At 71.2% G+C, this 230,686-nt stretch carries 199 protein-coding genes, 1 tRNA gene and 7 pseudogenes (2 of these 207 running past the window's edge); 98 read left to right on the top strand and 109 right to left on the bottom strand.

What is annotated here, in order from left to right:
• Positions 1-1,274 carry the 3' portion of a discoidin domain-containing protein gene (locus tag AB0367_RS05775; RefSeq protein ID WP_366225002.1) on the top strand. The gene continues 940 nt to the left of window position 1, outside the view, so the window shows 1,274 of its 2,214 coding nt (coding positions 941-2,214); the start codon falls outside the window, past its left edge; it ends in the stop codon at positions 1,272-1,274.
• Between the two features lie 97 nt (positions 1,275-1,371).
• Positions 1,372-2,409, top strand: coding sequence for a LacI family DNA-binding transcriptional regulator (locus AB0367_RS05770; RefSeq protein ID WP_366225000.1), 1,038 nt, complete (start codon positions 1,372-1,374; stop codon positions 2,407-2,409).
• Between the two features lie 188 nt (positions 2,410-2,597).
• Here AB0367_RS05770 and AB0367_RS05765 read toward each other — a convergent pair whose 3' ends face one another.
• Positions 2,598-2,876, bottom strand: coding sequence for a phospholipase domain-containing protein (locus tag AB0367_RS05765; protein WP_366225126.1), 279 nt, complete (start codon positions 2,874-2,876; stop codon positions 2,598-2,600).
• A 113-nt stretch (positions 2,877-2,989) separates the two neighbouring features.
• Positions 2,990-3,358: an MTH938/NDUFAF3 family protein gene (locus AB0367_RS05760; RefSeq protein ID WP_366224999.1), complete on the bottom strand. Its 369-nt coding sequence runs from the start codon at positions 3,356-3,358 to the stop codon at positions 2,990-2,992.
• A 132-nt stretch (positions 3,359-3,490) separates the two neighbouring features.
• Between AB0367_RS05760 and AB0367_RS05755 the strand changes: the two are divergent.
• From AB0367_RS05755 to AB0367_RS05745, 3 genes and pseudogenes are all read left to right on the top strand, one after another.
• A pseudogene (locus AB0367_RS05755) lies at positions 3,491-3,664 on the top strand (pyridoxamine 5'-phosphate oxidase family protein); the annotation flags it as partial.
• Positions 3,665-3,998: 334 nt separating this feature from the next.
• The gene (locus tag AB0367_RS05750; RefSeq protein ID WP_366225130.1) at positions 3,999-5,765 is read left to right on the top strand and encodes a hypothetical protein; all 1,767 of its coding nucleotides are present in this window, start codon (positions 3,999-4,001) and stop codon (positions 5,763-5,765) included.
• A 15-nt stretch (positions 5,766-5,780) separates the two neighbouring features.
• Positions 5,781-6,164: a death domain-containing protein gene (locus tag AB0367_RS05745; RefSeq protein ID WP_366224998.1), complete on the top strand. Its 384-nt coding sequence runs from the start codon at positions 5,781-5,783 to the stop codon at positions 6,162-6,164.
• Here the strand turns inward: AB0367_RS05745 and AB0367_RS05740 are convergent.
• Positions 6,157-6,771, bottom strand: a complete 615-nt coding sequence (locus AB0367_RS05740; RefSeq protein ID WP_366224997.1) for a hypothetical protein — start codon at positions 6,769-6,771, stop codon at positions 6,157-6,159. The genes AB0367_RS05745 and AB0367_RS05740 overlap by 8 nt on opposite strands.
• A 168-nt stretch (positions 6,772-6,939) precedes the next feature.
• On the opposite strand from AB0367_RS05740, the gene AB0367_RS05735 reads away from it, so the two are divergent.
• From AB0367_RS05735 to AB0367_RS05695, 9 genes and pseudogenes are all read left to right on the top strand, one after another.
• Positions 6,940-8,337, top strand: coding sequence for a hypothetical protein (locus tag AB0367_RS05735; RefSeq protein WP_366224996.1), 1,398 nt, complete (start codon positions 6,940-6,942; stop codon positions 8,335-8,337).
• Between the two features lie 147 nt (positions 8,338-8,484).
• On the top strand, positions 8,485-9,363 hold the full coding sequence (locus AB0367_RS05730; RefSeq protein ID WP_366224995.1) for a TIGR03560 family F420-dependent LLM class oxidoreductase: 879 nt from the start codon (positions 8,485-8,487) through the stop codon (positions 9,361-9,363).
• Positions 9,364-9,467: 104 nt separating this feature from the next.
• Positions 9,468-10,517, top strand: a complete 1,050-nt coding sequence (locus tag AB0367_RS05725) for a LacI family DNA-binding transcriptional regulator (protein ID WP_366224994.1) — start codon at positions 9,468-9,470, stop codon at positions 10,515-10,517.
• Positions 10,518-10,726: 209 nt separating this feature from the next.
• On the top strand, positions 10,727-12,916 hold the full coding sequence (locus AB0367_RS05720; RefSeq protein ID WP_366224992.1) for a carbohydrate-binding protein: 2,190 nt from the start codon (positions 10,727-10,729) through the stop codon (positions 12,914-12,916).
• Positions 12,917-13,019: 103 nt separating this feature from the next.
• Positions 13,020-13,649, top strand: a complete 630-nt coding sequence (locus tag AB0367_RS05715; protein WP_366224991.1) for a hypothetical protein — start codon at positions 13,020-13,022, stop codon at positions 13,647-13,649.
• Positions 13,650-13,938: 289 nt separating this feature from the next.
• Positions 13,939-14,427 carry a flavin reductase family protein gene (locus AB0367_RS05710; RefSeq protein WP_366224989.1) on the top strand — a complete coding sequence of 163 codons (489 nt, stop codon included), beginning with the start codon at positions 13,939-13,941 and terminating at the stop codon, positions 14,425-14,427.
• 63 nt (positions 14,428-14,490) lie between these two features.
• A complete protein-coding gene (locus AB0367_RS05705) occupies positions 14,491-16,782 on the top strand; it encodes an excinuclease ABC subunit UvrA (RefSeq protein ID WP_366224988.1) in 2,292 nt (763 codons plus the stop codon).
• A gap of 139 nt (positions 16,783-16,921) precedes the next feature.
• Positions 16,922-17,143, top strand: a pseudogene (locus AB0367_RS05700) (aldo/keto reductase); the annotation flags it as partial.
• 109 nt (positions 17,144-17,252) lie between these two features.
• Complete coding sequence (locus AB0367_RS05695; protein WP_366225125.1) at positions 17,253-17,534, top strand: aldo/keto reductase; 282 nt, start codon at positions 17,253-17,255, stop codon at positions 17,532-17,534.
• Here AB0367_RS05695 and AB0367_RS05690 read toward each other — a convergent pair.
• From AB0367_RS05690 to AB0367_RS05615, 16 genes are all read right to left on the bottom strand, one after another.
• Positions 17,529-17,693, bottom strand: coding sequence for a hypothetical protein (locus tag AB0367_RS05690; RefSeq protein WP_366225129.1), 165 nt, complete (start codon positions 17,691-17,693; stop codon positions 17,529-17,531). The two genes, AB0367_RS05695 and AB0367_RS05690, sit on opposite strands and share 6 nt — an antisense overlap.
• A gap of 40 nt (positions 17,694-17,733) precedes the next feature.
• Complete coding sequence (locus tag AB0367_RS05685) at positions 17,734-17,877, bottom strand: hypothetical protein (RefSeq protein ID WP_366225128.1); 144 nt, start codon at positions 17,875-17,877, stop codon at positions 17,734-17,736.
• Positions 17,874-18,353, bottom strand: a complete 480-nt coding sequence (locus AB0367_RS05680) for a hypothetical protein (protein ID WP_366224987.1) — start codon at positions 18,351-18,353, stop codon at positions 17,874-17,876. The genes AB0367_RS05685 and AB0367_RS05680 overlap by 4 nt, the downstream gene beginning before the upstream one ends.
• 421 nt (positions 18,354-18,774) lie before the next feature.
• Positions 18,775-19,119, bottom strand: coding sequence for an STAS domain-containing protein (locus AB0367_RS05675; RefSeq protein WP_366224986.1), 345 nt, complete (start codon positions 19,117-19,119; stop codon positions 18,775-18,777).
• 1 nt (position 19,120) lies between these two features.
• Positions 19,121-21,223 carry a SpoIIE family protein phosphatase gene (locus tag AB0367_RS05670; RefSeq protein WP_366224985.1) on the bottom strand — a complete coding sequence of 701 codons (2,103 nt, stop codon included), beginning with the start codon at positions 21,221-21,223 and terminating at the stop codon, positions 19,121-19,123.
• Positions 21,224-21,225: 2 nt separating this feature from the next.
• Complete coding sequence (locus tag AB0367_RS05665; RefSeq protein ID WP_366224984.1) at positions 21,226-21,420, bottom strand: hypothetical protein; 195 nt, start codon at positions 21,418-21,420, stop codon at positions 21,226-21,228.
• A 109-nt stretch (positions 21,421-21,529) separates the two neighbouring features.
• Complete coding sequence (locus AB0367_RS05660) at positions 21,530-22,180, bottom strand: pentapeptide repeat-containing protein (protein WP_366224983.1); 651 nt, start codon at positions 22,178-22,180, stop codon at positions 21,530-21,532.
• Positions 22,181-22,406: 226 nt separating this feature from the next.
• The gene (locus AB0367_RS05655) at positions 22,407-24,140 is read right to left on the bottom strand and encodes a glycosyltransferase family 2 protein (protein ID WP_366224982.1); all 1,734 of its coding nucleotides are present in this window, start codon (positions 24,138-24,140) and stop codon (positions 22,407-22,409) included.
• Positions 24,137-25,696 carry a glycosyltransferase family 39 protein gene (locus AB0367_RS05650; protein WP_366224981.1) on the bottom strand — a complete coding sequence of 520 codons (1,560 nt, stop codon included), beginning with the start codon at positions 25,694-25,696 and terminating at the stop codon, positions 24,137-24,139. The genes AB0367_RS05655 and AB0367_RS05650 overlap by 4 nt, the downstream gene beginning before the upstream one ends.
• Positions 25,693-27,063, bottom strand: a complete 1,371-nt coding sequence (locus tag AB0367_RS05645; protein ID WP_366225124.1) for a glycosyltransferase family 4 protein — start codon at positions 27,061-27,063, stop codon at positions 25,693-25,695. Before AB0367_RS05645 ends, AB0367_RS05650 begins: the two co-directional genes overlap by 4 nt.
• 71 nt (positions 27,064-27,134) lie before the next feature.
• Positions 27,135-27,908, bottom strand: a complete 774-nt coding sequence (locus AB0367_RS05640) for a glycosyltransferase (protein ID WP_366224980.1) — start codon at positions 27,906-27,908, stop codon at positions 27,135-27,137.
• Between the two features lie 306 nt (positions 27,909-28,214).
• Positions 28,215-29,600 (bottom strand): carbohydrate-binding domain-containing protein, encoded by a 1,386-nt coding sequence (locus AB0367_RS05635; protein WP_366224979.1) that lies wholly within the window; start codon positions 29,598-29,600, stop codon positions 28,215-28,217.
• Complete coding sequence (locus AB0367_RS05630; protein WP_366224978.1) at positions 29,597-31,129, bottom strand: oligosaccharide flippase family protein; 1,533 nt, start codon at positions 31,127-31,129, stop codon at positions 29,597-29,599. Before AB0367_RS05630 ends, AB0367_RS05635 begins: the two co-directional genes overlap by 4 nt.
• Entirely contained in the window at positions 31,074-31,970 is an 897-nt protein-coding gene (locus tag AB0367_RS05625; protein WP_366224977.1) for a polysaccharide deacetylase family protein, read from the bottom strand. The genes AB0367_RS05630 and AB0367_RS05625 overlap by 56 nt, the downstream gene beginning before the upstream one ends.
• A gap of 41 nt (positions 31,971-32,011) precedes the next feature.
• Entirely contained in the window at positions 32,012-32,935 is a 924-nt protein-coding gene (locus AB0367_RS05620) for a glycosyltransferase (protein ID WP_366224976.1), read from the bottom strand.
• The gene (locus tag AB0367_RS05615) at positions 32,932-34,221 is read right to left on the bottom strand and encodes a hypothetical protein (RefSeq protein ID WP_366224975.1); all 1,290 of its coding nucleotides are present in this window, start codon (positions 34,219-34,221) and stop codon (positions 32,932-32,934) included. The genes AB0367_RS05620 and AB0367_RS05615 overlap by 4 nt, the downstream gene beginning before the upstream one ends.
• 241 nt (positions 34,222-34,462) lie before the next feature.
• Between AB0367_RS05615 and AB0367_RS05610 the strand changes: the two genes are divergently transcribed.
• From AB0367_RS05610 to AB0367_RS05600, 3 genes are read left to right on the top strand one after another with little or no spacing between them, the layout of a single operon-like run.
• Entirely contained in the window at positions 34,463-35,341 is an 879-nt protein-coding gene (locus AB0367_RS05610) for an ABC transporter substrate-binding protein (protein ID WP_366224974.1), read from the top strand.
• A gap of 17 nt (positions 35,342-35,358) precedes the next feature.
• Complete coding sequence (locus AB0367_RS05605) at positions 35,359-36,213, top strand: ABC transporter permease subunit (RefSeq protein ID WP_366225123.1); 855 nt, start codon at positions 35,359-35,361, stop codon at positions 36,211-36,213.
• Positions 36,210-36,956: an amino acid ABC transporter ATP-binding protein gene (locus AB0367_RS05600; RefSeq protein WP_366224973.1), complete on the top strand. Its 747-nt coding sequence runs from the start codon at positions 36,210-36,212 to the stop codon at positions 36,954-36,956. The genes AB0367_RS05605 and AB0367_RS05600 overlap by 4 nt, the downstream gene beginning before the upstream one ends.
• 120 nt (positions 36,957-37,076) lie before the next feature.
• Here AB0367_RS05600 and AB0367_RS05595 read toward each other — a convergent pair whose 3' ends face one another.
• Genes AB0367_RS05595 through AB0367_RS05580 form a run of 4 tightly spaced genes read right to left on the bottom strand, consistent with a single transcriptional unit; the run spans position 37,077 to position 41,013 of the window.
• Entirely contained in the window at positions 37,077-38,384 is a 1,308-nt protein-coding gene (locus AB0367_RS05595; protein ID WP_366224972.1) for an LLM class flavin-dependent oxidoreductase, read from the bottom strand.
• 26 nt (positions 38,385-38,410) lie between these two features.
• A complete protein-coding gene (locus tag AB0367_RS05590) occupies positions 38,411-39,373 on the bottom strand; it encodes an LLM class flavin-dependent oxidoreductase (RefSeq protein WP_366224970.1) in 963 nt (320 codons plus the stop codon).
• Positions 39,370-40,788: an MFS transporter gene (locus AB0367_RS05585; protein ID WP_366224969.1), complete on the bottom strand. Its 1,419-nt coding sequence runs from the start codon at positions 40,786-40,788 to the stop codon at positions 39,370-39,372. The genes AB0367_RS05590 and AB0367_RS05585 overlap by 4 nt, the downstream gene beginning before the upstream one ends.
• Entirely contained in the window at positions 40,789-41,013 is a 225-nt protein-coding gene (locus tag AB0367_RS05580; RefSeq protein WP_366224968.1) for a hypothetical protein, read from the bottom strand.
• Positions 41,014-41,225: 212 nt separating this feature from the next.
• Between AB0367_RS05580 and AB0367_RS05575 the strand changes: the two genes are divergently transcribed.
• Both AB0367_RS05575 and asnB read left to right on the top strand, forming a co-directional pair.
• A complete protein-coding gene (locus AB0367_RS05575; protein ID WP_366224967.1) occupies positions 41,226-41,804 on the top strand; it encodes a cadmium resistance transporter in 579 nt (192 codons plus the stop codon).
• Between the two features lie 232 nt (positions 41,805-42,036).
• Complete coding sequence (gene asnB, locus AB0367_RS05570) at positions 42,037-43,869, top strand: asparagine synthase (glutamine-hydrolyzing) (RefSeq protein ID WP_366224966.1); 1,833 nt, start codon at positions 42,037-42,039, stop codon at positions 43,867-43,869.
• Here asnB and def read toward each other — a convergent pair.
• On the bottom strand, positions 43,866-44,414 hold the full coding sequence (gene def / locus AB0367_RS05565; RefSeq protein WP_366224965.1) for a peptide deformylase: 549 nt from the start codon (positions 44,412-44,414) through the stop codon (positions 43,866-43,868). The genes asnB and def overlap by 4 nt on opposite strands.
• Before the next feature lie 51 nt (positions 44,415-44,465).
• Here def and AB0367_RS05560 point away from each other — a divergent pair, with 51 nt between their 5' ends.
• From AB0367_RS05560 to AB0367_RS05545, 4 genes are all read left to right on the top strand, one after another.
• On the top strand, positions 44,466-45,044 hold the full coding sequence (locus AB0367_RS05560; RefSeq protein ID WP_366224964.1) for a winged helix-turn-helix domain-containing protein: 579 nt from the start codon (positions 44,466-44,468) through the stop codon (positions 45,042-45,044).
• 381 nt (positions 45,045-45,425) lie between these two features.
• Positions 45,426-45,671: a hypothetical protein gene (locus AB0367_RS05555; protein WP_366224963.1), complete on the top strand. Its 246-nt coding sequence runs from the start codon at positions 45,426-45,428 to the stop codon at positions 45,669-45,671.
• Positions 45,668-46,450, top strand: a complete 783-nt coding sequence (locus tag AB0367_RS05550; RefSeq protein WP_366224962.1) for a cobalt transporter — start codon at positions 45,668-45,670, stop codon at positions 46,448-46,450. Before AB0367_RS05555 ends, AB0367_RS05550 begins: the two co-directional genes overlap by 4 nt.
• A gap of 14 nt (positions 46,451-46,464) precedes the next feature.
• Entirely contained in the window at positions 46,465-51,429 is a 4,965-nt protein-coding gene (locus tag AB0367_RS05545) for a carbohydrate-binding protein (RefSeq protein WP_366224961.1), read from the top strand.
• Positions 51,430-51,499: 70 nt separating this feature from the next.
• Here AB0367_RS05545 and AB0367_RS05540 read toward each other — a convergent pair whose 3' ends face one another.
• A complete protein-coding gene (locus AB0367_RS05540; protein WP_366224960.1) occupies positions 51,500-51,826 on the bottom strand; it encodes a putative quinol monooxygenase in 327 nt (108 codons plus the stop codon).
• A gap of 109 nt (positions 51,827-51,935) precedes the next feature.
• Here AB0367_RS05540 and AB0367_RS05535 point away from each other — a divergent pair, with 109 nt between their 5' ends.
• Together AB0367_RS05535 and AB0367_RS05530 are read left to right on the top strand one after the other, a co-directional pair.
• A complete protein-coding gene (locus AB0367_RS05535; RefSeq protein WP_366224959.1) occupies positions 51,936-54,173 on the top strand; it encodes an ATP-dependent RecD-like DNA helicase in 2,238 nt (745 codons plus the stop codon).
• 29 nt (positions 54,174-54,202) lie between these two features.
• Positions 54,203-54,278 (top strand) — tRNA-Leu (locus tag AB0367_RS05530).
• A gap of 5 nt (positions 54,279-54,283) precedes the next feature.
• Here AB0367_RS05530 and AB0367_RS05525 read toward each other — a convergent pair.
• The gene (locus AB0367_RS05525) at positions 54,284-59,689 is read right to left on the bottom strand and encodes an AAA family ATPase (RefSeq protein ID WP_366224957.1); all 5,406 of its coding nucleotides are present in this window, start codon (positions 59,687-59,689) and stop codon (positions 54,284-54,286) included.
• Positions 59,690-60,044: 355 nt separating this feature from the next.
• On the opposite strand from AB0367_RS05525, the gene AB0367_RS05520 reads away from it, so the two are divergent.
• On the top strand, positions 60,045-60,755 hold the full coding sequence (locus AB0367_RS05520) for a hypothetical protein (RefSeq protein ID WP_366224956.1): 711 nt from the start codon (positions 60,045-60,047) through the stop codon (positions 60,753-60,755).
• 118 nt (positions 60,756-60,873) lie between these two features.
• Here AB0367_RS05520 and AB0367_RS05515 read toward each other — a convergent pair whose 3' ends face one another.
• Entirely contained in the window at positions 60,874-64,488 is a 3,615-nt protein-coding gene (locus AB0367_RS05515; RefSeq protein WP_366224955.1) for a CARDB domain-containing protein, read from the bottom strand.
• Positions 64,489-64,879: 391 nt separating this feature from the next.
• Between AB0367_RS05515 and AB0367_RS05510 the strand changes: the two genes are divergently transcribed.
• Both AB0367_RS05510 and AB0367_RS05505 read left to right on the top strand, forming a co-directional pair.
• Positions 64,880-65,929, top strand: a complete 1,050-nt coding sequence (locus tag AB0367_RS05510) for a hypothetical protein (protein ID WP_366224954.1) — start codon at positions 64,880-64,882, stop codon at positions 65,927-65,929.
• Between the two features lie 95 nt (positions 65,930-66,024).
• Entirely contained in the window at positions 66,025-67,632 is a 1,608-nt protein-coding gene (locus AB0367_RS05505; RefSeq protein WP_366224953.1) for a mucoidy inhibitor MuiA family protein, read from the top strand.
• Positions 67,633-67,727: 95 nt separating this feature from the next.
• Here AB0367_RS05505 and AB0367_RS05500 read toward each other — a convergent pair whose 3' ends face one another.
• The 12 genes from AB0367_RS05500 to AB0367_RS05445 all read right to left on the bottom strand — a co-directional run bounded on the left by AB0367_RS05500 (position 67,728) and on the right by AB0367_RS05445 (position 82,033).
• On the bottom strand, positions 67,728-68,444 hold the full coding sequence (locus AB0367_RS05500; protein ID WP_366224952.1) for a hypothetical protein: 717 nt from the start codon (positions 68,442-68,444) through the stop codon (positions 67,728-67,730).
• 240 nt (positions 68,445-68,684) lie between these two features.
• The gene (locus AB0367_RS05495; protein ID WP_366224951.1) at positions 68,685-69,392 is read right to left on the bottom strand and encodes an endo alpha-1,4 polygalactosaminidase; all 708 of its coding nucleotides are present in this window, start codon (positions 69,390-69,392) and stop codon (positions 68,685-68,687) included.
• The gene (locus AB0367_RS05490) at positions 69,377-70,342 is read right to left on the bottom strand and encodes an NAD-dependent epimerase/dehydratase family protein (protein WP_366224950.1); all 966 of its coding nucleotides are present in this window, start codon (positions 70,340-70,342) and stop codon (positions 69,377-69,379) included. Before AB0367_RS05490 ends, AB0367_RS05495 begins: the two co-directional genes overlap by 16 nt.
• Positions 70,339-71,643 carry a nucleotide sugar dehydrogenase gene (locus AB0367_RS05485; RefSeq protein ID WP_366224949.1) on the bottom strand — a complete coding sequence of 435 codons (1,305 nt, stop codon included), beginning with the start codon at positions 71,641-71,643 and terminating at the stop codon, positions 70,339-70,341. Before AB0367_RS05485 ends, AB0367_RS05490 begins: the two co-directional genes overlap by 4 nt.
• Positions 71,644-71,698: 55 nt before the next feature.
• Positions 71,699-72,643 carry an endo alpha-1,4 polygalactosaminidase gene (locus AB0367_RS05480; protein WP_366224947.1) on the bottom strand — a complete coding sequence of 315 codons (945 nt, stop codon included), beginning with the start codon at positions 72,641-72,643 and terminating at the stop codon, positions 71,699-71,701.
• Positions 72,640-73,566: an NAD(P)-dependent oxidoreductase gene (locus tag AB0367_RS05475; RefSeq protein ID WP_366224946.1), complete on the bottom strand. Its 927-nt coding sequence runs from the start codon at positions 73,564-73,566 to the stop codon at positions 72,640-72,642. Before AB0367_RS05475 ends, AB0367_RS05480 begins: the two co-directional genes overlap by 4 nt.
• On the bottom strand, positions 73,563-74,291 hold the full coding sequence (locus AB0367_RS05470; RefSeq protein ID WP_366224945.1) for a sugar phosphate nucleotidyltransferase: 729 nt from the start codon (positions 74,289-74,291) through the stop codon (positions 73,563-73,565). The genes AB0367_RS05475 and AB0367_RS05470 overlap by 4 nt, the downstream gene beginning before the upstream one ends.
• A gap of 28 nt (positions 74,292-74,319) precedes the next feature.
• Positions 74,320-75,864 carry a hypothetical protein gene (locus tag AB0367_RS05465; protein WP_366224944.1) on the bottom strand — a complete coding sequence of 515 codons (1,545 nt, stop codon included), beginning with the start codon at positions 75,862-75,864 and terminating at the stop codon, positions 74,320-74,322.
• Positions 75,861-77,486: a GT4 family glycosyltransferase PelF gene (gene pelF, locus AB0367_RS05460; protein ID WP_366224943.1), complete on the bottom strand. Its 1,626-nt coding sequence runs from the start codon at positions 77,484-77,486 to the stop codon at positions 75,861-75,863. The genes AB0367_RS05465 and pelF overlap by 4 nt, the downstream gene beginning before the upstream one ends.
• Before the next feature lie 11 nt (positions 77,487-77,497).
• Complete coding sequence (locus AB0367_RS05455) at positions 77,498-79,687, bottom strand: hypothetical protein (RefSeq protein WP_366224942.1); 2,190 nt, start codon at positions 79,685-79,687, stop codon at positions 77,498-77,500.
• A gap of 292 nt (positions 79,688-79,979) precedes the next feature.
• Positions 79,980-80,921, bottom strand: coding sequence for a DUF1861 family protein (locus tag AB0367_RS05450; RefSeq protein ID WP_366224941.1), 942 nt, complete (start codon positions 80,919-80,921; stop codon positions 79,980-79,982).
• Between the two features lie 113 nt (positions 80,922-81,034).
• Positions 81,035-82,033: a cation diffusion facilitator family transporter gene (locus AB0367_RS05445; protein WP_366224940.1), complete on the bottom strand. Its 999-nt coding sequence runs from the start codon at positions 82,031-82,033 to the stop codon at positions 81,035-81,037.
• Positions 82,034-82,170: 137 nt separating this feature from the next.
• Between AB0367_RS05445 and AB0367_RS05440 the strand changes: the two genes are divergently transcribed.
• Positions 82,171-83,079 (top strand): NAD(P)-dependent oxidoreductase, encoded by a 909-nt coding sequence (locus tag AB0367_RS05440; RefSeq protein ID WP_366224939.1) that lies wholly within the window; start codon positions 82,171-82,173, stop codon positions 83,077-83,079.
• Between the two features lie 36 nt (positions 83,080-83,115).
• On the opposite strand, the gene AB0367_RS05435 is transcribed toward AB0367_RS05440, so the two are convergent.
• Entirely contained in the window at positions 83,116-84,120 is a 1,005-nt protein-coding gene (locus tag AB0367_RS05435; protein WP_366224938.1) for a patatin-like phospholipase family protein, read from the bottom strand.
• A gap of 77 nt (positions 84,121-84,197) precedes the next feature.
• A complete protein-coding gene (locus tag AB0367_RS05430; RefSeq protein WP_366225122.1) occupies positions 84,198-85,307 on the bottom strand; it encodes a hypothetical protein in 1,110 nt (369 codons plus the stop codon).
• Positions 85,308-85,490: 183 nt separating this feature from the next.
• Between AB0367_RS05430 and AB0367_RS05425 the strand changes: the two genes are divergently transcribed.
• A complete protein-coding gene (locus AB0367_RS05425; protein WP_366224937.1) occupies positions 85,491-85,898 on the top strand; it encodes an SPW repeat protein in 408 nt (135 codons plus the stop codon).
• 144 nt (positions 85,899-86,042) lie between these two features.
• Here the strand turns inward: AB0367_RS05425 and AB0367_RS05420 are convergent, their stop codons facing one another.
• Positions 86,043-87,116, bottom strand: coding sequence for a sigma-70 family RNA polymerase sigma factor (locus AB0367_RS05420; protein WP_366224936.1), 1,074 nt, complete (start codon positions 87,114-87,116; stop codon positions 86,043-86,045).
• A 107-nt stretch (positions 87,117-87,223) separates the two neighbouring features.
• The gene (locus AB0367_RS05415) at positions 87,224-88,375 is read right to left on the bottom strand and encodes a glycosyltransferase (protein WP_366224935.1); all 1,152 of its coding nucleotides are present in this window, start codon (positions 88,373-88,375) and stop codon (positions 87,224-87,226) included.
• 49 nt (positions 88,376-88,424) lie between these two features.
• On the opposite strand from AB0367_RS05415, the gene AB0367_RS05410 reads away from it, so the two are divergent.
• Complete coding sequence (locus AB0367_RS05410) at positions 88,425-89,207, top strand: SDR family NAD(P)-dependent oxidoreductase (protein ID WP_366224934.1); 783 nt, start codon at positions 88,425-88,427, stop codon at positions 89,205-89,207.
• Between the two features lie 12 nt (positions 89,208-89,219).
• Here the strand turns inward: AB0367_RS05410 and hpnH are convergent, their stop codons facing one another.
• The 9 genes and pseudogenes from hpnH to AB0367_RS05365 form a co-directional block, all read right to left on the bottom strand.
• Complete coding sequence (gene hpnH, locus AB0367_RS05405) at positions 89,220-90,224, bottom strand: adenosyl-hopene transferase HpnH (protein ID WP_366224933.1); 1,005 nt, start codon at positions 90,222-90,224, stop codon at positions 89,220-89,222.
• Positions 90,221-91,174 (bottom strand): 4-hydroxy-3-methylbut-2-enyl diphosphate reductase, encoded by a 954-nt coding sequence (gene ispH, locus AB0367_RS05400; RefSeq protein ID WP_366225121.1) that lies wholly within the window; start codon positions 91,172-91,174, stop codon positions 90,221-90,223. Before ispH ends, hpnH begins: the two co-directional genes overlap by 4 nt.
• Before the next feature lie 81 nt (positions 91,175-91,255).
• A pseudogene (locus AB0367_RS05395) lies at positions 91,256-91,726 on the bottom strand (hypothetical protein); the annotation flags it as partial.
• A gap of 56 nt (positions 91,727-91,782) precedes the next feature.
• The gene (shc, locus tag AB0367_RS05390) at positions 91,783-93,693 is read right to left on the bottom strand and encodes a squalene--hopene cyclase (protein ID WP_366224932.1); all 1,911 of its coding nucleotides are present in this window, start codon (positions 93,691-93,693) and stop codon (positions 91,783-91,785) included.
• Positions 93,693-94,706, bottom strand: coding sequence for a polyprenyl synthetase family protein (locus tag AB0367_RS05385; protein ID WP_366224931.1), 1,014 nt, complete (start codon positions 94,704-94,706; stop codon positions 93,693-93,695). Before AB0367_RS05385 ends, shc begins: the two co-directional genes overlap by 1 nt.
• Positions 94,703-96,112: a hydroxysqualene dehydroxylase HpnE gene (hpnE, locus tag AB0367_RS05380; protein ID WP_366224930.1), complete on the bottom strand. Its 1,410-nt coding sequence runs from the start codon at positions 96,110-96,112 to the stop codon at positions 94,703-94,705. The genes AB0367_RS05385 and hpnE overlap by 4 nt, the downstream gene beginning before the upstream one ends.
• Positions 96,109-96,978: a presqualene diphosphate synthase HpnD gene (hpnD, locus tag AB0367_RS05375; protein ID WP_366224929.1), complete on the bottom strand. Its 870-nt coding sequence runs from the start codon at positions 96,976-96,978 to the stop codon at positions 96,109-96,111. Before hpnD ends, hpnE begins: the two co-directional genes overlap by 4 nt.
• Positions 96,975-97,847, bottom strand: coding sequence for a squalene synthase HpnC (hpnC, locus tag AB0367_RS05370; RefSeq protein WP_366224928.1), 873 nt, complete (start codon positions 97,845-97,847; stop codon positions 96,975-96,977). The genes hpnD and hpnC overlap by 4 nt, the downstream gene beginning before the upstream one ends.
• 69 nt (positions 97,848-97,916) lie before the next feature.
• A complete protein-coding gene (locus tag AB0367_RS05365; protein WP_366224927.1) occupies positions 97,917-98,630 on the bottom strand; it encodes a polysaccharide deacetylase family protein in 714 nt (237 codons plus the stop codon).
• Positions 98,631-98,722: 92 nt separating this feature from the next.
• Here AB0367_RS05365 and pqqE point away from each other — a divergent pair, with 92 nt between their 5' ends.
• Together pqqE and AB0367_RS05355 are read left to right on the top strand one after the other, a co-directional pair.
• Positions 98,723-100,126 (top strand): pyrroloquinoline quinone biosynthesis protein PqqE, encoded by a 1,404-nt coding sequence (gene pqqE / locus AB0367_RS05360; RefSeq protein ID WP_366224926.1) that lies wholly within the window; start codon positions 98,723-98,725, stop codon positions 100,124-100,126.
• 275 nt (positions 100,127-100,401) lie between these two features.
• Complete coding sequence (locus tag AB0367_RS05355) at positions 100,402-101,406, top strand: glycoside hydrolase family 5 protein (RefSeq protein ID WP_366224925.1); 1,005 nt, start codon at positions 100,402-100,404, stop codon at positions 101,404-101,406.
• Between the two features lie 15 nt (positions 101,407-101,421).
• Here AB0367_RS05355 and AB0367_RS05350 read toward each other — a convergent pair whose 3' ends face one another.
• The 5 genes from AB0367_RS05350 to AB0367_RS05330 form a co-directional block, all read right to left on the bottom strand.
• Positions 101,422-102,903: a glycosyltransferase family 2 protein gene (locus AB0367_RS05350; protein ID WP_366224924.1), complete on the bottom strand. Its 1,482-nt coding sequence runs from the start codon at positions 102,901-102,903 to the stop codon at positions 101,422-101,424.
• 150 nt (positions 102,904-103,053) lie between these two features.
• Positions 103,054-107,139, bottom strand: coding sequence for a glycoside hydrolase family 38 C-terminal domain-containing protein (locus AB0367_RS05345; RefSeq protein ID WP_366224923.1), 4,086 nt, complete (start codon positions 107,137-107,139; stop codon positions 103,054-103,056).
• Positions 107,136-108,047 (bottom strand): carbohydrate ABC transporter permease, encoded by a 912-nt coding sequence (locus AB0367_RS05340; RefSeq protein ID WP_366224922.1) that lies wholly within the window; start codon positions 108,045-108,047, stop codon positions 107,136-107,138. Before AB0367_RS05340 ends, AB0367_RS05345 begins: the two co-directional genes overlap by 4 nt.
• A complete protein-coding gene (locus AB0367_RS05335; RefSeq protein ID WP_366224921.1) occupies positions 108,044-109,021 on the bottom strand; it encodes a sugar ABC transporter permease in 978 nt (325 codons plus the stop codon). The genes AB0367_RS05340 and AB0367_RS05335 overlap by 4 nt, the downstream gene beginning before the upstream one ends.
• 54 nt (positions 109,022-109,075) lie before the next feature.
• Positions 109,076-110,353, bottom strand: a complete 1,278-nt coding sequence (locus AB0367_RS05330; RefSeq protein WP_366224920.1) for an extracellular solute-binding protein — start codon at positions 110,351-110,353, stop codon at positions 109,076-109,078.
• Between the two features lie 900 nt (positions 110,354-111,253).
• Here AB0367_RS05330 and AB0367_RS05325 point away from each other — a divergent pair.
• On the top strand, positions 111,254-112,351 hold the full coding sequence (locus tag AB0367_RS05325; RefSeq protein ID WP_366224919.1) for a hypothetical protein: 1,098 nt from the start codon (positions 111,254-111,256) through the stop codon (positions 112,349-112,351).
• A 222-nt stretch (positions 112,352-112,573) separates the two neighbouring features.
• On the opposite strand, the gene AB0367_RS05320 is transcribed toward AB0367_RS05325, so the two are convergent.
• From AB0367_RS05320 to AB0367_RS05285, 8 genes are all read right to left on the bottom strand, one after another.
• On the bottom strand, positions 112,574-113,629 hold the full coding sequence (locus AB0367_RS05320; protein WP_366224918.1) for a hypothetical protein: 1,056 nt from the start codon (positions 113,627-113,629) through the stop codon (positions 112,574-112,576).
• A complete protein-coding gene (locus AB0367_RS05315; protein WP_366225120.1) occupies positions 113,626-114,123 on the bottom strand; it encodes a SigE family RNA polymerase sigma factor in 498 nt (165 codons plus the stop codon). Before AB0367_RS05315 ends, AB0367_RS05320 begins: the two co-directional genes overlap by 4 nt.
• A gap of 326 nt (positions 114,124-114,449) precedes the next feature.
• Complete coding sequence (locus AB0367_RS05310; protein WP_366224917.1) at positions 114,450-114,704, bottom strand: Txe/YoeB family addiction module toxin; 255 nt, start codon at positions 114,702-114,704, stop codon at positions 114,450-114,452.
• The gene (locus tag AB0367_RS05305) at positions 114,701-114,976 is read right to left on the bottom strand and encodes a type II toxin-antitoxin system prevent-host-death family antitoxin (protein WP_366224916.1); all 276 of its coding nucleotides are present in this window, start codon (positions 114,974-114,976) and stop codon (positions 114,701-114,703) included. Before AB0367_RS05305 ends, AB0367_RS05310 begins: the two co-directional genes overlap by 4 nt.
• 52 nt (positions 114,977-115,028) lie before the next feature.
• A complete protein-coding gene (locus AB0367_RS05300) occupies positions 115,029-116,153 on the bottom strand; it encodes a glycosyltransferase (protein ID WP_366224915.1) in 1,125 nt (374 codons plus the stop codon).
• Between the two features lie 21 nt (positions 116,154-116,174).
• Complete coding sequence (locus AB0367_RS05295; protein WP_366224914.1) at positions 116,175-116,612, bottom strand: GNAT family N-acetyltransferase; 438 nt, start codon at positions 116,610-116,612, stop codon at positions 116,175-116,177.
• Between the two features lie 27 nt (positions 116,613-116,639).
• Positions 116,640-117,230, bottom strand: coding sequence for a TetR family transcriptional regulator (locus AB0367_RS05290; protein ID WP_366224913.1), 591 nt, complete (start codon positions 117,228-117,230; stop codon positions 116,640-116,642).
• A gap of 15 nt (positions 117,231-117,245) precedes the next feature.
• Positions 117,246-119,261, bottom strand: coding sequence for an MFS transporter (locus AB0367_RS05285; protein ID WP_366224912.1), 2,016 nt, complete (start codon positions 119,259-119,261; stop codon positions 117,246-117,248).
• Between the two features lie 319 nt (positions 119,262-119,580).
• Here AB0367_RS05285 and AB0367_RS05280 point away from each other — a divergent pair, with 319 nt between their 5' ends.
• From AB0367_RS05280 to AB0367_RS05220, 13 genes are all read left to right on the top strand, one after another.
• Entirely contained in the window at positions 119,581-121,173 is a 1,593-nt protein-coding gene (locus tag AB0367_RS05280) for an ABC transporter substrate-binding protein (protein WP_366224911.1), read from the top strand.
• Complete coding sequence (locus AB0367_RS05275; RefSeq protein ID WP_366224910.1) at positions 121,173-122,843, top strand: AMP-binding protein; 1,671 nt, start codon at positions 121,173-121,175, stop codon at positions 122,841-122,843. Before AB0367_RS05280 ends, AB0367_RS05275 begins: the two co-directional genes overlap by 1 nt.
• 12 nt (positions 122,844-122,855) lie before the next feature.
• Complete coding sequence (locus AB0367_RS05270; protein ID WP_366224909.1) at positions 122,856-124,019, top strand: acyl-CoA dehydrogenase family protein; 1,164 nt, start codon at positions 122,856-122,858, stop codon at positions 124,017-124,019.
• 17 nt (positions 124,020-124,036) lie between these two features.
• Positions 124,037-124,999 (top strand): MaoC family dehydratase N-terminal domain-containing protein, encoded by a 963-nt coding sequence (locus AB0367_RS05265; protein ID WP_366224908.1) that lies wholly within the window; start codon positions 124,037-124,039, stop codon positions 124,997-124,999.
• The gene (locus tag AB0367_RS05260) at positions 124,999-126,129 is read left to right on the top strand and encodes an acyl-CoA dehydrogenase family protein (protein ID WP_366224907.1); all 1,131 of its coding nucleotides are present in this window, start codon (positions 124,999-125,001) and stop codon (positions 126,127-126,129) included. The genes AB0367_RS05265 and AB0367_RS05260 overlap by 1 nt, the downstream gene beginning before the upstream one ends.
• The gene (locus tag AB0367_RS05255) at positions 126,126-126,557 is read left to right on the top strand and encodes an acyl dehydratase (protein ID WP_366224906.1); all 432 of its coding nucleotides are present in this window, start codon (positions 126,126-126,128) and stop codon (positions 126,555-126,557) included. The genes AB0367_RS05260 and AB0367_RS05255 overlap by 4 nt, the downstream gene beginning before the upstream one ends.
• Positions 126,554-127,720 (top strand): lipid-transfer protein, encoded by a 1,167-nt coding sequence (locus AB0367_RS05250; protein WP_366224905.1) that lies wholly within the window; start codon positions 126,554-126,556, stop codon positions 127,718-127,720. The genes AB0367_RS05255 and AB0367_RS05250 overlap by 4 nt, the downstream gene beginning before the upstream one ends.
• 12 nt (positions 127,721-127,732) lie before the next feature.
• Complete coding sequence (locus AB0367_RS05245; protein ID WP_366224904.1) at positions 127,733-128,155, top strand: thioesterase family protein; 423 nt, start codon at positions 127,733-127,735, stop codon at positions 128,153-128,155.
• A gap of 243 nt (positions 128,156-128,398) precedes the next feature.
• Positions 128,399-129,340 carry an ABC transporter permease gene (locus AB0367_RS05240; protein ID WP_366224903.1) on the top strand — a complete coding sequence of 314 codons (942 nt, stop codon included), beginning with the start codon at positions 128,399-128,401 and terminating at the stop codon, positions 129,338-129,340.
• Entirely contained in the window at positions 129,337-130,227 is an 891-nt protein-coding gene (locus tag AB0367_RS05235; protein WP_366224902.1) for an ABC transporter permease, read from the top strand. Before AB0367_RS05240 ends, AB0367_RS05235 begins: the two co-directional genes overlap by 4 nt.
• Positions 130,228-130,237: 10 nt before the next feature.
• Positions 130,238-131,263 carry an ABC transporter ATP-binding protein gene (locus AB0367_RS05230; RefSeq protein WP_366224901.1) on the top strand — a complete coding sequence of 342 codons (1,026 nt, stop codon included), beginning with the start codon at positions 130,238-130,240 and terminating at the stop codon, positions 131,261-131,263.
• Positions 131,260-132,102, top strand: coding sequence for an ATP-binding cassette domain-containing protein (locus tag AB0367_RS05225; RefSeq protein ID WP_366224900.1), 843 nt, complete (start codon positions 131,260-131,262; stop codon positions 132,100-132,102). Before AB0367_RS05230 ends, AB0367_RS05225 begins: the two co-directional genes overlap by 4 nt.
• 45 nt (positions 132,103-132,147) lie before the next feature.
• Positions 132,148-132,828, top strand: coding sequence for a TetR/AcrR family transcriptional regulator (locus AB0367_RS05220; protein ID WP_366224899.1), 681 nt, complete (start codon positions 132,148-132,150; stop codon positions 132,826-132,828).
• Here the strand turns inward: AB0367_RS05220 and AB0367_RS05215 are convergent.
• The 4 genes and pseudogenes from AB0367_RS05215 to AB0367_RS05200 all read right to left on the bottom strand — a co-directional run bounded on the left by AB0367_RS05215 (position 132,785) and on the right by AB0367_RS05200 (position 135,412).
• Positions 132,785-133,393, bottom strand: a complete 609-nt coding sequence (locus AB0367_RS05215; protein ID WP_366224898.1) for a hotdog domain-containing protein — start codon at positions 133,391-133,393, stop codon at positions 132,785-132,787. The two genes, AB0367_RS05220 and AB0367_RS05215, sit on opposite strands and share 44 nt — an antisense overlap.
• A pseudogene (locus tag AB0367_RS05210) lies at positions 133,390-133,554 on the bottom strand (steroid 3-ketoacyl-CoA thiolase); the annotation flags it as partial. The pseudogene AB0367_RS05210 and the gene AB0367_RS05215, both read right to left, overlap by 4 nt.
• A 424-nt stretch (positions 133,555-133,978) precedes the next feature.
• Positions 133,979-134,338: a hypothetical protein gene (locus AB0367_RS05205; protein ID WP_366224897.1), complete on the bottom strand. Its 360-nt coding sequence runs from the start codon at positions 134,336-134,338 to the stop codon at positions 133,979-133,981.
• 177 nt (positions 134,339-134,515) lie between these two features.
• On the bottom strand, positions 134,516-135,412 hold the full coding sequence (locus AB0367_RS05200) for a DMT family transporter (protein ID WP_366224896.1): 897 nt from the start codon (positions 135,410-135,412) through the stop codon (positions 134,516-134,518).
• 221 nt (positions 135,413-135,633) lie between these two features.
• Between AB0367_RS05200 and AB0367_RS05195 the strand changes: the two genes are divergently transcribed.
• Entirely contained in the window at positions 135,634-136,533 is a 900-nt protein-coding gene (locus tag AB0367_RS05195; protein WP_366224895.1) for a DMT family transporter, read from the top strand.
• A gap of 14 nt (positions 136,534-136,547) precedes the next feature.
• On the opposite strand, the gene AB0367_RS05190 is transcribed toward AB0367_RS05195, so the two are convergent.
• Together AB0367_RS05190 and AB0367_RS05185 are read right to left on the bottom strand one after the other, a co-directional pair.
• The gene (locus tag AB0367_RS05190; RefSeq protein WP_366224893.1) at positions 136,548-138,443 is read right to left on the bottom strand and encodes an amylo-alpha-1,6-glucosidase; all 1,896 of its coding nucleotides are present in this window, start codon (positions 138,441-138,443) and stop codon (positions 136,548-136,550) included.
• Positions 138,440-141,085 (bottom strand): glucosidase, encoded by a 2,646-nt coding sequence (locus AB0367_RS05185; protein WP_366224892.1) that lies wholly within the window; start codon positions 141,083-141,085, stop codon positions 138,440-138,442. The genes AB0367_RS05190 and AB0367_RS05185 overlap by 4 nt, the downstream gene beginning before the upstream one ends.
• Before the next feature lie 169 nt (positions 141,086-141,254).
• Here AB0367_RS05185 and AB0367_RS05180 point away from each other — a divergent pair, with 169 nt between their 5' ends.
• Entirely contained in the window at positions 141,255-142,757 is a 1,503-nt protein-coding gene (locus tag AB0367_RS05180) for an IMP dehydrogenase (RefSeq protein ID WP_366224891.1), read from the top strand.
• A 46-nt stretch (positions 142,758-142,803) separates the two neighbouring features.
• Here the strand turns inward: AB0367_RS05180 and helR are convergent, their stop codons facing one another.
• The 4 genes and pseudogenes from helR to AB0367_RS05160 all read right to left on the bottom strand — a co-directional run.
• Entirely contained in the window at positions 142,804-144,969 is a 2,166-nt protein-coding gene (gene helR, locus AB0367_RS05175) for an RNA polymerase recycling motor ATPase HelR (RefSeq protein WP_366225119.1), read from the bottom strand.
• 273 nt (positions 144,970-145,242) lie between these two features.
• Complete coding sequence (locus AB0367_RS05170; RefSeq protein ID WP_366224890.1) at positions 145,243-145,374, bottom strand: hypothetical protein; 132 nt, start codon at positions 145,372-145,374, stop codon at positions 145,243-145,245.
• Between the two features lie 135 nt (positions 145,375-145,509).
• Positions 145,510-146,910: a serine/threonine-protein kinase gene (locus AB0367_RS05165; protein ID WP_366224889.1), complete on the bottom strand. Its 1,401-nt coding sequence runs from the start codon at positions 146,908-146,910 to the stop codon at positions 145,510-145,512.
• A gap of 561 nt (positions 146,911-147,471) precedes the next feature.
• Positions 147,472-147,777, bottom strand: a pseudogene (locus AB0367_RS05160) (GNAT family N-acetyltransferase); the annotation flags it as partial.
• 216 nt (positions 147,778-147,993) lie between these two features.
• On the opposite strand from AB0367_RS05160, the gene AB0367_RS05155 reads away from it, so the two are divergent.
• Together AB0367_RS05155 and AB0367_RS05150 are read left to right on the top strand one after the other, a co-directional pair.
• Positions 147,994-148,818, top strand: a complete 825-nt coding sequence (locus AB0367_RS05155) for a transposase family protein (protein ID WP_366224888.1) — start codon at positions 147,994-147,996, stop codon at positions 148,816-148,818.
• A gap of 1,292 nt (positions 148,819-150,110) precedes the next feature.
• Positions 150,111-150,893 (top strand): hypothetical protein, encoded by a 783-nt coding sequence (locus AB0367_RS05150; protein WP_366224887.1) that lies wholly within the window; start codon positions 150,111-150,113, stop codon positions 150,891-150,893.
• An 86-nt stretch (positions 150,894-150,979) separates the two neighbouring features.
• Here the strand turns inward: AB0367_RS05150 and AB0367_RS05145 are convergent, their stop codons facing one another.
• From AB0367_RS05145 to AB0367_RS05130, 4 genes are read right to left on the bottom strand one after another with little or no spacing between them, the layout of a single operon-like run.
• Positions 150,980-151,558 carry a transcriptional regulator gene (locus AB0367_RS05145; protein WP_366224886.1) on the bottom strand — a complete coding sequence of 193 codons (579 nt, stop codon included), beginning with the start codon at positions 151,556-151,558 and terminating at the stop codon, positions 150,980-150,982.
• 4 nt (positions 151,559-151,562) lie between these two features.
• Positions 151,563-152,735 carry a PEP/pyruvate-binding domain-containing protein gene (locus AB0367_RS05140; protein ID WP_366224885.1) on the bottom strand — a complete coding sequence of 391 codons (1,173 nt, stop codon included), beginning with the start codon at positions 152,733-152,735 and terminating at the stop codon, positions 151,563-151,565.
• Entirely contained in the window at positions 152,732-153,115 is a 384-nt protein-coding gene (locus tag AB0367_RS05135; RefSeq protein ID WP_366224884.1) for a DNA-binding protein, read from the bottom strand. The genes AB0367_RS05140 and AB0367_RS05135 overlap by 4 nt, the downstream gene beginning before the upstream one ends.
• Positions 153,116-153,158: 43 nt before the next feature.
• Positions 153,159-153,584, bottom strand: a complete 426-nt coding sequence (locus tag AB0367_RS05130; RefSeq protein ID WP_366224883.1) for a hypothetical protein — start codon at positions 153,582-153,584, stop codon at positions 153,159-153,161.
• An 85-nt stretch (positions 153,585-153,669) separates the two neighbouring features.
• On the opposite strand from AB0367_RS05130, the gene AB0367_RS05125 reads away from it, so the two are divergent.
• Both AB0367_RS05125 and AB0367_RS05120 read left to right on the top strand, forming a co-directional pair.
• Positions 153,670-154,257, top strand: a complete 588-nt coding sequence (locus AB0367_RS05125; RefSeq protein WP_366224882.1) for a hypothetical protein — start codon at positions 153,670-153,672, stop codon at positions 154,255-154,257.
• 223 nt (positions 154,258-154,480) lie between these two features.
• Positions 154,481-156,295 (top strand): MFS transporter, encoded by a 1,815-nt coding sequence (locus AB0367_RS05120; RefSeq protein ID WP_366224881.1) that lies wholly within the window; start codon positions 154,481-154,483, stop codon positions 156,293-156,295.
• 79 nt (positions 156,296-156,374) lie between these two features.
• On the opposite strand, the gene AB0367_RS05115 is transcribed toward AB0367_RS05120, so the two are convergent.
• The 3 genes from AB0367_RS05115 to AB0367_RS05105 form a co-directional block, all read right to left on the bottom strand.
• Positions 156,375-156,650: a hypothetical protein gene (locus AB0367_RS05115; protein ID WP_366224880.1), complete on the bottom strand. Its 276-nt coding sequence runs from the start codon at positions 156,648-156,650 to the stop codon at positions 156,375-156,377.
• 195 nt (positions 156,651-156,845) lie between these two features.
• Positions 156,846-157,391 (bottom strand): DUF488 domain-containing protein, encoded by a 546-nt coding sequence (locus AB0367_RS05110; protein WP_366224879.1) that lies wholly within the window; start codon positions 157,389-157,391, stop codon positions 156,846-156,848.
• A gap of 427 nt (positions 157,392-157,818) precedes the next feature.
• Positions 157,819-159,231: an FAD-dependent oxidoreductase gene (locus tag AB0367_RS05105; RefSeq protein ID WP_366224878.1), complete on the bottom strand. Its 1,413-nt coding sequence runs from the start codon at positions 159,229-159,231 to the stop codon at positions 157,819-157,821.
• Between the two features lie 244 nt (positions 159,232-159,475).
• Between AB0367_RS05105 and AB0367_RS05100 the strand changes: the two genes are divergently transcribed.
• Entirely contained in the window at positions 159,476-159,850 is a 375-nt protein-coding gene (locus tag AB0367_RS05100) for a metalloregulator ArsR/SmtB family transcription factor (RefSeq protein WP_366224877.1), read from the top strand.
• Positions 159,851-160,169: 319 nt separating this feature from the next.
• Here AB0367_RS05100 and AB0367_RS05095 read toward each other — a convergent pair.
• Positions 160,170-160,349, bottom strand: a pseudogene (locus tag AB0367_RS05095) (IS5/IS1182 family transposase); the annotation flags it as partial.
• Positions 160,350-160,437: 88 nt separating this feature from the next.
• Here AB0367_RS05095 and AB0367_RS05090 point away from each other — a divergent pair.
• The 6 genes from AB0367_RS05090 to AB0367_RS05065 all read left to right on the top strand — a co-directional run bounded on the left by AB0367_RS05090 (position 160,438) and on the right by AB0367_RS05065 (position 164,415).
• On the top strand, positions 160,438-161,043 hold the full coding sequence (locus AB0367_RS05090) for a helix-turn-helix domain-containing protein (protein ID WP_366224876.1): 606 nt from the start codon (positions 160,438-160,440) through the stop codon (positions 161,041-161,043).
• A complete protein-coding gene (locus tag AB0367_RS05085) occupies positions 161,040-161,771 on the top strand; it encodes an SRPBCC domain-containing protein (RefSeq protein ID WP_366224875.1) in 732 nt (243 codons plus the stop codon). The genes AB0367_RS05090 and AB0367_RS05085 overlap by 4 nt, the downstream gene beginning before the upstream one ends.
• 263 nt (positions 161,772-162,034) lie before the next feature.
• The gene (locus AB0367_RS05080; RefSeq protein WP_366224874.1) at positions 162,035-162,793 is read left to right on the top strand and encodes a helix-turn-helix domain-containing protein; all 759 of its coding nucleotides are present in this window, start codon (positions 162,035-162,037) and stop codon (positions 162,791-162,793) included.
• A 50-nt stretch (positions 162,794-162,843) separates the two neighbouring features.
• Positions 162,844-163,590: an MIP/aquaporin family protein gene (locus AB0367_RS05075; RefSeq protein WP_366224873.1), complete on the top strand. Its 747-nt coding sequence runs from the start codon at positions 162,844-162,846 to the stop codon at positions 163,588-163,590.
• Positions 163,587-163,997, top strand: coding sequence for an arsenate reductase ArsC (locus AB0367_RS05070; protein WP_366224872.1), 411 nt, complete (start codon positions 163,587-163,589; stop codon positions 163,995-163,997). The genes AB0367_RS05075 and AB0367_RS05070 overlap by 4 nt, the downstream gene beginning before the upstream one ends.
• A gap of 112 nt (positions 163,998-164,109) precedes the next feature.
• Positions 164,110-164,415 carry a hypothetical protein gene (locus tag AB0367_RS05065; protein ID WP_366224871.1) on the top strand — a complete coding sequence of 102 codons (306 nt, stop codon included), beginning with the start codon at positions 164,110-164,112 and terminating at the stop codon, positions 164,413-164,415.
• An 81-nt stretch (positions 164,416-164,496) separates the two neighbouring features.
• Here the strand turns inward: AB0367_RS05065 and AB0367_RS05060 are convergent, their stop codons facing one another.
• The 7 genes and pseudogenes from AB0367_RS05060 to AB0367_RS05030 form a co-directional block, all read right to left on the bottom strand.
• A complete protein-coding gene (locus AB0367_RS05060) occupies positions 164,497-164,994 on the bottom strand; it encodes an inorganic diphosphatase (RefSeq protein WP_366224870.1) in 498 nt (165 codons plus the stop codon).
• A 206-nt stretch (positions 164,995-165,200) separates the two neighbouring features.
• Positions 165,201-165,365 (bottom strand): annotated as a pseudogene (locus tag AB0367_RS05055) (alpha/beta hydrolase); the annotation flags it as partial.
• A 23-nt stretch (positions 165,366-165,388) separates the two neighbouring features.
• Positions 165,389-165,823: an OsmC family protein gene (locus AB0367_RS05050; RefSeq protein ID WP_366224868.1), complete on the bottom strand. Its 435-nt coding sequence runs from the start codon at positions 165,821-165,823 to the stop codon at positions 165,389-165,391.
• Positions 165,820-167,205 (bottom strand): NtaA/DmoA family FMN-dependent monooxygenase, encoded by a 1,386-nt coding sequence (locus AB0367_RS05045; protein WP_366224867.1) that lies wholly within the window; start codon positions 167,203-167,205, stop codon positions 165,820-165,822. Before AB0367_RS05045 ends, AB0367_RS05050 begins: the two co-directional genes overlap by 4 nt.
• Before the next feature lie 68 nt (positions 167,206-167,273).
• The gene (locus AB0367_RS05040; RefSeq protein WP_366224866.1) at positions 167,274-168,068 is read right to left on the bottom strand and encodes an ABC transporter ATP-binding protein; all 795 of its coding nucleotides are present in this window, start codon (positions 168,066-168,068) and stop codon (positions 167,274-167,276) included.
• Entirely contained in the window at positions 168,046-169,077 is a 1,032-nt protein-coding gene (locus AB0367_RS05035; protein ID WP_366224865.1) for an ABC transporter substrate-binding protein, read from the bottom strand. Before AB0367_RS05035 ends, AB0367_RS05040 begins: the two co-directional genes overlap by 23 nt.
• Positions 169,078-169,134: 57 nt before the next feature.
• A complete protein-coding gene (locus AB0367_RS05030) occupies positions 169,135-169,935 on the bottom strand; it encodes an ABC transporter permease subunit (RefSeq protein WP_366224864.1) in 801 nt (266 codons plus the stop codon).
• A 528-nt stretch (positions 169,936-170,463) separates the two neighbouring features.
• On the opposite strand from AB0367_RS05030, the gene AB0367_RS05025 reads away from it, so the two are divergent.
• The 7 genes from AB0367_RS05025 to AB0367_RS04995 all read left to right on the top strand — a co-directional run bounded on the left by AB0367_RS05025 (position 170,464) and on the right by AB0367_RS04995 (position 177,277).
• Complete coding sequence (locus AB0367_RS05025) at positions 170,464-171,003, top strand: DUF3887 domain-containing protein (RefSeq protein WP_366224863.1); 540 nt, start codon at positions 170,464-170,466, stop codon at positions 171,001-171,003.
• 2 nt (positions 171,004-171,005) lie between these two features.
• Positions 171,006-172,142 (top strand): ATP-binding cassette domain-containing protein, encoded by a 1,137-nt coding sequence (locus tag AB0367_RS05020; RefSeq protein WP_366224862.1) that lies wholly within the window; start codon positions 171,006-171,008, stop codon positions 172,140-172,142.
• The gene (locus AB0367_RS05015) at positions 172,139-172,894 is read left to right on the top strand and encodes a hypothetical protein (RefSeq protein ID WP_366224861.1); all 756 of its coding nucleotides are present in this window, start codon (positions 172,139-172,141) and stop codon (positions 172,892-172,894) included. The genes AB0367_RS05020 and AB0367_RS05015 overlap by 4 nt, the downstream gene beginning before the upstream one ends.
• 402 nt (positions 172,895-173,296) lie before the next feature.
• Positions 173,297-174,268, top strand: a complete 972-nt coding sequence (locus tag AB0367_RS05010) for a MetQ/NlpA family ABC transporter substrate-binding protein (protein ID WP_366224860.1) — start codon at positions 173,297-173,299, stop codon at positions 174,266-174,268.
• 13 nt (positions 174,269-174,281) lie between these two features.
• Positions 174,282-175,376, top strand: a complete 1,095-nt coding sequence (locus AB0367_RS05005) for a methionine ABC transporter ATP-binding protein (RefSeq protein WP_366224859.1) — start codon at positions 174,282-174,284, stop codon at positions 175,374-175,376.
• Position 175,377: 1 nt separating this feature from the next.
• A complete protein-coding gene (locus AB0367_RS05000) occupies positions 175,378-176,037 on the top strand; it encodes an ABC transporter permease subunit (protein WP_366224858.1) in 660 nt (219 codons plus the stop codon).
• A 157-nt stretch (positions 176,038-176,194) separates the two neighbouring features.
• Positions 176,195-177,277, top strand: a complete 1,083-nt coding sequence (locus AB0367_RS04995; RefSeq protein ID WP_366224857.1) for a ParB/Srx family N-terminal domain-containing protein — start codon at positions 176,195-176,197, stop codon at positions 177,275-177,277.
• A gap of 122 nt (positions 177,278-177,399) precedes the next feature.
• On the opposite strand, the gene AB0367_RS04990 is transcribed toward AB0367_RS04995, so the two are convergent.
• Complete coding sequence (locus tag AB0367_RS04990; RefSeq protein ID WP_366224856.1) at positions 177,400-178,209, bottom strand: hypothetical protein; 810 nt, start codon at positions 178,207-178,209, stop codon at positions 177,400-177,402.
• 45 nt (positions 178,210-178,254) lie between these two features.
• The gene (locus AB0367_RS04985; protein ID WP_366224855.1) at positions 178,255-179,532 is read right to left on the bottom strand and encodes a cobalamin-dependent protein; all 1,278 of its coding nucleotides are present in this window, start codon (positions 179,530-179,532) and stop codon (positions 178,255-178,257) included.
• Between the two features lie 136 nt (positions 179,533-179,668).
• Here AB0367_RS04985 and AB0367_RS04980 point away from each other — a divergent pair, with 136 nt between their 5' ends.
• The 9 genes from AB0367_RS04980 to AB0367_RS04940 all read left to right on the top strand — a co-directional run bounded on the left by AB0367_RS04980 (position 179,669) and on the right by AB0367_RS04940 (position 187,271).
• Positions 179,669-180,391, top strand: a complete 723-nt coding sequence (locus AB0367_RS04980) for a helical backbone metal receptor (protein ID WP_366225118.1) — start codon at positions 179,669-179,671, stop codon at positions 180,389-180,391.
• 174 nt (positions 180,392-180,565) lie between these two features.
• On the top strand, positions 180,566-181,423 hold the full coding sequence (locus tag AB0367_RS04975) for an enoyl-CoA hydratase/isomerase family protein (RefSeq protein WP_366224854.1): 858 nt from the start codon (positions 180,566-180,568) through the stop codon (positions 181,421-181,423).
• A 23-nt stretch (positions 181,424-181,446) separates the two neighbouring features.
• A complete protein-coding gene (locus AB0367_RS04970; RefSeq protein WP_366224853.1) occupies positions 181,447-182,232 on the top strand; it encodes an enoyl-CoA hydratase-related protein in 786 nt (261 codons plus the stop codon).
• A 31-nt stretch (positions 182,233-182,263) separates the two neighbouring features.
• Positions 182,264-183,448 carry an FAD-dependent oxidoreductase gene (locus AB0367_RS04965; RefSeq protein ID WP_366224852.1) on the top strand — a complete coding sequence of 395 codons (1,185 nt, stop codon included), beginning with the start codon at positions 182,264-182,266 and terminating at the stop codon, positions 183,446-183,448.
• A 152-nt stretch (positions 183,449-183,600) separates the two neighbouring features.
• On the top strand, positions 183,601-184,821 hold the full coding sequence (locus AB0367_RS04960; protein WP_366224851.1) for a cytochrome P450: 1,221 nt from the start codon (positions 183,601-183,603) through the stop codon (positions 184,819-184,821).
• 43 nt (positions 184,822-184,864) lie between these two features.
• A complete protein-coding gene (locus AB0367_RS04955; RefSeq protein ID WP_366224850.1) occupies positions 184,865-185,689 on the top strand; it encodes an SDR family NAD(P)-dependent oxidoreductase in 825 nt (274 codons plus the stop codon).
• Between the two features lie 55 nt (positions 185,690-185,744).
• A complete protein-coding gene (locus AB0367_RS04950) occupies positions 185,745-185,960 on the top strand; it encodes a hypothetical protein (protein WP_366224849.1) in 216 nt (71 codons plus the stop codon).
• Positions 185,960-186,115, top strand: a complete 156-nt coding sequence (locus AB0367_RS04945; RefSeq protein WP_366224848.1) for a hypothetical protein — start codon at positions 185,960-185,962, stop codon at positions 186,113-186,115. Before AB0367_RS04950 ends, AB0367_RS04945 begins: the two co-directional genes overlap by 1 nt.
• A gap of 13 nt (positions 186,116-186,128) precedes the next feature.
• Entirely contained in the window at positions 186,129-187,271 is a 1,143-nt protein-coding gene (locus AB0367_RS04940) for an alpha-hydroxy acid oxidase (RefSeq protein WP_366224847.1), read from the top strand.
• A 23-nt stretch (positions 187,272-187,294) separates the two neighbouring features.
• Here AB0367_RS04940 and AB0367_RS04935 read toward each other — a convergent pair whose 3' ends face one another.
• Complete coding sequence (locus AB0367_RS04935; protein ID WP_366224846.1) at positions 187,295-187,990, bottom strand: GntR family transcriptional regulator; 696 nt, start codon at positions 187,988-187,990, stop codon at positions 187,295-187,297.
• An 87-nt stretch (positions 187,991-188,077) separates the two neighbouring features.
• Positions 188,078-189,184 carry a CoA transferase gene (locus AB0367_RS04930; protein ID WP_366224845.1) on the bottom strand — a complete coding sequence of 369 codons (1,107 nt, stop codon included), beginning with the start codon at positions 189,182-189,184 and terminating at the stop codon, positions 188,078-188,080.
• A gap of 287 nt (positions 189,185-189,471) precedes the next feature.
• Between AB0367_RS04930 and AB0367_RS04925 the strand changes: the two genes are divergently transcribed.
• The 10 genes from AB0367_RS04925 to AB0367_RS04880 all read left to right on the top strand — a co-directional run bounded on the left by AB0367_RS04925 (position 189,472) and on the right by AB0367_RS04880 (position 198,175).
• Entirely contained in the window at positions 189,472-190,605 is a 1,134-nt protein-coding gene (locus AB0367_RS04925) for a serine hydrolase domain-containing protein (RefSeq protein WP_366224844.1), read from the top strand.
• A complete protein-coding gene (locus AB0367_RS04920; RefSeq protein WP_366224843.1) occupies positions 190,605-190,928 on the top strand; it encodes a 2Fe-2S iron-sulfur cluster-binding protein in 324 nt (107 codons plus the stop codon). Before AB0367_RS04925 ends, AB0367_RS04920 begins: the two co-directional genes overlap by 1 nt.
• A gap of 51 nt (positions 190,929-190,979) precedes the next feature.
• Positions 190,980-191,273 carry a Dabb family protein gene (locus AB0367_RS04915; protein ID WP_366224842.1) on the top strand — a complete coding sequence of 98 codons (294 nt, stop codon included), beginning with the start codon at positions 190,980-190,982 and terminating at the stop codon, positions 191,271-191,273.
• Between the two features lie 33 nt (positions 191,274-191,306).
• A complete protein-coding gene (locus AB0367_RS04910; protein ID WP_366224841.1) occupies positions 191,307-191,642 on the top strand; it encodes a 2Fe-2S iron-sulfur cluster-binding protein in 336 nt (111 codons plus the stop codon).
• A 528-nt stretch (positions 191,643-192,170) separates the two neighbouring features.
• Positions 192,171-193,772, top strand: coding sequence for a thiamine pyrophosphate-binding protein (locus tag AB0367_RS04905; RefSeq protein ID WP_366224840.1), 1,602 nt, complete (start codon positions 192,171-192,173; stop codon positions 193,770-193,772).
• A gap of 59 nt (positions 193,773-193,831) precedes the next feature.
• Complete coding sequence (locus AB0367_RS04900) at positions 193,832-194,911, top strand: ABC transporter substrate-binding protein (protein ID WP_366224839.1); 1,080 nt, start codon at positions 193,832-193,834, stop codon at positions 194,909-194,911.
• Between the two features lie 21 nt (positions 194,912-194,932).
• Entirely contained in the window at positions 194,933-195,751 is an 819-nt protein-coding gene (locus AB0367_RS04895) for an ABC transporter ATP-binding protein (protein ID WP_366224838.1), read from the top strand.
• 73 nt (positions 195,752-195,824) lie between these two features.
• Positions 195,825-196,571, top strand: a complete 747-nt coding sequence (locus AB0367_RS04890; protein ID WP_366224837.1) for an ABC transporter permease — start codon at positions 195,825-195,827, stop codon at positions 196,569-196,571.
• The gene (locus AB0367_RS04885) at positions 196,556-197,335 is read left to right on the top strand and encodes an ABC transporter permease (protein ID WP_366224836.1); all 780 of its coding nucleotides are present in this window, start codon (positions 196,556-196,558) and stop codon (positions 197,333-197,335) included. The genes AB0367_RS04890 and AB0367_RS04885 overlap by 16 nt, the downstream gene beginning before the upstream one ends.
• A 54-nt stretch (positions 197,336-197,389) precedes the next feature.
• Complete coding sequence (locus tag AB0367_RS04880; protein WP_366224835.1) at positions 197,390-198,175, top strand: aldolase/citrate lyase family protein; 786 nt, start codon at positions 197,390-197,392, stop codon at positions 198,173-198,175.
• Between the two features lie 104 nt (positions 198,176-198,279).
• Here the strand turns inward: AB0367_RS04880 and AB0367_RS04875 are convergent, their stop codons facing one another.
• On the bottom strand, positions 198,280-199,119 hold the full coding sequence (locus AB0367_RS04875) for a hypothetical protein (protein ID WP_366224834.1): 840 nt from the start codon (positions 199,117-199,119) through the stop codon (positions 198,280-198,282).
• A gap of 177 nt (positions 199,120-199,296) precedes the next feature.
• Between AB0367_RS04875 and AB0367_RS04870 the strand changes: the two genes are divergently transcribed.
• The 7 genes from AB0367_RS04870 to AB0367_RS04840 all read left to right on the top strand — a co-directional run bounded on the left by AB0367_RS04870 (position 199,297) and on the right by AB0367_RS04840 (position 207,563).
• Positions 199,297-200,478 carry a thiolase family protein gene (locus AB0367_RS04870; RefSeq protein WP_366224833.1) on the top strand — a complete coding sequence of 394 codons (1,182 nt, stop codon included), beginning with the start codon at positions 199,297-199,299 and terminating at the stop codon, positions 200,476-200,478.
• Positions 200,475-200,879: an OB-fold domain-containing protein gene (locus AB0367_RS04865; RefSeq protein WP_366224832.1), complete on the top strand. Its 405-nt coding sequence runs from the start codon at positions 200,475-200,477 to the stop codon at positions 200,877-200,879. Before AB0367_RS04870 ends, AB0367_RS04865 begins: the two co-directional genes overlap by 4 nt.
• Entirely contained in the window at positions 200,869-202,032 is a 1,164-nt protein-coding gene (locus tag AB0367_RS04860; RefSeq protein WP_366224831.1) for an acyl-CoA dehydrogenase family protein, read from the top strand. Before AB0367_RS04865 ends, AB0367_RS04860 begins: the two co-directional genes overlap by 11 nt.
• A gap of 25 nt (positions 202,033-202,057) precedes the next feature.
• On the top strand, positions 202,058-202,807 hold the full coding sequence (locus AB0367_RS04855; protein ID WP_366224830.1) for an SDR family NAD(P)-dependent oxidoreductase: 750 nt from the start codon (positions 202,058-202,060) through the stop codon (positions 202,805-202,807).
• Positions 202,804-204,555 (top strand): CoA-transferase, encoded by a 1,752-nt coding sequence (locus AB0367_RS04850; RefSeq protein WP_366224829.1) that lies wholly within the window; start codon positions 202,804-202,806, stop codon positions 204,553-204,555. Before AB0367_RS04855 ends, AB0367_RS04850 begins: the two co-directional genes overlap by 4 nt.
• Before the next feature lie 278 nt (positions 204,556-204,833).
• Positions 204,834-206,624 (top strand): ABC transporter ATP-binding protein, encoded by a 1,791-nt coding sequence (locus AB0367_RS04845; RefSeq protein ID WP_366224828.1) that lies wholly within the window; start codon positions 204,834-204,836, stop codon positions 206,622-206,624.
• 54 nt (positions 206,625-206,678) lie between these two features.
• Positions 206,679-207,563, top strand: coding sequence for a DMT family transporter (locus AB0367_RS04840; protein WP_366224827.1), 885 nt, complete (start codon positions 206,679-206,681; stop codon positions 207,561-207,563).
• Positions 207,564-207,571: 8 nt separating this feature from the next.
• On the opposite strand, the gene AB0367_RS04835 is transcribed toward AB0367_RS04840, so the two are convergent.
• The 12 genes from AB0367_RS04835 to AB0367_RS04780 all read right to left on the bottom strand — a co-directional run bounded on the left by AB0367_RS04835 (position 207,572) and on the right by AB0367_RS04780 (position 222,523).
• On the bottom strand, positions 207,572-208,024 hold the full coding sequence (locus AB0367_RS04835) for an NUDIX domain-containing protein (RefSeq protein ID WP_366224826.1): 453 nt from the start codon (positions 208,022-208,024) through the stop codon (positions 207,572-207,574).
• Positions 208,012-208,884 carry a transposase family protein gene (locus tag AB0367_RS04830; RefSeq protein WP_366224825.1) on the bottom strand — a complete coding sequence of 291 codons (873 nt, stop codon included), beginning with the start codon at positions 208,882-208,884 and terminating at the stop codon, positions 208,012-208,014. Before AB0367_RS04830 ends, AB0367_RS04835 begins: the two co-directional genes overlap by 13 nt.
• 1,482 nt (positions 208,885-210,366) lie before the next feature.
• A complete protein-coding gene (locus AB0367_RS04825; protein ID WP_366224824.1) occupies positions 210,367-211,557 on the bottom strand; it encodes a cytochrome P450 in 1,191 nt (396 codons plus the stop codon).
• Positions 211,558-211,591: 34 nt separating this feature from the next.
• On the bottom strand, positions 211,592-212,980 hold the full coding sequence (gene pcaB / locus AB0367_RS04820; protein ID WP_366224823.1) for a 3-carboxy-cis,cis-muconate cycloisomerase: 1,389 nt from the start codon (positions 212,978-212,980) through the stop codon (positions 211,592-211,594).
• A complete protein-coding gene (locus AB0367_RS04815) occupies positions 212,977-214,899 on the bottom strand; it encodes an FAD/NAD(P)-binding protein (RefSeq protein WP_366224822.1) in 1,923 nt (640 codons plus the stop codon). The genes pcaB and AB0367_RS04815 overlap by 4 nt, the downstream gene beginning before the upstream one ends.
• The gene (locus AB0367_RS04810) at positions 214,896-216,062 is read right to left on the bottom strand and encodes an FAD-dependent monooxygenase (protein WP_366224821.1); all 1,167 of its coding nucleotides are present in this window, start codon (positions 216,060-216,062) and stop codon (positions 214,896-214,898) included. The genes AB0367_RS04815 and AB0367_RS04810 overlap by 4 nt, the downstream gene beginning before the upstream one ends.
• Positions 216,059-217,600: a class I adenylate-forming enzyme family protein gene (locus AB0367_RS04805; protein ID WP_366224820.1), complete on the bottom strand. Its 1,542-nt coding sequence runs from the start codon at positions 217,598-217,600 to the stop codon at positions 216,059-216,061. Before AB0367_RS04805 ends, AB0367_RS04810 begins: the two co-directional genes overlap by 4 nt.
• 10 nt (positions 217,601-217,610) lie before the next feature.
• Positions 217,611-218,147 (bottom strand): SRPBCC family protein, encoded by a 537-nt coding sequence (locus AB0367_RS04800; RefSeq protein WP_366224819.1) that lies wholly within the window; start codon positions 218,145-218,147, stop codon positions 217,611-217,613.
• 175 nt (positions 218,148-218,322) lie between these two features.
• Positions 218,323-219,180 (bottom strand): NAD(P)H-binding protein, encoded by an 858-nt coding sequence (locus tag AB0367_RS04795; protein ID WP_366224818.1) that lies wholly within the window; start codon positions 219,178-219,180, stop codon positions 218,323-218,325.
• Positions 219,177-220,346, bottom strand: a complete 1,170-nt coding sequence (locus AB0367_RS04790; RefSeq protein ID WP_366224817.1) for an acyltransferase — start codon at positions 220,344-220,346, stop codon at positions 219,177-219,179. The genes AB0367_RS04795 and AB0367_RS04790 overlap by 4 nt, the downstream gene beginning before the upstream one ends.
• Before the next feature lie 260 nt (positions 220,347-220,606).
• Positions 220,607-221,566 carry a 2-oxoglutarate and iron-dependent oxygenase domain-containing protein gene (locus tag AB0367_RS04785; protein ID WP_366224815.1) on the bottom strand — a complete coding sequence of 320 codons (960 nt, stop codon included), beginning with the start codon at positions 221,564-221,566 and terminating at the stop codon, positions 220,607-220,609.
• A gap of 93 nt (positions 221,567-221,659) precedes the next feature.
• Positions 221,660-222,523: a helix-turn-helix transcriptional regulator gene (locus tag AB0367_RS04780; protein ID WP_366224814.1), complete on the bottom strand. Its 864-nt coding sequence runs from the start codon at positions 222,521-222,523 to the stop codon at positions 221,660-221,662.
• A 312-nt stretch (positions 222,524-222,835) separates the two neighbouring features.
• On the opposite strand from AB0367_RS04780, the gene AB0367_RS04775 reads away from it, so the two are divergent.
• Positions 222,836-224,767: a helix-turn-helix domain-containing protein gene (locus AB0367_RS04775; RefSeq protein ID WP_366224813.1), complete on the top strand. Its 1,932-nt coding sequence runs from the start codon at positions 222,836-222,838 to the stop codon at positions 224,765-224,767.
• 10 nt (positions 224,768-224,777) lie between these two features.
• On the opposite strand, the gene AB0367_RS04770 is transcribed toward AB0367_RS04775, so the two are convergent.
• Positions 224,778-225,755, bottom strand: a complete 978-nt coding sequence (locus AB0367_RS04770) for an NADPH:quinone reductase (protein WP_366224812.1) — start codon at positions 225,753-225,755, stop codon at positions 224,778-224,780.
• A 178-nt stretch (positions 225,756-225,933) separates the two neighbouring features.
• Here AB0367_RS04770 and AB0367_RS04765 point away from each other — a divergent pair, with 178 nt between their 5' ends.
• Genes AB0367_RS04765 through AB0367_RS04750 form a run of 4 tightly spaced genes read left to right on the top strand, consistent with a single transcriptional unit; the run spans position 225,934 to position 229,695 of the window.
• Positions 225,934-226,854 carry an NADP-dependent oxidoreductase gene (locus AB0367_RS04765; protein WP_366224811.1) on the top strand — a complete coding sequence of 307 codons (921 nt, stop codon included), beginning with the start codon at positions 225,934-225,936 and terminating at the stop codon, positions 226,852-226,854.
• 12 nt (positions 226,855-226,866) lie between these two features.
• A complete protein-coding gene (locus AB0367_RS04760; RefSeq protein WP_366224810.1) occupies positions 226,867-227,517 on the top strand; it encodes a hemerythrin domain-containing protein in 651 nt (216 codons plus the stop codon).
• Positions 227,518-227,519: 2 nt separating this feature from the next.
• The gene (locus tag AB0367_RS04755; RefSeq protein WP_366224809.1) at positions 227,520-228,260 is read left to right on the top strand and encodes a DUF4440 domain-containing protein; all 741 of its coding nucleotides are present in this window, start codon (positions 227,520-227,522) and stop codon (positions 228,258-228,260) included.
• Between the two features lie 10 nt (positions 228,261-228,270).
• Positions 228,271-229,695 carry an MFS transporter gene (locus AB0367_RS04750; protein WP_366224808.1) on the top strand — a complete coding sequence of 475 codons (1,425 nt, stop codon included), beginning with the start codon at positions 228,271-228,273 and terminating at the stop codon, positions 229,693-229,695.
• Between the two features lie 248 nt (positions 229,696-229,943).
• On the opposite strand, the gene AB0367_RS04745 is transcribed toward AB0367_RS04750, so the two are convergent.
• Positions 229,944-230,686, bottom strand: the 3' portion of a protein-coding gene (locus AB0367_RS04745; protein WP_366224807.1) for an aldehyde dehydrogenase family protein. The gene runs 634 nt beyond the window's last position; only the last 743 of its 1,377 coding nucleotides appear in the window; its start codon lies beyond the right edge, outside the window; its stop codon occupies positions 229,944-229,946.

Genomic DNA, 230,686 nt, shown 5'->3' with positions numbered 1-230,686 from the left:
ACAGCGTGCCGTCGACGTCCAACGACACCCCGACCACCAGCCCGAGCGCTTCGGCGAGTGCTTCGCCGAGCGTCTCACCGAGCACCTCGCCGTCCACCAACCCCGGCAACTCGGTGCTGCTGTCGTACAACAAGCCGGCCTTCGCCTCGACGTGGCAGAACGACGTGAACTGCAACCCGTGCAGCCCCGACAAGGCGTTCGACAACGACCCGGCCAGCCGCTGGGCGACCAGCTCCACCAACGGCTGGGTCGACCCGGGCTGGATCTACGTCGACCTCGGCGCCGTGGCGCAGATCAAGCAGGTCGTGCTGCAGTGGGACCCGGCGTACGCCGTCTCCTACCAGATCCAGACCTCCAACGACGCCACCAACTGGACCAGCATCTACAGCACCACGACCGGTAAGGGCTTCAAGGAGACCCTGAACGTCAACGGCACCGGCCGCTACGTGCGGATGTACGGCACCCAGCGCTCCAACGGCTACGGCTACTCGCTGTGGGAGTTCAAGGTGTACGGCACCGGCGGCAACCCGGTGCAGCCCCCGGCGCAGCCGGCCGACCCGACCTTCCCGGCCAGCACCCTGGTCTGGAGCGACGAGTTCAACTCCGGCACCAACGTCGACACCTCCAAGTGGACGATCGACCCGGGCACCGGCCAGAACGGCGAGATCCAGTACTACACCAACCTGCAGAACACCAGAATCGAGAACGGCTCGCTGGTCATCGAGGCCCGCAAGGAGACCCAGGGCGGCCGCGACTACACCTCGGGCCGCATCAACACCAGCAACAAGTTCTCCCTGGAGTACGGGCGCGTCGAGGCCCGGATCAAGGTGCCGAAGGGCAACGGCCTGTGGCCCGCGTTCTGGATGATGGGCACCGACTTCCTGCAGGGCCGCCCCTGGCCGTACAACGGCGAGATCGACATCATGGAGATCCTCGGCAGGAACACCACGGAGATCTACTCGACGCTGCACGCCCCCGCCTACAACGGCGGTGGCGGCTACGGCCAGAAGCTGACCACGGTCGACCTGTCGCTGGACTACCACGTGTACTCGGTCGAGTGGGACAGCAAGCGCATGACGTTCCGCGTCGACAACCAGGTGATCTTCGTGGCCGACAAGGACACCGTCGAGGCGACCCGCGGCCCGTGGGTCTACGACCACCAGTTCTACATCATCCTCAACCTGGCCGTGGGCGGTGACTTCCCCGGCCCGATCGACGCCTCCACGCCGTTCCCGTCGCGGATGTACGTCGACTACGTGCGGGTCTACAAGTAAAGTTCCTCCTCCAGAACCGGCCGCGGGTGGGCGTGACATGCGAGTCCGTCCACCCGCGGCTCCTCAACGTATCGGGGCACGATCTACCGTGGCAGCCATGACGGGCAGCGACTCGCGACCGCCCACCCTCGAGCAGGTCGCCAACTACGCCGGGGTGTCACGCGCCACGGTCTCCCGGGTCATCAACGGTGTGCAGACCGTCGACCCGGAGCTTCGCCGGACGGTCGAGCGGGCGATCGCCGCGACCGGGTATGTGCCGAACCTGGCCGCCCGCTCGCTGGTCACCCGGCGCACGGACTCGATCGCGCTCGTCGTGTCGGAGCCGGAGAACCGCGGGTACTCCACACCGTTCCTGACCCGGATGTTCACCGACCCGTTCCTGGGCCGGGTCACCGCCGGGGCGCAGGAGGTGCTGCGGCCGCTGGGCATCCACCTCGTCATCTTCCTGGCCGACCCGCCCGCGCGGCCGCATCTGCTGCGATACCTCCGGCAGGGCCACGTCGACGGGGCGCTGCTCATCTCCAGCCACGTCGACGACCCGCTGCCGGCCCAGCTCGTCGAGCTCGGCGTGCCGGCGGTGCTGTCCTGCCGCCCCGGGCACCCGGTCACCATCAGCTACGTCGACGTCGACCAGAGCGCCGGCGTCGGGCTGGCCGTCGACCGCCTGGCCGCACTCGGCCGCCGCCGCCTGGCCACCATCACCGGCCCGCTCGACATGCCGGCCGCGCAGGACCGCCTGGCCGCCTTCGAGGCGGCCACCAGGGCACACGGCCTCGAACCGTCCCACGCCGAGGGCGACTTCACCCGCTCCGGCGGCGAGCGCGCCGCCGCGCGCCTGCTGAGCGAGCTGCCGGACGTGGACGGCGTCTTCGTCGCGAACGACCTCATGGCCGACGGCGCGATGCGGGTGCTGCAGGAGGCCGGCCGCCGAGTGCCCGAGGACGTGGCGGTCATCGGCTTCGACGACAGCACCGCGGCCGTGGAATGCCACCCGCCCCTGTCGACGGTCCGCCAGCCGGTCGAGGAGATGGCCGGCGAGATGGCGCAGCTGCTGCTGACCCGCATCCGCGAGCCGAACCGCTCGCCGCGATCGGTCATCTTCAACCCGGAGCTGATCCTGCGCGCCTCCGCCTGAGCGATCCCCGCCATGACGCGAGCCGCGCCGGCACCGGATCCCACCGGCGCCGACGCGGTCGGGTCAGAGCAGGCCGCCCATCGCCGGATCACTGATCGACGGCTCGCCGGGGCGCAGCGCCAGCGCCGAGCGGTTACCCGAGTACCGGTCGGCGACGGCGAGCTCGACCCGCTTCACGCCGCGGTTAGTTAGCTCCAGGGCCATCTCCTGGCGGCGGGCGTCGTAGCGGGCCCGCGGCGGAAGAAGCCGTTCGGGCCGTGTACCGACAGGTCGAGGCCGGTGTCGGCCGGCCAGACGCCGGTGACCTGCTTCCCGGGCTCGACGGTGTGGGTGCGTGTGGGCAGCGCGGCGTCCGCCGATCGGACCTGGAGCACGCCCGTCGCGGCGCCGCGTTGCGGAAGTCGATCGCGAACGCGCCGGCCGAGGGCGGCCGTCGTCGTGCAGCGTGTACGGCTGGGCCCGCGCAGGCCGCACGCCGTGCTCCTGGGCGATTGTGAGTGGTTCCGCGAATCGCGGTCGTGCCGTGCCTGTCGATGCCCATAGTGGCGCGCAGCGCCCGACCTATCGGGTCCGGGGGCGATCAGCAGGTGGAGTGGAACAGACCGCCGACCAGGGCGGCGGCGGTCAGGTCGTTGTAGATCTCCACCGCCTCCGAGGTCTCCGCGACGTGCACCTCCACGCCGCGGGCGCGCAGCAGTTCCAGCGTCGCCGCGGCGACCTCCAGGCGCTCCTCCATGCCGCGCGACAGCACGACCGTCGTCGCGCCCGCGTCCAGCAGTTCCTCAACGTCGGCGGGCTGGATGCCGGAGGAGTGGCGTGTCCCGGTCTCGGTCCAGTCCCACTCCCGGGCGCCGCCCGGCCAAGCCTTGAGGTCCTTCACCTCGCCGAGATCCTCCACGACGATCGTTCCCCAGACCGCCGAGAGGATTCGAGGCGAGCGTGGGAGCATCGGGCATACCAACCTTTTAGCGAGCGCAGCGGCGGGGCTCCGGTGCCGGAGAGTGTGCTCGACCAGAGTACAGCGACCCACCGCCGAGGCGGCATCGTCTAGCGTCGCGCGGGACCGGTTCGTGACGGCCGGGTGTACTGGCTGGCGACAGTCCGGCCCGGCGGGCGGCCACACGTGACGCCCCTGCTCGCGGTCTGGCTCGACGAAGCGCTGCGGCTCTGCACCGGGCCGCACGAGCGTAAGGCGTGCAACCTCGTCGATAACCCAGCCGTCACGCTGACTACCGGCACCGATGCGCTCGACCGCAGGCTCGACGTGCTGGTGAGCGCGGGTGGAACAGCTACTTTGCAGAACGCCGCAGAGAGCCTGCCGGCCCCGTGCCAGGCGTGCGCCGACGGAGACGGGGGACGAAGCCGCGTTCGATTTCCGGACGTCCATGGCATCCGAAGTGATGGACCCATAGGACGCCGTGCATCCGATCGGCCTACCGCGACTTTGGCTGTTATCACGATCCATTCCGCATCGACAGTGAAATCGGTCGATTGTAGGATGCGCTCGGCGGATTCGACGGAAATACCAGCGTGTCCCGCCCTGAGTCCCTGCGTGCCGGGTACGGACGGATCGAGACGACGGAGCCTTTGTGGATTTCACGCTCGCCACCCGCCGCCTGAGCGCGGGCACCTATCTGGACAGCGACTTCTGCCAGCGGGTGCTACTCGATGCTTATGCCGATCGTTCACGCTATGTGGCGCCGTCGTACGGCTTCGACCTGGCGCAGGTGACGTTTCACGCCCGGCGGTCATGGTGGCTCGACACGACGCAGCATGTGCTTGTTGCGAGCGTGGTCGCCGTCGGCCTGCTGCGCTCACCGCTGGCGTTGGTCGTTGCCGGCGGCGTATTGATGACCTGGCACCTCGCGCTGACGCTGGGCAGGCTTTGCGGGGGGATCGCGAGGTACTTCCGTGAAGGCCCCTCGATCGATCGGCTCTCCGACTTCCGTCTCCGTCTCCGGCTGGTCCTCGTTGAGTTCACCGTCGCCTGGTCGGTTCTCATCGTATCGGCGGTCGTTGCGTTGGGGTACGAAAGTGTGGCAAGCATTTGGGGCAACGGTCCGGTCGCGGCATCCGTGCTCGACGCGATCCGTCAGGCATCGTTCGATCTCGCCGCGGTCGCGCTCGTGGTATTCCTCATCGCGATCGTGCGTCAGCTGCTGCTCGGCCACATGCTGCAGTCGGGAGCACTGACCGATGACCATCTCAACAACCGGATGCGTTGCATCGCGGAGCAGGAGCGCAGTCGAGTCACCTACTATGCGGACTACCGGCCCTTCATCGGCAGCGGCGAGGAACTCAGCACGTGGAACCTCAACCTGCGGCTCCTCAAGAAACCGGACTCCGCCGCCGGAGACGATCCCGGCATCCCCGTGGCGAAGCGAGAGCTGGACAAGATCGAGTTTACGACGCGGAAGCTCACTCGCAAGATGAAGGAGCAGTTGCACAAGCTGCATGCCGACGACAATCCCGAGGCCGAACTGCCCGGCCTCAACATCGCCGACCGTGTGTTCGTCGTCGGGAGTGAGGCCAGGTCGGTTCCCGCCGAAGAGCAGGACGCGATCCACGTCGCACGCACGAACCCGACCGGGCCAGCCCGGCACTACCTCTCCTGCCGCGTGGAGGCGTGGGACGGCGAGGTTGTCACGAACGTCTTCGTGCATATATCGCTGCAAGGACGGGTGCTGTACGTGGAGTTCTCGGCATGGGCGCTGCTGCCGACCCGTCCGGATTTTCACATTCCGGACTCCGGCCGAGCACTGTGGCGCCATGTCCATTCGGCCGGCATCCTGAGGCGGCTTTGTTACCTACCTCAAGAGGTGCGTCGCGTTCTGCCGGGCCTCGGAACGGTGGCCGTGTTCGTCGCACGGCGGCTTCCTGCCTTTTGGCGGCACGGCCCGTCGCGGTACGCACGTGACCCGGGTACGCGCTTCAGCGTGCGGGAGGACGGGTCCGTGTCACGCTATGTAGCGCACATAGCGGCCCTGCCCGCGACCATGCTGGTCGCGCCGTCACAGCGCGACGTTCTGTTGATCGAGGAGGCCGATCCGCAAGCCGAGCGCAACGCACTGAAGGCCCTCAAGGACGCCGAACGGCTCTCCCGGCAGGCGGCCAAGGCCGTCAACTACTTCCAGGTTCGCGATGTCATTCGCCATTGGCGCATTATCGAGCGGCGCGTGCTGGCCGCGCTCCTTGACTTCCTGGAGGAGGAGGGTTTGGACACGGGCGACTACCACTCCCAGGCCTCCCAGATCATCACCACGAACTTCAACTTCTTTGCCGGGCCGGTCGACGCGCGCGGGTCGGTCTTCGGCAGCGGCACGATGGAGACGAGTAGTGGCGGTACCCGTTCCTAACCAAGGGAGGCGATTGTGCCGGACGATGTGAACCACACATCAAACTACTTCTACGGACCCGTGAACGCGGTCGGTTCGGTCTTCGGTTCCGGAAAGATCAACAACATCTCCCGACCCGCCGACGCGGGTGCCGATGACGATCCGGTTGATGGGCTGCCGATGTACTCAGGACGAACGAAACGTGAGGTATGCGGCCGGCTGGACCGTGATTGGGAGGATCTGGCCGACGAGCTGAGTATCCCGATACCGCACCAGCGCCGCTTCGCCGCCGGACGGGAGGCGGCCGACATATGGGACTGGCTGGAACAGCGCAGGCGGCTCGGCAGTCTCCGCGATGCACTACGTGGTATCGATCGACAGGATTTAGTGAATGTGCTCGATGAGGACGCCGTCACATGAGGGAGATGAGGGCGACGACGACCGAGCCGAGTACCAGCAGCACGGTGACGGCGGCCCAGCGCAGCAGTCGACCGGCACTGCGCAGCCGTACATACCGGTAGCGGTGCTGCTTAATGCCGATCCAGAGCTCGACCTGTGCCGCCCGGTAGATGTCCGCCTCCTGCTGGCTTTCGACCGTGTTCGCGAACTCCGCAAACGAGCGCAACCGCTGCACCGTGTCGGTGCCGTTGAAGATGAGGCCTGGGGGCACTTCATCCCCGACCCCGAACAGTGCACGGCTGTCGCGGCTGGTGACCAGCACGCTCGCGGACCTGATCAGCGACAGTACGACGAGTGCGGTGCTGGCGAGCAGTGCCACACCGAAGGTTGCAAACAGCCATTGCCGGTCGTGGATCGGTCCGGTAAGCACCTGCGACAGGATCACCGCGTTGGCTGCGGACAGGATTGCGGCGGCGCTCAGTATCACGGATGCCCGGTTCGCGGTCGAGGACCGCAGCCGGTCGTATCGATCGAGGTGCCAGCGCAGAAGTTCGATGTTGTTCGCTGACGTCGTGATGACGCCGTCTTCCGTTGTCGGCCCGGCAATCTTGTCGGACTCCTGGTCCATGACGTCAGTCAATGCGCCTCCCCTGTCTGACCTCAGCTTAGCGAGGCGATTCCACCAATCGAGAGCGGTTGACGAGAGGGCGAGCCGTTGACGGGTGCAACCGAGTTCGGGTCGCTCGCAGATGAGCAGCCATGGCGAGAGGCGCTACCCGACGCTGTGTTTGCGGGGTTGTCCGATTGGATCGCCGGGCAGTCGTTCAACCTCATCCATCGGCGCTGGCTGACGGACGGCCGGAGCGGCTCATACGTGGCCCTCGTGGTTGTGCATCCGCCGCGCGGAATGCTGACCGGCGCGGTGCTTAAGCTGCTACCGCCGGACCTCGCGAGACGCGAGGGCCGCGCGTCGAGCCTCGCCTGGCAGCTCAGTCCGCCTGAGTTCGCCGAGGCGCATCTCGTGCGAACGATGCCGTCGGCGCCTGTGGAGGGGCCATCGCGGTGGTGGGTGCAGTTGCAGGAGGTGGGGCAGCCCGACCGAGCGGAGAGTCAGACGCTCGCCCAGTTGCAGGGACATATGTCGTTCGGCGCCTACTGCGCCACCGTAATCGAGGCGATCGCCAAGAACTGGAATTGGGGGACGGCCGACCCCGAGCCGATGAATGTCGATGCGGGCCAGTTCCTGCGTGAGGATCTTGGGGCTCGGTTAGCCGACGTCCGAGCTTTCGCCGAGACTGCGGGTCTTGGCGACGGCTCAGTATCGGAGTTCCGGCTAGCTCATCGACGCGAGGTGCTGCCCAACCCCGTCGCGCTTCTCAACCGGGAGGCTGACCCGTCGTTACGCGTGCTGGTCTTCCTAGGCAACGGTCACGGCGATCTGCACCCAGGCAATGTGCTCGTTCCAGTCGACGCTGGAGTCGTTCGGGCCGACCTGTTCCGACTTATCGACTATGGCCGATTCTCTTCGGGTATGCCGGTGTCGCGCGACCCGGTGAAGCTCGCGCTGGCCGGCGTCGCGAGCAGGGTCGACTTCTGTGCAGATCCGGTGCTCAACGCTGTGTTCGCAGATGCGATGGTGACGCCTGCCGCGCATCCGCCACGCACGGAGTCGGCCTGGCATCACGACGTCGCTGCACGCATCCATCACGCCGCCGAGGGGTGGGCGAGGAGGCGGCATGTGGTCGCCGACTGGACCCGGCAACATCGGCTGACGCTTCTCGCGTCGGCGCTTCGCACCGTCGGGCGTGCCGAACTGAGCCATGCCGAGCGGCTCTGGCACCTGGAGGTGGCGGCGCTCGCGCTGCGTGAGCTCAAGGCGGATCGCCCGGCCGCCATCGGTACGCGATTGGCGACCAACGCGCCGACGGAGGCGTCAGCGTCCGAACGGCCGCGGTCATATCTGCCGGCCGTGAAGCGAGCTTTCTGCCGGCGACTTGGTGACAGCTGGGCGGAGCTTGCGGACGAACTCGGCGTACCGGCGCATCAGCAAGCCCGGTTCCAGCGAGGAGGCGAGGCTAGGGCCGTCTGGGAGTGGGCCGAGGTCAGGGAAAGACTGTCGGAGCTGCCTGATCTGCTGCGGATCATCGACCGTGAGGACCTTACACAGATGTTCGGGGCGGACGCCGGCCGTTGATGCCGGCGGGCATCCGCTCCTTATCCGTGGTACGGATCATCAGACGCGGGTGAACTCGGCAGTGAGGGTTCTTGTCCCCAGACGTTCGTCTGACCCGCGCGGCGGGGTGATCGACGCCTGGCCTCGCGGTCGCGGTATAGAGGAGGCATGCGACTTTCGATCTGGCCCGGTGCCGGGCAGCGGTACGACGAGATTCTGCAGGTGGCCCGGCACGCGGAGGCGACCGGGTGGGACGGCGTCTACGTCGCCGACCACTTCATGCCCAACGCCGCACCCGGCCGCGACTCCATGGCCCCGATGCTGGAGTGCGGGACACTGCTCGCCGCGCTCGGCGCCGCGGTGCCCCGGGTCCGGCTCGGCAGCCTGGTGTACGGCAACACCTACCGCCACCCGGCCGTGCTCGCGAACATGGCCGCGACCGCCGACCACGTGACCGGCGGCCGGTTCACCCTCGGCATGGGGGCGGGCTGGCAGGTCAACGAGCACGAGCAGTACGGCATCGAACTGCCCCCGGTGAAGCAACGGCTGGACCGGTTCGTCGAGGCGCTGGAGGTGCTGCACGGCCTGTTGCGCCGGCCGCGGACGACCTTCGAGGGCGAGTACTACCGGCTCACCGACGCGGTCTGTGAGCCCAAGCCGGTCCAGGACCCGCTGCCGATCCTCATCGGCGGCAAGGGCGAGCAGCGGATGCTGGGCATCGTCGCGCGGTACGCCGATGTCTGGAACACCTGGGGCCTGCCGGGCGTCATCGCGCACAAGTCCGCGGTCCTCGACGAATTCTGCGCCGCGCAGGGGCGCGACGCGAAGGCGATCGCCCGCACGGCCCAGGCCCTCGTCGTGGTCGACGGCCCGCTGCCGGAGGCGCCGTTCCCGGTCATCGGCGGCTCGCCGCAGGCGCTGGCCGACACGATCGCCGAGTATCGCGGGATCGGCCTCGACGAGCTCATCGTCCCCGACGGCCTGCTCGGCAAGGACGCCGACCGGCTCAAGGCGATGGACACGATCCTGTCGCTCGCCCGCGGCTGAAGCGCGGCACGCGGTAGTACGGCAGGTCGTTGAACAGGCGCCCTGCTGTACTGCCAGCAACGGCGCACCGGTTCGATGCGGCACGCGGGCTACGCTGTTCGGCGATGAAACAGGGCAGTGAAACAACGCAGGAAGGTCGCGTCACGATCCGGGACGTCGCCGCACAGACCGGCCTGTCGATCGCGACCGTGTCGCGGGTCCTCAACGGGCGGGCCAACGTCGCACCGGAGACCCGCGACCGCGTCCTGCAGGCGATGGGCGGCCTGGGGCGGCGCGCGCCGCGACGGCGGGGCGCCGGCGTGCCGAAGGCCGACAACGGGGTCTACGTGCGCTGCCCGTACGTACTGAGCGACTACTTCGGCCTCATCGTCTCGGCGATCACCGAGGCGCTCGACGTGCACGGCATGCACGCGGTCGTCGACGCCGGGGAGTCCGCCTGGGGACGCACCGGGGTGCTACCCACCCTGACGGCCTGGCCGCAGGTCACCGGCGCGATCCTGATCCTGCCCCCGGAGCCGGAGGAGGAGCTGGAGCGGCTGCGCGACCAGGGGTTCCCGTTCGTCGTGGTCGACCCGCGCACCGCGCCGCCGCGCAACATCGCCGCGGTGTCGGCGGCCAACTTCGCCGGTGCCCGGCGGCTGATGACGCACCTGGTCGAGCTCGGGCACCGCCGCGTCGGCGTGCTCGGCGGCCCGATGGACTGGATGGCGATGAGCGACCGCCTGGCCGGCTACACCGCCCCGCTGGTCGGCGTCGGCGTCTACCCGGCGCCCGAGCTGGTGCGCACGGTGTCCGACCCGACCGTGGAGGCCGGCCGGGCCGCCGCCGCCGAGCTGCTGGACCGGCCGGAGCGCCCCACGGCGCTGGTCGCCTTCAACGACAAGATGGCCGTCGGCGCGCTGCAGGCCGCGGTCGAGCGCGGGATCCGGGTGCCGCACGAGCTGTCGGTGGCCGGATTCGACGACATCGACGTCAGTCGCACCACCCACCCGGCCCTGACCACGGTCCGCCAGCCGCTGGGGGAGATGGGGCGGATGGCGGTGAGCCTGCTCGGCCGGATGGTGACCGGCCATGAGCTCGACGCGCTGCACGTCGAGCTGGCCACGGACCTGGTCGTGCGCGGCTCTACGGGACCGGCGCCGATCGTTGGTTGACGCGTGTTTCATAAACACTTTGACCAAGACTCGAAGAAAGTTCCAGTGATTCATTGACATGCTCCTGTCGCGGCGTGTTTTCTAGCGGTACCCCCACCACCCCGCCAGTGGACTCGGACAGGACCGCATACCGGCAACCGGACGTGTCCGGCGCTTCACCCTGCCCGCGATGACGCATGACGGTCCACTGTGGAACGAAAGGAGACACGGTGCGGAGATCCGTCATCGTCACGTCGACGGCCATGCTCGCGCTCTTCGGCGCTGGCGCCCCCGCGACGGCGGCGCCCCCACCTCGCGGTGAAGTGGTGACCGGCACCTACTCGACCGGCGCCGCGCACGCCTGGCAGTCGCTGCCGACGGTCCGGGTCGGGGAGGGGGCGGCCACCGCGGCCGACGTCACGGTCGTGGTCGATCCGAGCCGGATCAGGCAGCGGTATTCCGGGATCGGCTTCTCGCTGGACGAGACGAGCGTGTCGAACCTGTGGAAGCTGACGCCGCGGCAGCGCGAGGACGCCGTCCGGCTCCTCGTCGACCCCCGCACCGGGGCCGGGCTGGACCGCTTCCGGCTCACCATCGGCAGCCCGGACCTCATCGAGCACCTGCCGTTCTGGTCCGAGGACGATCTGCCGCCCGGCGTCACCGAGGACTTCGGCCTGAAGTACTTCTCCATCAAGCGCGACGTCGACCTGCACATCATCGACACCATCAAGCTGATCCAGAAGTACAACCCCCGGGCCACGTTCTTCGCCTCGGCCTGGAGCGCCCCGGCGTGGATGAAGACGAACAACAAGTTCCTCGGCGAGGTCGCCCTCAAGCCGGGCAGCACCACCGACCACTACCAGGCCGGCAAGCTGCGCGACGACTGCATCGACGTCTTCGCCCGCTACTACGCGAAGTTCGTCGAGGCCTACGCGCGCCACGGCATCCGCGTCGACGCGCTGACCCTGCTCAACGAGCCAGGCATGGACGTGGTCTACCCGGCCATGGACATCAGCGTCGAGCAGCAGCAGAAGCTCGCGGTCGCGATCAAGCGCTACCTGCCGCGGGACGTGCAGCTCTATGTCCACGACTTCAACTTCTGGGACTGGCGCGACCCGAACAGCACCCAGACCAAGAACTACTACCGCATCCTGAACGACCCGGCGGCGCGGCGGGCCACGGACGCGATCGCGTTCCACCCCTACTGGGGCGACCCCACGGTGATGCGCGACGCCTTCGAGCAGACCGGCAAGCCGGTGCACATGACCGAGACCAGCGACCTGTCGCCGGCCACGATCCTGAGCTACTTCCGGCTCGACGCCTCCTCCTACGTGCTGTGGGCGCAGGCGACGGACCAGGACGGTGGCACCCTGCACTGGACGCCGCTGCGGGACAACAACGTCGACTGGGACCAGGTCGCGGCCACCACGAAGTGGCCCGACCGGCTGGTGAAGGTCGACACCACCGCCCGCACGTACACGGTGCGCGACGAGCTCTACGCCATGGGACAGTTCGCGAAGTACCTCGGGCCGCAGCACACCCGGGTCGAGTCCAGCGCCGCGTCCGGCGGGGTGAGCAACGTCGTGTACCGCGACGGTGAGGACTTCGTCGCGGTCGTCGGCAACGCCAACGCCACCGCCCGCACGGTGCGGGTCGTGCTCGCCGGGCAGCAGTTCGTCGAGACCGTCCCGGCCGGGGCGTACGCGACGTTGCGCTGGCACGCCAAGCTTCCCCGCCCGCACGGCAACCACGCGCCGGTGCTCGCCGCGGCGCCGGACGTGATCGCCGACCAGTACACGACCACCACGTTCCGCCTGCGGGCCACCGACCGCGACCGCGACGCGCTCGCGTTCTACGCCGTCGACCTGCCCGACGGGGTCACCGTCGACGCCGCGACCGGCCAGGTCAGCCTGCACCCGACGACCGCCGGCAACCTGGAGCTGAAGTTCCGGGTGACCGACGGCGCGGCGAGCGACGAGGTCGCCGTGCACGTCACGATCCGCCCGCACGGCGCGCCGATCGGCGAGAAGGTCGAGGCCGAGGCTTACGTGGCCGAGCACGGCTGGGCCGACGGCGGTGCGAACTTCATCGAGAACAACCCGGCGGCCAGCGGCGGCAAGAACGTGGGCTGGACCGCGCCGGGCAACTGGCTGCAGTACCGCCTTGACGTCGCCCAGCCGGGCACCTACGACCTGGAGCTGCGGGTCGCCAACGGTAGCGGCGCCACCGCGGCGAACGCGGTCACCTTCCGCGACGCGGGCAACCAGGTCCTCGCCACGGTGTCGGTCCCCGACACCGGCGGCTGGGGCGCCTACCGGTCGGTGCACGCCACGGTGACGCTGCCGGCCGGCGACCAGCTCGTCACGTTGTACTGCGAGGCGGGCGGCTTCAACGTGGACTACTTCCGACTGTCCGCGTGATCGCTCGGTCGCCGTGATTCGGGTCGTCGGCTGCGGGACAGCGGCCGGCGACCCGATCTTGTACCGTCTCACGTCGCAGAACGACCCAAGGGGAGGAACGGGCGTGAATCTCGACGGTACGGGCGGCAACGTGCTGCTCGTGTTCTACATCATCGGCGGGCTGGCCACGATCGGTAGTGGCCTGCTGCCGGGCAGCAAGATCGGCTGGCGGATATTGAGCGTCGTGGCCGGCCTGGCCATGGCGATCTGGGCCGGCTGGGTCCTGCTCTTCGGCGGCTGGATCATCATCAGCCTCAAGATCCTGATCATGCCGGTGCTGCTGGTGATCCGGGGCGTGCGGGCCGCGCTGAAGCGGCGCCAAGAGTCCACGCAGCCGCAGTTCCAGGCCGCTGCCGGACCTCAGCCGGGCCAGGCCCCGTACGCGCCGCCCGCGCAGGGTGGCTACCCGGCGCCGCCGATTCCGGGCGGTTACCCGCCCCCGCCCGCGCCGGATGGCTACCCGGCCCCGCCGGTTCAGGGTGGTTACCCGGCGCCGCCAGTTCCGGGCGGTTACCCGGCTCCGCCCGTACCCGGGGGCTACGCGGCCCCGCCGGTCCAGGCCGGTTACCCGGCCCAGCCTGTGCCGGAGGGCTACGCGGCCCCGCCGGTTCAGGGTGGTTATCCGGCTCCGCCCGTGCAAGGTGGCTACCCGGCGCCGCCAGCGCCGCCCGCGTTCCAGCCGCCGACGGCGTAACGGCTCAGGGCGCGCGCGGGGCACGGACGGTGGCGTCCAGCCTGGGGCGGACCCGGCGGGCGTCGCGCTCGCAGACCGTGGCACGGTCCCGCCGCCGAGGCCAAGGGACTCGGCGTGGCGATGGGTCGTTGTCGAAGCGGTGCGGTCCGCGGGTCGATCCCGCGGACCGCGCCGGATGAGGCCTGCCGGCACCCGTGACCTCTGGCACCCGCTCGTCCGCTGTGGGGTTGACCTCGACCGGATTTGTAGGGTTGACCTCGACCGGGGTTGAGGTTCTACCGTCGTAACGGTGAGTGCCGGAATTGACACCAGCGTGGTGGAACTGTTCAAGGCGGCCTTCCGCGGATATCCGACGGGCGTGGCCGTCATCTCCGTCATGGGCCCCGACGGCCCGGCCGGGCTGACCGCCTCCAGCGTCGCGTCGGTGTCGCTCGCGCCGGCGGCCCTGTCGTTCTCCGTCATGGACTCGCCGTCGGCCATGGTGATCACCGCCGCCGACCGCCTGGTCGTGAACCTGCTCGGGGCGGCACACGCCGGCCTCGCGCACGACTTCGCGCGCCCGGGCGGCCCGCGCTTCACCGAAGATCAGGGATGGGACAGCCTGCCCACCGGAGAGCCGGTGCTGCGCGGCGCGCAGGCAGCGCTGCGCTGTGTGCCGCTGCACCGGCTGCCGGTCGGTTCGTCGACCGTCGTCGTCGCCGAGGTCGTCGGCGTCGTGCTCGGGCCGGCCGCGGACCGCCTGATCTACCACGAGCGCCGGTTCATCGCCGGGGGATAGGTGGCCTTTGTGACCACGGCTGTCGGGCATCCGCGCGGGTCGCTGCCCGGTTAGGGTGGCTCGATGCATGTCGCCGACAGTCACGATCTGATCCAGGTCCATGGTGCCCGTGAGAACAACCTGAAGAACGTGAGCGTCGAGATCCCGAAGCGCCGGTTGACCGTGTTCACCGGGGTGTCGGGGTCCGGTAAGAGCTCTCTCGTGTTCGGCACGATCGCCGCCGAGTCGCAGCGGCTCATCAACGAGACCTACAGCGCGTTCGTGCAGGGCTTCATGCCGAGCCTGGCCCGTCCCGACGTCGATCTGCTCGAGGGGCTGACCACGGCGATCATCGTCGACCAGGAGCGGATGGGTGCCAACTCCCGGTCCACCGTGGGCACCGCCACCGACGCCAGCGCGATGTTGCGGATCGTGTTCAGCCGGTTGGGCGAGCCGAGCGCGGGGCCGGCGTTCCACTACAGCTTCAACGTGCCGGCCGGCGCGTGCCCCCGCTGCGAGGGCATGGGCACCGTGACCGACATCGACCTCGACGAGCTGTTCGATCGTGACCGGTCGCTCGCGGAGGGCGCCATCACGATCCCCGGCTACAACGTCGACGGGTGGCAGGTCCGGATCTTCGCCGCGTCCGGGTTCGTCGACCCGGACAAGCGGATCCGCGACTACGACGAGCGGGAGCTGCACGACTTCCTCTACAAGGAGCCGGTCAAGGTCAAGATCGAAAAGATCAACATGACCTACGAGGGGCTCGTCCCCCGCGTGCAGAAGGCGTTTCTGCAGAAGGACAAGGAGGCGCTCCAGCCGCACATCCGGGCCTTTGTCGAGCGCGCCGTCACGTTCGCCGCGTGCCCGCAGTGTGGCGGCACCCGACTCAACCAGGCCGCGCTCGCCTCGCGCATCAACGGCATCAACATCGCGGATGCCTGCGCGATGCAGATCAGCGACCTCGCCGCCTGGGTGCGCGGCATCGACGACCGCTCGGTCTCGCCGCTGCTGGCGACGCTTCAGCGGACCCTCGACTCGTTCGTCGAGATCGGACTCGGTTACCTCAGCCTCGACCGGCCGTCCGGCACGCTGTCCGGCGGCGAGGCGCAGCGCACCAAGATGATCCGGCACCTCGGATCGAGCCTGACCGACGTGTCCTACATCTTCGACGAGCCCACGGTGGGGCTGCACCCGCACGACATTCAGCGGATGAACGGCCTGCTGCTGCGGCTGCGCGACAAGGGCAACACCGTGCTGGTGGTCGAGCACAAGCCGGAGACGATCGCGATCGCCGACCACGTGGTCGACCTCGGACCGGGCGCGGGCGGCACGGGCGGAACGGTGTGCTTCGAGGGCACCGTCGACGGACTGCGCGGGAGCGGCACCCTGACCGGTCGCCACCTCGACTACCGAGCCCGGCTCAAGCCGCAGACCCGGACGCCCGCGGGCGCGCTCGCGATCCGCGGCGCGACGCGGCACAACCTTCGCGACGTGAGCGTCGACGTCCCGCTCGGGGTGCTGTGCGTCGTCACCGGCGTCGCCGGGTCGGGCAAGAGCTCGCTCATCCACGGCTCGATCCCGAAGGGCGCGGGCGTCGTCTCGGTGGACCAGGGCGCCATCCGGGGTTCCCGGCGCAGCAACCCCGCCACCTATACGGGCCTGCTCGACCCGATCCGGACGGCCTTCGCGAAGGCCAACGGCGTCAAGCCGGCACTGTTCAGCGCCAACTCGGCCGGCGCGTGCCCCAACTGCAACGGCAACGGCGTCATCTACACCGACCTGGCGATGATGGCCGGGGTCGCGACGGTGTGCGAGGAGTGCGAGGGCAAGCGGTTCCAGGCCGCAGTGCTCGAGTACAAGCTCGGCGGCCGGGACATCAGCGAGGTGCTCGCCATGCCGGTCACCGAGGCCAAGGAGTTCTTCGGCGCGGGGCAGGCGAAGAACGCGGCCGCGCACGCCATCCTGGCCCGGCTGGCCGACGTCGGTCTGGGCTACCTGAGCCTCGGCCAGCCGCTCACCACCCTGTCCGGCGGCGAGCGGCAACGGCTGAAGCTGGCCATCCACATGGCGGAGAAGGGCGGTATCTACGTGCTCGACGAGCCGACCACCGGCCTGCACCTGGCCGACGTCGAGCAACTGCTCGCGCTGCTCGACCGGCTGGTCGACGCCGGCAAGTCGGTGATCGTGATCGAGCACCACCTGGCGGTCATGGCGTCCGCCGACTGGATCATCGACATCGGCCCGGGCGCCGGCCACGACGGCGGGACGATCGTGTTTGAAGGAACGCCCGCGGACCTGGTCGCGACCCGCCGGACCCTCACCGGCCAGCACCTCGCCGAATACGTCGGAGCGGGCGCCCCGGCCGCGAAGTAGCTGCGCATCGTCGCCCTGGCCGGCGCCGTTTACCGACCGGCGCCGGTGGTAGTCGCATGCCCGTGACGACCATGACGATGCGGACGGTCGAGCTGCCGTCCGGCGAGCGGATCCCGGTGCTCGGGCAGGGCACCTGGGCATGGGGGAGGACCCGCAGCACCGCGAACTGGAGATCGCGGCGCTGCGGGAGGGCCTCGACCTGGAGATGACGCTGATCGACACGGCCGAGATGTACGCCGACGGCGGCGCCGAGCAACTGGTCGGCGACGCGATCCACGGCCGCCGCGAGGAGGTCTTCCTCGTGACGAAAGTGCTGCCGAACCACGCCGACCAGGCCGGGATGCCGCGGGCGTGCGAGGACAGCCTGCGGCGGCTGGGCACCGACCACATCGACCTGTACCTGCTGCACTGGCCGAGCCCGGTGCCGGCGGAGGCGACCGTGGAGGGGTTCCGGATGCGAGCGCTACGGCATTCCGATCATCGCGTACTCCCCGTTCGACCACGACGGCGCGGTGCTGCGCCATCCGGTCGTGGAGGTGATCGCCCGCCGCCACGCCGCCACGCCGGCGCAGGTGGCCCTGGCGTGGGTGCTGCGCCTGGACGGCGTCTGCGCCCTGCCGAAGGCCGCCGACCTGCGGCACACCAGGGAGAACCGGGCCGCGCTCGGCCTGCGGCTGACGCTGGAGGACTTCGCCGAGCTCGACCACGCGTTCCCGCCGCCGAGCGGGCTCCGCCCGCTCGAGATGTTATAGCCCGTCGGCCGTCGCCGCGGCGATGCGGCGGACCACCGTCTCGGGCAGCGGTAGCGCGGCCAGCGCCGTGCCGAGGACGGTCACACCCAGCGCGATGCCCCACGCCACGGGTCCGAGCGGGCGGCTGCCGAACAGCCCGCTCAGCCCCGAGGTCTGCACAACCCCGACCGGTCCGCGCGGTCGTCCGGAATCGCCCCGGTCATCTGGCGGCGGCGACGGTCAGGCGGCGCTCGCGGCCGGCGGTCGCGTCGCGTCCATGACCGGTGGTCGCGCTGCGCTCGCCCCCGGTGGTCGTGTCGTGTCGGCGCCCGGCGGTCGCGCGGCGCACGTTTCCGGCGCTCACGCGGCGCTCGCGGCCGGAGATCCGCTGGTGTGCCGGCGCCCGGCGATCCACAGGCCCACGGCGAGGGCGCCGGCGACCGGCCACTCGATGACGCCCAGCGCCGCGAGGGCGCCGACACCGCCGTAGTACAGCATCCGCGAGGGCGGTGGCAGCGTCGACGCGACCGCCTTGAGCACCCAGCGCGCCTCCGCGATGAGCGGGCGCGCCGACGGCATGGGCAGGTGGACGACCGGCACCCGTATGTGCGCGAGCGGCAGCTCCCCCCAGCGGACCCCGCCGTGGCCGTCGTGCCGTTCCTCTTCCGGGCTGGCCGCGCGGCCGGCCGGGGCCGCGGCTCGCCGCTCGCCGCCGCGGCCGGTCTCGGGCTTGGCGGTGCGGGTCGTGGTCGCGCGCCCGCCGGCCGTCGCGCGGGCGGTTCCGCCGCCGCGGGACCGCGAGCCAGCGCCGGCTCCCGGCTTCGTCTTGGCCTCGGCCATCGTGACACCTCCGCACCTGGCACGGGCCGGGTTTTCCGCCCGGCGCAAATCGTCGGCCTACCCCGGCTCGACCCGGTCAACCACGGGCACCCGATCGGCCGGGGGTGTTCGGAGGGGCGAACGCTTTGCGCCGGGCGCGGTTCTCCGGCCCGTCGTAGGGTGCCCTGCCGGGCGGCGGCGTCCGGCCGGGGCACGTTTCAGGCCGGACGAGGGCACCCGGCCGGCTGTGCGCACCTCGGCCCAGTGGACGCCCTCCACCCGGCGTAGCGCCGCCTACAGCCGCCAGGCGAATGGACGGCGACGGGCGTTCGTGCGCTTCTACACCGACCTCTCCAACGACTCCCCGGACGCGCCGCTGCCGGGGCCGGTCGCCGCCGCGGAGCCACCCGGCCCTGCCCCGCTGCGGCGAGGCCCGGGATGCCTACGCCATCTCCGCCAGCGCGGTCTCGACGTCCTCGGTGAGCAGGTCCGGCAGGAAGCCGATGAGCTCCAGCGTGAATCGCACCATGCCGGCGGCCGGCGCGGCGACCCGCACCGGCGCGCCGCGGTCGCTGAACGCGGTCACCATCCGGTCCAGGCACAGCAGGCCCGCGCTGTCCAGGAACGTCGTCTCGGTGAGGTCGATGACGACGCCGGTGGACGCGCGCACGCTGACGAGGACGTCGCGCTCGACCAGCGGCGCGCTGGCGTGGTCGATCTCGCCAAGGAGGCGCACCACCTCGCAGCCGTTCGCGGTGGACACCCGGACCTGACGCTTCTCGTTCATTTCAACGCCTCCCGACGCCGGTGCGCCGGCGCATCAGGACCGTGGTGCCCGTACCGCGGTCGATCACGAGCTCGTCCACGAAGCGCCCGATCAGCGCCAGGCCCCGCCCGCGCTGCAGCGCCGCGCGCGGTGGCCGCCACTTCCCGCTGTCGCTGACCCGCACCGCGACGCTCTCGCCGTCGACCTGCGCCAGCACGCCCACCACCCGGCCCTCATCGAACTCGTAGCCGTGCTCGATGGCGTTGGCCACCGCCTCGGCGGTTACCAGCACGACGCCGAACCGGTCGTATTCGCCGACGCCCCGCCCGTCCAGCCATGCGTCCAGCGCGGCGCGCAGCCCGGCCAGCGCCGACATCCGCGCCGGGACGTCGGCGCGAAACGGCGCGGCGTCGGTGTAGTCCAGCGCGAGCAGGCACATGTCGTCGTGGCCGCCGCCGCTGGGCAGCATCGCGTCGCTGAGCCGCTCGGCCAGGGCCGGCAGCGGGGTCCGCCGGTGCTCGGCCGCGAGCGCCGCCAGCCGGTCGAGGCCGTCGCGGAACCGCTCGCCGCGGCGCTCGACGAGCCCGTCGGTGTACAGCATCAGGCGGGACCCGTGCGGCACCCGCACCGACGCCTCGCTGCGCGCCCGTCCGGCCGCGGTGGCGCCGAGCGGGCCGGAGCGCGCCTCCCACAGGTAGCTCGGCACCCCGCCCGGCTCGACCAGCAGCGGCGGCGGGTGGCCGGCGCAGGCGTAGCGGAGCACACCGGTGTCCAGGGACAGCACGGCGTAGGCGAGCGTGGTCATGCGCCCGGCCGCGAACGAGGCGACGAAGTCGTCCATGTGCCGGAGCAGCTCGGCCGGTCCGTCGTGCGCGGTGGCCAGCGCCCGCACGGCGCTGCGCAGTTGGCCCATCGCGCTGGCCGCGCGCAGGCCCCGGCCCACCACGTCGCCGACGACGATGCCGACGCTCTCCGCCGAGGTCGCGAAGACGTCGTACCAGTCGCCGCCGACCTCCAGCGAGTGCACGGCCGGTCGGTAGGCGGTCACCACGTGGTACCGCGGATCCGCCGGCCACTCGCCGGCGAGGAGGCTGCGCTGGAGGGTGTGCGCGACCTCGCGGTCGCGCTCGCCGAGCCGGGCGTTGTCCAGCGACAGCCCGGCCCGGTCGGCGAGGTCGGCGAGGAACTCGGGGCCGGCGCGGTCGGCGGCGGCCGTGTCGGCGGCGACGAGCAGCAGTGTGCCGAGCACGGCGTCGCGGGCCCGCAGCGGCAGCACCGTGGCGTGGCGGCCGTCGGCGGCCAGCAGCGCTGCCGCGGCCACCGTCCCGCTGCCGCGCCCCGCCGCGTGGACGGCGGCCAGCACGTCGTGCGGGATCGTCCAGCCGCCGGGGTGCGGTCCGTCACTGGGCGCGGTGGCCCGCCAGCCGGGCTCCCCGGCGAGGTCGAGGTCGATCTGGGCGTACTCGGCGATGTCCGGGACGAGCAGCTCGACCAGCCGGCGCGCGCGGTCGGTGAAGCCGACCGTTTCGTCCAGATCGCGGCTCAGCCGGGCCAGAATCCCGGACAGCAGGGCCTGCCGGGTCGTCTCCTCCAGCAGTCGGACCCGGTCCAGGGCCTGCCCCGCCTGCCGGCCGAAGGTGCGCATCAGCTCGATCTCGTCGTCGTCGAGCGCGAACCCGGGCGACAGCGCGAAGGCCATCACCCCGAGCACCCGCCGGCCGGCCAGCAGCGGCGTGACGACCCGCGGGCCGCCGCCGGCGTCGCCGTCGACCCGGACGATGTCGAGCCGCGCTGCGGCGCGCGCCTCCGGCCCGGGGTCGTCGAGCGAGATGAGCGCGTCCTGCGTGCCCTCCGCCGGGTGCGCGTCGCGGTGGCCGAGCGGGCGCAGCGCCGCCTCCCGCGCATCGAGCAGCCACACCCGGGTCTCCGTCGCCGTGAACGCCGCGCCGCCGAGCCGCATGATCGGGTCGTGGATCTGCTCAGCGCGCTCGATCGCGGCGCAGCACACGACCATCTCCTGCAGCAGCCGGATCCGCGTCGCGTTGCGCTCGGCGAGCAGCTCCCGCTCGTAGGTGCGCAGGGCCGCCGCGTCGAACACCGTCGTGTCGGGCGGCGGCTCGGGCACGGTCAGCCCTCCCACAGGTGGGCGCTGATCGCGTCGAACGCCTCGTCCGGGGTGCTGAGGCTGGGGCAGCGGCCGGTCGCGCCGAGCGGCAGTGGCGAGCTGCCGCGGATGTGCCCGGCGAACCCGTGGGCGAAGGCCATGGCGACGGCGGCCCCCGGACCCGGCGGCCGGACGTTGTCGCGTCGCACAACCCTCACGGACCGTGACGCTACCCGTGCCGGGCGCGCATCGTAAAGCCGGCATGCCCGGCCGGGTCCGCACGGCGGTCGCCGTCCCCTTGACCATCCACAAGGGACAGCGCGGTGCTCAGTGCGGCCTGAGGTGCCCGTCGCACGAGCCGTCGGTCGACTTCACGCCGTCCGGGCACACGACGTTGACCCACGAGGTGCCGGAGAGGTCGGCGTCGTCGAGCCGCGCGCCGCGCAGGTTGGAGTCGGTGAGCGTGGCGTTGGTAAGGTCGGCGCCGCGCACGTCGGCGTCCTTGAGGTCGGCCCGCACGAACGAGACCCCGTGCAGGTTGGCGTCGCGCAGCCGGGCGTGCTCCAGGCCGACGTCGGTCAGGGTGCTCTCGCGCAGGTCGGCACCGCCGAGGTCGGCACGGACCAGCTTCACGCCGGTGAACTCCGCCGAGCGGGCCACCGCCAGGGTGAGGTCGGCGGCGGTCAGGTCGACGTCGGTCATGGCGGCGTCACGCAGCGTCGCCCGGTGCAGGTTGGACCCGCTGAGATTGGCCGCGCCCACCGGCCCGTCCACCGTGGACCGTTCGAGGTTGGTGCAGCGCATCGGCCGCCCGTCGAGGTCCAGTGCGGTGACCGTCCGCCCGTTGAGATCGGCGGCCCCGGCGGCGGCGCAGCGGCGGCCGTGGTCGGCGCCGTCGCCGCGGTGCCACGACAGCACCGCCGCCACGATGGCCAGCGTGACGAGGTAGATCGCGCCGACGGTCCGGGGTGCCGGCATGCCTCCATGATGCTCGTCCCCCCGGTGTCCGTCGGATGATGCGGCGGGGGAGGGTGACGCTGGGGCGCCGCGGGTCGCCGTCGGACCGGCGAGTGCTGTCCGGTTTGTACCCCGTTCCCGAACCTGAGAGGAACTGTGGCACAACGACCTGCGCGGCCGGAGAATCGCGATCCGGCCCCGACGGGACCGAGGGCGGCCGGCTGGCCCGGTAGCCGCCCACCGGCGCTCAGGCGCTGACGTTCGTCTCGCTCGGTGTCGTCGTGTCACCCGACGGGACCAGCCCGTCCGGCGACACACGGGGTTTGGCGATCCCCTCGACGGTCCGCTCCGCCCTCGGCGACGGCTCGGGCAACGGTTCGGGCGATGCCGGGGCCTCGGCGGGCGCCGGCTGCGGGTCAGCGACGCCGGGGGGCTCAGGCGCCGTCTCAACCGGGGTGACCTCCGGTCGCAGCAGCCGGAGCGCGGGCGCGGCGCCCCGCAGCAGGATGGCGGAATGTACCACCGCGAAGCCGACGGCGTTCAGGGTTCCCGGTGTGGGATCTCGCAGCAGTCCCCACCCGGACACGGCGAGGAGCACGCCGATCGCGACGAGCGAGGGCGCGACGGCGGCGGGTTGCCACCCGCTGCTTCCGCGCTTGGGCGTCACCACGAACCTCGCCGGTCGCCGCAGCAGCGCGCGGACCGTGCAGACGATGCCTATCCAGAAACTCGTCGCCGCCAAAGCGAAGGCGTTGTAGGTGTACGTGCCGAACCCGGCCGCCGCGACGCTGGCGATGGAGAGCAGAAAGTACGGCGCGAAGTGGACGAGGAAGTCCGCCGCGCTCGCGGACGCCAACGGCTGCCACCCGAACGCGATCCGCGCCAACGGCATCAGCATGTAGACGAGGAGGGTCCAGCCGTACAGGAAGTACGAGGCGGACAGCAGGTACTGCAGCCGCAGTCGCCACGGCAGCCGCGAGCGCAGCACGAGCGGGATCGCCGATATGCATCCGCGGGACCAGCGCAGCTGCTGGCTCACGTACGACGACATGTCCTCCGGTCCCAGTCCCTGGGCCAGCACCTCGGGCACGTACACCGATTTCCAGCCGTCCGCGTGCAGCCGCACGGACAGCTCGAAGTCCTCGGTGACCGTCTCCTCGGGAAAGCCGCCCGCCGACTCGAGCGCGACGCGACGGAAGACGATGTTGGTGCCGCAGCAGAACATCGAGTCGAGCCCGGCCTTGCCGTTGGCGATGCTGCCGAAGAACAGCGCCTGCTGAGACCAGGCGGCCTGCGCCACCGCGTTGTCGGCCGCGTTCGCGTAGTACTGCGGCGACTGCACGAACGCGACATCGCGTCTCCTGAAATGCCCGACGGTGGCTTCGAGGAACCGCGGACCGGGCACGTGGTCGCAGTCGAGGACCGCCACCAGCGGCGAGCGTGTGCGCTTCAGGGCGTCGTTGAGGTTGCCGGCCTTCGCGCCCCGGTTCGACCCGCGGCGCAGATACCTTGCCCCGTGCCGTTTCGCGAGGGCCCGCACCTCGGGGTTGTTCCCGTCGTCGAGGATCGCCACACGGGGTCGTGCCCCCTTGAGCTGGACCGCGGCCTCCACGACGGGCGCGATGATCTCCACCGGCTCGTTGTAGACGGGGATCAGCACGTCCACGTTCACGTTCGGGTAGCGGCGCATCGGGGACCGCGGCGACCCCCGATTGTGCGCGCAGGTCCACCAGAACCCCAGCGCCTGCACGAGATTGAACGTCTCGGCCAGGACCAGCACCCAGTACAGGATCGGATCGCCCACCCGGCCGGGCTGCAGCAACCATCCGAAGTACCACACGGATGCCGTCAGGCTCAGCATGACGAGCAGCCGCAACGCCGTCGCCTCACGCCGGCTGGCGCGTCTGGGCTGCCACCGTGGCGCGGCGGTTCTCGGGTCGGCTCGCTGGTCGGCTCCACCCTTGGTCATGGTCATGGTCATTGCAGAATCCAGATGGTGACGTTCTCCCGGTGCTCCAGCCGCCGCACGGTCCGCCCTTCATGGTCGAGTTGTGCCAGTGCCTGGCCCACCAGGCTCGCGTTGTCCGGGTTGTCGAGATAACTGGCCATGAGGAACGTGCGGCCACCGTGCTGCGCCGGCAGCGGGACGCCGCCCCTGATCGGCACGGCGGTGACGGCGGGGTGGTAGTAGCTCACCAGCCCCTCGAGGTAGCCGGGGGCGAACAGGATGACGTCACCGGCGCGGGCTTCCTCGTTCACGAGACGAAAGGCTCCGTTGTAGTCGTAGAGCCTCGGATTGGACGGGTTCAGTTGCTGGTCCCCGAGGCCGACGAGCATGCTCAGCGCGATCGCGGCGACCGCCGTCGCCCTCGCGGTCTTGGTTCGCAGCCAGCCGGTCGCCGCGCGGGCGGTGAGGATGAGCAGCGGCGGCAGCACCGAGATGAAGTACCGGAGCTCGAAGAAGGTCCGCTGCTTCGTGCCGAGCAGGTAGGCGAGTGCGAGGGGAACGATGACGATCGACACCAGCAACACCGTGGAGCGGGAGCGTCCCCTGCCGAGCAGGAGCAGGACGACGAGCATGCCGACCGGCCACAGCGCGACCAACCCCTGCATTGCGGCGTCGGAGTGGTAGCCCCACATCGCCCAGACGAGGTTGGCCAGGATCACGTACAGGGAGAGGAAGCGCTGACCGTCGCCGCCGGGCGCGGCGTTGCTCGCGGACGCGCCGGCGCTGGACCCCACGAAGTCCCCGACCTGATCCGCCGCGTAGGGAACCAGCGGCAGCAGCAGTGCGAGCGCCACCGCGGTCGCCGACAACCACCCGACGAGCAGTCTGCCGGCCGTCCGGTTCCGCTTGAGCCCGCGCCTGATCACGATGGCGGCGAACAGCAGGTGCTGTGTGCACAGCTGCAGCAGCGAGAAGTAGTGGGTGTAGACGAGCCCGGCTGAGGCGACCGCGAACAGGCCCCAGTCCAGCCACCCTCCACGCTTGAGCGCCCGTGTCTGTCCGAGCACGGCCAGGAGCGACCAGAAGATGTAGAACGCGTACATCCGCGCTTCCGCGGAGTACCAGACGGCGATGGGAGACACCGCGGTGAGCAGTGCCGCCGCGACGCCCGCGCGCTGGTCGTAGAGCTCACGGGCGACCAGGTACACCAACGGAATGCAGAGGGTGCCGACGATCAGGGAGGGAATGCGGACCGCGAGCGGACCCTCCCCGAACAGGCGGACATCCAGCCAGAGAACGCTTCCCCACAGCGGCGGATGGACGTCGCCCGAGCGCAGGACGTGCAGCATGCTGAGATAGGGCAGGCGTGCCTGTTCGATGCTGATCGCCTCGTCGAGCCAGACGCTGCGCAGCGGAACCACGCGCAGCAGTGCACCGACCGCGACGATGACGGCCAGCGCCGCCGGAACCCGCAGCGATCGGGGTTTCCCCCGGCGCTGCGGGTCCACCGGTGCCGCTGACGTCCCGAGCCGCTCGGCGGAGGATCCACGAGGGAGCGGCGGCGCTTCTTGTACCGTGGCGTTGCTCACGCGTACTCCAGCAGGTCGTGCGGCCGGCCGACCCTGAGGCGGACGCAGAGTTGCGCGCTCGGGCGCACCCCGGCGCGTTGCAGCACGGTGAGCGCGTCGACCTCGTCGGCGCCGTGGATGAGTCCGACGATCCGGTCGCCGCGTGCCGACCAGGTGTCGGTATGCCGGCACCGCATTCGCAGATCCTTGGCGTCGGGCAGTGCCGCTCCGCTCAGCTCGACGACCGTCACGACGTCACCCGCCGCCCGGTGGTCGGGCCCGCGCAGCCCGACCCGGTCCGCTTCGGCCTCCAGCACGAGCCGGATCCGCTGCGCGGTCCGCTCCCAGGTGAACTGCGCGGACCAGGCCCGGGCCCTCGATGCCCATGCCGTCGCTTCCGAGGTATCGCCGAGGCGCTCGATGAGGCCGACGATCGCGTCGGCGAGCTGGGACTCCTCGTCGATCAGCACGCCGGTCCGGCCGTCGAGGACCGCGTCCTGCACCCCGGCCACCCGCAGTGCCACCGCCGGCACGCCGAGCGCGGCCGCCTCCAGGATGCTCAGGCCCCATCCTTCGCCGGTGGACGCGCTGACGGTGATCCACGCCGTGCGCAGGATCGCGGTCCGCTCGGCGTCGGTGACGCGTCCGTGGACCACGACGGATGCTTCGAGCCCGAGCCGCGTGACATGCGTGCGAATGCCGTCGAGCTCGGGGCCGTCGCCGACCAGGTGCAGTTCCAGGTCGCCCACCGCGGTCCTGGCCTTGGCGACGGCCTCGAGGACGAGGTCCATCCGTTTGTGCGGCACGAGGCGACTGACGCAGACGATGCGCGGCCGGGTCGCCCGGGATACGACATCCGGCACGTCGGGGCGGTCCATCCCGCACGGGACGATGAAGACCTTTCCCTTGAGCCCGAGCTCCCGACGAATCGCGTTGCGGGAGGACGGCGAGACGGTCGCGATCGCCCGGTGGCCGTATACCCGTCCCGTGGCGGTCTTCTCCAGCCAGCGGCCGATCCACCGCATCGGCCAGCCGAAGTACTCCGCGAACTGCCGCTGGTGGACGTGGTGGATCAACAGAACGACCGGGACCCGCCGCCCCACGGCGAGCGGGGCGAAGAACGGAATCCCGTTCTGGGAATCGACGACGCCGTCGATGTGCTTGCGGTGCCGCCACAGCCACACCAGCACCGCGACGTAGACCGTGAACGTTCCCCCCATACGGACGATGCGAAAGCCTTGTCGCTCCTCGAGGGCCGGGCGACCGGATACACGGGCCGTCAGGTATGTGACCGCCACGCCCTGCCGCACAAGGTGTTGGGCGACCTGCTCGCAGTAAAGTTCGGCGCCGCCGGCGCGCGGGTGACTCCTGTCCCGCCAATTGAGCACAGCGACGTGCTGAACCGTCACCGCGTCTCCTCCCTGGATCGGATGAACGAGTTTCTGTCAGCGAACGAGAACTATGTTTCGAGCAGCATCCGTTCGCGGTCCCGGGCCTGGGCGATGATCGCGGGCCGCAGCGCCAGCGGGTCGCCGGGGCCGGTCCTCAGCATGCGGAGACTGATCAATTCCAGATAGGCCCGGGCTCCGTCCCTGACAAGACGTAAGGTCGAGCCGCCGCGCTCCGTCCAGTCGACCGGCAGTTCGGTGATCGGAATGTTCGACCGGTGCGCGAGGGCAAGCAATTCGAGGTCGAACGCGAAGCCTGACAGACGCGATTGCATGAAGAGTTGCCGGGCGAGCGTCGCTTCGAAGAACTTGAAGCCGCACTGCGTGTCGGACAGGTCGCCGACCATGCCCCGGCTCAGCGACCGGAATCCGATGCTGCCCACGCGCCGGATCAGGGGCTGGCGGACCAGCAGCCGGCCGCCGCTGCAGTACCTGGATCCGACGACGATCCGGTGACCGGCGGACAGGAGTTCGACGACGCCTGGGATCAGGTCGGCCGGTGTCGACGAGTCGGCGTCGCAGAACCCGACCCACCGCGCTCGCGAGGTCAGGATTCCGCGCCGGACGGCGGCCCCCTTTCCCTGGCGGGAGCAGCCGATCACGTGGACCCGCAGACCGCTGTTGGCGTGGTCGGCGACGTCCGCGGTCCGATCCGTGCTGCCGTTGTCGACGACCACGACGCCGACGCTCCACGGCAGCCGAGCCGTGCTGCGCGCCAGGTCCCGCAGCGTCTCGCCGATGCGGGCCTCCTCGTTGTACGCCGGGATGACCACCTCGAGGTCCACCGCGGGTCGTGCGACGTCGGAAATGAGCGATCCGCCGCCGCTGTCGTTGAAAGAACGTCCGGAATTTTCTTGGCTTCCCCGTTGCTGCAGGCGCAATTTCAGAGCCTCACCTGTGCGGAAGTTGATTGATGGATTCGGCTTTCGGCAGCCGAAGTATTGGACGAATCCGTTGCTGCCGGCTCCTGCCGTGACCCCGTATCCGAGCAGGGTCGACGCGCCGTGCAGTGGCTATGTCATCGACCCTAACACCCCCTGTACCCACCTGCGGGGGATCGGACGAGTCCGCGCCGAATTCGTTGATGTGTGCTAGCCGGGCACACCGGCCGTCGGAATGTGTGGCGACGGCGGAAGCGATGCCGAGTACGTGCTGATAAGGGCTGTCGAGGAATCGCGGACCGGGCCCGGGTCGTTGAGATAGTGATCCGGCATGAAATTCCACGCGAATAGTCCGTCGCTCGTCAACTCCGCCATCGAGGAATCGTTCAACATCGTCTTGGTGAACTTGTCGAACGCGCGCACCTGGCATTCAGGGCCGCCCCACAGCTTGAAATGCGAAATCATCACGGGTTTGCCGTATGAGCCCAGCTGTCGCACCGAAGTCTGGATCTGGGGGACCAGCGCGCTCTGCCCGTCGTGCTCGTTGTCGCAGGCCTGCATCTGCTGGACCGAGGTGAAGTCGCTCGCGGCGATCGCGTCGGACCAGAACGACAGGTCGCGGTCGCCCCGACTGTCCCACAGGTAGCCGCCGAAGCCGAGTGCGACGCGTGCGCCGGCGTATTGGGCGCGGATGGCCGCTGCCGCCTTGAGGTACGCCGCCTTCAGCCGCTCGGGGTATCCGGGCTCGGATGAGTAGGTCTCCCACTCGGTGAAGAGGACGACGTAGAGCGGTCCGTAGTGCGGACCGCTGCCCTTCAACGCAGAGGTGACGACTTCGATGTCGCGCTGAAACTGCTCACCGACCGCGTACTGCGGGTGGTCCGCGAGCCACACCACCAGCTCGATCGCCTTGCCGGACCCGTAGAGATCGGAGATCGTCGACGGCCGGGCGTATCCGCTGATCCACGCCAGATCGTCGGGGCCGTTGTACCACGTCGTGACCATCCCCATGCCGGCATCGCGGTAGACCGGGGCCGCGACGGCGTCCGCGATCCCGGGACCCAGGCCCCAGAGCACCCGAGGCTGTGGCCGCGGCGACGAGGCCGGGATCGACGCATCGAAGACGGCGCGGTCGAGGTGGAGGTTGCGATCGCACGCGTCGGTGACGAGGTCGTTCGCGAAGCTCAGGGTCAGCGTGTGCGTACCCGCTCCCCAGGCGCCGGTGATGACGTAGTCGGCCCAGGAGGACGCGCGCACCTGGACCGTCTCGACGAGCTGATCGTCCACCTGTACCCGCATGGCCGGAGCGCCGGAGCACTGGTCGCCGCGAGCGCGTACGACGAGCCGGGCCCTCGCCGGCGCGGTGAGTTCCGCGCTCGCGGTCGCGTCCGTCCACATCTGCAGAGCCCTTCCGCCGGAGGCGGCCGGATCGCGATAGGTGCCGGCCGCGCCGGACGTCACCCGCATCGACTCCGCCTCGAGATCCACGGTGGTGACACCGGTGCCCGCGGCGTGCCCGAACAGGCCGTAGCCCAGCAGCACGGTCGCGATGGACGCGTAGGCGATCCACCGCATTCTCAGCACTCGCTCGTTCACGCCTGGGCGGCCCCTCGCTTCGGTCGCAACCGCCGCAGGAACGTCAAGACGCGGGTCACATCCTCGTCCCGCACGAGTCGAGCCCGGACGGCGGTGACCGCATAGAGGGCGAGGCCGACCACGATCACCGCCAGGGCGGGCAGCTCCGGCACGACATCGGCCGCCGCGAGCATTATCACCAGCGGCACGAGGGCCAGCGGGTAGCGCATGGCGAGCCTCCGGCTCGGCCAGGACGCGCCGTAGTGGCTGACGAAGAGGTGGCCGAGCACGATCGCCCCGGTCCAACTCCCCACGGCGAACGCGACCGCGGCACCCACGGTTCCCCACCGGGGCACGGCGACGCCGAGGGCGACGGCCTGGACCGCCAGCGCGATGGGGACCCGCCGTGCCAACGACGCCGTCAGGCCACGCGCGTACAGCGTCTTGAGCAGCATCTCGGCGCTCAGCAGGCCCAGGGTGCCGACGGCAAGGATGCGCAGGAGGTCGGCGCCGCGTTCGTACGACGCGGGAAAGAACAACGCCAACGCGGTTTCCGGGGTGACCAGCAGGATCAACTGCAAGGGCACCAGCGCGAGGGGCACCCATCGGAAGGCGGCGAGAAACCAGGATCTCACCGAGGCCGCGGTCTCCGCCTTCGCGATGAACGGAAACACGGCACTGCTGAGGGCCTCGGCCGCGAAGTACGGCGCCCGCGCGAGGACCGCCGCCGCCTGGTAGACCGCGATGTCCCCCGCGCTGACGCCATGCCGCTGGCCGATGAGGCTCAGGGCCACGACATCGGTTGTCAGGATCAGGCTGACCGCGGAGGTGGCGATGGCCATCGACAGTGCTCGCGATGTGGTGGCGCGCCAGGCCATCGGGCCGGGTCGGGGCAGCTGGTCCCGCAGGGCCCAGACACCGACAGCCGTCGCCACGACCGCACCACCCAGGAATCCGATGGCGGCCCCGCCGATCCGCAACTGCACCAGGCTCACGAGCATCAGCGTCAACGCGACCTTCACGCCGATGCCCGTCGTCTGCATGAAGCCCAGGCCGTCGAAGCGCCGCTCGCCGTGCAACCCTCCCTGCAGAGTCGTGCTCACCGCGGTCATCGCGATCGTCGCCGCTATCACCGCGACCGTCGCGACGGAGGCGCCGGGCACCACGCCGCGAGCGATCTGCGCACCCACGAAGATGAGGGCGAGCAGGGCGCCGACGCCGAGATTGCCGACCAGAGCGGCCCGATACGCCGCGTCGACGCCGAGCCGGGCGTCCGCCTGCGCGATGATGCCCGTGAGTGCCCAGGGGAAACCGGCGGACAGCAGCGCGGAGCAGAGGAATTGCACGTTCTGCAGCACGCTGACGGAACCGAACTGCGACGGTGTCAGCATCCAGGCCAGGACGACGCCGAGGCCGTAGTTGAGGACGGCACCGGCCCCGAACCGCAGCACGAGAACGATCCCACTGGCCGCGGCCGAGCGTTGCCGGGTGAGACTAGGCACGGCGCGGGGTCGATCCTTCGCGGGCCAGCACCCACCGGGCGCGGCCACTGGCGGCGATGTAGGCGACAGTCCGGTCGAGCACCTCGATGCGGTTCGACGTGCCGATGATCCAGTCGTGGAAGTTGAGGTTGAAGTGCTCCCGGGCCTCGTCGAAGAGACGGCAGAGGCTCCGCACCATGTGGTCGACCTGGCTCTGTGGCGACGGCCGCGCGGGGTCGACGCGAGCGCTCAGGAAGTCGACGTCCAGGGGCGACAGCACCGGAATCTCGGTCAGCCGCCTGCGCCGGAACGGAGCCGGCCGCACCAGCCAGGCGAGGTTGGCGGCGCGGCTGCCGGGATGCCGTGTCTGATCGCGCCAGACGAGGTCCAGGTTGAGCAGGACCAGTCCGGTCCGGCGCAGCAGCCGGACCCGGTCGAGACCGAGGCGGCTGATGACCTTGCCGGCCAGGCCGATGGCGTCGCCGCGGCCGGTGACGTGGGGCGAGGTGGCCTCGTCGACGAAGCGGATCTCCCGGTTCGAGGCCCAGGCGTAGCCGCGCCGCTCGAAGATGTCGTACGTGGCGGTGTCGAAGAACCTCGGCGCGCCCAGGTGTGGCGAGCGGAAGCCGACCGGACGGGAGCCGGTGAGCTCGATGATCCTGGCCTCCACGCCCGCCAGGTCGGCCTCGAAGCGCCGGTTGTCGGCGGCGGTCATGTGCACCGGGTTGGTGTGGTCGTAACCGTGGATGGCGATCTCGTGCCCGGCCTCCGCGATGCGCGTGATCAGTTCCGGTTGTTCCTCCACGATCTTGCCGGTGGTGTTGAACACCGCTCTGGCGCCGTGCCGCCCGAGCACGCCGAGCAGTGCGGCGGTGGCGGAGGCCAGGTCGTAAGGCATCGCGGTAGGCATGCCCCACGTGCTTTCGTAATCGAAGAAGATGGTCGTGTTCACTACTCGCTGGTGCATGACGCGATATCAAGTTCCTTGGTCGACGTGGCGATGTCCCAGGTGACGTCGGGTTTTCCGGCGATGCGCGCGCGGAGGTAGACGGTCAGGACGACGTATCCGGTGAGCGCGAGGGGTCGTGTGCGCAGCTGCGCCAGGAAGGCGCGGACGAGGATGCCGCGGGGGACGCGGTAGGACGCGGGGATGCTGCGGTCCGCGAGCGCCCGAGCCAGCTCGGCGCTGGAATGCCGGAAGCGCTCCGACTGGCGCAGCTGGTCGCGAAGGGTGCCGGGCACCCGGAAACGCACGTGGACCTCGCGGTCGTACTTCGGCTCGTAGCCGAGCTGACGGGCGTGGAAGTAGACGTAGGCGTCGTTGGTGACGACGGACGCCGGCAGCTCGAGCCGGCGGGCGAACTCCTGCCCCAGGACCAGGCACGCACCCCGGAACGCCAGGTAGTTCGAGCCACCGTCCCAGCGCGCGGCGGCGCACTCGACCGCCGACGAGCCCGCGACCACGCACTTCTCCACAAGGGTGCGGCCCGCGAGTGGCACGGCGTTGACCGCCATCACCCCGTACTCGGGCCGGAAGTCTCGGGCGGCGCGCGAGACGAAGTCCGGCGCGCCGAGCGCCACGTCGGCGTCGAGGAGGATGAGGATGTCACCGTCGAAGCCCGACAGGAGCTGATTCATGCGGGTCGTCTTGCCCAGCCGCTCCCGCGAGTCGCGAAGCTTGACGCGGCGGTCGGCAAAGCCCCGCACGATGGCCGCCGTGTCGTCGGACGAGCCGTCGGAGGCGACGACGATCTCGACGAGTTCGTAGCCGGTCTCGTCCTGCGCGAGAAGGTCGCGCAGGAGGCGGCCGATGTTGGCCGCCTCGTTGTAGGCGGGAATGCCGACGCAGACTCGTAGGGTCTCCAGCGAGGTCACCGGCCACCGCCGGGGCGACTCGGTCCGGCCAGCCGCCGCACGCGGCGGTACACCCCGCGCAGCACCGCGGCGACGGCCTGCCCGCCGAAGCGGAGCACCATCGCGAGCACCGGCAGCGGATCCCTCCCGCTCGCCTCGAGCCAGGCGCCATGGCTGCGCACCTGCGGCGCCGAAGAAGGCGGAGCCGCCGGCAGCCGGGCCAGCCTGTGCAGCACTCTGGCCGGCGCGTAGAGGTTCTCGACGATCAGCCGTCGTGAGTAGTCCTGATCGCCCGCCGGGACGGTGCGGCCGGTCATCGCCAGGTGCAGGGCGCGCACCACGTCGACGCCGTCCTCGGTCTGGCCGAACCTGAACTGCGCGCCGACGCGGGGGTTGAAGTCCACCAGCTTGAAGCGGCCGTCGCGCCGGTCGTACCTCCAGTCGAGGTCATTGACCCCGCGGTAACCGACCTCCTTGCAGAATCTCTCGGTCAGATCGCTCAGCGCTTGGTTGCGCTCCGCGCGCGCGTCGGCCGTGCACCCGCGCCCCGGTGGCCACGCGTACGCCTTGCGGCCGACGAAGCTGGGCGCCGTCGCCGACCCCTCGTCACAGTAGGCGTGCACGAACCAGTCCTCGGCCTGCTCGTGCGGGATGTACTCCTGCAGCAGCACACCTGAGAGGTCGTCGAGGCCCGCGAACCGGTCCAGCAGCTCACGCCCGCTCGACACGACGGTCGTCGTCGGTACCGCAGGCGACCGCAGTCGCGTCCACGGCGCCACGTTCTTGGCGACCACCGGGAAGGTGAGCTCGTCCGCGAACCTGAGGAGGTCTTCACGGCTGGTGGGAAAGACGGTGTGCGGCGTCGGGACGTCGTTGGCCGCGCACAGCTCGAACAGCCCGCGCTTGCTCGCCAGTCGCCGCGGCAGGCTCGGCGTCACCCGCGGCAGCAGGAAGTACTCCCCGAGGGTGTCGGCGTGCTCCGCCAGCAGTACCGCGGCTTCGTCGTCGGTGGCCACCGCGACGGCGGGCCGTCCCAGCGAGCGGCCGATCGCGCACAGGTTCTCAACCAGCCGCCCGGTCTCGTGCCACGCGCTGTCCGGCCACACGAAGCGGCCGGCGACGTAGCGCGAGAGCGCGATCGGGGTGAGGCGGTCCTCGGTGATCACGTACACCGGGACGCCGAGCCGGCCCAGGGAGCGGACCACACCGAGCGTGCCGGCGTGTACCGGGTACCGGCCGATCCTGACGAGCAAGGCTGGTACCGAGGTGTCGAGCCGCACCGCCGGCATGCGGCTCCTGTCAGCCATCACTGAGCTCCTGGTGGGCACGTCTCTTGCAGTGGTCGGGTCTCGTCCGGTGGCCGGCTCGGCGATGCGAAGCGCCTCCGTGCGGCTGACGGACACCTGCCCAGCACGAGTACTGCAAACCGCCATACGTAGGGTGAGAACACGGCGAGTGGCCAACCACCCTGTTGCTTCCGATCCGGGGCGCGTGATGGGGCCCACCTTCCCGGTATATCTGATCGGGATAGTGGTTAGGATCCCGGCCATGCGTCCCGCGACCCTCCTCCTCACGGCCGGGCTGGCCTCCCTCCTGATGGCCGCGGCCGGCTGCGCGCCCGCCGACGAAGACACCGCGGCGCCCGCCGCGTCCGGTGGCAGCCCCAGCGCCGCTACCTGCACGCCCGCCCAGCTCAAGACCGTCGCCGCGGGCAGGCTCACCGTCGGCACCGACGAGCCCGTGTACCCGCCGTGGTTCAACGACAACAAGCCCGACAGCGGGCAGGGCTTCGAGTCCGCCGTCGCCTACGCCGTGGCGGCCAAGCTCGGCTACGCCAAGGACCAGGTGGTCTGGACCCGCGTCACGTTCAACAACGCCATCGCGCCCGGGCCGAAGACGTTCGACTTCGACATCAACGAGTTCTCCATCACCGACGAGCGCAAGAAGGCCGTCGACTTCTCCTCCCCGTATTACGACGTCACCCAGACCGTCATCGCGCTGAAGAGCTCGAAGATCGCCGGGGCGAAGACCCTCGCGGACCTCAAGGGCGCCAAGCTCGGCGCACAGGTCGGCACCACGAGCTACCGGTCGATCACCGAGGTCGTGAAGCCGACCGCGCAGCCCTCGGTGTACAACAACAACGACGACGCGAAGAAGGCACTGCAGAACGGGCAGATCGACGGGCTCGTGGTCGACCTGCCGACGGCCTTCTACATCACCGGGGCCGAGATCACCGACGCCGCGATCGTCGGGCAGCTGCCGGGGGTGTCCGGCACGCCGGAACAGTTTGGCCTGGTGCTCGACAAGGGCTCGGCGCTCACCGGCTGCGTGAGCGGGGCCGTCGACGCACTGCGCTCCGACGGCACGCTGAAGAAGCTGGAGCAGCAGTGGCTTTCGGCGGCGCAGGGCGCCCCGACGCTGTCCTGACCCGCCGCCCGGACCCGATGCCCACCCCCACGGTGCCCAGGAGCGCCGTCCAGCTCGAGCGCGAGGCGTACCGCCGCCGGCAGACGATCCTGTCGGTGGTGGTCGCCGCCGTCTCCACGGCCGTGGTCGGCGGGCTGCTGCTCGCCGCCGTCACCGGCGCGCCCGGCTGGCGGCGGGTCCGGGCGAGCTTCTTCGACCCGCACGCCGCGCGCGAGGCGCTGCCGGCGGTGGCTCGCGGCCTGTTGCTCAACCTCGAACTGCTGCTGTTCTGCGCCGCCGGAGCCCTGCTGCTCGGGCTCGGCCTCGCGATGCTGCGCACGCTGCGGCCAGCGGTGTTCTTCCCGCTGCGCGCGCTCGCGACCGGATACACGTACACCTTCCGGGGCCTGCCGCTCATCATCACCATCTACGTCTTCGCGTTCGGCGTGCCCGGGCTGCGCCTGTCCGGGACGCCCTCGGTGCTGGTGCTCGGCGGCACCGCGCTGGTACTGACGTACGGCGCCTACATCGCCGAGGTGTTCCGGGCCGGCATCGAGTCGGTGCACCCGTCGCAGCTGGCGGCGGCGCGCTCCCTCGGGCTGACCTACCGCCAGACCATGCGTCACGTCGTGCTGCCGCAGGCGGTGCGCCGCGTCGCCCCGCCGCTGCTCAACGACCTCGTCGCGATGCAGAAGGACGTCGGGCTCATCTCGCTGGCCGGCCCGGTCGACGCGATCCGCGCCGCGCAGATCGAGACGTCGGTCTCGTACAACTACACGCCGTACATCCTCGCCGGGGTCCTGTTCGTGCTCCTGGCGATCCCCCTCGTCGCCGTGACCGACTGGGTCACCGTCAGGGCGGCCCGCCGCCAGTCCGGAGACAACGGCCAATGACCACCGTCCTGTCCGTCGACGGCCTGCACAAGGTGTTCGGCGCCCGCCCCGTGCTGCGCGGCGTCTCCCTCGACGTGGCCGAGCACGAGGTGGTGGCGCTCATCGGCGCCAGCGGCTCGGGCAAGTCGACGCTGTTGCGCTGCGTCAACCTGCTGGAGCCGGTCGACGACGGCACGATCCGCCTCGACGGTGAGGACATCACCGACCCCCGGGTGAACCCCGACCGGGTCCGCCGCCGCATCGGGATGGTCTTCCAGGCGTTCAACCTGTTTCCGCACATGTCGGTGCTGGACAACGTGACCCTCGCACCGCGGCGGGTGCACGGCCTGCCGGCCGCCGAGGCCCGCGAGCGGGCAACCGCCCTGCTGGCCCGCATCGGCCTCGCCGAGCTCGCCGGTGCCTACCCGGACCGGCTCTCCGGCGGCCAGCAGCAGCGGGTCGCCATCGTGCGGGCGCTGGTGAACGCGCCACGGCTGCTGCTGCTCGACGAGGTCACGTCGGCACTCGACCCGGAGCTCGTCGGCGAGGTGCTCTCGCTGATCCGCGACCTCAAGTCCGACGGCGTCACCATGCTGCTGGCGACGCACGAGATGGGCTTCGCGCGGCAGGTGGCCGACCGGGTCTGCTTCCTCGACGGCGGGGTGCTGATCGAGCAGGGGCCACCGGAACAGGTCCTCGGCGAGCCGCGGGAGCCGCGGACCCGGCAGTTCCTGAGCCGCATCATCGAGGCCGGACGGCTCTGAACCGCCGCCGCGGCGTGCCTCCAGGCTGCCTTGCGCCCGGCCCCGCCGGCATGACCCGCGGGGTCATCGACACGGGGGCGGGCGCGAGGCATCACCGGGACATGCCCTCAGCCCGGGAACTCACCCACGGGCGTCGAGCGGCGGCAGGTCGAGGTGCTCGCGCAGGGTGGTGCTCTCGTACTGCGTGCGGTACACCCCGCGCTCCTGCAGCTGCGGCACCAGCCGGTCCACGACGTCCTCCACGGTGCCGGGCAGCAGCTGGGGCAGCAGGTTGAACCCGTCGACGGCGCGCGTGCGCACGTAGCGGGCCCACTCGTCGGCGACCTGCCCCGGCGTGCCGACGAAGGTGCTGTGCCCCCCGGGCGAGACCTCGATGACCAGATCCCGGATCGACAGGTTGCGCTCGGCGGCCAGCGCGCGCCACTGCTGGATCCGCTCGATCTTGCCGGTGCGCAGCTCGATCGTGATCGTGCCGCGCGAGGGGTCCAGCTCCTCGTCGGTCGGGTCGATGTCGGGCAGCGGGCCGTCCGGGTCGTAGCCGGACAGGTCCTTGCCCCAGAACTGCTCCAGGAAGGCGATCGCGCGCGGGCCCGTGGTCTGCTCGCGGCGGATCCACGCGGCCCGCTCCTCGGCCTCGGCCTGGGTGTCGCCGAGCACGACCGACGCCCCGGGCAGGATGCGCACCGCGTCGGGGGAGCGGCCGTAGGCCGCCAGCCGGCGGCGCAGGTCCTCGGCGTAGGCGACGGCCTTGTTGTACTCGGTGTTCGCGGAGAACACGACGTCGGCGTGCCGGGCGGCCAGGTCGCGCCCGCCGGGGGAGTCGCCGGCCTGGAACAGCACCGGCCGGCCCTGCGGGCTCGCCGGCACCGTCGCCGCCGTGCGCAGGTCGATCAGGTCGGTCCGCCGCTCGACGACCTCGCCGGGGGCGGCCGCCCACAGCGCCTTCGCGGCCTCGACGAACCGCTCGGCGCGCTCGTAGCGCCGCTCGTGCGGCAGCCAGCCGCCGTGCCGGAAGTTGGCGCCGGTCCACGCGTTGTCGGTGGTGACGACGTTCCACCCGGCGCGGCCGCCGGTGACGAGGTCGAGGCTCGCCAGGCGCCGGGCGAGGTCGGCCGGGAAGTTGTACGTCGTGTTCTGCGTGACCACCAGCCCGATGTGCTGCGTGACCGCGGCGAGGGCGGCGAGCTGGGTGATGGCGTCCGGCCGCCCGGCCACGTCGAGGTCGTGGATGTGGCCGCGATTCTCCCGCACGCGCAGCCCATCGCCGAGGAAGAACGCGTCGAAGAGGCCGCGCTCGAGCGTCTGCGCCACGTGGACGAACGTGTCGATGTGCGTGTGTGAGGCGAAGTCGGGCCGGGTCCACAGCAGGTTGGGGCCGACGCCGGTGAAGAAGACGCCGAGGTGCAGCTGGGGCTTGGGGTCGCTCACGATGGGCTCCTTCTCAGACGCCGTTGTCAGACGGTGGCGAAGCGGTTGGCGGGGCGGGGCAGGCCGAGCGTGTCGCGCAGGGTGGGACCGGCGGCGCGCGCGGCGACGGCGGGCAGCACCCGTTCGGCGAGGATCGGCAGCTCCTCGTCCAGCCGCGCGGGGTGCAGCCGCACCCCGTCCACGACGCCGGACAGCTCGGTGAGCAGCGCGACGAGGCCGTCGGGCGGGCCGGAGTACCGAATCCGGTCGGTGGCCGGCCGGGTGTCTGGCGCATCGGTCAGCGCGGCCTCGACCTCGGCGAAGACGAGCGGGGCACCCTCGGCGCGGGCCCGCCCGGCCCGCCGCCGCACGGCGTCCGGCTCATCGCCGCCGACCAGCGCAACGTCGAGGCGGTCCGTCACGCCGAGGGTGTCGGCGCCCAGGACGACGACCTGGCCCTGCGGCGGCCGGGGCGTGATGAGCGGCCCGACGATCGAGAACGTGGGACCCTCGAAGTCGACGTGGTGCACTCGCCGCCGGTCGAGGAAGCGGCCGGTGGCCACGTCGCGGATCACCGCGTCGTCCTCCCAGGAGTCCCACAGCCGGCGGGCGACCTCGATGACGTCGGCGGTCTCCCGGTGCAGCGCCTCGGGCTCCAGCGGCGCCCGGCCGATGGTGGCGAGGGCCTCGGCGGTGTTCGCCGCGCCGATGACCCAGGCCGCGCGGCCGAGGGAGGCATGGTCGAGGCTGGCCAGCTGGGTGGCCAGGTGGAACGGCTCGGTCGCGGTGGCGTGCAGTTCGGGCGCGAGCCCGATCCGTTCGGTACGCCGGGACAGGAACGCCGCCCGGACGCCGGCCTCGATGCGCACCCGCCCCCCGGACAGCGGCGCGTCGGCGAGCGTGACGAGCGCGAAGCCGGCCTGTTCGGCGGCCCGCGCGGTGCGGGAAAGGGCCTCGATGTCGGCGGGGTCCGGCGCCCCGTCGATCTCGAGCGCGACGTGCAGGGTCATGAGCGGGCTACCTCCAATTGGTGCGGTTCCCGGGTACCGTGCTGGCCCGGGCGGGCGCCGTCGGCGACGGCGAACAGCAGTGCCAGCACCACCAGCGCCAGGCAGAGCAGGACGCCGTGCAGCAGCGCGACGCGATACCCGGCGCCCCCGGCCAGGGCTCCGCCGAGGAAGATCCCGGTCACCGCGGCGATGCTCACGCTGGCCGAGAGCCGCTGCGACAGCTGCAGGATCGCGGCGCTGAGCCCGTTCGCGCCCGCCGGGGCGTGGGCCAGGGTCAGCGCCTGGTTCGGCGCGTTGACCAGGCCGCCGGCCACGCCGGTGATGAGCTGCCCGACGGCGAGCGCGATGATGAGCCCGCGGTCGCTGAGCAGTGCGACCGCGGCGGCGTCGGCCGCGACGCAGGCCGCGGTGACGGCGAGGGCGACGCTGATGCCCCGCCGGCCGTAGCGGGCGACCATGCTCGCGCTGGCCGTGGAGGCGGCGGCGAAGCCGACGGCGCCGGGCAGCGCCATCGCGGCCGCGGCCGGCGCGGAGAAGCCGAGGCCGTCCTGCAGGAATATCGACAGCACCAGGTTGAGCGCCAGCGTGGCGCCGAAGTAGCACATGGCCACGAGGGTGCCCAGCACGTATCCGCGGCTTCGGGTCAGCGCCGGCAGGAGCAGCGCGGTGCGGCCGGTCGCGCTGTAGTGCCGCTCCCAGGCCACGAAAGCGGCGGCGGCGAGGGCGGCGAGCGCCGCCCAGCGCCAGCCGCCGGGGGTGCCCACCAGCGGCAGGATCAGGCCCAGCGTGGCGGCGCCGAGCAGGAGCAGTCCGGGAAGGTCGAGGTCGGCGCGGCGGACCTGCGGCCGGCCGGCGGGCAGCAGGCGCAGCGCGAGCGGGACGGTGAGCAGCACGAACGGCAGGTTGGTCAGCATCACGAGCCGCCAGCCGGGGTCGGGGCCGGCCAGCTGCAGGATCAGCCCGCCCAGCGGTGGGCCGACCGAGCCGGACAGGCCGCCGATCACGGCGTACGCACCGAGCGCCCGCACCCGGTCCCGGCCCTGGAAGACGTCCTGGAACAGCCCGATGATCTGCGGGTTGACGGTCCCTGCGCCGAGGCCCTGGGCCAGCCGCGCCGCCGCCACCAGCCAGTCGCGGTCGGCGCAGGCGGCGACGATCCCGCCGACGCCGAAGAGCGCCATGCCACCGACGAAGAGCGCACGCCGGCCGTACATGTCGCCGAGGCGCCCGGCCGGGACGAGGGCCAGGCCGAACGTGAGCGAGTAGCCAGCCATGATCCACTGCAGGGCGGCATCGCTCGCGTGCAGCGAGGCGCGCATGGCCGGCACGTTGACGTTGAGGATGGACTGGTCGAGCAGGGTGGTCCAGCCTGCGGCGAGGCAGACGGCCAGGATCAGCCGGCGCGAGCGGTCCACTCAGCGTGCCGCGCGCACGGCGATGCGCCGCAGTTGCAGCTCGGTCGCGAGTTCGGCCCACATCGGGGCGTCCTGCGTTCCGGTCCGGCAGAACGGCTCCGCGGCCGCCTCCGCCGGGCCGTCCGCCGGCGCGGCGCCGAAGCCGATCAGACGGTGTGTCAGGCCGACCGCGCGGTTGACGAGTCGTGTGACGGCCTGCTGCAGCAGGAATCGCCGGTTGCTCATAGCTCGAAGACTATCAGATTCCATACTTCGCCCATAGGATTAATTCCGTGATCATCAGATGTCCCGCCCACGGATCTCCGCGACGGTCGGCGATGGTGATCCGGGACGGGGAGCGCACGGACTGACGCGACCGGGGACGGTCAGTCAGGACTGGCCTGACCTGGCCGCGAGCTGCGATAGGGTTCCCGGCATCGGCGGGAGGGCCTTCGGTGGTGCTGGATACGTTGGGGCGGGCGATCGGCCTCTTCGCGGTCACCAACGTCGACGACCTTCTCATCCTGGCGCTGTACTTCGCCCGCGGCGACGGCCGTCCCGGGGCCACCCGGCAGGTCGTCCTCGGGCAGTATCTCGGCTTCGCCGCGATCCTCGCGGTGTCGGCCGCCGGCGCGTTCGGTGTGACGTTCCTGCCCGAGCGGGCCCTGCCTTACCTGGGGCTGATCCCGCTCGTCCTCGGGCTGCGGGCGGCCTGGCGGGCGTGGCGGTCCCGCGGGGACGACGGCGACCCGCCGGCGGGCCGGGGAGGGCCCGCCGCGGCCGAGGTCGCCGCGGTCACCCTCGCGAACGGCGGGGACAACATCGGCGTGTACGTGCCCGTGCTCGCCACCGGCGGGGCCGGGCGGATCGCGTTGTACGCCGTCGTCTTCCTGGCGCTGGTGGCGGTCTGGTGCGCGGCCGGCCGGCACCTCGCCACCCGTCCAGCGGTCGCGCGCATGCTCGGCCGCTGGGGCAACGTCGCGCTGCCCGTCGTGCTGGTCGGCATCGGCGTGCTGATCCTCGCCGGCGTCGAGTAGGTCGCCTGCCGGCCCGCTGCGGGCTTCGGTCCGGCCTCGAATCGACCTTGCACGGCCACCGGGAATCGCCCACCGGGCACCTGATGGGTCGTCGTCGCACCATCGAGGAGCGACTATGTCAAGTGCGAGAGTGGTCGTCCGGGAAAACGGGTCTGGTTACCCGCGGTCATCGGGGGAACGTGATCACTCCGGCCGTTTCGCGTTGGTTCGGGTCCCGAGGAGGTATGTGATCATGTGTGGCATCGTCGGCTGGGTCGACTTCGATCGCGACCTGCGTCTCGAGCGCGCCGCCGTGCGGGCGATGGCCGGCACGATGGCCCTGCGCGGGCCGGACGCCGAGGGTCTGTGGGCGCGCGAGCACGTCGCGTTCGGCCACCGCCGGCTGGCCGTCATCGACCTCGTCACCGGCGGGCAGCCGATGACCGTCGAGCACGACGGCGCGGAGCTTGCCGCCATCACCTACAGCGGCGAGCTGTACAACTACCGCGAGCTGCGCCAGGAGCTGCGCGCGCTCGGGCACCACTTCCGCACCGAGAGCGACACGGAGGTCGTCCTGCGGGCGTACGTCGAGTGGGGCGAGGACTTCGTGGACCGGCTCAACGGGATGTACGCCTTCGGCATCTGGGACGTGCGCCGGGACCGGCTGGTGCTGGTGCGCGACCGGATGGGGGTGAAGCCGCTGTACTACCACACCGGCGGCGGGCGGGTGCTGTTCGCCTCCGAGCCCAAGGCCATCTTCGCCCACCCGGGCGCGGAGGCGGTCCTCGACGCCGACGGGCTGCGGGAGCTGCTCGCCTTCGTCAAGACGCCCGGCCACGGCGTGTACCGCGACCTCTATGAGGTCGTGCCCGGCGAGCTCGTGCGCGTGGACCGCGACGGGGTGCACCGCCGGCTGTACTGGCGGCCCGGCTACGCCGAGCACCGCGACGACCTCGACACCACCGTGCGCACCGTGCGCGAGCTGCTCGACGACGTCGTGGCCCGGCAGACCGTCGCCGACGTACCGCTGTGCGCGCTGCTGTCCGGCGGCCTGGACTCCTCGACGGTCACCGCACTGGCCCACGCGGCGCTGACCGGGCGGGGCGAGGGGCCGCTGCGCTCGTTCGCCGTCGACTTCGCCGGGCAGACCGAGCACTTCCGCCCGGACGCGATGCGCGCCACCCCGGACACGCCGTACGTCCACGACGTGGTCAAACAGGTCTGCACCGACCACGAGGACATCGTGCTGGACGCGGCGACGCTGATGGACCCGCTCAGCCGCGCCGCCGTGGTCAGCGCCGCGGACCTGCCCACCGTGGGCGGCGACATCTACACGTCGCTGTACCTGCTCTTCCGGGCCGTGCGCGAGCACTCGACGGTGGCGTTGTCCGGCGAGGCGGCCGACGAGGTCTTCGGCGGCTACGCCTGGTTCCACCAGCCGGAGATCGTGCGGGCCGAGACCTTTCCCTGGCTGATGATCGGCGACCTCAAGGGCGGCGCGCTGAACAGGGACCTCGTGGCGTCGCTCGACGTGGAGGGCTACCGGGCCGGCGCCTACCGCGACGCGATCGCGGAGGTCGACCACGGCGAGGACACCGACCCGCACAACCGGCGCATGCGCGAGATCTCCTACCTGCACCTGACCCGCTTCGTGCGGATCCTGCTGGATCGCAAGGACCGGATGAGCATGGCGCACGGGCTCGAGGTGCGGGTGCCGTTCTGCGACCACCGGCTCGTCGAGTACGTCTACAACACCCCGTGGGCGATGAAGACGTTCGACGGGCGGGAGAAGAGCCTGCTGCGGGCGGCCGCCGCCGACGCCGTGCCGGCCTCGGTGGCCGGGCGCACCAAGAGCCCGTATCCGTCCACGCAGGACCCACGCTACGAGCGGGCCCTGCGCGAGGCCCTCGCGCGGGTGGTCGAGGACGATTCGCCAGTGGTGGCGCTGCTGGACCGGCAGCGGGTCGCCGAGCTGGCCGCCGCCCCGTACGAGTACGACGGCTTCGCCACCGACCGCCGCGCGATCGAGCACGCGCTGAGCCTCGACCTGTGGCTGCGCCGCAGCCCCGTCCGCCTGCTGCTTTAGCGGTTTCGGCCGAACAGCGGGTGCGGGCTCACCCGGACCCGCGGTGCGGGGCCGCCGAACCACGGCGCCTCCCGGACGGCGCGCATCGCGGCCCGGCGGCGCTGGGCGTCCATCCGGTCGATGAACAGCACGCCGTCGAGGTGGTCGGCCTCGTGCTGCAGGCACCGGGCCAGCTCACCCGTGCCGACCACCTGGACCGGGTCGCCGCGGTCGGTATACCCCTTCGCGACGACGTGCTGGCGGCGCTTGGTGTCGAAGTACAGCCCGGGCATCGACAGGCAGCCCTCGGGGCCGTCCTGCTCTCGCTCGTCGGGGAAGCTCAGCACCGGGTTGACCAGGTGGCCCGCGACGCCGCCGACGTGGAAGACGAAGGCCCGCAGGCTGATGCCCAGCTGCGGTGCCGCCAGGCCCGAGCCCTGCTCCGAGCGCAGCGTGTCGGTCAGGTCGCGGACCAGCCGGCGCAGCTGCGCGTCGAACGTCGTCACCTCCTCGGCGGGCGTCAGCAGCACCGGATCCCCGAACATCCGGACGGGCAGCACAGCCATGGCGTCCCCAACTCCTTGCGTCGGACTTTGCAAAGAACAATACTTTGCAAAGTGATCAACCAGAAGGCCACCGGTGCGGCGCTGGGCCACCCCGTCCGGGTCGCCCTCATGGAGCTGCTGCGCGATCGGGGCACCGTGACGTCGACGGAGGCCGCGCGCGAGCTCGGCGGCTCGTCCGGCCTGCACTCCTTCCACCTGCGGCAGCTGGCGCGCTACGGCCTCGTCGAGGAGGCCCCCGGCAGCGGCCGGTCGAAGCCGTGGCGGCTGGCGGGCGCGGCGGACCCGGCAAACCCGGCGGACCCGTCCGGCCCGGCGCTGGACACCGCCACGACCCCGGACCTCGCCACCCTGGCCCGGGGGCTGGAGGACGAGAGCTACCAGCGCTGGCTCGCGATGCGGGACGAGGCACCGGCGCGGTGGCGTCGCGACGACGCGTTCAGCCAGGTCGTGTACCTCACGCCGCGCGAGATGGCCGAGCTGGCCAACGCCGTGCGCGCGCTGATCGCCGGGTACCGCCACCGCGAGGAGCGGCGCGGTAGCAGCCCGGCCGGGGCCGGGCCGGTCGCGGTCGTCGCCCGGTTCTTCCCCCTGCTGGACCCGAACGCCGCCGCCGGCCCCGACCTCACGTAGGCGCTGCGCGTCGGGCACGGCTCGCCGCGCGCCGCCGGGAAGGCCGGCGGTGGGCTATGAGCGGCTCTCACTGACCGACGTAGGCGATCCCTCCACCTCGACCCGGATGTCGCCGCGCCCGGAGACGAGGAACACCCGCCGCGCTGCGTGGGCGGCCTTCGGCGCGCGTACCGCTCGCCCAACCGCAGATCGGGGCGACCTGGGCAAAACCGGGCAACCTGGCGGTCCGTCCGCGGGCGATCCCCCTGCGCCGATTGTCTTGATCATCTAAGTGTTCATATTCGCGACGCCTGCTGCTGACCGGGCGCCGCCTGTGCGTTTTCCGAACGCCCGGCAGACTTCCGCTCGCCCAACCGTTTCCGCACAACCGGAGTGTCGTCCTTGGCTCAGCACGGACGCCGGCGGCGGCGTCTTCCGGCGGCCGTCCTGGCCCTCCTGGCCAGCGTCGCGACCGTGTTCGCCGCGCCCGCCCCGGCCTACCCGTTCGGCGTCCCACAGACCGTGGTGATCGCGTCGGACCCGGGCCGGCCCGACATGGTGCCCGTCGCCGCGGTCACCGGCGCTGTGCTGCTGATCGCCGCCGGTGCGCTGGTGCTGTCGCGGCGGCTGCGGAGGGCTGGCGTATGACGGTCGCGGACCGCCTGCAGGAGCTCCTGCACTCGCCGGGCGTGCCGGCGCTGGCGTTCGGGCTGGCGTTCGTCGCCGGCGCGGGCCACGCGCTGGCGCCCGGGCACGGCAAGAGCCTCGCCGCGGCGTACCTCGTCGGCTCCCGCGGCCGGATCCGTGACGCCGCCTGGCTGGGCGGCTCGGTCGCGGTGATGCACACGCTGTCGGTCCTGGTGATCGGCGTGGCGTGGACGTTCCTGTCGCTGTCGGACATCGTACGGATGCAGCGCCTCACCACCTGGCTCCAGCTGGCGGCCGGGCTGCTCGTTCTGGGCACCGGCCTGTGGCTGATCCGCCGCCGCCGACACGGTCACGGACACGACCACCATCACGGTCATCACCACCATGGCCACGACCACAGCCACGATCACAGTCACGACCACAGCCACGGCCCGCACCAGAACGACGCCAAGCGCCCCGGGCTGCTGCTCCTGGGCATCTCCGGCGGGCTCACCCCGTCACCGGCGGCCTTCCTCGTGCTGGCGACCGGGCTGTTCATCGGTCGTGCCGGCTTCGCCCTGCTGCTCGTGCTGACGTTCGGTGCCGGCATGGCGGTCGTGCTCTTCGGCGTCGGCGTCCTCGCGGTCGCCGGCAGCTCGATCGTCGTGCGCGGCGCCCGCTCGCGTTCCGTCCTGCGCCTCGCCACCCGCGTCGCGCCACTGCTCGCCGCCGTCGGCATCACCCTGCTCGGCGCCGGCATCGTCGCGGTTTCCGCGATCCACCTCGTCACCGTCAGCTAAGGAGACACCGCATTATGAGGCACCGACTACGGCGTGCGCTCGCCTCCGCGCTCGCCGTCGCGCTGGTCGGCGGGACCAGCGCCGCGATGGGTCCGGGCGCGGCCGGCGCGCAGGACGCTCCGCCCGGGTCCACCGGCGCGCCCGTCATCAATCTCAGCGACGGCCAGACGCTGGAGGGCACGGTCCGGGTCGACGCCGAGGCGGCCGTCGAGAACGACTCGGTCGTCTCGCTCACCGTCGACGGCACCCCGCTGAACGCCAAGCCGACCGCGGGCACCGCGCGGTTCACCTTCGACATGGGCGGCAACGGTACCGAGGCCCGCTACCACAACTACATCACGGTCAACGACCACACGGCCGAGGCCGAGCGTGTCCCCTTCCCCGACATCCCCGGCGGCCGCGCCGCCTCGCTGGAACTGCCCGGCGAGTGGCTGCATCCCGGGGTCAACACGGTCACCGTGCGCGCCGGCTGGAACTGGGTCGACACCACCAACGCCGCCGCCGCCGGCGTGGAACAGCTGCCGTTCGGCGAGGGCCTGCGCTGCCCCAACTATGACGACTTCGCGCTCAGCAGCATCAGCCTGAGCCTGCTCGGCGTCGTCATCGACGGCGAGCAGAACAACTTCAGCTACACCTTCGGCGACGGCACCTGCGGCAGCTCGCCGCGCCTGCTGAAGCAGGACCTGACCTTCGTCGTCTCCGGCACGCCCGGCAGCACCGCCGGCCTCGGCACCGACCTGGACACCACGACGCTGGCCAACGGCACGCACACGGTCGCCGCGACCACGAAGTCGGGAGCCACGACCCGGGTCACCATCGGCGTCAACAACGCCCCCGCCGGCGCGCCGAAGATCACCCCGGCCGACGGCGCCCTGATCCGCGGCAGCCAGCCGGTCATCGCCGCCCTGCCGGTCGGCGGCGCCGGCACCGTCGAGTCCCTCGCGATCGACGACCGGCCGGCCGAGAACGCCGAGACGCTCGCCCCGGGCACCGCGACGCTGGGCCTCACGGTCGAGGCCGGCAACTCGGTCGAGGCGAAGTACCACAACTACCTGCTCGTCAACGGTAACCGCGTCGACCTCGGCGGCGACTACGGCGTCGCCGGTCAGGAGACCGTGGCGATCAAGTTCCCCAACCGGTTCCTGCGCCTCGGCGACAACGTCATCGAGGTCAAGACCGGTGACTACAACGGCACGCTCAACGGCGCGACCTGCGCGAACCATGACGACTTCCGGCTGACCCGTGACGCGACGCTGCTCGCGCTCGGCACGGCCGGCACGGTGACCGCGGGCACGACGTACATCGTCACCACCAACGGCACCACCGTGACCAAGGCGGCGACCACCGCCGCCTCTCTCGCCCTGGGCGACGGCACCTGCGGCGCCAACAAGGATGCCGAGTTCCACTTCGACATCGCCGGTGCGCCGACCACGCGGACGATCGAGACCCTCGGCGCCGCCGGCGACGCGCACCTGCGGGTGTTCGTCGGCGGCAACGGCTCCGACGCCGGCTTCGACAACAAGGTGCTGATCAACGGCATCCCGCTGGACCTCGGCATCTGGGAGAAGGAGGTCGCCGATCTCGCCTTCCCGAACGAGTGGCTCGTGCCGGGCGTCAACACCGTCGAATTCGTCGCCGGCAGCGACCACGGCAGCGCCAAGCCCGGCGGCTGCGACAACTACGACGACTTCACGCTGCGCGACTTCCAGCTCGCCCCGGTGGGCGGGAAGGCGACCCAGCTGACCAAGGCGATCGCCGGGACCACGGTGACGATCGGCTCGGCGAGCTACCCCGCCGGCCAGCCGGTGACCGTCTACATCGGCGACGGCACGTGCGGCAGCAGCTTCAACGCCACGCTGGACAAGACGATCCTGTTCGACGTCACCACCGAGGGCGGCGCCCCGGCGGCGGCGCTCGGCCGCCGGGCCGACGTCGACACCAACACGCTCGGCGACGGGGCGCACACCATCAAGGCCGTCGTGGGCGACAAGGCCTCGACCCGCCGGTTCACCGTCGACAACACCGCGCCCGAGATCGCCAGCAGCGTCCCGGCGGAGGGGCAGAACCTGACCTCCACGGTCGCGCTCGTCGTCAAGATCAAGGACGCGTCGGGCGTGGCGGGCACGCCGGTGATCACCCTTGACGGCAAGGCCGTCGCCCAGGGCGACCCGATCGGCCGTGGCCTGCCGGCCGGCACGCACACCATCGCCGTGACCGCGACCGACACGCTCGGCAACACGGCCACCCGGCAGGTCCGCTTCACCAGCGCCAACATTCCGGACGTGCCGACCGACCTCGCCGCGGCCGTCACCGGCACCAACCTGCCGTCGGCCAACCTGTCGGCGAAGGTGCCCGGCGCCGCCGGGGTGCCGCTCACGGCCACGTTCACCAAGGCCGACGTCGTGCTGCCCGCCGGCGGGTACCAGGGCACGGCGAGCGCGGTGCCGACCACGCTCGACGTCGCGCACGACGGCAGCGTCGACCTCGGGTCACTGCGGCCGCTGGACGGGCGCAGCGTGGACACGCCGTCCGGGCGCGACGTGGTGTTCCAGCGCTACGACGTGAACGTGGGCACCGCCGCGTCGCCGACCCTGCGCTGGGAGGGCACCATCGACCCCGAGCGGGTCGTGGCGCTGCGCGTGTGGGACCCGGCCGCGAAGAAGTGGGTCGTGCTGACCAGCTCCCGCGGCCAGGCCGAGCACAGCACCGTGCTGGCCGCGCAGGTCGGCGACGGCTACCGCGACGGCGGCACCGTGCACGTGCTGGTCACCGGCGAGGACCCGTTCGCCGACGACCTGTCACCGCGCGACGCCACGGCGCAGCGGGACAAGGACCGCTTCGAGGACCCGAGCACGTACGACTTCGCGTTCGCGCACTTCACCGACACGCAGTACCTCACCGAGGGCGCGGCCGGCGGCACGTACGACAACTGGAACGGCAAGCAGGAGCCCTCCGACGTCGAGACCATCGAGGAGCAGGCGATCTGGGCGGCGGCCTACAAGGACACCACCCAGTGGATCGCCGACAACGCGGCGGGCCGCAAGATCGCCTACACGGCGCACACCGGCGACATCATCGAGAACGACTACTACGACCCGCTGGCGAAGAAGCCGGACGGCTCGCTGCAGCGGCCGGGCCTCAACGAGCAGGTCGACAAGGAGCTCGCGCTCGCCTCGGACTACCAGAAGATCCTCGACGACGGCGGCGTGGTCAACCAGGTCATCGCGGGCAACCACGACAACCAGCTGGGCGCCGAGACCGGGCCGAACTCCCGCTTCGCCCGGACCTTCAGCGCCGACCGGTACTACCGGGTAGCGAAGGGGTGGCCGGTCGGCACCGAGTACCACGCCTGGGACGAGCAGGTCAACGCCGACGGCACGGTGAAGCCCGGCAAGGACAACCAGAACAACTACGTGCTGTTCTCCGCCGGCGGCCTGGACTTCGTCGCGGTCGGCCTGTCCTACGGCGTCACGCCGCAGGAGGCCAAGTGGGCCGACTCGGTCTTCAAGCGGTACAAGGACCGCAACGGCATCCTGCTCTCGCACGACTACCTCAAGCCGTCGACGAACCCCGACGGCCGCGGGGCGGACTTCTCCGCGCCGGACGGCTCGCCGCTGTACAAGCAGGTCGTCGAGACCAACCCGAACGTCTTCCTGGTCCTCGCCGGCCACGAGCACGGCGTCGGCACCAACGTGAAGTCGAAGGTCGGCGTGACCGTGACCCACGACGTCGTCGAGCTGCTGGCGGACTACCAGTTCTACACGGTGTCGGCCGGTGAGCTCTGGCCCAAGCTGGTCGACGCCAGCGGCAACATCGACCTCAACGGCGACGGTACGCCCGACCACAAGGCGAGCGACCGGCTCCAGTTCGGCGCGAGCTTCCTGCGCCTGATGCAGTTCGACGTCAAGCGCGCCGTGATGCACATCGACACGTACTCGCCGTTCCTGAACAACTTCGGGGCGACCGAGTACGACATCCGCCAGGACGGCAGCCAGACCAAGCCGCGGTACAACGGCGCCGAGGACAACCTGACGCTGCCGGTCGATCTGACCAGCCGCAAGACGTCCTTCGCCACCGACTCGCTGGCCGTCTACGTGCCGTCGGGCACCATCGGTACCGACCAGGTGCAGGCGAACGGCACGGCCAAGGTGACCTGGAACGGGCTCGCCCCCGCCACGTCGTACGCCTGGATCGTCACGGCGAAGAGCGCCGACGGTGGCGTGGCGGTGGCCCAGCCGGCCGTGTTCCGCACCGCCAAGGGCGCCCCGGCGCTCACGGCGAGCGCCGAGCCCGTCGACTGGGGCACGGCGGCGACCGTCACGGTCAAGGCGAACGCGGACGGCGCGCCCGTCACCGGCACCGTGGAGCTGCGCGAGGGGGACAGGATGCGCGGCTCGGTCGCCCTGGAGGGCAACACGGCCACCTTCAAGCTGCCGCCGGGCCTGGCGGGCGGCAGCCACACGCTGACCGCCTCGTACACCGGCAGCGACACCTTCGGCCCGGCCCAGGCCACCGTCATCGTGACGGTGAACCTGCCGCCGGCGTGGAGCCCGTCGAAGCAGTACAAGGCCAACGAGAAGGTCAGCTACGACGGCCGGTCCTACGTCGCGACGTGGACGACCCAGAACCAGAAGCCCGGCGACCCGAACGGTTCGTGGCAGGAACTCGCCATGACCGAGGAGGGCGTCGCGCTGTGGACGGCGTCGCGGATCTTCAACAGCGGCGACGTCGCGGTATACAAGGACAAGAGGTTCAAGGCCCGCTGGTATACCCGCAACCAGGCTCCGGGCGACCCGAACGGACCGTGGGAGGAGATCGCGCCGCCGTCACCCGGCGGTGGCCCGGCGGCCTGGACGCCCACGACGGTGTACAACGCCGGCGACCGGGTGACGTACCAGAACCACGTGTACGAGGCCAAGTGGTATAGCCGCAACCAGGTGCCCGGTAACGCCGGTGGCCCCTGGAAGCTGATCAGCTGACGACACGCCGGGAGCCGGCTGGGACCCGTTCGGGTTCCGGCCGGCTTCCGCGTTGTCGCGGGCTGTGCGTTCAGCGCCGCACGGCCAGCTCGCCGAGCTCGGACCAGTCGTCCTGGGGGACGGTGGCGTTGATAATGCGCGGGGTCTCGGCGAGGTACTGCGGCAGCGTCCGCTGCGCCTCCTTGAAGTGCTCGGAGCCGACGTGGGCGGCACCGGCGTCGCCGTCGCGGAACGCCTCGATCAGGACATACTCGTTGGGGTCGGCGAGGCTGCGGGACCAGTCGAACCACAGGCAGCCAGGCTCCGCGCGGGTGGCGGAGGTGAACCCGGCCGCGATCGACGGCCAGGCGTCGGCGTGCTCGGGCAGGACGCGAAACTTGGCGGTGATGAAGATCATTTCGGTGCTCCTTCTGCGCGGACGGGTCTCGGTCGACCCTCTCACGCTCGCCCGGTTGCCGGAGTGCGGCTGACCGACGCCGGCCTGCGACGTATGTACGATGTCGGGCGTGTCCACGTCGCCGCCGGTCGCCGACGCCGGTCGGTCCGCCGGGGTCGTGCTGGACGCGGTGCTGGAGCGCATCACCTATGTCAGCGAGGACACCGGCTACACGATCGCCCGGGTGGCGGCCGAACGCTCCGGCCAGGACCTGCTCACCGTGGTCGGGGCGCTGCTCGGGGTGCAGCCGGGGGAGAGCCTGCGGCTGGTCGGGCGGTGGGGGTCACACCCGAAATACGGCCGGCAGTTCGAGGTGCACTCGTTCACGACGGTCCTGCCCGCCACGGTGCAGGGCATCGAACGATACCTCGGCTCCGGCCTGATCAAGGGCATCGGCCCGCGGATGGCGGCCCGCATCGTCGGGCACTTCGGCGCCGAGACGCTGCGCGTCATCGAGGAGGAGCCCGCCCGGCTGGTCGAGGTGCCCGGGCTCGGCCCGAAACGCACCGGCATGATCGGCGCGGCGTGGGAGGAGCAGAAGGCCATCAAGGAGGTGATGGTCTTCCTGCAGGGCGTGGGCGTGTCCACGTCGCTGGCCGTGCGCATCTACAAGCAGTACGGCGACTCGTCGATCTCGGTGGTGCGCAACGAGCCCTATCGGCTGGCCTCCGACGTGTGGGGCATCGGGTTCCGTACCGCCGACACGATCGCCCAGGCCGTGGGCATCCCGAGCGACAGCCCGCAGCGGGTGCGGGCCGGGATCCAGTACACGCTGTCGGAGGCCGCCGACAACGGCCACTGCTACCTGCCCGAGCCGAACCTCATCGCCGACGCCGCGCAGATCCTCGACGTCCCACCTGAGCTGGTGCGCACCTGCCTGGCCGACCTCGCCGCCGCCGAGGGCGTGGTCCGCGAGGCGGTGCCGAACCCGAGCAACGACGGCGGCACCATCCCGGCGGTCTACCTGGTGCCGTTCCACCGTGCCGAGTCCTCCCTCGCCACGAGCCTGCTGCGGCTGCTGTCCACGCGCGCCGACCGGATGCCCGCCTTCGCCACCGTCGACTGGGACAAGGCCCTCGCCTGGCTGCGCGCCCGCACCGACACCGACCTCGCCGAGGAGCAGGAGCAGGCGGTGCGCCTGGCGCTGACCGCGAAGGTGGCGGTGCTGACCGGCGGCCCCGGTTGCGGCAAGTCGTTCACCGTCAAGTCCGTCATCACCCTCGCCGCGGCCAAGCAGGCGAAGATCGTGCTGGCGGCCCCGACCGGGCGCGCCGCCAAGCGGCTCACCGAACTGTCCGGCCATCCGGCCACGACCGTGCACCGGCTGCTGCAACTGCGCCCCGGCGGCGACCCCTCCTACGACCGCGACAACCCGCTCGACGCCGATCTCGTGGTGGTCGACGAGTCGAGCATGCTCGACCTGATCCTGGCCAACAAGCTCGTCAAGGCGATCCCGGACGGCGCGCACCTGCTGCTCGTCGGCGACGTCGACCAGCTGCCGTCGGTGGGCGCCGGCGAGGTGCTGCGCGACATCCTCGGCGCCGGCAGCGTGCCCCGGGTACGGCTGACGAAGGTCTTCCGGCAGGCCGCCAAGTCCGGCGTCGTCGTCAACGCCCACCGCATCAACGACGGGCAGGCGCCCGTGTTCGGCGAGCACCCCGACTTCTTCCTGTTCCCCGTCGAGGAGGCCGAGGCCACCGCGGGGACGGTGGTCGACATCGTGGCCCGGCGGGTGCCGCGGCGCTTCGGCATCCAGCCCCGCGACATCCAGGTGCTCACGCCGATGCACCGCGGGCCGGTCGGCGCCGGCAACCTCAACACGCTGCTGCAACAGGCCCTCGCGCCGCACCGGGAGGGCGCGCCGGAGCGCCGCCAGGGCGCCCGGGTGTTCCGCCCCGGCGACAAGGTCATCCAGATCCGCAACAACTACGAGAAGGGCGCCGCCGGCGTGTTCAACGGCACCGTCGGCGTCGTCACCGCGCTGTCCCCGGCCGACCGGCAGCTGACCGTGCGCACCGACGAGGACGAGGACATCGACTACGACTTCGACGAGCTCGACGAGCTGCAGCACGCCTACGCCATCACCGTGCACCGCTCGCAGGGCAGCGAGTACCCAGCCGTCGTGATCCCGCTGGCGATGAGCGCGTACACGCTGCTGCAGCGCAACCTGCTGTACACCGCGGTCACCCGCGCCAAGCGGCTCGTCGTGCTGGCCGGCAGCCGCAAGGCCCTGGCCATCGCCGTGCGCACCGCCGGCACCGGCCGACGCCACACCGCGCTGACCCACCGCCTCAGCCGGCCGACGTGATGTGTTTATATCGTGGGTGTCACTGCCGCGTCCCCGTATCCCAACGGCAGAGGAACGGAGCTCAAACCTCCGACAGTGTGGGTTCGAATCCCACCGGGGGCACCACCGGCTTACGCGTGCAGCGACCTGGGAGAACGTGTCCGAGCGCTGGGAGATGGGTCGTCGCCGTCCGCGGCGGTGAGCGGAAGCTCGACGCGAAGGCAGGTCCCGCCCCCGTGGGGGCTGTGCAGAACGATTCGGCCGCCGAGGGCCTCGGCCCGGTCCTTGAGGCCGACCAGGCCGGTGCCGCGGGTGAAGTCGGCGCCGCCGATGCCGTCGTCGCGGACGGCGACGCGCAGGACGGCGGCGGTGGTGTCGGTTTCGACGGTGACCGTGGCGGCGGACGCGTGGGCGTGCTTGGCCGCGTTCGTCAGCGCCTCGGCGACGATGTAGTACGTACTGGTCTCGATGTGTTCGGGCTGCCCGGCGTCCGCGCGGATGTCGAGGTGGACCGGGATCGGCGCGCGGCGGGCGAGCGCGCGCAGCGCCGGGCCGAGGCCGCCGTCGGTCAGGATCGCCGGGTGGATGCCGCGGGAGATCTCGCGGAGCTCCTGCAGGGCGCCGGTGGCCGCGGCGACGGCGTGGTCGAGCTCTGCGGTGAGCGCGTCGAGCTCGGGTGGCAGTGCCGCTTGCACCGTGCGTAGCTGCAGGCCCAGGGAGATCAGTCGCTGCTGGGCGCCGTCGTGCAGGTCCCGTTCGATGCGCCGGCGGGTCTGGTCGGCGGTGGCGACGATCCTCGCGCGCGAGGCGGCGAGCTCCGTTCGGCCTTCGGCGTTGGCGATGGCGGTGGCGACGAGCTCGGTGAAGTCGGCGAGGCGTTGTTCGGTGTCCTGGGGCAGCCGTTGGCGTCGCGAGGTGACGGTCATGGAGCCCCAGACCCGGCCCTCGACCAGGATCGGGCTGGCGACCGCGGAGCAGGCCGTCTCGGGCCGGCCGGCCTGATCCGGGTCGTCCACGTCGCGGCGAGCCGACCGGCCCGTGTCCCGGACCGACGCCATGGCGGCATCGAAGTCGGTCCCGCCCCGCGAACCGGGCTGCGCTTGCCCGGACCCGTAGCGTCCCATCGTCGTGGCTTCACCGTCCGGCTCGAACCGGATGATCGCCGTGCCGTCGGCGCCGACGAGCGTGCCGACCTCGTCGGCCACGGTGGCGAACACGAGATCTGGGCCGGCGCCGCGGGCGACCAGCGTGGCCACTCGCCGCAAGGCCGCTTGCTCATCGGCCATGCGGCGGAACTCGACGTACAGCTGGGCGTTGTCCAAAGAGACGGCGAGCTGGCCGGCGATGAGCTTGACGGCGTCGAGCCGTTCGGCGGTGAACGCGCCGCGGATGAGGCGGTTCTCCAGCAGCAGCACCGCCTGCAGAGCGCCGCGGCTCAGGACCGGCACGGCCAGCAGCGAGCAGCAGGCGATGTCGGTGAAGCATGGGTCGCGGGCGAAGCGGTCGTCGCGGGTGGAGTCCGCCACGACGAGCGGTTCACCTGTCCGCTGGACGTATCGCAGCACGGACAGCGGCACCGCGTGTTCGTGGCCGCTGTCGCTGAGCGGGATGGCGCCGCCGGTGCTGGCGGGCGCGAGCAGCAGCCAGGCCTGCCGGTCGTCGCTCCACAGCAGCAGGTGTACGGCAGTGGCGCCGGTCATGGCGCTGAGCACCTGGACCAGTCGGGAGTGCAGCCCTTCAACGTTGGTCTCGGAGCTCAACGCCTGCGACGCGGACAGGATGCCGAGCAGGTCGAGCGTCCCGGTTGTGACGGCGGAGCGACGATGCGGACGATCACCGAGGCGGTGGGCGTCGGGCCCGGCGGTCGCACCGGCCTGTGGTCGCAGGGTCGGGTACGCCCAGTCGAGTTGGTCGGCTTTCGCCGTCGCGCCCCAGGCGAGGTACTCCTGGCGGGCCTCGGCGAGCAGGTTGTAGCCGGCGTGCTCGACACCGTGGGCGAGCAGGAAGCCAGCCGCGTGTTCGGCGATCAGGGCCCGATGCCACGGCCGCGGACGCTGGGCGGCCTCGCGCCGCGCGGCGTCGAAGCCGAGGACGGCGGCGCGGAAGTCCCCGGCCGCCCACGCCCGCTCCGCCTCGACCAGTCGCAGCAGGTGCAGGAAGTTCGCCGGCGCGTCCGCGGCGCGGGCGGCCAGCCACTGCGTCACCTCGTCAAGCTCGCCCAGCAGACGGTCGCGTTCGCCGCCGTGGCTGTTGCGGGCCTGCCCGGCGAGGGCCAGCCCACGCAGCGGGTAGACCACCGCGACCGGGTAGGCGCAGTTGGCAGTCGGTAGCCGCGGCATCGCCGCCGCCGTGTGTTTTGCCAGGCCGGGCAGGTCACCGAAGATGGCGGCGGCGATCGCGCGGGTGCAATGCGCGTAGAACAGCGCCACGGGGCTGGCGGCGTCGGGGACCGCCTCACCGGCTGCGGCGGAGCGTTCGCCGCGCAACAGTCCAGCCAGCCATCGGTAGCTTTCCAGCGGTTCGCCGGTCTGCTGGCCGCCGGTGCGCCCTACGAAGGCGACGCCCGGTTCCGTCTCGGCCATGTAGGCGTCCAGCGATGCGGCGCAGTCCAGCAGGCCGGTCACGGTGGCGAAGTAGGTGTATCCGGCGTTGGCCAGGTCGCCGCCCGCGAGCAGCCCCTCGCGGGCCCGCTGACCGGCTTGGACACAGTTTTCGATCGGCTCGAACCAGAAGGACCACAGGGCGAACAGGAAGCGGGCCTGCGAGGTGTCGGGCTCGTAGCCGCGGGTTTCGCCCATCGCCAGGACGCGCCGCAACGTCTGGTACCCGGCGGCGTAATCGTCGTGCACCACCATGGCGCAGCAAGCGGCGTAGCTCGCCGGGCCGAGCAGGGTGCGGGCGGGACCGTGCTCGATCCAGATCCGCAGCGCCTCCAGGCTCAACCAGGCGGCCGTAGCGTGGTCCGGAACGAACAAGAGCGCCGGCAGGATGGCGTTGATCAGGCGGGTCGCGGCGAGCAGCCTCGGGTCGGTGATCTCCGGCCGGGTCAGCTCGTCGACGGTGGTGTGGTCCAGCCACCGGTACAGATAGGTGAACTGGTGCTCGAGCCGCGCCGGCAGCCGGTCCGCATCCGGTACGGCGACGCCGAGCTCACGCAGCGACCCCAGGCAGAGCCCGATCGTCTCCGCGAAGCGCTTGCGGTGGGTCAGGCTGCGCGCCTGCACCACCGTCGCGTCCGCACGGCCCAAGGCGTCGGCGCACAGCCCTTCGATCGTGCGGTACTCATCGTCCGCCTCGTCCAGCCGGCCCATGCTGTACAGCGCGCTGTGGCGGCCGGTGTGTATCTCGACGAGCGTGGCGGTCTCACCCGGGTCGATCAGCCGCAGCGCGGCCCCCAGCAGCGCGCTCACCAGCGCGTAGTCCCCGATCAACGCGGCCCGGCCAGCGGCGCACCGCAGCAGCCCCGCCACCCGGCGCCGTTCTGCGGGGTCGTCGAGCGCGTCGACCACCGGCAGGTACTGCTCCGCCGCGACCGCGAACAACTCGGGCACGGCCGCCAGCCGCCGCGCCAGCGCCAGCCGCAGGGTGCGCAGCCGCCCCGGATCCAGCCGGCGCAGGACACCTTCGCGGCTCCGGTCGTGGCGAAACCGGACCGCCTCCCGCACCCCGGGCTCCACCACCAGAAGCCCCTCATCGAGGGCGGGCGCCAGCCGCTGTTCCAGCACGCCCGGCCGCGCGGCGATGGCGCTGCGCAGCACGCGCAGCTCCGTCCGCCCGCCGAGACACGCCATCGCCTCCACCATCTGCCGGGACGTCGCCGGCAGGGCGTCAACCCGTGCCGCCAGCAACCCGGCCAGCTCCGACCGGCCCAGGCGAGCACGCACCGCCGCCTCGTTCCATCGCCACCCGTCGGCCGTCGCGGTCAGCACGTCGTCGCGGCGCAGACCATTGAGCACTTCCAGGGTCTCGTACGGGTTGCCCGACGTATACGGGTTGATCAACTCGACCAGGCCGGCGGACTCGGCCGAATCCACGTGGAGCACCTCGGCGACCATGGCGACAGAGTCGGACACCGGCAGGTTGGCCAGCCGCAGGTGCCGCACCCCTGGCTGTTCACGCCACCGGGACAGCGGCGCCGCCAGCGGATGGGCCGCCTCGACGTCGTCCTCGCGGTAGGCGCCCACCAGCAACAGCCCGTCGATCCGCTCCTCGCCGCTGAGCACGAGGTCAACGAACCCCAGTGGTGTGCGCCCCGCCCACTGCAGATCATCGACGAACACCACCACCGGCCGCTTCGGCGAAGCGGCCGCGCGGAGCACCTCCACCGTCGTGCGCTGCGCCCGCGCCTGCGCGGTGAGCGGGTCTCCCGGATCGGGCGGCACGCCCAGCAGCGCCGCGAACTCCGGCTGTAGCGTGGTCAGCAGGCCAGCGTTCGGGCCGATCGCCTCCAGGATGCGTTCGCGAACCTTGACCAGCTCGTCGTCCGGCTCGGCCAGCAACAACCGGCCCAACCCGCGAATCGCCTGCTGCACCGCGTCGAACTCCAGGTCCCGCCGGTACTGGTCGAACTTGCCCGCCACGAACCAGCCGTCCCGGCCCGTCACCACCGTCCGCAGCTCGTCGACCAGCACCGTCTTGCCCACGCCGGCCGCCCCGCCGACCAGCACCCCGGGGCATCGACCGGCCAGCGCCTCCTCGAACGACGCCTCCAGCGCCGCCACTTGCGCGTCGCGGCCGACCAGCGACGGGGGCACCAGCCGCAGCGGAACATCCCGCGCGCCGGGCCGCAGTCCAGCCGCCGCGGCCGGGCCGGCGTCGCGCAACCGCTCCAGGTCGTGGGCCACACCGTCGGCGGTCTGATACCGGTGGTCCGGCTCCTTTTCCAGCAGATGCATGATGATCTCGGACAGCGGCGCCGGGACGGCCGGGTTGACCTGCGCCGGGGGCACCGGCACCCGGGCCAGATGATCATGCGTTAGCCGCAGCGGATCCCCGGAACCGAACGGCGGCGCACCCGTCGCCAACTCGTACAACGTCGCACCCAGCGCATACAGATCAGCTCGCTGATCCACCGACCGGCCGGTCCGCCCCGTCTGCTCCGGCGCCAGATAGGCGAGGGTCCCCACGATCTCGGTGTGGTGCGTGAACTCGGGACGGATCTCGGCCAACGACGACGCCAACGCGAAATCGACCAGGCAGGGGGCGCCGTCGTGGGAGATCAGGATGTTCGCTGGCGTGATGTCGCGGTGCATCACACCCCGCCTGTGCATCCCCGCCACCGCCCGGGCCAGCCCCACCCCGAGCTCGATGAGATCCCCGACGACCAGGGGCTTCGTAAGTCCGGCCAGGCTCGTTCCACCAACGTCCGCCACCGCGATCGACCCCGGGGACCGCGGCACCTCCACCAGTTGCGCGACCCCCTCGACACCGCGCAGCCGCCCCAGGATCCCCATTTCGTGCTGTACTTGCCGCTGCGCGTCCGGCCCCAGCGGCTCCTTGCGGATGATCGTGTGCCCGGCGAAGGGCAGCCGAGTCACGCGCGTGCGTTCGCTCTCGTGCAGAATTTCGCGCCGAACGGGTGGATCTCGGCCTGGCAGGACTGCGCCGTTTCCCATCCGACACCTCCACGTACGGTTCGGACCCATCTCATACCGTAACGTAGAGCGACCGCCAATTACGCCGACCGGCGCCCGTTATGTCATCGAACGCCCCACAGCTTCAGGTATCCGTCCACATAGCTGGTTTCGGGCGTTCCGCTTGGTGTCAAGGCTCACCCAGTCGCCGAGCGACGTGCCGGCCTTTGGGTGACTCGTCGCGGCCGTCGCCCGCCTGCCCTGGACCGGACGTGGCCCGCTCTTGTCGGGTCTGGTGTTGATCGCTACGGTCGCGGGCATGCAGACGAGCTACCTGTCGTGGGGCGCGGCGAAGGCCCTGTTCAACAGCCGCGGCTTCGCCGAGTCGTCCTATGAGAACCTGTACGAGGAGGAGTACATCCTCCATCCGGGCAGTGCCCTGGTCACTGGCGCCTTCCCGCTCAACGACCATGACCGGCACCCGTGGCGCGATACCACTCCGGACGGCGCCACGGGGTACATCGTCGATGGCGATCTCACCGTGGACGGCAACATCTTCGACTGGGACGACGGCGCCAGCGCGTTGATCGTGCTGGGCGACCTCCGCGCCGCCAACATCTACCTGAGCTGCGACGCGAAACTCCTCGTGCAGGGCAACGTCGAGGTCGAGACGTTCGTGGGCGAGATGACGGACAAGCTCGTGATGATCCACGGTGACCTGCGCACGCGGGCGACGATCATGTGGGACGAGTTCTGCCCGGACCTGGTCGGCGGCTGCCTCTACGGCCGCACGCTCGCCCCCGGCTACCTCGACCTGCCGGGCGACACCATCGGCCGGGTCGAGGACCCGGCCCCCGACGTCCCGCTCGCCGACCTGCTCGTCGCGGAGGTGCTCGTCGACGCCGACCCGGACGACCCGGATGCCGTCGAGTTCGGCGTACACAAGCGGCGCTTCTACGACCGGATCGAACAGGGACTTCCGGTCGCCCGGGGCGGCCGCCGCGTGGCCTCGCTGGAAATCCCGGCGTGACAGCGGTGATCGACAGCGGCGGGTTCGACGACCCGAGCTGAGCTGACAGCGGTGCGGGGGTCCCGGTCGGCCCGGGACCCCCGCTGCTGTTCGTGTGGTGCGTTCGCGAGTGCCGTGGTTAGTTCGGGGCCCCGTTGAACACGAACTGGGAGCCCGCTTCCTTGACGAGGTTGCCGGTCCCCGAGTTGGTGATGGTGACGTTCGTCAGCGTGGCGCTGCCCCGGGCGCTGCCCATGGCCAGGATGCCGGCGCCGTTGTTCGACTTGTCGATGCGGACGTTGGTGATGGCCACGTTCGGGTACTGGCCGCTGCCCGCCTTGAACTGGATGCCGTCGTAGGTGGAGTCGGAGATGTCGGTGTCGCGGATGGTGACCCCGACGATGTCGCTCGACGGCGCGAAGAGGGTGATCGCGCCGAACTTCTGCTGCTCGCCCCAGAACACGCCGCCGCAGCGGTACAGGCCGTTGTTGGCGATCGTCGTCGTCCCGGAGAACGCGATGGGGGAGTGGTCGGTGGCGAGCATGATGCCGGGGTAGTTCATCGTGTCGGAGATCAGGTTGTTCTCGATGACGTTGCCGTAGCCGCCGTAGATCGCGATGCCGTTGGCCCGCCAGGGCAGCTGCACCGTGTTGTTCGTGAAGTGGTTGTCGTGGCCGACGTCCACGGACTGGTCCTTGACGTACGTGCTCGACCATACGGCCAGCGAGTCGTCGCCGGTGGTGCGGAACGAGGAGTTGAACACCTTCGAGTTGCGCGAGCCGTTGGCGAAGTTGATGCCGTCGGCGTAGGTGTTACGGATGCGCATCCCGCTGAACTGCAGGCCGTCGGCGGGGTTCCAGTAGGCGGGCGTGTCGCTGTAGTCGCGGCCGACCCAGGCGCCGACGTTGGTGTGCTCGATCCACACGTTGCTGATCTTGGTGTTCTTGCCGAACCGGCCGTTGAGCGCGTGGCCGCGGTCCTTGCGGTTGGTCGTGCCGCCGAAGATGGCGATGTCGGAGATCTGGACGTTGTCGTCGATGTCGAAGCCGACGTTGCCCTCGTGCGGGTGGTTGATGTTGCCGACCACCTTCTGCGGCTCGGTGGTCGTGTACAGCTGGGAGTACCACATGCCGGCGCCCTTGATGACGGCGTTGCGGATGCCCTTCTGGTTGAACTGGCCGCGGGCCGGGTCCGGGGACAGGATCTTCTGCTCCTGCCGCCACTGGCCGGCCGGGATCCACACGCAGGGGATGACGCCGTTCTGGTTGTCCGTCACCGCCTTCTGGATCGCCGCGGTGTCGTCCAGGCCGTCGTCCGGGATCGCGCCGTACTGCGTGATCGAGACGCAGCCGGCCGGCTGGCTCAGCGGCGGTGCGACCTGCTCCAGGTCGACGAGGTCGATGATGTAGAACGAGGCGTTGTCCCCGGCGTCGCGCTGCAGCTTGAACTTCGTGCCGGCCGGGTAGCTGCGCGAGAGCAGCGCGTGCGACTCGTCGAAGAGCCGGCGCGCGTCCCCGCCCGGGCTGTTGGACAGCGACTCGGTGTCGTCGCTGTTGCCGTACAGCCAGCTGAAGCGCGACGAGAGGGTCAGCTTCTGCACGAAGACGCCGTCGGCGTACAGGCTGATCGTGTAGTCCTGCCCGCCGCCGGAGGGCGAGTCGGGCACCGAGTTGCGCACCACGATGGAGTTGGCCTGGTTGGTCGAGGTGAACTCGACGAACTGGCCGGTGCTGTTCAGCCGCACCGACTTGCGCCCCGACGACTCGGTGGCGAAGTTGGTGTGCCCGAACGTGCGCAGGGGATCGGCGCTCAGCAGCGTGCCGTTGTAGTTGCCGTCCTCGGCCTCGTACGAGGTGTACGGCACCGCGGCGCCGCGACCGACCACGATGGACTGCGACAGGGAGTTGTTGTTCTCGTTGGTCTCCGCGACCACGTTGGTCGCGTCGGCGGTGGCGACGATGGTGGCACCACCGGCGACCGCGGTCCAGGTGCCGGGGACCGCGACGGTCACGCTCTGCCCGGCGCCGATCGGCCCGGTGTTGGCGTTCAGCGTGGTACCACCGACGGTCACCCGGGTCACCGTCGTGGCGGTGACCGCGGTGGTGCCGCGGTTGTTCACCACCACGCTGAAGGAGACCGCGGCGCCCACGGCCGGGCTGGCCGGGTTGGTGGCGATGGAGAGCACCTGCAGGTCCGGGCCGGGCGCCTGGGCCACCACGAGCGGGCTCGCGGCGCTGAAGGTGTTGTTGTCGTAGTTCTGCTCGATGACGGTCTTCGCCGGGTTGACGGTGGCGGTGACCGGGTACGAGCCGATCGGGCGCGTACCGGCGTCGAACGTGACGGTGGTGGACGCGCCTGTCTGCAGCGCTGCGACCGCGGCGCTGCCCGCGACCGTGCCGCCCAGCGCGAAGTTCACGGTGGTCGCCGTGGAAGCGGCGGTGCCGCTGTTGCGCACCGTCGCGGACAGGGTGATCGGGGTGGCCTCGTTCGCCGACGTCGGCGTCCAGCTGACCCCGGTGACCACGAGGTCGGGGTTGGGCGCCATGGTGCCGTACGCCTGCAGCTCGGCCACCTGCCCGCCGGGGGCGCCGGTGTTCGAGAAGAACTGCAGCTGCACGTCGGCGACCCGGGTGTTGACCGGGATGGTGACGGTGTTCTGGTTGCCCGACGGGCTGAACGCGTAGTCAGCGCGCGCCACGAGCGTGCTGAACCCGGTGGCGGACTGCTCGCGGCCGAGCACGGCGAAGTTCTGCGTGCGCGCACCCCAGGCCGTGTCGGGGTTGACCTTGACCACCAGCGAGGTCAGGTCGGCGTTGGCGCCGAGGTGCAGCGTCAGCGTCGACGTGAAGCCGTTGGACTCCCAGTAGGTGCCCGTGTTGCCGTCGTTGGCGTTGGTCGCGACAAAGCTGAACACCGACGACGACGCCTCGATCGCCTTGCCCTGCGCCAGGTTCGTGCCGACCGGCGGGTTGGTGACGCCGGTGCGGGTCACGTGGTTGCTGTCGGCGGACTCGTTGCCGGCCGTGTCGCGGGCGCGCACCCAGTAGGTGACCGTGGCGGTGGTCGGCTGGGTGTCGGTCCAGGTCAGCACCGTGCCGGCGACGTTACCGCGGGCGGTGCCGTCGGCGTAGACGGTGTAGCCGGAGATGCCCTGGCTCGACGTGGACGCGTTCCAGGTCAGCTTGATCTGACCGGGAGTGGTCTCGGTGTAGGCCAGGTTGCCCGGTGCGGTCGGCAGCTGCGGCTGGTTGTTGGAGCCGTACACCTCCAGCTCGGACAGCTGCGCGGCGGGCCAGCCGGTGTTCGCGGTGACGTTGACCCGCACGTACCGCACCGTCTTCGCGGTGAAGTTCACGACCACGGTATTGCTGTTGGCGGGGTTGAAGACGGGGCCGTACGGCGCCGCCAGGTCCGTCCAGTTGGTGCCGTCGGTGCTGCCGCGCACGCTCAGGTTCTGGGTGCGGGTGCCCCAGCTGGCGGGCAGCTTGAGCACAACCTGGTCGATGCTGGTGGCGCTGCCCAGGTCGAGCTGGACCCACTGCGGGAAGGCGTTGTTCGGGCTCTCCCAGTAGGTGCCCTGGTTGCCGTCGTTGATGTTGGCGGCTACGTACTGGCCGTTGGCGCCGCTGGCCGTGACGGTCTTGCCAAGGGCGAGGTTGGGCCCACCGGAGGCGTGGGCGGGTGCGGACGAGGCGACGGCACCGGCGGCGGCCAGGAGGACCGTTAGAGCGCCGGCGAGCAGTTTGGATCTCATGGGGGGTGTCCTTGCTCCGTTCAGACGACAGCACGGATCGTCCCGCGACCCGACGGCCGGACTCACGGAAGTGAGTGTTGGCGGAGGCAGCCCGGGCCTGGGCGTTGGTGTGGGGCTATGCGGTTGTTGCGGGGTCGGTGGCAGACGGTCGGCGGTGCGCCTGCCGTGAAGTTGCAACGGGTTGCCAACTTCTTGCGGACTGGGAATCTAAGGTTGCAGATATTCCGTCGATTCGTCAACATATCCATATGCCGACATGAAACTGTGACGGTCGCCGGCCCCCGGCGAGAGGAGAGCGGGCCGCGCCGGCACGGGTACAGTGACCCGCATGATCACAATGGGCGCTCCCGCGGAACAGTCGCGGGCGCCTGACTACCGTCACAAGCCCGGCGTGACCGACATCCGGTGTTACTCCGTCATCAACCCGGCGTCGCCGCACGGCGAGTGGGCGCGCCGCGAGATCATCCGGCCCGCGGCCCTGGCGCTGCGCGCCGACTACGGGATCACGCTCGAGCCGCTGGCCTATGGCGAGATCCCGCCGACCGGGCCCGGCGTCATCACCTACGTCGTCTACGGGCCGACCGACCCGCTCGCGATGCCGGACGGGGAGCGGGAGTATCTCGCCGCGCTCGCCTTCGCCGGCGTCCGGACGAACATCGTCTCGGCCTATCCGCTGACCGCCGCGGGCACCGACCGGCCCGGCTACGAGCGGGCCGGGACGCTCGTCCCGCAACTGTGCGACGCGCTGGACATCAACGCCATCTTCCCCGACGAGCTCGACCTGGTGCGCGGGATCCGGACCAACACCTGGCAGGACGTCTACGTCAACGTCATCGGCGAGACGATCCGGGTCAAGTACCAGCCGACCGAGAGCCGCGACCCCGGCGACGAGGCGATGCGCGCGCGCCTGTGCCGGGAGCACGCCGGCGAGATCGCCGAGCTGGCCCGGCTGCACCGTGAGCACCGGTTGTGGCAGCGCAAGCCGTATACCGACGGCTCCGTCATGTTCACGCACGACGGTCACTGGTTCGTGTCGCAGACCCTGACCGACAAGACGCTCATGACCTCCGACGACTTCGACCTGGTCACCTCGTTCGACGAGGGACTGCGCGGCATCACCTACACCGGGCCGCGGCTGCCCAGCTCCGACGCGCCGGAGTTCCTGGTGCTCAGCACCCTGCTGAGCGCGCACGCGCGGCGGCCCCGGCTCATCGTCCACTTCCACCACCGCGAACTGACCCGCGGGCCGCGGTACCGGGAGCTGGTGACCGACTCGATCGTGGAGACCGGGCACTTCGCGGCGGGCCGGCGGTTCTTCGAGGAGCTGCGCCTGCGCTCGACCGACTGGTTCATCATCCGCGAGCACGGCATGGTGTGGATCGGCGACTCGGCGGCCGAGTTCGGCGCCTTCGCCGACCGCGTCGTGGCGGGCGGCCGGTAACGCCGGCGCCGGGCGTTCACGCCGCGGCGCCATCTCCGCTGCCCCTGGCGCCGCGCTCGCCGGAAGACTGGGCGCGGGCTGCTACGGTGCGCATCGTGCAGAAGTCGATCGACGCGGAGATCGTCGCGGTCACCGTCTACCCCACGCAGGCGCGGGTCACCCGTCGCGGCCGGGCCACCCTCGACGCCGGCGACCAGGTCGTGGAGATGGGGCCGCTGCCGCTGAGCCTGGACGGCGACTCGATCCGGGTCAGCGGGCTCAGCGGCAGCGGCCAGGCCACGGTCGTCGGCGTGGACGTCGCGCTGCGCCGCCGCGCCGAGCCTTCCGACGCCGCCGTGACGGCGGTGCGGCAGGAGCGGCGCGCCCTCGAGGCCGAGTCGGCCGAGATCGACGACGCGGAGACGGTGCTGCGGCAGCGCCAGGCGTTCCTGACCACGCTGGGCGAGCGGGCCAGCGGCGCCTACGCGCGGGCGCTGGCCTCCGGCGAGGCGGCCTCCGACGCGGTCGCGGCGTTCACCGCCACGATGGGCGGCGAGCTGACCTCCGTGCTGGCCGGCATCCGGGAGCTGCGGCGGCGCCGCACCGAGGTGACCGACCGTATCGCCGCGCTGGACCGGCAGCTGCGCGACCTGTCCGGCAAGCGCGAACCCGACGCGCGCTACGCCGTCGTCACGCTCGCCGTGGCGGCGCCGGGCCCGGTCGAGCTCGACGTCTCCTACCAGGTGCCGGAGGCCGGCTGGCGGTCCACCTACGACGTCCGGCTGACCGGCGAGACCCTGCAGGTGACCTGGTTCGGCCTGGTGGAGCAGCGCACCGGCGAGGACTGGCCGGAGTGCGAGCTGGCGTTGTCGACCGCCCGCCCGTCGGGCGTGGTCGCGATCCCCGAGCTGCAGCCGTGGTACCTGGACCCGCTGCTGCCGCCACCCCCACCGCGGCCGCGCTCCCTCGGCGGCTTCGGCGGCCCGCCGGGCCTGCCGCTCCCGGCCCCCGCGATGGCGGCGCCGGCCGGCGCGGCGCCGATGCTGGAGGAGGCGCTCGATCTGGCCGCCCCGGTCGAGCTGGCCCAGGCGCGGGTCGAGGAGGGGCCGGTGGCGGCGACGTACCGCCCGGCGCGTGCGGTCGCGGTGCCCGCGGACGGCACCACGGCCCGGGCCACGATCGCGGTGCTCGACCTCGCCGCCCGGCTGGACCACGTTACCGCGCCGGCCCGCTCGAGCGACGTCCACGTGCGCGCCGTGGTGACGAACACGTCGCAGCACACGCTGCCGCCCGGGGCGGCGGCGGTGTTCCACGAGGCCGACTTCGTCAGCCGCACCGGGCTGCAGACGTGGGCGCCCGGCGAGGAGCTGGAGCTGGCGCTGGGCCTGGACGACCGAGTCCGCGTCGAGCGCGAGCTGGCCCGGCGCACCGCCACCAAGGCGACGCTGGGTTCGAGTCGCCGCCGCGAGGTCGAATACCACACCAGGATCGGCAACTACACGGGCCGGCCGGTGCGCATCACGGTGCTCGACCAGCTGCCGGTCGCCCGTCACGAAGCGATCACCGTCCGGGAGACGGTCGTGGAGCCGGCGCCGGCCGAGCGCACCGAGCTGGGTGTGCTCACCTGGCGGCTGCTGCTGCCGGAGGGGCAGACGCAGGCGCTGCGGCTCGGCTACCGCGTCGACACCGGCAAGGGCATCGAGCTGTCCGGCTGGCGCGAGTAACGCGGGCAGGCCGGCCGGCGGCTCAGGACCGTGACCGGACCGCCCGCGCCTGAGCCACGGCCCAGGCCCCGGCGATCAGCTCCGCGGCTCGCGGCTCACTCGGCCCGCTGCGCCTCCGGCTCGTCGTTCAGCTCGTCGTGGGGCTGGTCGGGGTCGCGTCGCGCCGCGGGCAGCAGCTCTCCGGCCACCGCGCCGGCATCCTGGAAGTCCGTCGCCACCTGCGGCTGGCCCACCCAGAGCGCACGCATCTGCTGCTGCATGAACGAGGTGAGGTTGGCCCGGTACTCGTGGTCGTACCGCTCCAGCGACTCGATCTGCTGCTGCAGCGCCTGCCGCTTGGACGTCAGCCCGCCGACGACGTCCTCGTAGATCTGCTCGGCGCGCTCCTTGATGTCGTACGCCTTGGCCTGTGCCTCCCGCACGACGTCCCCCGCGCGGCTCTGCGCGTCGGTCAGGACCTCGTTGGCGTTGTGCTCGGTCTCGGCCGCGAACGCCTCGGCCTCGCGGGCGACGTTCACCGCCGCCGCGCGCGCCCGGTTGAGGATCTGCTCGGCCTCTTCGCGCAGCGAGTCCGCCTGCGCCTGCGCCTCCGAGACGATCTGCGTCGCCGCGGCGTGCGCCTCGGCGTGGATGCGGTCCGCCTCGCGCCGGGCCCCTTCGATGTGCTCCTCGGCCGTGCGCTGTGCCATCGTCAGGACCTGCAGGGCCTTGTGCTGGTCCATCGGGCCGCCTGGCGCCTCGATGGGCGTGCTGAGGATCTGGGGGCCGCTCGCCATGCGTTCGTCGTACTGGCGCATCCCGTTCTGCGTCATGTCCTTGCCCCTCCTCGATGGCGGTTCCGGCGGCCCGGCCGACGTATTCGCCGCGGGCGCCCGCACCGGAACTCGTCCGCACCCTACCGGCCGCCGAATGCCTCGCGGACGGTACCCGACGAAGGGGCGGAAGCGGATGCCGCTCAAGATCTTTTAACCCGGGGCAAAGGGACCGCTAAGCATCGCGGGCCTGGGCGGCCCGGCCGGGCAGGACCGGGCCGCCACAGGCGCACACCAGGTTCACACCAGGGACAGTGCCCGGTCGCTCACCACGCATGGCATGCCGAACAGCGCCGCCCGGCGACGCGCGAAGTCGGCGAGCCCCGGCGTGTCCGCGTAGTCGAGCGCGAACAGGTCCAGGTCGTAGCGCGGCAGGTCCTCGGCGATGCGGGCGTGCCCCTCCAGGATGTCCGCCGGCCACGGGCCGTACCCGTCGTCCGTCCAACGCGCGGAGAACGACTCGAAGAGGATACCGTCGACGTACTCGGCGAGGTCCGGCAGCAGCCCGAAGCCCCGGTTGGCCAGCACGTAGCCGGTGCCGGCCGCCCGCCGCAGCGTCGCCACGAGCCGCAGCAGGTGCGGCAGGTCCTCGGGGAATGTCAGCTCGACGTTGAGCGTGTCGAGGAACAGCCCGGAGAATCCCGCGTCGATCGCGGCGTGGGTCTGCCCGAGGATGTGCTCGGTCCATCCGGGGTGGCTCACGTCCACGAACGCGCCACCCCAGTCGGGGTTGCGCTGCGGCCGCTGCCACGGTGCCGGCGGGCCCTGGTCCTCGGACAGCGACAGGTAGGCGAGGGGCTCGGTGCCGTCGGCCCGCAGCCGCTGCAGCTCCTGCGGGCGGTAGAACTCCGGCTGCAGGACGGCCCGCCGATACCGGCGCAGGTCCTCGAGGCGTCCGGCGCCGTAGTAGAAGACGATCGGGGCCACGCCGCTCACCGGCTCGCCCATTGCCGGTACCACTCGACTGTGCGCCGCACGCCCTCTTCCAGGTCGACGGCCGGGCTGTACCCGGTCATGGCGCGCAGCAACGCCAGGTCGGGGCAGCGCCGTCCGACCGATCCCGGCGCCCCCGCGACCGGCTCCAGGGCCGCGTCGGCCCCGGTGACCCGCAGGACCAGCTTCGCGAGGTCCGCGATGTTGGTCTCGCCCGTGTCGTCGCCGATGTGGACGATCCGCCCCGACGCGTCCGGGCACGCCATCAGCCGCAGCATCGCCTCGACGGCGTCGTCGACGTAGCAGAACGCCCGGGACTGCTCCGCGCCCGGCACCCGGAACGGGTTCTCGCCCCGCAGCGCGCGCAGCGCCATCTCGGGGATGGCGTGGTCGGTGCCCATCCGTGGCCCGTACACGTTGTGGAACCGGCCGACGACGGCCTCGAAGCCCTTCGCCCGCGCCCCGTGGATGAAGGCGGCCTCGCCGAGCAGCTTGCTGACGGCGTACGCGTAGCGCGGCGCGGTGACGTCGCCGATCGTCACCGGCACGTGCTCGCCGGTCGGCACCGGCGCGATCCCGGCGTCCACCGCGCCGGCGTAGACCTCGCTGGTCGATGCGAAGAACACGCGCTCGCCGGGGATGAGCCAGTCGAGCAGGTGCAGCGCGCTCAGGGCGTTGACCCGCACGACGCGGGCCGGGTCGGCCTCGACGTTGCGGACGCCGACGACGGCGGCCAGCAGGTAGATCTGGTCCCAGCCGTGCGGCAGCCGCCGCCAGGTGGCCGGGTCGGTGAGATCGCCCGGGTGCACGCCGACCGCCGGATCGCGGCACAGCTCGGCCAGTTCGGCGTCGTCGCGCCCGCGGGAGAAGTCGTCCACGATGGACACCTCGTGGCCGTCGCCGATCAGGCGGCGGGCCAGATGCAGGCCGATGAAGCCGGCCCCGCCGAGCAGCAGCGCCCTCATGCGGCCACCCCCTGCGGGAGGTAGCCGATCCCCGCGTAGCGGACTCCGGCCGCGCTCAGCGCGTGCTCGTCGAGGATGCGCCAGGAGTCGAAGACGAACAGGGGCCGCTTGGCGCCGAGCACCGCGCCGAGCTCGATCGCCCGGTAGTCCGGGTGGTCGTTGATCACCAGGACGGCGTCGGCGTCGCTGAACGCCTTGTCGAGGCTGATCGGCTCGCCGCCGTACTGCCGCACCACGCTGTCGGACACCATCGGATCGTGGCCGAGCACGGTCAGTCCGGCCTCGGAGAACACGGGCATCATCGAGGCGATCGGCGTGCCGCGCATGTCGTCGGTCGGCGGCCAGCCCTTGTAGGCCCAGCCGAGCACCGCCAGCCGGGCGCCCTGCGTCGACCCGCGCTCCCGGCGGATGAGCTCCACGACGGTCCGCGCCACGTGGACGGGCAGGAACTCGTTGAGCCGGCGCACGGGCTCCACCAGGAACGGCGGCTGGCCGCCGGCCTCGCTGAGCATGATGTACGGGTCCTTCGACAGGCAGCCGCCCCCGACGTATCCCGGCTTGGCCAGGTCGGGGCGCGGATAGTCGAGGTTGGCCGCCCGGATCACCTCCAGCGGGTCGAGGCCGTGGTGCTCGGCGATCAGCGCGATCTCGTTGCCGTAGGCGTAGATCAGGTCCGTGTGGCAGTTGTTCGACAGCTTCACCAGCTCCGCGGTCTCCAGGCCCGAGACCGGGACGAGCTGGTTGGCGAGGCCGCCGAAGAGGTCGAGGCCGGCCGTGAGGCTCGCCTCGTCGAGCCCGCCGACGACCTGCGGCAGCTCGACGAGCTCCCGCAGCGCCTGGCCCTGGATGGTGCGCTCCGGCGCCATCACCAGCCGGGCGCGGCCCCACGTCTCCAGCAGCGGCGGCAGCACCACCCGGCGGCTGGACCCGACCGGCACCGTGCTGCGCACGACGACCAGGGTTTCGGGCCCGCACGAGTCGGCGACCTGACGGGCCGCGGCGGCGAGGTTGGTGAGGTTGGGGCGGCGGGTGTGCTCGTCGACCGGCGTGGAGACGCAGATCACCGCCGCGTCGACCGTGTCGCGGGGCAGCGCCGTGTCGATGAAGACCGACCTTCCGGCGTGTTCGGCGAGCGCCTCGGCCACGCCGGGCTCGTAGATGTGCGGACGGCCGCGGTTGAGCGAGTCGATGACGGCCGGTTGCACGTCCACGCCGTGGACGACGAATCCCTTGCGGGCCAGCGCGGCGGTCAGCGTCAGGCCGACGTATCCCATGCCGATGACGCCGATGGTGCGTGCCATGTGGTTGGCTGTTCCTCTCAGTGATGGTGCCGATGGTGGTGGGTCCGGGATCCGGTCAGCCGCAGGGCGCGGCGATCCGGTCCAGTTCGCGGGTGGTCACGGTGCCCAGGAACCGCTCCTCGCGGTAGCGGCGGCACGCGGTACGGACGTTCGCCGGCCGCCGGGCGTAGTCGACGGCGAGCACGACCTTGCCCGCGTCGCGCAGCGCTCGTGCGTCCGCGAGGTTCTCGGCGCAGAAGTCCTCGGCGCAGGGCTCGTCGGTCGCGCGGAGGAACAGCTCCTCCATGCCGATGCCGTCGATCGCGTCGACGTAGCCGGAATACCTGCGCAGCTCCGGCGAGTTCTGCGGGACTATCCAGAATCCGGGTCGCCGCTGCCGGGCGTACCCGCTGATCCGCGCGATGAGGCCGACCATCGCGCGGGCCAGCCGGTCGCGGGTCCAGTCGGGGACGAGGTGCAGGTCCAGTTCCTCGTATGCCAGTGGCGTGTCGAGGTAGACGCCGTCGAACCCGGCCGCGAGCGCCCGGTCGAGGCGGGGCCGCACGACGCGGTCCCACCATCGCTCGTCCCAGTAGCGCACGAATCGCTCGTCGGGCCAGTCGTTCCAGCGGTTGAGCACGAGGTCGCCGGCGTCCGTGCGCAGCGGGCCGTACTCGGGCCGGAACTGCTCGATGCTGCCGATCTCGAAGTACGCCAGGACCCGTTTGCCCGAAGCGCGCAGCGCGGCGATCTCGTCGGGCCGGAACAGGTCGGACTTCGCGTCCCGGGCCAGGTCGATCACGGCGAGGCGCTGCGGCGCGCGGGCGATCGCCGCCAGGCCGCCGTGTTCGTAGCCCTGCAGCTGGTACACCCAGCCGTCCCCGCGCGCCGGGGCGCCGGAACGCGCGCCGCCCGCTGTGCCGGAGCGCTCGCCGTCCGACCGGCACGCGACCATCGGGGCCGCGGCGAGCACGAGTGCGACGGCGATCGCGAGGCGGCGGCGCGCGTCCGGGCCGGTCATCGTCCGTCGGCGGCGTCGAGCGCGACCCAGATCGCCTTGACGGACTCGGACAGCTCGTGTGTGGGTACCCAGCCGAGCACGGCCTCGGCCCGGCCGATGTCCGCGCGGATCCAGTTCACGGCGGCCGAGCGGGCCGGCCCGGTGCCGTGCTCGCCGATCGGGCCGGTGTACCCGGCGGCCTCGGCGAGCCGGCGCACCGCCTCGCGCGAGGTCACCGCCCGGCCGCTGGCGACGTTGACGACGCCGGCGCCCGGCTCCGGCGCGGTGACGGCGGCGAGCACCGCCGAGGCCACGTCGCGGACGTCGACGAAGTCGCGGTACGCGCCGAGCTGGCCGAACGCCACCTGGCCGGGCACGCCGGCCGGCCCGTCGCGGCGAAGGGCGTCGCGGATGAGCATGGCCGCCCGGCCGAGCAGGTTGTCCCGGTGCAGCCCGGCCCCGATCGGGTTGAACACCCGGAGGGTGACCCCGTCGACCTGGCCGGCCGTGGCGGCCCGCTGCAGCAGGCGCGTGGCGGCCAGGTGCGTCGTGCCGTACTCGCTGACCGGCTCGCACGGGTGGTCCTCGGTGACGCTGACGCCGTGCTCGACGACGCCGTACTCCGCCGCCGAGCCCAGCCGCACCAGCCGTGCGCCCGGCACCGCGGCCGCGACGGCCTCGATGAGCCGGGCGGTCACCAGCGTGTTGGCCTCGAGCAGGTCGAGCCCCGTTCCGTTGAGCCGGCCGGTGCAGTTCACGACCACGTCGGGGCGGACCTCCCGCACGAGGTCGCTCAGCGAGGCCAGGTCGCCGTCGACGAGGTCGTGCCGGGCGCGCGGCGGGCAGGTGAGCGTGGCGATCCGCGGGTCGGCGGCGAGAGCCGCCCGCGCGTGCTTGCCGACGAACCCGCTGGCCCCGAACAGCAGTACGCTGAGCTGGTTCATGCCGCCGCCCCGCTGCGCGCCGGCAGCAGGATCGGCTCGAGCTCGCCGAACCTGCGATTGGCCTCGTCGTATTGCTCCGGCCGGCCGATGTCGAGCCAGACTCCGTCGAAGTCGTAACTGTTCGGGAACTCGCCCTGGCGCAGCAGGTCCTGCACCAGGCGGTCGAAGCCGAACGACAGGCCGGGCGGATACGGGTCGAGCGTCTTGCGCGACATCCCGTAGATCCCCATCGAGACCCGATGCCGGTAGGTCGGCTTCTCCGTGAAGCCGACCACCCGGTCGGCGTCGACGTCGAGCACGCCGAACTCCATCTTGATGTTCTGCGGTGCGGTCGCGATCGTGAGCGGCGTGCCCGACATGCGGTGCGCGCCCAGCAGGCCGGCGAAGTCGAGGTCGGTGAGCAGGTCCCCGTTGACGACCAGGAAGTGCTCCGGCAGGTCCTCCTTGACGGTGAACAGCGGGCCGACCGTCGACAGCGGCACGCTCTCCTCGACGTACTCGACCTCCAGCCCCCATCGGGAGCCGTCGCCGACGAAGGCCCGGATCAGCGAGCCGAGGTGGTTGATCGCGAGCATGACCGAGGTGAAGCCTTGTGCCGCGAGCTGTTCCAGAACGATGTCGAGGATGGCGTGCCGCTCTCCGATCGGCATCAACGGTTTGGGGAGCGCGGTGGTGTACGGGCGCAGCCGGACGCCCTTGCCACCGGCCAGGATGACCGCGTGCATGTGTTTCCTGCTTTCGTTGGGTTCGATGTCATCGGTACTTGCGGACGTGCCCCAGCGACGGAGCGAGGACCGCGGTCAGGAGCCCGACGAGCAGCACGGCGCTGCCGAGGAAGGCCACGGTGTCGGTGAGCGCGGCCGCCGGCGACGACCACGCCACCGCGATCGCCACGAGCGGGCGGGCGGCGAAGTGCGCGCCGAGCGCGAGGGCCAGCACGACGCAGAGCCGTCCGTAGCCGCCCAGCCCAGCCAGCACGAAGATCAGGAAACAGGCGCCCGCGAGGGCCACGTTCGCGGCGGCCATCGCGGTGGCCGCCGGTGTGAGCCGGTCGGCGAGGCGCAGGGCCGCGAGCGTCGCCACCGCCGCCGCGGCGGCGACGAGCCAGCAGGCGCCGGCGTTCGCCGCCGCCAGCAGCAAGACCCGCCGCCGGAACCCTCGCGGGCCCCACCGCTCGTGCAGCATGTCCCGCGACCGTTCGCCGAACCGGCGCGCCCGCCACTCCACGAACCCCATCGACACCACGAGCGGCAGCGCCGCGACGAGCACGTCGAACCGGTCCGTCAGATACGGCGCCTGCGCCAGCAGGATCAGCGCCGCCAGCAGGGCGGTGTGGGTGATCACGAGCGAGAAGGTGAGCCAGTTGCCCCGCAGCACGGCCCGCAGGCCGCGCCTCCTGCCTGCCTCGACGACGCTCGCCGCACCGGCGACCAGCGCCCGCCGGACGGCCACGCCGAAGGTCGCCGCGATGCTGACGACGGCCGGCACGATCGCGGCCGCCGGCACCCCGTGGTCGCCCAGCAGGAACGCGATGCCGGCCAACGCGGCCGGCGACATGAGCGCCACCAGCCAGGCCTCGTCGCGGTAGAAGAGCAGCAGGGTGCTCGCCATCTGGTAGGCCGCGACGGCCGGCACCAGCAGCCCCACCGCCGCACCGCCGCCGCGGGTCGCGGCGATGGCCGCGCCGAGTACCGCGGCCACCCCGACCCCGGCGACCGCCGAGGCCGCCAGGAAGCGACCCGCGGCGTCCTCGTCGCCCGCGTTGAGGTACTGGTACGCGAGCCATCCGATGCCACCGGCCCACACCCAGCCCAGCAGTCCGGCCGCGACGATCGCGAGCACCAACGGGCGCGGCTGCGCACCGGCGACGGCGGCGGGGAACAGCACGCACGGCAGCAGGTACAGCGCCCCGTGACACAGCTCTCGCAGCGTCTGGCCGCGCTGGCGGCGGCGGCCCGGGCGTCGCCGCGGGCGCTCGGCCAGGCCGGTGAGCCGGACTCGCGCCTCGCGGGCCAGCTCGAACACGTCCTGGTAGCCGTACTGCACCCGCGCAGTGCGGTCGGTGACGCCGTGCGCCTCCAGCAGCGCGGTCACCTGCAGCTCGTCGACGAACCGGCCGCCTTCGCGGGCGTGGATCTCGGCGACGAGGGCGTCGAGCGGGTCGGTGCTGGGCTGCGGGCGCACCAGCATCGGCTCGAGCCCGGTGATCGGCATCTCGATCGTCTCGTCGGTCGCGAGCCCGCGGGCCGCGACGGCCATCGAGGTCAGCCGGGTCCCGGCCCCGGCGCTGGCGCTCATCGCCGCGCCCCGGCGGACGTGCCGCGGGCGAGTCCCGGCCCCGCCAGCCCGCCGGCGTCGCGCCGGTTGGCCTCCGCCGGTGACACCGGGTGCGGGATCAGCGCACGACCGGCGGCGGCCCGCCCGACGACGGCGCGCGGTACGCCGGCGGCGCCCCCGGCCGGCGCGCGCTGCAGTGCCGGTGTCACCAGCTGCTCGTACAGTCCCCGGTAGTCGTCCAGCGACTGGGCCAGCGTGAACCGATCGAGCACCCGCTGCCGCGCCTTGGCGGCCAGCTCCCGCCGCAGCTCGGGATCGCGCAGCAGCGTCACGCACGCGTCGGCGATGGCGTCGGCGTCGCGCGGCGCGACCACGAACCCGGCGTCGCCGACCGCCTCGGAGACCCCGCCCACGTTGGTGCACACCATGGTCCGGCCGCACGCCATGGCCTCCACCACCGAATACGGGAAGCCCTCCGAGATGCTGGTGAGCGCGACGACGTTGCCGCTGTGGTACGCCTCGACGACGTCGGGCACGCTGCCCTCCATGCGCGCGGCGCCGGTCAGGCCGAGCTGCTCGATGAGGGCGAGGCAGCTGTCGCGGTAGCGAAGGTCGCTCGCCGCGCCGCAGATGCGCAGCCGGGCCCCCGGCACCCGCTCGCGGACCAGGGCGAAGGCCCGGATCAGCGTGTGCAGGTCCTTGAGCGGGTCGATCCGGCCCACGTAGACGATGGTCGGCTCGTCCGGCTCGGTCTTCGCGCTCGGGAACAGCTCGGGCGCGACGCCGTTGTACATCGTCCACATGCGACCCGGGTCCGCCCCGTTGCGCAGCTGCCAGCGGCGGTTGTACGCCGAGTGCGGCGCGAGGGCGTCGGCGAGGTGGTACGCGGCGCCGGCGACGCCGCGCTGGAAGCCCAGCAGCAGCACCGCGACCGCGTGCGGCAGGTCGCCCTTCACCTGTTCCAGGTATCGCTCGCGCAGGTACACACCGTGCTCGGAGATCAGCAGCGGCGTGTCATGGGCCCACTTCGCCGTCATCCCGACGAGGGTCGACAGGCCGTTCATCGCGCAGTGCACCACGTCGGCGCGCACCGGCGGCACGGCGAGCGGGCGCAGCATGTGGCCGATCAGCGTGGCCGCCTGCGCCGCGTCGGCGAGCGTGAGCCGGTGCGGCCGGCCGGCCAGCGCCGGGTGGTCGAACCCCAGCGCGGCGCCGACCTCCCGCCATCGGTCCTGCATCGCGCCGAGCGCGGCGTTCGAGCGGATCGCGGCGCCGAGGTCGCCGCCGCCGGCCGCGAACTCATACAGCCCGCGCAGCGCGAGCAGGAACCGGCTGCGCTGGACGGCGGCCCGGTGCGGGCTCTCCTCCGGCGGCGTGGTCAGCGCGGTGAGCAGCGCGTCGTAAGCGGCGCGGAACACCGCTGCGGGGCGCCCCCGCGGGCGCCGGCGGCCGGAGCCGCCGGCGCTCCACAGTGGAATCGACACGACCCGGTCGACGTTGGCGGGCATGTCCCAGCGGGGACGCTCGCGGCCGTCGACCGTGAGCGCCACCGCCTCCCAGCGGTACTCGGGCAGGCCGCGCACGAGCTGGTCGCACCACACGCTGACCCCGCCGAGCGCGAACGGGTACGTGCCCTCCGACACCAGTGCCACCTTCACGAGCGCGGACTCGCCGGGACCGTTACCGTGCCGCCGGCCGGCAGCGTGAGCTTCGCCGAGACCTCGGTGCCGTAGGTGGTCGAGCCCGTACCCGAAACCCCGCTGACCGTCAGCGCGCCGGCCAGCGGCGTCGTGACCGTGACCGTTCGGGCCGCCGGGTCGTACACCGCGTCGACGTTGCCCCGGACCTCGGCGAAGTGCGAGATGCGCAGCGTCGCGTAGGCGCTCAGCGCCGTCCAGTCCGGGTTGAGCAGCGGCACCGAGTAGTAGCCGCTGTACTTCGACATGACCTGGTCCAGCCAGTCGGTGAGCAGTGTCCTGCCGGACCCGTAGTCGCGCAGGTTCGCGATGTGGAACGTGTGCGTGTACAGCGATCCGGTGGCGAGGTGGCCCAGCGCGATCTGCGTCTCGGCGTCGAGCATCTGGGCGTAGGTGAGGTTGGCCGGCCAGTACGGGAACTTTCCGGCCGGCCCGTAGTACGAGTTGTAGAACGCGATCTGCTCGGCCGGGGTCGTGGTGTGGTACGCGATGTTCGTCGGCCAGTCGGGCACGATCGTGATCGTGGGTGAGAGCGGGTGGACCTTGCCGCAGTCGAAGCAGTCGGGCACGTGGCTGGCGAAGGACATGTTGCCGTGCACGTACTTCACGCCGAGGTCGCGGGCGGCGTTGAGGAACTGCTGGTTGGACGCCGCGAGCCCGAAGTCGGTCGGCGGGTCGACGTCGTCGTCCGGGTCGGGGTTGTAGACGCCGAGCCCTGAGTACTCGCCCGTCTTGAGCACCGAGTCGGGTTGCGACAGCCCGAGCCGGGTGGCGACGGTTCGGTTGGCGGAGATCTCGTTCGCGCTGGTGGCGTAGTCGGTGCTGTTCAGCTCCGGGTGCGTCAGCGTGTGGTTGAGCCACCGGAACTTCGTGGACAGGCAGCGGCTGGTCGCGGTGAGCGTGGTGATGCCGCCGTTCGGGCTGCAGGTCGTGCCCGCGTTCAGGTCCGCGTCGCCGCCGTTGTAGGCCAGATTGAGCGTGAAGCCGGACGCGAGCGGGTAGGCGGTGCGCAACGCCGTCTGGCGCAGGTAGGCGTTGTACGCGTCGTGGCCCGACATCTGGTAGCCCGGGTCGGACTCGATGTGCCCGTCGGGGAAGTAGTGGTCGGCGCTGTTGAACCAGTCGTCGACGTCGACGCTGAGATAGTGCCGCTGCTCGCCGAGGAACAGCCCCCGGCTCGCCCACCGCAACATCCCGTACGCCAGCAGGTTGGCCTGCATGAGGTACTGGTTGGACGTGAAGGTCAGCGCCATCCGCTCGCGGCCGTCGGTGGAGGTGCTGCGCACGCCGAGCACGTCGCTGCCGTTGACGAGGAGCGGGTCGGCGGCGCAGCCGGCGGTGACACGGGTGCGGTACACGTAGGACTGCACGATCGGCACCCTGACGGTCGGCTTGAGGTAGTCGAAGACGCCGGCGCCGGCCGTCGTCAGCGACGCCGGCAGCGCGGTGTCGCCGACGCCGGACTCGCTGGACGCGGACAGGCAGTAGTTCTCCGGGAAGGTGCCGTAGCTGGTGTAGAGGCTGGCCTGGCGGACGGCGTAGTCCCGCTCGTAGGCCCACAGTGCGTTCCATTCGTTGCCGTCGAGGCCGCTGACGTACGTGCCGCCGCCGCTGTCGTAGAGCAGCATGCTGTTGGTGAGCAGGATGGCGTTGTACCTGCCGGCGCCGTCGGGCCGGACCAGCGACGCGGCGGTCAGTGGCTGGCTCTTGCTGAGCAGGACGTCGTACGCGGCGCCGACGCGCTCCAGCGTCGACTTCCAGGTGTCGACGCCCCAGTCGGCGCTGTCGACGCCGATGACGAGGGCGCGGAGGCCGACCTTGGGGCTCGCCGCGGGCGCGGCGAGCGTGCTCGGACCGGCCCCCTGCGTGGAGGCGGCGCCCGGCTTGCCCGGGCGCACGGTCAGGTTGCGATTCAGGGGCACCGAGCCGCTGATCTTCGGCAGCGGTGCGCCGGGCCTGGTGACCCGTTGCGCGCCTCGCGGACCGGGCTGGCCGAGGACGAGGGTGCCCTTGTGCCCGTGAGCCGGCTGGTGTTTCGGTTGCTCGGCCGAGGCCCGCTGCGCCCCGCCCAGGACGAGCAGGGCGCACACGGCGGCTGTGGACGTCCGCAGCAACAGGCGTCTGGTCGGTGTTCGTGCGGTGATCATGGAAACTCCGGTCGGCTCGGAATCCGGGGCGCTTCACGGCGGCGACGGCGCGGCGCAAAGGGCGCACAAAGGAACCGCAGGGCAGGCGCGGACGCGTGCCGGCGGGTAAGGACCTTGTGGACGAACCGATGTTACGAGACCGTCAGCGTGCCGGGCCCGGTCCTTTCGCATGACATCCGGGTGAGTGCTCGGGTGAACCGGCGGGCGCCCGCTCCCGCGCCGAACCATGATTGACCATAGTGGACAGTCGGCACCGCGCTCGGGCGACGTGGAGCGGGGGATCGGCCGGTGTTCAGAACGGACCGGCGGGCAGGATCGCCGAGCCGACGGAGGCGTCGCCGAGGCCGCAGAGCATGCGCCGCCGCCCGTCGGGCAGTCGCTCGAGCGAGCCGGGGAAGACCACGTCGGCGACGGCCGGGAACTTGGCCGGCCCGGGCGGGAAGTCCGCGCGCGTCGCGATCACCTCCGGCACGCTGGTGGCCGGCCGCGCCGGGTCAATGGTCCACCACGCCGCCGCGTACCGCTGCGTCGAGCCCTCTTCGCCGACCGCGACGTGCCCCAGCACGCCGACCGTGCCGCCCAGGTCGAACAGCTCGTTGATGCCGAGCTTCGTGTCCGGCGCGACCTGGTCGGCGAAGATGTGCGCACCCTCGACGAGCTCACGGGTCACGGTCTGGAACGACTCGGTCACCGCGACGCTGATCCGCCCGATCCCGGCCCGGCCGCCCTGGGGCCGGCCGCACACGACCACGTCACCGTCGCGCTGCAGCAGCCGGATGTCCTTCATCCCGGGTACGGAAAGAAATGGTGCCCGCGGGTCCAGCCCCCGCACGTCCGGCGCGGCGTGGAACCGGGTGACCGGCACCGGCGGCGTGGTGGCGTGATCCAGCGTCACCACGCCGAACACGAGCCGGCGACGACCATGGGCGTCGCGCATCCAGGCCGCGAAGGGATCCTCGGCGGCGTCGAACACGGGCGTGTCCGGGGCGGGCACCCACCGCTCACCGGCCCGCATGAAGAACCGGACCTGCGGGTCCCACGACGCCCGGTCCCGCCAGTAGCTGCCCGGCGACTCGACGCGGACGGCCAGCAGGGCGCCGCCGGGCTCCTCGATCAGGCAGGGGTTGTACGCCAGCCGCCCGTCCGTGCCGGCGAGCCGCTCGTGGCGCCCGCCGGGGCGGCCGATCCGCCGGTCGTGGGCAGAGATCAGGTCCTGATAGCTCGGTGCCGTCACCGTCACAGTCTGTCAAGAACCGCCCGCATCCCGGCGCGATCGGCGCAGGAAGTCCGGGCTGATTTCCGGACGGGCGAGCGCCTCGGGGGGTCGCGCTCCATGCGTGGAGGCGCTCAGCGGGCGGGGGCCGGCGGCCGGTAGGAGGCGCCGTGCGGATCGGCGCAGTGGGCGTCCTGGGCCTCATGGCCGGTACCGTCGGCGGCGGGCGTGATCGGCTCGGTGCCGGCGTGGTCGACCTGGAGGGTGCTGTGCGTGATGTGGTAGTCCCGGCGCAGCAGCTCCTCGATCGCGACCCGGACGGCATGGCAGTCGCGCCCCTCGCCGACCAGCACGTGGGCGGACATCGCCGGCTGGCCGGAGGTGATCTCCCAGACGTGCAGGTCGTGCACCTCCACGACGTCAGGCAGCCCGGCCAGCCGCGAGCCCAGCGCGGGCGGGTCGATCCCGGCCGGGGCCGCCTCCAGGAAGATCCGGCCGGAGGCGCGGACGAGCTCGACCCCGGCCTTGACCATGAGCGCGACGACGACCAGGGTCGCGATCGGGTCGGCGCGGGTGAACCCGGTCGTCACCATGACCACGCCGGCGACCGCGGTCGCGATGAACGCGAACAGGTCGTTGAGGACGTGCTGGAACGCGCCCTCCACGTTGAGGCTGGACCGGTTGGCCCGGGACATCGCCCACGCCGCGACGAGGTTGACCGCGATCCCGGCCAGCGAGGTGACCAGCACCAGTCCGCCGGCCACGGCCGGCGGGTGGATGAGCCGCCGCACGGCCTCGATGCCGAGCCAGGCGGCGAGAAGGAGCAACGTGAGCCCGTTGGCCTGGGCGGAGAGGATCTCGGCGCGCTTCAGCCCGAAGGTGAAGCCGCCCTTGGGCGGCCGCGCCGCGAGGCGCATCGCCACCAGGGCCAGCACGATCGCGACGGCGTCGGTGAGCATGTGCGCGGCGTCCGAGAGCAGGGCCAGGGAGCGGGCGACGAGTCCGACGACGACCTCGCCGGCCATGAACACCGTGATGAGCGCGAGGGCCAGGCTCAGCCAGCGCCGGTCCGCGTCCGCCGCGACGCCGTGGTCGTGCCCCGCATGGCCGTCGTGGTCGTGCGTCTCGTGCATGCCGGCCGATCCCTCCCGCCGTGTCAACTCATGCGCAGTCACGCATATGTCAGAGGATATCCCCACCCGGCACCGGTACGGCAAGCCCCGGCCGGCGCGGTCTCCGCCACACGGCCCGGACTGCGTAGCCTGATGCGGTGCTCCATGTCGCCGTACCCGACGAGGGCCTCGCCACCCAGCTCGCCGGCACCGGCGCCCGGCTCAGCGTCTGGACGATCGGGCAGCCGCCGCCGGCCACCCCGTTCGACCTGCTCGTGCTGCCCTACATGATCCCGGCCGACGACCTGCGCCGGCTGCCCGCCGGCATCGCCTCGGTGGTGCAGAGCCAGACCCTCGGCTACGACGGGGTGGCCGACCGGCTGCCACCCGGATTCGTGTACTGCAACGCCCCCGGCGTCCACGAGGCGTCGACCGCCGAGCTGGCGGTCGGGTTGATCATCGCCGTCCGCCGCGGATTTCCGGGATTCGGCGGCGCGCAGCTGGAGCACCGCTGGGCGCACCGCCGCCAGCCCGGCCTCGCCGGCTCGCGCGTGCTGCTGCTCGGCGTCGGCGGCGTCGGCGAGCAGCTGCGGGTCCGGCTGGAACCCTTCGAGCTCGACCTGGTCCGCGTGGCCCGGACCGCACGGCGGGATGCGCACGGTCCGGTCCACGCGATGGCCGAGCTGCCCGGCCTGCTGCCCACCGCCGACGTGGTCGTGGTGGCGGTGCCGCTGACGACCGAGACCCGCGGGCTCGTCTCGGACGACTTCCTCGCCGCCATGAAGGACGGCGCGCTGCTCGTCAACGTCGCCCGGGGGCCGGTCGCCGACACCGCGGCGCTGGTCGCCCACGCGGCGCGGGGGCGCCTGCACATGGCGCTCGACGTCACCGACCCCGAGCCGCTGCCGCCGGAGCACCCGCTGTGGTCCGCGCCCAACGTGCTCATCACCCCGCACGTCGGCGGGCACATCGACGCCATGGCGCCGCGCATGCGCCGCGTCATCCGCACCCAGGTCGAGCGCCTCGGCGCCGGTCTGCGCCCGGCGAACATCGTGGTCGAGACCTGACCCAGGGCCGTCGGCGGTCAGCGCGCGCCGTCCCGGCTACCGGGCGTGGGCCGGCACCGCCCGGTGCCTGGCGATGTAGGCGTCGAAGTCCCAGGCCGGACGGCCGCCGGTGCCGTCGAGGAACTCCCGGGCCGCCTTTCGCCCGTTCTGGAACAGCAGGTTCTGGCTCTGCGCGTCGAGCTCGAAGTCGGTGGCCCGGACGTGGCCGGTGTCGACGAAGATGGTGCGGTCCACCGCGTCCTGGCTCTCGATGTGCATGCGGTCGTAGAACCCGGTGAGCGTCTTGAGCATGGCGATGCTCATGCTCGCGATCCCGGTGATCGGGTTGACGATGCCCTGGGCGGCGTCCGGGCGGGCGGACAGCTTGATCCCCAGCGTCGGCCAGCGCGGTCGCCGCCCGGGCTCGGCGTCGAAGACGTCGATGGGGTAGTTCGACAGCATGCCGCCGTCGACGAGCCACGAGTCCTGCCCGCCGACAGATTGCCAGTGCTCCGGCGTGAAGAAGAAGGGGATCGACATGGAGGCGCGGACCGAGTCGACGATGAACTCGTCGTCCCGGGCCCGTTCCCGGCGGTAGTGCTCGAGGTCCCAGGGCAGCCGGCGCAGGCAGCCCTGGCTGATGTCGGAGGCCATGACCACGAGCCGATACCGGTGTTGCGGCGGGAGCGGCCGATCGGGGTCGGAGTACGGCAGGTCGCCGAACGTGCGCACGCCGGCGGCGTTGAGCTGCTCCGCCAGCCACGCGCGCAGATAGTTGCCGTGGAAGATCCCCTGGTCGAACACCAGGCCGAACGCCTTGCCGACCGCGAAGCGCTCGGCCCAGTCGGCGTCCTGGAAGGCGCGGTAGTCCACCTTCCGCATGATCTGGGTCAGCCTCGTCGCGGGGATACCGGCGGCGACGAGCGAGCCGACGACCGCGCCCGCCGAGGTGCCCGCCACCCGCTTGAACTCGTAACCGCGCTCCTCGAGCACGCTGATCGCCCCGACCAGGGCGATGCCCTTCACGCCACCACCCTCGAGCACGAGATCCGCAGAAGGCATCGCGAACTCCTCTCTCCGGTCCGACCCGTTGGCTACCCCCAAACGACATCCGGAAACGCCGGCGCCTCGAAGCCCCGCTACAGGTGGTACAGCAGCCGGCCGGTCAGCGGATCCTGGCCGTAGCGGTCGCACAGCTGCGCGAGCACGTCCTCGTGCGTGACGGCGACGTTCATGACCGTGTCGTTGCCGGCGTAGTAGACGACGATCGTGCCGTCGGCGCGGCGCACCAGGCCGCAGGAGAAGACGACGTTCGGCACGTGCACGTAGTCCGTGTCGGCGACGCGGCAGTCGGCCCGCGACGGGAACAGCACCGGGATGCTGGACATGCGCACCCGGCGGGGATCGTCGAGGTCGTGCAGCGCCACGCCGAGCACGTACGGGTTACCGTCCATCGTCGTGCGCACGCCGTGGAACACGTTGAGCCAGCCGTGCCGGGTGCGCACCGGCGGCGCGCCCGGCCCGATCTTGTCGGAGAAGGCGCTCGGACCCGCGCCGGTCCGCATGATCGGCTCGTCGGCGATCTCCCACGGCCCGGTGCGGAAGTCCTGCGCGTAGCCGATGCGGATCTGGGTGTACGTGCCGCCCGTGTCGCCGGGACCGACGTCGTTGGGCCGGAACAGGCCGGCGTACCGCCCGCCGATCCGCTCCGGGAACAGCACCACGTTGCGCATGTCGCGGTCGAGGATGGGCCCGTGCCGGGTGAACGCGGTGAAGTCGTCGGTCAGCGCGAGCGACACGCGCACCCGGTTGCGGATCCCGGCGTGGTAGGCGCTGTAGGTGACGGCGAACGTGTCTTCGACGGGGTTGATCCGGGCGTCCTCGACGCCGCCGGACTCGACCTCCGCGATGTCCCGCCAGTCCAGGCCGTCGGCGTAGAGATCACCTTTGGTGGCGGGGGACAGCACCGGCCGCGGGCGGACCGCCCAGCCGCCGATGCCGTCCTCGCTCGTGGCCAGGCCGAGGACGCTGATGCCGCAGCGCAGGTGCGACCGGAACAGCAGCACGGTCCGGTCCGCCAGCACCGCCGCGCCGGCGTTGTGCACCGTCGTCACCCGCAGGTGCGGCTCCCGCCACACCTCGTTGACCCGGTGCGCGGTCAGGATCGGGTTGGCCGGATGCCGCAGGACGGGCGTGTCGAGCGACACCACGCCCGCCGTACCGTCGCCGAACTCCACCTCGCGTGTCATCACAGCCTTCACGGTGGCATCTCGGGCGCGGCCCGCGCGGCGTTATCGCGAACCGGCGAAGATTCCGGCGGCCGGATGGGTAGCTGAGGGGTGTACGGGACGACGCATATGAGGTTCAGGAGGTGCGTCATGTCCGAAGTATCCGACTACAGGGAGATTTCCGAACACCCGGACGTCGCCGAGATGCGTCAGCGGCTCGAACGGGTGACCGCCAGCAACCAGGCGATAGTGATCGACGGTCTCGTCCTGCTGGCCGGCGCGTGGCTGGCGATTTCCCCGTGGATCGTGCATTTCAACGGCACGGCGCCGAGCGTCACGGTCAACAACCTGATCCTGGGGATCATGATCGGTGTGATCGCGCTCGGCCTGACCTGGGCGCCGGCGCGGATGTACCGGCTGAGCTGGGCGATGGTGGCCGTTGGTGTCTGGGTCGTCATCGCGCCGTTCGTGACTCGGCAGGTGACCGTAGGCGTCGTCTGGACCAACGCGGTCACCGGCGCCGTGACGATCCTGCTCGGCCTCGCCGCCGTGGGGATGCTGTTCTCGGGCGGCCGGGTGGGCAACAGACCGACCATGGCGCATCAGCGGTGAGCGCGGCGAAACTCCGTGGCGCCTGCCTCTGCGGGTGGGCGCCACCGATGTGTGCGGCACCGGTCTCCTGCAAGGCTGCCACCACTTCATGGCGTGCTTCGTGGCGTGTGTTCCACCGTCGGCGGTACTCACGAACCGCCGGAATCACCGAACCGCCGCAGAAACGAATGCCGTCCGGCCGGACGGTGGTCCCCGAGCCGAAGCTCGCGATCGGCGTCGCCACGGTCTCCAAGCACACGGTCTCCAGGCACACGGCCTCCGAGCAGTGGGGTGACCGCCGCCCGGACGCGTGCTGCGTCCCGGCGGCGTGGTGCGCCGGCTCGTGCCGGCCGGCCGGGTGGGAGGCGAGTGCGGAGCCGACGTGGGTGCTCGGCGCGGCGGCTGGTGTGCCGGCCGGCGCGGCGGTGTGGCGGTGCCGTCCAGGCCGTCCAGCGCGGCGCGCAGCCGGTCGAGCGCGGTGCTCAGCAGCCGGGACACCTGTGTGGCCGAGCGGCCGACCTGTTCGCCGATCTCCTCGTACGTGCGGTTGCCGTAGAAGCGCAGGACGACGACCCGCAATTCGCGCCGGGGCAGGCGGCGCAGCTGCGCGCGGAGGGCTTCGCGATCGTCGACCGCGGCGGTCTCGTCGGTGTCGTCGGTCAGGGTGTCGGCGAGCGTGGGTCCGCCGTCCGGGCCGGCGGGCCCGGACAGTGACAGCATGTGCTGCTCGTGCAGCGCGCGCAGGCTGCTCGTCACGTCGGATTCGCTGCATCGCACGGCGTTGGCCGTCTCGGCAGCGGTGGGATCGCGGCTCAGGCGCTGGGTCAGCCTTTCGCGGGCGTCGGCCACCTGGGTGAGGACCTCGCCGTGGCGCCGGGGGGTGTGCATCGCCCAGCGGTTGTCCCGGATGTAGCGCTTCAGCGCCCCCGTGAGGGTGGCGGTGGCGTACGCGGAGAACGGCACGCCACGTCCGGGGTCGAACCGCCCGGCGGCCTCGACGAGGGTGAGCGCCGCGACCTGGCGGATGTCCTGGGCGCGCGGATCCCGGTGGTATCGCGCGGCGACCTTCTCGGCGAGCTCCAGATGCCGCTCGACGAGGCGATTGCGCAGGGCCGTGCGCCGTGTGGCGTCCGCAAGCCGCATCGCGGCGAACGCGGCACCGCACCCGGGGTCGCCGCACCGGCACCCGGCCCCGGTCGTGACCGTGCCTGTTTGCCGTTCGCGGACCGACGGGTTCACGATCCGTGATCCTTCCTACCGCTTGACCCGGCCTGGCACCCGACAATTCGACCCTACCCCTTGTTGCACTGTGCAACCATTGCACAGCTCCTCCCGGCACGGTGTCATCAAGCCGTGGGTATCGGCCGGGGCTGCTCGAGCGCGGACGCGGCGGCGACGCCCGCGATCACCGCCGCCGGATCGGAGCCGAACAGTGCCAGGCCGGCGTCGCGCTGGCGCCGGCCCCGTTCCCCGTCGAGGAGTCCGGCCAGTGCCGGTCCGAGCTCGGCGCGGCCGCGCGCCAGGGTTACCACCCCGGCCTCGGCCATGGTGGCCGCGCTGGCCTTGCCGTGCCCGGGTATCGGCCGGTACGCGAGGACCGGAACCCCGCACGCCATGGCCTCCAGCGCGGTGAGCCCGCCGCCGTTGTCCACGAGGACGTCGGCGGCCCGCAACAGCTCCGGCATGTCCGGCACCCAGCCGAAGACGTGGCCGTCGCCGCGGTGGCGGAGCCGGCGGTACAGCGCCCCGTTGCGCCCGCAGACCGTGACCGGCGTCGCCACGCCCGTGGCCTCGATCTCGGCCGCCGCCGCACCCACCTCGCCGACGCCCCACGCGCCGGCGACGAGCAGCGCCAGCCGGTCGTGCGGCGGCAGCCCGAAGCGTTCGCGTGCCTCCCGCTTCGCCTGCGCCGAGGCGGGCCGGCACCGGGAGGACACCAGCCGCCCGGCCACCCGGACGTCGGCGGCGCCGTACGCGACGGCCTGGGCCCCGCTGATGGCGTGCGCCGCGCAGTGCAGGTCGACGCCGGGGGCGACCCAGGTGGGGTGTACGGCGAAGTCGGTCAGGTAGGTGATCACCGGCGCGCTGAGGTGCCCGTCGCGGCGCAGCGGGCCGAGCAGTTGGCTGGCGATCGGGTAGGTCGACACGACGGCGCTGGTGTCGGCGGGCAGGGCCCGGCGCATGCGCGGCCGCACCGGGCGCAACAGGGCACGGGTGATCGGGCCCGCGCTCCGCAACCGGCAGCTGAGCGCGAACAGCGCGTCGTAGATCCAGGGCAGCCGCAGCAACATGCCACGGTACGTGCCGCGCAGCAGCCGTCCGGTCCGCCACGGGAAGACGTCGGTGACGTCCAGGCAGTCGACCCGCAAGCCGCGCCCGCGCAGCCGGTCCGCCAGTTCGCGGGTCGTGCCGTCATGCCCGGCACCGACACTGGCTGAGATCACCACGACGCGGCGGCTCGGGCCGGCGCCGCCCGGGTCAACATCGGCAATGGACACGCGAAGTGCTCTACCGCGGCCGGCGTCGTTGTAACCTGCGATCGGGTGGGTGGCGCAGTCCGCCGGGACGGGGGTGCCGATGCGGATCGCGGACCGGGTCGCGCTGATCACCGGCGCCTCGTCCGGTATCGGCCGGGCCACGGCGCTGCGGCTGGCCGACGCGGGCGCACGGCTGGTCCTGCACGGGCGGGACCGGCAACGGCTGTCGGCGCTGGCCGAGCGAACGGGCGGGTGCGCGGTGGCGGGTGATCTCGCCGAGCCGGACGAGGTGGGCCGCCTGGCGGCGGAGGCCGAGCGACTCGTCGGCGGCGTGGACATCGTCGTCAACAACGCCGGGATCGGCTGGGCCGGGTCGTTCGGGCAGATGGAGCCGGCCGACATCGAGCGGCTGGTCGCGGTCAACCTGCTCGCCCCGATGCGGCTCACCAGGGCGCTGCTGCCGGCGATGTGCGCCCGCGAAGATGGCTACGTGCTGTTCGTGACGTCGATCGCCGGTCGGCTCGGGGTGGCCGGCGAGGCGGTCTACGCCGCGACGAAGGCCGGCCTCGACGGTTTCGCCGAGAGCCTCCGGCTGGAGGTGCGCGGCTCGCGGGTGCGCGTCGGTGTGTTCGTGCCCGGCGTCGTGGAGACCGAGTTCTTCCAGCGCCGCGGGCGGCCGTATGAGCGCAGCAGTCCCCGGCCGCTGGGCGTGGACCGGGTCGCGGACCGGCTGGTCGAGACGATCGCGTCCGGCGGCGCCGAGCGCTACACACCCGGCTGGCTGCGACTGCCGGTCGCGGTCCGCGGGGTCGCCCCGGGACTGTACCGGCGGCTGGCCGCCCGGTTCGGCTGAGGCCTATGAGGGCTATCCGGCGCGCAGAGCGCGCAGCGACTCCTTCAGCGACGCCATCGTCGCCAGCACGGCCGTGGGCTCGTAGCCGCAGTGGGCCATGCAGTTGGCACATCGTGGGTCGCGGCCACGGCCGTAGCGCTCCCAGTCGGTGCTCTCCACCAGTTCCCGGTAGGTGCTGACGTATCCGTCGGCCATCAGGTAGCAGGGGCGCTGCCAGCCGAACAGCGAGTACGACGGCACGGCCCAGGCCGTACACGGGAAGTCGATCCTGCCCTCGAGGAAGTCGAGGAACAGGGGGGAGTGGCTGAGGCGCCAGCGCCGTCGCCGGCCGTCGGCGAAGGACTTGCGGAACAGCTCCCGGGTCTGCTCGACGCCGAGGAAGTGCTCCTGGTCGGGTGCCTTCTCGTAGGCGTACGCCGGGGAGATCATCATCTCGTCGACCCGCAGCTCGTCGTTGAGGTGGTCGAGGACCTCGATGACGGTCTGCGGGGTGTCGGTGTTGAAGAACGTCGTGTTGGTCGTGACGCGGAAGCCGCGCCGTTGCGCGTCGCGCACGGCGGCCACGGCCTCGTCGAACACGCCCTCCTTGCATACCGACGCGTCGTGACGCTCCCGGAGGCCGTCGATGTGTACGGTGAACGCGAGGTACCGCGACGGCCGGAACTTGTCGATCTTCTTCGGCAGCAGCAGGGCATTGGTGCACAGGAACACGTACTTCTTGCGCTTCACCAGTTCGGCGGCGAGGGTGTCGATCTGGGGATGCATGAGCGGCTCGCCGCCGGCGATGGAGACCATCGGCGCGCCGCACTCGTCGATCGCGGCGAGCGCCTGCTCGACGGGCATCCGGCGCTTGAGGACGTCGGCCGGGTGATCGATCTTGCCGCACCCGGCGCACTTGAGGTTGCAGGCGAACAGCGGCTCCAACTCGACCAGCAACGGAAACTTCTCGCGGCGGCGCACCTTCTGCTCGACCAGGTATCGGCCTATCCGCAGCCGTTGCCGCAGAGGGATGCTCATAATCGTACCTCCTTGGGCAGCATGAATCGGACGTCTTCGCGCACGGCGGTGTGCTCCTCGACCGTGCGCGCACCGAGCCCGCACAGCGCGCCGACCACCTCCTCGACGAGGACGGGCGGCGCCGAGGCACCCGCGGACACGCCGACCGTGCGGGCGCCCGCGAGCCACCGCAGGTCGACGCCGGCCGGGCCGTCGACCAGGTGCGCGGGCGTTCCGGCCCGTTCGGCGACCTCGACCAGGCGCCGGGAGTTCGACGAGTTGGCGGAGCCGACGACGATCATCGTGTCGCAGGCGGCCGCCACCTCGTACACCGCGCGCTGCCGGTTGGTCGTGGCGTAGCAGATGTCGTCGGACGGCGGGGCGGCCAGGTCGGGGAACCGGTCCTGAAGCACCGCGACGATGTCGGTGACGTCGTCCACGGCCAGGGTCGTCTGGACCAGGTAGGACACCCGCCGCGGATCGTCGACCCGCACCTGTTCGGCGTCGCGGACGTCCTGCACGAGCCGGATCCGGCCGGGCGCCTCGCCGACGACGCCGTCGGTCTCCTCGTGGCCGGCGTGCCCGATGAGCAGGATGGTGTCGCCGTGGTCGGCGAAGCGGCGGGCCTCGGCGTGCACCTTCGTGACGAGCGGGCAGGTTGCGTCTATTGTGGACAGTCCTCGCGCGGCGGCGGCCGACCGGACCGCGGGGGAGATGCCGTGGGCGGAGAACACGGCCACGGCCCCTTCCGGGATGTCCTCGACGTCGTCGACGAAGACCGCCCCCCGTGCGGAGAGGTCGGCGACCACGTGCGTGTTGTGCACGATCTGCTTGCGGACGTACACCGGCGGGCCGTGCAGTTCGAGGGCGCGCTCCACGACGAGGATGGCGCGCTCCACCCCGGCGCACAACGAGCGGGGAGCGGCGAGGACGACCCGGCGCACGGTGGTGGCGGCCGCCCATTCGCGCAGCCCGGCCGCCACGGCCGGCAGGGCCGCCAGCGCCGTGCGCGTCTGCCTCAGGGTGCCCGGCCGCAAGAGCGCACCGGTGTCGGCGACGACCCGCACGCAGGCGGCGGGCCGTCCGGCCGTGCCGGCGCTGCCGCCCAGCAGCCAGGCCGACTCCAGGTCCACACTCAGCGCGCCGGTGGCCGCGAGGCGCTCACGCGTCGCCCCGTGGGCCAGCCGCTCGGTGCTGAGCACCGGACCGGTCCGGACGGTGAGCCCCTGCCGGCGCAGCGCGCTCGCGATCATGGCGGCCGCGGGGAGCGTGGTCGTGGCGGGCCGGGGCTCGGCGACCGACGGGTCGGCGCGGACCTCGGTGCCCACGACGACGTCGCCGGGGTTCAGGGTCGCGTCCAGCCCGCCGCCGATGCCGGCCACGGCGAGCGCGCCGGCGTCCTGCACGACGGCCCAGCCGGCGGCGCGCTCGGACCGGCCGCGTCCGGCACCGGTGTGCAGGACGGTGCCGGCCGAACCGTGCCCGCCCGCCTGCACGGGGCGACGCAGCGCCGCCGCCTCCATGCGCATCGGTGCGCACAGCACCCAGCCCCCGTCCGCTCGCTGCGGTGCCGGCGCGCTCATCGGTCCTCCCGTGCGCCGTCGCGCAGGATGCGGCCGAGGGCGGAGATCGGGAACACCAGCCGGTACAGGTGATAGTTGATGGAGAAATCGCCGGGGAAGCCGGTGCCGGTGTAGTGCGGCTCGTCCCAGCCGCCGTCGGGGCGTTGCGTGCGGACCAGCCACGCCAGCGCCTCTCGCGCCGCGGGCGTTCGATGCTCACCGGCGGCGTGCAGCGCGAGCAGGGCCCAGGCGGTCTGCGACGCGGTCGACGCCCCGCGCCCGCGCAGGGCCGCGTCGCTGTAGGAGCGCATGTCCTCGCCCCAGCCACCGTCGCCGTTCTGGTGGCGCAGCAGCCAGTTCACGGCGCGCCCGATGATCGGGTGGTCCGCCGGGACGCCGGCGGCGACCAGGGCGGGCACGACGCAGCCGGTGCCGTACACGTGGTTGGCGCCCCACCGGCCGAACCAGGATCCGTCCGGCTCCTGCGCCCGCAGCAGCCATCGCACGCCCCGGCCGACAACGACCGAGTTCGTCAGGCCCTGGGCGCACAGCGCCTCCACGATGTGGGCGGTGACGTCGGCGCTGGGCGGGTCGATGACCTCGCCGAAGTCGCAGAACGGCAGGTCGGCGACGAGCGCACGGTCGTTGTCGGCGTCGAAGGCGCCCCAGCCGCCGTCGCGGGACTGCATGCCGATCAGCCAGCGGGTGGCCCGGTGCAGCGAGGGATCGTGGCGCAGCGGGGTACGCCGCAACGCGAGGATCACCTCGGCGGTGTCGTCGGTGTCGGGGTAGCCGTCGTTGTCGAACTCGAACGCCCACCCGCCCGCCGGGACGCCCGGGCGGCGGACGGCCCAGTCGCCACGAGCGGTGATCTCCTGCCCGACCAGCCAGTCTCCGGCGCGCACGAGCGCGGGATCGTCGGCCGGGAGCCCGGCGTCGGCCAGCGCCGTGACCGCGAGCGCGGTGTCCCATACCGGTGACTGGCAGGCCTCCAGCCGGCGGATCGTCCCCTCGGGCGTCTGCTCGCGCACGGTGAAGCGCTCAAGCCCCTCGAGCCCGGCCCGCAGCACCGGATGCGTGAGGGGATACCCGAGCAGGTGCAGGGCGATCAGCGAGTACACCCACGGTGGCTGGATGCCACCCCACGAACCGTCGGCCTCCTGCCGGGCCACGATCCACTCCGCGGCGCGGCGCAGCGCATGGCGGCGCAGCGGACGGGCGGCGACGCGTTCGTAGCCGCGTGCGGCCAGGTCGAGGCGGTGCAGCCAGCCGGCGCGGCGCGACAGCGGCGGAGGTGGCGCCGGTCGCAGCCCGGTGCGCAGCTCGGACAGCGAGAAACCCAGCGACCGCACGGGCCGCGTCGCCCGCACGATCGCCAGCGGCACGATGGTCTGCCTGGCCCAGCACGCGAAGTCGTACACGTTGAACGGCATCCAGGCAGGCAGCAGCACGAGCTCCGGCGGGATGGCGGGCAGGCGCTGCCACGGCCATTCGCCGAACAGCGCGAGCCAGATCCGGGTGAACACCCGGCTGCGCTCGATGCCGCCGCAGTCCCGGACGAACCGTGCGGCCGCCGCCATGTGCGGCGCTTCGGGGGCGTCGCCGGCCAGGCGCAGGGCCGTGTACGCCTCGATGGTGGTGGACAGGTCGCCCGGCCCGCCGTGGTACGTCGCCCAGGTGCCGTCGTCGCGCTGCCGCGAGCGGATCCAGCGGGCCGTCTGCGTGGTCAGCGCTTCGTCCGAGATGCCGAGGAACCGGCGCAGCAGCAGGTCCTCGGACTCCATCGTCACGTTGGTCTCCAGCTCGCCCTTCCACCAGCCGGCGGCGTCCTGCAGTTCGAGCAGCCGTGCCGTCGCCCGATCCAGGCCGGCCCGGGCACGGTCGAGGACCCCGTCGGCGTCGCTCGCCCGCGCGAGCAGCTGCGTCATCAGTGATCACGTCCCGTCACGAGGCGGGCGAGGCCGAACAGGTCGTCGTACACACCCGCGGGCAGCTCGAGCGCGGCGAGCTCGTCGAGGCCCCGGATCAGATGACGATCGGCCTCGCCCTGGACCCAGTCCCGCGACCCGGACTCCTCCAGCAGCCGGCCGGCGAGCACGAGGTCGGCCTCGTCCAGTTCGCGCGCGGACGCGTACAGCGCCCGCAACGCCTCGCCGGCGGCGGTGCCCGAGGTGAGCGCGTGCACGATCGGCACGGACTTCTTGCGTGCCCGCAGATCGGAGCCCACCGGCTTGCCGGTGCGCCCGGGCTCGCCCCAGATGCCGAGCTGGTCGTCGACGAGCTGGAAGCTCATCCCGAGGTGCTCGCCGAAGCGCGACAGGCCCCGGGTCACGGCCGCGGGGGCGCCGCACAGCAGCGCTCCCAGCGCGCAGGCGCAGGACATCAGCGCCGCGGTCTTGTCGGCGCTCATCGCCAGGCACTCGTCGAGGCTGACGTCGTCGCGGCGTTCGAAGTCCAGGTCGGCGGCCTGCCCGGCGATGAGCCGGTGCACGTCCGTGGCCAGTCGCCGGGCCGCCTTGGCGCCGCCCGGCCGGGACTCGTCCGCGAGCGCGTCATGGGCCAGGAGCATCAGGGCGTCGCCGGCGAGGATCGCGGCGGCCGGGCCGAAGACCGCCCAGGCGGTGGGGCGGTGCCGGCGCAGCGTGTCCTGGTCCATGACGTCGTCGTGCAGCAACGAGAAGTTGTGGGCGAGCTCGACGGCGACGGCGGCGTCGACGCCCCGTTCGGGTGATTGCCCGGCGGCGCGGGCCGACAGCAGGGCCAGGGCCGGACGGATGCCCTTGCCGCCGGCGGCGCTCGGTGCTCCGTCGGCGTCGCAGTAGCCCAGGTGGTACGCGGCGACCCGCCCGTTGCGGGGGTCGAGGCGGCCGAGGAGGTCGCGGATCCGGGGCTCGACGAGCGTGGGTACCTGATCGAGGCAGGCGACGGGTGCGATGGTCAACGTGTGCCCTCCAGGTTTCGAGTCGGGGATGCCGGCAGACCTCGCAAGTGGGCGAGCACGACGTCGGCGGCGCGATGACCGCTGAGGACAGCGCCCTCCATCGTGTCCGGCCATCCCGTGTCGGTCCACGCGCCGGCCAGCACGAGGCCGGGCAGGCGGGTCGCCGCACCGGGTCGCAGCGTGCGGGTACCGGGAGCCTGCCGGAACGTGGCATGCGGCTCACGGGTGACGAAGGCCTCCAGCAGCGTCGCGGAGCGCGCCGCGGGGAACAGCTCGGCGATGGCGGCGGCGTGCGTGCGGACCAGTCGCCTGGCGGGAGTCGCGATGACGTCGTCCGCGGCGGAGACGGAGCTCACCAGGTATTGCCCCTCGCCCGCGGCAGGCGGCGTGCGGTCGAAGATCCATTGCGCGGGCGAGTCGACCGCGGCGGCGAACGGCAGCCGGGTGACGGCCGAGTCGTATCGCAGGTGCACGTTTACGATCGGGGCGCTGCCCAGCAGGTGCCAGCTGTCCCGGCCGTCGCACGCCGCGGCCGGCACCAGCCGGGGGGCGGCCGGATGTGGAACGGCCACGATGACCGCGTCAGCGGCGAGTTCCTCCCGGGCCGAGCGGCCACCGGCGCCGCCGACCGCGATCCGGAAACCGGAGGCGTCCGGCTGGACCCGCTCGACCCTGCTCCCGGTGGCCACCCGCACGCCGAGCCGCGTCAGCAGCCGCAGAGCGGCACGGCCGTGCAGATCGGACAGTGGTACCAGCGGACGCCCGATGTCACCGGCGTCGGCCCGCTCCAGCAGCCCGGTCCGGAAGACCCGCGCGGCGAGGGCGAGCGACGCGGACTGCGCCGGGATGTTCAACGCGGCGACGGTGATCAGATCCCACAGCCGTCGCACGGCCCGCGGGCCCTGGCCGTGTGCGGCGAGCCAGTCACCGAAGGCGCGCCGGTCGTTGCCGGGGTCGTCGGGGTCCACGCCGCGCAGCGCATTGGCCGCGCCGATCGCGCGCAGCCGCTCGCGGACGCTCAGCAGCGGATACCTCGCCAGCGCCGGAAGCAGGTGCGCCGGTGCGGGCAGCCGGCGGGCACGCGCCAGCACGTGCGGCCGGTGCCCGGCGCGCAGGACCGGCACCGAGAAGCGCGGTTGCACGTGCGTCAGGCTGCCGGTGCCGAGCCGGTCGAGCAGGGCCCGGTAGCCCTCATAGCACCGCAGGAACACGTGCTGCCCGGTGTCCACGACGAGGTCGCCGTGCTCGAACGAGTACGTCGCCCCGCCGAGTTCGCTGCGCCGCTCCAGCAGCGTCACCCGAGCCCCGACATCGGCGAGGCGGATCGCGGCGGCGATGCCGGCGAGCCCACCGCCGACGACGCACACGTCGTAGCCGGCGTCCGGCGCCGGCGGGCTCGGCGTCACGCCGTCCGCCTCACGAGTGCGCGCGCGGCGACCGTCGCCTTCTCCAGCGACGGCAGGGAGATCCGCGTCCGCGTGACCGCCATCGGGTCACGCACGATGCGGGCCAGCAGCCGGTGATAGATGCCGGCCATGGCGGCGGTGCACGCGGCACTGCGCGCGTCCAGCATCGGCAGCAGCCGCAGGCCGGTCTCGTACCAGCGCTCGGCGTGCTCGGCCTCGAAGCGCACGAGGGCGGCGAAGTGCTCCGGCGGGTCGGCGAAGCCGTCGCCGTCGAGTTCCAGGTTGCAGCCGAACCGGTCGAGATCGTCCTTGGGCAGGTACACCCGCCCGTTGCCGCGATCCTCCCGAAGGTCGCGCAGGATGTTGGTCATCTGCAGCGCAATGCCCAGCGCGTCGGCCCGGTCGGCGGCCAGTCCCGGCGCACCGGTGCCGAACACGCCCAGCGACAGGCGCCCGACCGAGCCGGCCACGCAGCGGCAGTACCACAGCAGGTCGTCGAACGTGGCATAGGTGGTGCCGCGCACGTCGGCGGCGCAGCCGTCGATCAGCTCCTCGAACGCCTCCAGCGGGATGGGCAGCCGCCCCGCGGCGTCGTGCAACGCCAGCAGCACCGGGTCGTCAGGGGCGGTGTCCGGCAGCCGGCGCAGCGACTCGCGGACCTCGTCGAGCCGGGCCAGCTTCTCGTCGGGGGGCAGGTCACCGTCGCCGATGTCGTCGATGCGGCGGGCAGTCGCGTACACCGCGGACAGCGCGCGCCGTTTGTCCTTCGGCAGCAGCCGGATGCCGTAGGAGAAGTTGCGCGCCTCCCGCCGGGTGATCTCCTCGCACCGGCGGTACGCCGCGTCGACGATGGTGCCAGCGCTCACCCGACGCTCCTGACCATCGCGGCCAGCCACGACGTCGCGATGTCCCGTCTTTGGGGGCGTGGCGGCCCGGGTAGCGGGTCGTATCCGCTGCGCTGCAGCGCCCGCAGCGTCGCGTACCCACCGGCCAGATACCCGGCGACCGCCGCGCGTGCCCAGCCGTGCAGCGCCGTGATCAGCGGTGCCCCGGCGTCCAGCGAGTCCCGTGCGCGGCCGGCCTCGAAGCGCACGAGTGCGCGCAGCGCGCCGCTCGCGGTCGCCGCGGCCAGGTCGCTGTCGCGCACGCCGAACCGCTCGAGGTCGGCCCCGGGCAGGTAGACGCGGCCGCGGCGGTGATCCTCGGCGACGTCCTGGAGGTGCTCGGCGATCTGCAGCGCCGTGCAGATGCGGTCCGACAACGCGATCCGTGCCGGGTCGGCCTGATCGAACACGTGCAGGACGAGCTCACCGACGGGATCGGCGGACAGCGAGCAGTAGCCCACGAGCTCCTCGAAGGTGGTGTAGCGGGTGACGATCTGGTCGACGCGGTTCGCCTCGATCAGGCGCAGCAGCGGCCCGGCGGGAAGCCGGCACGCCGCCACCGTGGGCGCGAGCGCGCACAGCACCGGGTGCTCGATCCGGTGCCCGTCGAAGAGCCGGTGGACCTGCGCCTCGAAGGCGTCGAGCCGCGCCGTCCGCTCGGCCGCCGTCACTCCCGGCAGCGGCTCGTCACCCAGATCGTCGACGAACCGGGCGTAGCGGTAGAGCGCGTGCAGGTGCCGGCGGGTGGTTCTGGGAAGGATCCGCAGCGCCACCGGGAAGTTCTCGTCGCCGGCGCGCTGCTGCGCGCGTACGCCCGCACCGGCCGCCGCCGTCGAGTCCGTCGTCACCATGCAGGCGCCGCTACCCCGGATCGGGTGCTCGTAACGGCGTGGTGGCACCTCGGCGTCGCGGCGGGCCGGTCACGGAAGGTGGTCGCTGATCCGGGCGAGGCGCAGACCCTGCCGCTCGCAGTCGCCGGCGATCGCCGTCAGCGCGCCGAGGGCCGACCGCCAGGCGCCGGGTGCCGCCGCGCGGTCGCTGTCGTGCAGCAGCAGGGTGGCGCCGCCGCGGATGCCTCCGCGGCGCAGGTGCGCGAGCACCGAGTCCGTGGTGGCGCCGGCCTCCCAGTCGCGCCCCCACGCGCTCCAGAGCACCGGACGCAGGCCGAGCCTGGCCGCGGCGAGCAGGCTTCCCGCGCAGAGGATGCCGTACGGGGGACGGAACCAGATGGGCGGGACCCCGCAGGTGGCGAGGAGCAGATCGGCCGTGCGGGCCAGTTCGTCGTAGACGAGGGCGGGCCGCATACGCAGATGATCGCGGTGCGTCCAGCCGTGCACGCCGAGCTCGTGCCCGTCCTCGCGGATGCGCCGCAGCAGGTCGGGTGCCTTCGCCGCCATGCCACCGAGGACGAAGAAGGTCGCCGGGACGCGCAGCCGCGCGAGCGAGCGCAGGAAGGCCGGCGTGGAACCGGGATCCGGGCCGTCGTCCAGGGTGAGCGCGACGGTGCCCGGCCGCCCGACGCCGCTGAGCGCCCGCAGGCGCCGGCGGACCGGTGCCAGCGCCGTCAGCGCGGGACCGGCGTGCAGCCCGGCGACGGCCGCGGACAGGCCCGTGGCCAGCAGCCAATTCCTCACGCCGCTGCGTTCCCCGGACGGCGGCGCCAAAACCGGGGGACCGTAGCGGATTCCGCTGGCCCGCGCCTGCGGCGCCGATACGCTCAGGCGACATGACCAGCCTCACGAACCGCCGGCCAGGGCTTGCCCGCGGCGTCCGTTTCGAGTGGGACCCGGTGCGGGCCGGGCATGCGCTGTTGTACCCGGAGGGCGTGCTACTGCTCGATCCGGTCGCGGCGGACGTGGTGCGAGCGTGCGACGGCCGGCGCGACCTGGCCGGCATCGTCGAGCTGCTCGCGCGGGAGTACGCGGGCGTCGACGCCGGCGATGTCGAGCGGCTGCTGGCCGACCTGAGCGACCGGAGGCTGCTGAGCGACGGCCGCACCGGACCCGCCGGACGTCCCGGCGGCGTCCAGGCGGGCACCGCCGGGGCGACCAGCTGGACGGGTGCGCATCCGCGGCCGACCGGGCTGCTCGCCGAGCTCACCTACCGGTGCCCGCTGCAGTGCGCGTACTGCTCGAATCCGGTGGAGCTCGCGGCGCACCGCGACGAACTCGGCACGGCGCAGTGGTGCGACGTGCTGGATCAGGCGCGCGGCGCGGGTGTCCTGCAGGTGCACCTCTCCGGCGGCGAGCCACTGTTGCGCCGGGATCTGCCCGAGATCGTCGGGCACGCGGCCCGGCTCGGCATGTACACCAACCTCGTCACCAGCGGCATCCCGCTGGATGCCGACCGCCTGGCGGCGCTGCTGGCGGCGGGCCTTGACCATCTGCAGCTGTCGGTCCAGGACGCCCGGCGGGCCGAGGCGGACGGGATCGCCGGCGGCCGGTTCCACGACCGCAAGCTCGCCGCGGCCGGGCTGATCCGCGCGTCGGGGATCCCGTTGACGGTCAACGTGGTGCTGCACGCCGGCAACGTGGCCAGACTGGGGGAGATCGCCGAGCTGGCGGTGGCGCTCGGCGCCGACCGGCTGGAACTCGCCCACACGCAGTTCTACGGCTGGGGGCTGCGCAACCGGGCGGCGCTCATGCCGACCCGGGCCCAGGTGGACGCCGCGGCCGAGGCGGCCGCCGAGGTGCACCGCCGCCACGGCGAGCGGGTCGAGATCGTGTACGTGCGGCCCGACTACCACACCGGCACGCCGAAGCCGTGCATGCAGGGCTGGGGCACCCGGCAGCTCGTCGTGACACCCGGCGGCGACGCCCTGCCGTGTCTCGCCGCCGGGCAGCTGCCGGGCATCGAGGTGCCGTCGGTCCGCACCGCCCCGCTGGCCGGCATCTGGCAGGACTCGGCACTGTTCAACGCCTTCCGCGGTACCGCGTGGATGTCTGAGCCGTGCCGCGGCTGCGCCCTACGCGACGTCGACTTCGGCGGCTGCCGCTGCCAGGCGTTCCAGCTCACCGGCGACGCGTCGGCGACCGACCCGGCCTGCCGCTGGTCCCCGCACCACGACACGGTCCTCGCCGCTACCGCCGATGGGGGGCGCCCAGCAGCGATCCCGCGCAGAGCGCGGTGAGGATCCGCGTCCCGATGGCGATGTGCACCCTCCCGATCGCGTCCGGGCCAACGGATCCGCGGACCGCCGGAGCCGGCGGATCCGTGGCCGTGGCGGTCACCCTCGGGTGATAGGTTCCTGGCCAGCCGCGGGTCGAAGCGGCGAGCCCGCTCGGCGGGTCATGCGGGAACACGAGGTAGCCGCAGCCGGAGTGCGTGGGATTCACCCGCACGTTGCCTGGTCGGCGACCACAGCCGAAGGAGATCATGAGGAAACCAGCTGTTAAGGTCGGGGTAGTGTGCACCGCACTGATCGCGTTCCTGTTCGCGGCCACGCATCATCCGGGCCGGTCGGCCAAGTCGGTGCAGTCGGCAGTCCGCTCCGCGCAGGACAAGGTCGGCCTGCACGTCAGCGGCAGGAACATCATCGAGGCCAACGGCAACAGCTTCGTCATGCGCGGCGTCAGTCACGGATACGCCTGGCACAAGCACCAGAGCCGGGCGTTCGCCGATCTCAAGAAGCTGGGTGCCAACGCCGTGCGCGTGGTGCTGACGGCTGACGTCGGGGCCGGCGAGGTGGCCGACGTCATCTCGACGTGCAAGCAGAACCGGCTCATCTGTGTCCTGGAGTATCACGACACCACCGGGTACGGCGACAGCGGCGGCGGCAGCAGCACGCTGGACCAGGCCGCCGACTACTGGGCCGGGCTGAAGGACGTGCTTGCCGGCCAGGAGGACTTCGTCGTCGTCAACATCGGCAACGAGCCGTATGGCAACAGCGACGCCTCGGGCTGGGCCGGCGAGACGAGCGCGGCGATCAGGAAGCTGCGCGACACCGGCCTGCGCCACCTGATCATGGTCGACGGGCCGAACTGGGGACAGGACTGGTCGGGCATCATGCGCACCAACGCCCCGTCGGTGTTCAACAGCGACCCGCGGCGCAACACCGTCTTCTCCGTCCACATGTACGGCGTGTACGGCACCGCCGCGAAGGTCACCGACTACTACGACGCCTTCCAGAGCATCGGACTGCCGCTGGTGGTCGGTGAGTTCGGCTGGAAGCACTCCGACGGCGATGTGGCCGCGGAAGCCATCATCAACGAGGCACAGTCCCGCGGGATCGGATACCTGGGCTGGTCGTGGAGCGGCAACAGCGGCGGCGTCGAGTACCTCGACCTGGCCGACCGCTTCGACCCCGACCGGTTGACCTCATGGGGCCGGCGCCTCTTCCACGGCGCGAACGGCATCGCGGAGACCTCGAAGGAGGCCACCGTCTACGGTGACCCCCGCCCTCGGTCGTGATCGGGTCACGACGGGTCACGACGGCTTCGCGATGACGAGGAACTTGTTCTCGGCGCGCCGGGCGAACCTCACGAACCCACGCAGCCCGGGGAGGCTCTCCATCAGCCCGAAGAACGGGATCAGCATGACCACGGCCAGGGACTCCCACCACTTGCGCCGGTCGTCGCCGGAGACGCCGGCATTGACCCGCAGGCCCTCCCAGTACATCCAGATCGTGTAGGCCATGTTCAGCGCCCAGATCGGGATGACGACGAGCGTCACCGGGGATGTGTTGGGATCGGCGATGAGGATGGCGAGGAGCAGCACGACCCCGACGTTCTGGATCGGGCCGAGGACCCACGCCAGCACCGAGTACCCGAGCAGCACCCGGTTTCGCAGCTGCAGCGACCGGTTGAACACCAGGGCCGCCAGGCCCCAGGACCACCGCTCGCGCTGCCGGAAGAAGTCGCGGAGGGTGGCGGGCGACGCGCCGTAGCACCGCCCGCCGAACCAGGCGCTGCGGCCCCCGTGGCGAGCGCTGAAGATGAGTGCGAACTGGGCGTCCTCGACGAGGCTCTGCGGGCCGAAGTCCCAGCCGATGGTCGCCTCGATCGAGGCCCGCACGAGCAGGAGCTCCCCGTGCACGCCGGCGCGCGGGGTGCCACTGCCGGTCCAGGCCGAGAAGCGCCCCACGTCCTCGGCCGGCCGCACGGCGTCCGCCAGCCAGATGAGCCTGTTTACGGCGTATTCGCGCGGGTACGTGAGAATGCCCTGAGCCAGGTGCTTGGCGTCGCGGCCGGCCAGAAACTGCTCCTCGATGAACCGCGCCATGGCCAGGGCGGTGTCGGGTCCCACGCCGGTGTCGTCATCCATGTGCAGCACCCACACGTCGTCGCGGGCCTCGTGTTCGCGGATCCGCAGTTCATGCGCATAGTGGGTGGCGCGCGCCTTGAACCTCGTCCCGTTGGCGGTGCGGTACCCCCTCGGCACGGTGACGAGCCGTATCAGCTCGCTGCCGTCGGCGAGGTCGGCGATGCACTCCCTCGCCTCGCAACCCTCGTCGATGACGATGTCGATCCTGAGCCTGGAAAAGCACCTGGGCAGATAGGCGATGTAGGAGCGCACCGAACGCTCGAGCGCGGGATAGGTGTCGTACCGGCCGATGGTGGGCACGACGACGACCAGGAGATCGTCGGTTCTCGTCAGCCCGCGGCCGGACCAGCGGGCCTCTGACTCGTGCAGTGCCTTGCGCGTGCGTCGTATGCCGACGATGCCGGTGAGCGTGGTGAAGATGGGCCACGTCCACAGCACCGTCAGCGGCCAGCCGAGCAAGCCGGCGATCGGGTCGGCGGACCAGAAGTCGAATGCCACGATGAGCAGGTAGGAGAGGATCAGCGGCCAGTAGGACGGTCTCCAGCGCGTGAGCCGGCGGTGCAGCTCACGCGCCTGCCGCGGGTCGTACACGGTCGGCGCGACCCGGAACGGCCCCGCGCTCAGCGCCTCCCGCCCCCCGGGCAAGGCGTCATGATCAAGCCGGGCGTCCCCGTCCGGAGGGACGGGTTCGGGTCCTCCCACGTCCGTTTCTCCCTGCGTGCTCGTGGTTGTCGCCGGGCAACGTGAAGCTACCCGTGGACAGAGCGGCCAATCCGGAGTCGGCCGCCGAGCACGTCACCCGCTCTGCCGAGCGAGCCGCTGGAGGTACGGTTCGTAGGGGCGCCGGCCGCCTTCGTCCGGCCGGACGATGATGCGAACGGGTTCGGCGTACGCGATGTGTCCGTAGGCACAGACCTTGGGCTGGGCCCAGAACTCACCGGGTGGCGTCGCGGCGGGGACGGCGATGGGGAACTCGACGCTCTGCGTGGACCCGGGTGCGATCGTGAGGCCGCGGGTCTGGCCGCTCGTCAGCGACCAGATGTGGTGCGGGGTGATGAGCTGGACGTACCCGTGCAGCGCGGTGCGCAGGGTGTGGGTCACCGCTACGCGCACGCGGCCTCGCGCCCCGGGGGTGAGGGTGAGCTCCTGGGCCTCGCTGCGGGCGCGCAGCAGCGGCTCGGGCTGGGCCTGCTCAGGCCCGGCCACCGGCACGATGAGCACGTCCTCCAGGTCCTGCCCCTGGTGGTTGATGCTCGCCGCCACCGCGTACCAACCGGGGGCGGCGGTGTCGGGAACCGTGACGGTGACGGGCACGCTGAGGTGGCCTCCCGCGGCGACGGTCACGGATTTCGACCGCGGTGTCGCGATCCACCCCTGCGGTGCCCGGACGACCAGATTCCCGGCGTAGCCGGCGTCGGCGTCGTCGCAGACGATCTGGGCGCGCAGCCGCACGCCGGCGGCGGCGCCGTCGGTTCGCGGCTCGTCGTCCTCCGGCCGGAGGGTGAGTGTGACGGGTAGGTTGCCCATCGGCGCGGGGCCGCAGTTGTGCAGCCAGTAGCGGGTGAACACGGGCTGCACCGGTTCGGTGCTCGCCGTGAGCGTCGTCCGGCCCCGCTCGGCGCGAGCGGGTGACAGGGCGAGCGACGTGATCCGGAAGCCCTCGACGTCGACGTATGCCTGCCGGCCGTCGTGCTCGAGGTCCGCGCCCGGGCGGTCGAGCAGGTCGGTGGCGGCGGCCGAGAGGATACCCCCGGCGAGGCGGATCGCGACCCGGCCGGCGCGGCCGTGGGGTTCGTAGCCGCGGACGATCAGGCTGTCGCACGCGTCGGCGGGTGCCGTGGAGCCGGCGGCGAGCGGTTCGCCCCGCGGTTTGACCGCGGTGACGACGAAGCTCTCCGCGGGCTCGACGCCGAGCAGGGATCCGGTCGCCGGCAGCGGCCCGGCGGCGGCCGGCGCGACGGTCGCGGCCAGCGGATGGTTGACGGACTCCCCGGCGGCGGTGAACCCGGCGGTACGCCAGCCACCGGGGCCGCTCACCAGGTGGTACTCGAAACGCCTGCTGGTGTGGTGCTGGAAGCTGCGCCCGCCCGGTGCGCTGAGATCCGCGAAATTGATCGCGGTGCCGGTGGGCCAGCCGGTGCACGCGCGGGCCAGCGACATGTTCAGCGTGCCGTCGGGCTCGACCGCGAAGCCGGGGGTGCCGCGGTTGAGCAGCGCGACGGCGTAGTCGTCGACGGCCCTCTCGTCGCGGTGCAGCGCGAGCGGCTGCGTGACGTGCAGGTGCGCGTCGCCGACGTCGTCGAGGAACTCGGCGACGGCCCGCTGCTCGGCCTGCGTGTCGCTGCCGGCGATCAGCAGTACGGGCAGGTCCCGGACCGCGCGCACGTCGGCGCCCGGTCGCCAGACCTCCTCGATCGGCCGCTCGGCCGGAATCCAGAGGCGGGCCGTGCCGGTGGCCGCGAGTTGCGCGGCCAGCTCGGCGCCGACCTGCGCCGGCGCCCGGTCGAGCAGCTCGGCGACGAATTCGTTGCGCCGCGGGCCGCCGACCGCGACGCGGCAGTCGGGGAGGTTGGAGTCGGTGTCCAGCGCGCCGTAACGGTTTCCTGTCGCGGTCGTCACGGTGGCGGTGACACCCGCCCTGGCCAGTCCGACGGCGAGCCGCCGGGTCGAGGGCACGCCCTGATCGCCGTCGGGGACGACGATCTCGGCGATCGACACCGCCCGGGAGCGCTCGGTACGCCGCTGCGGATCATGGAGGTGGACGGTCAGCGCCGCCGCGAGGCCGAACCACCGGTGCGCCGTGTTGTCCAGCGTCCGGGGATGCTCCGCCGCGTCCGCGTCGAGCAGCGCGTAGCCGCGGCCGATGACGGCGGCCGCGGTCTCGCTGACCGGCATGCCGCCGGGGATGTGGCAGGGCACCCGCACCCGTAGGAGCCGGTCGGTGGCGGCGAACCCGTCGATGCTCGTGGCGAAGTCGATCCGGTCGATGCCGTGCCACAGGGTGGTGTGCTGCGTGTAACGACATCCGTCGATCTCCGCCGTCGCCGTGATGCGTTCGCCGATGGGGCAGCGTTCGACCGTGACGGTGGCCGCGGTGTCCGCGCCGCGCCAGACGACGGCGTGGGGGAGCAGGTGCCACGGGCCCTCGCCGAACTCCGGGTGGTCGCGGTGTTCGGCGAAGCAGACCAGTTCGTTGGCCACGCGGCCCGGCGGGAGGATGTCCCGGCCGGCGGCGAGGTCGGTGATCTCGGTCAGTGTGCCGCCTCGTGCGGGATCCGCGCGAAGCCGGTAGCGGTCGTTGGCGATGCCCGTCGCCTCGACGGGCCGCCACGCGGACGCGGACGGCTCCGCGGTGCCGGGCAGCAGGCGGAAGGTCCGGTAGCCCATCGACGGCACATCGCGCGCGACCCACCGCAGCAGCGCCCGGCCCGGCTGCCCGTCGGAGGCGGGCGCGAGGGCCTCGGTGAGGTACGGGACCGGGACCCCGCCGTCGTCGACGAGCGTGACGCCGACGCCCGGGTCGAGCTCGATCTCCAGGCCGACGGTGTCCGTCCGGGTGTGCGACAGCGGGTTGAACACGACGACTGCGGTGCCCTCCCCGCGGGTGTCGACGTGCCGGGTCAGATGCCGGCGGGCCGACCGGTCGACCTCTGCCGCCAGGTCGTGCGCCTCGCGCCAGCCCGCGATCAGGTCGAGGTAGACCTGGTCGGACTGGGTGCCGGTGACCGCGTCGTGGTGTGCGCCGAACAGCAGCAGCCGCCACGCCTTGTCGACGGCCGCGGCGGGGTAGGCGGCGCCGTGCAGGGTGGCGAAGGTGGCCCACTTCTCGGCGTCCAGCAGCAGCGTCTCCACCAGCCGGTGGGCCTGCTTGGTGTCGATCGCGGTGACGTCCTTGCCGGTGTAGATCGGGTTCATGTCGCGGGTCTGCGGCGTGGCGTGCACGCCCCGCGCCGCGAGTTCGTCTCGCACGGCGGCGAAGAAGTCGCGCGGCAGCCCGTATCGCAGCCGCACGTGCGGGTATCGCTCGTCCCAGGCCGCGCGCAGCTCGGTGACCCACCGCATCGGCGGGCTGAAGTCGCTGCCCATCGGGATCATGACGTTGCGGGTCGCGGCGGCCGGCCGGAGCTCGGCGAACAGCTCGTGCAGTTCGCCCGCCGCGGTCCGCGGGTCCTGGGCGGCGTCGAGGCTGAAGCCGGCCGAGTAGTGCCCGGCCATGTAGTGGGTGAGCAGGCCGTCGCCGCCGGGTGACACCCACTCGAACTCGGTGGGGAACTGGGCCGGCGCGAACGGCTTGCGGTGTTCGCGGATGTTCCAGCTGGTCAACATGGGCCCCCACTGGTGGTAGGGGCCGCGGGCGAAGGCGATCGAGGTCAGCCCGGCGCCGGCCATCACCTGCGCGAACTGCGGATCGTGGCCGAACACGTCCAGCTGCCAGGCCGTGGCCGGGACGCCTCCGATGACGTGCCGCTGAAACCCGACACCGTGCACGGCGTTGCGGATCGTCGTCTCGATGCCGGTGAGGTTGGTGTTGGGTTCGTTGTAGGTGCCGCCGACCAGCTCCAGGCGGCCGTCCGCCAGCAGCCGCCGGATGAGCTCGCGATCCTCGGGATAGGTGTCCCAGTACGGCTTGAGGTAGTCGACCTCGGCGAGGACCATGCTGTACTGCGGATCCTCGCGGATCTTCGCCAGGTGCGCCTTGACGAGGCTGAACGCGCTGTGGCCGGGCCAGGCGAAGCGCGCCGCGTCCTGCGGTTGATCCCGCGTATCCTGCGGCTGGTCCCAGGTCTGGGTGTACGCGGACTGCGTGTTCCACCACACCGGGTCGTAGTGGAAGTGCGGGATGAGCCAGACGGTCCAGCCCTGTGGCGCGTACTCGGTCACGCCTTCACCGCCCCTTGCATGATCCCGCCGATGATCTGCTTGCCGAGGAGGGCGAAGACCAGCAGCACCGGCGCCGTGCTGATCAGCGTTCCGGCGAGCACCAGCGAGTAGTCCATGTAGTAGCCACCGGCCAGTGTGGACAGTGCGACCTGGGTGGTCGGGTTGCCCTGGCCCAGAGCCAGCAGGGGCCAGAAGAAGTCGTTCCAGGAGTTCATGAAGGTGAACAGCGCGAGCACCGCGGCGACGGGCCGCGCCGCGGGCAGCACGACGTGCCAGTACAGCCGGTGCGTCGAGCATCCGTCCATCCGGCCGGCCTCCAGCAACGCGTTGGGCAGCGCTTCGGACAGGTACTGGCGCATCAGGAAGACGCCGAACGCGGACGTGGCGGCCGGGACGATCACCGCCTGCAGGTGTCCGGTCCAGCCCAGCCACTGCGACATCATGATGTACAGCGGGATGATGCCCAGCTGGGCCGGAACCATCATCGTCACGAGGAGGAACCCGAGGAGGGCGCCCCGGCCACGGAACTGCAGCTTCGCGAAGGCGAAACCGGCCAGCGTGCTGGTGAGCACCACGCTGAGCGTGACCACGGTCGCGACGATGATCGAGTTGAGCAGGGCGAGGCCGAAGTTCGCCTGCGTGTACGCCTGCTGCAGGTTGGTCCACAGGTGACGTCCGGGCAGCAGCTTGGGCGGCCAGCTTCCCGCCGCGGAGTTGTCGTTGGACGCCGCGACCAGGGACCAGTACAGCGGGAACGCCGACACCGCGGCGATGAGCCCCAGCAGCACGTAGGTCTTCTTCCCGGCGCGGCGCTGTCCTGGCGCCCCCGACGTCACGGACCTGCCGCGGTTGCGGCGATTGCCGAGGGACTCGCGGGGAATGGCACGGGAGACCGGGATGAAGGTCATGTGGAGCTCCGGATGCGTCGGGAGATCAGGTAGTTCGCGCCGACCGCCAGCACGATGATCATGAACATGGCCCAGGAGACCGTGGCCGCGTAGGAGTACTTGCCGTGGGTCCAGAACTGCTCGTACACGTACATGGCGAGGGTCTGGAACTGGCGGGAGTCACCACCGGTCGGGCTCATCCCCGGGTTGAACATGAGCGGCTCGGTGAACAGCTGGATGGTGCCGATGGTCGACATGATGACGCTGAAGATGATGGTCGGGCGCAGCGCCGGGACGGTGATGCTCCAGAACTTCTGGAACTGCCCGGCGCCGTCGAGGTCCGCCGCCTCGTAGAGGTCGTCCGGCACCGCCTGCAGCGCGGCGAGGTAGATCAGGGAGTTGTAGCCGGTCCATCGCCAGGTGAGGATGACGGCCAGCGCCACCCACGATTGCCAGGTGCCCGCCTGCCAGTCGACCTTGCCCAGCCCGACCAGGCTGAGCACCCAGTTGATCAGGCCGAGGTCCCGCCCGAACAGCTGGGCGAAGATCAGTCCGACGGCGGCGACCGATGTGATGTTGGGCAGCAGCACACCCATCCGCAGCAGCGTGCGGGCGCGCATCTTGCGATGCAGCAGATGGGCGAACCACATCGCGAGCCCCAGCTGCGGCACCGTGCCCAGCACGCCGATCGCGGCGGTGTTGAGCAGCGCGTTCCAGAAGTAGTCGTCGTGGATGAGCCGTGCGAAGTTGCCCAGCCCCACGAAGGTGCCCTCGCTGCCGGGTATGTCGCGGTTCCACTGGGTGAGGGCCATCCAGCCGGTGTACAGGAGCGGGAACAGCCCGAACGCCGCGAACACCAGGAAGAACGGTGCGATGTAGAGATACGGAGTGCCGCTCACATCGAACTTGTGGCGCAGGCGTGAGCGCCGCTGCGTCGCCGCCGGTGTGGTCCCCCGCCGCCCGGGTAACACCGACGAGGGTGCGAAGACTGCCATCAGGCTCGTTGTTCCTTTCCGGATCTTTCGCTGCTCGGCCGACGGTCGCGCCGGTTACGGCTCGGTGGCATTCGCGACGTCCTTCAGCACCTGCCGCCACGCCTGGGTGGGCCCCTGCTTGCCCTTGTCGACCCGGGCGATCCCCAGGCCGATCAGCGGTCCGATGTCGCCGTCCTTGGGGCCCTGGTACTGCGGCTGCAGGGTCTTCGCGGCCTCGGTGAAGATCCGGCCGGTGGGTGCGTTGTTGAAGAACGCGTTGGTGTTGCCGAGCACGGCCGGGTCGTCGTAGAGCGCGGCCTGGCTGGGCAGGTGGCCCTGGGTGCGGAAGATCCAGCTCGCCTGCTCGGGCGCGGTCAGAAACCTGGCGAGCTCGGCGGCCTCCTTGGGGTGCTTGCTCTGCTTGGGCACGGTCAGGAACGAGCCGCCCCAGTTGCCGCTGCCGCCGGGGACCGTGGCGATGTCCCACTTGCCGCTGGTCTGCGGCGCGTTCTGCCTGATCGTCTCGGTCATCCACGCCGGGCAGACCACGGTCGCGAACGATCCCCGCTGGAAGCCGGCGTTCCACTGCTGGCTGAACGTCGCCAGCTTCGCCGACTGCCCGGCCTGCACGGCCTCGACCGCGAGGTCGAACGCCTCCTTGACGGCGGGATTGTCCGCCACCACCACCTTGTTGCTGGAGGCGGTGTAGCCGACCGGCGCCTGGCCGATGATGGCGTTGAAGACGTTGGCCCCCGAGTCGAACCAGGCCACCTTCTCAGGGTCCTTGGGGGCCTTGGCCATGAACCGCTTGCCGGTCGCGATGTAGGACTGCCAGTCGGGCCACAACGCGGCCACCTGGTCGCGCTCGGTCGGCAGGCCGGCCTGGGCGAACAGATCCCTGCGGTAGCACATCGCCAGGCCGCCGATGTCGGCGCCCAGTCCCATCAGCCTGCCGTCGGCCCCGGTCGCCTGCTGCGACTTCCACGCCAGCCACTGATCCGGGTCGGCGCCGTAGTCCCTGAAGTCGACGAACTTGTCGGCCATGACCTTGAACTGCGCGATGTAGCCGCCGTCGATGGCCTCGATGTCGCCGGTTCCCGATCCTCCCAGCAGGTGCGCCTGCAGGTTCTTGTGATGGTCGTCGTACGAGACGATGTGCTCGACGATCTTGACACCGGGATGGGTCTGTTCGAACCTGGTGTACAGGTCGCGGTATCCCAGGTCGCCGAAGATCTCGACCACGAGCCGTTTCTCGCCCGGTGTGGCGGAACCGCACGCGCCTACCGCCGAGCCGACGAGCGCCAGGCAGCCCAGCAGCAGCGCTGTCAACGCCTTGGGCCTGCGGGTGAGCATCAGGTCTCCTTGAGGGTGTTCGGTGCCCGATGGACGTGGGGCCGTTGTCCTGGTTGCTGAGAAGATCGGCCGAGGGTGCCAGGGCATGGCCGCACGGCGAGCGCGCCGCCGAATCCGTGGTCACCCAAGAGACCGTCGCCGTCCCGGTCGGCCGGGCACGGACGCGATACCGCAGCGGAGGCGTCACCAGGACGTCGGCTCCGTGCAATGCGGTCAAGCGCAGTGCACCCGGCCTCCGCGGCGGTCGTCGAAGCACCGGGGGTCGGTCTCGACTGGCGAAAACTCTAGATTGCGGCTTCGATCCTGTAAAGCCCGAATTATAAAGAAAGTCCGAGTTATCCACAAGTCAGCTATCCGCGGATCAAGGGATGGACGGTCCGCGCCGCTCCAGCGAAAGCGCGCGGCCGACCTGGTCGCGCTGCACACAGCTGCGGCTTGCCGCTGTCCGGCACGCAGGCGGGGGAGGCCGCGCTGGCAGTCTTTCGACGTGCGGCGACCATGACGGGTCGGTCGGTTTGCGGCGCGGAAGGCCTGCTTCCAGCAACCGAGGTGGCCTTACGCCTTCCCGTCCTCGCGAGACCCGCTTCACTGGGAGCATCCGCGGTGAGCGTGGTGGCTGCAAGACAGACGTGCCTGGCTTTGTGGGCGTGACACGGCGGACGAAGACAGGCGCATGTAGCTCTCCGATCGCCACCGGCGTTACGACGAAGATCACGACGATCACCACCATGACCGCGAGCACGAGCACGGGCAGGTACGCCACGGCGGCCGCGCCCCGACTCCGGCCCACCAGCCGCCCGGGACCGACTATCGATGTCCGATGGCGAGCACACAGCGGCAGATCCGGATGTGCGCCGCGGCCCGCTCCGACGAGGCGGAGGGCCGGGTAGGGTTTCGAGCATGGATGATCTTGCCAGGCGATTCGCTCAGCTCGCTGGCGAGTACGACTCTCGGAAACGAGCGGCGACCGCGCTCGTCGGGCGCTGGGATTGGTACACCTGGCCGGGTCTGGATCTTCGTCCGTTGCACTTCGAACGGGACCTGCTCAAGGCCGGCCGCCGGTTGGACGACCGACCGCCGGTGGATCGGGATGTCCTGCGCATCGGGTTCGATGCCGAGGGCCGCGCGGTGGTGACCGAGCAGTACAGCGGGTTCCTTCACGGCCGCCTGTACTACGAGACCTTCGTCCGCTACGACGGCGACGTGGTCGAGGCGGCTCACTTCGACAGGGGAGGGCCCATCTACCTGCACGAGTACCGTTTCGGGGACGGACTGATGCGTTCGGCCGACATGGTCGCGCGGCGCGGGTCGGGCCGGGAGTCGTACGCATACGCCGATGGGCGCATCAGCCGCGTCGAGATCGAGCACGACGGCCGGGCGGCTTCGGTGCTGACGGCCGAGCACGACAAGAGCGGCCTGGTCCGCGTCGTCGAGGTCACGGGCCGTCGGTCCCAGGTGCGCTACGAGCGGCCGCCAGCGGGATTCGACCTCGACGCGGAGTGCCGGAGCATCGAGGACGCTTTCCTCGCTCTGATCCCGGACGCCGTGGCAGGGTTGGTAATCGACGGGCCGGTCGCCCGCGTCGCGCTGAGCTACTACCGATCGGACACGCTGTCCTTCGAGGTCCATGGGGCCACCGAGGAAGAATGCATCGCCTTGGCGGCGATCGATGCCCGGGCCGCATGGTCGCCGGCCGACTTCGAGGCCGGTGCCGACGTCAACCTCGACGACGCCCCATTGGTGCGGCTGGTACGACAGGAGCTTGCCCTGCTCAACGCCGACGACGTCGACGACGCCGCCGGATCCGAGGTCGGCCGGCGTCTGCTGTGCGCGGTGGCGGCCCGGCTCAACCATCGCGACTGGTCGGATATGCTGCCGGTCGCCGACGATTTCGTGGTGTACCCGGTCGACCTTGAGCTCGTCGACCTAGAACGGAATCTGGCCGACTGCGTGCCGCCGCACCGGTTCGCTCGGTTACGCGAACGCCGCCTGCTCTGACCGACCCCGGCCGGTCCCGGCTTCCGCCCGTTGTCAAGATCGGGCGCACTGTCATCGGCACGAGCGAGCGCCGTTGGTGCCGTTGGACGTACCGGACTCGCCGCCACGAAGCGTGACGATCTCCGAGCCGGCCGCCGCGCGAGACCTGCGGCATGTGTGGACTTGACCAGGCGCGCACGGCAGCCCGTGCGCGCCTGGTCACCGGCGAACCGGTAACCGATCTCAGCCCGGCGTCGCCGGAAGCCAGTGCTCCGGCATCGAGATGTCCGGGGCGGACCGGACAACCTTGCCCACCGCCAGTACCTCGGCTTCGGTCGCGCCGCGGGACGTCGTCATGGCCAAGGTCAGCTCGCCGAACTCGGGCAGTTGCAGCTGCACTCCGTCCTCGAAGGGCACCAACGCCGCCGGCCAGCCGGCCACCTTGCGGTCCAGCGCAGCGTCTTCGTCGTCCTTCGTGCGCGGCTCCCGTTTCACGACGATCATCATGATGCGGTGCGCCGTGCCAGTTTGGCTGTAGGTGATGGTCGCGCCGTCCAGGGACGCCCGCTGCTGTTCGGGCAGCAACCGCAGCGAGACGTCGCAGTCCTCCACGGCGTAGCCGGTCGGCAAGGCGACGGGCGCGGCCGGCACGGCGCAGTGCGTGCGACGGTCGAGGCGGACGTGCTCGGCCAGCTCCATGGCGAGTGCATCGCTGCCGGCGGTCACGTGCATCCACACCCCGGCACCGTCGGCGATCTCCCACACCACCCGGTGGAAGTCGCCGGAGCGGTACAGCGTCGCCGGGCGCTGCCCCACGGTGAGCGCCTGCGTCGATTCCGCGGCTTCGATCGGCGTCGGCTTGTCCAGCAGCTGCAGCTGGGCGCTGGCCCCCCGATCGTCTCGGAGCCGCAGCTCCGGCTCCAGCCCGAACCGCGCGTCGTACAGGTCGTACGCGGCAGGGATCGCATCGAGTGCGAACGGCAACTCGTCCGGGCCGCTGGCGGTCACCTCGGCGCGGCTCGGCAAGCGAGACGCGTCGGTCGTGGGCAGCCCGGGAACGCCGGGCACGACGACGAGCGGGGAAACACCGACCGGCATCGACGGCTCGCCGTGGTTGCGGTACACCGCGATACCGATGACCAGGGCACCGGTCACCACCAAGGCGGTACCTCCGGTGGCCAATCGGCGCGTCGCGATCCGGCGTCGGCCTCGCCTGGCGGCGCGCTGCGCCAGGACGGTGAGGTCCGCCTGGCTTTCGGCCCGCTCACGAAGTGTCTCGGTCAGCAGTTCGTTGATCATGTCACGCTCCCAGAGGTCGAGGTGCTCGGTGCCGAGAAATGTCCCCGCAAGGTCTCCAGCCCGCGCATGGCATGGGTCCGGACGGTCGCCGTGGAGCACGACAGGATCTCGGCGATCGCCGCGTCGCCGAGGTCTTCGTAGTACCGCAAGACCAGGACTGCGCGCTGTTTCGGCGGCAGCGCGCGGATGAGGCGCCACATCGCGTCCCGGTCGGCCACGGCCTGCTCATGGTCGCCGCCGCCGCGATCGGGGACGGCGTCGATCGTGACTTCCTGATTGGTCAGCCGCCGCCACCACGAGATGTTCGCGTTGACGAGCATGCGGCGCATGTACACGTCGGGGCGGTCGGCAGTACTGATCCGGTGCCATTTCGTATATGCGCTGGCCAGTACCTCCTGCACAAGGTCCTCGGCCCGGTGCGGGTCGCCGGTCAGCAGGCAGGCAAGGCGAAGCAGCGCGGGCCCGCGGGCGTACACGTACTCGTGGAAGTCCATCTTCCGAACAGACGCATCCGGCGGCCGCAACCGTTGACCCAGCACGCGGTATATCGCAGGCCAGGCGTGATCCCGCTGCACGCACATCGGCAGATGAGTGAATTGATCAAGCACTCCCACCGCTTTTATTCCGTAGGTTCAGGGTTCGAGTCCCTGGCGGCCCCAGATGGGCCTCGGGGTTCCGGTGGGCGGCCCTCTGCAGACCCGTCGTCCAGGCAAGCCGACAGGCCGGCGGCGGGGGCCGCCGAGCGTGGTCGCGCACGTCGCCGGCCTGTTCCCCGGAGGGTGGACGACGGGTATACGGAGGGCCTGAAAGAGGTGGACTGCTACTCGTAGTGGTAGCGGCACTGCACGATCTGGACGGTGTCGTCGACGATCCGGTACACCAGCCGATGTTCCTGGTCGATGCGGCGGGACCAGAAGCCGGCCCAGTTGCCCCGCAGCTGCTCAGGTTTGCCGATGCCCTGGTGGCCGTTGCGGCGAATGTCTTCGATCAGCGTGTTGACCCGGCGGAGCATCTGACGGTCCTGTTGCCAGCTCAAGTAGTCCTCCCAGCCGCGGGAGGCGAACTGGACCTTCACGCGGCTTCCGCGTTGCCGTCCGGGTCGATCAGGTCGTGAACTTCGCCGCCGCCGGCGCGTAGCTCCTCGATGGCCTCGTTCAGCCGGCGGGCGTTGGCGGGGCTGGCCATCAAGTAGGCCGTCTCCTTCAAGGACTCGTACTCGCGCAGCGAGATGATGACCGCGGCCTCGTGGCCGGACCGCGTGACCACGACCTCCTCGGCGTCGTCCACTACCTGGTCGAGAACCTTGGCGAGGTTCTGCCGGACCTCTGAGTAACTGACGGTGCGCACCGGACCCCCAAACCTGACGTACAAGAAATTGTACGCTGCTTCGGCTCACGTGTCAGGATCGGAGCCGGTCTCGCAGCGCGGACCAGACCTGACCGGCGTCGGGTGTGCGGCGGATCTGCTCGGCGATCCGGTCGGCCGCGGTGCGGTACGACGTGTCATTGAGGATCTCGTGGACCGCGTCGGCCGACCCGGCCGGTTCCTCGATGGTGATGCCGGCCCCGGCCGCGGCGACCCGCTCGGCGTTCATCGGTTTCTCGGCGCCCTTGGGCCACAGCACCATCGGGATGCCGTGGCTCATGGCGGCCAGCACGGTCCCGGCGCCGCCCGCGGCCACGACGACCGAGACGCCGGTGGCGAGCAGTTGCGCCATGGGCACGAAGCCGACGAGGCGGACGTTGTCCCGGCTGTCTGTCAACGGACGTGCGGCGCCCGGCGCGACGGCGGCGAGCACGTCCACGTCGCCGAGCGCGGCCACGGCGTCCACGAGGGCGTCGAGCATGCCGGCGTCGAGCAGGACGGTTCCCAGGGTGACGAGCACGCGGGGGCGCCGGCTGGGTGCGGTGAACGGTGGCAGATCGGCCGGGGCTGTTCTGGCGTACGCCCGGGCCCGGATCGGCAGCCGGTCGGCCGGCGGTGACCAGTGCGGGTCGTGCAACGCCGGCGGCCAGGGGTCCACGAGGGCCAAGCGGTCGGCTCGGGCCAGGCCGCGCCGCGCGTAGCGCGGGGCCAGCAGGGCCCGCATCGCCCCGGCGAGCGGCGGCGGTGACACCGGCAGGCCGATGGCATGCTGGATCAGCGGTACCCGCAGCGCGGAGGCGACCATCGGGCCGACCGCGTCGTACTCGTCGGCGACGATGACGTCGGCGCCGAACTCGCGCGCCTGCTCCAGCGTCTCGTCGAAGGTCAGGTCGACCCGGGTGGCGGCGAAGAACGAGGCCACCGGGAAGACGTCCGGTGGGTCCGTCATGTCGGCCCCGCCGGTGCGGCGGGCGTTCTCCGCCAGCAGTTCGGCCGTGTCCGGGCCGGTCGGGCGCACCGGGAGTCCGTTGACCAGGTGCGCCATCGACGGTGGTACGGCCACGGCGGCCTGGTCACCGGCGTCGGCCACCGCCTCGGCGAGGGGGAGCAGGGGCAGGAGGTGGCCGTAGATCGGGACTGCGGTGAACAGCACACGCACGGCCCAGAATTATCCGCCACATCACGATGGCCGGGCCACGTACCCCGTCTTGGCGTCGGCCGAGAACCCGCAGGCCCTGTAGAAGGCGTGGGTCGCCGGCTTGCGCGAGCCCGTCAACAGCATCGCCTTGTAGCAGCCCGCGTCCCATGCGGCTTGGAGCGTGCCGGCCATGACCCGCTTGCCCAGACCCGCACCACGCCGCGATTCATCGACGACGACGTTCTCGATGACGGCGTAGGGCGACGCCGATCGAGTGATGTTGGGGATCACGTTGAGGTACGTCGTGGCGACGACGGCCCCTTCCAGTTCGAGTACGAAGAGATGCAACACCGCAGAGCTCAGGATCTGATGGAAAACCGCCGCGTCGGATCCGTCCGTCAGCACCGGATCGTCGGGCTGCAGTTGCCGATAGAGGCGGATGATCTGCTCGAAGTCGCCAGGCCGGGCCTCACGGAACATGCCTGGAGCGTAACCAACCCAGAGCGGTCAGCGATCGATGAGGTGCTGGATGGCCGTGCCGTAGAGGCGGATGACCTCGTCCGGGGCCGCGCCCATGGCGGGGGTGTTGAAGATCCGTACGCTGGCGGCGAGTCCGGTCAGCGCGGCGACGACCAGCTCCGCCCGGAGCCGGGCGTCGGCGTCGCCGCCGAGGCGTTCGCCCAGGGGGTCGAGGTAGCCGGCGACGAACTGCTGACGCACGCTGTCCGGGTCAGGGGCGGAGAGCCGGAGGTTCAGCGCCCGGGCGAGCGGCTCGATGGCTTCGCGACGAAACCGGGTGAGCAGCTCCTCGACGAGGCGTGCGCCCAGCTCGGACCTGGGCACGTCGGGCAGCGGCGGCGGTGTGATCCGCGCGGAGCGCAGGAACAGTTCACGTTTGCTGCCGGCGCACTTCATGACCATGGCGGGGGACAGGTCGGCCCGCGCGGCGATGTCACGGATGGTGACCTGGTCATAGCCGCGTTCGGCGAAGAGTTCGGTCGCGGCGGCGAGGACGGCCTGCCGGGAGGAACCGGGCGCCGGTGCGTCCGCAGCGTCCGGCTCGGTGGCCGGCGCGACCAGTGCCGCGTTGTGGCTCATCGGACGCCTCTCCTGTCATGTCGCCTCGGTCGTCTCCCGTCCCCGTCGCGCTGCGGCGGGGCACGCCGATTCGTCGTCGCGGCTGGTCCGCAGCCGCACGTCGACCACGCGCGCGGCGCCCCAGATCGTCACGACCCGCGTTTCGGTCGTCGCCCACGGCGTGACCACGGTGAGGACGTATCGTCCGCTCGACGGTAGCGGCATCTCGTATCGCCCGTCCACGGTGGTCCGGCCCGCATTCACCACCTCCCCGCTCAAGCGGGTCATGGCCACGGTCGCGTCGCCGATCGGGCCGTGGGCGTCACTGACCTCGCCGGCCAGGGTGAGCCGGTCGGAAAGGACGATGCGCTCGATGTCCTGCCCGGCGTGCAGCGAGGCGAGCCGCGATTGCGGCGCCCACCCTTCGGCGGCCGTGACGATGAGGTACCGGCCGGCGCCGGGGATCGCGAGCGAGAAGCACCCGGAGGAGTCGACCTGGCTCCAGCCGATCGGCTGACCCGACGGTGTGAGCAGGGTGACCACCGCATTCCGCACGGCGTTGCCGTCGCGGCCGACCACCCGGCCGCCCACGACGACTTCGGGTACGCGTACCGCCCTGGCCGGCGGGTCGTCCTCCCGTTCCACCATCCGGAACAGCGGCAGCGTGAACAGCCCGGCCACGAACGACGCCGCCGCCGCGATCCAGAACATGGTGGTGAACGCGCCGAAGCTGGGCAACGCCACGCCGTCGACGCGGCTCACCGTGACGGTGATGATCGCGGCCAGGGTGGCGCTCGACGTCGACGTGCCGACGGAGCGCAGCAGCGTGTTGAGCCCGTTCGCGGACGCGGTCTCGGTCGCGGGGACGGCGCGCATGATCAGGCTGGGCATCGCGGCGAACGTCATCGACGTGCCGGCGGCGACCAGCATCGAGCCGGTGACGATCTGCCAGAGCTCATGGCTGAGCCAGACGCGGGCCACGTATGCGGCACCCATGGCCCAGGCGCCGGCCAGCAGCGTCGTCTGCGGGCCGAACCGCCGGGTGATCGCCGCCGCCGCGGGCGCCATCGCGCCGAAGACGAGCGAGCTCGGCGCCATCCACAGCCCGGCATGCAGAATGTCCAGGCCCAGCCCGTATCCGGTCTCCGTCGGCTGCTGCAGCAGCTGGGTCGTGCCGAGCATGTTGGAGAACATCGCGAAGCCGCTCAGGACGGAGGCGCTGTTGACCAGGAGCACCACCGGTCGCGCGGCGACCCGTACGTCGATGAGCGGGTTGCGCACGCGCAGCTCGACGGGCAGCCACGCCGCCAGCAGGAGCAGGCCCAGCACGATCAGCCCGGTGGTCCGGTAGGACAGCCAGCCCCAGTGTGCGCCCTTGGACAGGGCGAGGAGCAGGGCCGTCACCGCGGCCGAGAGCATCACGGCCCCCGGATAGTCGAACGATCCAGGGGTGCGTACAGGCGACTCCGGCACGATCAGCGCCACCGCCACGAACAGCGCCGTGCTCACGGCGGCGCTGACCCAGAACACCGAGTGCCAGTCGAAGTGCTCGACGATCAGGCCGGCCAGCGGCAGGCCGGCCCCGGCGCCGATGGCGAGGGTTGCGCTCATCACGGAGACGCCGAGCGCGAGCCGCTGTTGCGGGAGCTCGTCGCGCATGATGGCGATCCCGATCGGGACGAGCGCCACGCCGACGCCCTGCAAGGCGCGGCTGGCGATGATGAGCGGCAGGGCCTGGCTGAACGCGCCGAGCACCGAACCGGCGGTCAGGATGGCCAGGGTCACCAGCAGCATGCGTTTCTTGCCGAACATGTCGGCGAGCCGCGACAGCGTTGGGGTCGCGACCGCCCCGGCCAGCAGCGTCGCGGTCACCAGCCAGGACGCGTTGTCGACGCTCGTGTGCAGCAGCCGCGGGAAGTCGGGCAGCACCGGCAGCACCAGCGTCTGCTGTAGCGACACGGCGATGCCGCACGTCGCCAGGGTGGCGACGACGACGGTGCTGCGGGTCTTCCTGGCCGTGGCGCTGCCCAAGGTGGGAATGGGCCGATCCACAACACTCCTCACACCGCAACCGGGGTGAACAGCTGTTCACCCCGGAGGTGAGTCAATCATCGCCGTCCGGTGGCTGGCTAGCCCTCGCGGAAGGGAGGTCCGCCACAACGGATGCCCGGTCCCGGCACCCGGCAGGTATGTCCCATAACCACCCATTGCTGTGCGCTGCTACTCGGTCGACCGGTTCGTGGGGACATGACGTGGGGCTACGAGAACGAGATCTTTCCGTCTTGAACAAGCGCTTGACCGGGCCATGTGCGCATTCGTACTGTCTTGAACAAGCGCTTGCTGGGTTGCGCACAGTCAAAGGAGACTTAACTTGAGCGTCCCTAGATCTGGTTTCGTCTTGAAAGGCCTGCTGGTGGCGGCTCTCTCGGTGAGCCTGGCGGCCTGTGCCGACGCCGCGAAGACCCCAGCAGGCGGCGAGTCCGCTGGTGGGGCGATCAACCCCGACGCGATCCTGCGGGTCGCGCTCCCGTCGCCGATCCGGACGTTCGACCCCGCGCTGGTCGCCAGCTACGGCGAGAACGGCTACCTCGCCCTGACGTACGACCGGCTCACGATGCTCGACAAGAACGACAACCTGATCCCGGGCCTGGCCACCAAGTGGGAGTTCTCCGCCGACGGCTCGAGCCTGACCCTCACCCTGCGCGAGGGCGTCTCCTTCAACGACGGCACCCCGTTCAACGCCGCCGCGGTCAAGGCCAACATCGAGCGCAGCAAGACCTTCGAGAAGAGCACGCTCAAGTCCGCGTTCGCCGACATCACCGACGTCACGGCGGTCGACGACACCCACGTGCGGTTCACGCTGCGCGCCGGCGGCGGCGTCCAGCTCCTGTCCACGTTCACGACCAACGCCGGCATGATGATCAGCCCCAAGGCGATCGCCGACCCGTCGTACGATCTCGCCAACAACCCCGGCAACGCGACCACCGGCCCGTACGTCGTCACGAAGTTCACGCCCAACGAGGGCTTCAAGATGACCAAGGCCCCGCGCACCTACTGGGACCCGGCCGCCGGGCGCCTGGGCGGCGTCGAGGTCACCTTCATCCAGGACGGCACGACCCGCGTGCGCGGCGTGCAGACCGGCCAGCTCGACCTGAGCACCGCGAACTCGCCGGCCGACATCGTCACCGTGCAGAAGCTGGCCGACCAGGGTCAATTCCACATCGCGAAGACCCGGTACAGGAACATCCTCGGCGTCTACCTGCGGGCCAACCAGGGCGACCTGGCCAAGCCCGAGGTGCGGCAGGCGATCGCGTACGCGATCGACCCGAACGCGGTCAAGGCGCTGTTCTCCGGCTACTGCACGCCGACCCAGCAGATCTACCCCGACTCCACCCCGTGGGCGATCCCGAACTACAAGTACCCGTACGCCCACAACGTCGACAAGGCGAAGGAGCTGGTGTCGCAGGCCGGCGGCGCGAAGGTCACGGTGACCTTCCCCGCGGGCAGCAACGTCGAGCAGTCGGCCAACGTCGTGCAGGCGGCACTGTCGGCCGCCGGGATTCAGGCCAGCCTCAACCCGGTGCCGACCAGCGAGAACGAGCCGCGGTTCATCAAGGGCGACTTCGAGCTCATGGTGGCCAACTCGTTCAGCCCGAAGGTGGACCCGGCCGAGACCTTCAATACGTACTTCTCGCCGAGCGGCACGTACAAGCTCTCCGTTGAACCGCAGGCCGCCCAGCTCGCGAAGGACGCGACCGCGGCCGCCAGCCCGACGCTGAGCCAGGACAAGCGCGCGCCGATGTATCAGGACATCACCAAGACGATCATGGAGCAGGCCTGGTTCATCCCGATCTGCAACATGACGCAGACCGCCGTCGCCGGCCCCAAGGTCGTCGGCTACGACAACATCCCCTGGATGAGCATCGGCATCACGGACCTGCGTTACGTGGCGATGGTCCGCTGATGACTGCGGAGCAACGGCCGCAGACCGTGGCCGACCTACTGCTGCGGCGCGGCGGCGACAGCCGGCCCGGTCTGCGGACCTTCGAGCGCACGTGGAGCTGGGACGAGGTGGTGCGGGCGAGCGCCGCGCGCGCCGCGCTCGCCCAGCGCCTGCGCCGGCCCGGACCCTTCCACATCGGCGTGCTGCTGAACAACGTCCCCGAGTTCGCGTTCTGGCTGGGGGCGGCGGCGCTGGCCGGCGCCACGATCGTCGGCATCAACTCGACCAAGCGCGGGGAATACCTGGAGCAGGAGGTCGCGCACACCGACTGCCAGCTCATCATCACCGACGCGGCCGGCCTGGAGCTGCTGCGCGGGCTCGACGTCGGGGTCGCGCCCGATCGGTACCTGCTCATCGACACCCCGCAGTACGCCGAGCTGGTCGCCGGGGAGAGTGACGCCCCGGCGGTCGCGCCGGAGGTCGGCCCGGCCACCCGGATGCTGCTGCTGTTCACGTCGGGCACCACCGGGGCGTCGAAGGCGGCGATCTGCTCGCAGAGCAGGCTGGTCGGCCTCGGGTACATGAACCGCAACCGGTTCGGCCTCGTCGCCGACGACGTCTGCTACTGCTGCATGCCGATGTTCCACGGCAACGCCCTCATGGCGCTGTGGGCGCCGGCGCTCGTCGCGGGGGCGTGCATCGCGCTGACCCCGCGCTTCTCCGCCTCGCGGTTCCTGCCAGAGGTCCGCGCGTACGGGGCGACCTACTTCACGTACGTCGGGAAGGCCGTCGGCTACCTCCTGGCCACCCCGGCGCGCCCCGACGACGGGGACAACCCGCTGGTGCACGCCTTCGGCACCGAGGCCTCGCCGGCGGACCGGGAGGAGTTCCTGCGCCGCTTCGGCTGCCCGCTCACCGAGGGCTTCGGCTCCAGCGAGGCCGGCGGCTTCGTCCTGCCGGGCCCGGACACTCCGCCCAACGCGCTCGGCCGCCCCACCGGCCCGAACGTCGTGGTCGTGGACCCGGAGACGCGGCAGGTCTGCCCGCCCGCGGTGCTCGACGAGCACGGGCGGGTGACCAACGCGGAGGAGTCCGTGGGCGCGATCGTCGACCTCAACGGCGAGGCCAAGTTCGAGGGCTACTACAAGAACCCGGAGGCCAACGCCGAGAAGATCCGGCACGGGTGGTACTGGACCGGCGATCTGGGCTACGTGGACGGGGCCGGGTTCATGTACTTCGCCGGGCGCGAGGGCGACTGGATCCGCGTGGACGGGGAGAACATCTCCGCGCTGCACGTCGAACGGGTGCTGCAGCGGCATCCGGCGGTGGTCGCGGCGAGCGTCTTCGCGGTGCCCGACCCCCGATCGGGCGACCAGGTGATGGCGGCGGTCGAGGTCTCCCCGGCCACGACCTTCGACGACCTGCGGCTCACCGAGTTCCTCGCCGCGCAGGACGACCTCGGGTCGAAGGACCTCCCGCGATACGTCCGATTCTCGTACGGCTTGCCCACCACCGGGTCCGGGAAGATCCGCAAGAAGGACGTGAAGGTCGAGGGCTGGCGCTGCGCGGACCCCGTCTACTGGTGGGCCGGGCGCACGGGGCCCGCCTACACGCCGATGACCGACGACGACAAGCGGCTGATGCGCGAGGAGTTCCAGACCAATGGGCGCCTGCGCTTCCTGCCGATGTGAGGAGCTACCGACGTGGACCTGCATGAGACACCCGCTCAGCTCGAGCTACGGCGCGAGCTGCGGGGCTACTTCTCCTCCTTCGCGGCGCCGCAGGAGCGGCGCGAGCTCAGTGCGGAGGGCGCCGGCGGTGACCGGTTCCGCGAGGTGGTCAGCCGGCTGGGCAAGGACGGCTGGCTCGGCATCGGCTGGCCCAAGGAGTACGGCGGTCAGGGCCGCTCGTTCGAGGACCAGTACGTCTTCTTCGACGAGCTGCACCGGGCCGGGCTGCCGTTCCCGTTCGTCACGGTCAACACCGTGGGCCCGACGCTCATCGAGTTCGGCACCGAGGAGCAGAAGCGGCAGTACCTGCCGCGGATCGTCTCCGGCGACATCGTCTTCGCCATCGGCTACACCGAGCCCGGCGCCGGCACCGATCTGGCCTCGCTGTCCACCCGGGCGGTGGTCGACGGCGACAGCCTGGTGATCAACGGCAGCAAGATCTTCACGACCGGCGGGAACACCGCCGACTACGTCTGGCTGGCCTGCCGGACCAACCCGGACGCCGAGAAGCACAAGGGCATCTCCATCGTCATCGTGCCCACCTCGGACCCCGGGTTCTCCTGGACGCCGATCCGCACCGTCGGCGGCCTGTCGGTCACCGCGACGTACTACTCCGACATCCGGGTCCCGCTGGGCAACGTCGTCGGCGAGCTCGACGGCGGCTGGTCGCTCATCACGACCCAGCTCAACCACGAGCGGGTCGGCCTCGCCGCGCAGAACGGCCGCATGCAGCGGCTCTGGGAGGACACCCTGGCCTGGGCGCAGGCGTCGGGTGCGGCACAGCGCCCATGGGTGCGCGAGGAACTGGCCCGGCTGCACGCGAAGCTGGAGGCCATGCGGCTGCTCAACTGGCGGATGACCTGCGCGGTGGCCGAGGGCACGCTGAGCGGCACGGAGGCGGGCGCGGTCAAGACCTACGGGTCGGAGGCGCAGATCGACGCCGAGCGCACGCTGAGCGCCATCGTCGGCGCGGCCGGGCGCATCCGCCCGGGCGGGGCGGGCGCGGTCCTCGACGGCGACCTCGAGCACTCCTCGCGTACCGGGCTCGTCTACACCTTCGGCGGAGGGGTCAACGAGGTCCTGCGGGACATGATCGCCGTCAAGGGTCTCGGTCTGCCGCGGCGGGGCCGATCGTGACCGGTGCAGAGGGGAGCGTGACCGGTCCGGACTTCGAGGCGGCGCTGGCTGCCTTCGTCGGCCGCGTGCTGTCGCCGCGTACGCCGGCGCAGGACCCCGTCAACGGGCCGATGATCCGCCACTGGGCGGAGGCGATGGGCGACGAGAACCCGGTCTTCACCGACGACGCCGCGGCGCGGCGCACCGGGCGGCCGGGCGTGGTCGCCCCCGCCACGATGGTCCAGGCGTGGACGATGCGCGGATACGCCGCACACCAGCGCCGGGCCGCCGGCACGGGCCCGCAGACCGAGGAGTCCCGGCTGCTGGCCCTGCTCGCCTCCGCCGGCTACACGGCCGTCGTGGCCACCGACTCCGAGTTCGCGTTCACGCGCGAGCTCGTGCCCGGCGATCACATCGAGGTCGAGGAGTTCCTCGAGTCGGTGTCGCCGGAGAAGCGGACCGCACTTGGCCCGGGACGGTTCGTGCAGACGGTGCGCACCTACACCGACGCCTCCGGCGCGGTCGTCGCGACCCAGCGCTGGCGGACCCTGAGGTTCCGCCCCGCCGCCCCAGCCGAGCCGGAGCCGCCGCGCCCGCCGCGGCCACGGCCGGCGCTGAACCCGGACAACCGGTTCTGGTTCGAGGCCGCCCGCGAGCACCGGCTGCTGGTGCAACGGTGCACGGCGTGCGGCACGTTGCGGCACCCGCCCGGGCCGTGCTGCCCGCACTGCCGGTCCTTCGCCTGGGACACCGTGCAGGCCACCGGGCGCGGCACCGTCTACAGCTTCACCGTCGCGCACCATCCGCGGCATCCCGCCTTCGACTACCCGCTCGTGATCGCCGTGATCGCGCTGGAGGAGGGCACCCGCCTGATCGCGAACATCGTCGGTTCCGCGCTGGAGGACGTCCGGGTGGACGCCCCGGTGGCCCTGGAATGGGTCGAGCTCGACAGCGAGCTCACGCTCCCGGCTTTCCGCATCGTCACGGAGGAGACGCACTGATGGACTTCACGCTCGACGAGACGGCACAGGCGGCCAAGGAGCTGGCGGCGCGCATCTTCGCCGACTTCGCCGCCGGGCCCGAGACGGCCGGGTCCGCCCACGCAACCGGGGATCTTCGCCTGCGCTCGGCCCTGGCGGAGGCGGGCCTGCTCGGCCTGCACCTGCCCGCCGAGCACGGCGGTGCCGACCTCGGCCTGGCGGCGGCGACGGTCGTGCTCGAGGAGCAGGGCCGGGTGACCGCGGGGGCGCCGCTGTGGCCCCTGCTGACCGCGTCGTACGCGCTCGCCCACTTCGCCCCGGAGCCGGACCGGCTGGCCTGGCTCGGCGCCGCCGACGGCGCGCCGCGGGCGACGGTCGCGCTGGAGGAGTTCGGGCCGGCGGACCCGTGGGCACCCGAGGCGGTGGCCCAGGCGGCGGGGGACGGCTGGCGGCTGTCCGGGACGAAGGCCGCGGTACCGCTCGGTGGCGGCGACGCCGGGGCGGTGCTGGTCTCGGCGTCGGCCGGTGGACGCCCCGGGCTGTTCCTCGTCGACGCCCTGGCCCCGGGCCTGGCGTGGGAGCCGACGAGCACCACCGATCTCGCGCCGGCGGCGAACCTCGACCTGCGCGACGTGCCGGCGACCCGCCTCGGCGACGGCGACGGCGACGACGGTGCCGAGGCCGTGCTGGCCGCGGTCCTCGACGTCGCCGTGCTCGGCGTGTGCGCGACCCAGATCGGCGTGATGCGAGGCGCGCTCGCGCTGGCCGCGTCGTACCTGTCGCAGCGGCACCAGTTCGGTCGCCCGCTGGCCACCTTCCAGGCCGTGCAGCACAAACTCGCCGACTGTTACATGGACATCGAGGCGACGGCGGTCACCCTGTGGCAGGCGGTCTCCGACGTCGACGAGCGCGCCGCGCGCCGCGCGACGTCGGTGCCGGTCGCGCAGTGGTGGTCCGCGCAAGCCGGCCTGGACGTGGTCCACCGCACCCAGCACCTGCACGGCGGCATCGGCCTGGACATCGACTTCCCGGCCCACCGGTTCTACCTGTGGGCGCGGCAGCTCGCCGGCACCCTCGGCGCCGACCGCGACGTGCTGACCCGCCTGGGCGACCGGATCGCGTCCGGCGAGTCCGAATGGGTGCTGCGATGAGCCGGGTGCCCGACCACGTCACGCCCGGCGCCGAGCTGCCACCGCTGACGGTGCCGCTGACCCGCGGGTTCATCGTGGCCAGCGCGATCGCCAGCCGCGACTACCAGGACGTGCACCAGGACCCGGACGCCGCGCGGCACAGCGGTACCAAGGACGTCTTCATGAACATCCTCACCAGCAACGCGTTGGTGGAGCGGTTCGTCCGGGCCTGGGCCGGTCCCGGCGCCGAGCTGCGGGGGCTGCGGATCCGGCTCGGCGTGCCCAACCAGGCCGGCGACGTCATGGTGCTGCTCGGCACGGTGGCCGAGGTGGGCGACGCCCAGGCCGTCGTCGACGTCCGCGCCGAGAACTCCCTCGGCGCGCACCTGACCGGCAGCGCGACGCTCGCCTGGCCGGACCGAGACCCGGAAAGGGGTGTAGACCAGTGAGTCGCCGTGCGGTGATCGCCGGGATCGGTGCGACGGAGTTCTCCAAGCAGTCCGGGCGCAGCGAGCTGCAACTGGCCTGCGAGGCGGTGCTGCATGCGCTGGCCGACGCCGGCCTCGAACCGTCCGATGTGGACGGCCTGGTCACCTTCGTCAACGACAGCAACCCGGAGATCGAGGTCGCCCGCAGCACTGGCATCGGCGAGCTGACCTTCTTCACGCGGGTCGGCTACGGCGGCGGCGCGGCCTGCGGTACCGTCCAGCAGGCGATGCTGGCGATCGAGCACGGCGTCGCCGACGTGGTGGTGTGCTACCGGGCGTTCAACGAGCGCTCGGGCGTGCGCTTCGGGCTCGGCCACGCCGACCGCCCGATGGCCGCCGGCGCCGACCGGGCCGGCTACTCCTGGCTCACGCCGTTCGGGCTCAACACCCCGGCCCAGGAGGTGGCGATCTTCGCCCGGCGGTACATGCACGAGTTCGGCGCCACGAGCGAGGACTTCGGCCGTGTGGCGGTGGTGGACCGTGCGTACGCCGCGAACAACCCGAAGGCGTGGTTCTACGGGCGTCCGATCACCCTCGCCGAGCACCAGGAGTCGCGCTGGATCGCCGAGCCGTTGCACCTGCTCGACTGCTGCCAGGAGTCCGACGGCGGCCAGGCGATCGTCGTCGCCGCGCAGGACCGGGTGGCCGGCCTGCGCCACCGCCCGGTCCGGATCCTCGGGGCGGCCCAGGGCAGCGGCGCCGATCAGCACCTCATGACGAGCTACTACCGGCCGCAGATCTCCGGCATCCCAGAGATGGGGCTGGTCGCCCGCCAGCTCTACGCGCAGAGCGGGCTCGGGCCGCAGGACATCGACGCGGCCGTCATCTACGACCACTTCACGCCGCTGGTCCTGCCGCAGCTGGAGGAGTTGGGCTTCTGCGGGCGTGGCGAGGCGCCGGCGTTCATCGCGGACGGAAACCTCGAGATCGGCGGGCGGCTGCCGACCAACACCCACGGCGGGCAGCTCGGCGAGGCGTACCTGCACGGGATGAACGGCATCGCCGAGGCCGTGCGGCTGGTGCGGGGCACGTCGGTGAACCAGCCCGAGGGCGTCGAGGCCGTGATCGTCACGTCCGGCACGGCCGTGCCGACGAGCGGGCTGATCCTCGGCGTCGATGCGTGACGGATGAGCGCCATGCCGGAGATCCACCGCATCGACCTGCGGCTCGGCTACGCCGACTGCGACCCCGCGCAGATCATCTACTACGGGGCCTGGTTCGCGTGGATGGAACGGGTCCAGACCGAGTGGCTGTACCTCAACGACCTGCGCCCCGACACCCTCGAAGAGCGGTTCGGCTTCCGGATCGTCTCGCGGGCGGCGCAGTGTGAGTACCTGTCCCCGGCCCGGGTGTTCGACCGCATCGCGCTGTCGCTGCAGGTCGAGCACGTGGGCCGGACATCGCTGCGCTGGGGCTTCCGGATGGTGCGGCACGATGACGCGGTGCTCGTAGCGCGGGCGTGGCTGGTCAACGTGACCCTCGGGCCGGACGGCGAGCCGGTGCCCGTGCCGGAGCCGATGCGCTCGGCTCTGCTCAACGCGATGGTGCCGCACCGCTGAGCGCGGTGCGGCACCGGTCGGGCCGCGCGATAGACCGAGGCGTTTACTCCACGACCCGCTCGCGGAGGAAGCCCTCGTGCGGCGAGTCGGCCTGCGCGCGATCGACCGAAAGCCGCAGGCGGCACGCCCGTACAGGAAGCCGAACAAGCGCTTGACCGAGATTCATCGGAGGCGCTAGGTTCATGTGAACAAGCGCTTGGTTGCTCAACAACCGAGCCGTCGGGAAGAGGTCGGTGCACTCCGATGCTTCGCTTCGCGGGAAAGCGGTTGTTGGCGGCGATACCGTTGCTGTTCATCGTGCCGTTCCTGGTCTTCGCTCTGATCAACTTCGCGCCGGGTGATCCGGCCTACGCCCTGGCGGGCGATAATCCGACCCCCGAGCGGATCGCGATGATCCGCCACAGCCTCGGCCTCGACGAGCCCATGTTCGTCCGTTACGGGCAGTGGGTCTGGGCGGCGATGCACGGTGACCTCGGCGTCTCGTTCATGTCCGACCAGAACGTCACCGACCTCATCCTGCGCCGGGCCTCGACGACCGTGTCGCTGGTGGTGGTCGCCATGGTCATCGCCGTCGTCTTCGGCATGGGGTTCGCGATCCTGGCGTCGCTGCGCCCGAACGGCATCCTCGACCGGGTCGTCAACTGGGTGTCCTCGATCGCGATCGCGATTCCGGCGTTCTGGTTCGGCATCGTTCTGGCCTCGCTGTTCACCGTCTCGCTGCGGCTGTTCCCGGCCTTCGGCTACCGGCCGCTCTCCGACGGGTTCGACACGTGGCTGTCCTTCCTCGTGCTGCCCGGGCTCGCGCTGGGCCTGCTACCGGCGGCCGAGGTGGCGCTGCAGCTGCGCTCGTCGCTGGGCACCGTGCTCAAGAGTGACTACATCCTCAACGCCGAGGCCCGGGGCCTGAGCCGGCTCAGCGTCGTGCTGAAGCACGCGCTGAAGAACGCGTCCGTGCCGGTGGTGACCGTGCTGGGCTTCCGGGTCTCCGAGGTGCTGGCCGGCTCGGTCACCCTGGAGATCATCTACAGCATGCCGGGCCTCGGCCGGCTCGCCGTCGACAGCGTTCTCGCCCGCGACGTCCCCGTGCTGCTGGGCTTCGTGCTCTTCTCGACGACCGTCGTGGTCCTGGTCAACCTGCTCGTCGACATCTCCTACGGCTACTTCAACCCGAAGGTGCGCACATGACCGCCACCACCGTGGCGCCGGCCCCGCCCGCGGAGCAGCCGGGCGGCGGCGCGGTCGAGACCAGCCTCCTGCGCGGCATCCTGCGGCGCACCTCCACCGTGGTCGCCGCCGGGTTCCTGCTGCTGCTCATCGTCGTGGCGATCCTGGCCCCGGTGGTGGCGCCGCACGACCCGAACGCCCAGGACGTGCTCAGCCGGCTGCGCCCGCCGGGCGGAGACCATCCGCTGGGCACCGACGACTACGGGCGTGACGTGCTCAGCCGGATCATCTTCGGCGCCCGGGTCTCCCTGGTGGCGGCGGTGCAGGCGGCGGGCCTGGCGCTGGTGATCGGCCTGCCGCTGGGGATCATCGCCGGCTACGTGCGGGGCTGGCTGGAGGTGGTGCTCGTGCGCGTCATGGACGCCCTGATGAGCACCCCGTCGCTGGTGCTGGCCATCACGATCGTCGCCGTGCTCGGCCCCGGCATCACCAACGCCATGATCGCGATCGGGCTGATCATGTCGCCGAGGTTTTTCCGGGTGGCCCGGGCCAGCACGATGAACGTGCGCCACGAGACATACATCGAGGCGAGCGTCGCCCTGGGCTGCACCGGCACGCGGACGGTCGTGCGGCACATCCTGCCCAACGTGCTGCCGCCGATCGTCCTGGTGACCTCGGTGTCGCTGGGCGCGGCGGTGGCAGCGGAGTCGAGCCTGAGCTTCCTCGGCCTGGGCGTGAAGCCGCCCGCCGCGAGCTGGGGATCGATGCTCACCACCGCGGCCGCGAACATGGACACGGCGCCGTTCATGGCCTGGCCGCCCGGCATCATGATCTTTCTGACCGTGCTCTCCTTCACCTATCTCGGTGACGGGGTGCGCCGGGGCCTGACCCGGACGCGAGCGGAGTAGGGCCGAGGCGATGACCATTGACATGACCACAGCGCCGGACCTGCTCGACGTCCGCGGCCTGAGCGTCGAGTTCCCAGCGCGCGGCGGCGGCTGGGTCCGGGCCGTCTCCGACGTGTCGCTGCGGGTGGGGCAGGGGGAGTCGGTCGGGCTGGTCGGCGAGTCCGGCTCCGGCAAGACCGTCACCTCGCTCGCTCTGCTGGGCCTGACCCGGCTGACCGGTGGGCGGATCGCGGCGGGATCGGTCGCCTTCGACGGCCGGGAGCTGACGTCGCTGCCGGAGCGGGAGTGGCGGGCGCTGCGCGGCGGGGGGATCGGCATGATCTTCCAGCAGCCGACGCGGAGCCTGAACCCGGCTTTCACGGTCGGCGACCAGATCGCCGAGTCCGTCCGGCGCCACCTCGGGCTGAGCCGGCGCGCGGCGCGGGCGCGGGCCGTCGAGATGCTCAAGCTCGTCGAGATTCCCCGCGCCGAGTCCCGGGTGGACGACTACCCGCACGCCTTCAGCGGTGGCATGTGCCAGCGGGTGATGATCGCGATGGTGATGGCGACCAACCCGCGCCTGCTCGTCGCGGACGAGCCGACGACCGCGCTGGACGTCACCGTGCAGGAGCGCATCCTGGCGCTGCTGCGCGATCTGCAGGAGCAGACCGGGGTCGCGCTGCTGTTCGTCAGCCACGACCTGGCCGTCGTGGCGGACCTGTGCGAGCGGGTCGTGGTGATGTACGCCGGGGAGATCATCGAGGACGGCACGGCCGGGGACGTGTTCTACCAACCCCAGCATCCGTACTCGGCCGGGCTGCTCGCGTCGATCCCCAATCCCCGCCGGGGCATCGGGAAACGGCTTGCCTCGATTCCGGGTCAGATCCCGCCCGCGGGCACCTGGCCGGCTGGCTGCCGGTTCCAGGCCCGCTGCGACTTCGCCGTCCCGGGGGTGTGCGACGCCGCCCACCCGCCGCTGCTGCCCTCGCCGGCCGGGAGCCTTTCCCGGTGCGCGCGGGCCGGAGAGTTCGCGCTGGAAGGAGTGGCGGCCGGATGAGCCTGCTCGAGGTCACGGGCCTGTCCAAGTCGTTCTCCTCGGGGCGCGACCTGCTCGGGCGGCGCAACCGGTGGACGTATGCGGTCCGCGACGTCAGCTTCACGATCGATCGCGGCGAGTGCCTGGCAGTGGTCGGGGAGTCCGGTGCCGGGAAGTCGACCGTCGGCCGGATGGTGCTGCGGCTCATCGAGCCCGACACGGGAACGATCACTTTCGACGGCGTCGACGTGCGGTCGCTGAAGGGCGGCCAGCTGCGCCGCCTCCGCCAGCGCATGCAGATGATCTTCCAGGATCCGTACAGCTCCCTGGATCCGCGCATGCGGGTGGCCGACGCGGTCGCCGAGCCACTCGTGGTCCACTCCACAATGGACGCCGCGGCGCGGGATCGGCGGGTCGCCGAGCTGCTCGACACGGTCGGGCTCGGATCGAGGTATCTCGCCCGCTATCCCGCCGAGCTGTCGGGCGGCCAGCTGCAGCGCGTGGCCATCGCCCGGGCGCTCGCGCTGAACCCGAGCCTGATCGTGTGCGACGAGCCCGTCGCGGCCCTCGACGTGTCGGTGCGGGCACAGGTGCTCAACCTGCTCAAGGACCTGCAGGAGGAGTTCGGGCTGGCCTACCTGTTCGTCTGCCACGACCTGGCGCTGGTCGAGGTGATCGCCGACTCGGTGCTGGTGATGGCCGCGGGGCAGGTCGTGGAGCGCGGCGGCGTGGAGCAGATCTTCCGTACGCCATCGCAGGAGTACACCAAGCGGCTCCTCGCGGCGACCCCGGTTCCGATCCCCCGGCACGCGGCCCGCGGCCACGCGGGGGCGCCCCACCCCGGCGCGACAGGCGTCTAGCGGCCGGGCATCATCGAAGCCTTGCCGTCGGACAGGAGCCAGTCGGTGGAATCGCAGGATCGTCGATCGCTCATCTTGCAGAAGGCGGCGGAACTCTTCGCGACCAAGGGGGTCTCGGCCACCACGGTCCGCGAGATCGCCGACGTCGCCGGCGTGCTGTCCGGCAGCCTTTATCACTACTTCGAGTCCAAGGATGACATGGTGGCCGCCATCGTCATCCGCTACCTGGAAGACCTCAACGCCTGCTACAGCGCGATCCCGGCCGATATCGACCCGGCCGAGCAGTTCGTGCGGCTGGTCGAGGGCTCGCTGTTGATCATCGAAGCCCATCCGTACGCCACGGAGATCTACCAGAACAGCGGGAACTACCTGCACTCGCTGGCCAGCTACGAGAAGATCCGGCAGGCGGTGGGCGGCGTACAGCGGCGCTGGGTCGACGTGCTCGAGGCCGGCGTGGCCGCCGGGGTGTTCCGCGCGGACGTGCCCCCACGGGTGCTCTACCGCCTGGTGCGCGACGCCCTGTGGCTGTCGGTGCGCTGGTTCACCCCGTCCGAGGATTACCCCACCCGGCAGTTCGCCGCCAGCTTCGTGTCGGTCTTCCTGGATGGCATGCGGCGTGACGGCTCCGGCGCAGGCACCCGAGCCCTGCCGGCGGCCGGCGCCGCGGTGCTGCTCCCCGCCGTCAGGCGGCCACCTCGACGAACGTCGCCTCGCTCTCGACCGTGACCAGGCCGCCCGCCGTGACCGTGGCGTGCACCTTGATCCGGCGCCCCACCCGTTCGGTGATCCGCGCGGCGAAGGTCAGCTCCTCCTCCAGCGGGGTGCGGTGCCGGTAGCGCAACAGCAGCGTGCCGGTGACGGCCCGAACGCCCGTCGTGCGGATCAGCTGGCCCATGAGGCTGTCCACGACCATGGCGACGTAGCCGCCGTGCACGGAGTCGGGCGGCCCCTCCACGAGCGGGCTCACCCGCGCCGTCGCGGTCAGCCCGCCCTCGGCGTCGGGGGTCATCAGGATCGGCCCGGCGAGCGGGTTGAGGCTGCCCGAGACCGCTTCGTGGGTGGGGCGTATGCCCCCGTCGCCGTTCGGGCTGGCCTCCAACCGGCGGATCAGGCGCGTCCGGCTGCGCTCGCGCAGCGCGGCGGTCACCCGGGTGATCGCGTCGGTGGCCGCGCGCACGTCCGCCTCATCGACGTCGGTCAGCCCGACCGCCACCATCAGCTCCCGGGTCGCGTGGACGAGCTCGGCCAGGTTCGCCGGGCCGGCCGAGACGGCCGGGGGTGTCGCGTTCACGGCCGCTCGACGATCGTCGCGGCGGCCGGCGCGCCGCCGGCGCACGCGGTGATCAACCCGAACCGCTTGCCGGTGCGCTCCGGCTCGGCCAGTGTGGTGGCGACGAGCCGGTTTCCGGTCGCCCCGGCCGGGTGGCCCAGCGTGGTAGCCCCGCCGTTGACGTGGAGCTGCGGCCAGGACGGCGCACCCCCGCGCCGGCCGAAGGGTGTGCGCGCGGCGTCGACGATGACGGCCTGCCTCATGTGCGGCTCCAGGCGAGTGTGGGTCGGTGGAGGTGCTCGACGCCGTCCAAAATCAAGATCTGCCAAGCCCCTCACCGGCGAACCAAGCGCTTGCTTGGTTCAGTTTAGCAGTCGCCATGATCACGTCAACGCCTTCTGCGGGCCCGGACGCGAACCGCGCCTGCGCCTCGCCCGGGCCGCCGCACAGCATGGCCCTGCGGCCACGGGCGTCGGCGCGTCGAAGCCGTTCAATGCCGATCCCTACCCGTAGCGCCATCGCGGACCGGCGCGGTCACCATGACAACGGTTCACGGTGCCGCACCACGAACGCGGTGCGGCACCGGGCCGAGCGGTCATCCGGCGGTCACTCGAACAGTTTGTAGACGGAGTCGGGGGCCTGGATCGCGCCGGTCGGCTTGGTGATGGCCTGGATCGCGCCGAAGCCGGTGAACGTCAGCTCCATCGCCAGGTCGGGGTCGATCGACGCGCCCTCGATCTTGAGGGCGATCAAGTGGCCCTGGTCGTCGACGGTGGCGGTGAACGGGACGGACTTGGCCTCGGCGCCGGCCTTCTTCAGGACGTTGTCGGACGGCTCCAGCACGCTGCTGGCGGCGGTCATGTCGACCGTGCCGGTGAAGTGGGTGGCGTCGACGCGCTCGACCTCACCGAGGCCGTTCTTGAACAGATCGGTGACGCCCAGTTCCGGTGCGCCGGTCTCGTCCACCGGGAGCGTCGTCGTAGCGGGGATCCTCGACTTGTCGAGCAGCATCCAGACGGCCGGTTTCAGGCCCCAGTGCCGTACGAGGCCGCGCGGGGATCTTCTTGCGAGGCGGACACGTCGACGGAGTCAGGGCGCGGCCGGGGTGAGCCCGATGGTCGTGGCCCACTGCGCGGTGGCCGCTCAGCCGGACCGCTCGGGGTGGGCGCCGGCGGGCGGGGCCGGCGACCCATTGCGGGTATCGGCCTGACTGGTCGCGGCGAGCCAGATCCCGCCCGCCATGGCGAGCACGCCGAGGGCTTGGAAGCCGATCTGCGGCCAGGCCGTGGAGAGCCGTTCGTGGAAGGCGGTCACGCCGATCAGCACACTGGTGAGCGGGTCGAGGATGACGATCGCCGTGAGCGGCACGGCGATCCGGCCGCTCTGGAAGGCGTGCTGGTTGAGCACGACGGCACAGCCGCCGACGACGGCCAGCACGTAGACCTGCGGGGTGGTCAGCACCGACAGCGGATCGGTGGTGAGGTCCGCCGCGAGCGTCTTGAGCAGGGAGGCGCCGATGCCGTAGAGCAGGCCGGTGGCGATGCCGAGCAGGGCGCCGCGCAGCGGGCCGTGTGCGCGCTCGCCGGCCACGAGGCAGACGGCCAGGGCGGGGCCGGCCCACAGTGCGACGCCCAGCCAGCCGGCCAGCGACGGCTGGGACAACCCCGGGCGCGGTTGCGCTGCGAGCAGGAAGATGGCCAGTCCGCTCCCGCCGAGCGCCACCACGCCGAAGTCCGACACGTGTATCCGGCGCCGGTCGAGGGCGGCGGCCAGCGGGATGGCCAGGAAGAGCCCGCTGACCAGCAGCGGCTCGACGAACGCCAGCGGGGCGCGGCTGAGGGCGAGCGCTTGCAGGCCGGCGCCGGCGGCCTCCGGGATCCAGCTCAGCAGCCACCTCGGCTGGTGCGCCAGCCGTATGATCAGGCGCGGGTCGAGCGGCCGCGACAGCTGCTCCCGCTTGGCCGCGCTCTGCTCCAGCGCGGATGCGACGGCGAAACAGACGGCCGAGCCGACGCCCGCGAGCACCGCGACGAGGTCCACAGGGCGCGCCCGCCGGCTGCCGTGCCGCCGGTCAGCGCCGCGCGGCCGGAATGCCGTACCTCGTCGTTGGAACAGCACTCGGTGCGCGCATATGGCGTTTCCTACCACGATCCGCGCGGGCTAATCCAACGGGCCGCCGAGTGTGATGCGAGCCCGTCCGACGCGGCGGGAAGCGCCCCCGTCGAGGTGTCCACGGCTGTGCCGCAGGGTAAGCCGAGGGCATGGTGTACGCCATGGCGGTCTGTGCCGCGGCGCTGAGCGGGATCGGCAACGCGATCCAGCAACGCGCCGCGGCCCGCGCCCCGTCCGCTTCGGTCCTGCACTGGCGACTGCTGGGGTACCTGATCCACCAGCGGTTGTGGCTGAGCGGCATCGCCGTCGCGGTGGTCGGCAACATCCTGGCCGGCATCGCCCTCGGCCTGGGCAGTGCCGCCCTGGTGGAGCCGCTGACCGTGACCGGGGTGCTGTTCGCGTTACCGGTGGCGGCGGTCTGGAGCCGTTACCGGGTCGGCCGGCGGGAATGGTCGGGCGCGATCGCCGTGGTTGCCGGCGTGGTCGCGTTCCTGCTCGCGGGGGAGCCGAGTCCGGGCCAGCGCGCCGACGCGCCGGCCTGGCAGTGGGCGGTCGCCGCGGGGGCGATCGGCATGATCACCGCCGGCCTGGTGTCGCTCGCCCGGCGGATGCGCCCGCAGCACGAGGCGGCGGTGCTCGGGCTCGGCGCCGGCATGCTCTTCGGCCTGCAGGCCGCCCTGACCAGCACCGCCATGCGCCGGCTGTTCGACGACGGGGTGCTGTCGCTGTTGCTGTCGTGGACGCCGTACGCGGTCGTGGCAGTCGCCGTGATCGGCATCCTGCTCGCGCAGAGCGCGTACAAGCTCGCCCCGCTGCCGGTGTCCTATCCGCCGGTGGTGGCGGCAGAACCGCTCGCCGGCGTCGCCATCGGCATCGGGGTGCTCGAGGGTTCCCTGCGGATGGCGCCGCTCACGCTCGCCGTCGAGGTCCTGGGGCTGGGGGTGATGACCGTCGGTGTGTACACCCTGGCCGCCACGCACCTGGTCGAGGCGCACCACCGTCCCCACCACCTCCCACACCTGCCTCATCTGCACCACGGCAGCGGGTGAGCAGGCGTTGCCGCTCATTGAACGGCGCTGCGCGCGCGGAGTAGCTCCGCGACCGACCACGCCTGGAACGGGCAACCGGTGGCGGCGTGCGGCGCGTCGCCGTCCGCGGTCTCCGACACCGAGCCCAGGCCCCAATCGCCGAGGTGGAGTTCGAGGCCGTCGAGCAGGCCGCCGGTGTCGGCGCCGACGCGCACGGACGCGTCGGTGAACGGTCCGATCAGCCAGGGCCAGACGGTGCCCTGGTGGTATGCGTGGTCTCGCTCGGCCGGACCGCCGTTGTGCCGGCCGAGGTAGGCGGGCGCGTCGGGCGCGAGGGAGCGCAGGCCGATCGAGGTGAGCAGCGCCCTGCGGCACACCTCCACCGCTTGCGGGTCCACGATCGGCGCGTGCGGCAGGCCGACGGCGAGCAACTGGTTCGGGCGGACGGACGGGTCGTCGCCGCTCGGCCCGTCGACGACGTCGTAGAGCCCGAGCCCGTCGGGCCGGGGGAAGCGGCGCCGGAACGAGGCCGTGGCCAGCTGCGCGGCGGCGCCCCAGTCGTTCGACCGGCCGATGCGCTCGAAGAGGTCCGCGGTCACCGTGAGCCCCTCGATCCACAGCGCGTTGATCTCGACCGGCTTCCCCTGGCGTTCGGTGACGGGTCGGCCGTCGACGCGGGCGTCCATCCAGGTGAGCGCGAATCCGGGGGACCCCTGCGTGAGCAGGCCGTCGGCCGGGTCGGCCGCGATGCCGTAGCGGGTGCCTCGCTGGTGGTGGCTGAGAACGTCCTGCATGCTGTCGCCGAGGGTGGCGACGATGTCCAGGTCTCCGGTCGCCTCGACGTACCGGGCGATGGCGTGCAGGAACCACAGGGCCGCGTCCGCGGTGTTGTATTCCAGTGTTCCGGTGTCGGCGGTGTTGGCGAGCATCCCCTCCGACACCGTGGCACCGGCCCGCGTCAGGACCGCGCGGGCCTCGTCGAGCCGGTTGGTGGCCAGCAGCAGCCCTTCGAAGGACGTCATCAGGTCGCGCGACCACTCCCCGAACCAGGGGTAGCCGGCGACGGCCGAAGGCCCCGTGGGCGTGTCGATGACGAACTGGTCGGCCGCGATCGCGAGCTGCCGTCCGGTGGCGTCGGTGGCGCCGGCCTGCCGGGTGAGCTTGCGTGCACGCCGGCGCGCCTCGGTGACGAGGCGGGCGGCCGGTGGCAGGACGCCGTCGAACGGCGCCGCGGCCGCGGTGATCTGCACGGTGTCGCCGGGTTCCAGCTCGGCGGTGAACCGCCCGGCCGCCCAGAGATCCTCGACCGGGTTCAGCCCGCGGGCGGCCTCCTCGCGGGCGTACACCCCGCGGTACCAGTCGCCGTCGGGCTGCCACCCCGGGCCGGTCACCCGGTAGGCGTTCTCGAACTCGAAGCCACCGTCGACCGCGGTCACCTCCGGCGCGCCGTTGGCGTGGCGTTCACCGTGCGCGTCCCGCCACGTGCACAGCGGCACCAGGTCCAGCGTCACCGGGCGTGGAGCCCGCAGCAGCCGGAACACGACGCCGACCGCCGGGCGGCCGTGCGCCATCGCGAGCTCGCGCTCGAGCACCACGTCGCCGAGGTCCCAGCGCCAGCTCGGCACGCCGTGCTCGAGGCTGAACTCCGCGAGATGCACGTGACCGGCGGGGTCGACGGTGCCGCCGGCCCATTCGTCGGTGGCGAGCCGGAACAGTCGTTCGCCGACCCGCACGACGGGCTCCAGCGCCGCGAGGCCGAGCCGGCGGGAGCTCGCTCCGGGCGACGCGACCACCAGCAGCCCGTGGTACCGGCGGGTGCGCAGACCGCAGACCGTGCCCATCGCGTATCCGCCGAGCCCGTCAGTCACCAGCCACTCGCGGGAGGCGGCGAGCTCGAGGTCGCCGCAGACCTGCCGGCCGAAGGTGATCATGGCCGCACCTCCAGGCGCTCCGATCGCCGCACCGCCGGCCGGGCCACGAGCTCCGCCAGCAGGCCGGTCCAGCCGGTCTGGTGCGACGCGCCGAGCCCGGCGCCGTTGTCGGCGTGGAAGTACTCGTAGAACAGCAGGTTGTCGCGCCAGCGCGGGTCGTCCTGCAGATGCCGCACCCACCCGTGCGCGGGCCTGCGTCCGTCGGGCCCGCGGCGGTACAGCGAGAGCATCCGCTGCCGCAGGTCCTCGGCGATCTCCCCGGCGGTGCGCTGCTGCCCGGACCCGGTCGGGTACTCGATCTTCATCGACTCGCCGAGGTGTGAGTGGTAGTCCTCCAGCGTGCGCAGCACGAGGTAGTTCAGCGGCACCCACAGCGGCCCGCGCCAGTTCGAGTTGCCGCCGAACATGCCGGTGCTCGACTCCGCCGGCTCGTAGCTGACGCTCGCGGTGTAGCCGGGTAGCTCGACGCTGAACGGGTTCTGCGCATGCCACCGTGACAGTGCGCGCAGGCCGAAGGGTGACAGGAAGCTGTCCTCGTCGAACAGGTGCGTCAGGATGCGGCGCACGCGGCCTTGCGCGGCCACGCCGACGGGGACGAACCGCTCGCCGTCGGGCCTGGTCAGCACATGCTGCTCGGCCACCTCCGCGAAGCTCTTGCAGCGCCGGCGTATCCGCTGGAAATCCTCCTCGTGCAGGACCTTGGTGGAGAACAGCGGGATGATGCCCACCATCGACCGGACGCGCAGCGGCACGGCGGAGCCGTCGGCGCCGCGCAGGACGTCGTAGTAGAACCCGTCGCCCTCGTCCCACAGATCCTTGCCGTGCATCGCCTCCGAGATCAGCGCGAAGTGCTCCATGAACTTGACGGCGAGGTCGTCCAGCGCCGGGTTGTGCCGGGCCAGTTCGTAGGCCATCTCCAGCAGGTTGATGCAGTAGAAGGCCATCCAGGCGGTCGCGTCGGACTGCTCGAGGGAGAACCCGGCGGGCAGGTGCGAACGGTCGATCGGACCGATGTTGTCCAGGCCCAGGAATCCGCCCTCGAACAGGTTGTTGCCCTCGGCGTCCTCCCGGTTGACCCACCAGGTGAAGTTGAGGACCAGCTTGGAGAAGATCCGGGTCAGGAAGGCGATGTCACGCCGCCCGTCGATCTGGAAGACCTGCAGCGCCGCCCACGCCTGTACCGGAGGGTTGAGGTCGTCGAACGCCCACTCGTAGGCCGGGATCGCGCCGTTGGGGTGCTGGAACCACTCGCGGCAGAGCAGGATCAGCTGGTACTTCGCGAAGGCCGGGTCGAGGTGGGCGAGCGCGACGGCGTGGAAGGCCGAGTCCCACGCGGCGAACCACGGGTACTCCCAGGGATCGGGCATGGACATGATGTCGAACGCGTCCAGGTGGCGCCAGCCGGCGTTGCGTCCGAGCCGGCGGCCCGGCGGAGGTGGCGGCTGCGCGGGGTCGCCGCTGAGCCAGCGGCCGACGTCGTAGTGGTAGAACTGCTTGCCCCAGATCATGCCGGCGAACCCCTGCCGCATGATCATCCCGTCCTCGGCGCTGGTGCCGGGCGGGGTCAGCGCCGCGTAGAACGTGTCGGCCTCGTCACGTCGCTGGGTGAGCACCTCCTCGAAGGCCGGGCCGAACGCGTCCGGGCCGGCCTGCGGCGCCAGCCGCAACGACAGTTCCACCGTCTCGCCGGCCGGCACCGTGAGGCGGTACCAGAACGCCGCCTTCGTGCCCTCCAGGGCCGGGTTGACCGTGTCGGCGCCGTGCACGACGTGGTCGTTGATGCCGTCCTTCGGGTACGCGGTGGCCGGCGGGCTGCCGAACAGCCGTTGCGTGTTGGTCTCGTTCTCGCAGTACAGCTGCGCCGGGAGCGTTCCGTCGGGCGCCGGCGCGGCCTGCAGCACCAGCGGGCTGAGACCCTCGTGCTCGATGCCGATCGCGGACCCGCCGGCGACGTCCACGGAGGCCAGGCGCGGCTTCGGAGCGTCCGCCTCCCAGGACCACGTGTTGCGGTACCACACCGTCGGCAGCACGTGGATCGTCGCCGCCTCGGGCCCCGCGTTGGTCACCCGGACCCGGATCCGCACGTCCGTGGGGTCCGCCTTCGCGTAGTCGGTCTCGACGATCCAGTACCGGTCGTCGTCGAAGACGCCGGTGTCGAGCAGTTCGAACTCGGGCTCCTGCCGGGACCGGCCGCGGTTCTCGGCCACCAGCCGCTCGTAGGGGAAGGCCCGCTGCGGGTAGTGGTAGCGCCAGCGCAGCCAGGCGTGGCTCGGCACCGCGTCGAGGTACCACCAGTACTCCTTGGCGTCCTCACCGTGGTTGCCCTCGTTGCCGGTCAGCCCGAAGATCCGTTCCTTGAGGATCGGATCCTGCCCGTTCCACAGCGCGAACCCGAAACACAGCCGCTGCTGCGCGTCGCAGATGCCGCCGAGGCCGTCCTCACTCCATCGGTAGGCGCGGGACCGCGCGTGGTCGTGCGGAAACGCCTCCCACGCCGTGCCGCCGCCGCTGTAGTCCTCGCGTACCGTGCCCCAGGCCCGCTCGCTGAGGTACGGACCCCACAGATACCAGGGGCTCGCCTCGAGCAGCCCGTCCTCGGGGCGCCCGAACGACGCCACTCGCTCCCGCTCCGGATTGTTCACATCGCAAGATGATCATTCTCGCCGCGCGACGTCGTCACCTCGGCCGCATGAGCTTGCAGGTCCCCGAGTTCCGCGCGTACCGGTGAGCGGCTGAGCCGGGTCCCGGCCGTCCTGATAACGTCTGTGTACATTCCAGCGAGAACCAAAGCGGAATGTTTGGAGTGACCGCGTGGTACAGATCCTCCCTGAGGTATCCCGAACGCTCAATGAGTACCTCCTGGTGCCGAACCTCACCACCGAGGACTGCACCCCCGACAACGTCGACCTCTCCACCTCGATCGTGCGTCACCCGGTCGGGGAGGCGTCACCGCTGCGCATCGCCGTGCCTCTGGTGAGCGCGATCATGATGGCGGTGTCGTCGCCGCGCCTGGCCGTCGCGCTCGCCCAGACCGGCGGGCTCGGGTTCATCCACCAGAACCAGGACGTGGAGGCCCAGGCGGAACAGGTCAGCGCGGTCAAGCGGCACAAGGCGGGGTTCCGGCACTCGGACATCAACACCAAGCCGTCGGCCACCCTCGGCGAGGTGAGCCGTCTGCTGCGCGCCGCCGAACGCGACATCGCCGTGGTCACCGAGGACGGCACCGGCACCGGCCGGTTCGTCGGGCTGATCGCCACCACCGACTTCCACCCGCAGCGCCACGATCTCAACGACACCGTCGAATCGCGGATGCGCCCGGCGCACGCACTCGTCACCGCACCACCGACGATCTCATTGTCCGACGCGAACACGCTGCTGTGGGACCATCGGCTCGGCCTGCTGCCGATCGTCACCACCGACGGCCGTCTGGCCTCGATCGTGCTGCGTCGTGACTACGAACTGCACAAGCAGTTCCGCAACGAGTCGATCGACGCGGACAAGCGGTTCCGGGTCGGTGCCGGCATCAACACCCGCGACTACCGCGACCGAATCCCGGCCCTTATCGAGGCGGGCGCGGACGTGCTGTGCATCGACTCCTCCGACGGCTACTCCGTCTGGCAGCAGCGCGCCCTCCGCCACGCCGTGGAGGACCTCGGCGGCGCCATCCCGGTCGGCGCCGGCAACGTCGTGGACGGTCGCGCGTTCCGATACCTCGCCGACGCCGGCGCCGCGTTCGTGAAGGTCGGCATCGGCGGCGGGTCGATCTGCATCACCCGGGACCAGAAGGGCATCGGCCGCGGTCAGGCGTCCGCGCTCATCGACGTGGTCGCCGAGCGGGATCGCTACGCCGAGGAGACCGGCGTCTACGTGCCGATCTGCTGCGACGGCGGGCTTCTCGCCGACTACCACATGGCCGTCGCCCTGGCCCTCGGCGCGGACTTCATCATGCTCGGCCGGTACTTCGCGCGCTTCGACGAGAGTCCGTCCAACCTGGTCAACCTCGACGGGCAGATGTTCAAGGAGTACTGGGGCGAAGGATCCCAGCGCGCCCGCAACGTGTCGCGGTACGACCAGGCGGAGACGGAACTGGTCTTCGAAGAGGGCGTCGACGGATACGTCCCCTACGCCGGCAGCCTGTACCCGAACGTCGCCCGGACGACCGCGAAACTTCGCGCCACGATGGTCAGTTGCGGCGCCACCACGCTGCCGTCGTTCCACCGCGATGCCGTCCTGGTGCAGGTGTCGCAGCAGAGCTATCAGCAGAACGGTGCCGAGGTCCGGCTGCGCAGCGGCCAGCGCGAGGCCGGTCGGTAGGTCGTCGACAGCGGCCCAGACGCCCGGCCGCGACTCCAGCACATTGTCAGGCGCTCGTGAGGATGACGAGTTGCTGGGTCGCCCGGGTCATCGCGACGTAGCGGTCGACCGCTCCTTCGATGCCCTCGCCGAACGCCTCGGGGTCGATGAGGACGACGAGGTCGAACTCGAGCCCCTTCGACAGTTCCGGGGCCAGCGACCGGACGCGGGGCGTCGCCGGGAACTTCGTGTGGAACGTCGCCGAGAACGCGGGATCGCCGATGACGCAGACGATCCCCTCGGTGTGCGCGGCGAGCCAGGTGTCGAGGATCGAGCCCAGATCCGAAGCGGCTCCGTGTACGACGGGGAGGCCGCCGCTACGGATGGAGGTCGGCACGTTGGCGTTCGGGAGTACGGCCCGGATGACCGGCTCGGCTTCGGCCATGACCTCCTTCGGCGTGCGGTAGTTGATGCTCAGGGAGGCCAGGTTGATCCGGTCGAGCCCGACCCGCCCGAGCCGTTCCTGCCACGACTCCGTGAACCCGTGCCTGGCCTGGGCGCGGTCCCCGACGATGGTGAAGCTACGGGACGGGCAGCGCAGCAGCAACATCTGCCACTCGGCGTCGGTCAGTTCCTGCGCCTCGTCCACGACGATGTGCGCGAACGGGCCGGCGAGCCGGTCCGGCTCGGTGCCGGGCAGCGCGGCCTCATTGACCAGGGCGTCGCGCAGGTCCTGCCCGTGCAGCATCGTCAACACGCCTTCACCGTCGTCATAGGCGTCGGCATGGATCAGGTCGTCGACGACGTCGGCCATGCGCGCGCGTTCGGCGACGGCAGCGGCGGTGTGCTGCTGCCGCCGCCGTGACGACTCCCGGTCGCCGAGCCGCTGCCGTGCCGCGTCCAGCAGCGGCAGGTCGGACACCGTCCAGGCCTGAGCGTCCGCGCGCTGCAGCTTCGCGACGTCGTCGCGACTGAGCCAGGGGGCGCACCGGCGCAGGTAGGCGGGTACCGACCACAGGTCACCGACGAGGTCAGCCGCTTCCAGCAGCGGCCAGGCGCGGTTGAAGGCCGTGCGCAGTTCCCTGTTGCGCTCCAGCGACACGCGCAGTAGGTGCTCCGGCTCGTCGCCGTCGTGCTTGTTCATCAGGATGGTGAGCAGTTCCTCCCAGACCTCGTCGCGCGCCTCGTTGTGCGGGGTGCCGGGTGCCGCTTCGAACGCCTCGGCCCAGTCGTCGGCGCTCAGCCAGATGTCCGACCCGTCGGTGGTGACCGTCATCCCCTTGGCGGGCGGCTCCTCGTAGAACCTGACGGCCGCCTCGATCGCCTGCACCAGGTGTGCCGACGACTTCAGCCGGGCCACGTCCGGGTCGGTCTCGATCGCCGCCACGGCTGCCTCGGCGACGAGGTCCCGCAGGGTGCAGATCTGCACGTCCTCCTCCCCGAGACTGGGCAGGACGTCGGCGACGTAGGCCAGGTAGGGCTGGTGCGGGCCGACGAACAGCACGCCGCCCCGGCGGTGACCGAGGCGGGGGTCGCGGTAGAGCAGGTAGGCGGTGCGGTGCAGCGCGACGACGGTCTTCCCGGTGCCCGGACCGCCGTCGACGACGAGAGCGCCGCGGGAACCCGCTCGGATGATGGCGTCCTGGTCGGCCTGGATGGTGCCGAGCACGTCTCGCATCCGGGCCGACCGGTTGCCGCCCAGGCTGGCGATGAAGGCGGACTGGTCGTCGAGCGCGGCGTGCCCGACGAGCCCGTCCGGGGTGAACACCTCGTCCCAGTAGTCGGTGATCCGGCCTCGGGTCCAGCGGTACCTGCGGCGGCTCGCCAGCCCCATCGGGTTGGCGTGCGTCGCTGCGAAGAACGGCTCGGCCGCCGGGGAGCGCCAGTCCAGCAACAGCCGACGACCCGCGCCGTCCGTGAGGCCGAGACGTCCGACGTACACGGGCTCGGGGTTGTCCGCGCTGACCATGCGCCCCAGGCACAGGTCCACACCGAAGCGGCGCAGGGTGCGCAGGCGAGCGCTCAGCCGGTGGACCGCCTGGTCGCGGTCCAGCGCCTGCCGGCCTTTCCCACCGGACGCCTTGCGCTCGGCGTCGAGACGGTCGGACAGGTCGGCGATCGACCGCGCGAGACTCGCCGCGATGGCCGCGAAGTGCTGCTCGTCGCGGGCGATCAGCGTCGGGCCGGCCTTGGGGGAGAGGTGGCCGGGAAGGTCGAACACGCTGGTAGCCAAGGGATCCACGTCATCAGCTCCGATCTCTCGTCAGCGTGAGGACACACGCGTTTTCGAGACTCCCCGTTGCAGCGGGTTCCGGCCTCGGCCAGCGATTCTGCGGCAGGACCCGGGTCTTGCCGCAAGGCCCCCGGTGCGATATACGTTAGAAAGGGAAAGGGGCGCGGAGCGCTGTACCTTTCCATTTTTTTCGTCCTCTGAGACTGCCCAGAGCGTGCTTGAGAAGTTGTCGGATCTTGTTCGTCGCACCTCTGTGGTCTCGGCGGCGGCGGTTCAGCGGGGCATCGCCCGCGCGTGACGCTCGGTCAGGCCCAGGAGGCGCTGCCGGCCGCCGTCCGGCTCGAACGCGTCGCGGAGTGAGATCTCCCGGTTGTCCCGTGCGAGCGGCCGTCCGAGCGCCGGCATGTCACGGCCGCTGCGCTGGACCATCACGAGCGCGGCGGGGGTGGTTCGTTGCCAGGTACCGCGCCGTCAACGCGTCCACGATCGCCGCGAAGATCGCCGACCCGCTCAGCGAAGCGACCCGGCTGCGGGCGTCGATCAGGGCTGCGTCGCAGTCTGGCAGCGCACACCGTTCAGGACGAAGGCGTCGGGAATCGACCCGGCGTGCTGGCCGTCGATGCTGGCGCCGACGTCGGTGAGCGACGCGCCGGCGCCGAGATTCGGATGGCCGTCGAGGCCGGTGACGGTCACGTGTGTGCCCTGCTGGCGCCACGTACCGTTCCAGCCGGACTCCGTGCGCAACTGACCGTCGACGTCGAAGCTGAGAGCCCATTCCGGCAGCGTCGTCCGGCCGGTGTTCGTGATCGACAACGCCACGGTGGCACCGTTGTCCCAGGCCTGCTTCACCTGGTACGCGACCGTGCACGACCCGCTGGACGCCGGGCCCGCGCCGGCGCTCGGCGAACTCGTCGCGCCCGCCGAGGTACCGGCTCCGGGCAGGCTCGATGCGGACGCACTCGATGTGGGCCCGCCGGACCCGCTGGACCACTGGACCTGTCCGGACCCTCCGGAGCGCAGCAGCGCGCCGGCAACGGCCGTCCCGGCGAAGCCGACGGCCACGACCACGGCGCCGCCCACGACCGCCTTCCGTAGCCGGCCGGACCGTGCACGCGGCGGGCGCGCCGTCGCCGCCGGCAACTCCCTGGTGCCGCCCAGGTTGGCGGTCTCGTCGTGCGACGGGTTGGCGACGCGGACGTCGACGGCACCCACCCGTACACCTGCCAAGGCTGCGAGGCGGTGAGCCAGTGCCGCCGAGGACGGGCGCATGGCCGGTTCGGCGGCGAGGCAGCGCTGGTAGAGCGCCGCGACCTCCAGCGGCATCCCCGGGATCAGCGGGAGCGGCGCCGGCTCCGGGTCGTCCCGCAGCAACCCCGCCCGGCCCGCCGCCGGCGGGTGGCCGGTCAGCGCCGCGAACAACACGACGCCGAGCGCGTACACGTCGGCGGCCTGCTCCCGTGCGCGGTCCGCCGGACCGGCCCGGCGCTCGGGCGCGACGTAGACGGACCTGCCGCCACCGGCGCGGGCGCCCACGATCGAGGCGATGCCGAAGTCGACCACCTTGACGCCGACGTCGGTGAGCATGATCGTCTCGGGCGTGACGTCACCGTGCGCCAAGCCGCGGGCGTGTGCCGCCGACAGCGCGGCGGCGACATGGGCGCACACCTCGACGGCGCCGCGCCACGGCACTGGACCGCGGCTGAGCCGGTCGGCGAGCGAGACTCCGTCGATGAGCTCCATCACGATGAAGGCCTCGCCGCCGTCCACGCCGTAGTCGTAGACGGCTCTGACGTTCGGATGGCTCAGGACCGCGGCGGCCTGTGCCGCGGCCTGCAGGCGCCCGTCAGCATTCAGCTTCGCGGCGAGCAGCCTCACGGCGACCCGCCGCCGGAGAATCTCGTCGTGCGCACTCCAGGCGAAGGAGGTTCCGCCTTCACGCACGCGTTCTATCAACCTGTACCGACCAGACACCAGCCTCGGCATCTCAACCACGCAAACAGTGTGCCACAGACATTTCTGTGCGTATGCGAGGAATGCTGGCGAATATGGACAATGCTCGCTGGGCGCCGGCTCGTCTGATCCCTTCGGTGGATGCCTCGGCCTTCAGGCCGGGGAGGAAACGGAATCCCTGCGGAGTGGGGCAGGGTGGCCGATCCGCCGACGGGGCGGACGGGAGTCCTCAGAACCCAAGGGCGGCCACGGGACTCCCCGCCCGTGAGGGGGATATCCAGGCCGACTGCCATGCGTCATGGCGATCGCGAGCGACTCGCCTCTCGGCATCACCTACGTGGACGACGGCGGGCTCTGCGTCAGGTGCCGAGCGCCTGGCACCGCGCGGCCATTCGTTCGGCCTGCTGCGGCGCGGTACGCGGGTCGCGTTCGTAGTCGGAGTGCCAGTGGCGGTCGGGGTCGATGCCGGTCCCGGACACGTAGATCAGCTGACTGACCCGATGAGAGCGCGCCGAATTTGTCGCTGGCAATGGTCAGAGTCGCCTCGCTTGCCATGGCCTCCAGCGTCGCCAGCAACAGCCGGGCGCCACCGCTGCGGCGAAACTCTGGCCGTACGTAGACGCGCGTGAGTTCGGCGCGCTCATCATCCAGCACCAGAAATCCTCCGCATGCGGCCGGCTCACGGCCGACGACGAACTGTCCCGACGGTGGGACGAGCCGCTCGGCACCATCGCCGGCCAACCCCTGATCAATTTCCTCTGTGGTAGCGGGCCGTCGCCAGTATCGGCTGGCAACCTCCGCGTAGTAATCGCGGCGGAGGCACTGGGCATCGGCTGAGTCGAAGGCGGCCGGCGCCACGGTCCAAGAAGTCACAACCGTTTCCTATCCGATCGACCTTCGCCGCGCAGCGGCAGGACAATGAGCCATTCCGAGTGGCGGTGGGCGACGCTGGTTAGTCGCTCGCGCTACCGCGCTGGTGACACGCCGAACCCGTTGCGGTGCGACGAAAGACGCAGCACTCCGGTATGAAGGTGGTCCTCTCACAGATCAATTTCATAGGGCGCTGCGTCGACGATGCGTGTCACATGCACCTCGGTCCTGCCGGTACGCCAGGAGACGGTGGACGTCCTGACCGGTCTGCTGAGTGCAGAACGAGCCCGGCGCGTTACCCGCACCGGCACGAGGGCGTTGCCCTGTCACGACCAGGCGGTTCTGGTCCTGCGCTGGTTCCTGGACGGCACCCGGATGAGCCGGCTGGCCCGGGACAACGCGATCGGCAGGTCCACCGGCTACGCCTACCCGCACGAAGGCATCGACGTCCTCGCAGCCCGGTCACCCAGCCCGCACGGGGCGATGCCGGCGGCCAAGACGGCCGGCTACAGCCACGTCGACATCGACGGCACGCTGATCGAAACGGACCGGTGCCGCGCACCGGGGCCCACGCCCGGTGTGGATCCGTGGTGGTCGGGCAAACACGCCAACCAGGGCGGCGACGTCCAGGTCATCACCGTGCCGGACGGCTGGCCGATCTGGACCTCCGAGGTGCGAGCGGGCCGTGAGCACGACACCACCACGGCGGTGCGCACCCATCCCGAGATCCTGCCCGCCCTCACCGCGATTGGCGCGGACCTGCGCACGCTCGGCGACCTGGGCTATGAAGGCGAAGCCGACACCATCACCGTGGCGTTCAAGACACCCAAGAACGGCCGGCTCACCCTCGCGCAACAGCAGCTCAACCAGGCCCACAACGGCGTGCGAGCCATCGCCGAACGCGGCAACGCCCTGCTCAAGATGACCTTCAGGGCACTGCGCAACGGCAGCCTGTGTCCCTGGCGGATCGGGAAGATTGTCGCCGCAGCACTCGTCCTGCTCCACATCGACCACGCCCGCACAACATGAAACCGTCAGCGATCAAACCGTTGCTCGGAATGGCTCATTGCCGGTAACAGCGAGTGACAGGCTCGGCGAGGTCGAGGCTTCCTGTTCTGCCGATGTGCGCGTCGCGCGACCCATCGCCATTGTCTAGAATTCGGGAATCTGCACCGGCGGTCCATGAGGACAGCGGTTGCTTGTTCCCGCCTTGCGGAGCATTCGGCAGAAATGCCGCCCGGCCGTGCGCGGCATTGTCGAAAGATAGCCGCGATACACCGGCGGCCGTGTATTGCCGCCGACCATTCGATGCGTTGCCGGACCGGCGGGCCGGCGCAGCTGCGGCGTGGACGCGCGACGACGCTTCGGGACAGGGCCGGGCCGCCCGGCGCTGCCTGCCTGGCGGGGTGCGGGATCGCAGTCGTTTGCCGCGGTGCTGCTCGCGGGGCGTTGTGCCTGGTCAGGTGGCGTGACCGGCGGAGGTGGCGAGGGCGGCACCGGCCCATGCGCCGATCCGTCCCGCTGGTCGCTGGCCGTCGGCGGGGTGTCACCGCGCAGGCGGCGGAGCTTCTCGGAGTGCCGTCTGGCAAGGCCCCATTCCCGATGCCGCGCATGCTCCCGGCGGAACTGCTCCTTCGCCGGAGAATAACGACGTGACCTGGTCCGGTCACGCATGGCAGCCAACTCCGCCCTTGAAAACAATCCCAGCTGCCCCATGTATGTAATTATCCCGGAAGCCGATCGAAACTGTCGCCCCGAACGGCAGCCATGATGTCAGATGGTGCACACACATCCGCGATGCGCGTGCCCTTTTCTGTGAACGGCAGGTGCGAGAACGTGCTCCGTAGCCGCTGCTGCACGGCCCGGGTCTCCGCCAACACCGAGATGGCCCAGGGCGTGAAGACCGCCGACCACGGTGGCAGCCCCGGTGACGTCCCAGCGGATCGTCCGGGTGGACCCGGTGAACATCGCGGTCAGGTCGTCGAAGGTGTCCCACAAACCCGGTCCACCGTTGCAGAAAACGAGCATGCCCGGCTCGGGTGCTCAGCGCTCCCGGGACACGGTCGCACTGTGCCGGTCGGCCGTCCCAGCCAGCAAGGGACAGCGGTCCCAAGCGGGCCGGGAAGAAGTCCCGAGCCCTGTGCTCACATCTGGGCAGACACACGAGGCGAGCCGGCGGTTGCGCGGCAAGATGCCGGAGTCGGGAACTCGATCAGGCTGGTGAAGTTTGAGCGCTGGAGCGCCTACGGTGGCGCCACCGTCCACGAGGGACGGTGACGGTCGGCCATCGGCGGACCGCCTTCAGCGAGGAGCTCGCAATCATGAGGAGAACACTCATCCGCGCCGGCGTCGCAGTGCTGCTGGCGCTGTCCGGCGCCGCCGTGGCACCCGGTGCGCCCGCCCATGCGGCGTCGCGGTGCGACCAGCCCGAACCTCCGCCGACCTGCAACGGCGGGGGCGGGGATCCGGACCCCGGTCCCGTCGACATCGCGCCGCTCGGCGCATTCGACACGATGACGTTCGTGGGCAACGGTGTGCGCGTCACCGGCTGGGCCGCCGACTACGACAGCAGCGGCCCGCTGCTGGTCGACGTCTGGATCGACGGCGCGTTCGCCAAGACGCTGACCGCCAACGCCTACCGCCCCGACGTCGCCGCCGCGTACCCGTCTTTCGGCGCCTACCGCGGCTACGACGCCGTCGTGCCCTCGCGCCACGGCAGCCACACCGTCTGCGCGTGGGCGATCAACGTGACACCGGCCGGCGCCACCCCGCTGCCCCACCGGGGGCTCGGCTGCAAGACCTACGACGTGCCGGTGGCCACGAACATCCAGTCGTACTACGACTTCTCCAGCAAGCAGTGGATGGTCGCGTTCGACGACAACGTCCTCGGCGAGGCCAGCTTCGAGGTCCGCTGGGACTACTACATCCTGCAGACCCTCCCGGGCAGCAGCATCAAGATCGCGAGCCCCCAGACACGGACGTTCACGCTGCCGGCACATGACGGCACCGGCCGGGTGTCGCTACCGCTGTGGCGTCCGGAGCACGCGACGAAGCTCACCATCACGGCACCCGGCTTCGGCAGCGCCAGCACCACCGCCCTGTAGCGACGGCGTACCACGCGCAGGAGTCGCATGAAGCGCCGGCCCGGCACGCATTCCCGCGTGACGGGCCGGCGGCGCAGGCTACACGGCTACCGGGTGATGCCGAGCGTGGCGATCAGGTCCTCGTGGAGCTCGAACCAGATCCGGTGGCACGAGTCGACCTTGATGCCGGTGATCCACGCCGGGTCCTGGCCGGCCCGGGCCAGCGCGGTGGTGAACCGGTTGTGGTAGCCGGCGAACCGGCCCAGGTGCGCGGCCAGGGGCCGTTCGAGGTCGCGCAGTTCGTCGGCGAGGTCGGCCAGCTGGCGGAACGTGTCCGTGGGAGCGCCGGAGTCCAACTGCCACGCGGTGAAGATCTGGGTCGCTCGGGAGTTGAGCGGCAGGAACCGTTCGTGGACGGCGGTGACGGTCCCGTGGGCGCCGGCGAGGTCGAGCTCGTCGCGGAGCTGGGCCTCGTTGCGCCGGTACCCGCTTTCGGTGAGCGACCACCCGGTTAGGTCGGCGAACGAGGACCTGCTGATCCAGCCGTGTGCCTGGGCGTCGAGGAGTTCCTCGTGGGTCTGGTCGGTGTCGAGGCCGAATCGGGCGGCGACGGCGGCGTTGTCGGCGAACCCCTTGAGCCGCACCGCGTGCAGCGCCAGCAGCTCGACGGGAGACGGGTGGGTCATCGGTCTATCCTCCGGTGATCGTGCCGGCGGTGCCGTCGACGGTGACGGGTGCGCCGTCGGTCAGGGTGGTCATCGCCTCGCCGGCGCCGACGACGGCGGGAATCCCGAACTCCCGCGCGACGATGGCCGCGTGGCTGAGGACGCCGCCGGTCTCGGTGACGACGGCGGCGGCGAGGCGGAACAGCGGGGTCCAGGCCGGGTCGGTGGTTCGGCACACCAGGATGTCGCCGTGGCGGACGCGGGAGAAGTCATCGACCGAGCGCACGAGGCGGGCCGGTCCCCACGCTTGGCCGGGGCTGCTGGGCACACCGGTGACCAGCGGGGGAGCCGACCTCTCGCCGCCCACGGCCGCCGGGTCGCCGCCCACGGCCGCCGGGTCGCCGCCCACGGCCGCCGGGTCGCCGAGCGCGGTGATCGGGCGTGCCTGCAGCAGCCAGATCTGGTCGTCGCGGACCGCCCACTCGACGTCCTGGGACCGGCCGAAGAGGTCCGCACACCGCCGGCCGAGCGCGACGAGCCGGGGTACCTCGCCGGGCGGCACACAACCGCGGGCCCGGTCCGCCTCGGGGACGGGTGAACGCACCAGCCCGTGCTCGCGCAGGTCGAGCCGCGTCTGTTTGGCCCCGATGGTGATCCGGGCGGTGTCTGTGGGCGCGGTCACGATGATCTCGTCGGGAACCACCGCACCGGAGACGACGGACTCCCCGAGGCCCCAGGACGCGTTGATCACCACCGCGTCGGCGCCGGTGCGGGGGTCGCGGGTGAACAGCACGCCCGCGTGGTCGGCCTCGACAAGCTCCTGCACGAGCACCGGCGCGGCGGGTTCGCCGTCGAGGTCGAGGTGTGCCCGATAGCTGCGCGCCCGGTCCGTGTGCGGCGAGGCCGCGCAGCGCCGGAGCGCGGCCAGGACCTCGTCGAGGCCCCGGGCGCCGAGGACGGTTTCCAGCTGCCCGGCGAAGGACGCCGTCGCGGAGTCCTCGGTCAACCCAGACGACCGGACCGCGACCGCCCGGCCGCGTAGCCGGCCCAGGTGCGCCGCGACCACCCGGGGGTCGACGGCCGGGTCGGTGACGACGAACCCGTCCGGGACGGGAAGGCCGGCGCGCAGCAGCACGGCGAGCCCGTGGGCCTTGCGGCCGCACGCGGGGCCCGCGTGGACGAGCGGGACGACGCTCAAGAATCGGCCTCCGCGTCGAGCCGCGCCAGCACGCGCTCGTGCCGCTGCTGCGCCGCCTGGGCGGTCCGCAGGCCCAGCGGCCGCGCGACCTGGGCCCAGGTCAACCCCTCGGCGCGGGCGACGAACAGCAGGCCCGCCTCGAGCTGGTCGAGCTCGGCACGGGCGGCGGCGAGCAGCGTGATCGCGGCCAGCAGGTCGTCGGGCAGCTCCAGCGCCTCCCGGTCGGTGTTGGCTCGCCACAGCGCCTGGCGGATCAGCGTGAACGCGTCGTGCGGCTGGATGTCGGCCAGCCAGGGCAGCCGGGGCAGATCCTTGCCGCCGCGGGCGGTCAACCGATCCCGCGCCCACTGCTCGACGGCCCCCGCGGATTGATCGTCCATTCCTTCAAGCACGCGCCCAGCATGGGCTTCAACAATCTGTTTGTCAACAGACTGTTGAAGTCACCGCACCGAGCGACCTCCAGTAGTCTCCCGACGGATCCTGCGCCGTGAGCCATCGCTGGAGCGCGTCGATCGACGAGCGGTGCGACTCCGAACAGACCTCGTGCCACCGGTACAGCAGCAGCTCGTGTATTCGCACGGCCCGCGACATGTGCTCGACGACCCAGGCATCCACGGCCCGGACGACGGCGACCTCCTCGGCAGCTCCTCGCAGCAACGCGGTGCAGTCGATGTCCGTGGCGATCTGGAATCCGCCGCCGGCCGCGAACACGGAGAACTCGACGGTCCGGTCGCCGCCCGAATCCACGTCGAGCGTCTGCGCGAACACGATGACGTCGTCGCTGCCGGGCGCGGGCAGGCCGTTGCCGGCCGCACCGGGCGGGACCACGTAATGCACCCAGAACGTCATAAGACAGATGCTAAACACCGCTCGGCCCGCGCCGATCTATAGTGCCGACCGGGGGTCCTGCTGTCGCGTGCTGGGAGGTCGGTCGGTGTCCGAGTCGGTGCACCTGACGGCGGCGATCGTCGTTGCGAAACCGCGCCTGCGGGCGTACCTGAGGGCATCGGTCAAGCCGGCATCGGGATGGTCGCGACAGCAGTGGGCCGGCCTCACCGAGGCGTGGCATGGCGACCACGAGCGGCACGAGTACCGCGACGAGCTTCCCGCCGCGATCGAGGAATGCGACGGATGGATCGGCGGCGACTACGCGACCGTGTTCCGTGACCTGGCGCACGACGACGAGCTGACGTTCCGGTTCGACGAGGCTACCGGGTCGCTGGCCATCGACTTCTCCTGCCGGGCCGAATTCCGGCTGCCGACGCTGGTCTGGGCGGTCACGGTGGTTCGCGGCATCGCCGAGTTCATGGCGGGCGACGACCACGGGATCGTGACGGTGACTACCGACTGGAACGGGGACAGCATCCTGATGGACCTGGCGCCGAGACACACGGCGTTCATAGGCGATGCCAGGGCCCGTGCGCGGGCAAGGGATCGGGAGATCGACATTCGATCCGCTGCCGGTGACGCCTACGAGGCCGACTCCGCCGCCGAAACCATCGATTGGCTGATCGACGACTGACGCATGGGGCCGTGTGCGGCTATTGTCGGACGGCGAGTGACCCATGAGGAGCTGAGACATGCCCGGTAGTCCGAGCGCGCGTTGACGTCTTAGGCCGTGATCGGCCTGTCATCGCGTGCTGCCCTTGTATCGCGCGGCACAGCGAGCCCTTCCCACTGAACCGCCGGCAGATCTCTCGCACGGCGGTCGGTGAGCCCTGTCCGCAGCGATCCATGGGGTCTTCGTGCAGTCTGTTGCTGATTCCGCGCGCTCCGTCACGCCGAGCCTCTGGCGCGACTCCGATTTCCGCAGCCTTTGGGCCGGCCAGACGGCCTCACAGCTGGGCGAGCATACGAGCCTGGTGATGCTGCCGTTGCTCGCCGTACTGACGCTCGACGTCGGCGCTGGCGAACTGGGTGTCCTGCGTGCGGTCGGGCAGGCACCGCTGCTGCTGCTCACGCTGTTCGTGGGTGTGTGGGTGGACAAATGGCGGACCCGCACCGTCATGGTCCTGGCCGACCTCGGCCGAGCCGTGGCGTTGGGCGCGGCCGCCGTAGCCGCTCTGCTAGGCGGTCTCGGCCTGCCGGTGCTGCTGGCCATCGCCTTCGCCGTCGGGGCCTTGTCGGTGTTCTTCGACGTCGCCTATCAGGCCTCCCTGCCACGCCTGGTGAGACGCGAGCAGCTGGTGCGGGGCAACAGCGCGGTCGAGGCAAGCCGGTCCGCGGCCCAGGTCGGCGGTCCCGCCCTCGGCGGAGCGATGGCGTCCCTGCTACCGGCGCCGATCGCCGCCGCGTCGAGCGCCCTGTTCTTCGCCGTGTCGTTCGCGTCCATCGCCCGTATCCGCCACCGCGAGTCGATCTCCCCGGGCTCCGGCGGTGCGCAGCGCATCTGGCGGCGGATCCACCAGGGCCTGCGTTTCGTGGCGGGCGACACCTCGCTGCGCACGATATGCCTGGCCTCGGCCGCGTTTCAGTTCTTCCTCGCGGCCACGATGACCACGTATCTGCTGTTCCTGCCGCGAGCTCTGCACCTGTCCGGCACCGCCATCGGACTGGCGCTCGCCGCGACGGGACCGGGCGCACTGATCGGTTCCCTGCTCGCCGCCCGCCTCCCGAGCCGCCTCGGCTACGGGCCGGTGCTCGTCGCGGCGGCGGCGGTCGGTGACGGCGTGATGCTGTTCGTGCCCGCACTGCACGGCGGCTCGATGGCGACCGTCTCCGCGCTGATCGCGATCAACGTGCTGTTCGGAGCCTTCGGCCAACTGGTCAATGTCACGGTCATGGCGGTCCGGCAGGCCGTCACGCCGGACACGTTGCAGGGGCGCGTCAGCGCGACGATCACGTTCGCCGGCATGGGTCTGACGCCGGTCGGCTCGCTGTTCGGCGGCTTCCTCACCCAACATTGGGGGATGCGCACCGCGCTGCTGTGCACGGCTGCCGGCATGATGCTGTCACCCGTGCTGATGGCGCTATCCCCGCTCGCCCGCCTGGGCCGGGCCCTGCCAGCACCGGATACGGTACGGGTCGGCGCTGCTCGGGGCGAGTTGGGGCACTATCGTTCTGGCGTGCACATTCGATTCGACGTGCCGGCCGATCCCGCCTACCCGGGCCGTGTGGCCGCGGCGCTCAGCAGCGTCCGGCTGCGCACGTTCGGCTACATCGGCGCGGTGCTGGTGGCAGCCGGGGTGATCGGTCTCGCCGTCGTGCGGGTGGCCGGCTGGGGTGAGCGGGCCTCGTCGCTGTACACGGCGATGGTCGTGGGCGGCCTGCTCTCGATGCTGTACTCGCCGTGGGTGCGCTTCAACGCCCGGCGCCGCTCCAGCGGCTACGCCGTCGAGGGCAGCTACGACATCACCGACGACAACATCATGATGCGCAGCGGCTCCGAGTCCGGCGGCATCGCCTGGGAAGGGGTCACCCGAGTGGTGAACACCCCCGAGTTCTGGATCCTGTACGTCGGACGGATGCCGGCAACCGTGATCCCACGCCGCTTCATGTCCGCCGAGGACGCCGAGACGTTGCAGGCCTTCATGGCGGAGCACGGGCTGCTCGACTCCTGACGGGGCGCCGCACCCCGGCCTGGTGCGGTGGGGTGCGGTGCTGTAGCCGAGCACCGCACCGGGCTGGCGTGCCCCCTCCTTACCCGACCGGCGGGTGGGTGACCACCCGGGCCGGGACCGTGGGGCCGTTGCGCACCGAGATCGGCCAGACGATGCGCTTGCCGACCCGGCCGGCGTCGGGCGGCGGCGGCTGCTGGTAGGACTCCGTCGGCTTGTCCCGCTCCGACGCGGTCAGCCAGTCCGACCAGGGCTGCGGCACGCTGATCTGGGTGCCCGGCGGTGCCGCCGCGCGCACGGCCTTCAGCGACGCCTCGGTGAGCCGCCACCAGGCGCTGTTCGGGGCAGGCGCCAGCACCGTCCGGACGGTGCCGGTGAACTGATGCGGCCGAGGCCGTGGCCGTGCCTGGCGATGTAGCGGAGACCGCGCACCGCCCGGTGCAGGTCGTCGTCGGGGACGACCGGGTCGCTCAGCAGGTCCGGCAGGTCGGCGTCCGGGCCGGCGGCGGCGCAGGGCGGCGGGGCCCGCCGACGGTGTGCTCGGTGCGACCGGCTAATCGCTGTCTGAAAGCTGCCCGTCGTAGACGAGAAGTCCGTCGTCGCGCAGACGTACTCGCTGGTTGAGCGGATGAGGGACGAGCCGGCCGTCGTGCATCAGATGCAGGACGGGCCATCCGCGTGCGAGCGTGACGAAGTCGGCTATGAGACGACGGTGGCAACGCCACCAGACGGCTTCGCTGCACATGACGGCTGTCCGCCGATGTGCGGCCTCCTCGAGGAGCGTCGTGATCGCGTCGACGAAGTCGGGGGTCCGGGTGTGTGCGGCGTATCCACGGAAGGACTCGTTGCGCCAGGCGGTGTCGGGTGAATCCGGCGGCGATTTGCGGAATCCGCCCAGTCTCGGTTCCCAGCGGTACGCGATCCCGCGATCGGGCAGCCATTGCCGTAGCCGCTCCCTGCCGACGTCCGGGTTGCGGCGGCTTCCGGGCGCGCTCCTGACGTCCACCACGGCGGCGATCCCAGCTGGGCGCAGCAGGTCTGAGAGCTGGTCACGGTCCGCCGTACCGTGTCCGAAGGTGACGAGCGCCTGCTGCCCCATGCTTCCAGGATCGTTCGATCCCGGGGCCGCTGCCGCCGACGGGAGCGAGTCATCCTCGAGCTGCTCGCCGGGGCGTCCACGGGCCGGGGGCGCCGGCCTGCCGGCATCACCGCGGCTCGGTGCCGCCCACGCTCGGTGGGGGCGTGCCGGCTCGGGCCAGGATGCCGATGGCTGCGGCCGCGCACGTGGCGCCGATCGCGGTGAGCGGCGAGCGGCGAGCGGGGCGGCGGCCCGGGCGAGGGTGACCGGGGTGGCGAGGGTGTCGGCGATGGTGGCGTAGCCGGTGATGCCGTACCGATCGGCGAGCACGGCCGGTGAGGCGAGGGACGCGACGCCGAACCCGATGCCGAATGCGACCACCCCGGCCGGTGGCCGCGGTCCGTGGAGGTAGCGGCCACCGGCGTGCCGGTGCTCATCCGGGGCGGGCTCAGCCGCAGCAGGCGTCGCCGGCTCGCGTGTCGCCGACGACGGGCAGCAGGGTCAACGGGGCGGCGAGCAGCCCGCCGCTGACCCCGGTCGCCAGTCCGCGCCCGGCGGGCGTGGCGTCCGGCGTGGGGCCGCAACAGCCGCCAGTGGCGGTGATGGTGGTGGCGTCGAGGGGCACGTCGCTGCTGCACACACCGGTCTCCGGCAGGTCGAGCTGGACGTCGCGGGCGGCGTCCCAGTCCCCGGCGAGCGCGGCGACGACCGAGCGGGCCTGCTCGTAGCCGGTGGCGAGCAGGAACGTCGGCGCCCGCCCGTAGCTCTTGACGCCCACGGCGTAGAAGCCGGGTTCGGGGTGGGCCAGTTCGTCGACGCCGTGCGGCGGGACGGTCCCGCAGGAGTGCTCGTTCGGGTCGATCAGCGGGGCGAGGGCCCGGGCGGAGCCCAGGATCGGGTCCAGGTCCAGGCGTAGCTCGGAGGCGATGGCGTGGTCGGGCCGGAACCCGGTCGCCGAGACGATCCGGTCCGCGGTGATGTCGCGGGTGCCGTCGGACACGGTCACCCGGCCGTGCTCGGTGGTGGTCAGGGCCTGGATCGAGAAGCCGGTGACGAGTTCGATGGTCCCGGCCTCAACGTGCTCGCGCAGCCGGGTGCCGATCGCGCCGCGGGCCGGCAGCGCGTCGGCGGTCGAGCCGCCGTAGGTGCGCGCCGGGCCGGCGGCCCGGATCGCCCAAACGACGGACGTGCCCGGCACCTGGCCGGCGAGCTCGGCCAGGAACAGCAGGGTGTTGGCCGCGGAGTGCCCGGCGCCGACGACGAGGGTGCGCCGGCCGGCGAACCGGTCCCGGTCGGCGCCGAGCACGTCCGGTAGCGCCTGCTCGATGAAGGCCGCCGCGGTGTGCTCGCCGCGGGCGGGGATGCCGGCGGCGCCGAGCACGTTCGGGGTGCTCCAGGTGCCGGAGGCGTCGATGACCGCCCGGGCCAGGATGTCTTCGCCGTCGGAGAGCCGGACGAGCAACGGCGTGGTGTCGCGCCCGGCGGTGCGCAGCCGGTCCAGGCCGAGCCGGGTCACGGCCTGGACCCGGGTGCCGTAGCGGACGTGTGGCTTGAGGGCTGGCAGGTCGGCGAGGGGCTGGAGGTACTCGTCGGCGAGCTGGGCGCCGGTCGGCAGTACCTCGGGGTCGGGCTCGACCCAGCCCGCGTCGGTCAGGAGCCGGCGGGCCGCGGCGTCGGTGTTGTACCGCCAGGGGGAGAACAGCCGGACGTGGCCCCATTGCCGCACCGACGCGGCGGGCCGGTCGCCGGCCTCGAGGACGGTGAACGGCAGGCCGCGCCCGGTCAGGTGCGCGGCGGCGGCGAGGCCGACCGGCCCGGCGCCGATGACGACGACCGGCAGATCGCCGAACTGGCTGGTCATGTGCGAAGTCCCTTCGGTTGCCTTGAGGAATATCGAATCAAGCGAGCGTGGTACGCCCACACCGTCGAAGCCGTGGGCCTCGCTAGACGTGCCGGCCGGCGCGCTCGCGGACGCCGGCCGCGTGATGCAGGGCGAGGCGGGTGAGCTGGGGCATGTCGGTCTCCCGATCGCGGCCCGGCGCCTGTCTTGACGTCTGTCGAATCAAACGGTTGCACGCTGATTCGAGGTCTGTCAACCTAGAGGCATGTCAAATCAGCCTGCGGTACTCACCTCCGCCGCCGATCTTGATGCGGCCGAGGCGTGCTGCGGCCCGATGGTGCGGCACAGCCTGACCGCGCAGGCCGCCGTGACGCTCGCCCCGGCGTTCAAAGCCCTCGGTGACCCGGTCCGGCTGCAGCTGCTGTCGATGATCGCCTCGGCGCCCGAGGGGGAGATCTGCGTGTGCGACCTCACCCCGGCGTTCGAGGTGTCCGCGCCCACGATCTCCTACCACCTGCGCACCCTGCGCGAGGCCGGTCTGGTCGACGCCGACCGGCGCGGCACCTGGGTCTACTACCGAATCCGGCCCGGCGTCATGCGGCAGCTCGCCACCCTGCTGGCAGTGGAGACGCCGGCCTGAGTCCTGTCTGTAGGCGGCTGTGACTACCGCCGATCGTTGGCCACGGTGACGCCTTCGACCTGGTGGGTTCCGCGAGATCGCATGCGTCAGTGAGACGTTGCGCGATAGATGGCACCGCCTGTCGGCGCGTCGGGTCACATCCGGAGATCGGTACGCCGTCGCATCCAGAACCGCTGGGTAGGCCGACGTCCAGTGGGAACCGGGTTGTCAGTCGCACTCAGTGACAGCTGACCATCGGTCGGACGCGTGCGGTGCGCGCTCATGGGCGGCAGATGCGTGCGCCGGAGCAAGCGGCCCCGGCGCTCGAGCCGCTCCTGAACCCGCCTCGTGAACGACCCAAGGCGTGATCGGTGGGCTCATCATCATCAACGCCGTCCGCTGACTCCCGTTGCGAGGCACTGTCCCGGCGGTCGCCGGCCGTGTGCTGATGCGCCCGGGCCGGGGTTGAGTCCACGCTGACATCCCAGGCGATCAACCCGGACGCGTCCGCGACGGCCCGCGGCCGGTCGATCACCCCAGTCCGGGTCCCCTGCCCTGGAAAACAATTTTTTCTTGACAACATGAATTGTCGGCGGCAATCTGAACTCATGCAGGACGTCGCAGTGATCGAGGATGCCGCCGCCGCGGAGGTCTCGCTCGATCCCATTCGGACTCGGATGCTCGCGGAGCTTGCCGAGCCACACACCGCGACCACGCTCGCGACGCGCCTCGGGCTTGCTCGGCAGAAGGTCAATTACCACGTGAAGACGCTGGAGCGGCACGGTCTCGTGGAGTTGGTGGAGGAGCGGCGCAAGGGCAACATGACCGAGCGCGTGGTGCGGGCGTCGGCCGCGACCTATGTGATTTCGCCGGCGGCGCTCGCCGCGGTCGCGCCCGATCCGAGCCGGTCGCCCGACCGGCTGTCGGCGCGATGGCTGCTCGCACTCGCCGCGCGGCTGGTCCGGGAGACCGGCGCGCTCATCAACGGCGCGGCGCGGGCCAACAAGCCGCTGGCCACGTTCGGGCTCGATGCCGAGGTGCGGTTCGCCAAGCCGGCCGACCGCGCCGCGTTCATCGGCGAACTGACCGAGGCGCTTGCCGGAATTATCAGCAAATATCACTCGGAAACCGGTCGTCCGCACCGCGTTGTCGTCGCGGTGCACCCGAGCATCACCGAAGATGCCGACCCGCCAGCAGAGGGGCACAGGTCATGACCCATCCATTCGAGGTCCGCGGTGAGATCACCGTGGACGCCACGCCCGACCAGGTCTGGGAGGCGATCGCGTCGGGGCCGGGGGTTGACTCCTGGCTCATGGGGCGCACCGAGGTCGACGGTGACAGTAAGACCAGCACGTTTGAGCTGTTCGGCAACACGTCGACCTCGGCCATCACGGTGTGGGAGCCGGGGCACCGGTTTGCGACGCGGGAAGAGCAGAAGCCGGACGGCACGTTCACGGCGTTCGATTGGTTGATCGAGGCGCGCGACGGTGGCGGTGCCGTGGTGCGGTTCGTGCACAGCGGCTTGCTCGGCGAGGACTGGGAAGCGGAGTACAACGCGCTGTCGACCGGCGACCAGGCCTACCTGACCAAGCTCGCGGTGTACCTCACGCACTTCGCGCCGCGGACAGCGAAGCTGTCGATGTTCCTGCCCGGGCCGATCACCAAGGACTCGTGGGCGGCGATGACCGCGGCCGTCGGCGCCGGCGTCGACGCTGCGGATGGGAAGCCGGCCCGGCTCACCGTGCCCGGTATCGAGCCGGTCGACGGCGTCGTGGAGTTCGCCGGCTCGCCGAGTTTCGTCGGTATGCGCACCGACGACGCGATGTACATGCTGATCCACGGCTACAACGACATGATGTTCGCGACCGCGCACTACTTCGACGACCGTGACCGGTCGGCCGAAATCGAGGCGTGGCAGGCCTGGCTGGCCACGCTCGCCTAGCTCGTGTCGCATCAGCGCGTGGGCGGCCACTCATGAACGGGGGCGATGCGGATGGTGGCGCGGTGACGTATGGCGAGTTCGCCGTACCGACCGGCCACGCACCCGATCGCTTTTGAGCTGGCTGTCGCCGCTCGAGCCATCGCGACGCCGGGCGGCGGCCTGATCGACTTTGATCGGGGTCGTCGCCCGGCCGCTCGGCGACGCAAGTAGGCACGGTTCGCTGAGGTTGACACCCGCGATATAGGTCAGTAATCATTGAGTCAATGAACATTGAGTCTACTTCGTTGCAGGCACGCGCCCGGGTGCACGCCGCCCTCGGCGACCCCGCCCGTCTTGCCATCGTCGACGCCCTGACCCTCGGCGACGCCTCACCCGGCGAGATCGGCCACGACCTCGCCCTGCCGACCAACCTCGTCGCGCACCACGTCAAGGTGTTGCAGGACGCGGGGCTGGTCACGCGAAGCCGGTCGGAGGGCGACCGGCGCCGCACGTATCTGCGGCTCGTGCCCGAGGTGCTCGCGGCGCTTGCCCCGCCCTGCCTGGACGCCGCCGACCGGGTGGTGTTCGTCTGCACGCACAACTCGGCGCGCTCGCAGCTGGCCGCCGCGCTGTGGCGCCACCGGGTCGGCGGCCCGGTCGCCTCGGCCGGCACCCATCCCGCCGCGCGGGTGCACCCGCGCGCGGTGAGGATCGCCCACCGGCACGGCCTGACCCTTGACCCGACCGGGACCGCGAAGATCCGCGACGTCGTGCGCGAGGGTGATCTCGTCATCGCGGTCTGCGACAACGCCCACGAGGACCTCGCCGGGCCGGCCGCCCCGGTCCACCCGCGCCTGCACTGGTCGGTGCCGGACCCGGCCCGGACCGACACCGACGCCGCGTTCGAGGCCGCCTACGCCGACCTCGCCGGCCGCATCGACCGCCTCGCGCCGGCGGTCGTCCCCGCCCCGGGCCCGCCGGCCCGGACGTCGCCGACGTCCGGCCGATCCGCGACAAACTCGAACGCCGCGTCCGCCGGCTGATGGACCAGTCGCCATTCCCGCCGCATGGCCCCGATCGGGAGTACACCTTCGTGAACCCCACCCTGTGGCGGCGCCTCCTCGCCGAGTTCGTCGGCACCGCGCTGCTGGTCGCCGCCGTCGTCGGCTCCGGCATCACGGCCACCGCCCTCAGCCCCGACGACGTTGGTCTGCAGCTGCTGGAGAACTCCGTCGCCACCGCGTTCGCCCTCGGCGCGCTCATCCTCACCTTCGGCCCGGTCTCCGGGGCGCACTTCAATCCGGTCGTCTCCGCCGCCGACTGGTTCCTCGGCCGCCGCGCGGGCACCGGCCTGACCGCCAGGGACCTGACCGGATACGTCGTCGCCCAGACCGCCGGGGCGATCGGCGGGGCGATCCTGGCCGACTGGATGTTCAAGCTGCCCGGAGTCGACTTCTCGGCCAAGGACCGCACGGGTGGCAACCTGTGGCTCGGCGAGGTCGTGGCCACCGCCGGCCTGCTCTTGCTGATCTTCGCCCTCGCCCGGTCTGGCCGGGCCGCCGCCGCACCGGCCGCCGTCGGCGCGTACATCGGCGCCGCCTACTGGTTCACGTCCTCGACGTCGTTCGCCAACCCGGCGGTCACGATCGGCCGGGCGTTCACCGACACCTTCGCCGGCATCGCGCCCGCTTCCGTGCCCGGCTTCCTGATCGCCCAGCTCGTCGGCCTCGCCGTCGGCGTCGGCCTCGTCGTGGTGCTGTACCCGTCCGCCGGTGACACCACCGGCGACGTGGTCGTCTGCCATGCCGATCCGCAGTCACTGAAGGAGCGCAACCGATGAACACCAAGCCCACCGTGCTGTTCGTGTGCGTGCACAACGCCGGCCGTTCCCAGATGGCCGCCGGCTGGCTGCGCCATCTCGCCGGCGACACCGTCGAGGTCCGCTCCGCCGGGTCCGAGCCGGCGGAGCGGATCAACCCGGTCGCGGTCGAGGCGATGCGCGAGGCCGGCATCGACATCACCGCCAACACCCCACGTCTGCTGGACTGGGACACCGCCGAATCCTCCGACGTGCTCATCACCATGGGCTGCGGCGACGTCTGCCCGGTGTTTCCGGGCAAGCGCTACCTGGACTGGCAGCTTGACGACCCGGCCGGGCAGGGGATCGAGGCCGTCCGGACGATCCGCGACGAGATCAAGCGTCGTGTCGAGCGGCTGCTCACCGAACTGCCCGCCACTACCGGCTGACCCACCGGCATTCGCACCGAAGAAATCAGATGAGACCGGCACTTCCTGGGTACCACGGGGGAGCGGGCACAGGTGCTTCCACCATCGCATGCCAGGGAAGAAGGCCACGAAGGTGACGACTGCGACTGAACACCGGCCGCACGGCGGCCATGAGCACACCCACGGCGAGGGCTGTGGGCACGCCACGGTGGTCCATGGCGACCACGTGGACTATTTGCACGAGGGGCACGCCCACCATCCACACGGCGATCACTACGACGAGTGCACCGTGGCGGGCGTACATACGCCGGCCGAGAGGCATGAGCATGTCCACGGGGAGGGCTGCGGGCACGACACCGTGGTGCACGGTGATCATGTGGACTACGTGCATGAGGGGCACCGGCACGCCGCCCACGCCGATCACTACGACGAACACTGACCATTCACATCGGCGCCGGACCGCGTGCCAGCTGGCCGTCACCGGGACAACACCCGCGTGTACCGCCGCGGTCCGGCGGTGTCAGGCCGGCATCCGACGCGTCGACTGGTGCCGGTGCTGTGCCGAGCGCAGTTCCGCTTCGGCTTCGGCGCGGTCTCGCCAGCCTCGCACGTCGGTCTGTTTGCCCGGTTCCAGGTCCTTGTAGATCTCGAAGAAATGGCCGATCTCTCGCAACTGGTATTCGGGCAGGTCGGCGAGCTCACCGATCGCCTGCCAGCGGGGGTCGGCAGCCGGCACGCACAGCAGCTTCGCGTCCGGGCCCTGCTCGTCGTGCATCCAGAACACCCCGATCGGCCGCACCCGAACGCCGCAGCCGGGGAAGGTGGGCTCGTCCAGCAGCACCATCGCGTCGATCGGGTCGCCGTCCTCGGCCAGCGTGTCGGGGATGTAGCCGTAGTCGGCCGGATAGGCCGTGGCGGTGAACAGGGTCCGGTCGAGCCGGATCCGCCCTTGCTCTTGATCCATTTCGTACTTGTTGCGCGACCCGGCCGGGATCTCGACAACCATGTCGACGTTCATGGGGTACCTCCGCTTGGCCAACGCACTGACGCGCCGCGCGTTTCCCCGCGCCACCGCGTGACGCCCAGCGGCGGCCGGCGAGTGTCAGATCAGCGCTGTGGACACCGAACGGCGCTGCTCAGTCCAGTCTTGCCGCTCATCTCGCGGCTCGTCGAGGGAGAGCCGCGAGACGAGGGAGGGCCGAGCCAGCGGGCGGTCAGCGGCAGATGGCGGTGCGCGAACTCGATGACGGTCATACCGCCGAGCGAATGACCGACGAGCACCACCCGGCTCGCCGCCGCGACGGCGGTGAGCAACCCGGCGTCGCCGACGGCATCGATCCGCCGATGCCACATACGGCGATCGAGCGACCAGCCGTGCAGCAGCACAGCCTCCGGTGGGGCCTTCCCAAAGCTCAGCCTTCTGCCGTGACCGTGATGTCGATCGGTGTACCGCCACGCACCAGCGTGTTGTAGATCGGGCATCGGGCGCTGAAGTCGTTGACGTAGCGCCAGCTCTGCTCCTCGCTCGTGTCGGCGAATCTGAAGGTGAGCTCGATCCGTTCGAAGCGGGTGCTGTCGTTCTCGTCGACCAGGTACGACGAGCCGATTTCCAGCTGAGGGTACGGCAGTTCCCACTCCGCCGAACGTGCCGCGATGATGTTCAACGCGCATCCGGCAAGGCTGGCAAGGAAGTATTCCGCCGTTCCCGGGTGCTCGGCGTGCTCCAGGAGCTTGCTGTTGTCGATGGTGAACGTCGTGTCCTCGCCGGCCGCCGAGAACCGCCCGACCACATCGGTCGTCCTCAGCGTCAGCGTGTAGGGCTTTCTGCCGGTGGCGGGATCGGTCATGCGGCACCACCCTCGGCGGGCGAACGCTCGGCCAGGCGGTTCGGCGCGCTCTTGAGGCCGAGGTGCTCGCGCAGCGTCGACGTCGTGTACTCGGTCCGGAACACGCCTCGACGCTGCAGTTCCGGGACCACCAGGTCGACGAACGCGGCGGCGGGCCCGGGCCAGTAAGGCTGGCAGACCGCGACACCGTCGAACGCGCGCTCGTGGAAGTTCGTCTCGATGAAGTCGGCGAGTTGTTTCGCGTCCCCCACGATCGCGGGCTGTGAGATGGGGTTGTTGCCCATGTAGTGAGTCAGGTCTTCCAGGGTGATGTCCTCGTCATCGAAGCTTGCGACAGCGTTGTCGATGATCCAGGCCTTCTCCGGGATGAGCTTGCGGTCGATCGCCTCCAGGACACGGTCCGTGCCCGTACGGCCGGTCAGGTCGATCCCGAGCTGGTCTGCGAGCACCGCCGGCACGAAGACGTTCGTGCTCAGGTCCTGCACCTCACGGAACTTCGCGTGCGCATCGCGCGCGTTCTCGGCGACGTAGGGCGTGATGCCCGAGATGAGCAGGTGGTCGCCCTCCTCACGCCCATGGCGGACGACCCGGGACTTGATGTCCGCGTAGTACGCCTTGTTCCACTCGGCATTGCGCCAGTGAATGAACCGCATGTCGGCGTACTGGGCGCCGTACTCCAGCGAGCGCTCCGAGTAGCCTGGATGCAGGAACGGGATGTGTCCTTGCGGCGGCCGGGGGAAGTTCAGGGGGCCTCGGATCGAGAAGTGCTTGCCCGTGTGGTCGATTCTGTGGGCTTTGCTGACGTCGTGGTAGATGCCCTGTTCCTTGTCCGCGACGAGCCAGTCATCCTCCCAGCTGTCCCACAGATCCCAGAGCACCTCGGTGAACTCCTGGACCCGGTCGTACCGGTCCTCGTTGTCCAGATGGCGTTCCTGGCCGAAGTTGAAGGCGGCGGACAGATCCGAGCCCGTGACGATGTTCAGGCCGAGCCGCCCGCGCGAGAGGTGATCGAGGGTCGCGGTGACACGGGCGATGTGGAAGGGGTCGTTGTACGTCGTGTTGAACGTCACGACGAGGCCGACCTTCTCGCTGAAGGCCGCGGCATACGCCATGGTGGTGAAGCCTTCGATCGCGAAGAGATGGTCGTGCGAGACCTTGACGTTCTTGCCCGTGTATGCGAACTCGCCCCGGTGCGCGGAACTGGTCAGCGAGTTGCCGACGAAGAAGAAGTCCAGCTTTCCACGCTCGGCGATCTTGACCGCCTCGGAGATCAGCGCCGGATCCGTGTATCCGTCGGCCTCGGCTTCGGGCAGCCGCCAGGCGCTCGCGTGGCGTCCGATCCCGCTGTAGATGAGGCCGAGTTTCACGTGCTGATGGGTCATTCGAGAAAACCTTTCGGAGCGGTGGAACAGTGGCGGGTGGCCGGATGCGATCGCGGAGCCGGCTCGGCTCAGTCCTCGGCGATGGTTTCGCCGGCGGCCTCGGCCGATGGCCCGGCCGTCACCTTCGAGCGCGGTCTTCTGCGCAGCGTGCCGTGCTGCTCGACACCGAGATACGCGAGCAGGTCGGCCCGGTGTGCGAGCAGTTCCGCGCCCGGGACCGAGCCGTCGTGATCTCGCCGCACCCGAAGCCCATGAGCGATCCGCCCCTCGCGGAGCACGAGGACGCGGTCCGCCAGCAACACCGCCTCGTCGACGTCGTGCGTCACCAGCACGACGGTCGTAGCGTGCCGCTCCCAGATCTTGACGACGAGTTGGTGCATGGAGATGCGGGTCAGGGCGTCGAGCGCACCGAAGGGCTCGTCGAACAGCATGAGCCGGGGGGCTCGCACGAGCGCGCGGGCGAGGGCGACTCGCTGTGCCTCTCCGCCCGACAGCGTCAGCGGCCATGCCCGGCTCTTGTCGGCGAGCCCCACCTCGGCGAGCGCTTCCAGTGCGGCCTGCGTCGACGTGCGCGGCAGCCCGATGGTCACGTTGTCGAGCACGCTGAGCCAGGGGAACAGGCGCGCCTCCTGGAAGACGACCGCCACGCCGTCCGGTACCTCGACGCGACCCGCGTCGGGCTTGTCCAGCCCGGCGAGCAGGCGTAAGAGGGTGGACTTCCCGGAACCGGACCGGCCGAGGAGGGCGACGACCTCGCCCTCCTCGACCGTCAGGTCCAGGTCGTCAAGAACGCGCTGATCACCGAACCAGCGGGAGACGTGACTGGCCAGTTCGAGCACGCTACTTGCCGAGGGTCGTGACATCGACGTAGTTCTTGGACAGGTCGGGAACGCTCTTGCGGAACCCGAAGCGCACGGTCTGCTCGCCGACCTCCTTGATCTGCGACAGGATCTCGTCGTTGATCGCCACCACTTCGACGGGGTCGAAGCCGAGAACGATGTCGACGAGATTGGCCGGCTGCCCGCTCGCCAGTCGTGCCTTCTTCTCGATGTCAGGATTGGCCCGGATCTGCTTCGCCTGATTGACGAGCCCGTCGAACACGGCCTTGACGGAGGCGGGGTGCGCGTCGAGGAAGCTTCGGGTGACGACGAACAGGCTCCAGTTGCGGGCCTTCGTCTTCGCGTTGGTCGTCAGCACCGAGGTGTCCTTGACCAACTGCGCCGACGCGAAGTAGTTGTCCCACGTGGCGAGGGCGTCGACATCGCCACTGGCCAATGCGGACACGCCATCGGCCGGATTCGCGATGTGGACGATCTTCACATCGCCGGCTTTGAGGCCCGCCGACTCCAGTGCGGCGAGCAGCACGTACTCACCCGTCGAACCCGGAGTGCTCACCGCGACCCGCTTCCCCGCGAGATCGGCGACGGTCGCGATGCCGGCCTTGTTGCGCACGACGATGCCCTGGTTATCGCCGCTGTTGAGGCTGACGGCGAAGGCCACCAGGCTTGAGCCGGAGCTCGCCTCGTTGAAGAAGGTCGCAACCGAGTTGGACGTGAAATCGATCCGGCCGGCCTTGGCCGCCTCGGATGCCTCCGTCGGCGCGAACGGCCCGTTCCACTCGACAGACCCGCCGATGCCCTTGAGGGCGTCCGATACCGCGTTGCTGTTCTGCGCCAGTGTCCACAGGTTCGTGCCGCCGAAGTACCCGACTCGGGCGACGGCCGGGTCGCGTTGCGTTGTTGCCGAGGGGGCCGTGGAAGGAGTGGTCGAGGAGGCCGGGTCACTGCCGCAGGCGCTCAGCGCGAGCGTTGCTATGAGAGCGAGTCCGCCAACCGCACGACGGCGCTTGCGGATCTGTAGCGATACGTCCATGGTGTTCTTCCTTGTGTTTTCTGAGGGGTGTGCTGGACTGGCCTTGTCCGGCGGGGTCTATACGCCCCGATGGGCTTGCCGCCAGCGGAAGATCCTGCGCTCGGCCAACGCGACGAGCGCATCGGTGATGAGCCCCAGCGTGGCGTACAGGACCACGCAGAGGATGACGACTTCGCTCTGCCCGTATTGACGGGCGTTCGTCAGGAGGAAGCCGATACCGGTTACCGCGTTGAGGCTCTCGGCGATCACGAGCACTGCCCACGTGATGCCGAGCGCGTACCGGATGCCGATGAACACCGACGGCAGGGCTCCGCGAAGCAGCACCCGGGTTGCCAGCTGGTATCTGGTGAGGCCGTACACCTTCCCCGCCTCGACCAGTCGCCGATCCACGTTGCGGATGCCGCCGAAGGTGTTGAAATAGACCGGTACGGCTGTGGCCAGGACCACGAGCAGCACTTTGGTCTGCTCGCCGATGCCCGTCCAGAGAATCAGCAAGGGCAGCATGGCCGTGAACGGGATCGCTCGGATGATCTGGACCGGCTTGTCGAACACGAACTCGGCCCAGCGCGAGAATCCGGCGAGCACGCCGAGCAGAATCCCGGCCGCGGTGCCGATCGCCGCCCCGATCAGTCCGCGGGCGACCGTCACGCCGATGGAGGACCACAGCAGGCCCGCGTCGGAGAGCTCCGCCGCGGACGCGGCGACCTTGCTCGGCGCCGGAAGGAACTGAGCCGGGACCGATTCGTTCGCCGTCGTGGCGATCCAGATGACGACGATCGCGAACACGCTCAGCCAGGGCGCGACGCGCAGCCCTAGCCGCGGCCACGCGAAGCCTGGGCGAGCGGCGGTGGAACTCAAGACAACCTTCCCTACGAGCGATGCAGCCGGCTGCTGCCGATGCCGCAGGGGCCGGCACGGCGCTGGCGATTCATGTAATCCAGATTGGTTAGATGGGATCTTAACGACGGGCCGATCAAGGTCAAGTTGATGTGACTGGTACGACACCGCAGGTCAGAGCCACGACATGGCCGGACTCGCCCGGGTCGCGGGCCCTCGTGGGTGCGGTGCCGGAGCGTCCTGGCGCACATCCGGTGACTGTCCAATGTGGAGGCGGCTCGGTCGTCGCGGCGGGTCGGCCGATTACGTGCGCCACGCGCGCCAATTTCGTGCTATGGTCGCACGAAAAGGCAGGTGATCATGGCCAACACCGACGAGGCGGCGGCGTGTGAAGTGTGCGGGCGGCCCCTGGAATCCCGGTCGGGTCCCGGTCGTCGTCGCCGATACTGCGGGGCGACCTGTCGCAGTGCGGCCCGGCGACAGCGGGCGAATGGGGGTGTCGTAAAGATCCCCTTGACGCGAGGGAAGCGTCAAGTCAAGCTTGACGGCGTGGATGTCGAATCGCCGTTGCGGGTGCTCCGGCAAGCCCTCGACGCCGTGCGTGAGGCCGAGGGCAGGCTGCACGGCGCCGTTGACGCCGCTCGCGAGGCCGGCCACACCTGGTCGGAGATCGGCGACGTGCTCGGCACGACGCGGCAGGCCGCCTTCCAGCGCTTCGGCCGGCCGATCGACCCCCGCACCGGCGCCCCGATGAGCGCCGCGCTGCTGCCCGGCGCGGCCGAGGCCGCGGTCGCCCTCTTCGTCAACCTCGCCGAGGGCAACTGGGAGGAGGCGCGCCGCGGCTTCGACGCCAAGGTCAGCGAGGCGCTGCCCGACGCGGCCGCCGTCGCCGGGACCTGGGCCGCGATCGCCGGCCGTTGCGGGCGATACGAGCAGCACATGGGCGAGCCGATCGCCCACCAGCTCGGCGACTACACCGTCGTCGACATACCGCTGCGGTTCGAGGTCGGCGAGCAGGTGGGCCGGGTCAGCTTCAGCCCCGACGGCAAGGTCGCCGGCCTGTTCGTGCTGCCTCCGGAGGCGATCTGAGCATGCGCGACCCCGCCGTCTGGCTCCCGATCGCCGCGCTGGTGCTGGCGTTCATCATCGTCTGCTTCGTGCAGCTGATCCGCCGACCGGCCAAGTATCTGCCCAAGGCCGTCTGGGCGCTGATCATCCTGGTGCAGATCCCGCTCGGTGGCGTGCTGTATCTGATCATCGGCCGCGCCGAACGGACGACGACCGAAGCATCGCCGCTCACCGCCGGCCCGGCCGTGGCCGGCGCGGATCCGCCGCGGCCGGTCACGACGCGACCCGCCGCCGTGCGCACCCATGCCATCACGAAGCTCTTTCCCGGTGACGTCGGCCTGCACGCTGTTGATCTGAGCGTGCCGGCCCGCGGGGTGTATGGACTCGTCGGACCCAACGGTGCGGGCAAGACGACGCTGCTGTCCCTGCTCGCCGGGTTACGCCGCCCCGACAGCGGCCAGCTGTCCACCACGGCCCGCGTGATGCTGTGCCCCGACACGCCGGCCTTCGAGCCGTGGCTGACGGCGGCGGAGACCGTCGAACTGTTCCGGCGGCTGAGCCCGGACGGGGCGACCGGCACCGATCACGCCCTCGCGCTCGCCGGCCTGACCGCGGTGCGCGACCGGCGGGTCGGCGGCTTCTCCCGGGGCATGGCGCAGCGGCTCGGACTGGCCGTGGTGCTCGCCTCCGGCGCCCAGGTGCTGTTGCTGGACGAGCCGACCAGCGCCCTGGACCCGCAGGGTCGCTCCGAGATCCTGAACCTCATCACCGCGCTCGGACGCGACCACGCGGTGGTCTTCTCCAGCCACATCCTCGCCGACGTCCAGCGTGTCGCCGACACGGTCGGCGTCCTACGCGAGGGCCGGCTCATCTACCAGGGCCCGGTCGACGAGCTTCTGGACCGGCACACCCGGCCGAGCTGGCAGCTGCACCTGCGCGCCGGCGCCGACCGGCTCGCCGATCGCCTCGGCCGGCTCGACTGGGTGGCCGCGGTCCGGCCGCACGAGCAGGGCCTGCGCGTGGACACCACAAGCGTGCACGCCGGCGAGACGCTGCTGCCGGCCGAGATCAGCGCGAGCGGCGCGGAGCTCATCGCGTTCAATCCGGTCGGCGCGGACCTGGAGACGGTCTTTCTGAACCTGGTGGAGGTACAGCCGTGAACCTGTGGCGGCTGGAGTGGCTGAGGCTGTTGCGGACCGGGCGGTGGATCGCCTTGGCCGCGGTCTTCCTGCTGCTCGGCTTCGGTGAGCCCCTGGTCACCCGATACCTGGGGGAGCTGCTGAGCGGCGCCACGGGCGACGGCTACATCCAGATCACGACGACCAAGCCGCGGCCCTCCGACGGGATGGGCGCCTACTTCGACAACATCACCTCACTCGGCACACTCGTCATCGTCGTCATCGCCGGCCTCGCCTTCTCGGTGCGGGCCAACCCGCCGCTCGCCGTGCTGTACCTGACCCACGTGCCGGGCCGGATCGGACTGCTCGTCCCGCGATTCGTGACGGTCGCGGCCGCGGCCGCGTTGGCCAGCGCCGTGGGCGGGGCCGCGGCGGCGTACGAAACGACGCTGCTGCTGGGCGCGCCGGCCGCGGGCGCGACCGCCACCGGCATCCTGATCTCCAGTCTGGGCGCGGTATTCGCCGTCGCGGTCACCTTCCTGGCCGCGATGCTCCTGCGCGGACAGGTGGCCACGATCGCCGTCGCGCTCGGCGCGATCTTCGTCGCGGTACCGTTCGCCAACCTGATCCCGGGCGTCCGCGACATCGGGCCCGCGGCGTTCATCGCACTGCCCAAGCACCTGCAACTCGCCGCGTGGCGCACCGACGACACCTGGGCGACCGTGGTGACGCTGCTGCTCGCCGCCGTGTGCGTGGCCGGTGGACTCTGGCGTTCGACCCGCTGGGAGCTGTAGACCGCCGGCCGGACGGTGCCCGGCGCCGCACCCGCCTTCGCGGCGCGGGAGCGCGAGCCGCCGGGCCCGGGGTGGAGCTCGAACGGGACGCGGAACACATTTTGTCTATCGGATAACTGGGTTAATATCGATGCCGAGTCCAGCGCTGGAAGGAGGCAGGAGTTCGGTGCCGACATCTCCCCGCATTCGCATCGTGCCGCCGACCAGCCAGCGTGTGTCCGACCAAGCGCAGGTTGCCAGCTGTCCGTGTCGTTGACGCGGCACCGGGCCCAGACCATCTCCCGAGCCCACCGATAGGGCTCGGCGGCCGTCCGTCCGTGCACCCTCACGTCCTTGCGTCCCTCGTGCCCTTGCCTGGCGCGCGCATTGCCGCGCGCACCCCTCCCACCCCGGAGCATCGTCATGTCACAACCGACATCGCCCGAACCCGATCAGCCCGGCCGGCCTGACCCGGCGGACCAGCCACAGCTGCCGGCCCGTCGGCGTCGGCCCTGGCCCTGGATCGGGGCCGCTGCCGCCGTCGTCGTCGTGGCCGCGGTCGTCGTGGTGGCCACGACCGCCGGCGGCGGGTCCGGCGACTCGCAGACCGTTCGCATCGGCGTCGCCGACGCGTCGGAGCCGTATTGGAAGACGTACACGGACCTGGCCAAGCAGCGGCTGAACGTGACGGTGAAGCTCGTCAACTTCAGCGACTACAGCCAGCCGAATCCGGCGTTGAAGGAGAAGCAGCTCGAGCTCAACCAGTTCCAGCACATCCAGTACCTCGCCAACTACAACGTCATCGCGCGCGACGACCTGCAGCCGATCGGCGCGACCGCCGTCTATCCGCTGCCGCTGTACTCGTTGAACCACAAGTCGCCGTCGGAGCTGCCGGAGGGTGCCAAGGTGGCGATCCCCAACGACGCCATCAACGAGGCGCGCGGCCTGCTGGTCCTGCAGTCGGCGGGCCTGGTGACGCTGAAGAACGGCGGCACGGCGTTCTCCAGCACGTCGGACATCCTCACCAAGAAGGTCGACGTGGTGACGCTGGACGCCTCGCAGACCGCGGGCGCGCTCAAGAGCGGCTCGGTGGCGGCGGCGATCGTGAACAACAACTACGCCACCAGCGCCGGCCTGCCCCGTTCGGCGGCCGTCTTCCAGGACGACCCGGCGAGCCAGAGCGCGGCGCCCTACGTGAACCTCTTCGTCGCGCGGGCCGCGGACAAGGACAACCCGACATACCTGAAGCTGGCGGAGCTGTACCACGACGCCACGGTGGAGGAGGGTGTGCAGAAGTCCAACGGCGGCAGCGCCGTCTTCCGGCAGGTGCCGCCGGCGGACCTGCAGTCGCTGCTGAAGACCGTGCAGGGCCAGGCCGTCGCGGCGGGCAAGTAGCCACCGGCCGATCGTGTCCACAGCAGACCAGGACGCGGGGCGGGCCGGCGTGCCCGCCCCGCCGCACGTGCGCCTGAGCCACGTCACGAAGACGTTCACCCGGGGCGGCAACGGCACCCGGGTGGCGGCCCTCGACGACGTCAGCCTCGACGTCGCCAAGGGCGAGGTGTTCGGCGTCATCGGCCACTCCGGCGCGGGGAAGAGCACCCTGATCCGGCTGATCAACGGGCTGGAGACCCCGACCACCGGCCGGGTGTATGTCGGCGAGCACGAGGTCACCGCACTGTCCGAAAGGGACAGACGCGACGTCCGGCGCGACATCGGCATGATATTCCAGCAGTTCAACCTGTTCCGGTCCCGCACGGTGGCCGGCAACGTCGCCTACCCGCTCAAGGTGGCCGGCGTCGGCCGGGCCGAACGGGACCGGCGGGTGGCCCGGCTGCTGGACTTCGTGGGGCTGCTTGACCGCGCACACGACTACCCGGAGCAGCTCTCCGGCGGGCAGAAGCAGCGGGTGGGCATCGCCCGCGCGCTGGCCACCGAACCCTCGCTGCTGCTGGCGGACGAGGCCACCAGCGCGCTCGACCCCCGGACCACGGCCGAGGTGGTGGCCCTGCTGGGCAGGGTCAACCGCGAGCTGGGAGTCACCATCGTGCTCATCACCCACGAGCTCGACGTGATCCGGGCCGTGGCCGACCGGGTCGCGGTCATCGACGGCGGCCGGATCGCCGAGGCGGGCACGGTGTACGACGTGTTCGCCCACCCCCGCAGCACCGCGGCCGCCGACTTCGTGCGCGGCGCCCTGCGCGACCGGCCCTCGGCTGAGACCCTCGCCCGGCTGCGCCGCACGCACAGCGGGCGCCTCGTCACCGTCGCGATCCGCGACCGTACGGGCTTCCAGACCGCCCTGGCCAAGACGTTCCTCGCGCACGGTGTGGCCGCCGACATCGTCTTCGGCGGCATCAGCGAACTGCAGCAGCGCCCGGTCGGCAGCCTCACGTTCGAGCTGACCGGCCCTGATGGCCCTGATGGCACGGACGGCGCGGTCGACGCGGCGCTGGCCGCGCTGCGACGCGACGGCGTCGATGTGATCGAGGAGGACCGCTGACGTGGGCGAGTTCATCACCAATCTGCCGGTCTTCCGCCAGGCGATCTGGCAGACGTTCTACATCGTCGGCATCTCGGTCGTGGCGGGCGGCCTGCTGGGTCTCGGCCTCGGCCTGGTGCTGTACGCGACGCGCCCGGGCAACCTGCTGTCCAACCGCTTCGTCTTCACCGCGGTCAACATCCTCGTCAACGTGGTGCGGCCGATCCCGTTCGTCATCTTCCTCACCGCCATCCAGCCGCTCATGCTGGTCGCGATCGGCACGACCATCGGTACGAACGCGGTCACCTTCGCCCTGACGCTCGCGGCGGCGTTCGCGGTCAGCCGCATCATCGAGCAGAACCTGCTCGCGGTCGAGCCAGGGGTCATCGAGGCCGCCCGGGCCGCCGGTGCCCGGCCGCTGAGCATCCTCCTCACCGTGGTCGTCCCCGAGGCGCTTGGCCCGGTGATCCTCGGATACACGTTCATCTTCGTCGGCGTCGTGGACATGTCCGCCCAGGCGGGGCTGTTCGGCGGCGGCGGGCTCGGCGACTTCGCCGTCACCTACGGCTCCCAGCGCTACAACTGGCCGGTCGTGTACATCACGGTCGCCACCATCATCGTCATCGTCCAGGCCGGCCAGTTCATCGGCAACATGCTCGCCCGCAAGGCCCTGCGCCGGTAAGACAGGCACGCATCCCGCATGGCCCCGCCGTGGTCACCAGCGGTTTGACGCCAGATCGTTCCCTCGGATTCACCTGCATGTCATGGTCGCGCTTTCGTGCGTTGGATGATCATCGCCAGGCTCGCCTCGACATCCATACTGCCAGCGAGGAGGACGCATGAAGCGTTTCAGATCTCCGTCGCGCCGAGGCGCGCTGATCGGGGCGGCAATCGCCGTCGCGGTCGGGGCGGGGGTCGCCGCGCTCGCGCCCGTCGCGTTCGCCGCCCCTGGGGCGCCGGGCACCCGGCCGGCGTTCTGCGGCCACGACCAGCGCAAGACGCCGTTCGCGCAGTACCTGTGCGCCGAGGCCGGAGACCTGCTCGACGTCCGCGTCGGCGACGTGCACCCGACGCAGCCGTCACTGGGCTACGACGAGGTCTACTACAAGCTGGGGCGCTACACCCTGGGCAAGGACGCGATCAACAAGAAGTTCGACGACTGGTGCGAGGCGGACGGCCGGATCGCGGCCGCGACGGCCACACCCGGCGCGCGGCTGGACGACCCGTCCTCCTTCACGTGCCGGATCGCGGTCGGCGCCGAGACCGCGGACAGCATCGCCGCGATGAAGACCGTGGTGATCGGTCCCGGCGGCGAGCCGTTCCTCACCGACGGGCACCACACGCTCACGTCGTTCTACGAGACCCCCGACGGCGGCGCCGATCTGCACGTCCGGCTGCGGGTGCAGGCCAACCTGAGCACCCTCACCCGCCAGGACTTCTGGGCGCAGATGCAGGCACACAAGTGGGTGTACCTGCGTGACCCGCAGGGCAACCCGACCAAGGTGAACAAGCTGCCGACCAGCGTGGGGCTGGCCAACTTCACCAACGACAAGTACCGCAGCCTGCTCTACTTCGGCCGCGACATCGGCTACGCCCAGAACGGGCTGCCGTTCCAGGAGTTCTACTGGGGCAGCTGGGTCCGCGACGCCAAACCGATCGACCTGAGCACCTGGAACCCGAACGACCACGCCAGCTACCTGGCCACCGTCAAGACACTGACCGAGACGATGACCGCGCTGCCCAAGGGCACCGCCATCGACAGCGGCTTCACCGCCGCCCAGCTCGGCGCGCTGAACCAGTGGAACGACGGCAAGGCCGCCAACAAGGGCGAGTTCGACAAGCTCAGCAAGCCGTACTCCGACGCCAAGCCGGGCAAACTGGCCTACGCCCTGGAGTACAAGCGGGTGCACGGCCTGGGCTGATGCTCGCCCGGCCTCGACGGCTTCCCGTTCCCCGGGCACCGTCGCGTCATCGCCGCTTCGAGGCGGCGCGCAAGGCGGAGGCCCGCTACCGCGATCGGCGGTAGCGGGCCTCTGGCCGCGAATCAGGCGAACTGGGCCAGTAGCGCCGCGGGTGCGGGCTGCACGTCCGCGGCGGCCGGCTTGCTGATCGAGACGGGCTTGCCGAAGTCACTGAACGTCGTCGTCGCCGTCGTCGCCGGAAGCTGGCCGGCGGCGGGCGCCCGCACCGTCAGCGAGGTGACGTAGCCCTCGGCGCCGACCGTCGCCTCGAACGGTACCGACTTCGCCGCGTCGCCCATCTGCTGGATCAGGGCGGCGCCGGACGCCGGCAGGTTGCGCTTGGTGGTGTCGATCGTGCCCTTGTACGCGCCTGCGCCGGTCTGCTCGACGGTCACGATCGCGTCGGTGAACCCTTTGGTGTTGGTCGGGTCGTCCGGGTTGAAGCCCAGCTTGCTCAGCGACGTCTTCGAGCCGTCGATGTACATCCACTTCTTCGGGTTGACGCCCGGAAGCGGCAGACCCAGCTTCAGGTACAGGTCGGCGCCGACGATGATGACCTCAGCGGTGATCTGCTGCCCCTGCGCGGTGATGGTCATCGAGCCACTGTTGGCCTGCTTGGCGGGGTCGCTTGCGCCCGTCAACTTGGTGCCGGTCCCAGCACCCGATTCGGTGGTCGCCGAATATGCGACAGTGCCGCCGGCGAGCTTGGCGAACGCGTCGGTCAGGTCCTTGCGCGCGTCGGCCTTCGGTGCCGCTGACGCCGCCGCGCTGCTCGATCCGCTGGCCGCCGGCGCGGCGTCGCCGCCGTTGTCGTTCTTGTCGTCGCAGGCCGCGGTGACGGTGAGCGCTGCGGACAGCACCAAAGCGAGCAGGACACTCCTGCTGGACTTCATCAGTTTCCTCCCGGTGGCGGCACCGTGCCGCCTCGGCGAGGATAGCTATGCCATGCCAGCCGGGATCAGCCCGGCGGACACCTGTCCGTCCACTGTAGGCAGCACGCCGGGGAAGCGTGGCAGGCCGTAGTCGACGAGCAGCCCCTTGAGATGGTGGTAGAGGGCGGTCACGCCGTCGTCGTTGAGCCGGGCCGCGCTCGTACCGAACACCGGCATCCGCTGCCACGGCGTGCCGGGCTGCTCCCGGTTGCGGACCAGTTGCCGCGCCACGTCGTGGCGGGCCTCCTCGCCGCCGCGGAGCTCGAACTTGTTGATGGCGACCGCGTCGGCCAGATCCAGCATGTCGATCTTCTCCAGCTGGCTGGCGGTGCCGTAGTCCGGCGTCATCACGTACAGCGACACCGCGGCGTAGGACGCGATCGACGTGTCGCCCTGGCCGATGCCTGGCGTCTCCACGATGACCAGGTCGTAGCCGGCGGCCTTGCAGGCGGCGATGATGTCCACCATATGGGCCGGCGCGGTGCCGTTGGACCGCCGCGTCGCCAACGACCGGAAGAACACCGCACCCGACGCGACACTGTTCATCCGGATCCGGTCGCCCAGCAACGCCCCTCCGCCGCGGCGCCGGCTCGGGTCGATGGCGATCACCGCCACCCGCAGCTTGTCCTCGCTGTCGCGGCGCAATCGGTGGAGCAGCTCGTCCGTGAGCGAGGACTTGCCCGAGCCGCCCGTGCCGGTGATGCCCAGCACCGGCACCGCCCGCGACCGCGCCGCGTCCCGGACCGCCGCCGCCAGCCGGTCGTCGGCACCCGATTGCAGGACCGTGATCGCGCGGGCGAGCGCGGACTCGTCGCCGGCTCGCAACGCCTCCGCGTCCGCCTGTGGCCGGCGCCGGGCCAGGTCCACGTCGCAGTCCCGGATCAGCTCGTTGATCATCCCGGGCAGGCCGAGCCACTGGCTGTCCTGAGAGCGCAGGACGCGCACCCCGCGTGCGGCCAGCAGCGCGATCTCGTCCGGCGCGAGCGGGGCGCCACCGCCGTAGACCCGCACATCGGCGGCGCCCCGCTCGGTGAGCCGGTCGGCCAGGTGGCTGAGGTACTCCACCTGGCTGCCCTGACCGGAGGAGACCGCCACCCCCTGCACGTCCTCCTGCACCGCGGCGGTGACCACCTCCTCGACGCTGCGGTCATGGCCCAGGTCCACAACCTCCGCGCCCTGAGCCTGTAGCAGGCGGCGCATGCCATCGATGCCGGCGTCGTGTCCGTCGAAGAGACTGGCCGCGGTGACGAAGCGCAACGGATTGGCGGGCACATGGAGAGCCATGGCGGAAATGCTAGGATGACCGACTATCTGAAGTCCATGTAGTGTGAGCCGTCCTATACGCTTGAGTGCCGTGTCCGCGACGGCCGCTGACGAGGAGAACACGGTGAGCCGCGACGACTTGGGCCATCCGGTACACCTGCCCCGCCCCGCCCGGCGGGTCGTCTCCCTCGTGCCCTCACTGACCGAGTCGGTCGCTGCCACCCGGCCGGACGCCCTTGTCGGCGCCACCGACTGGTGCACCCACCCGGCCGGCCTGAAGGTCGACCGGGTCCGCGGCACCAAGAACCCCAACCTCGTCGCCATCACGGCGCTCCAGCCCGACCTGGTGCTGGCCAACCAGGAGGAGAACCGGCGCAAGGACGTCGACACCCTGCGCGCCGCCGGCATTCCCGTCTGGGTCACCGTCGTGCGCTCCCTCACCGACGCCTTCACCTCGCTGCGCCGCATGTTCACCGACGCGCTCCAATGGCCCGTGCCTGCCTGGCTCGCCGAGGCCGAGCGGGCATGGCAGCGCCCCAGCCCCGTCGCCGTCCCGGCCGTCATACCGATCTGGCGCGACCCGTGGATGGTCGTCGGCTCCCACACCTTCACCGGCGACCTCGCCGCCCGGCTCGGACTGCACAACGTGTACGGCGACAGCCCGCACCGCTACCCGCACGTCGAACTCGGCGACATCCACCGCTACCACCCCGAACTCGTCGTCCTGCCCGACGAGCCATACCGGTTCACGCCCGCTGACGGCCCGGAGGCGTTCCCCGGCAGCCGGGTCGTCCTCGTCGACGGCCGCAGCCTCACCTGGTATGGGCCCTCGCTGCTCACCGCATCCGAACGGCTGCCATCGCAGTTAGGACTGCGATGACGATGTGTGCCGCGTCCGCGGGCTGACCGCCGGTGCCGGTGGCACCCCAAAGAGGGGGTCAAACCGGCCGTGATCAGGGCGGACGCCATGGTCGGCACCTGCGGTGCCGGTCGGCCGGTTGAACGTTAGGAAGGGATGGGATACGGTATCCGAACTTCCGAAGGGGGCCTTGACGTGCAGCTTGCGAAACCGCACCCGATTCCCGACACCCAGGACGCCGCCCGGCTGATCGACGAGATGACCAACGGTCATCTGCGCTGGGCCGCCGGGGACGACGGCGTCGTCCGCCTGACCCTGAACCGTCCCGACAAGCTCAACGCGATCAATCGGGACATGGTGCGCGGCCTCCGCGCCGCGGTTCGGCTCGCGGAGGAGGACCCCGATGTCCGTGTCCTGATCGTGGCCGGCGAGGGCCGGGTGTTCAGTGCGGGTGGCGACCTTGCCGAGGTTAGCGCGCTCGTGCGGGATCGAGACGCCTTCGACGGCTTCCTCGACGAGTGGCACGACGCCTTCGACGCGATCGAGGCCTGCAGCAAGCCGGTCATCGGGCAGGTCCACGGCGTGGCGCTGGCGGGAGGGTTCGAGCTGCTGCAGGTGTGCGACGTCGTCATCGCCGCCCGTTCGGCCCGCCTGGGCGACCAGCACGCGCGGTTCGGGCTGTTCCCCGCCGGGGGAGGAACACAGCGCCTGGCGCGGCTCATCGGCCTGCGGCGAGCCACGTGGATGCTGGTCACCGGCGAGGCGATCGACGCCGACACGGCGGAGCGCTTCGGTCTGGTGAATCGAGTCGTCGACGACGGCGAGCTGGCGGCCGTGGTGGACGAAACCGCGCGGACGCTGAACCGGCTGAGTCCACGCGCGACGGCGGCGATCAAGGCTTCCCTCCGCTTGGGGGAGGGGCTGGAGGTGCACCAGGCGCTGCGCGCGGAGCGACCGCTGGCCCTCGACCACATGGCTTCCGACGACGCCCAGATCGGGTTTGAGGCGTTCCGGCAGCGCCGGGAGCCCGACTTCGGCGCCGGCCCACGATGACGAAATTACCCGAGGAGCCGATCATGGAACTGAGCGACATCCTGTACGAGGTCAAGGACAGCGTCGCCCGCATCACGATCAACCGTCCGGAGAAGCGCAACGCCTTCCGTGAGGAGACGCTCGACGAGCTCATCTGGGCCTTCGGTCAGGCCGAGGCGGACCGCACCGTCGGCGTGATCGTCCTGACGGGCGCCGGCGATCGAGCGTTCTGTTCCGGCGGGGACATCGCCTGGGAGGACGCGTCCGACCCGGTCGGGGCCGCGCGGATGAACCGCCGCACCAGTGTCCTCTCGATGATCATGCGAGGGTGCGGCAAGCCGGTGATCGCCCGCGTGCAAGGCTACGCGGTCGGTGGCGGCAACGAGTTGCAGATGATCTGCGATCTCACCATCGCCACCAGCGACTCCAAGTTCGGCCAGTCGGGTCCGAAGATGGGCAGCGTCCCGGTCTGGTGGGGCACGCAGCTGCTGCCGCGCATCGTCGGTGAGCGCCGCGCCCGCGAGATCGTCATGCTGTGCGAGCCGATCACCGCCCAGGAGGCGAAGGCCATCGGCCTGATCAACAAGGTCGTGGCGCCCGAAGAGCTGGACGCCGCCGTCGACGCGTGGTGCGAGCGCCTGCTGTCGCTCAGCCCCCAGGCCCTCCGCGTCGCGAAGCTCTCCCTCAACTTCGAATCCGATCAGCTGTGGGCGTCGGTACAGCACGGCCAGCAGATGATCAACTTCATCCACGGGACCGACGAGTTCCACGAGGGGACGTCGGCCTTCCTCGAGAAGCGCCCGGCGGACTTCGCCAGGTTCCGTCGCTAGGAGGCGCTGGTGCAGCACACGCGAGCAGATCATGAGTGAGTCCCCGGTCGTCATCGTCGGAGCCGGGCACGCCGGCTTCACGCTGGCACTCATGCTCCGCGCGCGGGGATGGGAAGGCGGCGTCGTCCTCGTCAGCGACGAGGACGAGCTGCCCTACCAGCGACCGCCGCTCAGCAAGGAATACCTGCACGCCGGGCAGGACGAGGAAGAGACGCGGTTCCGCCCGGCCGCGTTCTACAGTGAGCAACGTATCGAGCTCGTCCTCGGCGCCCGGGTCGTCGAGATCGACCGCGCCGGCCGCAACGTCGTCTTCGCCGACGGCACGCGCCGATCGTTCGCTCACCTGGTGCTGGCGACCGGAGCGCGGGCGCGCGAGCTGCGCGTGCGGGGCTACGACGCCGACGGTGTGGTGTCGCTGCGGACCCGGCCCGAGGCGGTCGACCTGCGGGCGCGCCTGGACGCCGCCAGGAGCGTGGCGGTCGTGGGTGGCGGGTTCATCGGGCTCGAGGTCGCTGCCGCCTCGGCCGAACTCGGGTTGCGGGTGACCGTCCTCGAGGCGCAACCGCGGCTCATGGCGCGGTCGCTGTCGCACGACATGGCCGAGCATCTGCTCGCGCTGCATCGCCGGGCCGGGGTTGACGTCCGGCTCTCGTCCGCCGTCGACGCGATCGCGACGGAGGGCGGGCGCGTCACCGGTGTGCTGACGCGGGAACCGGACACTGTGCCGGCCGACATCGTCGTCGTCGGTATCGGCGCGGTGCCCAATGACGAGCTCGCCGCCTCGTGCGGACTGCCGGTCCGCGACGGCGTCCTGGTCGACGCCCAGCTGCTGACCGCGGATCCGGCGATCTCGGCGATCGGCGACTGCGCTCGCTTCCCCGGTCCCGGGCCCGACGGGGCGGGCTGGCGGCTGGAGTCCGTGCAGAACGCGACCGACCAGGCGCGGTACGTCGCAGATCGCCTGATCAACGGCTCGACGCAGCCGTACTGGGCGGTCCCGTGGTTCTGGACGGAGCAGTTCGGCCAGAAGCTGCAGATAGCCGGGCTCGCCGCGGGCTACGACGAGCTGCGGACCGAGCGCGTCCGGGAGGACAAGTTCTCGGTGTACTGCTCGCGCGGCGGCACGCTGCTCGCCTGCGAATCGATCAATGCGCCGGGAGATCATCTCCGGGCGCGCAAGGCGCTGGCCGCCGCGCTCACCAATGGCGGCGGCTGAGCCCAGCTCAATGGACAACCCTGACGAACCTTGCCAAACAGGGTTCGCTGAGTAAGGTATCCCGTATACAGAGCGCCGAAGTGTGGACCGATGGTGCCACGGCGCGTTCGCGGATGATGCGACGTCGCGTCCCCGTCGACAGGAGAGTTCGCATGGCCGAGGCCGAAAAGCAGGAACTGGTCGATGTCGTCGGTCAGTGCCCGTATGACTACTACCAAGCGACGCGCCAGCGTGGTCCGGTGTCCTGGGAGCCCCGCACCGGCTACTGGGTGGCGTCGACCTACTCGTCGGTCAGCCAGATCCTCGCCGACGAGGACGCCTTCCCCCGCCTGACACCCGCCGAAATCGTGTCCGAGGAGCGGTACGAGCGGATCATCGCCACGCCGACGTTCCTGCGCGGCCAGGAACGGCTGCAGCACCACCGGTGGTGGCTCGAGATCTTCAACCCGAAGAACCTGCAGGCTCTTCGGGCCGGCGTGATCGCTGAGGTGGTCGACGCGACGATCGACGAGTTCGCGTCGCGGGGCAGCGCCGAGCTCGTCCATGACTACACCGAGCCGGTGGCGGACCGGGCCATCGCCGCCGTCCTGGGGCTGCCCTGGCAGGACGAGTCCTGGATGGCCGAGCTGCGCACCAACTTCAACCACATCGAGCACTACAAGAGCTTCATCTACCTCACGCCCGAGGAGTCGAAGCCGTTCGCCGAGCAGGCCCTCGCGGCCACGTACCGGATCGACGATCTGATCCGGCCGTTCATGGATCAGCGTCGGGCACATCCCGACGACACGATCATGAGCCGGGTGCTGCACGACGACGCGATGGCCGACTGGAGCGACGACGAACGGTACGGCCTCGTGCGCACGTTCTTCACGGGCGGCAGCGGTACGACCAGCATCGAGCTCGGCAACGCGATCTACCTGATGCTGAGCACCGAGGGCATGACCGAACGCCTCACCGGTGCCGATCCGAAGGTCGTCGCGAACTTCGTGGAGGAGGCCCTGCGCCTCGTGCCGACCAACCATTACCGGACCCGGGTCGTGCAGGAGGACGTCGAGATCGGCGGCGCTCGGCTGGCGAAGGGGCAGATCGTCGCCCCGCTCATCGCCTCCGGCAACCGGGACGAGTCGCACTACGACCACGCCGACGAGGTCGATCTCGAGCGCAAGAACCCGCGCCAGCACCTGGCCTTCAGCGTGGGCATCGGTGCCTGCGCGGGCTCCGGGCTGGCCCGCGTCGAACTGCAGGAGGGCGTCGCCCGCCTGGTGAACCGTCTCGGCGACCTGCGCCTGGATCCCGCCGCTGAGGCACCGTCCCTCGGCGGGTCCATGTTCCGCCTCTACGCACCCCTGCACGTGCTGTTCCAGGCCCGGTAGGGCATCGCACACCTGACATCAAACCTGTGAAGGGAATGCCGAAGTGGCACGTCTGAAGGACAAGGTCGCCATCATCACCGGCGGTGCCTCCGGCCTCGGTGCGGAGACCTGCAAGCTGTTCGCCGAGGAGGGCGCCCGCGTCGTCGTGGCCGACGTCAGCGTCGATCGTGGCGAGGCCGTCGCGGCCGCCATCCGGGACAAGGGATCCGAGGCGGTCTTCCAGCGGACCGACGTCGCGAGCAGCGAGGACGTGCGCGCGCTGGTGGCGCGCGCCGAGGAGACGTTCGGGCGCCTGGACATCATGGTCGCCAACGCCGGCATCGGCGGTGTGGCCTCCCGCAAGTCCCTCGAGGATCTCGAGGAGGACGAGCTGGAGGAGGTCCTGCAGATCAACCTCAAGGGGCTGTGGCGGTCCCTGAAGTACGCCGCGCCAGCGATTCGCCGGGCCGGTGGCGGTGCGATGACGTCGAGCGCGTCCGTGGCCGGGCTCACCATCCTGGGCGGATCGAACCTGGGCGGCTACACGGCCTCGAAGCACGGCGCGGTCGGCATGACGAAGTTCTTCGCCGCGGAGCTGGCGGCCGATGGCATCCGCGTCAACTGCGTCTGCCCCGGCCGGATGCAGACCAACATCGACGAGAGCTTCGGCTACGACGATGCGCAGCTGCAGGTCGCTCGCGACCGCCGCGAGACCGCGATGCAGACCTCAGGGCTGCGCACCATGGCCCACCCCCGCGAGGTCGCCTACCTGCACCTGTTCTTCTGCTCGGACGAGTCCTCGTTCATCACGGGCCAGGCCATCGAGGCCGACGGCGGCGTCAACCTCTTCATGAACCGAAGCGGCCTTGTGACCAAGAACAGCGAATGACGGGCGATCCCCGTCATTCAGCCGGCGGGGCGGTCCCTCGTACAAGGTCAGCCTGGTGACCAGCTCGATCCAGGAGCTTTTCGGCACGGACGAACCCGCGCTCGGCATGATGCCGCCGCAGCACGTCGTGGACAGCGGGTCGACCCTTTCGGCCGCGGCGGGCGTCGAGGAGATCCTCGACGCCCGCCTGGTCGCGCCGGGCTTCGAGATGCCCGGCTCGCGCTACACCGGCTGGTATCCGCCCCCCCGGACGGGACGGTCGCCGATCTGATGGCCGACGGGGCCTTCGCCGGGCGCATCGGCAGGACCATCCAGGCCTGCTCGCACATCGCATCCGGGACGTTCGCCGATCCGGTTCTGGTGCGGGCCGGCACATTCCGGGCTGATCACCAGGGTATCGGCTCGGTCGAGATTTCTTTCGCGTGATCAGGAGGTCGGCATGGCCAAGCGTGTGACGATCGAGGACTACCGCCGCATCGCGAAGCGTCGCCTGCCCCGCTTCGTCTTCGACTACGTCGACGGCGCGGCCGGCGACGAGTTGACCATGCACGACAACGCCGAGGCGTTCCAGAGGATCCGCCTGTACCCCAACCAGCAGGTCGATGTCAGCCAGCGGTCGACAGCGACCACAGTGCTCGGGCGGCAGGTCGAGATGCCGGTGCTGCTCGCGCCGACCGGGCTCCAGCGACTGGTGCACCGGCGGGCGGATCTTGAGGTCGCCGCCGGGGCCGGGCGCGCTGGGGTCCCGTTCATCGTCAGCGCCTCGACCGCGTTCACGATCGAGGAGATCGCCGCGAACGCCACCGGGGACCTGTGGGTCCAGATATACCCCTGGCGGGACCGCCGGGCCGTCGAGCACGTCGTGAAACGCGCGCTGGACGCCGGATACTCCACGTTGGTGGTCACGGTCGACGTGCCCCTGCTGGGCCGGCGCGAGCGCGACGTGCGCAACGGCATGAGCATCCCGCCCCGCATCACGGCACGCAACATCTACGAAGGCGCTCGGCACCCCCGGTGGGTCACGCATCTGCTGCGCGGGCCCGAGATCACCTTTACGAACTTCTCGAGTTTCGTGCCGGACTCGCGTGGCATGGCGCTGATGTCCTGGGTGAACAACGAGCTGACGAATCCCGGGGCGCAGTGGGACGAGCTGCGCTGGTTGCGCCGCCTCTGGCCGGGTCCGATGGTGGTCAAGGGCATCCTCACCCGGCGCGACGCGCTGCTCGCGGTCGGCGAGGGCGCCGATGCCCTCGTGGTGTCCAACCACGGCGGCCGGCAGCTCGACGGAACGCCCGCGACCGTCGACGTGCTACCGCGAATCGTCGACGCGGTGCCGGACAACGTGGAGGTGCTGCTCGACGGCGGCGTCCGGCGGGGGACCGACGTGCTGAAGGCGCTGGCCCTGGGCGCACGTGCCGTCCTGATCGGCCGGCCCTACTGGTGGGGACTCGCGGCGGGCGGCTCGAAGGGCGTGCACGCCGTGCTGGAGGTCCTGCGTGCCGAGCTCGACATGGCCATGGCCCTGTCGGGCCGACCGACCATCGAGTCGATCGGCCCCGATCTCCTGGCTCCCCCCGACTGACGCGCGCGCCGTCGAGGCGGGTGTCACTGCAACTCGAGTCCCTGCGACGTCAGGTGCTCCACCAGCCCGTGCCCGGATGCGACGATGTGGTCGGTCATCAGCGAGCCGACCTTCTTGTGCTGGCGGCGCCGCATCGCCTCGATGATCGCCTCGTGTTCGGCGTTTGAGTGGCCCGCCCGCTCGGGCATCTCGATGAGGAAGTTGCGCGGCAGATCCACCGAAAGGATCTTGAGGGCGGTCAGCAGCTTCCGCGACCGCGCGAGCCGGTTGATGCTGCGGTGGAACGTCCAGTTGAGCTCGGCCATCGACGCCCGCTCCCCGGCCGCCGCGGCCCCGACCATCCGGTCGTGCAGCGAAGTCAGGTTTTCCAGGTCTTCCGGCGTCGCGTGCTCCGAGGCGCGGGTCGCGGCCATGCCGGCGAGCGTGCCCTCTATGAGGTAGGAGTCGAGGAGGTCGGCGCGGCTCAGCGGCGCGACGATCGTGTGCTGGCCGCGATCCGTGGTCAGCAGCCCCTCGTGGGTGAGCGCCTGCAACGCGTCGCGGATCGGCATCCGGCTCGTTCCGAACCGCTCACAGAGAGGCTGCTGCGACAGGCGGGTGCCCGGCTTGATCGTGCCGAGCAGGATGTCGCGGCGCAACTGGTCGGCGATCTGGCTGCCGAGCAATGAGCGCTGAACCTTGCCGGTCGGCTGGGCCACCATCACGTCAGGCTGCGCCATGGTTCTCCTTGAGTCGATTCGACCATTAACATCGTATACGGTAGCCGCCGATTATGTCAGAATGAAAGAGCGGCATCAATTACATCATTACGGACGCGGGCACCAGATGACGTCCTGCGACGACAATCCGGGCGCGGGGCTGAAGCTACGGCCCACTGAGCCGGGTAGTCGAATGGGACTATTCGGTTGTCGCGAGAGTCCCACGGTGACGATGTTCTCGCCGGCGGTCACATACGGATCGACGGCCACCTCGGCCATGTCGTTGATCGGCGCGTAGCAGACGTTCGCATCGCCGAGCAGCGCGTCCCAATGGTCCCTGTCCGCCGTGGCGAAGAGGGCCGAAAGCTGCTCGATCGTGGCGTCAGGCCGGCTCGCGCGCAACTCGATCAGATCGTCCCGGTCGAGCAACCGGCACAGCCGGCTCCAGAAATGGTCCTCGAGTGCGCCGATGGCGATCCATCGGCCATCGCGGCATTGATACGTCGTGTAGGCGGCGTCGCTGCCCAGGTTGTAGTCGCGTTCCAGGCGTGGCGGATCGACGGCCAGCGCCTTGACCAGCTGCGGGCCGGTCAGCGCGACCGCGGCGCCCAGCAGGCTCACGTCCACGAACCGGCCCTCGCCGCTGCGTTCGCGGTCCAGCAGCGCGGCGAGTATCCCTACCGTGGCGTGCAGGCCGGCGGAGATGTCGGCGATGGGTGACCCGACCGGCACGGGCGCCCCGGCCGACTCCCTGACCTGACCGAGGAAGCCGGCGCGGGCCAGGAAGTTGATGTCGTGCCCGGGCGCGCCGGGGTTGTGACCGTGCTGCCCGGCGACGGAGATCGAGCAGTACACGACGCGGGGGTTGAGGGCGCGGCAGGTCTCGTAGTCGAAGCCGAGCCGGGCCGCGACGCCGACGGTGAACCCCTCCACGATGACGTCGCAGCCGGTGACGAGGGCGTGCAGCCGCTCGCGGTCCGCGTCGTCCTTCAGGTTCAGCTGGATGCTTCGCTTGTTGCGGCCCACCCAGGCGTGCAGCGCGCTGTCGTCCCCGACTCGCGGCTCGATGTGCCGGCCCGGTTCGCCTCCCGGCCGTTCGACGTGGATCACGTCCGCCCCGAGATCGGCCAGCAGCAGCGTGGCGTAGGGTCCGGGGAGGTACGTGGTCAGGTCGAGCACCCGGACTCCTGCCAGCGGTGCACTGCCGGATGTCATGCCGATCGTCCAACCTTCACCGTCGAGGGTACTTCCGGTTGCGCCCGTGTTCGTGCCCGTGGAAGCTGGACTGGGCTGTCGTATCCTGTATACACTTTACCTGGACGTCGGTGCCCGGACAAGCAGTTGATGCGGCACACGGTCCACCACAGACCGGATTCGGCTCGCCGCCGGTCTTCGTCCGCTTCGCTGAGACCCCCGGACGAGCAATTCGACGACTCGGTGACCGCCCTCGATCCGCCGATCGGGGCCGCGGGCCGGCAATGCCAATGTGAAGGGAGTTCCACATGGGTGGACAGCGTGACCTCCAGGCCGCGCTGGAGACCGCGATCGAGCGCGGCGAGCGCGGTGTGCAGATCGCGGCCTACATCGGCGAGGAACTCGTGCTGGATGCAAGCATCGGCACCGCGGACGACGCCGGCACGCCGGTCACCAGCGAGACGCTCTTCCCGATCTTCTCCGTGACCAAGGGGCTCGTCGCGACGGCGCTGCACATCCAGGCCGAGCGCGGTTACGTGGACTATGAAGCGCCGGTCGCGACGTACTGGCCGGAGTTCGCCGCCAACGGCAAGGACGCCATCCGCGTCCGCGACGTGCTCGTCCACCAGTCCGGGGTGCCGCAGATGCCGGAGGGCACGACGCCGCAACGGCTGCAGGACTGGCAATGGTGCGTCGATGGGCTCGCCAGGCTCACGCCGCTGTTTCCAGCGGGCACGAGCGCGTACGCCTCGATCAGCTACGGCTGGCAGGTCGGCGAGATCGTTCGCCGCACCGACCCCAAGGGCCGCAGCTTCGCCGAGTTCGCGCGCGACGAGATCTTCCAGCCGCTGGGCATCGAGGACTACTACCTCGGCATGGGCGGGCGGAACCACGACCGTGTGGCCACCCTTTACTCCGCCGGCAACCTCAGGCCGCAGGCGAGCCAGTACCGCGAGCTAGCCATGCCCCCGAACATCACGCCCGGCCCGCTCTGGAACGACCCGACGTTCTACGACGCGGTCATCCCCGGCGCCGGCGGGATCGCCAACGCCAAGGCCGTCGCACGCTTCTTCGCCCTGCTGGCCAACCGCGGCGAGTTCAACGGTCACCGGCTGCTCAGTGCCGACCGGGTCATGTCCTTCACCCAGCCGCGCCCGAACCCGCACGCCTGGGACGAGGTGCTCGGCCAGGTGCCCTGGGTCGGCACGGGAGGCTTCTGGCTCGGCGGCGACTCACCACCTGCCGAGCCGATCATCGGCACGAGCCCGCGGATCCTGTCGAGCAACGGCGCGGGCGGGACGATCGCGTGGGCCGACCCCGACACCGGGCTCGCGGTGGCCATCTGCCACAACCGCATGTTCCGGATCAACCCGTCCCTGCCCCCGGACGAGCACCCGTTCACGCAGCTGGGTGCCGTGGCTCGGTCTTTGAAGGAGTCGTAGTGCCCAAGGTGACTTACGTCCAGCCGGACGGCAGCGCGGAAAGCCATGAGGTGCCCGCCGGGAAGTCGCTCATGCTCGCGGCCATCTCGAACAACGTTTCCGGAATCCTCGGCGAGTGCGGCGGCCAGGCCATGTGCGCCACCTGCCACGTCTACGTCGACGAGGAGTTTCTGGACCGGCTCGCGCCCGTGTCGGAAGACGAGGACGAGATGCTCGATGCGACGACGTCGCAGCGGCTGCCGAACAGCCGGCTGTCCTGCCAGCTCATCTGCGGTCCGGAACTCGACGGGCTGGTCGTGACGCTCCCCGAAGACCAGGCCTGAGTCCCGGCTCTGACCGTTCCGCCGCTCAGCCGCCCGATCACTGGAGGAAGCATGTTCAGGCACGTGGTGCTCATCAAGTTCAAGCCGGACGTGACGCCGGAGCAGATCGAGCAGCTGACGAATCGGCTTGAGTCCGTCAGCGACGCGATCCCGCAGGTGCGTGCCGTGGCCTGCGGCAGCGACCGCGGGCTGATCCAGGGCAGCAGCGACTTCGCCATCGTCGTCGACTTCGACTCGATCGACGACTACAACGTGTACCTGCGGCACGACGACCACGTCGCGCTGGCGGGCTTGCTCGGTCCGCTCGTCGAGTCGCGCGCTGTGGTCGACTACGAGTTCCACTGATCCCGTCGACACTGTGTCCGGTCTGGATCGTCCATGGCGGTGGTGACGTTCGTACCGCCGGTCGGCGCGCCGATCACGGCCTCGGCACCGACCGGCGCCAACCTCCTGAGCGTCGCGATGGCCTACGGCGTGGGCGGTCTCGTCGCCGAGTGCGGCGGCGACGCCGTATGCGGGACGTGTCATGTCTTCGTCAGCGGGATCGAACCGCAACGGCTCGGTGCGATGAGCGAGGCCGAGGACGAACTCCTCGACGACGCGGCGGCGCCCCGCCGCGCGAACAGCCGGCTCGCCTGCCAGCTTGCCGTGCCTGCCGAGCCCGGCCCGATCGTCGTGACGGTCGCCGCCGAACAGTGGCGAACCATGCCGTGAGGCGCGAGCACTGAACGTTGTTCGTGCTCGCGACGGCGCTTGCGATGGGCTTGCGACGGGACTCACCCGTCGCAAGCCCATCGGCATTGGTGCGCCCCGGATCCCCGCTGCGCACCATCTCCGGCGCCGGTCGCCGGCCTGCCCCGGTCCACTGCAAAACCTGGCTCATAACGGTTCGGAGACGGGCGTGCTACCGCCTTGCTCCTACACTGATTACGGGATACCGTATTCCGTGCTGTGGTGAGACGCCGATCACACGCTTTGGGTGCGCCGGCCACATGTCCAACTGGACGGATGGCAGCACTAACGCACGGAGTTCGACTGCTGAGTCGCCCCTTTTATGATCGGCTTGAGGCCGGACATGCAGGGCGGACTTGGCGCCGCAATGCCTTGCTAACGGGTTTGTAACCGTATACCGTATTCAAAATCGCCAACAGAAAAGGGCCAGACGTTGATGGGGCAGATCGTGGCGCCGTCACTTCAGGGCACCCGGGCGCTTCGGCGGGCGCCGAAACGAGGATGGTACTGATGCTTGTTCATGAGGCGCTTGCGAGAGGGCTGGGCGCGCTCGGCGTTACGCACGTCTTCGGCGTCATGGGTGATGCCAACCTGTTCATTATCGACAGCTTCACGCGGACCGTTGGCGGGACCTACGTTCCCACGGCGAGTGAGGGCAGTGCGGTACTGGCCGCGATGGGCTACGCCCAGGCGTCGGGCGGACTCGGGGTGGCCACCGTGACACACGGGCCGGGGCTCACCAACACCCTCACCGCGCTGGTCGAAGGGTCGCGGAGCCGGACTCCGATGCTCCTGCTGGCGGGCGACACACCCGCGGACAGCGTCAACCACATCCAGAACATCGGCCAGCCCGAGGTCGCGGATGCCGCGGAGGTCGGGTTCCAGCAGGTCCGGTCGGTGCAGAGCGCGGTCGCGGATCTCATCGAAGCGGCTCGGCGGGCCCTGAGCGAGCGCCTGCCGGTGGTGGTCAACATCCCGATCGACCTGCAGTGGCAGGACGCCGGTGACGACCCTGACCTGCGTGTCGCTGCAGATGCCGAGCCGGTCCAGGCAACCCCCGAGCTGATCGAGGACGGCGTCGCCGTCATCGCGTCGGCGAACCGGCCGATCGTGCTGGCGGGCCGCGGCGCGTCCGACGCCAGGACGAAGGCGGCCCTGGTCAAGCTCGCTCAGCGCATCGGAGCCCCGTTGGCGACGACGCTGCGCGGCAAGGACCTCTTCGCCGGTGAACCGTCTGCCATCGGTATCTTCGGCACCCTGTCCGACGAGCGGGCGCTCGAGGTCATCGGGCGCGCGGACTGCGTCATCGCTTTCGGCTGCGGGCTCAACATGTGGACGTCCGCCGAGGGGGCGCTGCTCCAGGGCAAGCGCATCGTTCATGTGAACACCGACCCTGGCGCGTTGAACCGCTACAGTGCGGTGACCGTCGCCATTCCGGGCGACGCCGCGAGCGTGGCGAGTGCCTTCGTCGCGTTGCTGGACGAGGGCGAGATCGACGCCACCCGATTCTCGCAAGACATCCGGCCAGCCGAGCAGCCGGTCGAACAGCCCGCCGGGGATGAGGATGGCAAGGGCACGCTCGCTCTGCGGGTGGCGCTCGATCTCGTCGACCGTGGCTTCCCGTCGGAGCGCACCCTGGTCATCGACAACGGGCGCTTCATCCACCAGGCATTCACCAGGCTGCACGTGCCCGAGCCGAAGGCGTACGTGCACGCGGTCAACTTCGGTTCCCTCGGGCTCGCGATGGGCACCGCACTCGGCGCCTCGTACGCCAACCCGGATCGGCCCGTCCTCGTGGCGTGCGGCGACGGCGGCTTCGCCATGGGCGGCCTGTCCGATCTGACGTTCATAGCTCAACAGCACCGCAACATCACCGTGGTGATCTTCAACGACAGCGCCTACGGCGCGGAGTACGTCCAACTGGCCAACCGGGGGATGGATCCCAGCGCGACGACGTTCGTGTGGCGGGACTTCGGCCCGGTTGCGGAGGCGCTCGGCGCCATCGGGTTCACGGTTCGATCGGAGCAGGAACTGCGCCACGCCCTGGAGCGTGCGAGCGCCACCGATGGACCGAAGCTCATCGACATCAGGATCGAGACCAAGTACGTCTAGCGAGCGCCCCGGCCATCTCTGCGAGATGGCCGCGGCGACACTCGGCTTCAGGGAGCGACATGAGTCCTTTGACAGCGCGTTCCCGGCGGCTTATGGCCGCCGTGGCCGCGGTAGCAGTCCTCGCCACTGCCGGCTGTGCGAGCGGCAAGGACAGTAAGAGCACCGGCAGTGCGGCGAAGGCGCCCGCGAGTCTGGTCATTTCCAGCAGCGGCAACTATCTGACCAGCTTCGCGCCGCTGTGGGCGGCGGAGCCTGATTTCAAGGCCATCGAAACCAAGTACAACACCAAGGTCAGCTTCGAGCCGTTCAACAAGGGCTCCGATGCGTTCACCGCACTGCTTGGCGGATCCGCGCAGATCTGCAACTGCGGCGCGACCACCGGCCTGACGGCCGCCATCGCCGGCAAGGAAGTCCGCTACATCGGCAACATCTTCAAGGGCACCGGCCAGGTCGTCGTGGCGGCCAAGAAGTACGAGGCCAGCCATGGCAGCGACGTGGCCAAGTTCGCCAATGCCACGTTCGGCTTCACCTCACCCGGTTCCGGCAGCCAGGTCGCCGCGCAGAAGGTCGCCGAGCACTTCGGCCTCAACTGGGGCGCCACGAAGCAGCTGGCGCTCGGATCGACCACCGCCTACTCGCCGGCGTTGGCCGCCGGTCGCGTCGACATCGTCGTGATGGAGGTGCCCACCGCGATCAAGGCCGTGGAAGAGGGTGTCGGCTACATCGTCGCCGACCTGAGCGACCCGGCGAAGGCCGCCCCGCTGATCGGCAACATCATCGGTGCCGGCCTGGTGACGACGAAGAAGTTCATGGACGAGTACCCCGAGCTGACGCAGGACGTCATCAACGCGCTCGCCAGCGGCATCAACCGTGTGAAGAAGACGCAGGACCCGGCCGCCGCGTACGCGGCTCTGCCCGACGCGTACAAGAAGGTCAACCCGGACGAGAAGGTGTTCGCCAAGCAGTGGCCGTACATCTACCCGTCGTTCGCTGCCACCGACGGCACCGTCGATGACAAGGAAATCGCGGACACCTTCAACCTGGGCGGCTTCAGTGCCCAGGACGCGAGCGGTGCTCAGGCCAAGGCCTACTTCGACAACACCCTGGCGAAGCGCGCCGCGGAAACCGCGCACAAGTAGCGAACCGTACGGAGGCTCGAGATGACGACAACTGTTCAGGGATCGCGAGCGGACACCCACGCGATCAAGCTCTCCGGGGTGAAGCGGTCGTACCCGACCGCCAAAGGCGAGTTCGTAGCGGTCAAGGACGTCAACCTGACCGTCGCAAGCGGCGAGTTCGTCTCGGTCGTGGGTCCGAGCGGGTGTGGCAAGTCCACGCTGCTCGGCCTGCTGGCCGGCCTGGCCAAGCCCGCGGCCGGAACGGTCGAGACGCTGGGCCACCCGGTGCGCGGCGTGAACACCGAGGTTGGCTTCATCTTCCAGCGCGACGCGCTGCTGCCGTGGCGCACGGCGGAGCAGAACGTCGCACTGCCGCTGCGCTACCACGGCATGTCCAAGCGGGACGCGTTGCGTGAGGCGCGGGCGTGGCTGGCGCGGGTGAAGCTCGACGGTTTCGGCGAGCGGTACCCGCACCAGCTCTCCGGCGGCATGCGCAAACGGGTCGCCATCGCCGCGTCGCTGGCGTACCAGCCGAAGATCATTCTGATGGACGAGCCGTTCAGCGCCCTCGACGTGCAGACCCGCACGATCATGGAGGACGACCTCCTCGTCCTCTGGCAGGAGTACCGGCCCTCGGTCATCTTCATCACCCACGACCTCGAGGAGGCGGTGGGCCTGTCCGACCGCGTCCTCGTCATGAGCGCGTCGCCAGGAACCATCGTCGGCGAGTTCACGATCGACCTGCCGAGGCCGCGCAACCTCCTGGAACTGCGCTACGACGAGCGGTTCAACGAGATCTCGCACGAGATCTGGGAGCGTTTGCGCAAGGAGGTGCTGCGCACCAATGGCGACAAGCGTTGAGCCCGTAAGCCGGCGCTTCGGCGTTGGACGTCGCGGCCGCGGCCGTGGCACGAGCGGGCGTACGGGCCGGATGATGGCGGCGGTCTGGATCGTCCGCCTGGTCATCCTGGCCACCGCGATCGGCGGATGGCAGCTGCTCACCGCGGACCTGCGCTGGAGCCTGCTGTTCGGCCGGCCGACCGAGGTGGTCAGCCTGGTCCGTGAGTGGCTCGTCGACCCGACGTTCTGGGCGGACGCCGGCGTCACGCTGGCGGAGACGGTGACGGGATATGCCCTGGGCGTGGCGGCGGCGATCGTCCTGATCGCCGTCATCATCCCCTTCCCCGCGGTGGGCCGGTTCCTGTCGCCGTTCATCGCGATCGTGAACTCGCTGCCCAAGATCGCCTTGGCCCCGGTGTTCATCGTCTGGTTCGGCATCAGCTTCCAGTCGAAGACCTACTTCATCGCCGTCGCGATGTTCTTCGTCGTGTTCTACGGCGTCTACTCGGGCCTGAACAACATCGACCGGACCATGGTCGACAACCTTCTGGTGATGGGCGCCTCAGGACTCGAGCGGGTCCGGGACGTCTACGTGCCGGCGACCGCCGGCTGGCTCATCTCGAGCCTGCGGGTCTCGGTGGCCTGGGCGCTGACCGCGGCCGTCATCTCCGAGTACATCGCGTCGAACCAGGGCCTCGGGCACCGGATCGCCCTCGGCCAGCAGGCGCTCAACCCCAACGCCGTCGTCGGCGGGATGTTCGTGGTGGCCGTCGTGTCACTGACCGCGGACCGCCTGCTGACGCTGATCGACAAGAGGTTCCAGCAGTGGCGACTCTCGTAAAGCTGCGCATGCCGCTGTTGCAGGTGGCCGCCGTGCTCGCCCTCCTCGGGCTCTGGCACTGGGGCACGGTCAGCGGCGTGCTGGACACGTTCGTCGTCGGCACGCCGGGGGAGACGCTCGGCCAGCTGTGGAACTGGACCGCCGACGGCACACTGCTGCGATCGTCGCTGTCCACCCTGCAGGTGCTCCTGCTGGGGTGGGGTATCGGCACGGTGATCGGCGTGATCGTCGGCGCGATGATCGGCCTCAACGAGTTCCTCCGGCTCGTGACCGACCCGTTCATCACGTTCTTCAACGGGATGCCCCGCCTGATCCTCTATCCGTTCCTCGCGGTCTGGCTCGGCTTCGGGCTGCAGTCCAAGATCTTGCTCGTCGTGCTGGTCATCGTCGTCGTCGTCATCACGATCGTCGCCTCTGGCTTCCGTGACGTGGACCCCGATCTGATCAGCAACTCGAAGCTCATGGGCGCCCGGCGGATCGACATCGCGCGGAACGTCTACGCGCCAGCGCTGGCGACCTGGCTGATCGGCTCGGCACGCGTCACGCTGGGCTACGCGTTCCAGGCGTCGATCACCGCGGAGTTCATCGGTGCCAGCAAGGGTCTCGGATACCTCGTGGTATTCGGTGAATCCCGGTTCAACATGAACGAGATCTGGGCCGCCCTGGCCGCCGTCGTCGCGATCGCCTGGGCGCTCGACGGGCTCATCGGGTTGTGGGAACGGCGGGCCACGCGCTGGTCGGGCGTCGGCGCGGGTGCACGGTGACCGGGACCAACGAGCGGGACAGGCCGTCTCGCAGGACATGGCAGGAGTGGATCAGTGCGTGACAATCGTTTGCTCAGCTCGCTGCGCGCGGGCGAGGCGTCCATCGGAACCCTGATGACCATCCCGGACCTCCTTGTGGCCGAGGTGATGGGGAACGCGGGCGTCGACTTCCTCGCGGTGGACACCGAGCACTCGCCGATGACGACCGAGCAGCTGCACGGGGTGCTCACGGCGTTGTACCCGACCGAGTCGACGGTGCTGGTCCGTGTGCCGGCCCACGGCGACGTCTACATCAAGCAGGCGCTCGACCTGGGCGCCGAGGGCGTGATCGTGCCCTCGGTGAACACCGCCGCGGAATGTCGCACGGCGGTGGCCTCCGCGCGCTATGCGCCCGTTGGGAGCCGGGGCTTCGGCCCCCGGCGGGCGAGCCGGCTGCACGGCGACCGAGCCGACTACCTCGCGCGCGCCAACGGGCAGATCGCGGTGCTGGCCATGATCGAGACCGGCGAGGCCGTCGAGGCCATCGACGAGATTCTGGCGACGGGCGGGCTCGACGGCATCATGGTGGGCCCGTTCGATCTGGCCGTCTCGCTCGGCCACCTCGGCGACCCGGAGCACCCGGCGGTCGAGGAGGCGATCCAGAAGGTCCTCGTCGCCTGCCAGGGCAGCGGCGTGCCGTTCGGCATCTTCAGCAACACGCCCGCGGCGACCCAGAAATGGGTCTCGCGCGGCGCGCTGATCGCCACGCTCGGTTCCGACCTGCAGTACCTCGACGCGGGCATCGCTCGGACCAAAGCCGACCTCGCTGCGGTGAAGGGCGCCTCCCGCAAGGAGTCGTAGCGTGTTCGTCATGCCGCTACCTACGCGGTAGGCAGTGAGGTCCGGAAAAGCAGCGACGTGCAGCGACCCCGCGGATGGGGTCGCTGCACGTCGGTCGTGACGGGTCAGGCGATCGGGAAACCGAAGCAGACCGCCTCGGCTCCGGCACCGCCGACGACGTTCGTGATCTCGGCGTAGTCCGACCAGATGGCGGTCTGCGGTCCGTAAGAGACGTCGCCGATCCGGATCTCGCCCGCAGTGATCCACAACAACTGGGTCCGCTCCGCCGAGAGCACGAGCGTGGCATCGTCCTCGTCCCACCGGTGCTGCGAGGCATACACGTCGTTCTCGGTGTAGCGGGCGAGCACCTTGCTGGACAGGCCGTTGCCGTCCGCCCGCCAGGCGAACGCGGCCGGGTTCATGACGATCGGCTGCGGGTAGCGGGGGGTCGGGAACGCCAGTGCCGTCATGCCGAACCGCTTGCGCTTCACCGCCTCGAACACCGCGTTGGCGGCGTCCGCGCGCTGCTCGGCGCCCGTGTCGTCGACGGAGATGTACGTGCCGTCCTCGAACCGGCCCGTCTGGCTGAGCTGCTCGCGCATCTCGTCGTACTCCTGCCGCGTCACCCACGAGTGGCTCCACTGCACCTGGAGGATGGAGCCGCCCTCGATGCGTTCAGGTCCGTAATGCGCGCCGGCGGGGAAGTACGCCACCTGTCCCGCCGGGGCCAGCACGTTGTGGCCGTAGTCGGGGCACCCTTCGAGGGTCAGCCGGAACTGGTCGTAGTCGTGGCGGTGCCGGGGAGCGGTGAACGTCCCGGCACCCTCGGAGAACTTGACGAGATCAGCCGTGTAGCCGACGCCGGGCGCGAGCTCCCCTTCGCGGAGAAACTTGCGGTACACCTCGCCGGAACGGTGGTTGGCGACGGTCTCCCAAGGGACGTCGCCACTGATGAAGGCCTCCATGGTACTCCTGCTCTGGCGCGGATGGGTGATTTTGTATACCGTATCCCTGTACCCTATGGCACGCAACTCTCGCCGATGTGGTGAACGACGGTGAGCTTGCGCGATCTTGCCGCGTGGGTCATTGACTGATATTTGTATATTGGATACCGTATCCAGAATCGAGCGGAGGGAGGGAGTATGCGAAGGTCATTCCTCGCCGGAGTCGGCATGACCTCGTTCGGCAAGTTTCCGGACCAGACCCTGGGGTCGTTGGGCCGGCAGGCATGCGTCGAGGCGCTGAAGGACGCTCACGCCGCCCCGCAGGCGGTGGAGATGATCGCCTGCGGCTGCGCCCGCAGCGGCAGCCTTCAAGCACGCGAGAGTGGCGTCGGTCAGCTTGTCGGGTGGGAGGTGGGCATCCAAGGGGTGCCCGTCTACAACGAGAAGGCGTTCTGCGCCTCGGGGGCCATGGCCTTCAACGTCGCGAACCTGGCGGTGACCAGCGGCGAGCACGACATCGCGCTCGTCGTCGGCGTGGAGCGCATGTCGACCCGTTCCGGGAAGGGGCGCCCGCTGACGTCCGACGGCATGGTGCTGGAGGGCGAGCAGGGCTTCACCCCGCCGGCGTACTACGCGATGGCCGCCCGGCGGCACATGGAGGTGTACGGAACGACCCGGGAGCAGATCGCCGCGGTCGCGGTGAAGAATCGCCGGGCGGCGTCGCTGAACCCCAAGGCGCAGTACCGGGAACCCATCACGCTCGACGACGTGCTCAACGCACGACCCGTCGCCGGTCCGTTGCATCTGCTGGACTGCTGCCCGACGGGCGACGGGGGGGCCGCGGCCGTCATCGTCAGCGAACGGGGAGCGGAGCGGCTGGGCATCGACCCGCAGGTGGAGATCCTGGCATCGGTCGTGGGTAGCGGGTACTACGCCGACCAGCGCCGCGACATGACCTCGTTCACGCTCGACCAGCACACCGCGAAGCGGGCCTACGCGAGGGCGCAGCTCGGCCCGGAGGACATCCACGTCGCCGAGGTCCACGACTCGTTCTCCATCGCGGAGATCATCCACTACGAGGACCTCGGCCTGTGCGAGGCCGGCGAGGGCGGCAAGCTCGTCGAGAGCGGCGACACCTCGCTGGGCGGGCGCCTCCCGGTCAACCCGAGCGGCGGGCTGCTCAACCGCGGTCATCCGCTGGGTGCGACGGGCGTTGCTCAGATCGTCGAGCTGGCCGACCAACTCCGCGGGCGCGCGGGGGAGCGGCAGGTGCCCGGTGCCCGTCACGCGCTCGCCCACATCTCGGGCGGTTTCCAGGAAGGCGACTTCGCGACGTCCGGGATCACCATCCTGTCGCGGATTGGAGCGATCGAGTCGTGATCGTTGGTGAGTTCAGTCTTGGCGCGCCGATCCTGACGGTGAACGAGAGCGGTCGCCACGTCCTGGTCGGCAGCCGCTGCCCAGCCTGTGGCGACGTGCGCCTGCCGTCGCGGACGCTGTGCGGAGCGGATCTGAGCGAGTGCGTGCCGCATGAGCTCAGTGGCGAGGGTACGGTCTACGAGGCGGTGCGGATCGCGCTCGCGCCCGCGGGGTTCGAGGCGCCGTTCTGGATCGGCTACGTCGACCTCGCGGAGGGTCCCCGATACTTCGCGCAGATCGAGGCCCCCGAGGACGCTCCGCCGAGCCATGGCGACCGGGTGACGCTGACCGTCGGGCGGCTCGGGACGTCCGAGGAGCCGTTGCTGGGCCCGATCTTCAGGAAGGTCACAGATGCTCACTGAGGACCTCGACGACAGCCTCCGGGATCTCGCGAGCATGGCCCGGGCGGTCGCCGTCAACAAGATCGGTCCGCTGATCGCCGATGTCGAGCGGTCGGGCACGTTCAGCCCGCAGATCCGCGAGATCCTGGCCTCCGCCGGCTTCTTCGGCATGGTCGTCCCCGAGGCTTACGGCGGCGTGGACAGCGACATCCGCCATCACGGCATCGTGCTGGAGGAGCTGGGCCGGGTGTATCCCAGCGCCTGCACCTACCTCACGGCGCACTGGCTGGCGACGAAGCTCATCGCCCTGAACGCGACCGGACCCGCGGCGCCGTCATGGACCGATTCGGTGCTCACCAAGGCGGCCAGCGGCGAATGGCTGGGCGCCATCGCCGCCACCGAGCCCGAAGCCGGGTCCGATCTCGGCAGTGTGACGACGACGGCGGTGCTGGACGGCGACGTCTGGGTGATCAACGGTACGAAACGGTTCATCACCAACGGCGGGTTCGCCGACTTCTACACCGTCCTCGCCCGCACGGGCGGGCCCGGATCGCGAGGCCTCTCCCTGTTCCTGGTCGAGGCGTCGACGCCGGGCGTGGCCGCCGCACGGTGGGAAGAGAAGATGGGCCTGCACGGCTCGGCCACCGCGGAGATGCACTTCGACGACGTCAGGATCCCGCGCGACCACATCATCGGCGAGGTCGACCGCGGGTTCACGTACCTCATGCGGGGTTTCGACGAAGGTCGCCTGGGAGTCGCGGCGATGAGCCTCGGGATCTCGCAGGGCGCCCTCGACGCGGCCACCCGCTACGCGGCCGAACGCCGGCAGTTCGGCAAGGAGATCGCCAGCTACCAGGGCGTGCAGTTCCTCATCGCCGACATGGCCATCGGCGTGCACACCTCACGCTCGCTGCTCTACGACGCCATGGCGGCACTCGTGGCCGGGCGCGACGACGCCTCGCGGCTCGCCGCCATCGCCAAGACCTACACCACTGACGTCGCCATGCAGGTGACGAGCAACGCCGTCCAGGTGCTGGGCGGGTCGGGATACGTCCGGGACTTCCCAGTCGAGATGCTCATGCGCGACGCGAAGATCGGGCAGATCTATGAGGGCACCAACCAGATCCTGCGCATGGTGATCGCCCGTTCGTACTTCGGCGAGCTGGCCCGTTGAACGCCAACAAGAGGAGGCAACACCCATGAAATCTGACGGCAAGGTAGCGATCGTCGTCGGCGGCGGAAGCGGCATCGGCCGGGCGACGGCCGAACTCTTCGTTGAGAACGGCGCGCGCGTCGCGATCGCCGACGTCAACGAGCAGGGCGCGAAGGAGACCGCGGAACTGCTGCGCAGCAAGGGCGCCGAGGTGTCGGCCTACACCTGTGACATCACGCAGCAGAGCCAGACCGACGAGCTGATCCAGTCGGTGCTCAGCCAGTACGGTGCGCTCGACATCGTGACCAGCACGGTCGGGTGGTCCGACACGACGTTCTTCGCGCAGGAGACCGAGGAGTACTGGCGTCGGATCATCGACATCAACCTCGTCGGTTCCATCTTCCTGAGCCGCTCGGCGCTCGGCCCGTTCAGCGAGCAGAAGTCCGGATCGATCGTGCTGACCAGCTCGGACGCCGGCAAGGTCGGAACCATGGGCGAGACCGTCTACGCCGCGGCCAAGGCCGGTGTCATCGGCTTCGTCAAGTCGCTCGCGCGGGAGATCGCGCGCGACGGCATCCGGATCAACGCCATCTCACCCGGGCCGACCGACACGCCCCTGCTGCGCGCCCAGTCGGATCAGCACGTGATCGAGAAGATGATCCGTGCCGTCCCGCTCAAGCGCATGGGCACGGCGGCCGAGCAGGCGGGGGCCATCGTCTTCCTCGCCTCGGACGCGGCCAGCTACATCACCGGGCAGACCCTGAGCGTCAGCGGCGGGCTGACGATGACGTCGTGACGCCGCCGGCCTTCGCGCTGCCCGTCGAGGAAGGCGCGAGCAAGGTTCAGGATCTCGCGACGGCCATTCGCACGTTCGTCGAGCCCGGCATGACGTTGCACGTCGGTTACTCCGACGCGCGGCCCAATGCGGCGCTGCTCGAGATCGCGCGGGCCTTCGCCGGGCGTGACCCTGGCTTCACCCTGGTCACCGCCGGGTTGGTCAACATCCAGCACGCGCTCGTCGAGCTCGGCTTGGTCCGCAAGGTCGTCGCGTCGTTCGCGGGCGAGAACTATCCCGTCGCCCGCCCCAACCCGGCGCTCGTACGGGCGATCCGCGACGGCCGCGTGGAGATCGAACACTGGTCGCTGTGGAGCCTGGTCGCCCGCCTGGCGGCCGGCGCGCTCGGCGTGCCGTACTTCCCCGTGCGGTCGATGGCCGGCAGCACCATGGGCGTCGAGGCGTCGGCGCGCGGGGAGCTCGTCGAGATGAGCGTCGGCGACGATCCGCTCGTCCTGGTGAAGGCGCTCCGGCCGGACATCGTGGTGCTGCACGGTGCGGCGGCGGATGCGCACGGCAACGTGGTGCTGGCGGCGCCCTACGGTGAGAGCCAGTGGGGCGCGCTGGCCGCGACGCGCGGGGTCATCGCGTGTGTCGAGCGGATCGTCACGACCGAGCAGCTTCGGCGGATGAACAAGCTGACGCGAATTCCCGCGCACGTGGTCCGTGCCGTGTGTGTGACGCCGAACGGCGCCCATCCCTACGGCTTCAACAACCCGGGCGTCGACGGCATCAGCAGCTATGTCGAGGACGCGCAGTTCATGGCGGACACCCTGCGGGCGAGCCGGGATCCCGCCGACTTCAAGCGGTGGATCGACGAATGGGTCCTCGGCGTCGGTGACCACGACGGCTACCTCGCCAAGCTCGGGCCCGATCGCCTGAGTGCCCTCAACCGCCGGCACACCAGCGACGAGTGGCACGTGCCGGCCGATGAGGCAGGCGCGGTCCCCGCGCCGGCCAACGCCACGGAGACCCAGGTCGTGGTGGCGGCCCGGCGGCTGCGTACCGCTGTCATGCGGCGGGGACACGACGCCGTCCTGGCCGGAGTCGGCCTGGCGAACCTCGCGTCCTGGATCGGCGCCCGCGACCTGCGCGGCCGTGGCGTCGATGTCGAACTCATGGCCGAGATCGGGCTGTTCGGCTACTCGCCCCGCCCCGGCGAGCCCTTCATCTTCGCCGGGCAGAACGTCCCGACCAACAAGCTGCTGACGGACGTGATGGGCGTGCTCGGAACGTTCGTGTCGGGCCCTGGCACGAAGACGATCGGCATGATCGGCGCGGGGCAGGTCGACCGGACCGGCGCCATCAACTCGACGGTTGCCGACAACGGTGATTTCATCGTCGGATCCGGTGGCGCCAACGACGTGCTCTCGGCCGCCGACGAGGTGATCGTCTGCGTCGGTCACGGTGCCACACGACTCGTCGACAAAGTGCGGTACGTGACGTCACCCGGAGCGAAGGTCTCCACGATCGTCACCGACCTGTGCGTCTTCGAGCGAGCCGCGGATGGCGAGTTCGTCCTGACCGCGCTGCTTCCCACGGTCGGTGGGAGCCAGGACGAAGCCATCGAGCTCGTGCGGGAACGCACGGGATGGTCGTTCCCCGTCGCCGACGACCTCGCGATCGAAGCGCCGCCCACCCCGGCCGAGCTGGCCGACCTCCGGGCGTTCGACCCGAAACGCCTGTTCCTGCGCGACCGCACCGCCTGACGTCCGTCCCGGCCGGCCTCTTCAAGGGCCCGTTCGGGGCACACCGAAGCCCCGGGCATCCTCACGACGAGGATGCCCGGGGCTTCGGCGTGCCTGCGGCGGCGGTGCTCAGCGGCTCGCGCGCGGTTGACGGCGCTGCCCACCCCGAATCGGGTGGTATGGCATTGTCGTATCCGGCTGCTTCGTTCCGCAGGGGAGGAACTGAAGATATGGCGGGAGACGGGGACCCCGGCATTCGATCGAGATCAATCACTCGCAATATTGGCGAAGCGTTCCGGTTGAGCTGGAGAGCGGCGCCGCGGCTCTGCGTGGCGACGATCGCCGGCCCCCTGCTGCAGTCATTGCTCATCGGCGCTCAGTTGCTGCTGATCCAGCGGCTGGTCGAGCTCGTCGCTGACGACGACGGCGGTCGCGTGGGCACGGCGCGCGCGGCAGCACCCGTCGTCGGCCTCATGGTGGCCGGCCTGATCGTCATGCTCATCATCGGCAATGCGCAGTCGCTCATCCGTGACCTGCTCACCGAGCAGGTCCGCCAGGCGAGCGCGCGGCGAATGCACCGGGCCATCGGCAGGCTTGAGCTGATCGACTACGAATACCCGCAGACCCACGATCGGGTGATGCGCGCGTCGAGCACGGACTTCCGTCCGGCGCAGGCCGTGCGGAGCCTTACCGCCATCATCGATTCGGCCGTCAGGATCATCGTGGTGATGGTCGCGGTCGTCGTGATCCAGCCGCTGCTCGTGCCGGCGCTGCTGGCCCTGGCGATTCCGGTGCTCATCGTGTCACGGCTCATGGCCGGTGACCGCTACGACTTCTTTACCCAGATGACGCCGCTGGAACGGCGCCGGCTGTACTACTCGCGCATGCTCACCGCGCGGGAGCCTGCGGCGGAGACTCGGGCGTTCGGCCTCGTCGAGGAGTTCGGCCGGCGGTACGACAACCTGTCCGTCCAGCGCCTGGTGGAGCTACGCACGACGCTGCGCCGGCAGTGGCGCCGGATGCTCGGCGGGCAGCTGGCGTTCGCGCTGCTCGTCGTCGGCGGTGTCGCGGTCCTCGGCTGGTTCTACCTCAGCGGTCGCGCCAACCTCGGCTCCGCCATCGCCGCCGCCGTCGGACTCGCCCAGGTCGTGCACATGATCGGTGCGCTCTCCTGGCCGGTGAGCGAGATGACGGAGGCCGGCCTCTTCCTCAATGACCAGCGCGTGTTCCTGGAGCAGGTGCAGCGCCGGCAGCCGGCGCGGGGCGATGCCGGGCAACGCGGCGTTGCGCCGCTACGGTCGCTCACCGTCAAGGACGTCTCGTTCACGTATCCGTCCGGGACCGCTCCCGCGCTCGATCGCGTCAGCTTCACCGTCGAGGAGGGGCAGATCATCGCGCTGGTCGGCCCGAACGGGTCCGGGAAGACGACCATCGCCAAGATCATCGGGATGCTGTACCGCCCGGACGAGGGCACCGTGCTGTGGAACGGTGAGAGCACCGAGCAGTTCGCCGCCGTCGCGCTGCGTGGCCGGATCGCCTGCGTCTTCCAGGACTTCCAGACGTACGCGGAGACCGTCCGTGACAACGTCACCATCGGCGCCATCGACCGGCCCGTCGACGAGGGGCGCGTCGCCTGGGCGTTGCGGGCGGCCGGGTTCGGCGATGGAGAGCTGGAGCTGGAGCGCATCATCGGCCCGGAGTACGAGGGCGGCACCGACCTGTCCGGCGGGCAGGCGCAACGGCTCGCCGTCGCCCGGGCCCTCTACCGCGGAGCCGATCTGCTCATCCTCGACGAGCCGACCTCCGCCCTCGACGCGCGGGCCGAGCACACCCTGCTCAGCGAACTGCGGGCGCACCGCCGCACCACGGTGCTCGTCTCACACCGGCTCGCCAACGCCGCCGCCGCGGACCGCATCCTCGTGTTCGGCGCGGGCCGCGTGATCGAAGAGGGCAGTCACGAGGAGCTGATGGCGCTCGGCGGGGTGTACCGGGAGCTGTACCAGCTCCAGGCGGACCTCTACGCGCACGGGCGGGGTGACATCTCGATCTCGTACGCAACGACGCAGGAACGTGAACTGGGGACACGCTGACCGTTACCGAACCCGGCAGCACGGCTGCGCGTGCTGTTCGCGAGAAGGGGCGCCGTGAATCTTCTTCCTATTTCCTTGGCGCTGTCAGCGGCACTCATCCATGCGTGCTGGAGCCTCGTGAGTAAGCGCCTGTCGCGGTACGACCCCACGGCGTTTGTCTGGTTGGCATCACTCGGCTCACTGCTCGCGTACGCCCCGATCGTGATCCTGTTGACCGGGAGCTCGGCGTTTCAACCGTCCGGAATGCAGGCCGTTTTCATGGCCGGCAGCATCTTGATCAACCTCGGGTATTTCGTGATCACACAATACGGGTACCGCGACGGCGACCTTTCCTCCGTCTATCCCATCGCCCGCGGAACCGGTCCGATTCTGGCAACCCTTGGCGGCATGCTGTTGTTCGGTGAGCTGCCCAGCGTCCTCGGTGTCGCCGGCTTGCTTGCCGTGGCTACGGGCGTAATGGCGATCGGCCTGCTCGGCAGGTCCGCTGATCGGCATGGGGTCGCCCGGATCGGCCCCCCGTTCGGCTTCACCTATGCCCTGCTGTCCGGGGTGGCGATCGCCGGCTACACGCTGTGGGACCAACACGCGGTCGGAGCGCTGGCGGTTCCCCCATTGCTCCTCAACGCGGTGGATGATGCCAGCCGCGTCGTGCTGCTCGGGCCAGTGGTCTTCCGAAGCTGGCATGGAGTGCGGAAGTTGTGGAGTGAGTGCCGGCTGTTGATCGTGGCTTCAGGGACCTTGATGCCGCTGCCCTACCTCCTCTTTCTGTACGCACTGCGTCTGGCGCCGGCCAACGTCGTGTCGCCGGTACGCGAAGTCAGTGTGGTGCTGGTGGTGCTCGCCGGCGGAAGGTTCCTGGCCGAGGGGCAGATGCGTTTCAAGTTGCTGGCATCCGCGGCGGTTCTGTGCGGGCTGGTGACGCTCACCGTCGGCGCATGACCTGGCCGTTATTGACCCAAAGCCCGTGACACGGTGTCGTGAATCATCTCGTCAAAAGGCGGACGGTTCTGCAAGATCTGGGAAAGCTCCGCTCGATCGAACCAAGCGTATTCGGTGTGCTTGTCCCACTCGATCTTTGGATCGGTCAGGTCCCCGCCGACCTCGACCACGAAACTCACCTCGTGGCGCCGCACGCCGTCGTTGCCCGTCCAGAGCACCAAGCCGAGATCCCGGACGACCCGTTCGAGTGTCCACCCGGTCTCCTCGAGAATCTCCCGCGCGAGCGCCTCGTGCAGTGTCTCACCAGATTCCACGTGACCGGCCACGATGTCCCAGCACCCCGGAAAGAGCGACCGGTTCTCCCCGCGCCGTTGCAGAAAAGCCCGTCCACGCGAGTCGATGATGACGGCTCCGACACACCAGACCTGGCCTGCGTCGGGCACCGTTCTCAACTCGTACATGCCGGTACTGACGTGATCTCAGTAAGGATTCGGTAGGTACCGGTATTCGAAATGGGTGAGGACGAGGCCGGCGCGGCCGGTGTCGCCGACGGTGCGTGGGCTGGCGGTGGTGTGGCGTGGGCTGCGCCAACGGCCGGTGAGCAGGGCGAAGCCGCGTTCGCCGGGTGCGCGTTTGGCGCGCAGCAGCGCGTTGAGGCCCGGTTGTCCGGGGCCAGTCGGGTACCGTCGGCGGGCTGCTTGAACGGGGTGTGTATGCCGCGTCTGGCGCCTTCGTAGCCGGTATCGGCCAGGGTGGGTAGGTGCAGCTGGGACGCCGTCCAGTACAGCGCGCCAGGGATGTCGTGCAATTGGGCGCAGCTACAGTCGTGCAGATGCCCTGGTGCTGCGTCGGAGGTCCACACTGGCAGCCCATCCGGGCGCATGACTGCTTGGGTGTTGGCGCCGAAGTCACGGTGCTTGCCGGCGTACCAGGCGTCGATCGTGTCACCCTTGACGCTGGTCGTGGTCTCGGCGAGGCGGTCGGTGGCGAACAGTTTGCCGTCGAGGATGACGTGCGACCAGCCCTCATCCGCCACCCGTTTCAGCGCCTCGTGCAGGTTAGGAGCCTGGGCGACCAGCACCTTGATGCCCTCGGCGACATACCGGTACGCGGTGGCCCGGGAGACGCCGAACCCGGCCCCGAGCAGGGACTTGTCCTCGTTCTTACGGAACCAGACCAGCACCAGTAGCGCTTGGTACCAGCAGGTCAGCGCCCAGGTCCCGCGGCGGGTGCCGCGGGTACGGCATTCGGTGGCCGGCAGGCGCGACACGTGGCGGACCAGTTCCCTCGGCACGTCCAGGATGGCACGATAGGCGGTCACGGGCGGACTCCTCATCCGTAGGTGGATCTTGTGGTAAGAACTCATCTATCGAGGGCTTCGCCCCACTTCCAGTATTGTCCGACGTGGACGGTACGCCCATGTCGATCAAATCCCGACGGCATTCCTCGCTGAGATCACGTCATTGACTGCCGTTCGGGGCGGTGGTTGCGGTCGGGTTCTGGGATAATGGCATGCATGGGGCAGCTGCAACTGTTTTCCAGGACGGAGTTGGCTGCCATGCGTGACCGTACGAGGTCGCGTCGTTATTCTCCGGCGAAGGAGCAGTTCCGCCGGGAGCATGCGCGGCATCGGGATTGGGGTCTGGCCAGGCGGCACGCCGAGAAGCTGCGCCGCGTGCGTGGTGACACCCCGCCGGTGGTCAGCGACCAGCGCGGCGGAACGGTGCAGGGGCCGGTGCCGCCCTCGCCGTCTCCGCCGGTCACTCCGCCGCCGTCTCCGCCGGTAACCCCGCCGCCGTCGCCGTCGGTCACGCCGTCTGGCCAGGCACGACGTTCCGCGAGCAGCGCCGCGGCAAACGACTGCGATGCCGCGCCGCGCCAGGTGGACGGCGAGGGGCGGCCTGGTCCTGTCCCGAAGCGTCGTCGCGCATCCACGCCGGAACTCGTCCGGGGAAGGCCGTACCCGCCACAGCTGCGCCGGCCAGCCGGTCCGGCAACGCATCGAACGGTCGGCGGCAGTGCACGGCCACCGGTGTATCGCGGCCGGCTTTCGACAATGCCGCGCACGGCCGATCGGCATGTCCGCCGAATACCCGGCACGGCAGGAACAAGCAACCACTGCCCCCATGCACCGCCGGTGCGGATTCCTGAATGACGTGACCTCAGCGAGAACGCCGCCGGGATGTGACCGCCACGAGCATACCGTCCACGTCGGACAGTGTTGAAAGCTGGGCGAAACCCTCGGCGGATGAGTGTTCACCACAAGACCTACCTACGGATGAGGAGTCCATCCGTGGTCGCCTATCGTGCGGTCCCTTGACGTGCCGAGGGAGCCGGTCCGCCACATGTCGCGCCTGCCAGCCACCGAACGCCGCACCCGCCGTGCCGCGGCGGAACCCGGGCGCTGGCCTGCTGCCACCAAGCGCTGCTGGTGCTGGTGTGGTTCGGTAAAAACGAGGACAAGTCCCTGCTCGGAGCCGGGTTCGGGCGTCTCCTAGGCCGCCGCATACCGGGATGTCGCCGAGGGGATCGAAGCGCTGGCCGCGGTACCCGACTGGCCCCGGGACAACCGGGCCTGCAACGCGCTGCTGCGCGCCGAACGCGCACCCGGCGAACGAGGCTTGGCGCTGCTCACCGGCCGTTGGCGCACCTACGCCACTCCACCGCCAGCCCGCTCACCATCGGCGACACCGTTCGCACTGGTCTCGTCCTCGCCCATTTCGAATACCGGAACCCACCGAACCCTTGCTGAGATCACGACACTGTAGTTCCGGTTGTTCGCGGCCCGATTCGCCGCCACCCGTCAGGCGGGGACGACCGTCACCGGGAGCTTCGTCGGGCTGAGCATCACCCACGGGTTGCGGTGGACGGTCGCCGCGGTGTCGACGGCGATCTCGCGGTAGCGCCGCAGCAGCGACTCCATCGCGATCCTCGCCTCCAGCCGGGCCAGCGGCGCGCCGAGGCAGAAGTGGATGCCGTGCCCGAACGTCAGGTGCGGGTTGGGGTCGCGGCGGATGTCGAAGCGCTCCGGTTCGGCGAAGACCCGGCTGTCGCGGTTCGCGGCCGCGAGCCACGGGATGACCATGTCACCGGCCGCGACCGGCTGGCCGCCGATCATCGTGTCGGTGCTCGCCAGCCGCGCCAGCCGCGGGAACGGCGTGCGCAGGCGCAGGACCTCCTCGATCGCGTCGGGCAGGAGCGCCGGGTCGGCCCGCAGTTCGGCGGCCGCGTCCGGGTGCTCGTCGAGAGCGACGACCGTGTTGCCCAGTGTCGCCGTCGTCGTGATGTGCCCGGCGAGCAGCAGCAGCCCGACGAAGCCGATGATCTCCTCGTCGGAGAGCCGCTCGCCGTCGGCTTCGGCCCGCACCAGGTTGCCGGTGAGGTTGTCCGCCGGCGTTTCCCGGTGCGCCCGCACGTGTTCGAGCAGGTACGCGTTCATCTCGTGCAGCACCGGCGCGACCGCGTTCAGCGCACGGTCGTCCGTCAGCCGGGTGAGCGGCTGGTCCGGGCCGATCTCCGGCCGCTCGAACAGCGCGTCGGCCCACCGCCGGAACACCGGCCGGTCCGCCGCCGGGATGCCCAGCAGTTCGGCGATGACGATGACCGGCAGCGGGTACGCCAGGTCGTCGACCAGGTCGAAGCGCTCCTCACCCGCCTGCTCGTCCAGCAGTTCGGCGGTGACGGCGGTGATGCGCGGTGCCAGGCCCGCCACCACACGCGGGGTGAACGCGCGGCTCACCAGCCGCCGCAGCGAGTCGTGCCGGGGCGGGTCCATCTGCACGAAGTTGCCGCGCCGGAACAGGTCGAGATCCTCCTGCCGGGGCTGCAGATCGCCCAGGTCGGAGGAGAACGTGTGCGGGTCGCCGAGGACGGCCGAGACCTCGGGATGCCCGAGCACCATCCAGGCGCGCTGCCGTTCGTCGAAGTGCACCTCGCCCTCGCGGCGCGACCGCTCCAGCCAGGTGAACAGGTCGGGCAACGTGGGTGCCGTCATCGCCGATCACTCCCCTCCGGGTCGTCGGCGCCGCCTACCCGCCCGGCGAATCCTCAAACCGGGTCGCCCGTGGCACGACGTCCAGCGCCCGGTCGACCAGGTGGGCGGCGGCGCCGGTGTAGCGGGCCGGGTCGCAGAGGTCGTCGAGGTCCAGGGCCTTCGCCGCCGGCTCGCCGGAAAGCACCTCCGCGAGGGACCGGCCGCCCCGGTCGGCCTCGACCGCCGCCCAGGACAGCAGCCGGCGGGCCTCCGCCTTGCCCAGCGCCGGGGTCAGCGCCGCCGCGAGGCGCTCGGACACCACCTGCCCGCCGGTGCGGGCCAGATTCTCGAGCATCCGGTCCGGGCGCGGCCGCAGACCCTCGGCGAGCTGAGCGGCCGTGTGCGCCGCACCGCCGGTCAGCCGGAGCGCCTCGCGCAGCAGCGGCCACTCCGCGTGCCAGCCGCCCGCCGAGCGCTCGTCCTCGCCGAGCAGCGCCTGGGTCAGGCCGGTCGCGAGGACCGGCACCTGCAGGGCGGCGGAGCGGACGAGAGTGGCGAGGACCGGGTTGCGCTTGTGCGGCATCGCCGACGAGCCGCCACCGGCCGGCTCGACGACCTCGCCGATCTCCGTGCGCGCGAGCGTCAGCACGTCGACCGCGAACTTGCCCAGCGCGCCGGCGGTGAACGCCAGAGCCGCGCCGAGGTCGGCGATCGGGGTGCGCAGCGCGTGCCAGGGCAGCGCCGGGCTGGCCAGCCCGGTCTCGTCGGCGAAGGCGGTGGCCAGGTCGTCGGCGTACTGCGGCTGCGCCGGCTCGCCGTCGAGGCGTGCGTACTCGAGGTAGCCGGCCAGGGTGCCGGCCGCGCCGCCCAGCGAGACCGGCAGGCCGCCGTCGAGGAGCCGCGCCAGCCGCACGTCGGCGTCCAGGACCAGCTGCCGCCAGCCGGCCGCCTTCAGCCCGAACGTCGTCGGTACCGCCTGCAGCGCGAGGGTCCGGCCGGCGACGGGTGTGTCCCGGTGGGCCGCGGCGAGGCCGGCCAGCCCGTCGGCCGTGCGGGCCAGGTCGTCGCGGATGAGCCGCAGCACCCGGGCCGCGACCAGCATCGCGCCGGTGTCGAGGATGTCCTGGCTGGTGGAGCCGCGGTGCACGTACTCGGCGGACGGCGGGTCGACCTCGGCCACCCGCGCGGTGAGCGCCGCGACCAGCCCGACGACCGGGTTGGCGGTCTCGCGGGCGGCGAGCGCGAGCGCCCGCTGGTCGAACAGTTCGGCGCGGGCGGCGCGGGTGATGACGGCGGCGGCCTGCGCGGGCAGCCGGCCCAGGCGGGCCTGGGCCCGCGCGAGCGCCGCCTCCGCGTCGAGCATCGCCTGCAGCCACGCCCGGTCGTCGACGAGGTCCTCGACGGGCGTGCCCGCGCTCACCGGGCGCAGCAGGCCGCTACTCACACCACCACCCCCGTGAACGACGGGGCGGACCGGGGCACGGCCGCTGGTTCCAGGGCCCGGACCGCGGCCGCGATCGCGTCGGCGTCGCCGAGGGTCACCGAGTCGACACCGGGCCGGATGCCCGCCGCCGTGACCCAGTGGACGGACTCGGTCGGCACGCCGTAGGCGAACCGGCGCGGATGGGCCTGGTCCTGGCCGTCGACGACGTGGTACGGCCGCATGGTGACCGCGAGCCCACCCGTCTCGTAGAAGCCGCCGCCGGCGCACGGGATGCGGTACGGGCGACACTGCTCGGTGTCGAGCATGTGGCGCAGCAACGGATCCGCCGTACGGCGAAGGTCGACGTCGTGCAGCCGCGCCTCGACGAGCGCCCTGGCCCGTACCGGCTCGTCCGGCACCGCCGCGGACACCGCCACGAACGCGGGATCCTCGGTGTCCACGAGGATCTGGGTGCCGGGCCCGGTCAGCTCAACCACCCCGCTGTCGATGACGGCGGCGAGCTCCTCGATCCGCGACGCGGGCGGGCCGATCGACAGGAACGCGTTGAACGGCGTGTACCAGGAGCTGAGCTCGTCGCGGTACGAGTCGCCGTCGAGGCCGCCGTGGTCGACCACCAGCCGGATCTCGTTGCGCAGGTCCCGCAGCACGTCCAGGGCCGCCTTGAGCGGGCCGCTGACGTTGCCCAGCCGGGCCTGTTCGACGTCGCGCGCCAGGTGCTCCAGCACCCAGGCGCGGAACTCGGCCCGCCCGGCGAACTTGCGCCGCCCGGCCGGCCGGGCCAGCCGCTCCCAGTCCCAGCGGTCGGCGGCGGCGACGTCGTGCTCGTCGAGCAGCCGCTCGGGATCGGCCACGTATTGGGCGGTGAACGCGGCCCGGTCGTCCGGGCGCAGCAGCGTCGCGTAGTACACGCTCTCGACTTCGGCGGCGATGAGCGGCCACAGGTCACGGCCGAAGCGCAGGGTGCCGTGCCGCTCCCGCAGCCGCGCGATCGCCTCGGGCGTGAGCACCCGGGGCATGTGCCGGTCCGACGTGCCCTTCTCGTTCTCGCCCCGGGCATGCGAGGGCACCCCGCGCCGCGAGCTGGCGAACAGGCGCGGCTCGCGGCCGCTCGGGAGGTACCGCAGCCGCCCGCCCTCCCGCTCGAAGCGCCCGCCGCGCCCGGCCGTCAGCAGCGCCAGGTAGTCGAAGAAGTTCAGCCCCAGCCCGCGGATCAGCACCGGCGCGCCCGGCTCCAGGGCGTCGAGGTCGACGTCGGCCGGGTTGGCCTGGGTGACGTAGTTGAGCCGGTGCACACGGGCCAGGCTCGCCGCCCGGGCCTGCGCCGGTGGCAGCAGCGACGGCACGTGCCCCTGCGCCAGGACCACCGCGTCGAGGTGGTGCAGCCGCGTGCCGTCGGCCAGCCGGACGCCCTGCGGTCCGCCGGGCACGCCGGTGGTGTCGGCGATCGCGACCGCCCGCGACCGGTGCATCCGCAGGGTCACGTGCGCGGGCGCCGCCGCCACGACACTGGCGAAGCTGTCGGCGAGGTACCGGCCGTACAGGGCCCGGCTCGGGTAGTCGTCCGGCCCGAGGCGCTGCACCTCGGCCAGGGTCTCGTCGTCGGCGTCGCTGAGCGGGCCGAGCAGCGCGAGCTGCTTCGCCCATTCGTAGAGGCTGGGCCCCGGCTCGATCGGCCCGTCGATCCGCACGCTGTGATCGGTGTAGACGGTGATCTGCGCGGCGACCGTGTTCGTCAGCAGCAGCCGCGACTGGTTCGTGCGCCAGACGGCGCCGGGCCCGGCCTCCAACGGGTCGACGATGTGGACGGTCACGGCCGTGAACGCCGGCTCGCGCCGCTCCTGCGCGCAGAGCCGCTCCAGGACCGCCAGCCCGCGCGGCCCGCCGCCGATGATGCACAGGTGGAACTGTCCGCCGTTCACCGCGCCACCCCGATCCGCTCCTCGTGCATCCATGCCACCTCGTCGTGCAGTTGCTCGGCCGTCATCGCGGCGAGCATTCGGTTGCGGGCCTGCGCCGCGGCACCCTCCGGGTGCCACAGCCGGATGCTCTCCCGCGAGATCCGCTGGATCGCGGCCGTCCGGTCGCGCCGCCGCTCCTGGTACTCCACGAGCCCGGCCGGGCCCCGGTCGACCAGCTCCGCCAGCAGGACGGCGTCCTCGAGGGCCTGGCAGGCGCCCTGGGCCGCGTAGTGCAGCATCGGGTGGGCCGCGTCGCCGAGCAGGGTCACCCGCTCGTCGCACCAGACGTCGACCGGCTCGCGGTCGACGAGCACCCAGGCGCGCCATTCGCGGCCCAGGTCGAGCAGGTGCCGGGCGGCCGGCAGCCGCTGGAACTCCTGGCGCACCCGCTCGGTCGTCGCGGGGACGCCGGCGAACGCCTCGGTCACGCCGTCATCGCTGCTCGCGGCGAGGTTGAGGAACCGGCCACCGCCGATCGGATAGTGCACGAAGTGGCACTTCGGCCCGGCCCACCAGGTCACCGCGGCGCTGCGTAGCGCAAGCGGCACCTCCTCGATGGGGATGATCGCGCGGTACACGGTGATGCCCGAGACTCTCGGTTCACCGTCGCCGACGAGCTGCTCGCGGATCGCGGAGTGGATGCCGTCGGCGCCGACGAGCAGGGTGCCGGTGATCCGCTCGCCGCTCGCGAGGACGGCGGTGGCGCCGGTGGTGTCCTTTGTGTAGCCGGTGACGGGGCTGGCGGCGCGCAGTTCGACGTCGGGCGAGTTGCGGCAGGCGTCGAGCAGCAGGCCGTAGAGGTGGCCACGGTGGACGACGGCGTAGGGACTGCCGAAGCGGCGCTGATACGTGTCGGTCAGCGGCATGCTCACCACGTGTGCGCCGGTGACGCCGTCCATGAAGCGCAGCTCGTCCATCGGCGTGGCGATCGGGCGTACCGCCGTGGCGAGCCCCAGCCGGGCCAGGGCGTGCAGGCCGTTGGGGGCCAGCTGGATCCCGGCGCCGAGCTCGGCGAACTCGGCGCTGCGCTCCAGCACGCTCGCGCGGTGGCCGCGGGCGGAGAGGGCCAGCGCGAGCGCGAGCCCACCGATCCCGCCGCCGACGATGACAACGTTCTCGCTCATCGCTCGGCGCTCCCCAGCCGGCGGGCCAGCTCCAGCCGCTTGATCTTCGTCGTGGCGGTCTGGGGCAGGTCGGCGAGGCGCCACTGCACCGGTTCCGCCATCGCCGGCAGGGCGGACACGGCGGAGTGCCACGCGGCCCGGTCCAGCGGCCGGTCGCCCTTCGTGCACACGACCGGCACCGGCGTGCCGTCGGCGCCGGGCACGATGATGACCTCGGCCAGCTCGGCGAGCCGGCCGAAGAGGTGGTCCTCGGCGGCGAGCGTGCTGCCGAAGCCCGGGATCTCGTCGACCTCGCGGTCGAGCAGGTGCAGGCAGCCCCAGCGGCCGCGGTAGCCCAGGTCTCCCATCCGCCACCAGGATCCGTCGCGCTGGCCGTCGTAGCGCTGCTGCTCGCCGAGGTACGTCAGGACCCGGCCGTCGGTGCTCACCTCGATGAAGCCGGGCGAGGACGCGGTCACCTTCCGGCCGTCGCGGCTCACCACCCGCATGCCGGTCATGCCGGGGAAGGGGCGGCCGACGCAGCGGCCGTCGGCATCCAGCGCGCGGCGCCGGGTGAAGGCGCGCGCGACGACGGGGCCGACCTCGCTCTGGCCGTACAGCTGCCCGAAGACCGGGAACCGGTGATCGGACGCGCCCAGCATGCGGTGCACGGTGCGCGGGTGGATCGCGTCGAACGTGCTGCTGAAGTACTTCACGCCCGCCAGTGGCCGGCGCGGGTCCTCCGCCAGCTCCTCCCACCGCATGAACGTGTTCGGGTGCGCCTCCAGCACGCCGGGACGCACCTCGGCGAACAGGTCGGCGACCCGGTCCGGCTCGTCGTCGGCGAGCACGACGAGCGGGAACCCGCGCAGCAGCGTGATCGCGAGCGCGGTGAACAGCCGGGAGTGCACGAATGACACGTGGATGGCGACCGGCCGCCGGCGCCGCACGAGCGCGGCGACCGACGCCTGCGGCCGGTACCGCGCCTGCAACGTCCGTCCTGTGTGGACGGCCAGCTTCGGCGTGCCCGTCGTGCCGGAGGTGTGCGTCACGAGCGTCGGGTGTTCCGGCGCCACCGTCACCGCCTCCTTGCGCGGCACGTCGCTGAGCTGCCCCAGCTCCACGACGTCGAGCACCTTGGCGGCGATGGTGGCGATGTCGCGCGGGAGGTCGTTGTCGAGCTTCGCCCGGTCGGTGAGCAGGAACGGCCGGTCGACCCGGCGGACCAGCTCCGCGACCGTCGCGCCGTCGAGCTTGGGCGACAGCAGCACCGGTACCGCACCGATGCGCGCGACCGCGCACGCCAGCAGCGTGATGTCGAAGCCGTCGGACTTGTGGACCACCACCCGGTCACCGGTGCGCACGCCTACGGCCCACAGCCGCGACGCCGTGTCGGCGACGAGCTCGGCGAGCCGCGCGACGGTGGTCCGCCGGCCGAGTTGCGGTGCGATGGCGAGGTCGTGGTCGAGGATCACGGGGTTATCCGGGTGGCGCGCCGCGGCCCGCTCGAACAGCGTGCCGAGCCGGATGCCGCGGTTGCCGATGCGCTGCAGGAACATGCGTCCTCCGTCACGCCTTCTCGATGACCACTTTGACGCGCTGGAGGGTGTCGGCCAGGTCCGACTGCACCTTGGCGCCCCACTCGGCGAAGAATCGTTCGCGCTCGGCCGAGTTCATCTCAGAGGTGATTTTGCGAATGCCCTCGGTGGCGCGACCCATCCGGAAGTGGTGGACCAGCGTCGATCCGTCTCCCTCGGGCGCGACCTCGAAGGACCACACGCTGTCCTGGGTGTTCCCGGCGCTGTCGCGCATCGCCCAGCGGAAGGCCCGGCCCGGCTCGGCGGCGACGACCTCGGCCTGGGTGGTCCAGGCGCCTCGCACCACGGGTGCCCAGGCGACGATGTCCTCGCTGCGCAGGTTCTCACCCTGGAAGACCGCGCCGACACTGCCCGGCGCGCCGGAGATCCAGCGGCCGCCGGTGCATTCGATGCTCCACTCGCCGCTGCGCGGCAGGTCACTGACGACGGCGTAGACGTCGGCGGGCCGCGCGGCGACGCGAATCTCGGCGCGGGACTCGAATAGCGGACTGTTCTGAGGTTCGGCCATGCCAGAAATGGTGTGTGGCCACGTTTTGCGCGGTCAAAGCTCGCGGTCCTGGTCCGTCAGGTCACCTCCTGGCGGCCGGGCCTCGCGGCTCGCCGTCCACACGAAATGATCACGGAACCTCGGTGCTGCGTGACAGCACCGGGGTTCCGTGATCACGGTTGAGCAGAGGGCGTGGCTACGGCAGGAATGCCGCCGCGTGGTCGTGGGCCCACTCGGCGAACGTGCGGGCCGGGCGGCCCGTCACGCGTTCGACGACGTCCGTCACCTCGTACGGCACGCCGTCGGTCGAGGCCCAGTAGCCGATCGTCGCGTCGATCACCCACTCCGGCACGATCTGAGCCAGGGTCGCCCGGCCCTCCTCGGGGGTCTGCTCCTGCACCCGGACCGGCCGGCCCGTCGCCTCGGCGATCAGCTCCGCCTGCCGGCGTTGCGTCACGGACTCCGGGCCGGTGATCAGATAGCGCTCGCCCTCGTGGCCCGGCGTCGTCAGGGCCGCGGCGGCGACCGCGGCGATGTCCAGCTCGTGGATCGCGTCGCTGTGCGACTCGGCATACGGGAACCGGACGACGCCCTCCTCGCGGATCGAGCGGTCCCAGCCCCACAGCAGCACGTTGCTCGCGAAGTTGTCCGGCCGCAGGTAGGTCGTTGCCAGGCCGGAGGCGTCCAGCGCCTGCTCGACCGCGCGGTGCATCTCGGCGATCGGCTTACGGGCCGGGATCCGGTCCAGCACCGTGTCCGACGACAGCAGCACCACGTGCTCGACCCCGGCCGACCGGGCCGCGGCCACGAACGCGTCGACACCTTGCGGTACCGCGTAGAGGAACACCTTGCGGACGCCCGCGAGGGCGGCCGGCAGGCTCTCGGGGTCGGTCAGGTCGGCCCGGACCGTCTCGACGCCGGCGGGCAGTGTGAGCCGGCCCGGGTCGCGGCCGGTCGCGCGGACCCGGGCGCCGGCGGCGAGCAACTCGTCGACCACGGCTCGGCCGACCTGGCCGCCACCGCCGAAGACGAGGATGGGATCGGTGACAGTCATCTGCTGGGACCTCCGGAGTGCTCGACGGTGCGTTCGGGCTGCCGCTGCCGCGGCACGGTCACGTCGCGGCGGCGGGCGGTGGAGAAGCGGCGGGTGATCGGCCGCTCCACGGCGGTGTAGAGCAGCGCGGAGAGCCCGATCGCCACGGCGAGCTCGGCGACGAGCAGCCCGACGGCGGCGGGAGTGCCGAACGTGCGGCCCAGCAGCGATCGGCCGGCGACCAGCACGATGAAGTGCAGCAGGTAGAAGGCGAACGAGATCTCGCCGAGCCAGCGGGCGGTGCGGCCCCGGAACGGGGTGAACCGGCCATCCGCGTCGGCGGTCGCGGCCGCGGTGATGAGCAGCACGATCGGCACGATGGCGACGACACGCTGACCGTACAGGTACGGCACGAACGACGCCAGTGGGACGGCTACGACCAGCAGCAGCGTGGACCAGCCGAGCCCGATACCCCGCCAGCGTCCACTGAGGACGGCGCGGGCGACCAGGATGCCGAGCGCGAAGTCGAGCAGCCGGACGGGTGGCAGGAAGTACGCGAACCAGTACTGCGACTCGGACGCCTCCCACCCGCCGGGGACACCCGGGGTCGATGGGAACACCAGGTAGGTGACGAGCGGCGTGGCGGCGATCGCGGCGAAGGTGCCGGCGATCCAGTACTTCAGCCGGTCCTCGCGGATCCGCTTCGCGAGCAGCAGCAGCAACGGGAACGCGGCGTAGAAGAACGCCTCAGCCCCCAGCGACCAGCTCGGCGGGTCGACGCTGATGTTGACGAAGAAGTCGGGCACCCAGACCTGCAGCATGAAGAGGTTGAGCACGGCCTGCCAGGTCGGGGTGTACGCGGCCGCGAACACCACCATGGCGAGGATCCAGGCGACCACGTAGTTGGGGTAGATCTTGACCAGGCGGCGGCGCCAGAACGCCCCGGGCGTGTCCTGCTCGCGCGCCGACCAGGTCAGCACGAAGCCGCTGAGCACGAAGAAGAACGTGACGCCGATCGCGCCGAGCTGGGCTCCCGCCGTGGCGAAGCGACCCGCGACGCTCTGGTCGGCGAGGAGGCTGGTGCTCGGCAACTGCAGCGACGCGTGGTACACGAAGACGAGCAGGGCCGCCGGGAACCGTAAGCCTGTCAGGGAGGGCAGCCGGGAGGGCCGGTCGAGGGTGGTCATCGAGCACCGTCCTGTCGGGAAGGGATGGGTGGCGAGCCGAGCCGGGTGCGCGGGGTGCCGTGCGGTGCCCCGTCACCGCTCGGCAGCACACGGTTCGGCAGTGGTGGTGCCCCGGCGTCGTCGCCGGCGATCAGCACCGGGTGGCCCCGCGGGCCGCGTGGCACGCTGAACTGGCCGGTGATGCCGAAGCCGGCGTCGCGGTCAGCGGCCCGCCGGGCCTGGCGGCGCAGAGCCGCCAGGCCGCAGGGTGTAGTGGCGGCTCAGCCAACGCTGATCGCCTGCAGCTTCTCGTAGAGGTACTGCGACGCCGAGATCTCCGGGTGCTCGACCCGGCCGATCGGCGGTGCGAGGGAGGCGATGCGCGCGTCGCGGTCGCTGACGTAGAAGAACACCAGCGAGACCAGGTCCTCATCGGGCGCGGTCGCCTGCGGCGGGAGCACCCGGTGACGGGTGGAGCGCCAGCGGTCGCCGGTCCAGCGAGCCATCAGGTCGCCGATGTTGACCGTGAAGGCCGCCGGGTCGTACGGCGCGTCCTCCCACTCGCCCGCGGCGCTGAAGACCTGCAGGCCGCCGACGCCGGGCTCCCGGTCGAGCACGGTGACCGTGCCGAAGTCGGTGTGCGGGGCGATCCGGAACTGCCCGTCCGACGGCGGCCCGACCTCGTCCAGCGGCGGGTACCGGTTGATGTTCAGCGTGTACTTCGGGTGCCGGGTGTGGGTGGTGAAGTGGTCGGCGGGCAGGTCGAGGGCCGCGGCGAAGATCGTCAGCAGGTCGTCGGAGAGCGCACGCATGCGATCCATGTACTCGCGGGCGGCGGCCTCGAGCTCGGGCACGGGGGCCGGCCACACGTTCGCCGGGTGCCAGCTCAGGTCGGCCGCCGGGTCGCCGGCCTCGACGGAGGAGCCAACGGAGTAGGACTCCTTGAGGTCCGGCGGTGACTCCACGCCCTCGAGGTAGCCGTTGGCCTCGACACCGGGGGCGAGCCAGCCGCGACCGCCGACCGGCACCGCGTACGGCCGCTTCTGCTCCTCGGGCAGCGTGAAGAACCGCCGCGCGGCGGCGCGGGTGCGGTCCCGCAACTCGGTCGGCACGCCGTGCCCGGTGACGAGCAGGAAGCCCGACACCTGCAACGAGCGGTCGATCTGGGCCGCCACGGCGGCGCGGTCGGCCGGTGAGCCGGAGAACCACGGCTCCAGGTCGACCAAGGGGATACTGCTCATCTCGTCGCCTCCTTCGTTAACTTCCTATTACTCCTACCGGAGAGATAGGTAAAACCGCATGATTCGCCCCAAGGTGGGCCTTTCAGGACGGGCTCAGGACGTGTGGGCGTCCTCGCGCAGTCCCGGGAACAGCTCGCGGCCCACGACCCGCAGCAGCTCCAGCTGCTTCGCGTTGTGGCTGCCGGGTGAGGCGGTGAACAGCAGCAGGTGCTGGTCCTCGGCCGGGGACAGCAGCTGCTCGCAGTTGAGATCGATCACGCCGACGGTCGGGTGGATGACCCGGATGTTGCCCTGCCGGCGCACGCCCACCTCGTGGCGCTCCCAGAGCGTCTCGAACTCCTCGCTCGCCGCCCGCAGCCGCCGCACCAGGTCGAGCGCGGCCGGATCGCCGCTGCGACGGGCCAGCGCGGCGCGCAGGTCGGCCACGTGCAGGCGACCGTAGTAGGCCTGGTCCTCGACCGGATACGCGGCCCTGATGGACGGGTCGGTGAACCACCGCCAGACGATGTTGCGGTTCTGCGGCTGGGTGGAGCACACGCCGCCGAACAGCGACTCGGCGAGCGCGTTCTGCGCGAGCAGATCGCCGATGTCGTTGAGGATCTGGGCCGGTGCGTCGGTCAGCCGGTCGAGCAGGAACAGCAGTCCCGGACGTACGTGGTTGCCGGCCTGCCGGCCGATCGGCGGCCGGTGCCCGGCGAGCAGGTAGAGGTGGTCGCGCTCGTCGTCGTTGAGCCGCAGCGCCCGGGCCAGCGGCGCGAGCAGCTGCGTCGACGGCTGCGGGCTGCGGGCCTGCTCGAGCCGCATGTAGTAGTCGGCCGACATGCCGGCGAGCTGCGCGACCTCCTCGCGGCGCAGGCCGGGCGTGCGGCGCCGGGCGCCGGCGGACAGCCCGACGTCCTGCGGCTGCAGCCGCTCGCGGCAGCGGCGGAGGAAGTCGGCGAGTTCACGGCGGTTCATGCTGCCCATGATGGACTGAGCCCTTCCGATCTAGCCAAGGATCGTTGGTCCTAGTCATCCTGTTGTCTCATCCGCCGTCGCCGCGTCGCTGCAGGTCGGCGAGCCTCGTAACGAGGAGATGTAACACTGAGCGTACTTGAGTGCCTACCGATGTTGGTGTTAGCTCTCGAAAGACATGCAGCGACGAACATCCATGCCCTCTGTCGGTGGCCCGCCCCTGTCCGGCAAGCGCGACGATGCGCCGCCGTGGCGCTGACGCGGCCCGTTCGAGCCAGCTGACCGGAGGTGCCAGTGGTTCCACGCTTCGCGCCGGTGCGGGATGACGACCAGGCAGACGTACACCGGGGCCTCGCCGCCCTCGTGGACGCCGCGCACGATCTTGCTGTCCCCACTGATCTGGAGAGTCTGTTACCGGTGGTCGCGCGGCAGGCGCGGCGGCTTCTCGGTCTGTCGCTCGCGTTCGTCGGTGTGCTCGATGACAAGCAGGCCGCGCTCACCATCCGCGCCGTCGACGGTCTCGCCTCGGGCCTCGCACCGGGGTTCCGGATACCGCGCGACGACGGCCTGGCCGCCGCCGCACTCGCCGGCCCGGGCCCGCAGTGGACGGCCGACGCGGCCGACGCGTTCAGCGAGACCGGGCCGGTATGCGGGGCATGGGACAGCCCCGGCGGGCCCGGGGAGACCACGCCGGGGCGGCCGGCGGACACGGTCGGCGCGGCCGCGGCGACCATGCCCGGGTGGACCGCCGGCACCGCCGAGGACCGCGGCGATCCGCTCGCCGGGCTGGTCCGGGCCGAGGGGCTGCGCGCGGTGATCGCCGTCCGGCTCGGCCACGGCACCGGACGCTTCGGCAAACGCCCGTTCGGGGTGCTCTACGCCGCCGACCGGCGGGCGCGGCCGTTCACCGCGGACGAGTGCGCCCTGCTCGGCTCGCTCGCCGAGCTCGCCGGGGCCGCGATCGAGAAGGCCCGGCTGTTTGACCGCACCGTCGCCCGGCTGTCGGGGTTGGAGAACACCACCGCCCGCACCGCCGCCGATCTGGGACGCGTCCGCGAGCTCGGCGCCGTGCACCGGGCCCTCGTCGACCTCGCCGTGTCCGGCGACCCGCAGGAGCTCGTCGACGAGGCGGGCCGGCGCCTGGGCGGTGCGGTCCGGCTGTACGACGCGGACGGCCGGGCCCTGGCCACGACCCGCGGGCCGGCACGGACGGCATGGCCGGACGAGGACGAGCCGCTCTGCCCGGACATGCCCGGACCCGCGGACCGTGAGCCGGTCGCGATCGGCCCGACGACCTGGCGGGTGCCGGTCGTCGCCGGGGATCGGCCGCTCGGCACGCTGCTCGTCCGCGCCGGGCGCGTCCTCAGCGGCGTCGAGCGGCAGGTGCTGCCGCTGATCGCGCAGGCCGCCGCCGTCGTACTGCGCCACCACGCCGGCAGCGCCGCCGAGGAGCACGCCCGCGAGGACCTCCTCGACGACCTGCTCGTCACGCCGCCGCGCCCGCGCCGGCGGCTCGACCGGGCCGCCCGCAGGCTCGGCGTCGACCTCGACCGGCCGCACGTCGTGCTCGTCGCCCGGCCCGAGGACGGCACCGCGGGCACCTCGCGCGATCCGGGGCAGCACCGCCCCGGCCGCCCCGGGATCTGGGCCGCCTCATACGCGCGGCGCACCGGCGGCCTCAGCGGCACGCCGGACGGGCACCTCGTGCTCGTGCTGCCCGGCACCGACCCCGGCGCGGCGGCCCGTACCGTCACCGGCGAGCTGTCGTCGCTGCTCGGCACGCCGGTCACCATCGGTGCCGCCGGCCCGGTCTGCGGCGCGGCGGCGCTCGCGGCCGGGCACCGGGAGGCGCTGCGCTGCCTCGACGCGCTCACCGCGCTGGACCTCACCGGCCGCGGCGCCTCCGGGCGCGAGCTGGGCTTCCTCGGGGTGCTGATGTCCGGCCGCAGCGGGGTCGACACGTTCGTCGACGCGGTCCTCGGCCCGGTCCTCGACCACGACCGCCGCCGGTTCACCGATCTCACCCGCACGCTCGACGCCTACTTCGAGGCAGGCGGCAGCCCGACCAACGCCGCGGAGCGGCTGCACGTCCATCCCAACACCGTGGCGCGGCGCCTGGAACGGGTGAAGGAACTGCTCGGCCCCGACTGGCAGCGGCCGGTGAAGGCACTGGACGTACAGCTCGCGCTGCGGCTCTTCCGGTTGCGCGACACGCTGTCCGGCGAGCCGCGCGGCCCGCGCCGGTGACCGGGGGCGCTCAGGACGGTGTGAGGACCACGCGGCGGCCGTGCAGCTCGCCCCGCTCGATCATGCGGTGGGCCTCCGCGGTCGCCGACAGCGGCAGGTCCACCGTCGCCCGCGGGCGCAGCCGCCCGGCCGCCAGCAGCCGGTTGATCGTCACCGCGGCCTCGGCCAGCTCGCCCGTGGTGGCGTGCGAGATGACAAACCCGGTGACGGTGCGGTCGTGCATGTAGAGCGCACCGGCCGGCAGCACCGGCCGGGCCGCGGCGCCGGCGAGCAGCACCACCCGTCCGCGGAACGCCAGCAGCTCGACCACGGTTGCGAGGTCGTTGCGCCCGGACGTGTCGAGGTGCAGGTCGATGCCGTCCGGGCAGGCCTTCGCGAGCCGGTCGGCCAGGTCCGGCGCGCGGTAGTCGAGGACCTCGTCGGCGCCGAGCCCGGCGCAGTACTCGGCGTCGTGCGCCGCGGCCGTCGCGACCACCCGTGCACCGGCCTGCGCCGCCAGCACGACCAGTGCCGAGCCGACGTTGCCGGCGGCGCCCTCGACGACCACCGTCTCGCCGGCCCGCAACCGCCCGTGGGTGAACAGGCCGAGATAGGCGGTACCGGCCGGGTGCACGACGGTCACCGCGTCGGCCGGCGCCACCCCGGCCGGCAGGCGGTACAGGCGCTCGACCGGCACGACGGCCTGCTCGGCCGCGGCGCCCTGCCGGCCCGCGTGGCCGAGGCTGTTGCACCAGACCGTGTCACCGGGCGCGAACCCGGCCGCGCCCGGTCCGGCCCGCACCACCGTGCCGACCAGGTCACGACTGACGACGAACGGCATCGGCAGCGGGGTGCGGAACAGCCCCGAGCGCACGAACGTGTCGACCGGGTTCACCGTAGTGGCGATCACGTCGACGAGGACGTCGGTGGGGCCTGGGACGGGGGGCGGCAGCTCGCCGTACCGGATAAGCTCCGGCGGCCCGAGCCGCTCGATGTAGGCGGCACGCATACCTGCGGATTCTGCCCTCCGCGGTGGCGCCGTTCAGCGGGCCGGGGCCGTTTCCGTCAAGTTCACTCGCTTACCCAAGGGTTGCCGGTCCTAGGTAAAACGGTCCGATTCTCAGTGCCCACCCATGGTGGGACGGTCGTCTTGTCCGGATTCCTCACACCCATCAGGAGTGACAACCATGCCACGCGCTGTGCGATTCGACCGGTTCGGCGGCACCGAGGTGCTGCAGGTCGAGGAGGTGGAGCAGCCCACGCCCTCGGCGGGCACCGTGCTCGTGCGGGTCCGGGCGACCGGGCTCAACCCGGTCGAGTCCGGCATCCGCGGCGGCTTCCTCGACAAGGTGTACCCCACCTCGTTCCCCGCGGGCCAGGGCCGCGACGTGGCCGGCGTGGTCGAGGAGGCCGGACCGGGCGTCACCGAGTTCGCCGCCGGCGACGAGGTCATCGGCTGGACTGATGAGCGCGGCGCCCAGGCCGAGCTGGTCCTCGTGCCGGTGGGCAACCTCACCCGCCGCCCGGCGCAGGTCCCGTGGGAGGTCGCCGGGGCGCTCTACACCGCCGGTGCCGCCGCGTATGCCTCGGTGCGTGCCGTCGCGGTCGGCGAGGGCGACACGGTGGTCGTCGCCAACGCCGCCGGCGGGGTCGGCTCGATCGCCGTCCAGCTCGCCGGTCACGCCGGTGCGACGGTCATCGGCCTGGCCGGCGAGGCGCACCACGACTGGCTGCGGCAGCACGGCGTGACGCCGGTCGCCTACGGCGACGGCGTCCTCGACCGGGTGCGGGCCGCGGCCGGCGACAAGATCGACGCGTTTGTCGACGCGTTCGGCGGCGACTACGTCGACCTCGCGCTTCAGCTGGGCGTCCAGCCGGACCGCATCAACACGCTCATCAACTTCGCGGCCGTCGCGCAGCACGGGGTGAAGGCCCAGGGCAACAACGACGCCTCCACCCCGGAGGTGCTCGCCGAGCTCGCCGACCTCGTCGCGAACGGCCGCCTGGAGGTCCCGGTGGAGGCGTCGTTCCCGCTGGAGCAGGTGGCCGATGCCTACCAGCTGCTGGAGCGCCGCCACACCCTCGGCAAGATCGTTCTGGTCGCGTAAGGAGACGGCATCATGACCGAACCACTAGACCCGTGGGGCATGGCCTGGGTGCACCAGGTGTACCGCCGGGAGCTGCGCCTGCTGGCCACGCTCGTCGCCGATGTGGCCGAGGGCGACCACGACCGCGCGGCCGTCGTCGGCGAGCACCTCACCGACATCACCGACTCCCTGCACGAGCACCACGTCGGCGAGGACAGCCTGCTCTGGCCGCTCCTGCTCGACCGGGCCGGCCCGCAGGCCGACCTCGTGCACCGCATGGAGAAGCAGCACGGCGAACTGCACGAGCTGCTGCGCGAGGTCGCGGAGCTGAACCCGCGCTGGCGGGAGAAGGCCGCCGCGGCCGACCGCGACCGGCTCGCCGGCATCGTGGACCGCGTGTCGGCGCTCACCGACGAGCACCTCACCGACGAGGAGCGCAACGTCCTGCCGCTGATCCGCCAGCACATCACGCCCGACGAGTGGCAGGCCTTCGAGGTGCGCGGCCGCGACTCGATCCCGCAGGAGAAGGCGCTCGTCTTCCTCGGTATAGGCCTCGAGGACGCCACCCCGCACGAGCGGGAGAAGCTCGTCGGCGGCCTGCCCCCGGAGGTCCTGCAGTTCTGGGAGGGACCGGGGGGGCAGCAGTACGCGCAGTGGCGCGCCGGACTGCTCGGCACGGCCTGACGATGGCGGTCCGGCTCAACCACACGTTTGTGCATGCCCGGGACGCCCGGCGGTCCGCCCGTGAGCTGGCGGACACGCTCGGGCTGCCCGAGCCGGGATGGTCCGGGCCGTTCCCCGCGGTACGGCTCGACGGCGGCGTCCTGCTCGAATTCGTTCAGGTCGACGAGGTGACCACGCAGCACTTCGCCTTCGAGGTCACCGCCGCCGAGTTCGACGCGATCCTCGGTCGCGTGCGCGACGCGGGCCGGCCGTTCTGGGCCGGCCCGCTGCACCACGGCCCCGGCGCCGTCAACACCTGGGGCGGCGGGCGCGGCTTCTACTTCGACAGCGTCGACGGCCACGCCTTCGAGGTGATGACCCGTCCCGGCGGCGGCGCCGACAGCCCGCAGCAGCTCGTCGAGCTCGTCGAGCGCGCGTACAACGCCGGTGACGCGGAGGCCGCGTTGCGGCTGTTCGAGTCCGGCGCGGTGCTCGCGCCGCGGCCCGGCGAGCCGGTCACCGGTGCGCAGCTGCGCCGCTCGATCACCGGCTTCCTCGGCCAGGTCCGGCACATGGAGATCCGGATCCGGCACGTCTACGAGGCCGACGGGATCGCGCTGCTCGTCACTGACCACACCACCGAGATCGCCGCGGCGGACGGCGATCCGATCCGGGTCGGCGGCACCGCCACCGACGTTGCCCGCCGCGGCCCGGACGGCCGGTGGCGATACCTGCTCGACAACCCTTCCGGCACCGACCGTTGAAAGGTCCACGATGGACACCGTTACGCCGCGACGGGCCGGCCTCGTGCTCGCCCTCCTCGGCCTCGCCCAGCTCATCACCTCGATCGACTACAACATCGTCTACGTCGCGCTGCCGGAGATCGGCGCCGACCTCGGCTTCTCCACGCAGAACCTCCAGTGGGTGGTGAGCGCCTACGCGGTCGCGTTCGGCGGCTTCCTGCTCCTCGGCGGTCGCGCCGCCGACCTCGTGGGGCGCCGCCGTGTCTTCGTCGCCGGCCTCGCGCTCTACGCCGCGTCCTCACTCGTCGGCGGCCTCGCCGGTCACCCCGGGCTGCTCATCGCCGCCCGCGCCGCGCAGGGCCTCGGCGGCGCGTTGCTGTTCCCCGCGACGCTGTCGCTCGTGGTCACCTCGTTCGATGAGGGCCGCGAGCGTAACCGGGCGTTCTCGGTGTGGGCCGCGGCCGGCGCCGGCGGCATGGTCCTCGGCTCGCTGCTCGGCGGCGTGCTCACCCAGGCGTTCGGGTGGGAGGCGGTGTTCTTCGTCAACGTCCCGCTCGCCGGGGTCGCCATCGCGCTGGCGTACACGCTGCTGCCCGCCGACGGCGCGCGCGTCACCGGCCGCGGGTTCGACCTGCCCGGCGCCGTCACCGCCACCGTCGGCGTGACCCTGGTCGTCTTCACGCTGGTCCAGGGCCCGGTCCTCGGCTGGACGTCGCCGCTGCTGCTGGCCTGCGCCGCCGGCGGCATCGTGCTGCTGGTCGCGTTCGTCGCGATCGAGGCGCGCACCGCTTCGCCGCTGATGCCGCTGCGGCTGTTCCGCAACCGCAACCTCAGCACCGGCGTGAGCGTGACGCTGCTGTTCATGGCGACCTTCGGGACCTTGCTGTACTTCCTGACCGTCCACTTCCAGCAGGTGCTGGGCTACAGCGCGCTGCAGACCGGGCTGGCCTACGTGGTGCCGATGGGCGCCGGCGCGGTGGGCTCGATGCTGGGCGGGCGGCTCGCGACCCGGTTCGGCAACCGGGCGACGCTGGTCACCAGCCTCGCGGTCGGCGTCGTGTCGACCGTCGCGCTCGGCTTCGGCATCGGCGCCGGTGGGTCATACCTCGCGCTGCTGCCGGCGATGGTGGTGCTCAACGTCGCGCAGGGCGTCATCTTCACCACGATGTTCGCCGCGGCCACGACCGGCACCGCCCTGTTCGACCAGGGCATCGCCTCGGGCATCGTCTCGACCGGGCAGCAGGTCGGCTCGGCCGTCGGGCTGGCGGCGCTGGTCGCCGTCGCCAACGCCGGCACGGCCGGGCTGACCGGCACGCAGCTGCACGACGCCACCGTCTCCGGTCTGCGCACCGCGGTGCTGGTGGCGGCGGCCGGCATGGTCGTGACCATCCTGGTGGCGCTGAACTTCCGCCGCGAGCCCGCGCGGGCGGAGGAGCCGGCGCTCGCCTCGACCTGACGCGCGCCTGCCGGGTGCGGACGTTCCCGCGACGTCCGCACCCGCGGTGCGCTTCAGGCTTGCTCGTCGTCGAAGTCGGCGACCATCGGCTCCGGGGCGCACAGGCTAACCGCCGTGGGCCGGGCGAACGCCGTCAGGGCGCGGTGGCCCGGTCGCCGGCCGAGCCGTGGTGGGGCACACGACGACGGAAGCGTCCGGCCGCCGTGGCAGCCGAAGGCTTCCGTCGATCACGGCCCGGACGGCCTCCGTCACCGCTCAGAGCGGATGACCGTCTTCGTCCGCATGAGGAACTCGCCCAGGTAGGCGTCGTGCGGCACGCCCGGCCGCTGCCAGTAGGTCGTGTGGTCGCCGACGAAGACGTTGCTGATCGTCGGCTCGTCGAGCAGGTCACCGACGAGCGCCTCGTCGTCGGTGAAGACGGTCAGCACCAGCGAGTCGCGCAACGGGGCCAGGCCGTCGGCCGGCGACCACGGCGCGACCCAGACGCACGGGAACGGCAGCTCCACCCGCGTCTGGGGGGCGTCCGCCCGGTCGACCTGGTGCACCGCCGGGCGCAGCGCGGCGCTGCCGTCGCCGAGTTCCTCGACGATGCCGTCCCCGCCGAGCCAGGCCGTGGTACCGCGGGCCTGATTGAGCAGGAACGCCTCCAGCGCGCGGGCGCCGTCGACCGGCTGCACCGGCAGCACCGACTTGTCGCTGTCCGGCGGCAGGACCGGCAGCGCCGCGAGTCGCTCCGCGATCGCCCGCGCCAGCGGCGCCGGGTCGCCGTCCACCAGGACCGCGGTGGCGTTGATGCACGCCACGCCACCCTGGTGGCTGATCGAGTCGACGATGGTGTCGAGGTGTGCCCGCCAGTCGACCCCGGCGGTCAGCAGGATCTTCGACCGGCCCGGGCCCTGCGGCAGGATCCGGGAGCCGGTCGCGTACTTGCGCACGACGTCGTCGCCGCCGTAGACGAGCCCGAGGTCGGCGCCGTGCAGCATCTCGTCCG

It is taken from the genome of Dactylosporangium sp. NPDC051484 (genome assembly GCF_040689395.1).
Lineage (GTDB): Bacteria > Actinomycetota > Actinomycetes > Mycobacteriales > Micromonosporaceae > Dactylosporangium.
The sequence above is the reverse complement of the archived record's forward strand: the minus strand, read 5'-3'. Positions and strand labels throughout refer to the sequence as shown.

Coding starts and splice junctions, on each gene's coding strand:
- AB0367_RS05770 (WP_366225000.1), top strand. CDS start 1,372: ATGACGGGCAGCGACTCGCGACCGCCCACCCTCGAGCAGGTCGCCAAC.
- AB0367_RS05760 (WP_366224999.1), bottom strand. CDS start 3,358: ATGCTCCCACGCTCGCCTCGAATCCTCTCGGCGGTCTGGGGAACGATC.
- AB0367_RS05740 (WP_366224997.1), bottom strand. CDS start 6,771: ATGGACCAGGAGTCCGACAAGATTGCCGGGCCGACAACGGAAGACGGC.
- AB0367_RS05730 (WP_366224995.1), top strand. CDS start 8,485: ATGCGACTTTCGATCTGGCCCGGTGCCGGGCAGCGGTACGACGAGATT.
- AB0367_RS05725 (WP_366224994.1), top strand. CDS start 9,468: ATGAAACAGGGCAGTGAAACAACGCAGGAAGGTCGCGTCACGATCCGG.
- AB0367_RS05705 (WP_366224988.1), top strand. CDS start 14,491: ATGCATGTCGCCGACAGTCACGATCTGATCCAGGTCCATGGTGCCCGT.
- AB0367_RS05680 (WP_366224987.1), bottom strand. CDS start 18,353: ATGGCCGAGGCCAAGACGAAGCCGGGAGCCGGCGCTGGCTCGCGGTCC.
- AB0367_RS05675 (WP_366224986.1), bottom strand. CDS start 19,119: ATGAACGAGAAGCGTCAGGTCCGGGTGTCCACCGCGAACGGCTGCGAG.
- AB0367_RS05660 (WP_366224983.1), bottom strand. CDS start 22,180: ATGCCGGCACCCCGGACCGTCGGCGCGATCTACCTCGTCACGCTGGCC.
- AB0367_RS05655 (WP_366224982.1), bottom strand. CDS start 24,140: ATGACCATGACCATGACCAAGGGTGGAGCCGACCAGCGAGCCGACCCG.
- AB0367_RS05625 (WP_366224977.1), bottom strand. CDS start 31,970: ATGCCTACCGCGATGCCTTACGACCTGGCCTCCGCCACCGCCGCACTG.
- AB0367_RS05615 (WP_366224975.1), bottom strand. CDS start 34,221: ATGGCTGACAGGAGCCGCATGCCGGCGGTGCGGCTCGACACCTCGGTA.
- AB0367_RS05610 (WP_366224974.1), top strand. CDS start 34,463: ATGCGTCCCGCGACCCTCCTCCTCACGGCCGGGCTGGCCTCCCTCCTG.
- AB0367_RS05605 (WP_366225123.1), top strand. CDS start 35,359: ATGCCCACCCCCACGGTGCCCAGGAGCGCCGTCCAGCTCGAGCGCGAG.
- AB0367_RS05600 (WP_366224973.1), top strand. CDS start 36,210: ATGACCACCGTCCTGTCCGTCGACGGCCTGCACAAGGTGTTCGGCGCC.
- AB0367_RS05590 (WP_366224970.1), bottom strand. CDS start 39,373: ATGACCCTGCACGTCGCGCTCGAGATCGACGGGGCGCCGGACCCCGCC.
- AB0367_RS05580 (WP_366224968.1), bottom strand. CDS start 41,013: ATGAGCAACCGGCGATTCCTGCTGCAGCAGGCCGTCACACGACTCGTC.
- asnB (WP_366224966.1), top strand. CDS start 42,037: ATGTGTGGCATCGTCGGCTGGGTCGACTTCGATCGCGACCTGCGTCTC.
- def (WP_366224965.1), bottom strand. CDS start 44,414: ATGGCTGTGCTGCCCGTCCGGATGTTCGGGGATCCGGTGCTGCTGACG.
- AB0367_RS05550 (WP_366224962.1), top strand. CDS start 45,668: ATGACGGTCGCGGACCGCCTGCAGGAGCTCCTGCACTCGCCGGGCGTG.
- AB0367_RS05545 (WP_366224961.1), top strand. CDS start 46,465: ATGAGGCACCGACTACGGCGTGCGCTCGCCTCCGCGCTCGCCGTCGCG.
- AB0367_RS05540 (WP_366224960.1), bottom strand. CDS start 51,826: ATGATCTTCATCACCGCCAAGTTTCGCGTCCTGCCCGAGCACGCCGAC.
- AB0367_RS05520 (WP_366224956.1), top strand. CDS start 60,045: ATGCAGACGAGCTACCTGTCGTGGGGCGCGGCGAAGGCCCTGTTCAAC.
- AB0367_RS05515 (WP_366224955.1), bottom strand. CDS start 64,488: ATGAGATCCAAACTGCTCGCCGGCGCTCTAACGGTCCTCCTGGCCGCC.
- AB0367_RS05500 (WP_366224952.1), bottom strand. CDS start 68,444: ATGACGCAGAACGGGATGCGCCAGTACGACGAACGCATGGCGAGCGGC.
- AB0367_RS05495 (WP_366224951.1), bottom strand. CDS start 69,392: ATGGGCGAGCCGGTGAGCGGCGTGGCCCCGATCGTCTTCTACTACGGC.
- AB0367_RS05490 (WP_366224950.1), bottom strand. CDS start 70,342: ATGAGGGCGCTGCTGCTCGGCGGGGCCGGCTTCATCGGCCTGCATCTG.
- AB0367_RS05485 (WP_366224949.1), bottom strand. CDS start 71,643: ATGGCACGCACCATCGGCGTCATCGGCATGGGATACGTCGGCCTGACG.
- AB0367_RS05480 (WP_366224947.1), bottom strand. CDS start 72,643: ATGACCGGCCCGGACGCGCGCCGCCGCCTCGCGATCGCCGTCGCACTC.
- AB0367_RS05475 (WP_366224946.1), bottom strand. CDS start 73,566: ATGAACCAGCTCAGCGTACTGCTGTTCGGGGCCAGCGGGTTCGTCGGC.
- AB0367_RS05470 (WP_366224945.1), bottom strand. CDS start 74,291: ATGCACGCGGTCATCCTGGCCGGTGGCAAGGGCGTCCGGCTGCGCCCG.
- AB0367_RS05465 (WP_366224944.1), bottom strand. CDS start 75,864: ATGAGCGCCAGCGCCGGGGCCGGGACCCGGCTGACCTCGATGGCCGTC.
- AB0367_RS05455 (WP_366224942.1), bottom strand. CDS start 79,687: ATGATCACCGCACGAACACCGACCAGACGCCTGTTGCTGCGGACGTCC.
- AB0367_RS05445 (WP_366224940.1), bottom strand. CDS start 82,033: ATGCACGAGACGCACGACCACGACGGCCATGCGGGGCACGACCACGGC.
- AB0367_RS05435 (WP_366224938.1), bottom strand. CDS start 84,120: ATGCCTTCTGCGGATCTCGTGCTCGAGGGTGGTGGCGTGAAGGGCATC.
- AB0367_RS05430 (WP_366225122.1), bottom strand. CDS start 85,307: ATGACACGCGAGGTGGAGTTCGGCGACGGTACGGCGGGCGTGGTGTCG.
- AB0367_RS05425 (WP_366224937.1), top strand. CDS start 85,491: ATGCGTCAGCGGCTCGAACGGGTGACCGCCAGCAACCAGGCGATAGTG.
- hpnH (WP_366224933.1), bottom strand. CDS start 90,224: ATGAGCATCCCTCTGCGGCAACGGCTGCGGATAGGCCGATACCTGGTC.
- shc (WP_366224932.1), bottom strand. CDS start 93,693: ATGACGCAGCTGCTCGCGCGGGCGAGCGACGCCGACGGGGTCCTCGAC.
- hpnC (WP_366224928.1), bottom strand. CDS start 97,847: ATGGTGACGACGGACTCGACGGCGGCGGCCGGTGCGGGCGTACGCGCG.
- pqqE (WP_366224926.1), top strand. CDS start 98,723: ATGACCAGCCTCACGAACCGCCGGCCAGGGCTTGCCCGCGGCGTCCGT.
- AB0367_RS05340 (WP_366224922.1), bottom strand. CDS start 108,047: ATGACCTTCATCCCGGTCTCCCGTGCCATTCCCCGCGAGTCCCTCGGC.
- AB0367_RS05335 (WP_366224921.1), bottom strand. CDS start 109,021: ATGGCAGTCTTCGCACCCTCGTCGGTGTTACCCGGGCGGCGGGGGACC.
- AB0367_RS05330 (WP_366224920.1), bottom strand. CDS start 110,353: ATGCTCACCCGCAGGCCCAAGGCGTTGACAGCGCTGCTGCTGGGCTGC.
- AB0367_RS05325 (WP_366224919.1), top strand. CDS start 111,254: ATGGATGATCTTGCCAGGCGATTCGCTCAGCTCGCTGGCGAGTACGAC.
- AB0367_RS05320 (WP_366224918.1), bottom strand. CDS start 113,629: ATGATCAACGAACTGCTGACCGAGACACTTCGTGAGCGGGCCGAAAGC.
- AB0367_RS05315 (WP_366225120.1), bottom strand. CDS start 114,123: ATGGACTTCCACGAGTACGTGTACGCCCGCGGGCCCGCGCTGCTTCGC.
- AB0367_RS05295 (WP_366224914.1), bottom strand. CDS start 116,612: ATGTTCCGTGAGGCCCGGCCTGGCGACTTCGAGCAGATCATCCGCCTC.
- AB0367_RS05290 (WP_366224913.1), bottom strand. CDS start 117,230: ATGAGCCACAACGCGGCACTGGTCGCGCCGGCCACCGAGCCGGACGCT.
- AB0367_RS05275 (WP_366224910.1), top strand. CDS start 121,173: ATGACTGCGGAGCAACGGCCGCAGACCGTGGCCGACCTACTGCTGCGG.
- AB0367_RS05260 (WP_366224907.1), top strand. CDS start 124,999: ATGGACTTCACGCTCGACGAGACGGCACAGGCGGCCAAGGAGCTGGCG.
- AB0367_RS05255 (WP_366224906.1), top strand. CDS start 126,126: ATGAGCCGGGTGCCCGACCACGTCACGCCCGGCGCCGAGCTGCCACCG.
- AB0367_RS05245 (WP_366224904.1), top strand. CDS start 127,733: ATGCCGGAGATCCACCGCATCGACCTGCGGCTCGGCTACGCCGACTGC.
- AB0367_RS05240 (WP_366224903.1), top strand. CDS start 128,399: ATGCTTCGCTTCGCGGGAAAGCGGTTGTTGGCGGCGATACCGTTGCTG.
- AB0367_RS05235 (WP_366224902.1), top strand. CDS start 129,337: ATGACCGCCACCACCGTGGCGCCGGCCCCGCCCGCGGAGCAGCCGGGC.
- AB0367_RS05230 (WP_366224901.1), top strand. CDS start 130,238: ATGACCATTGACATGACCACAGCGCCGGACCTGCTCGACGTCCGCGGC.
- AB0367_RS05225 (WP_366224900.1), top strand. CDS start 131,260: ATGAGCCTGCTCGAGGTCACGGGCCTGTCCAAGTCGTTCTCCTCGGGG.
- AB0367_RS05195 (WP_366224895.1), top strand. CDS start 135,634: ATGGTGTACGCCATGGCGGTCTGTGCCGCGGCGCTGAGCGGGATCGGC.
- AB0367_RS05190 (WP_366224893.1), bottom strand. CDS start 138,443: ATGATCACCTTCGGCCGGCAGGTCTGCGGCGACCTCGAGCTCGCCGCC.
- AB0367_RS05170 (WP_366224890.1), bottom strand. CDS start 145,374: ATGCCGGCGCTCGGACGGCCGCTCGCACGGGACAACCGGGAGATCTCA.
- AB0367_RS05155 (WP_366224888.1), top strand. CDS start 147,994: ATGCGTGTCACATGCACCTCGGTCCTGCCGGTACGCCAGGAGACGGTG.
- AB0367_RS05150 (WP_366224887.1), top strand. CDS start 150,111: ATGAGGAGAACACTCATCCGCGCCGGCGTCGCAGTGCTGCTGGCGCTG.
- AB0367_RS05145 (WP_366224886.1), bottom strand. CDS start 151,558: ATGACCCACCCGTCTCCCGTCGAGCTGCTGGCGCTGCACGCGGTGCGG.
- AB0367_RS05135 (WP_366224884.1), bottom strand. CDS start 153,115: ATGGACGATCAATCCGCGGGGGCCGTCGAGCAGTGGGCGCGGGATCGG.
- AB0367_RS05130 (WP_366224883.1), bottom strand. CDS start 153,584: ATGACGTTCTGGGTGCATTACGTGGTCCCGCCCGGTGCGGCCGGCAAC.
- AB0367_RS05110 (WP_366224879.1), bottom strand. CDS start 157,391: ATGGGGCAGCAGGCGCTCGTCACCTTCGGACACGGTACGGCGGACCGT.
- AB0367_RS05105 (WP_366224878.1), bottom strand. CDS start 159,231: ATGACCAGCCAGTTCGGCGATCTGCCGGTCGTCGTCATCGGCGCCGGG.
- AB0367_RS05100 (WP_366224877.1), top strand. CDS start 159,476: ATGTCAAATCAGCCTGCGGTACTCACCTCCGCCGCCGATCTTGATGCG.
- AB0367_RS05090 (WP_366224876.1), top strand. CDS start 160,438: ATGCAGGACGTCGCAGTGATCGAGGATGCCGCCGCCGCGGAGGTCTCG.
- AB0367_RS05085 (WP_366224875.1), top strand. CDS start 161,040: ATGACCCATCCATTCGAGGTCCGCGGTGAGATCACCGTGGACGCCACG.
- AB0367_RS05080 (WP_366224874.1), top strand. CDS start 162,035: ATGAACATTGAGTCTACTTCGTTGCAGGCACGCGCCCGGGTGCACGCC.
- AB0367_RS05070 (WP_366224872.1), top strand. CDS start 163,587: ATGAACACCAAGCCCACCGTGCTGTTCGTGTGCGTGCACAACGCCGGC.
- AB0367_RS05060 (WP_366224870.1), bottom strand. CDS start 164,994: ATGAACGTCGACATGGTTGTCGAGATCCCGGCCGGGTCGCGCAACAAG.
- AB0367_RS05050 (WP_366224868.1), bottom strand. CDS start 165,823: ATGACCGATCCCGCCACCGGCAGAAAGCCCTACACGCTGACGCTGAGG.
- AB0367_RS05045 (WP_366224867.1), bottom strand. CDS start 167,205: ATGACCCATCAGCACGTGAAACTCGGCCTCATCTACAGCGGGATCGGA.
- AB0367_RS05040 (WP_366224866.1), bottom strand. CDS start 168,068: ATGTCACGACCCTCGGCAAGTAGCGTGCTCGAACTGGCCAGTCACGTC.
- AB0367_RS05035 (WP_366224865.1), bottom strand. CDS start 169,077: ATGGACGTATCGCTACAGATCCGCAAGCGCCGTCGTGCGGTTGGCGGA.
- AB0367_RS05020 (WP_366224862.1), top strand. CDS start 171,006: ATGCGCGACCCCGCCGTCTGGCTCCCGATCGCCGCGCTGGTGCTGGCG.
- AB0367_RS05010 (WP_366224860.1), top strand. CDS start 173,297: ATGTCACAACCGACATCGCCCGAACCCGATCAGCCCGGCCGGCCTGAC.
- AB0367_RS04995 (WP_366224857.1), top strand. CDS start 176,195: ATGAAGCGTTTCAGATCTCCGTCGCGCCGAGGCGCGCTGATCGGGGCG.
- AB0367_RS04990 (WP_366224856.1), bottom strand. CDS start 178,209: ATGAAGTCCAGCAGGAGTGTCCTGCTCGCTTTGGTGCTGTCCGCAGCG.
- AB0367_RS04985 (WP_366224855.1), bottom strand. CDS start 179,532: ATGGCTCTCCATGTGCCCGCCAATCCGTTGCGCTTCGTCACCGCGGCC.
- AB0367_RS04970 (WP_366224853.1), top strand. CDS start 181,447: ATGGAACTGAGCGACATCCTGTACGAGGTCAAGGACAGCGTCGCCCGC.
- AB0367_RS04965 (WP_366224852.1), top strand. CDS start 182,264: ATGAGTGAGTCCCCGGTCGTCATCGTCGGAGCCGGGCACGCCGGCTTC.
- AB0367_RS04960 (WP_366224851.1), top strand. CDS start 183,601: ATGGCCGAGGCCGAAAAGCAGGAACTGGTCGATGTCGTCGGTCAGTGC.
- AB0367_RS04945 (WP_366224848.1), top strand. CDS start 185,960: ATGGCCGACGGGGCCTTCGCCGGGCGCATCGGCAGGACCATCCAGGCC.
- AB0367_RS04940 (WP_366224847.1), top strand. CDS start 186,129: ATGGCCAAGCGTGTGACGATCGAGGACTACCGCCGCATCGCGAAGCGT.
- AB0367_RS04935 (WP_366224846.1), bottom strand. CDS start 187,990: ATGGCGCAGCCTGACGTGATGGTGGCCCAGCCGACCGGCAAGGTTCAG.
- AB0367_RS04930 (WP_366224845.1), bottom strand. CDS start 189,184: ATGACATCCGGCAGTGCACCGCTGGCAGGAGTCCGGGTGCTCGACCTG.
- AB0367_RS04925 (WP_366224844.1), top strand. CDS start 189,472: ATGGGTGGACAGCGTGACCTCCAGGCCGCGCTGGAGACCGCGATCGAG.
- AB0367_RS04915 (WP_366224842.1), top strand. CDS start 190,980: ATGTTCAGGCACGTGGTGCTCATCAAGTTCAAGCCGGACGTGACGCCG.
- AB0367_RS04910 (WP_366224841.1), top strand. CDS start 191,307: ATGGCGGTGGTGACGTTCGTACCGCCGGTCGGCGCGCCGATCACGGCC.
- AB0367_RS04905 (WP_366224840.1), top strand. CDS start 192,171: ATGCTTGTTCATGAGGCGCTTGCGAGAGGGCTGGGCGCGCTCGGCGTT.
- AB0367_RS04900 (WP_366224839.1), top strand. CDS start 193,832: ATGAGTCCTTTGACAGCGCGTTCCCGGCGGCTTATGGCCGCCGTGGCC.
- AB0367_RS04895 (WP_366224838.1), top strand. CDS start 194,933: ATGACGACAACTGTTCAGGGATCGCGAGCGGACACCCACGCGATCAAG.
- AB0367_RS04890 (WP_366224837.1), top strand. CDS start 195,825: ATGGCGGCGGTCTGGATCGTCCGCCTGGTCATCCTGGCCACCGCGATC.
- AB0367_RS04875 (WP_366224834.1), bottom strand. CDS start 199,119: ATGGAGGCCTTCATCAGTGGCGACGTCCCTTGGGAGACCGTCGCCAAC.
- AB0367_RS04870 (WP_366224833.1), top strand. CDS start 199,297: ATGCGAAGGTCATTCCTCGCCGGAGTCGGCATGACCTCGTTCGGCAAG.
- AB0367_RS04860 (WP_366224831.1), top strand. CDS start 200,869: ATGCTCACTGAGGACCTCGACGACAGCCTCCGGGATCTCGCGAGCATG.
- AB0367_RS04855 (WP_366224830.1), top strand. CDS start 202,058: ATGAAATCTGACGGCAAGGTAGCGATCGTCGTCGGCGGCGGAAGCGGC.
- AB0367_RS04835 (WP_366224826.1), bottom strand. CDS start 208,024: ATGTACGAGTTGAGAACGGTGCCCGACGCAGGCCAGGTCTGGTGTGTC.
- AB0367_RS04825 (WP_366224824.1), bottom strand. CDS start 211,557: ATGACGGCACCCACGTTGCCCGACCTGTTCACCTGGCTGGAGCGGTCG.
- AB0367_RS04810 (WP_366224821.1), bottom strand. CDS start 216,062: ATGAGCGAGAACGTTGTCATCGTCGGCGGCGGGATCGGTGGGCTCGCG.
- AB0367_RS04805 (WP_366224820.1), bottom strand. CDS start 217,600: ATGTTCCTGCAGCGCATCGGCAACCGCGGCATCCGGCTCGGCACGCTG.
- AB0367_RS04800 (WP_366224819.1), bottom strand. CDS start 218,147: ATGGCCGAACCTCAGAACAGTCCGCTATTCGAGTCCCGCGCCGAGATT.
- AB0367_RS04795 (WP_366224818.1), bottom strand. CDS start 219,180: ATGACTGTCACCGATCCCATCCTCGTCTTCGGCGGTGGCGGCCAGGTC.
- AB0367_RS04790 (WP_366224817.1), bottom strand. CDS start 220,346: ATGACCACCCTCGACCGGCCCTCCCGGCTGCCCTCCCTGACAGGCTTA.
- AB0367_RS04785 (WP_366224815.1), bottom strand. CDS start 221,566: ATGAGCAGTATCCCCTTGGTCGACCTGGAGCCGTGGTTCTCCGGCTCA.
- AB0367_RS04780 (WP_366224814.1), bottom strand. CDS start 222,523: ATGAACCGCCGTGAACTCGCCGACTTCCTCCGCCGCTGCCGCGAGCGG.
- AB0367_RS04770 (WP_366224812.1), bottom strand. CDS start 225,755: ATGCGTGCCGCCTACATCGAGCGGCTCGGGCCGCCGGAGCTTATCCGG.
- AB0367_RS04765 (WP_366224811.1), top strand. CDS start 225,934: ATGCCACGCGCTGTGCGATTCGACCGGTTCGGCGGCACCGAGGTGCTG.
- AB0367_RS04760 (WP_366224810.1), top strand. CDS start 226,867: ATGACCGAACCACTAGACCCGTGGGGCATGGCCTGGGTGCACCAGGTG.
- AB0367_RS04755 (WP_366224809.1), top strand. CDS start 227,520: ATGGCGGTCCGGCTCAACCACACGTTTGTGCATGCCCGGGACGCCCGG.
- AB0367_RS04750 (WP_366224808.1), top strand. CDS start 228,271: ATGGACACCGTTACGCCGCGACGGGCCGGCCTCGTGCTCGCCCTCCTC.